163 protein-coding genes are annotated in these 193,205 nt (G+C 66.6%); 77 read left to right on the forward strand and 86 right to left on the reverse strand.

Translation table 11 applies throughout. The features are described from left to right. The 3 genes from AC3FOF_RS13655 to AC3FOF_RS13665 all read left to right on the forward strand — a co-directional run. Positions 1-314: hypothetical protein (locus AC3FOF_RS13655; protein WP_488726887.1), on the forward strand; the 314-nt coding region annotated here is incomplete at its 5' end. Positions 315-731: 417 nt separating this feature from the next. Then, positions 732-3,023 carry a 5-methyltetrahydropteroyltriglutamate--homocysteine S-methyltransferase gene (gene metE, locus AC3FOF_RS13660; RefSeq protein ID WP_488726888.1) on the forward strand — a complete coding sequence of 764 codons (2,292 nt, stop codon included), beginning with the start codon at positions 732-734 and terminating at the stop codon, positions 3,021-3,023. Positions 3,024-3,060: 37 nt separating this feature from the next. Next, entirely contained in the window at positions 3,061-3,201 is a 141-nt protein-coding gene (locus tag AC3FOF_RS13665) for a hypothetical protein (RefSeq protein ID WP_488726889.1), read from the forward strand. A 39-nt stretch (positions 3,202-3,240) separates the two neighbouring features. On the opposite strand, the gene AC3FOF_RS13670 is transcribed toward AC3FOF_RS13665, so the two are convergent. Next, on the reverse strand, positions 3,241-5,409 hold the full coding sequence (locus AC3FOF_RS13670) for a TonB-dependent siderophore receptor (protein ID WP_488726890.1): 2,169 nt from the start codon (positions 5,407-5,409) through the stop codon (positions 3,241-3,243). 445 nt (positions 5,410-5,854) lie between these two features. On the opposite strand from AC3FOF_RS13670, the gene AC3FOF_RS13675 reads away from it, so the two are divergent. The 12 genes from AC3FOF_RS13675 (at position 5,855) to AC3FOF_RS13730 (ending at position 19,966) form a co-directional block, all read left to right on the forward strand. Continuing rightward, a complete protein-coding gene (locus AC3FOF_RS13675) occupies positions 5,855-7,888 on the forward strand; it encodes a sigma-54-dependent Fis family transcriptional regulator (protein WP_488726891.1) in 2,034 nt (677 codons plus the stop codon). Between the two features lie 344 nt (positions 7,889-8,232). Next, positions 8,233-9,315, forward strand: coding sequence for a 2,3-butanediol dehydrogenase (locus tag AC3FOF_RS13680; protein WP_035813329.1), 1,083 nt, complete (start codon positions 8,233-8,235; stop codon positions 9,313-9,315). A 148-nt stretch (positions 9,316-9,463) separates the two neighbouring features. Continuing rightward, positions 9,464-10,612 carry a hypothetical protein gene (locus AC3FOF_RS13685; protein ID WP_276264420.1) on the forward strand — a complete coding sequence of 383 codons (1,149 nt, stop codon included), beginning with the start codon at positions 9,464-9,466 and terminating at the stop codon, positions 10,610-10,612. A 305-nt stretch (positions 10,613-10,917) separates the two neighbouring features. After that, the gene (locus AC3FOF_RS13690) at positions 10,918-11,928 is read left to right on the forward strand and encodes a thiamine pyrophosphate-dependent dehydrogenase E1 component subunit alpha (RefSeq protein ID WP_017228120.1); all 1,011 of its coding nucleotides are present in this window, start codon (positions 10,918-10,920) and stop codon (positions 11,926-11,928) included. A gap of 30 nt (positions 11,929-11,958) precedes the next feature. Continuing rightward, positions 11,959-13,032 carry an alpha-ketoacid dehydrogenase subunit beta gene (locus tag AC3FOF_RS13695; protein WP_017228121.1) on the forward strand — a complete coding sequence of 358 codons (1,074 nt, stop codon included), beginning with the start codon at positions 11,959-11,961 and terminating at the stop codon, positions 13,030-13,032. Further along, positions 13,029-13,280: a lipoyl domain-containing protein gene (locus tag AC3FOF_RS13700; RefSeq protein WP_276264419.1), complete on the forward strand. Its 252-nt coding sequence runs from the start codon at positions 13,029-13,031 to the stop codon at positions 13,278-13,280. The genes AC3FOF_RS13695 and AC3FOF_RS13700 overlap by 4 nt, the downstream gene beginning before the upstream one ends. Further along, complete coding sequence (locus AC3FOF_RS13705; protein WP_488726892.1) at positions 13,277-14,014, forward strand: dihydrolipoamide acetyltransferase family protein; 738 nt, start codon at positions 13,277-13,279, stop codon at positions 14,012-14,014. The genes AC3FOF_RS13700 and AC3FOF_RS13705 overlap by 4 nt, the downstream gene beginning before the upstream one ends. Next, a complete protein-coding gene (locus tag AC3FOF_RS13710; RefSeq protein ID WP_276264689.1) occupies positions 14,014-14,784 on the forward strand; it encodes a lipoate--protein ligase family protein in 771 nt (256 codons plus the stop codon). The genes AC3FOF_RS13705 and AC3FOF_RS13710 overlap by 1 nt, the downstream gene beginning before the upstream one ends. Positions 14,785-14,906: 122 nt before the next feature. Beyond that, a complete protein-coding gene (locus tag AC3FOF_RS13715) occupies positions 14,907-15,491 on the forward strand; it encodes a gluconate 2-dehydrogenase subunit 3 family protein (protein ID WP_488726893.1) in 585 nt (194 codons plus the stop codon). An 80-nt stretch (positions 15,492-15,571) separates the two neighbouring features. Beyond that, positions 15,572-17,146 (forward strand): GMC family oxidoreductase, encoded by a 1,575-nt coding sequence (locus AC3FOF_RS13720; RefSeq protein WP_017224964.1) that lies wholly within the window; start codon positions 15,572-15,574, stop codon positions 17,144-17,146. Positions 17,147-17,269: 123 nt separating this feature from the next. Then, positions 17,270-19,234 (forward strand): sigma-54-dependent Fis family transcriptional regulator, encoded by a 1,965-nt coding sequence (locus AC3FOF_RS13725; protein WP_488726894.1) that lies wholly within the window; start codon positions 17,270-17,272, stop codon positions 19,232-19,234. A gap of 516 nt (positions 19,235-19,750) precedes the next feature. Beyond that, positions 19,751-19,966: a hypothetical protein gene (locus AC3FOF_RS13730; RefSeq protein WP_488726895.1), complete on the forward strand. Its 216-nt coding sequence runs from the start codon at positions 19,751-19,753 to the stop codon at positions 19,964-19,966. A gap of 129 nt (positions 19,967-20,095) precedes the next feature. On the opposite strand, the gene AC3FOF_RS13735 is transcribed toward AC3FOF_RS13730, so the two are convergent. Continuing rightward, positions 20,096-21,499 (reverse strand): aminotransferase-like domain-containing protein, encoded by a 1,404-nt coding sequence (locus AC3FOF_RS13735; protein WP_488726896.1) that lies wholly within the window; start codon positions 21,497-21,499, stop codon positions 20,096-20,098. 306 nt (positions 21,500-21,805) lie between these two features. Between AC3FOF_RS13735 and cyoA the strand changes: the two genes are divergently transcribed. From cyoA to cyoD, 4 genes are all read left to right on the forward strand, one after another. Next, positions 21,806-22,666, forward strand: coding sequence for a ubiquinol oxidase subunit II (gene cyoA / locus AC3FOF_RS13740; RefSeq protein ID WP_051078369.1), 861 nt, complete (start codon positions 21,806-21,808; stop codon positions 22,664-22,666). A 68-nt stretch (positions 22,667-22,734) separates the two neighbouring features. Then, a complete protein-coding gene (gene cyoB / locus AC3FOF_RS13745; RefSeq protein WP_017224148.1) occupies positions 22,735-24,711 on the forward strand; it encodes a cytochrome o ubiquinol oxidase subunit I in 1,977 nt (658 codons plus the stop codon). Positions 24,712-24,714: 3 nt separating this feature from the next. Continuing rightward, on the forward strand, positions 24,715-25,317 hold the full coding sequence (gene cyoC / locus AC3FOF_RS13750) for a cytochrome o ubiquinol oxidase subunit III (protein ID WP_017224149.1): 603 nt from the start codon (positions 24,715-24,717) through the stop codon (positions 25,315-25,317). After that, on the forward strand, positions 25,314-25,697 hold the full coding sequence (cyoD, locus tag AC3FOF_RS13755) for a cytochrome o ubiquinol oxidase subunit IV (protein ID WP_488726897.1): 384 nt from the start codon (positions 25,314-25,316) through the stop codon (positions 25,695-25,697). Before cyoC ends, cyoD begins: the two co-directional genes overlap by 4 nt. An 82-nt stretch (positions 25,698-25,779) precedes the next feature. Here cyoD and AC3FOF_RS13760 read toward each other — a convergent pair whose 3' ends face one another. Continuing rightward, entirely contained in the window at positions 25,780-26,481 is a 702-nt protein-coding gene (locus AC3FOF_RS13760; protein ID WP_488726898.1) for a hypothetical protein, read from the reverse strand. Between the two features lie 109 nt (positions 26,482-26,590). Here AC3FOF_RS13760 and AC3FOF_RS13765 point away from each other — a divergent pair, with 109 nt between their 5' ends. After that, on the forward strand, positions 26,591-26,911 hold the full coding sequence (locus AC3FOF_RS13765; RefSeq protein WP_276265545.1) for a hypothetical protein: 321 nt from the start codon (positions 26,591-26,593) through the stop codon (positions 26,909-26,911). Between the two features lie 42 nt (positions 26,912-26,953). Here the strand turns inward: AC3FOF_RS13765 and AC3FOF_RS13770 are convergent, their stop codons facing one another. The 5 genes from AC3FOF_RS13770 to AC3FOF_RS13790 all read right to left on the reverse strand — a co-directional run bounded on the left by AC3FOF_RS13770 (position 26,954) and on the right by AC3FOF_RS13790 (position 38,904). Next, positions 26,954-27,802, reverse strand: coding sequence for a hypothetical protein (locus AC3FOF_RS13770; RefSeq protein ID WP_017224153.1), 849 nt, complete (start codon positions 27,800-27,802; stop codon positions 26,954-26,956). 73 nt (positions 27,803-27,875) lie between these two features. After that, positions 27,876-28,562, reverse strand: a complete 687-nt coding sequence (locus tag AC3FOF_RS13775) for a 2-dehydro-3-deoxy-6-phosphogalactonate aldolase (protein ID WP_488726899.1) — start codon at positions 28,560-28,562, stop codon at positions 27,876-27,878. A 326-nt stretch (positions 28,563-28,888) separates the two neighbouring features. Continuing rightward, on the reverse strand, positions 28,889-29,752 hold the full coding sequence (locus tag AC3FOF_RS13780; RefSeq protein WP_017224155.1) for an OmpA family protein: 864 nt from the start codon (positions 29,750-29,752) through the stop codon (positions 28,889-28,891). Between the two features lie 71 nt (positions 29,753-29,823). Continuing rightward, positions 29,824-37,419, reverse strand: coding sequence for a YadA-like family protein (locus tag AC3FOF_RS13785; protein WP_488726900.1), 7,596 nt, complete (start codon positions 37,417-37,419; stop codon positions 29,824-29,826). Between the two features lie 699 nt (positions 37,420-38,118). Next, a complete protein-coding gene (locus AC3FOF_RS13790) occupies positions 38,119-38,904 on the reverse strand; it encodes a response regulator transcription factor (RefSeq protein WP_017225921.1) in 786 nt (261 codons plus the stop codon). Between the two features lie 181 nt (positions 38,905-39,085). Here AC3FOF_RS13790 and AC3FOF_RS13795 point away from each other — a divergent pair, with 181 nt between their 5' ends. Together AC3FOF_RS13795 and AC3FOF_RS13800 are read left to right on the forward strand one after the other, a co-directional pair. Further along, the gene (locus tag AC3FOF_RS13795) at positions 39,086-41,473 is read left to right on the forward strand and encodes an ATP-binding protein (protein WP_488726901.1); all 2,388 of its coding nucleotides are present in this window, start codon (positions 39,086-39,088) and stop codon (positions 41,471-41,473) included. Positions 41,474-41,622: 149 nt separating this feature from the next. After that, positions 41,623-42,207, forward strand: a complete 585-nt coding sequence (locus AC3FOF_RS13800; protein ID WP_488726902.1) for a hypothetical protein — start codon at positions 41,623-41,625, stop codon at positions 42,205-42,207. 418 nt (positions 42,208-42,625) lie between these two features. Here the strand turns inward: AC3FOF_RS13800 and AC3FOF_RS13805 are convergent, their stop codons facing one another. After that, positions 42,626-43,870, reverse strand: a complete 1,245-nt coding sequence (locus AC3FOF_RS13805) for an MFS transporter (protein ID WP_488726903.1) — start codon at positions 43,868-43,870, stop codon at positions 42,626-42,628. A gap of 97 nt (positions 43,871-43,967) precedes the next feature. Here AC3FOF_RS13805 and AC3FOF_RS13810 point away from each other — a divergent pair, with 97 nt between their 5' ends. The 3 genes from AC3FOF_RS13810 (at position 43,968) to AC3FOF_RS13820 (ending at position 46,139) form a co-directional block, all read left to right on the forward strand. After that, a complete protein-coding gene (locus AC3FOF_RS13810) occupies positions 43,968-44,957 on the forward strand; it encodes a LysR family transcriptional regulator (RefSeq protein ID WP_488726904.1) in 990 nt (329 codons plus the stop codon). A gap of 63 nt (positions 44,958-45,020) precedes the next feature. Beyond that, positions 45,021-45,596, forward strand: a complete 576-nt coding sequence (locus tag AC3FOF_RS13815; RefSeq protein ID WP_488726905.1) for a helix-turn-helix domain-containing protein — start codon at positions 45,021-45,023, stop codon at positions 45,594-45,596. A gap of 6 nt (positions 45,597-45,602) precedes the next feature. Next, complete coding sequence (locus tag AC3FOF_RS13820) at positions 45,603-46,139, forward strand: GNAT family N-acetyltransferase (protein WP_017229041.1); 537 nt, start codon at positions 45,603-45,605, stop codon at positions 46,137-46,139. Between the two features lie 16 nt (positions 46,140-46,155). On the opposite strand, the gene AC3FOF_RS13825 is transcribed toward AC3FOF_RS13820, so the two are convergent. The 3 genes from AC3FOF_RS13825 to AC3FOF_RS13835 form a co-directional block, all read right to left on the reverse strand. Next, positions 46,156-48,222, reverse strand: coding sequence for an NAD(+) synthase (locus tag AC3FOF_RS13825; protein WP_488726906.1), 2,067 nt, complete (start codon positions 48,220-48,222; stop codon positions 46,156-46,158). A gap of 339 nt (positions 48,223-48,561) precedes the next feature. Continuing rightward, entirely contained in the window at positions 48,562-48,867 is a 306-nt protein-coding gene (locus tag AC3FOF_RS13830; RefSeq protein ID WP_276265875.1) for a hypothetical protein, read from the reverse strand. Positions 48,868-48,982: 115 nt separating this feature from the next. Further along, complete coding sequence (locus tag AC3FOF_RS13835) at positions 48,983-49,420, reverse strand: type 1 periplasmic-binding domain-containing protein (protein ID WP_488726907.1); 438 nt, start codon at positions 49,418-49,420, stop codon at positions 48,983-48,985. Positions 49,421-49,663: 243 nt separating this feature from the next. Here AC3FOF_RS13835 and AC3FOF_RS13840 point away from each other — a divergent pair, with 243 nt between their 5' ends. Both AC3FOF_RS13840 and ada read left to right on the forward strand, forming a co-directional pair. Continuing rightward, the gene (locus AC3FOF_RS13840; protein WP_035814718.1) at positions 49,664-50,389 is read left to right on the forward strand and encodes a 2OG-Fe(II) oxygenase; all 726 of its coding nucleotides are present in this window, start codon (positions 49,664-49,666) and stop codon (positions 50,387-50,389) included. Between the two features lie 147 nt (positions 50,390-50,536). Further along, a complete protein-coding gene (gene ada, locus AC3FOF_RS13845; RefSeq protein WP_488726908.1) occupies positions 50,537-51,604 on the forward strand; it encodes a bifunctional DNA-binding transcriptional regulator/O6-methylguanine-DNA methyltransferase Ada in 1,068 nt (355 codons plus the stop codon). A 25-nt stretch (positions 51,605-51,629) separates the two neighbouring features. Here ada and AC3FOF_RS13850 read toward each other — a convergent pair whose 3' ends face one another. From AC3FOF_RS13850 to AC3FOF_RS13885, 8 genes are all read right to left on the reverse strand, one after another. After that, entirely contained in the window at positions 51,630-52,928 is a 1,299-nt protein-coding gene (locus tag AC3FOF_RS13850; protein WP_488726909.1) for a TolC family protein, read from the reverse strand. Further along, positions 52,925-56,050 carry an efflux RND transporter permease subunit gene (locus AC3FOF_RS13855; protein WP_488726910.1) on the reverse strand — a complete coding sequence of 1,042 codons (3,126 nt, stop codon included), beginning with the start codon at positions 56,048-56,050 and terminating at the stop codon, positions 52,925-52,927. Before AC3FOF_RS13855 ends, AC3FOF_RS13850 begins: the two co-directional genes overlap by 4 nt. Further along, on the reverse strand, positions 56,050-57,120 hold the full coding sequence (locus AC3FOF_RS13860) for an efflux RND transporter periplasmic adaptor subunit (protein ID WP_488726911.1): 1,071 nt from the start codon (positions 57,118-57,120) through the stop codon (positions 56,050-56,052). Before AC3FOF_RS13860 ends, AC3FOF_RS13855 begins: the two co-directional genes overlap by 1 nt. A 95-nt stretch (positions 57,121-57,215) precedes the next feature. Beyond that, a complete protein-coding gene (locus tag AC3FOF_RS13865; RefSeq protein ID WP_488726912.1) occupies positions 57,216-57,692 on the reverse strand; it encodes a hypothetical protein in 477 nt (158 codons plus the stop codon). Between the two features lie 70 nt (positions 57,693-57,762). Beyond that, complete coding sequence (locus tag AC3FOF_RS13870) at positions 57,763-58,617, reverse strand: carbohydrate ABC transporter permease (RefSeq protein ID WP_017229817.1); 855 nt, start codon at positions 58,615-58,617, stop codon at positions 57,763-57,765. Position 58,618: 1 nt separating this feature from the next. Then, the gene (locus AC3FOF_RS13875; protein ID WP_276263784.1) at positions 58,619-59,551 is read right to left on the reverse strand and encodes a carbohydrate ABC transporter permease; all 933 of its coding nucleotides are present in this window, start codon (positions 59,549-59,551) and stop codon (positions 58,619-58,621) included. Continuing rightward, positions 59,548-60,591 (reverse strand): ABC transporter ATP-binding protein, encoded by a 1,044-nt coding sequence (locus AC3FOF_RS13880; RefSeq protein ID WP_276263785.1) that lies wholly within the window; start codon positions 60,589-60,591, stop codon positions 59,548-59,550. Before AC3FOF_RS13880 ends, AC3FOF_RS13875 begins: the two co-directional genes overlap by 4 nt. Before the next feature lie 50 nt (positions 60,592-60,641). Beyond that, positions 60,642-62,069: an ABC transporter substrate-binding protein gene (locus AC3FOF_RS13885; protein ID WP_276263786.1), complete on the reverse strand. Its 1,428-nt coding sequence runs from the start codon at positions 62,067-62,069 to the stop codon at positions 60,642-60,644. Between the two features lie 309 nt (positions 62,070-62,378). Between AC3FOF_RS13885 and AC3FOF_RS13890 the strand changes: the two genes are divergently transcribed. Both AC3FOF_RS13890 and tdh read left to right on the forward strand, forming a co-directional pair. Then, positions 62,379-63,581 (forward strand): glycine C-acetyltransferase, encoded by a 1,203-nt coding sequence (locus AC3FOF_RS13890; protein WP_488726913.1) that lies wholly within the window; start codon positions 62,379-62,381, stop codon positions 63,579-63,581. Between the two features lie 25 nt (positions 63,582-63,606). Then, positions 63,607-64,635, forward strand: a complete 1,029-nt coding sequence (gene tdh / locus AC3FOF_RS13895; protein ID WP_017224971.1) for an L-threonine 3-dehydrogenase — start codon at positions 63,607-63,609, stop codon at positions 64,633-64,635. Between the two features lie 21 nt (positions 64,636-64,656). Here tdh and AC3FOF_RS13900 read toward each other — a convergent pair whose 3' ends face one another. Further along, the gene (locus tag AC3FOF_RS13900; protein WP_017224970.1) at positions 64,657-65,094 is read right to left on the reverse strand and encodes a universal stress protein; all 438 of its coding nucleotides are present in this window, start codon (positions 65,092-65,094) and stop codon (positions 64,657-64,659) included. Between the two features lie 437 nt (positions 65,095-65,531). Between AC3FOF_RS13900 and AC3FOF_RS13905 the strand changes: the two genes are divergently transcribed. After that, positions 65,532-66,674 (forward strand): Leu/Phe/Val dehydrogenase, encoded by a 1,143-nt coding sequence (locus tag AC3FOF_RS13905; protein WP_488726914.1) that lies wholly within the window; start codon positions 65,532-65,534, stop codon positions 66,672-66,674. A gap of 737 nt (positions 66,675-67,411) precedes the next feature. Next, positions 67,412-67,615 (forward strand): hypothetical protein, encoded by a 204-nt coding sequence (locus tag AC3FOF_RS13910; RefSeq protein WP_488726915.1) that lies wholly within the window; start codon positions 67,412-67,414, stop codon positions 67,613-67,615. A 134-nt stretch (positions 67,616-67,749) separates the two neighbouring features. On the opposite strand, the gene yfiB is transcribed toward AC3FOF_RS13910, so the two are convergent. The 4 genes from yfiB to AC3FOF_RS13930 all read right to left on the reverse strand — a co-directional run bounded on the left by yfiB (position 67,750) and on the right by AC3FOF_RS13930 (position 71,251). Beyond that, entirely contained in the window at positions 67,750-68,256 is a 507-nt protein-coding gene (gene yfiB / locus AC3FOF_RS13915; protein ID WP_488726916.1) for an outer membrane lipoprotein YfiB, read from the reverse strand. 11 nt (positions 68,257-68,267) lie between these two features. After that, the gene (gene dgcN / locus AC3FOF_RS13920; RefSeq protein ID WP_017227356.1) at positions 68,268-69,548 is read right to left on the reverse strand and encodes a diguanylate cyclase DgcN/YfiN; all 1,281 of its coding nucleotides are present in this window, start codon (positions 69,546-69,548) and stop codon (positions 68,268-68,270) included. Further along, positions 69,545-70,117 (reverse strand): regulatory sequestration protein YfiR, encoded by a 573-nt coding sequence (gene yfiR / locus AC3FOF_RS13925; protein ID WP_017227355.1) that lies wholly within the window; start codon positions 70,115-70,117, stop codon positions 69,545-69,547. The genes dgcN and yfiR overlap by 4 nt, the downstream gene beginning before the upstream one ends. Positions 70,118-70,309: 192 nt before the next feature. After that, positions 70,310-71,251: an ATP adenylyltransferase family protein gene (locus tag AC3FOF_RS13930; RefSeq protein WP_488726917.1), complete on the reverse strand. Its 942-nt coding sequence runs from the start codon at positions 71,249-71,251 to the stop codon at positions 70,310-70,312. 246 nt (positions 71,252-71,497) lie between these two features. Between AC3FOF_RS13930 and AC3FOF_RS13935 the strand changes: the two genes are divergently transcribed. Continuing rightward, a complete protein-coding gene (locus AC3FOF_RS13935; RefSeq protein ID WP_488726918.1) occupies positions 71,498-71,890 on the forward strand; it encodes a hypothetical protein in 393 nt (130 codons plus the stop codon). A 21-nt stretch (positions 71,891-71,911) separates the two neighbouring features. Here AC3FOF_RS13935 and AC3FOF_RS13940 read toward each other — a convergent pair whose 3' ends face one another. After that, the gene (locus AC3FOF_RS13940) at positions 71,912-72,787 is read right to left on the reverse strand and encodes a LysR family transcriptional regulator (RefSeq protein WP_488726919.1); all 876 of its coding nucleotides are present in this window, start codon (positions 72,785-72,787) and stop codon (positions 71,912-71,914) included. A 257-nt stretch (positions 72,788-73,044) separates the two neighbouring features. Here AC3FOF_RS13940 and AC3FOF_RS13945 point away from each other — a divergent pair, with 257 nt between their 5' ends. Continuing rightward, the gene (locus AC3FOF_RS13945) at positions 73,045-74,625 is read left to right on the forward strand and encodes an MFS transporter (protein ID WP_488726920.1); all 1,581 of its coding nucleotides are present in this window, start codon (positions 73,045-73,047) and stop codon (positions 74,623-74,625) included. Between the two features lie 29 nt (positions 74,626-74,654). Here the strand turns inward: AC3FOF_RS13945 and AC3FOF_RS13950 are convergent, their stop codons facing one another. From AC3FOF_RS13950 to AC3FOF_RS13965, 4 genes are all read right to left on the reverse strand, one after another. After that, a complete protein-coding gene (locus AC3FOF_RS13950) occupies positions 74,655-75,350 on the reverse strand; it encodes an aspartate/glutamate racemase family protein (RefSeq protein WP_488726921.1) in 696 nt (231 codons plus the stop codon). A gap of 102 nt (positions 75,351-75,452) precedes the next feature. Continuing rightward, complete coding sequence (purT, locus tag AC3FOF_RS13955; RefSeq protein WP_488726922.1) at positions 75,453-76,658, reverse strand: formate-dependent phosphoribosylglycinamide formyltransferase; 1,206 nt, start codon at positions 76,656-76,658, stop codon at positions 75,453-75,455. A gap of 130 nt (positions 76,659-76,788) precedes the next feature. Then, the gene (locus AC3FOF_RS13960; protein WP_017225543.1) at positions 76,789-77,103 is read right to left on the reverse strand and encodes a hypothetical protein; all 315 of its coding nucleotides are present in this window, start codon (positions 77,101-77,103) and stop codon (positions 76,789-76,791) included. Next, a complete protein-coding gene (locus AC3FOF_RS13965) occupies positions 77,093-77,647 on the reverse strand; it encodes a YbhB/YbcL family Raf kinase inhibitor-like protein (RefSeq protein WP_017225544.1) in 555 nt (184 codons plus the stop codon). Before AC3FOF_RS13965 ends, AC3FOF_RS13960 begins: the two co-directional genes overlap by 11 nt. Positions 77,648-77,849: 202 nt before the next feature. Here AC3FOF_RS13965 and AC3FOF_RS13970 point away from each other — a divergent pair, with 202 nt between their 5' ends. The 4 genes from AC3FOF_RS13970 to phaP all read left to right on the forward strand — a co-directional run bounded on the left by AC3FOF_RS13970 (position 77,850) and on the right by phaP (position 81,785). Next, positions 77,850-78,017 (forward strand): hypothetical protein, encoded by a 168-nt coding sequence (locus AC3FOF_RS13970; protein ID WP_017225545.1) that lies wholly within the window; start codon positions 77,850-77,852, stop codon positions 78,015-78,017. 191 nt (positions 78,018-78,208) lie between these two features. Next, the gene (locus AC3FOF_RS13975) at positions 78,209-78,883 is read left to right on the forward strand and encodes an SH3 domain-containing protein (RefSeq protein WP_488726923.1); all 675 of its coding nucleotides are present in this window, start codon (positions 78,209-78,211) and stop codon (positions 78,881-78,883) included. A gap of 161 nt (positions 78,884-79,044) precedes the next feature. Continuing rightward, entirely contained in the window at positions 79,045-80,700 is a 1,656-nt protein-coding gene (locus tag AC3FOF_RS13980; RefSeq protein ID WP_488726924.1) for an AMP-binding protein, read from the forward strand. A 518-nt stretch (positions 80,701-81,218) separates the two neighbouring features. Then, positions 81,219-81,785: a TIGR01841 family phasin gene (gene phaP / locus AC3FOF_RS13985; RefSeq protein ID WP_017225548.1), complete on the forward strand. Its 567-nt coding sequence runs from the start codon at positions 81,219-81,221 to the stop codon at positions 81,783-81,785. A gap of 120 nt (positions 81,786-81,905) precedes the next feature. Here phaP and AC3FOF_RS13990 read toward each other — a convergent pair whose 3' ends face one another. Both AC3FOF_RS13990 and AC3FOF_RS13995 read right to left on the reverse strand, forming a co-directional pair. Further along, positions 81,906-82,052 carry a DUF3096 domain-containing protein gene (locus AC3FOF_RS13990; protein WP_017225549.1) on the reverse strand — a complete coding sequence of 49 codons (147 nt, stop codon included), beginning with the start codon at positions 82,050-82,052 and terminating at the stop codon, positions 81,906-81,908. Positions 82,053-82,216: 164 nt separating this feature from the next. Continuing rightward, entirely contained in the window at positions 82,217-82,642 is a 426-nt protein-coding gene (locus AC3FOF_RS13995) for a phasin family protein (RefSeq protein ID WP_017225550.1), read from the reverse strand. A gap of 315 nt (positions 82,643-82,957) precedes the next feature. On the opposite strand from AC3FOF_RS13995, the gene AC3FOF_RS14000 reads away from it, so the two are divergent. The 3 genes from AC3FOF_RS14000 (at position 82,958) to AC3FOF_RS14010 (ending at position 86,034) form a co-directional block, all read left to right on the forward strand. After that, positions 82,958-84,166, forward strand: coding sequence for a CaiB/BaiF CoA transferase family protein (locus AC3FOF_RS14000; RefSeq protein WP_488726925.1), 1,209 nt, complete (start codon positions 82,958-82,960; stop codon positions 84,164-84,166). Between the two features lie 110 nt (positions 84,167-84,276). Next, on the forward strand, positions 84,277-85,248 hold the full coding sequence (locus AC3FOF_RS14005; RefSeq protein WP_276266391.1) for a Bug family tripartite tricarboxylate transporter substrate binding protein: 972 nt from the start codon (positions 84,277-84,279) through the stop codon (positions 85,246-85,248). A 9-nt stretch (positions 85,249-85,257) separates the two neighbouring features. Then, positions 85,258-86,034, forward strand: a complete 777-nt coding sequence (locus AC3FOF_RS14010) for an enoyl-CoA hydratase (RefSeq protein WP_488726926.1) — start codon at positions 85,258-85,260, stop codon at positions 86,032-86,034. Positions 86,035-86,085: 51 nt separating this feature from the next. Here AC3FOF_RS14010 and AC3FOF_RS14015 read toward each other — a convergent pair whose 3' ends face one another. The 5 genes from AC3FOF_RS14015 to AC3FOF_RS14035 all read right to left on the reverse strand — a co-directional run bounded on the left by AC3FOF_RS14015 (position 86,086) and on the right by AC3FOF_RS14035 (position 92,080). Further along, positions 86,086-87,159, reverse strand: coding sequence for an FUSC family protein (locus AC3FOF_RS14015; protein WP_488726927.1), 1,074 nt, complete (start codon positions 87,157-87,159; stop codon positions 86,086-86,088). Positions 87,160-87,306: 147 nt separating this feature from the next. After that, positions 87,307-89,451 carry a 3-hydroxyacyl-CoA dehydrogenase NAD-binding domain-containing protein gene (locus AC3FOF_RS14020; protein WP_488726928.1) on the reverse strand — a complete coding sequence of 715 codons (2,145 nt, stop codon included), beginning with the start codon at positions 89,449-89,451 and terminating at the stop codon, positions 87,307-87,309. Between the two features lie 45 nt (positions 89,452-89,496). Then, on the reverse strand, positions 89,497-90,663 hold the full coding sequence (locus AC3FOF_RS14025; protein ID WP_488726929.1) for a thiolase: 1,167 nt from the start codon (positions 90,661-90,663) through the stop codon (positions 89,497-89,499). Then, entirely contained in the window at positions 90,660-91,052 is a 393-nt protein-coding gene (locus tag AC3FOF_RS14030; protein ID WP_276266396.1) for a Zn-ribbon domain-containing OB-fold protein, read from the reverse strand. Before AC3FOF_RS14030 ends, AC3FOF_RS14025 begins: the two co-directional genes overlap by 4 nt. A gap of 32 nt (positions 91,053-91,084) precedes the next feature. Then, complete coding sequence (locus AC3FOF_RS14035) at positions 91,085-92,080, reverse strand: tripartite tricarboxylate transporter substrate binding protein (protein WP_276266397.1); 996 nt, start codon at positions 92,078-92,080, stop codon at positions 91,085-91,087. Between the two features lie 489 nt (positions 92,081-92,569). Between AC3FOF_RS14035 and AC3FOF_RS14040 the strand changes: the two genes are divergently transcribed. The 3 genes from AC3FOF_RS14040 to AC3FOF_RS14050 are packed head-to-tail and all read left to right on the forward strand — an operon-like array spanning position 92,570 to position 95,422. Beyond that, a complete protein-coding gene (locus AC3FOF_RS14040; protein ID WP_488726930.1) occupies positions 92,570-94,054 on the forward strand; it encodes an outer membrane protein assembly factor BamB family protein in 1,485 nt (494 codons plus the stop codon). Then, positions 94,051-94,296 (forward strand): hypothetical protein, encoded by a 246-nt coding sequence (locus AC3FOF_RS14045; protein ID WP_488726931.1) that lies wholly within the window; start codon positions 94,051-94,053, stop codon positions 94,294-94,296. The genes AC3FOF_RS14040 and AC3FOF_RS14045 overlap by 4 nt, the downstream gene beginning before the upstream one ends. A gap of 52 nt (positions 94,297-94,348) precedes the next feature. After that, positions 94,349-95,422, forward strand: a complete 1,074-nt coding sequence (locus AC3FOF_RS14050; protein ID WP_035810915.1) for a porin — start codon at positions 94,349-94,351, stop codon at positions 95,420-95,422. A gap of 203 nt (positions 95,423-95,625) precedes the next feature. Here AC3FOF_RS14050 and AC3FOF_RS14055 read toward each other — a convergent pair whose 3' ends face one another. From AC3FOF_RS14055 to AC3FOF_RS14085, 7 genes are all read right to left on the reverse strand, one after another. Continuing rightward, positions 95,626-96,018, reverse strand: a complete 393-nt coding sequence (locus tag AC3FOF_RS14055) for a CzcE family metal-binding protein (protein ID WP_488726932.1) — start codon at positions 96,016-96,018, stop codon at positions 95,626-95,628. 197 nt (positions 96,019-96,215) lie between these two features. Further along, positions 96,216-97,124, reverse strand: a complete 909-nt coding sequence (locus AC3FOF_RS14060; RefSeq protein ID WP_488726933.1) for a LysR family transcriptional regulator — start codon at positions 97,122-97,124, stop codon at positions 96,216-96,218. A gap of 141 nt (positions 97,125-97,265) precedes the next feature. Further along, a complete protein-coding gene (locus tag AC3FOF_RS14065) occupies positions 97,266-97,955 on the reverse strand; it encodes a hypothetical protein (RefSeq protein ID WP_488726981.1) in 690 nt (229 codons plus the stop codon). Positions 97,956-98,178: 223 nt separating this feature from the next. Beyond that, positions 98,179-99,561: an alkaline phosphatase gene (locus AC3FOF_RS14070; RefSeq protein ID WP_276268530.1), complete on the reverse strand. Its 1,383-nt coding sequence runs from the start codon at positions 99,559-99,561 to the stop codon at positions 98,179-98,181. A 25-nt stretch (positions 99,562-99,586) separates the two neighbouring features. After that, complete coding sequence (locus tag AC3FOF_RS14075; RefSeq protein WP_488726934.1) at positions 99,587-101,056, reverse strand: alkaline phosphatase; 1,470 nt, start codon at positions 101,054-101,056, stop codon at positions 99,587-99,589. A 189-nt stretch (positions 101,057-101,245) separates the two neighbouring features. Continuing rightward, positions 101,246-102,631 (reverse strand): heavy metal sensor histidine kinase, encoded by a 1,386-nt coding sequence (locus tag AC3FOF_RS14080; protein ID WP_488726935.1) that lies wholly within the window; start codon positions 102,629-102,631, stop codon positions 101,246-101,248. 5 nt (positions 102,632-102,636) lie between these two features. Beyond that, positions 102,637-103,311 carry a heavy metal response regulator transcription factor gene (locus AC3FOF_RS14085; protein ID WP_017230602.1) on the reverse strand — a complete coding sequence of 225 codons (675 nt, stop codon included), beginning with the start codon at positions 103,309-103,311 and terminating at the stop codon, positions 102,637-102,639. 226 nt (positions 103,312-103,537) lie between these two features. Here AC3FOF_RS14085 and AC3FOF_RS14090 point away from each other — a divergent pair, with 226 nt between their 5' ends. Genes AC3FOF_RS14090 through AC3FOF_RS14100 form a run of 3 tightly spaced genes read left to right on the forward strand, consistent with a single transcriptional unit; the run spans position 103,538 to position 109,540 of the window. Beyond that, a complete protein-coding gene (locus AC3FOF_RS14090; protein WP_488726936.1) occupies positions 103,538-106,765 on the forward strand; it encodes an efflux RND transporter permease subunit in 3,228 nt (1,075 codons plus the stop codon). After that, positions 106,762-108,027: an efflux RND transporter periplasmic adaptor subunit gene (locus AC3FOF_RS14095; RefSeq protein WP_488726937.1), complete on the forward strand. Its 1,266-nt coding sequence runs from the start codon at positions 106,762-106,764 to the stop codon at positions 108,025-108,027. Before AC3FOF_RS14090 ends, AC3FOF_RS14095 begins: the two co-directional genes overlap by 4 nt. 7 nt (positions 108,028-108,034) lie before the next feature. Beyond that, positions 108,035-109,540 (forward strand): efflux transporter outer membrane subunit, encoded by a 1,506-nt coding sequence (locus AC3FOF_RS14100; protein ID WP_488726938.1) that lies wholly within the window; start codon positions 108,035-108,037, stop codon positions 109,538-109,540. 29 nt (positions 109,541-109,569) lie between these two features. Here AC3FOF_RS14100 and AC3FOF_RS14105 read toward each other — a convergent pair whose 3' ends face one another. The 3 genes from AC3FOF_RS14105 to AC3FOF_RS14115 form a co-directional block, all read right to left on the reverse strand. Continuing rightward, positions 109,570-110,379 carry a hypothetical protein gene (locus AC3FOF_RS14105; RefSeq protein WP_017229844.1) on the reverse strand — a complete coding sequence of 270 codons (810 nt, stop codon included), beginning with the start codon at positions 110,377-110,379 and terminating at the stop codon, positions 109,570-109,572. A gap of 366 nt (positions 110,380-110,745) precedes the next feature. Further along, entirely contained in the window at positions 110,746-111,465 is a 720-nt protein-coding gene (locus AC3FOF_RS14110; RefSeq protein ID WP_488726939.1) for a class I SAM-dependent methyltransferase, read from the reverse strand. A 190-nt stretch (positions 111,466-111,655) separates the two neighbouring features. Further along, positions 111,656-114,478: an EAL domain-containing protein gene (locus tag AC3FOF_RS14115; protein ID WP_488726940.1), complete on the reverse strand. Its 2,823-nt coding sequence runs from the start codon at positions 114,476-114,478 to the stop codon at positions 111,656-111,658. Between the two features lie 299 nt (positions 114,479-114,777). On the opposite strand from AC3FOF_RS14115, the gene AC3FOF_RS14120 reads away from it, so the two are divergent. Beyond that, a complete protein-coding gene (locus tag AC3FOF_RS14120; RefSeq protein WP_017229848.1) occupies positions 114,778-115,362 on the forward strand; it encodes a gamma carbonic anhydrase family protein in 585 nt (194 codons plus the stop codon). 42 nt (positions 115,363-115,404) lie between these two features. Here the strand turns inward: AC3FOF_RS14120 and AC3FOF_RS14125 are convergent, their stop codons facing one another. The 5 genes from AC3FOF_RS14125 to AC3FOF_RS14145 form a co-directional block, all read right to left on the reverse strand. Then, positions 115,405-115,800, reverse strand: a complete 396-nt coding sequence (locus AC3FOF_RS14125; RefSeq protein WP_488726941.1) for a type II toxin-antitoxin system VapC family toxin — start codon at positions 115,798-115,800, stop codon at positions 115,405-115,407. Next, complete coding sequence (locus AC3FOF_RS14130) at positions 115,797-116,078, reverse strand: type II toxin-antitoxin system Phd/YefM family antitoxin (RefSeq protein WP_017229850.1); 282 nt, start codon at positions 116,076-116,078, stop codon at positions 115,797-115,799. The genes AC3FOF_RS14125 and AC3FOF_RS14130 overlap by 4 nt, the downstream gene beginning before the upstream one ends. A 191-nt stretch (positions 116,079-116,269) precedes the next feature. Beyond that, positions 116,270-117,625 carry a DUF1501 domain-containing protein gene (locus AC3FOF_RS14135; RefSeq protein ID WP_488726942.1) on the reverse strand — a complete coding sequence of 452 codons (1,356 nt, stop codon included), beginning with the start codon at positions 117,623-117,625 and terminating at the stop codon, positions 116,270-116,272. A 61-nt stretch (positions 117,626-117,686) separates the two neighbouring features. Further along, a complete protein-coding gene (locus AC3FOF_RS14140) occupies positions 117,687-119,264 on the reverse strand; it encodes a DUF1800 domain-containing protein (protein ID WP_488726943.1) in 1,578 nt (525 codons plus the stop codon). A gap of 202 nt (positions 119,265-119,466) precedes the next feature. Beyond that, positions 119,467-120,726, reverse strand: coding sequence for an MFS transporter (locus AC3FOF_RS14145; protein ID WP_488726944.1), 1,260 nt, complete (start codon positions 120,724-120,726; stop codon positions 119,467-119,469). A gap of 303 nt (positions 120,727-121,029) precedes the next feature. On the opposite strand from AC3FOF_RS14145, the gene AC3FOF_RS14150 reads away from it, so the two are divergent. The 4 genes from AC3FOF_RS14150 to AC3FOF_RS14165 all read left to right on the forward strand — a co-directional run bounded on the left by AC3FOF_RS14150 (position 121,030) and on the right by AC3FOF_RS14165 (position 123,730). Next, positions 121,030-121,326 (forward strand): ArsR/SmtB family transcription factor, encoded by a 297-nt coding sequence (locus AC3FOF_RS14150; protein ID WP_035816221.1) that lies wholly within the window; start codon positions 121,030-121,032, stop codon positions 121,324-121,326. Between the two features lie 99 nt (positions 121,327-121,425). Next, complete coding sequence (locus AC3FOF_RS14155) at positions 121,426-122,481, forward strand: alkene reductase (RefSeq protein ID WP_488726945.1); 1,056 nt, start codon at positions 121,426-121,428, stop codon at positions 122,479-122,481. A 254-nt stretch (positions 122,482-122,735) separates the two neighbouring features. After that, positions 122,736-123,293 carry a nucleotidyltransferase domain-containing protein gene (locus AC3FOF_RS14160; protein WP_488726946.1) on the forward strand — a complete coding sequence of 186 codons (558 nt, stop codon included), beginning with the start codon at positions 122,736-122,738 and terminating at the stop codon, positions 123,291-123,293. After that, positions 123,293-123,730 (forward strand): hypothetical protein, encoded by a 438-nt coding sequence (locus AC3FOF_RS14165; protein ID WP_017229885.1) that lies wholly within the window; start codon positions 123,293-123,295, stop codon positions 123,728-123,730. The genes AC3FOF_RS14160 and AC3FOF_RS14165 overlap by 1 nt, the downstream gene beginning before the upstream one ends. 268 nt (positions 123,731-123,998) lie before the next feature. Here AC3FOF_RS14165 and AC3FOF_RS14170 read toward each other — a convergent pair whose 3' ends face one another. The 5 genes from AC3FOF_RS14170 to AC3FOF_RS14190 all read right to left on the reverse strand — a co-directional run bounded on the left by AC3FOF_RS14170 (position 123,999) and on the right by AC3FOF_RS14190 (position 128,760). Beyond that, positions 123,999-124,703, reverse strand: a complete 705-nt coding sequence (locus AC3FOF_RS14170; protein ID WP_035816217.1) for a YceH family protein — start codon at positions 124,701-124,703, stop codon at positions 123,999-124,001. 155 nt (positions 124,704-124,858) lie between these two features. Continuing rightward, positions 124,859-125,824 (reverse strand): tripartite tricarboxylate transporter substrate binding protein, encoded by a 966-nt coding sequence (locus tag AC3FOF_RS14175; protein WP_017229883.1) that lies wholly within the window; start codon positions 125,822-125,824, stop codon positions 124,859-124,861. 527 nt (positions 125,825-126,351) lie between these two features. Next, on the reverse strand, positions 126,352-126,996 hold the full coding sequence (locus AC3FOF_RS14180) for a methionine ABC transporter permease (RefSeq protein ID WP_276264412.1): 645 nt from the start codon (positions 126,994-126,996) through the stop codon (positions 126,352-126,354). Further along, complete coding sequence (locus AC3FOF_RS14185; RefSeq protein ID WP_488726982.1) at positions 126,989-127,861, reverse strand: methionine ABC transporter ATP-binding protein; 873 nt, start codon at positions 127,859-127,861, stop codon at positions 126,989-126,991. The genes AC3FOF_RS14180 and AC3FOF_RS14185 overlap by 8 nt, the downstream gene beginning before the upstream one ends. Before the next feature lie 86 nt (positions 127,862-127,947). After that, positions 127,948-128,760, reverse strand: a complete 813-nt coding sequence (locus AC3FOF_RS14190) for a MetQ/NlpA family ABC transporter substrate-binding protein (RefSeq protein ID WP_488726947.1) — start codon at positions 128,758-128,760, stop codon at positions 127,948-127,950. A 499-nt stretch (positions 128,761-129,259) separates the two neighbouring features. Between AC3FOF_RS14190 and AC3FOF_RS14195 the strand changes: the two genes are divergently transcribed. Genes AC3FOF_RS14195 through AC3FOF_RS14210 form a run of 4 tightly spaced genes read left to right on the forward strand, consistent with a single transcriptional unit; the run spans position 129,260 to position 134,090 of the window. Then, positions 129,260-129,517, forward strand: a complete 258-nt coding sequence (locus AC3FOF_RS14195) for a YtcA family lipoprotein (RefSeq protein WP_017224709.1) — start codon at positions 129,260-129,262, stop codon at positions 129,515-129,517. Continuing rightward, positions 129,514-130,563 (forward strand): multidrug transporter subunit MdtN, encoded by a 1,050-nt coding sequence (gene mdtN / locus AC3FOF_RS14200; protein WP_488726948.1) that lies wholly within the window; start codon positions 129,514-129,516, stop codon positions 130,561-130,563. Before AC3FOF_RS14195 ends, mdtN begins: the two co-directional genes overlap by 4 nt. Beyond that, positions 130,544-132,556 (forward strand): FUSC family protein, encoded by a 2,013-nt coding sequence (locus tag AC3FOF_RS14205; protein ID WP_488726949.1) that lies wholly within the window; start codon positions 130,544-130,546, stop codon positions 132,554-132,556. Before mdtN ends, AC3FOF_RS14205 begins: the two co-directional genes overlap by 20 nt. Continuing rightward, positions 132,543-134,090, forward strand: a complete 1,548-nt coding sequence (locus tag AC3FOF_RS14210; RefSeq protein WP_488726950.1) for a TolC family protein — start codon at positions 132,543-132,545, stop codon at positions 134,088-134,090. Before AC3FOF_RS14205 ends, AC3FOF_RS14210 begins: the two co-directional genes overlap by 14 nt. A gap of 276 nt (positions 134,091-134,366) precedes the next feature. Here AC3FOF_RS14210 and AC3FOF_RS14215 read toward each other — a convergent pair whose 3' ends face one another. Then, the gene (locus AC3FOF_RS14215) at positions 134,367-134,588 is read right to left on the reverse strand and encodes a hypothetical protein (RefSeq protein WP_035806759.1); all 222 of its coding nucleotides are present in this window, start codon (positions 134,586-134,588) and stop codon (positions 134,367-134,369) included. A 390-nt stretch (positions 134,589-134,978) separates the two neighbouring features. Here AC3FOF_RS14215 and AC3FOF_RS14220 point away from each other — a divergent pair, with 390 nt between their 5' ends. Next, positions 134,979-135,350 carry a PHA-granule associated protein 4 gene (locus AC3FOF_RS14220; protein ID WP_488726951.1) on the forward strand — a complete coding sequence of 124 codons (372 nt, stop codon included), beginning with the start codon at positions 134,979-134,981 and terminating at the stop codon, positions 135,348-135,350. A 95-nt stretch (positions 135,351-135,445) separates the two neighbouring features. Here AC3FOF_RS14220 and AC3FOF_RS14225 read toward each other — a convergent pair whose 3' ends face one another. From AC3FOF_RS14225 to AC3FOF_RS14235, 3 genes are read right to left on the reverse strand one after another with little or no spacing between them, the layout of a single operon-like run. Further along, on the reverse strand, positions 135,446-138,253 hold the full coding sequence (locus tag AC3FOF_RS14225; RefSeq protein ID WP_488726952.1) for an Hsp70 family protein: 2,808 nt from the start codon (positions 138,251-138,253) through the stop codon (positions 135,446-135,448). A 5-nt stretch (positions 138,254-138,258) separates the two neighbouring features. After that, the gene (locus tag AC3FOF_RS14230; RefSeq protein WP_276264407.1) at positions 138,259-140,106 is read right to left on the reverse strand and encodes an Hsp70 family protein; all 1,848 of its coding nucleotides are present in this window, start codon (positions 140,104-140,106) and stop codon (positions 138,259-138,261) included. Next, on the reverse strand, positions 140,103-140,696 hold the full coding sequence (locus AC3FOF_RS14235) for a DUF2760 domain-containing protein (RefSeq protein WP_488726953.1): 594 nt from the start codon (positions 140,694-140,696) through the stop codon (positions 140,103-140,105). The genes AC3FOF_RS14230 and AC3FOF_RS14235 overlap by 4 nt, the downstream gene beginning before the upstream one ends. 315 nt (positions 140,697-141,011) lie before the next feature. On the opposite strand from AC3FOF_RS14235, the gene AC3FOF_RS14240 reads away from it, so the two are divergent. The 3 genes from AC3FOF_RS14240 to AC3FOF_RS14250 are packed head-to-tail and all read left to right on the forward strand — an operon-like array spanning position 141,012 to position 143,606. Then, the gene (locus tag AC3FOF_RS14240; protein ID WP_488726954.1) at positions 141,012-141,623 is read left to right on the forward strand and encodes a DUF6622 family protein; all 612 of its coding nucleotides are present in this window, start codon (positions 141,012-141,014) and stop codon (positions 141,621-141,623) included. 59 nt (positions 141,624-141,682) lie between these two features. Further along, complete coding sequence (locus AC3FOF_RS14245; RefSeq protein ID WP_488726955.1) at positions 141,683-142,759, forward strand: sensor histidine kinase; 1,077 nt, start codon at positions 141,683-141,685, stop codon at positions 142,757-142,759. Positions 142,760-142,790: 31 nt separating this feature from the next. Continuing rightward, positions 142,791-143,606: a LytR/AlgR family response regulator transcription factor gene (locus tag AC3FOF_RS14250; protein ID WP_488726956.1), complete on the forward strand. Its 816-nt coding sequence runs from the start codon at positions 142,791-142,793 to the stop codon at positions 143,604-143,606. A 43-nt stretch (positions 143,607-143,649) separates the two neighbouring features. Here the strand turns inward: AC3FOF_RS14250 and AC3FOF_RS14255 are convergent, their stop codons facing one another. Continuing rightward, positions 143,650-145,359, reverse strand: a complete 1,710-nt coding sequence (locus tag AC3FOF_RS14255; RefSeq protein WP_488726957.1) for a SulP family inorganic anion transporter — start codon at positions 145,357-145,359, stop codon at positions 143,650-143,652. A gap of 218 nt (positions 145,360-145,577) precedes the next feature. Here AC3FOF_RS14255 and AC3FOF_RS14260 point away from each other — a divergent pair, with 218 nt between their 5' ends. Continuing rightward, a complete protein-coding gene (locus AC3FOF_RS14260) occupies positions 145,578-147,662 on the forward strand; it encodes a putative bifunctional diguanylate cyclase/phosphodiesterase (RefSeq protein ID WP_017230982.1) in 2,085 nt (694 codons plus the stop codon). 49 nt (positions 147,663-147,711) lie between these two features. Here AC3FOF_RS14260 and AC3FOF_RS14265 read toward each other — a convergent pair whose 3' ends face one another. From AC3FOF_RS14265 to AC3FOF_RS14315, 11 genes are all read right to left on the reverse strand, one after another. Further along, positions 147,712-148,380, reverse strand: a complete 669-nt coding sequence (locus AC3FOF_RS14265; protein WP_488726958.1) for an MlaC/ttg2D family ABC transporter substrate-binding protein — start codon at positions 148,378-148,380, stop codon at positions 147,712-147,714. A 151-nt stretch (positions 148,381-148,531) separates the two neighbouring features. After that, on the reverse strand, positions 148,532-149,596 hold the full coding sequence (locus tag AC3FOF_RS14270) for a 2-aminoethylphosphonate aminotransferase (RefSeq protein ID WP_488726959.1): 1,065 nt from the start codon (positions 149,594-149,596) through the stop codon (positions 148,532-148,534). After that, on the reverse strand, positions 149,596-150,789 hold the full coding sequence (aepY, locus tag AC3FOF_RS14275; RefSeq protein ID WP_488726960.1) for a phosphonopyruvate decarboxylase: 1,194 nt from the start codon (positions 150,787-150,789) through the stop codon (positions 149,596-149,598). Before aepY ends, AC3FOF_RS14270 begins: the two co-directional genes overlap by 1 nt. Further along, the gene (gene aepX, locus AC3FOF_RS14280; RefSeq protein ID WP_017229691.1) at positions 150,786-152,492 is read right to left on the reverse strand and encodes a phosphoenolpyruvate mutase; all 1,707 of its coding nucleotides are present in this window, start codon (positions 152,490-152,492) and stop codon (positions 150,786-150,788) included. The genes aepY and aepX overlap by 4 nt, the downstream gene beginning before the upstream one ends. After that, positions 152,489-153,253: a phosphocholine cytidylyltransferase family protein gene (locus AC3FOF_RS14285; RefSeq protein ID WP_017229690.1), complete on the reverse strand. Its 765-nt coding sequence runs from the start codon at positions 153,251-153,253 to the stop codon at positions 152,489-152,491. Before AC3FOF_RS14285 ends, aepX begins: the two co-directional genes overlap by 4 nt. 32 nt (positions 153,254-153,285) lie before the next feature. Beyond that, entirely contained in the window at positions 153,286-154,290 is a 1,005-nt protein-coding gene (locus AC3FOF_RS14290) for a flippase-like domain-containing protein (RefSeq protein ID WP_488726961.1), read from the reverse strand. Further along, complete coding sequence (locus AC3FOF_RS14295) at positions 154,287-155,144, reverse strand: HalD/BesD family halogenase (protein WP_488726962.1); 858 nt, start codon at positions 155,142-155,144, stop codon at positions 154,287-154,289. Before AC3FOF_RS14295 ends, AC3FOF_RS14290 begins: the two co-directional genes overlap by 4 nt. Next, positions 155,141-155,833, reverse strand: coding sequence for a CDP-alcohol phosphatidyltransferase family protein (locus AC3FOF_RS14300; RefSeq protein ID WP_017229688.1), 693 nt, complete (start codon positions 155,831-155,833; stop codon positions 155,141-155,143). Before AC3FOF_RS14300 ends, AC3FOF_RS14295 begins: the two co-directional genes overlap by 4 nt. Before the next feature lie 676 nt (positions 155,834-156,509). Then, the gene (locus tag AC3FOF_RS14305) at positions 156,510-158,939 is read right to left on the reverse strand and encodes a penicillin-binding protein 1A (protein ID WP_276265369.1); all 2,430 of its coding nucleotides are present in this window, start codon (positions 158,937-158,939) and stop codon (positions 156,510-156,512) included. A 129-nt stretch (positions 158,940-159,068) separates the two neighbouring features. Next, a complete protein-coding gene (locus tag AC3FOF_RS14310) occupies positions 159,069-160,340 on the reverse strand; it encodes a S1 family peptidase (RefSeq protein WP_276265368.1) in 1,272 nt (423 codons plus the stop codon). A gap of 133 nt (positions 160,341-160,473) precedes the next feature. Continuing rightward, complete coding sequence (locus AC3FOF_RS14315; protein WP_488726963.1) at positions 160,474-160,995, reverse strand: DUF2846 domain-containing protein; 522 nt, start codon at positions 160,993-160,995, stop codon at positions 160,474-160,476. Between the two features lie 463 nt (positions 160,996-161,458). Between AC3FOF_RS14315 and AC3FOF_RS14320 the strand changes: the two genes are divergently transcribed. Together AC3FOF_RS14320 and AC3FOF_RS14325 are read left to right on the forward strand one after the other, a co-directional pair. Further along, positions 161,459-162,001, forward strand: a complete 543-nt coding sequence (locus AC3FOF_RS14320) for a P-loop nucleotide/nucleoside kinase family protein (protein ID WP_488726964.1) — start codon at positions 161,459-161,461, stop codon at positions 161,999-162,001. A gap of 285 nt (positions 162,002-162,286) precedes the next feature. Then, positions 162,287-162,907: a flavodoxin family protein gene (locus AC3FOF_RS14325; protein WP_488726965.1), complete on the forward strand. Its 621-nt coding sequence runs from the start codon at positions 162,287-162,289 to the stop codon at positions 162,905-162,907. A 98-nt stretch (positions 162,908-163,005) separates the two neighbouring features. Here the strand turns inward: AC3FOF_RS14325 and AC3FOF_RS14330 are convergent, their stop codons facing one another. The 5 genes from AC3FOF_RS14330 to AC3FOF_RS14350 are packed head-to-tail and all read right to left on the reverse strand — an operon-like array spanning position 163,006 to position 167,838. Further along, entirely contained in the window at positions 163,006-164,019 is a 1,014-nt protein-coding gene (locus AC3FOF_RS14330) for a proline racemase family protein (RefSeq protein ID WP_488726966.1), read from the reverse strand. A 47-nt stretch (positions 164,020-164,066) separates the two neighbouring features. Then, on the reverse strand, positions 164,067-164,855 hold the full coding sequence (locus AC3FOF_RS14335; RefSeq protein ID WP_488726967.1) for an ABC transporter permease: 789 nt from the start codon (positions 164,853-164,855) through the stop codon (positions 164,067-164,069). Continuing rightward, on the reverse strand, positions 164,852-165,694 hold the full coding sequence (locus tag AC3FOF_RS14340; RefSeq protein ID WP_488726968.1) for an ABC transporter permease: 843 nt from the start codon (positions 165,692-165,694) through the stop codon (positions 164,852-164,854). Before AC3FOF_RS14340 ends, AC3FOF_RS14335 begins: the two co-directional genes overlap by 4 nt. After that, the gene (locus AC3FOF_RS14345; protein ID WP_488726969.1) at positions 165,691-166,758 is read right to left on the reverse strand and encodes an ABC transporter ATP-binding protein; all 1,068 of its coding nucleotides are present in this window, start codon (positions 166,756-166,758) and stop codon (positions 165,691-165,693) included. The genes AC3FOF_RS14340 and AC3FOF_RS14345 overlap by 4 nt, the downstream gene beginning before the upstream one ends. A gap of 15 nt (positions 166,759-166,773) precedes the next feature. After that, positions 166,774-167,838, reverse strand: coding sequence for an ABC transporter substrate-binding protein (locus AC3FOF_RS14350; protein WP_488726970.1), 1,065 nt, complete (start codon positions 167,836-167,838; stop codon positions 166,774-166,776). 105 nt (positions 167,839-167,943) lie between these two features. On the opposite strand from AC3FOF_RS14350, the gene AC3FOF_RS14355 reads away from it, so the two are divergent. Both AC3FOF_RS14355 and AC3FOF_RS14360 read left to right on the forward strand, forming a co-directional pair. Beyond that, on the forward strand, positions 167,944-169,023 hold the full coding sequence (locus AC3FOF_RS14355) for a GlxA family transcriptional regulator (RefSeq protein ID WP_488726971.1): 1,080 nt from the start codon (positions 167,944-167,946) through the stop codon (positions 169,021-169,023). Positions 169,024-169,295: 272 nt separating this feature from the next. Continuing rightward, positions 169,296-169,733, forward strand: a complete 438-nt coding sequence (locus AC3FOF_RS14360) for a YciI family protein (RefSeq protein ID WP_017230027.1) — start codon at positions 169,296-169,298, stop codon at positions 169,731-169,733. 187 nt (positions 169,734-169,920) lie between these two features. On the opposite strand, the gene AC3FOF_RS14365 is transcribed toward AC3FOF_RS14360, so the two are convergent. Continuing rightward, positions 169,921-170,367, reverse strand: a complete 447-nt coding sequence (locus AC3FOF_RS14365; protein WP_276267657.1) for a DoxX family protein — start codon at positions 170,365-170,367, stop codon at positions 169,921-169,923. A gap of 202 nt (positions 170,368-170,569) precedes the next feature. Here AC3FOF_RS14365 and AC3FOF_RS14370 point away from each other — a divergent pair, with 202 nt between their 5' ends. Then, a complete protein-coding gene (locus AC3FOF_RS14370) occupies positions 170,570-171,469 on the forward strand; it encodes a LysR family transcriptional regulator (RefSeq protein ID WP_276267658.1) in 900 nt (299 codons plus the stop codon). 102 nt (positions 171,470-171,571) lie between these two features. Here AC3FOF_RS14370 and AC3FOF_RS14375 read toward each other — a convergent pair whose 3' ends face one another. Then, positions 171,572-172,804, reverse strand: a complete 1,233-nt coding sequence (locus tag AC3FOF_RS14375; protein ID WP_276267659.1) for an MFS transporter — start codon at positions 172,802-172,804, stop codon at positions 171,572-171,574. Positions 172,805-172,908: 104 nt separating this feature from the next. Here AC3FOF_RS14375 and AC3FOF_RS14380 point away from each other — a divergent pair, with 104 nt between their 5' ends. Beyond that, complete coding sequence (locus tag AC3FOF_RS14380; RefSeq protein ID WP_488726972.1) at positions 172,909-174,270, forward strand: aminotransferase-like domain-containing protein; 1,362 nt, start codon at positions 172,909-172,911, stop codon at positions 174,268-174,270. Positions 174,271-174,363: 93 nt separating this feature from the next. Here AC3FOF_RS14380 and AC3FOF_RS14385 read toward each other — a convergent pair whose 3' ends face one another. After that, positions 174,364-174,753, reverse strand: a complete 390-nt coding sequence (locus AC3FOF_RS14385) for a winged helix-turn-helix domain-containing protein (protein ID WP_276267661.1) — start codon at positions 174,751-174,753, stop codon at positions 174,364-174,366. Between the two features lie 175 nt (positions 174,754-174,928). On the opposite strand from AC3FOF_RS14385, the gene AC3FOF_RS14390 reads away from it, so the two are divergent. Continuing rightward, a complete protein-coding gene (locus AC3FOF_RS14390; RefSeq protein ID WP_488726973.1) occupies positions 174,929-175,957 on the forward strand; it encodes a molybdopterin-binding oxidoreductase in 1,029 nt (342 codons plus the stop codon). A 35-nt stretch (positions 175,958-175,992) separates the two neighbouring features. On the opposite strand, the gene AC3FOF_RS14395 is transcribed toward AC3FOF_RS14390, so the two are convergent. Then, positions 175,993-176,421: a TOBE domain-containing protein gene (locus AC3FOF_RS14395; RefSeq protein WP_017225423.1), complete on the reverse strand. Its 429-nt coding sequence runs from the start codon at positions 176,419-176,421 to the stop codon at positions 175,993-175,995. Between the two features lie 344 nt (positions 176,422-176,765). Here AC3FOF_RS14395 and AC3FOF_RS14400 point away from each other — a divergent pair, with 344 nt between their 5' ends. Beyond that, entirely contained in the window at positions 176,766-178,067 is a 1,302-nt protein-coding gene (locus AC3FOF_RS14400; protein ID WP_488726974.1) for a DUF2325 domain-containing protein, read from the forward strand. Between the two features lie 37 nt (positions 178,068-178,104). Here AC3FOF_RS14400 and AC3FOF_RS14405 read toward each other — a convergent pair whose 3' ends face one another. Together AC3FOF_RS14405 and AC3FOF_RS14410 are read right to left on the reverse strand one after the other, a co-directional pair. Next, positions 178,105-179,631, reverse strand: coding sequence for a sensor histidine kinase (locus tag AC3FOF_RS14405; RefSeq protein ID WP_276267667.1), 1,527 nt, complete (start codon positions 179,629-179,631; stop codon positions 178,105-178,107). 14 nt (positions 179,632-179,645) lie between these two features. Then, on the reverse strand, positions 179,646-180,374 hold the full coding sequence (locus AC3FOF_RS14410; protein ID WP_017230711.1) for a response regulator transcription factor: 729 nt from the start codon (positions 180,372-180,374) through the stop codon (positions 179,646-179,648). Between the two features lie 220 nt (positions 180,375-180,594). On the opposite strand from AC3FOF_RS14410, the gene msrB reads away from it, so the two are divergent. The 4 genes from msrB (at position 180,595) to AC3FOF_RS14430 (ending at position 186,356) form a co-directional block, all read left to right on the forward strand. Next, positions 180,595-181,107: a peptide-methionine (R)-S-oxide reductase MsrB gene (msrB, locus tag AC3FOF_RS14415; RefSeq protein ID WP_276267664.1), complete on the forward strand. Its 513-nt coding sequence runs from the start codon at positions 180,595-180,597 to the stop codon at positions 181,105-181,107. 45 nt (positions 181,108-181,152) lie between these two features. Further along, positions 181,153-182,988, forward strand: a complete 1,836-nt coding sequence (locus AC3FOF_RS14420; protein ID WP_488726975.1) for a cytochrome c biogenesis protein DipZ — start codon at positions 181,153-181,155, stop codon at positions 182,986-182,988. 73 nt (positions 182,989-183,061) lie between these two features. Beyond that, positions 183,062-183,802, forward strand: coding sequence for a peptide-methionine (S)-S-oxide reductase MsrA (msrA, locus tag AC3FOF_RS14425; protein ID WP_488726976.1), 741 nt, complete (start codon positions 183,062-183,064; stop codon positions 183,800-183,802). 316 nt (positions 183,803-184,118) lie between these two features. After that, positions 184,119-186,356 carry an NADP-dependent isocitrate dehydrogenase gene (locus AC3FOF_RS14430; protein WP_488726977.1) on the forward strand — a complete coding sequence of 746 codons (2,238 nt, stop codon included), beginning with the start codon at positions 184,119-184,121 and terminating at the stop codon, positions 186,354-186,356. A 324-nt stretch (positions 186,357-186,680) separates the two neighbouring features. On the opposite strand, the gene AC3FOF_RS14435 is transcribed toward AC3FOF_RS14430, so the two are convergent. Next, positions 186,681-187,001 (reverse strand): hypothetical protein, encoded by a 321-nt coding sequence (locus tag AC3FOF_RS14435; protein ID WP_276263779.1) that lies wholly within the window; start codon positions 186,999-187,001, stop codon positions 186,681-186,683. A gap of 233 nt (positions 187,002-187,234) precedes the next feature. Here AC3FOF_RS14435 and AC3FOF_RS14440 point away from each other — a divergent pair, with 233 nt between their 5' ends. After that, positions 187,235-187,414: an alpha/beta hydrolase fold domain-containing protein gene (locus AC3FOF_RS14440; RefSeq protein ID WP_276263780.1), complete on the forward strand. Its 180-nt coding sequence runs from the start codon at positions 187,235-187,237 to the stop codon at positions 187,412-187,414. Positions 187,415-187,599: 185 nt separating this feature from the next. Further along, entirely contained in the window at positions 187,600-188,406 is an 807-nt protein-coding gene (gene ppk2, locus AC3FOF_RS14445) for a polyphosphate kinase 2 (protein ID WP_276263781.1), read from the forward strand. 66 nt (positions 188,407-188,472) lie between these two features. Here the strand turns inward: ppk2 and AC3FOF_RS14450 are convergent, their stop codons facing one another. Next, the gene (locus AC3FOF_RS14450; RefSeq protein ID WP_017225908.1) at positions 188,473-189,465 is read right to left on the reverse strand and encodes a Bug family tripartite tricarboxylate transporter substrate binding protein; all 993 of its coding nucleotides are present in this window, start codon (positions 189,463-189,465) and stop codon (positions 188,473-188,475) included. Between the two features lie 833 nt (positions 189,466-190,298). Between AC3FOF_RS14450 and AC3FOF_RS14455 the strand changes: the two genes are divergently transcribed. The 3 genes from AC3FOF_RS14455 to AC3FOF_RS14465 all read left to right on the forward strand — a co-directional run. Then, positions 190,299-191,765, forward strand: a complete 1,467-nt coding sequence (locus AC3FOF_RS14455; protein WP_488726978.1) for a TolC family protein — start codon at positions 190,299-190,301, stop codon at positions 191,763-191,765. Positions 191,766-191,786: 21 nt separating this feature from the next. Then, complete coding sequence (locus AC3FOF_RS14460) at positions 191,787-192,935, forward strand: efflux RND transporter periplasmic adaptor subunit (RefSeq protein WP_488726979.1); 1,149 nt, start codon at positions 191,787-191,789, stop codon at positions 192,933-192,935. A gap of 1 nt (position 192,936) precedes the next feature. Beyond that, positions 192,937-193,205: efflux RND transporter permease subunit (locus tag AC3FOF_RS14465; RefSeq protein WP_488726980.1), on the forward strand; the 269-nt coding region annotated here is incomplete at its 3' end.

Here is a 193,205-nt window from a genome sequence, read left to right on the forward strand (position 1 = left end):
TGGGCGCGGTGGCTCCAGATTTTTGGTGTTCGCCTCAAGCCGGGGCCACCGCGCCCACGACGAAACCAGCAAGGATCGGGAGACAGTGGCCATTCGCGCCGGTAACGGCAGATGCGTCAACCACCACGGGCTATTGCCATCAGGGGCGCTATACTGAGACCGGCGCCATCCGCATTGGCAATGCCGTTCGCGCCGGTAGCGTCAGCAGTTCATTAGAACTGACGCGCCCACCACGAATCCGCAAAGCAACCAATCCCGATAAGCCAGCCTCCTGCAAGGATCGCTTTCTTTTGGTTACTTTTCTTTACGAGTAAAGAAAAGTGACACCTCCATGTGCCCAAGAGCCTGACGCCACTCCGCCTTTAGGCCCTGCAGACTTGTCTCAACCCACCCAAGCCCATGAGCCCGACGCCACTTCGCCTTTAGGCCCTGCAACCCTAAATCAGGCCCCTAAAAAATTAAAAATAAACAGAAATATTTTAAGAAAATTTGGCTTTCGCTCAGAGCATGGGGCTCATCGATCTGAAGCTTCCAGGCGTATTGTGAGACAGATAAGGAGCCGAGGGAGGATTGGAGAGAGGGGTGGATTGACAGAGCGCCACTTGAAGCCAACGGCATATCCCCCCTCCCGCCCAACATGAACCAAACTAATCGCACGATGAAATAATGCCAATTTCCTTCATCAAGGCGAACACCTATGATGGCCCACAATCTTTACGGAACGGTCCATCATGGCAACAACACACAATCTCGGCTTTCCCCGCATCGGCGCAAAGCGCGAACTGAAATTTGCGCTGGAGTCCTACTGGAAGGGACAATCCTCGCGTGACGAACTGAAGGCGCTGGGCGCCCAGCTTCGCCAGCGGCACTGGGACAACCAGGCCGCCCTCGACCTGGTACCGGTCGGCGACTTCGCCTTTTACGACCAGGTGCTCGACATGAGCTTCACTCTCGGCAACCTGCCCGAGCGGGTGCGCGGCTTCCATGGCGATGCGCTGGACAACTACTTCCGCGTGGCGCGCGGCCGTTCGGCCGAGGGCACCGAGAACCAGAGCGCTTGCTGCGGCGGTGTCGCCGCTGGCGAGATGACCAAGTGGTTCGACACCAACTACCACTACATCGTCCCCGAATTCAGCGCGGCCACCGAGTTCTCGCTCGATAGCTCTCGCCTGCTCGATCAGCTTGCGCAGGCGCGCTCCCTCGGCGTGAAGGCCAAGCCGGTCATCATCGGCCCGGTCACCTACCTGTGGCTGGGCAAGGCCAAGGACGACTCGGACAAACTGGCGCTGCTGCCGCGCCTGCTGCCGGTTTATGCAAAGCTGCTGGACGAACTGGCCGCACAAGGCGTCGAGTGGGTGCAGATCGACGAACCCGCGCTGGTCACCGAACTCGACGCGGCATGGCAGCAAGCCTTCGTCGCGGCTTACCAGGCGCTGAAACAGGACAAGGTCAAGCTGCTGCTGGCCACCTACTTCGGGCAACTGCTGGAAAACCTCCCGCTGGCGCTTGCGCTGCCGGTGCAAGGCCTGCATCTCGATGCGATCAATGCACGCGCCGAAGCCGAGCAGGCAGTAGCAAAGCTGCCCGCCGGCAAGATCCTGTCGCTGGGCGTGATCAATGGCCGCAACATCTGGAAGTCGGACCTGTCCGCGGTGCTCGACTGGCTGGAACCGGTGCACAGGCAACTGGGCAACCGCCTGTGGGTGGCACCGTCCTGCTCGCTGCTGCACGTCCCGGTCGATCTCGACAGCGAACAGAAACTCGATGCCGATATCCGCTCCTGGCTTGCCTTCGCCCTGCAGAAGCTGGACGAATTGCAGCTCGTCGCCAAGGCGCTCAACCAGGGCCGCGATGCCGTGGCAGGCGCGCTGGCCGACAACCAGGCTGCCATCGCCAGCCGCCGCGCTTCGCCGCGCGTGCACAATCCGGCGGTCAAGGCGGCCATCGCCAGGCTCGATGCCGCGCTCGGCCGGCGCGCCAGCCCCTATACGCAGCGCGCACCCAAGCAGGCCGCCCTGCTGCGGCTGCCGGCCTATCCGACCACCACCATCGGCTCATTCCCGCAGACCGGCGACATCCGCCAGGCACGCAGCAAGTTCCGCAGCGGCGAGCTCGACGAAGCCGGCTACAAGGCCGCGATGCAGGCCGAGATCGCCCGCAGCGTGCGCGAGCAGGAGGCCCTGGGCCTGGACGTACTGGTGCACGGCGAAGCCGAGCGCAACGACATGGTCGAATACTTCGGCGAGCAGCTCGACGGCTACGCCTTCAGCCAGTTCGGCTGGGTGCAGTCCTACGGCTCGCGTTGCGTGAAACCGCCCATCCTGTTCGGCGACATCAGCCGCCCGCAGGCCATGACGGTGGCGTGGATCAAGTACGCGCAGTCGCTGACCGCCAAGCCGATGAAGGGCATGCTGACCGGCCCCGTGACGATCCTGAACTGGTCGTTCGTGCGCGACGACCAGCCGCGCTCGGTGTCTTGCCACCAGCTAGCCCTGGCTATCCGAGAGGAAGTGCTGGACCTGGAAAAGGCCGGCGTGCGCGTGATCCAGATCGACGAGGCCGCGCTGCGCGAAGGGCTGCCGCTGCGCAAGTCGCAGTGGAACGAGTACCTGGGCTGGGCCGTGGAGTCCTTCCGCATCACCGCCAACGGCGTGCAGGACGAGACCCAGATCCATACCCATATGTGCTACTCGGAGTTCAACGACATCATCGCGTCGATCGCCGATATGGATGCGGACGTCATCACGATCGAAACGTCGCGCTCCGACATGGAGCTGCTCGATGCGTTCGACGACTTCAAGTATCCGAACGAGATCGGTCCGGGCGTGTACGACATCCACTCGCCGAATATCCCGACGCAGGAGCACATCGTGCAATTGATGAAGAAGGCGTCGGAGCGCATCCCGGCCGAACGGCTGTGGGTGAATCCGGACTGCGGCCTGAAGACGCGCGCCTGGGAAGAGGTGATCCCGGCGCTGACCAATATGGTGGCGGCGGCACAGGCGCTGCGCGCCATGCGCTAGGCCTGGCCACTGCCGCCGCGCGCAGAGCTTCCTGGTGGTGGATGCGCGCATCCACTGCCAGTTCGACGAGCACCGGGGCGCCTCGCTGGGCGTGGACAACCTGAACAACCGCAAGTATTTCCTGTACCACCCCTTCCCCGAGCGGACTTTCTACCTGGGGCTGAAGTACACCATCTGATCCGGGCGGCCGTACATCCGCCTGGCGGCCGCCCTCCGCTCAGAACTGCACGGTAGCGTTGGCCAGGAAGGTGCGCGACGCCCCCGGGAGAACGAAGCCACCATAGCTGGTGGTCCAGTAGCGCTTGTCGAACACGTTGTTGACCGCGGCACGCAGGGTGACGGTCTTGCCGGCGACGCGCGTCAGGTATCTGGCGCTCAGGTCGGCCGTGGTGTACGAAGGTACGGACTGGTTGTTCACCGCATCCACGGCCATGTCGCCGGTGATTTTCGCGCCGGCGGCCAGCGTCAGGCCGGGCAGGAGCGGGGTGTCATACTCGATGCGGCCGCCGACGGTATAGCGCGGGGTGGCAAAGATACGCTTGCCGTTCACGGTCGGGTCATCGATGCCGGTGGCCTTGGCGTTGAGCAGCAGCACGCCGCCCATCAGGCGCACGTCGCGCGCAATGCGTACCCAGCCGCTGGTATCCAGCCCGGTGAAACGCTGCGTGCCGTTCTGCACGAAGATATTGGCCGAGTTGGTGTATTCATAGCCGCGATCGACGCGGAACAGGGCAATGTTGGCGCCCCATTCGCGGCGGTCGGTCTTGTAGCCCACCTCGTACTGCTTGCTCTTGAGCGGGCCATACACCGTCGGATAGTTGGCATTGGTGACGTCGGCCGAACCGCCCTGCTCCAGCGATTCGACATAGCTGACGTAGGCCGTGGAGCTGGCGTCGGTCTTGTACATCAGCGCCACCGTGGGCGAGACCGGCCTGGCGCCATAGCTGGACGTGGTCTGCGCCGAGGGGGCGAAGCTGCTCTGGTTGAAATCCGTGTAGCGCAGGCCGGCGAGCACGGAGAAGCGATCGGTGAATTGCACCGTATCGCTGAAGTAGACGGACTTCTGCGTGATCTTGTAATCGCGGAACGGTACGGACTGCAGGCCGAGGCTCAGATTGGGCAGCAGCGTCGGGTTGTAGAGATTGTTCGTGCCAAGCGCAACGCCATTGCTGCCGACGCCGGCATCGTTGACTTTCACCTGGGACTGATAGCCGATGCCTGCCACGATGCCGTGCCGGATGCCGCCTGTCTCGAACTTGCCTTGCACCATGGCATCGTAGGCCTGGTAGTAATACGCACTCTTCCACTTGTACAGCGTGTCGGTGAAGTTGCCGGCGGCGTCGGTGACCGACAGAAAGCTGTCCCCGTTGTCGCGCTCCTGCCGCGCGAACCGGTATTTGAGACTGGCCGTCCAGCGGTCGTTGATACGGTAGTCGAAACCGGTGCCGGCCGAGATCGTCTCGGTGTCCTGGTAAGAGAAAGGCTGCGCGATGCGGCGCGACACCTTGCTGGCATCCGGAATCGGCAGGCTCGAATCGAACTGCATGCCGAACAGCGTGCCTTTCGTCTTGCGCTTCCAGTACATGACATCCGCCGTCCACGTCAGGTCGGGCGTGACGCGGAAATCGGTCGCCAGCGAGAACGCCTGCCGGCGCAGGTGCACATTGGGCTCGGCCGTGTTGCCTTGCTCGTTGACGGCATTCAGGCGGTAGCCGATGCGGCCGTCGACGCCGAAACGGCCGCCCAGGTCGATCTTCTCGCTCCAGACGTTGTTGGCCTGGTAACCCAGGCTGAGCTGCCGCAGGGGTTCGTCGGTCGGGCGCTTGACGACGTAGTTGATGATGCCGCCCGGCGTGCCGAAGCCGTACATGAAGCCCGAGAGGCCCTTGAGCAGTTCCACCTGGTCGAACAGCTCCAGCGGCAAGTCGGCATTCCACGAAACGAAGTTCTGCCCGTCGACCTTGATGCCGTTGAGCATGTCGATGCGCATGCCGCGCACGGCGAAATACGAGTTCTCCGTGCGTGCGTTGTCGCCAAGAACGGAGACGGCCGGGTCGTACCGGAACACGTCGCTGGCCGTCTGCGCCATGCGGTCCTGGATCTCCTCGCTGGTCGCGGCCACCACCGAGAACGGCGTATCGACCGCCTTGCGCTCGCCCAGCGCGCCACCACTGACTTTCTCCGCCTTGGCCGGCGCGGAGTCGCGTTCGGCCACGACAGTGGCAGCGGGGAGCACGAAGGGATCGGCTTGCGGACTCGTCTGGGCAAGGACGGGCAGCGCGGCAAAGGCAACGGTCAGGCCGAGTATGGCGGAGGCGATCGGCGAAAGACGGGGCGCAGCCAGGCACGGGGCGGCGTGCGCTGGCGATGGGCGGTGGGAAGACATCGGGAAGAGCGTCCTTGGGTGGATGGAAGTGAGACTGGCCTGTTCTGCTTGATCTGCTGGATGGTGTGAATGCGTCGAGGGCGGGCTTCGGCTGCCGCTGCCGCCGGCATGCCGGCGGGCCAGGCGAGATGGCGTGGCGCCGGGGAGCGCGGGAAGGCGCGGACGCGGTTTATCCTTTCAAATGCGAATACAAATGAGAATGGTTCGTATTTTTAACACAAGCCGGGAACTTTTGCCATCAAGACGGAACGTGGCGGCGCCGCGCGCGCTTCGCGTGCTGCACTGCGGTGTGATTGCCGGCGCGGGATATGCTAAAAAGGCGTGCCGTGCGCGACGCGCGGGCCAGTACGACGGGACCCTCGCGTCCGGCACGGCCGGTATGGACTGGCGGATGCGGACGCCGACGCCCCGGGCAACAGGAGTTACGCATGTCGAGGAAGCGGAAATGACCCAGTCCTATGCACTGCAACACGCGCGGCGCGTCTCATCCGTGGTAGACAAGGCGTCATTCAACGAGGCTGCCGCGCAGGCACGCCTGTTCCGCTCCTGGACCCGCTCGCTCAATACCTTCCGGCTGGACCCGGGCAATACGTCCGGCCCGCGCGTCATCAGCGCCGCGGAGCTGAAGGACAGGCGCAGCAGCGCCGAGGCCCTGCTGCGCTTCTCGAACCCGGTGGTGGAGCGGTTGCACGGCGTTGTCGGCAAAGCGGGCTATTGCGTCCTGGTGGCCGACGCCGATGGCGCCCTGATCGATTTCCGTGGCCAGGAAGACCGCCGCAAGGAATACCGGCAGCATGGGCTGTATCACGGCCGCTATTTCACCGAGGACTCCGAAGGAACCAGCGGGGTGGCCTGCGTCCTGGCCGACAAGGAACCCATTACCGTCCACACCGAGGATCACTTCAGGGCCGCATTCACCTGCCTGACCTGTACCGCCGCGCCCATTATTTCGCCATCCGGCGAATTGACCGGCGTATTGGACGTATCGGCCGTGCGAAACAGCGAGAATCGCGACTCGCAGGAATTGATCTACGCCTGGGTATGCCAGGCGGCGGAGATGATCGAGAACGCCTGCCTGCTGCACGATACCAGCCATCTGTGGACGCTGTACCTGCACCGCAGCCAGGACTACCTGAGCCTGCACCCCGAATTGCTGATTGCATTCGACGATGCCGGAAACATCGTAGCGATGAACCGGCAGACAAGGAGCATGCTGAGCGCGCTATACACCGCGATACCGGCGAACGTCCAGCATCTGTTCGACCTGAATGCCGGACAGGTCATCGACCTGAACAATGGCATGGAGATGTTCCCGTTGCGGCTGACCCGCGGCGCAGGACGCTTCTTTGCAAGCCTGCGCCCGCCGCGCCAGGTCCCGCGCACGATATCGCTGTCGCCGGAACACCCGGCCGCCGGCCACGCCGGGCCCGCCCCCCGTGCCCTTGCCAGCGATCATCTGGTCATCGGCGATCCGCAACTCTCGTCGCATCTGGCCCGTGCGCTCCAGATCGTCGACCGGCGCATTCCCATGCTGCTGCAAGGCGAGACGGGAACAGGCAAGGAGGCGTTCGCGCTCGCCGTCCATCGCGGTTCGCTGCGTGCGTCGCAGGCATTTGTCGCCGTGAACTGCGCGGCGATCCCGGATACGCTGATCGAAAGCGAGCTGTTCGGTTACGCGGAAGGGGCATTCACCGGCGCCAAGCGCAAGGGGCTCAAGGGGAAGATACTCCAGGCGCACGGCGGCACCTTGTTCCTCGACGAGATCGGCGACATGGCTTTGCCGCTGCAGACCAGGCTGCTTCGCGTCCTGGCGGAGAGCGAGCTGGTACCGCTGGGCTCCGAGCAATCGGTGCGGGTCGACATCAACCTGATCTGCGCGACCCACAGGGATCTTGCGCGCATGGTCTCCGACGGTACCTTCCGGGAAGATCTCTACTATCGCCTGACCGGCGCGGTGTTCCGGCTGCCTCCCCTGCGCGATCGCTCCGACCTCGACGAGCTCATCGATTTTTTCCTCGCGGAAGAAACCGAAGCGCACGGCAGCCGCCCGGCGCTGTCCGCCGAAGCGCTGGCGTGCATCCGCCGCTATCGCTGGCCCGGCAACGTACGGCAGCTGCGCATGGCATTGCGGTACGCATGCGCGCTGGCTGCGGCCCCCGGCGTCATTGCCGCCGAACATCTTCCCGATTATCTGCGCTGCGCCGCGGATGGCGCCATGGCGGCGCCGCAGCCGGCTAGCCCGCCAGCCGCGCCACAGGCGTTCGACAGTGCCGGCCTGCGCCCCGGCGAGCATCTCGAACGGGAGCACATCGTGCAGATGCTCGCCTGCCATCACTGGCGCGTCAAGGAAACCGCCAAGGCCCTGGGCATGAGCCGCGCCACCATCTACCGCAAGATGGCCCGATACAAGATCGTCTATCCGGGTTCGGCCGCCTTGCCGGGGTCCGCGCCCGCGTCTCAGGCGGACGAGGCGGACTGAGGCACGGTGTCTCACCGGACCGAGTCAGGCCGTCTCATGCCGGCGGCCCGTAGCTTGCCGGGCCGTCGCCGGCATCGTGCTGTATCGCAGCGATAAACGCGTGCGGCCAGCGCTTCACCACGCCTGCGCCTGACGCAGCGCCACACTGCACCGCAGCATGCCCTGCGCCTGCGTCGCCCGCCCTCGTGTGCTGCGCTCACTGGCATGGTTCATGCGATTTCCCTGCTGCACGAAGGCCATGCCAGGCATCAACCAGCGGCCCCCGCATGGCCTGCGTCGATTCCCCCCACAACTACGATGGAGACACAACCGTGAGCAACGAAGATTCGGTGCATCAGTCCAGCATGAAGGCCGCCGTATGGCGGGGTCGCCACGATGTGCGCGTCGAGGAAGTGCGCGTTCCGGACAAGCCCGCCGAGGGATGGGTAAAGATCCGCGTGCATTGGTGCGGCATCTGCGGGTCGGACTTGCATGAGTATGTCGCGGGGCCGGTCTTTATCCCGGTCGATCATCCCCACCCGCTCACCGGCCTGAAGGGGCAATGCATTCTCGGTCACGAGTTCAGCGGCGAAATCGCGGAGCTGGGCGCAGGCGTCACCGGTTTCCAGGTCGGCGAACGCGTCACCGCGGACGCCTGCCAGCATTGCGGGAAATGCTATTACTGCACCCATGGCCTGTACAACATCTGCGAGAACCTCGCGTTCACCGGCCTGATGAACAATGGCGCATTCGCGGAATACGTCAACGTGCCGGCGGAGCTGCTCTACAAGCTGCCGGAGAACTTCCCAACCGAGGCAGGCGCGTTGATCGAGCCGCTGGCGGTAGGGCTTCATGCCGTGAAGAAAGCCGGCAACATCGTCGGCCAGACGGTGGTGGTGGTCGGCGCCGGCACCATCGGGCTGTGCACGATCATGTGCGCGAAGGCGGCCGGCGCAGGACGCATCATCGCACTCGAAATGTCGTCAGCGCGCAAGAAGAAGGCACTCGAAGTCGGTGCCAACGTCGTCATCGATCCCAAGGAGTGCGACGCAATCGCGGAGGTCAAGGCGCTGACCGGCGGCTATGGCGCGGACGTGTCCTTCGAGTGCATCGGCAACAAGGCCACGGCGAAGCTTGCCATCGACGTGATCCGCAAAGCCGGGAAATGCGTGATGGTGGGCATTTTCGAAGAACCCAGCGCGTTCAATTTCTTCGAGATCGTATCGACGGAGAAGGAAATCATCGGATCGCTCGCCTATAACGGCGAATTCGCCGACGTGATCCGCTTTATCGCCGATGGCCGCATCGACGTGCAGCCGCTCATCACGGGGCGGATCTCCCTCGCCGACATTGTGTCGCACGGCTTCGAAGAGCTCGTCAACAACAAGGATGGCAACGTCAAGATCATCGTCCAGCCGATTGCCAGCCAGCCGGCTTTGACAGCCTGACGCCCTCTCGCTCCGACGGGCCGCGTTGACCGACGCGGCCGCCCCCTCCCCATCCCACCGGTATGCGAGCCTGCGCGATGCACCATCGCGCATCGGGCATCGCGCACGCCTCGCGTGCCGGGCTTTCATCGTACTGGACATGCCGGTCATGGAACCCCTCAGCCCCAATATCGAAGCTCAAGACACACCAGCGCTCGCGCCTGCCGGATTCGCGCTGCGGCCATTGGCATTCTCCGTGGCCGTATTCCTGATCGTGCACGGCGTCAGCCTTGGCGTATGGCGCCTGTTCGCGGACCCCAGGCAGGCCGTCTGGCAGTATGCTCCCCAGCCGTTCGGCATGTACCTCTTCTGGGGCATCCTGGTGCTCGTTTTCATCGGTTTCAACTTCGGCATGGCCGGATTCTCGGCGTTGAGGCAGCCCGTCCGGGGCTGCGTCGCCACCATCGTGACGCTGGCGCTGTCCTTCGCCCTCCCCGCCGTACTCGTCTACGGCTACGGCGAACTGGATCCGGCATTCAGCGCCATCAACGGCGCCGGCTATGGCGCGGCCGGCCTGATCGTGCTGATCGGCTTCTACGGCTTCGGCATACTGGCGACGGGCATGGCCGGATGGCCATGGTCCGGCAGCGGCCTGAGCCCCGCGGCCAGCGGCCTTGCGCAACTCGCCGCCGGCGCCTGCCTCACCGGCCTGGGCTATTTCCTGCTGATCTACCCCGGCGTATCGGCCGCCACCGCGCCGCATGCGATCCTGCTGCCGCTGCCGGTGGCGATCGGCTGGTTCTATTCGGTCATTGTGGCGTGGCTGGCGACGTTCCTGATCTTCGACAACTGGCCGTGGAGCCGGCTGAGCCGGAAAAGCCATATGGCACTCGCCGCGCTGGGCGGCAACATCCTGCTGGGCACGGCGCTCTATGCCGTGCATCTGGCCTTGCTCAGATGGGTGCTCATCCCGCCCGGCGCCGTCGAGAAGATCGGCGCGATGCTCCCAAGCTGGCCTGCGCAACTGGGCGTATGGATCGCCTTCTGGCTGATCTTCTGGGCCAACGTCGCCGGCAACTGGCCCAACCGGTTCGGCGCCGGCACCAACCGGGCGATACGCGCCGCATCGTGCTGGGGACTTGGGCTGATCTCCTTCTTCGTCTATACGCGATGGTTCGCCGGCGCGGTGCTCCATGAAGCGGAGATCGTCCCCGGCTTTGGCGGCGATCCGCTTACCTGGGTCGATCTGCTCAACTACGTCATGCTGATCTACGCGGTCTATTTCGAGTTCTACGGGCTCTCGAAAAAGACGGGCTGAAGTTCCCTCCAGCGGGCTTCACCGGCGCCCGGCGTCGCCTTGCCCTGCCCCCGCGGCAGCCGCCGCTTGCGGCGACAGATGTCCCGCCCGATGCGACATCTGTCTCGCCGCCAGGCGCGACAGATATCTGCCGCGAGCCCGCCGGCAGGCCTGCCTTTTCCGCCCGCATGCCGCCTCCGGCAAGGCCTGGCGGGATGCGCCGCGCCGCGCGCTGCGCATCCCGGCCGCGCTGGCACCACTCTTGCGATCAAGGCTTGTCCGGCACCGCAGCCGGCCGCTGAAACGAAAGCAAGAGGAGACCCCGAATGGAACCCACCCCAAGCCATCTTCTGTGGATGTACGAGAAGATGATCGAGATCCGGCAATACGAAGAGACCATGGCCAAGGTCTACCTGGAAGGCAAGCTGCCGCCGAGGATCCAGAAAGGCCTGGCCTTCGATATCGGCGCCGGCCCGGTGCCGGGCGAGATGCATCTCTCGGCCGGGCAGGAGCCGGTGGCCGTGGGCGTATGCGCGCACTTGCGCCCGGAAGATACCGTGGTCGGCGCGCACCGCTCGCACCACTTCGCCATTGCCAAGGGCGTGCCGCTCGATGCCATGACCGCCGAGATGTTCGGCAAGGCCACCGGGCTCGGACGCGGCAAGGGCGGCCACATGCACCTGTTCCATCCCGAGACCAAGTTCTCCTGCAGCGGCATCGTCGGCGCGAGCTCCCCGCAGGCTTGTGGCGCCGCGCTGGCGGCGCGCAAGCTGGGCAAGGACTGGGTGGCCGTGTCCTTCTTTGGCGAAGGCGCGGCCAACCAGGGCTCGTTCCATGAGTCGCTCAATCTGGCCGCGCTGTGGAAGCTGCCGGTGGTGTTCGTCTGCGAGGACAACAAGTACGGCATCTCGGTGGAAAAATCCGCCTCCACCTCGGTGCCTTCCAACGACGTGCGCGCCGCCGGCTATGGCATGCCTGGCGTGCTGGTGGACCGCAACGACGCCGTCGCGGTGTACCGCGCCGCCGGCGAGGCCGTGGCACGGGCACGCCGCGGCGAAGGCCCCACCCTGATCGAAGTCAAGACCGACCGCTATCTCGGCCACTTCCAGGGCGACCCGGAAACCTACCGCCCGCGCGACGAAGCCAAGACCCTGCGCAGCGCCGACCCGATCCACGCGCTGGGCACCTCGCTGCGCGCCAGCGGCCTGCTCGACGACGCCGCCGAAGCCGCCTTGCGCCAGAGCGTCTCGGACCGCATCGAGGCCGCTTACGCGTTCGGCCGCAACAGCCCCTACCCCGCGCCCGCAGAAGCGCTGCAACACGTCTTCGTCCAGTAAGACCCGCACCCGCATAAACAGGAGACCAGCATGCAAACCGCACAAAGCGCGCCCCATGGCACGCGCACGCTCACCATGGCCCAGGCCATCGCCGAAGCCATCGGCCAGGAAATGGAGCGCGACTCGCGCGTCTTCGTGATGGGCGAGGACATCGGCAAGTACGGCGGCATCTTCAGCGCCACCACCGGCCTGCTGGACCGCTTCGGGCCGGATCGCATCATGGATACGCCGATCTCGGAGACCGCCTTCATGGGCGCGGCCATCGGCGCCGCCGCGGAAGGATTGCGCCCGATCGCGGAACTGATGTTCGTGGATTTCTTCGGCGTGTGCTTCGACCAGATCTACAACCACCTCGCCAAGAACACCTATATGTCCGGCGGGCGCGTGGGCCTGCCGGCGGTGGTGATGACCGGCATCGGCGGCGGCTACAACGATGCCGCCCAGCATTCGCAATGCCTGTATGCCAGCTTTGCCCACATGCCCGGCATGAAGGTGGTGGTACCGTCCAACGCGTACGACGCCAAGGGCCTGATGACCCAGGCCATCCGCGACGACAATCCGGTCGTGTTCTGCTACCACAAGGGCATCATGGGCCTGTCGTGGATGTCCTACTTCGAAGGCAGTACCAATGCCGTGCCGGAGGAGGCCTACGCCATTCCCTTCGGGCAGGCACGGGTGGCCCGCAGCGGCCGCGACGTGACCATCGTCACGCTCTCGCAGATGGTGCAGAAATCGCTGCTGGCGGCCGAGCAGCTGGCGGCCGAAGGCATCGATGCGGAGGTGATCGACCTGCGCACCATCGTCCCGCTCGACCGCGAGACGGTGCTGCGCTCGGTGGCCAAGACCGGCCGCCTGCTGGTGGCCGACGAGGATTACCTGAGCTTCGGCCTGTCCGGCGAGATCGCCGCCATCGTGGCGGAAAACCTCGACAGCGTGGCGCTGCGCGCGCCGGTGCGGCGCCTGGCGGTGCCAGACGTGCCCATCCCCTTCTCGCGCCCGCTCGAGCAATTCGTGATTCCTCAGGTCGACACCATTGCCGCGCAGGTCCGCGCCCTGGTGCAGGACCGCCCCCTTTCCTATCAACTGAAGCGAGAAGCAGCATGACCGACGTAACGATGGCCGACACCGTCTGGCAGGACGTGGAAGACGGCACCGAAGCCCTGTTGCAGGAATGGCTGGTCAAGCCCGGCGATGCGGTCAGCGCGGGCCAGCCGCTGGGCGTGGCCGAACTGGTCAAGACCACCCATGAAATCGTCGCGCCCGCGGACGGCATCGTCGCCGCGCTGGCGGTGGCGGCGCAGGACACCTTCGGGCGCGGCGCCGTGCTCGCCCGGCTGGAGCCGAGATCATGAGCCACAGTCTCGCTTCCGTGCTGAGCGGGCCGGGCGCCGCGGCAACGGCCGGCGCCGGCGACCGCCTCACGCTGCCGCTGACCGGCATGCGTGGCGCCATCGCCCGCAATATGAGCGCCGGCTGGGCCGTGCCGCGGGTGGCGCATTCGGTCGAGGTGGACGTGACCCTGCTGGAACTGGCGCGCCACACCATGCAGCAAAACGTGGGGCCCGAGTGCAAGATCACCCTGACGGCCTTCGTGCTGCGCGCCGTGGCGCTGACCCTGCGTCAGCACCCGCGCCTGAACGCGCGTGTGCTGGAGAAGGAGATCGAGCTGATGCCGAACATCAACCTCGGCCTCGCGGTCAGCCTCGACGAGGGCCTGATGGTGCCGGTGCTGCGCGACGTGGACACCAGGACGGTGGCGGAAATCGCGGCGGAGAGCCGCACCCTGGCCGCCGGTGCGCGCGCCGGCACGCTGCCGGCCGGCGCCTACCAGCGCGGCACCTTCACCGTGACCAACCTGGGCATGACCGGCATCGACAGCTTCACGCCCATCCTCAATGTGCCGCAGGCCGCCATCCTCGGCGTGACGCGCGTGGCCAAGCGGGCCGTGGTCAAGGACGACTGGATCGCGGTGGCGCCGATGATGGGCCTGCACCTCGTGTTCGACCACCGCGCGGTGGACGGCTATCCGGCAGCGCGCTTCCTCACCGATCTCAAGACGCGGCTGGAAACCGTGGAAGGCCTGTGATGTTCGCCCCCGCCTTCCTCGCCAGCGGCGTAGGCTGCGCCGAAGAACAAGCCTGGAACCGGGCCCGCCTGGCGGAGCCGGTGCTGCGCCCGGCCGTGCGCCTGTGGACCTATGCCGCGCCGGGCATCGTGCTGGGCTGCGCGCAGTCATCCATGCGCGAGCGCCTGACAGGCAGCGCCACCCCGGTCGCGCAGCGGGACTCGGGCGGCGGCGCCGTGCTGACCGGCCCGTGGATGCTGTCGGCCTCGATCGTGCTGCCCGCCGGCCACGCGCTGGTCGGCACCGGTACGGTGTCGAGCTACCGCTGGCTGGGCGTGCTGCACGCCGGGCTGCTGCGCGATCTCGGCATTGCAGCCTACGCGGTGCCGCCGGAGGAAGTGCGGCTGGCCCCGCCGGCGGATACGCTGAAGTGGGCGTGCTTCGGTGGGCTCTCGCCCTGGGAGGTAGTGGTGGGCCAGCGCAAGATCGTCGGCCTGGCACAGGTGCGCCGGCGTACCGGCGTGCTGCTCACCTCCGGCACGCTGATCGCGCCGCCCGATTGGCCGCTGCTATGCGCCGCGCTCGGTGGCGATCCCGCCGATGCCGACCGCCTGCGCGCCTGCACCACGTCCTGCGCCGAACAACTCGGCACGCCGCTGATGGCCACGGTGCTGGCCGAGCGGCTGCACCACATGCTGATCGACGTGCTCGGCGAGCCCGGCCAGGGCCGCCCCAGGGCGCGCCCGGCGCCGGCCTGCGGCCCGCCGCACGCCGTGCCCAGCCCGTGCTGAACGGCACCGCCCCACAAGCCGCGACAAAGCGGCGGGAGGTCGCTGCCGGCAACAAGCAATAAGCGGGACAAGGAGCGGACAACGTCCGCGCCGCGGTCCCACAACGAATGGAGACAAAACAGATGAAATCCCCGCAACCTGCCGGCCCCGGCGCCGGCACCACCATGCGTATCCTGCGCAAGCAGCCCACCGTCTCGCGCCGGGGCTTCCTGCGCGGCGGCGGCCTTGCCGCGATCGGCGTGACAGTCGCGCCGGCGGCGCTGGCCCAGCCGCCGCGCGAAGCCATGACGGCGTCGTTCCGCGCGCTTGGCCCGGCCACCGCGCGCACGCTGGTGGCCATATCGCGCGACATCTTCCCCCACGACAAGCTGTCCGACCGCTACTACGTCGATGCCATCGCCCCGCTGGAGAAATCCGCCGCCGGCGACAAGGCCACGCGCGCCCTGCTGCAGCAGGGCGTCGCCGCGCTGGATGCGTCGGCACGCGAACGCTTCGGCCGCCCCTACGGCGAGCTCACCAGGGAAGCCGACCGCGTCGCGCTGCTGCAGGCCATCGAGACCACACCCTTCTTCCAGAAAGTGCGCGGCGAACTGGTCACCGGCCTCTACAACAACAAAGCGGTGTGGCCCCTGCTGGGCTACGAGGGTTCGTCCTGGGAGAAAGGCGGCTACCTGCACCGCGGCTTCGACGATATCGACTGGCTCTGAGCCGCCGGTACCGGCATTCCCCCGACAAGAAGCCGCCCGGGCTGCGGCAAGCCCCCCCGGAGCGGCGCATGGAGACAAGCATGGCAACGAAGTTCGACCTCAAAGACGACAGCGTGGTCGTCATCATCGGTTCCGGCGCGGGCGGCGGCACGCTCGCCAATGAACTGGCCCAGCGCGGCGTACGCAGCGTGATCCTCGAAGCCGGCAAGCACTTTACGCAGGCCGATTTCGAGAACGACGAGTGGGAGATGTTCAACAAGATTTCGTGGCTGGACAAGCGCATCTCGGCCGGCGGCTGGCATCACACCAAGACCTACCCCAACCTGCCGGCCTGGATCGTCAAGGGCGTGGGCGGCTCCACGGTGCACTGGTCCGGCGTGGCGCTGCGCTTCATGCCGCACGACTTCCACAACCGCAGCACCTATGGCGCGGTGAAGGACGCCAACCTGATCGACTGGCCCATCACCTACGACGAACTCGCGCCGTTCTACGATCGCGCCGAGAAGAAGATGGGCGTGACCACCACCGCCGCCTCCGGCCTGCCGGCGCTGCCCGAGAACAACCACTACAAGGTACTGGCGGCGGGCGCGCGCAAGATCGGCTACAAGGATATCGTGCGGCCGATGGCGGTCAACTCGCAACCCTATGACGGCCGCCCGGGCTGCATGCAGATCGGCTTCTGCATGCAGGGATGCAAGATCGGCGCCAAATGGTCCACCCTCTACACCGAGGTGCCGCGTGCCGTGGCCACCGGCAAGGCGGAATTGCGGCCGCAATCCATGGTGCTGCAGATCGGGCACGACGCCGCCGGCAAGGTCACCGGCGTGCTCTATGTCGACGAGCGCGGCCGGCGCCAGTTCCAGCGCGCGCGCGTCGTCTGCGTGGCCGGCAACTCGATCGAATCGCCGCGTCTGCTGCTGAACTCGGCCAGCAGCAAGTTCCCGCAGGGTCTCGCCAATTCTTCCGGCCAGGTTGGCCGCAACTACCTGAACCACACCACCGCGGCGGCCGTGGCAATCCACCGCAAGCCGGTCTATATGTACCGCGGCACCGCGCTGGCGGCGGTGGTCTCGGACGAAGCCCGGCTCGACACGAAGCGGGGCTTCTTCGGCGGCTATCACCTGGAAGGACTGGCGCTGGGCCTGCCCTTCACCGCCGCCTTCATGAAGCCGGGCGGCTGGGGCCGCGAGGTCTCCTCGGCACTGGAAATGTACGACCACATGAGCTGTGTCTGGGTCTGCGGCGAAGACCTGGCGCAGGAGCGCAACAGCATCACCCTGCACGCCACCGAGAAGGACCAGTACGGCCTGCCGGTGCCGATCGTGAGCAAGACCGACCACCCCAACGATGCCGCCGTGCGCGCCCATGGGCTGGCCCAGTTCCGCAAGATGTCGGAGGCGGTCGGCGCCACCCGCGTGATCGACATGCCGCCCTACCCCGCCAGCCACAATATGGGCACCAACCGCATGAGCGCCAAGGCCAGCGACGGCGTGGTCAACCGCTGGGGCCAGAGCCACGACATCCCCAACCTGTTCGTCTCCGACGGCAGCCAGTTCGCTTCCAGTTCGGCGTCCAACCCCACCCTGACCATCGTGGCGCTGGCGATCCGCCAGGCCGAGTACATTGCCGGCGCGCTGCAACGGCGCGAACTCTGAGCCGCGCCGGGTGGCCGCCCGCCGCATTGCGGCGGGCGGCCAAATCGATTAGCGTAGAGCCAGCGCTGGGCCGGGCATCCGATCGCCGGCCAGCCCCCACATGAACCGGCCAAGGAGACAACCGTGCTGCAACAAGCACACCGGGCACATATTGAGCGCCTGCTCGCCTTTTCGCAGCAGCCCGGCGCGGCCGAGGGCACGATAGAACGTTCCTGGCTGCGCTGCTTCAACGACTATGGCCTCGACCCGAGCCGGCCGGTGCCGGCCTATATCGTGGAGGCGCAGCGCCTGCGCGAACACAAGGACCAGATCGAGGACTTTCTCGGCGTGGCGCGTACCGGCATGGAGCAGCTCTACAAGCGCGTCTCCGCCCTCGACTGCGTGCTGCTGCTGACCGACGCCCATGGCGTGACCGTGGACTTCATCGGCAACGACCACTGGGACCACGAGCTCAAGCGCGCCGGGCTCTACCTCGGCGCGGACTGGAGCGAGCCGCGCGCCGGCACCTGCGCGGTCGGCACCTGCATTGTCGAGCAGGCGCCGGTGACCTGCCACCAGACCGACCACTTCGACGTGTCCCATATCACGCTCACGTGCAACAGCGCGCCGCTGTTCGATCCCACCGGCGGCTTCCTGGGCGTGCTCGACGTCTCCGCGCTGAGCGCTCCGGCCCCGCGCGAAGGACAGCACCTGGCGCTGCAGATGACCACCATGTATGCGCAGATGATCGAGGACGCCAACTTCCTGCGCTACTTCCGCGACCAATGGATCCTGCGGCTGGGCTCGACCTGGTCGCTGGTGGACGTGGACAGCGAGATCATGGTCGCCTTCGACGCCGACGGCGTCATCCGGGGCATCAACAGCGGAGGCCGGCGCAGGCTGCGGCTGGCCGACGCCGCCGAAGGACACGGCGGCAAGCCCCTGGATTTGCGCGGCCACCTGCTCACCGAAGTCTTCCGCGAAGACATGAGCGAGCTCTGGCGCATCGCCCACGCCGGCATGTCGTCCGAGCGCACCGCCGTGCGCACCCATGACCACGGCTTGTACTATGCCACCGCCATCGCGCCGCGCGGCGCGCCGGGCCGGCCCTCGGCGCCCGGGGCCCAGCCCGCGCTGCCGAGCGCGGAGGCAAGCGCCGCGCTGGACGCGCTCGGAGCGGGCGACCCGCAGATGCAGCGGCTGATCCTGCAGGCCAAGCGGCTTGCCAACAAGCCGCTCAATATCCTGGTGCATGGCGAGACCGGCACCGGCAAGGAAGTCCTGGCCAAGGCGCTGCACGCCGCCAGCGAGCGCCGCGGCAAATCCTTCGTCGCGGTCAACTGCGCCGCCATTCCCGAATCGCTGATCGAGAGCGAGTTGTTCGGCTATTCGCCGGGCACCTTCACCGGTGCGCGCAGCAAAGGCATGCGCGGCCTGATTGCGCAATCCGACGGCGGCACGCTGTTCCTCGACGAAATCGGCGACATGCCGCTGCACCTGCAAAGCCGGCTGCTGCGCGTCCTGTCCGAGCGCGAAGTGATGCCGCTGGGCGCGGAGAAACCCATCCCGGTGGACCTGCGCGTGATCGCCGCCTCGCACCGCGACCTGCGCCAGCTGATCGCCGAACAATGCTTCCGCGAAGACCTCTACTATCGCCTGTGCGGCGCCACCTTGCACCTGCCGGCCCTGCGCGAGCGGCGCGACAAGGACTACCTGATCGCGCGCATCGCCGAAGAAGAGGGCCGGCAGCTGGACATGCGGGCCGAACTGGCGCCCGCCGCGCTGGCCCTGCTCCGCGCCTACACCTGGCAGGGCAATGTGCGGCAATTGCGCAATGTGCTGCGCTTCGCGCTGGCCATGAGCGACAACGGCTTCATCGACACCGACGCACTACCTCCCGAGATCCTTGAGGGCACGCAGGAGAACTTGGCAGAAACCGCCCCGGTGGCCACGCGGCCGCTTCCCGGCAACGAACGCGAGGTGCTGCTGGCGGCATTGCGGCGGAACAAATGGCGCGTTACGCAGGTTGCGGGTGAGTTGGGGATCGCGCGGGCGACGGTTTATCGGCAGATGGAGCGATATGGGATAGTTGCACCTAATCAGCAGTGATATTGCTATTTACTCTATGGCATTTTCCGGCATCTTTTTAAGCTATTTTTGTTTTTTTAATCTCTAGTAGGGACCTGATTTAGGGTTGCAGGGCCTAAAGGCGGAGTGGTGTCGGGCTCTTGGGCACATGGAGGTGTCACTTTTCTTTACTCGTAAAGAAAAGTAACCAAAAGAAAGCGACCCCTTGCAGGGGGGCTGGCTTATCGGGCTTGGTGACGTTGCGGATTCGTGGTGGGCGCGTCAGTTCTGCCTGACTGCTGACGCTACCGGCTCTAGCGGCATTGCCTCTGCGGATGGCATTGGTTTTATTGTCGTGCCCTTGATGGCGATGGACCGTGGTAGTTCACGCATCTGCCGTTACCGGCGCGGATGGCCACTGTCTCCCGATCCTCGCTGGTTTCGTCGTGGGCACGGGGGCCCCGGCTTGAGTCGAATACCCAAAATCTGGAGCCACCGCGCCCACGACGAAACCCGTGCCGCTCATGATCGAGTGGCCATATAAACTGGTAACGGCAGATGCCTGAATGGGCAAGCGAAATCGTCATTCAGGGGTCATACAATGAAACCACCGTCATTCGCAGCGGCAATGCCGTTCGTGCCGGTAGCGCCAGCAGTTTATTAGAACCGCCGCGCCCACCACGAATCCGAAACGTCCCCGATCCTGATAAGCCAGCCCCCCTGCAAGGGGTCGCTTTCTTTTGGTTACTTTTCTTTACGAGTAAAGAAAAGTGACACCTCCATGTGACCATGAGCCTGACACCACTCCGCCTTTAGGCCCTGCAGACCTAAATCAGGCCCATAAATAGATTCGAAATAACAAAAACAAAACCTGATTTCTTAAAGCCAAGCAGCCAAAAAACACTAAACCACAATCTCCCGAGGCATCTGCGGCCGACGCACCAGCAACTCCGCCAGCTTCTTCAACGCGGCGGCAAGATGCCCCCGCTCCTCAACCCCCCCCAGCGAAATGCGAATCGCATTGGGCGGCGTCGGCCCCGAATAGAACGCATCGGAGGAAGTCACCCGCAGATCCTCCGCGCGAGCGGCCTGTGTCAGCGCCATGGAAGTCCAGTAGCTCGGCAACCTGTGCCAGACATGGATGCCGCTGGGCGGCGCCTGGTCCACGCTCGACAGGAGTTGCCGCGCCAGTTCCCTGCGCGCGAGCGCTTCCATGCGGATCCCGGCCAGCAGCCGGGCTGCCGAGCCATCGTGGATCCACTGCGTGACCAGGGCGGTCGACAGCGGCGTCGACATCAGCGCAAAGGAGCGCAGCGCGGCAAGCACGCCGGCCTGGCTGCGTGCGTCGGGCAGGCGGATGTAGGCGGTCCGCAGCCCGGGGCTCAGGCATTTCGACAGCGTTGCGATGTAGTAGACCTGGCCCGGCGCAAAATGCGCCACCGGCGGGGGCGCGTTGCTGTTCAGCAGCCAGTAGGGATCGTCCTCGATGATCCAGGCGCCGCATTTCTGCGCGGCCAGCGCAATATCGCGGCGCCGGTGCGCGGGCATGGTCAGCGTGGTCGGGTTCTGGATGGTCGGGTTCAGGTAGACCACGCGTGCGCCATGCTCGCGGCAGGCGGCCTCCAGCGCATCGGGCTGCATCCCTTCGTCATCCGCGGCCACGGTCACCACGCGCCGCCCAAGCTGCTCGGCCGCCGCGCGCAAGCCGGGATAGGTCAGCGGCTCCGCGACAATCGCCTCGCCAGGCTGTGTAAGCGTGAGGATCAGCGCCGCCAGCGCGGCCTGGGCGCCGGGGCAGGCAATCAACTGCTGCGGGCTGACCGACTCGAGCATCGGCTTCAGCCACATCGCCCCGGCGGCCCGGTCGGCCTTGCTGCCGCCACCAAGCTGGTAGGTCATGAGCAGGTGCGCATCCGCCCTCAGCAGCACCTGCGACAAGCCCTGCTGCAACAGGTCGTGGAAGTCGACCCCGGCGGGAGGCGGCGGCACGTTCATGCTCAGGTCGACCATCTGCGCCAGTTCCACCTTCGGCGCTGCAACGAAGGTGCCCAGCGCCCCGCGCGCTTCGATCAGGTTACGCCGCTTGGCCTCGGTGAACGCACGCGTCACGGTGGTGAGATCCACCCCCAGTTGCCTGGCCAGGTTGCGCTGGGGCGGCAGGCGGTCTCCCGGGTTCAGGCTTCCTTCCCCCACCGCGCGCTCGATGAAGGCAACGATCTGCTGGTAGCGCGCCCCCTCGCCACGGATAAAGGCGGCGTTCCAGTCAGGCCCGATGTTGTCGCCTTGTATGGATTCGATTTGACTCATTTTCCTTGATGTATGGCCTTTGTCTTACATTATCATGCGGCGCAGCATCACACAAATCCATACATTAAACGCTTTGTATGCGTTTCCCGCCAATCCGGCGGATCTCCCTCTCTCGCAATGTATTCCAGCGTGCCGTGGCAGGCGGTCTCGACGCGTGCGCCGGTTATGTGATGCATAACTAAGGTGTGTCTTATGCGTAACTTAATGGCCGGCGCAAGCCATGCAGTCCGGCGAGATTCCAGCGATTGGCTGAAGGCGTGCCAGGGAACGCTCCGCTATGCGGGGCTGTTCCTGGGTGGCGGAGCCATGCTCCTTCTCAGTGGCTGCCAACTGGAGCTGCTCTCCCCGAAGGGCGACATCGGGCACCAGGAAAAGACCCTGATCCTGGTCTCGATGTTCCTGATGCTGATGGTCGTCATTCCCGTCATCCTGCTGACGCTCTATTTCGGCTGGCGCTATCGCGCCTCCAACACCAAGGCAACCTACGCACCCAAGTGGGCGCACTCCACCCGGATCGAAGTGGTCATCTGGACCATTCCGTGCGTGATCGTGGCCTTCCTCGGGATCCTGATCTGGAAGACCACCCATTCGCTGGATCCGTACCGGCCGCTCGAGTCCACCGTCAAGCCCGTGCGTGTCGAAGCCGTGGCGCTGAACTGGAAATGGCTGTTCATCTACCCGGACTACGGCATCGCCTCGGTCAACCGGCTGCCGATCCCGGTCGATACGCCGATCAATTTCAGCATCACCTCGGAATCGATGATGAACTCCCTGTTCATCCCGCAGCTCGGCAGCCAGGTCTATGCCATGGCCGGCATGGAAACCAAGCTGCATCTGATCGCCGACACGCCGGGCATCTACGCGGGACTGTCCGCGGCCTATAGCGGCCCCGGATTCTCCGACATGCATTTCGACACCGTGGCCACCTCGCGCGAGGAATTCGATGCCTGGGTCCGGCAAGCCAAGAATTCGAATCTGACGCTGGACCAGAAGGCCTACCAGACACTGGAGCGCCCGAGCACCAAAGAGCCGGCGACGCTCTATGCGGGCGTTGCGCCCGGCCTGTTCCAGAGCATCGTCAACAAATACATGCATAGCAATAGCAATAGCAATGCGCGTGGCGACGTATGTACTGCCCAAAGCCCCCCGCTGGCCGTCAACCAATGAAGCCAATGATTTTGCAATACACGCAACACATGCAACACCACCACGCCGCGGCCACGGAGCACTGAGCCATGTTCGGAAAATTAAACATCGATGCGATTCCGTACCATGAACCCATCATCATGGGTACGCTGGTCGCCGTCATCCTGCTCGGTGCCGCGCTGATCGGCGCCGTTACCTATTTCGGCAAATGGAAGTACCTGTGGACCGAGTGGATCTGCTCGGTCGACCACAAGCGCATCGGCGTGATGTACATCATCATGGCGCTGGTCATGCTGCTGCGCGGCTTCGCCGACGCCATCATGATGCGCGCGCAGCAGGCGATCGCCGTGGGCGATGCGGCCGGCTACCTGCCCCCGCACCACTATGACCAGATCTTCACCGCCCATGGCGTGATCATGATCTTCTTCGTGGCGACGCCGTTCATCCTCGGCCTGATGAATGTCATCGTGCCGCTGCAGATCGGCGCCCGCGACGTGGCCTATCCGTTCGTCAACTCGCTCAGCTTCTGGTTGGCGGTGGCGGGCGCCGTGCTGGTGATGATGTCGATGTTCGTCGGCGATTTTGCCGCTACGGGCTGGGTGGCCTATCCACCGTTATCCGAGCTGGGATACAGCCCGACGGTAGGGGTGGACTACTACATATGGTCATTGCAGATATCCGGGTTGGGGACAACGCTCACCGGCATCAACTTCATCGTCACCATCCTGCGCATGCGCGCACCGGGCCTGACGCTGATGAAGATGCCGGTGTTCACGTGGACCGCGCTGATCACCAACATCCTGATCGTTGCCGTATTCCCCGTCCTGACCGCCACGCTAGCCCTGCTTACCGCCGACCGGTACCTGGGCATGCATTTCTTCACCAACGAGCTTGGCGGCAACGCCATGATGTACGTCAACCTGATCTGGGTCTGGGGACACCCCGAGGTCTACATCCTGATCCTGCCGTGCTTCGGGGCTTTCTCCGAGATCATCTCCACCTTCTCCGGCAAGCCGCTGTTCGGCTACAAGTCGATGGTGTACGCCACCTCGTCGATCGGCATCCTGTCGTTCTTCGTCTGGCTGCATCACTTCTTCACGATGGGCTCGGGCGCGAACGTCAACGCCTTCTTCGGGATCATGACCTCCATCATCTCGATCCCGACCGGGGTGAAGCTGTTCAACTGGCTGTTCACGATGTACCGCGGCCGCATCCGCTACCACTCGTCGACGCTGTGGACGATCGGCTTCATGGTCACCTTTGCCATCGGCGGCATGACGGGCGTGCTGCTGGCCGTGCCCGGCGCCGATTTCGTGCTGCATAACAGCCTGTTCCTGGTGGCTCACTTCCACAACGTGATCATCGGCGGCGTCATCTTCGGCTGCCTGGCCGCGATGAGCTTCTGGTTCCCCAAGGTGTTCGGCTTCACCCTGAACGAGTTCTGGGGCAAGGTGTCCTTCTGGTGCTGGCTGGTGGGCTTCTACCTGGCCTTCATGCCGCTCTACGTGCTCGGCTTCAAGGGTATGACCCGCCGCATGAACCACTACCCGCACGCCGACTGGCAGCCTTACCTGATCGTCGCGCTGATCGGCGCCGTCATCATCGGCGCCGGCATCGTCGCCCTGCTCATCCAGCTGGCCGTCAGCGTGCGCGACCGCAAGAACAACCGCGACCTCACCGGCGACCCCTGGGACGGCCGCAGCCTGGAATGGGCCACCGCCTCGCCGGCGCCCTTCTACAACTTCGCCCATGTGCCGCATATCGATTCGCTGGAACAGCACTGGGACGACAAGGAAGCGGGACGCGCCTATGTCCGCCCGGGCCACTACGAAGACATCCATATGCCCCGCAATACCAGCGCGGGCGTGATCGTCTCCTTGTTCGGCCTGGTGCTCTGCTTCGCCCTGGTCTGGCATATGTGGGCGTTCGCCGTGGTTGGCCTGCTGGGCGTCATCGGCACCTTCATCGCACGGACCTACAACCGCGACGTGGACTACTACGTCCCGGCGGCCGAAGTCGAACGCATCGAAAACACGCGCTATGCGCAGCTACGCAAGGCGGCTTGACCCATGAGCTACACAGTCATTCACAATGCGCACGAACATGTCGAACACGACGACGGATCCAAGACCACGCTAGGTTTCTGGATCTACCTGATGAGCGACTGCCTGATCTTCGCCGTGCTGTTCGCTACCTTCGGGGTGCTCGCCGCCAACACGGCGGGCGGCCCGAGCGGCCGGGACCTGTTCGAGCTGCCGTTCGTGCTCGGCGAAACGATGCTGCTGCTGGTCAGCAGCTTCACCTTCGGCGTGGCCATGCTGAACATGCAGCCCGGGCGGGAACGCCAGGTCATCCAGTGGCTGGGCGTCACGTTCCTGCTCGGCGCGGCCTTCATCGCCATGGAACTGTATGAATTCGCCGAGCTGCTGCATGCCGGCGCGGGGCCAGGCGTCAGCGCTTTCCTGTCTTCCTACTTTTCCCTGGTGGGCACCCACGGCCTGCATGTCAGCTGCGGCCTGCTGTGGATCCTGATCATGATGCACCAGATCAAGTGCTTCGGCCTGGACGGCGTGACCCGCCGCAGGCTGGCCTGTCTGAGCCTGTTCTGGCACTTCCTGGACCTGGTCTGGATCTGCGTGTTCACCTTTGTCTATCTGCGAGAGTTCGTATGAAAACCGCCCACCTTCACACCGCATCCGCAGCGCAGGCCGCGCACGCCGCGCACGGCAGCATGAAAGGCTATGTGATCGGCTTTGTGCTGTCGCTGGTGCTCACCCTCGCGTCGTTCGGCGCGGTGATGGAAGGGCTCGTGCCGAAGGGCATGGGCCTGGCCGCCATCGTGGTGCTCTGCGTCGCCCAACTGGTGGTGCAGCTGGTGTTCTTCTTGCATATCGGCACGTCGCCCGACCAGCGGGCAAACACGGCGATCTTCATCTGCACCGGGGCGCTCATCGCCATCATCGTAGCGGGATCGTTGTGGGTCATGCACAACGCCAACGTCAACATGATGCCGATGCAGATGTCGCCGGAAAACGCGCGCATGCGCGAGTAAGGCCAGCGCGGGGGCGGATCGCCTTGGCCGGGATTCGCCCCCGCGCTGTAGCGGCACCCGCGTGGCGGGTGCCTGCGGCAAATCAGGCCAGCAGACTGCCGGCCGCCGGCTTGCCGATGGCTGCCGGCCGGATTCCGCTACCCATGCGCGGCATTGCGCGGCCGCCGAGAATGCTGGCGTCCCCCTCCCAATAGACCCAGCTCCGCCCTCGCCTCAGCCGGTCCAGATAGGCGTCCTCGAATCCGCCCGGCAAGCGATAGGCCATCGACTCCAGTGCGTTTTCGTCGGCGCCAAGCACACCGGCAAGCTTGAACCTGCCACCCGACAGTCCATTCGCGACACGCAGGTCCAGGTACGGCACAAACAAGCCGGCGCGGCGCTGCGGCGCCGGCATCGCCTTGCTCCATTCGCGGATGGCATCACGCAGGTCCGCGAGTGCGAGCGAGAATGCCCGTTCGTTTCTGGCCATGAGCACACGGCCGCTAAGCACGCCGTCAATCAGCATCGCGTCCGTTGCGGGGAATTTCAGATGCGCAAGCGACGCGCGTTCGGGTTGACTCTGGCTGAGAAGCGCGAGGCAAGCCGCCAGGCCGGTTGCGCTTGTCTCGCGATAGCTCAAGGCCGGGCAACGCGGCTCGGATTCGGAAAGAAGAGCCAATACATCGGCGGCGTGGCGCGGTGACGCCAGCACGATGCGGTCGTACTCGATACCGGCATCTCGCATGAATAGCGCGAGAGCGGCGCTGGCCGGACACCCGGCCAATGCAAACAACTGATACTTCATGGCTGAGGCAGTTTCCCTTGGCGCCAACGATGCCGTGCAATCGGTGCGTCCGGCGGCAATCGGAACGGGCGCGCCGAATCTTCGCTAGCGCGTGGCCGCGCCGCCCGGCATGGGACAGATTCTTCGGATGTCGCGCAATACCGTGCTCCCCGGGGGCCCGGGAGTTGCCACCTTAAATGGCGGTATTGGCTTGGAGGGAATGTTGCCGTACGGCAAGCGGGAAATACAGGAGCAGATGGAGGCTATTCTTTACGGAGCAGGCTCTATCATTGCAACGCGCAGACTGCCGGAGCTTGGCCCGATGCAAGCATGGATCGCAGCCGGGCAAGACATTGCGCGCTGCGTGCGGCTCGAGCTTGGCGGCGAGCCCGGGCAGCGGATGATGAGCCGGATCGGTGGAGAACCGATCCGGCTCCATGCTGAAGATTGACAGTCCGCTGCGCTGCAGGCGTTTGCAGGCACAGCGGGGGTGTCAGCGCGCTTGATACAGGGTGTCTGTGAAATCCGATGGTTCGAGCATGCCGGAAATGAGCTTTCCCAGTTCGTCCAGGAAAACGTTCGAGCAAAGCCCGCTTACGCCCGCCAGTGCCGGACAAAAGACCCAGGTCGTTCCATCCTTCACCGAACTATGGATAACCCTCTCCTGGTCGGCCGGCTTTAGAACATGTTCCCGCATGCCGACCCCGTCCAGATCGAACGCACGCACGAATTCTCGCCTTGCGCTGTCGCCGAGACAGACCACCACCTTTGGCATCAGACGGCTGCGGAGCGAGTTTATAAACTTGAACCTGAGCCCATTCCTGCAAAGGTCGACATATTTCCTGACACTGATCCTGGCGCCGCTGGAAAAAGCGCATTTAATCCAGCCATTCAGCATCTCCGCGCTGCGGCTCAGCGGATACAGCGTCACGTTCATCTCCGCGCCGCTCGGTCCATACAGATGATTCTCGTAGTAAGACCGCCAATCGCACTCCAATTCCGGCCGCTGCAATGTTGTAGCGCGCGCCGATGCCATGACCCTGGCGATACGCTGGTACGTCAACCAATAGATCATCGCATCGCGGTTTTCTTCACGAAAGCTGAAATCCCAGGCAGTGGGAGACAACGGTGGCTTCGTGATCACAATGTTTCTCCCGATGCTGTAGTCGTTGTTCACATCGCAGAACCAGACCGCCGCCCGGGGATTGCCGCCAAGCATGCCAAAACAAGAGCCCAGATATAGATCCAGGTCATTCAGCCATGCATTCTCCCTCCGCTCAACCCCATACGAGGCGGCCGAATCATAGCAGGCACTTATTCTCATGAAAAATTCGTAGTCCAAGACATTTGAAAGGCGGGGCCAACGCCCCGGGGGCTTCACTTCTGAACCCGGACACCGTGCCGGATGTGCGGCGCTATTTCTCCCAGGCGGCGCACAGCCGCGCTGCACGCGTTCCGACGTCGTCCGCGGTAAAGCCTGGCTTGTACAGCGCCTCTCCCAGCCCAAGGCCGGTGGCACCGCTATTTCGATAGACGCGGATATTGTGTTCGTCGATGCCCCCTACCGCGAGTATCTTCGTCCCCGGCGGCAGGGATTTACTCCATACCGCAATGCTCTTCGGGCCGATCTGCTCTGCGGGAAAAGCCTTGATCGCATGCGCACCCGCTTCGATCGCGGCGTACGCCTCGGTGATCGTCGAAACGCCGGGGACGGAAACCAGGCCGGCGCTGAGCACCTCGCGAACAACGGCGGTATTGATATTTGGAGATGTGATGATTGCCGCCCCGACACCGGCTGCACGCTTCACATCGGATACGCATGTGACGTTTCCTGCCGCAATCATCGCGCAGCCATCAAAAGCCGCTCTCAGGTGCGCAATGCTCAGCAGGGAATATTGAGATTCGAGAGGAACCTCGATGATCTTGATGCCCCGCTTTATGATGGCGTCGGCAATCACGACTATGTCGTCCGGCCTGACCCCATTCAGGATCGCCACCAAAGGGCGGCGCATCATGACATTTTCAAAGCCATCAGCATACCCGCTGCCTTCCACAGGAAGCCTCGCCATATCACCACCCATAAAGCTAGAAGTCGAAAGCAAAGACCTTGGCTTCACCCTTCCCTTCGCGACAGCCCATCCCCGGACAATGCAGAGGCGACTTGGCCTTGGGCATCCGGATCAGCGCGCCCAGCCGCCTTCTACCGTAAAAAGCCCCCAGGGCTACGGGGGAAAAATAGCCTTGGGGGTAAAACGGCCGGCGGGGTGCCTGGCCATCGGGGAACAGTCTCGACAAGATGGGGTTCGAATTGCCGGCGCCGACAATTCAGCCGCTTTTTACATCCGGCAGACGCTCCGGTGGCAGGAGTGCCGCCAGGCGTCCATCGGGAAAACCCCGGCTACCCGAAGCAGGCATTGCGAATTGCCGCTCACTCAGCGGCGACGGCGACGCCAACAATCTCGACCCGTCGATTCTGCGCAAGACATTGCACCAATGCCTCCCGGCCCGCCTCATCGCATGTCACGACGGGATTCGTGCCACCCTTCCCCCTGGCCGAGACGAGCGCCGGCGAGACACCGCTTTCCACCAGATAATTCCGCACCGATTCCGCGCGCGCTTCGGAAAGCCGCTGGTTATAGGCAGCGGAACCGATTCTGTCCGTATGACCAATCACGGTCACACTTTCAAGCCGCCGCGTTTCCCTCAGCGTCTTCGAAACGTCTCCCAGAGCCCGCCGGCCATCGGCGGAAATATCCGACAGGCCCGAGCGGCCAAAAGCAAACAGGGCATTGGCGCCGAGCGTGACTTTCGACACCGTCCTGGATGCCGCGGCGGGTACGACTTCCGTCAGCTTTGCGGTGGTGGGCAGTGGCTCCTTCAATACAGAGGCACAGGCTGCCGGCTTCCAGTGAAAGGACCTGCCTTTGGCTTCCTTGTCGAACATCACCTTGTATTGGCACGAGACCACATTTCCTCCGCTATTCCCATCGCGGAAGTTAAAGATATAGTCCCACTCCTTGACACCGAAAGGGCCCTCTCCAAAGTGCGGATGGCCGAGCAGCGCATAGAGTTGTGGCTTGGTGACGCCGGGAGCCACCTGACGCAGATTGTCCAGATTGGGGAAGGTACCTTCCTTGATCCAGGCATCCCGCTCCACCGCGGGAAAGACGACTTCGCCAGCCTCACCGTCCTTGTTCGCGCGCTCACCGACGTACATTGTTCCGCAAGCCTGCAGCATCAGGAGCGCTGTGCCGGCACAAAGGCCGGTGACGCGTTTCATACTCTTCTTCATGATCCGTTGCCTCAGTTTCTAGCCCGGGAGCGCGCGCGCTCCCGGGCAACCAAAAAATGGGTACCTGGCGATTACCAGTGGAAACCCGCGCCGGCGGCTACGCCAACGGAGCCGCGGGTGTTTGCCGAACCCTGCAGTTTGTAGACCCATCGGCCGTTCTCGGATTGCGCCGACATGCCGATCGCCAGCGCGGATTGCCCGCGATAGCCTGCGACACCCGCGGCCAGCATGCTCCGGCCAGGCAGGGACGCCTGCGGAATGCCCGCCATGGCCATGGCTGCCGCGGTGCCCGCGTTGGCATCGCGCTCGTAGCGGTCCAGGTCGCCGCGCAGCCGGTTGATCTGCGTGTCGGTGTACTGGTTCGCCTGGGATACCGCGCTGCTGACGCCGTTGCTCAACTGCTGGACATTGACCGCATCCGTAGCGGCAACGCCGTTTGCCACGTTGTGAACGGCCACCGGTGACGTGGTATTGGCGCCGCCCATGGTGACGCTGTTGTAGTTGGTCGAACCATCGGCGTTCTTGTCATAGCGCACGCTGCCGTTCTCCGACGCCTTGAGCTGCCCCACATTGACCGCGTCTGTCGTTGCCGTGCCTGCCGCCACATTGGCGATCTGGCGCTCGGCGCCAGCGCTGCCGACCGAAACCACATTGCTGCGGCCGCCATCGCTGGAACCGGCTCCCAGGGCGACGGAGTTCTGGCCGCTGGCCACTGCGCCATTGCCCAAGGCAGTGCTGCCGGCTCCGGTCGCTTGGCTCTGGTTGCCCACCGCGGTACTGTTGGCGCCGGATGCCATGGATCCGGAACCGCCGGCGGCAGAGTTCGCGCCGGTGGCGGAAGGTGACGGCGTGTTGGTATCCTTGCTGACCTGGAACATGCCCGCAGCGCCATTGTGGATGTTGGTAATGTCGCTCGAAATGCTTTCGATCCGGGTATCCGTATACTCGTTGGCGGCCTTCACCGCACCATCGAGCTGGCGCAGATTTACGGCATCGGTGGCATTCTTTCCGTCCGCCACATTGCTGATGGTGCGCGTTTCGCCGGTCTGTGCATTGCCGACGGATACGGTACCGGCCGTGTCGTTCTGCACGTTCGAGTACTTGCCCGTATAGCTCTCCGCGCCTCGACCGCCATCGCTCGCGCCGTTGCCAAGCGCCACGCTGCCGGATGCGCTGGCCGCGGCACCGTTACCAACCGCGGTGCTGCCGGCTCCGGACGCGACCGCGCCATTGCCCAAGGCTACGCTGGCGTTGCCCGATGCGCTGGTGTTGTTCCCGACAGCCATGGCATCGGCGCCGGAAGCCACTGCGTTCGCGCCGCCCGCCACCGATTTCACTCCCAGCGCGCTTGGTGCCGGTGTGTTGTAGTCCTGGCTCACCTGGAACATGCCGACGGCGCCGTTGGCGATGCTTGTAATGTTGGCGTTGACCGCTTTCAGCTGGCGCACGTTGACTGCGTCGGTGTCTTCCGCACCGGCTTCCACGCCGGTAATGCGGCGGTTGCCCACGTTCACCTCGCCTGTTGCGGTGCCGCCGACCATATAGGCGGCGTTGCCCAGGGTGGTGCCGTCCGCCACTGAATTGGCGCCCAGCGCTACGCTGCCGGCGGCTGTCGCCCTGGCGTTGCGGCCGATCGCCACCGCGTCTGCCGCGGTACTGCTTGCGCCATAACCCACCGCCGTGGCGCCCGCCACCGTGGCATGCGCATCGTCCGCTGCCAGGCCCGTGTCGTTGGTGCGCACATACTTCACCCCGCGGCCGTTCTGCGCCACATAGGTGTTGCTGGTGTCGCCCGCCACATTGGTGATGGTGTCGCCCAGGTTCGTGATGCTGGTGGTGTTCTGCTCCACCTTCTGGTTGGTCGCATGCAGTTGCGCGCCGTTCACCGCGTCGGTGCTGGTCGCGCTCACGTCGCCCTGGTGCACGTTGGTGATCCTGGTGCCGCCGGTCACGCCGCCGTCCGCCGATGCCGTGCCGCCCAGCGTGACGCTGCCCTTGCTCGCGTCGTCGTACTTCACCGCGTTCTCGGCAACCTGCTCCACATTGCTCGCCACGCTCTTCAACTGGGCAACGTTCACCGCATCCGTATCGACCGCGCCAGCCGCCACGTTCGAGATCCGGCGCTCGGCGCCTGCCCGGCCCACCGAGACTTCGCCCATCGCCGTGCCACCCACCGCGTATGCCGCCTGGTCCAGCTTGCTGCCGTCGGCCAGCGACCCGCGGCCGATCGCCACGCTCTGCGCATGGCTGGCGGTGGCGCCATAGCCCAGCGCCGTGGCGCCTGCCACCGTGGCATGCGCATCGTCCGCTGCCAGGCCCGTGTCGTTGGTGCGCACATACTTCACCCCGCGGCCGTTCTGCGCCACATAGGTGTTGCTGGTGTCGCCCGCCACGTTGGTGATGGTGTCGCCCAGGTTCGTGATGCTGGTGGTGTTCTGCTCCACCTTCTGGTTGGTCGCATGCAGTTGCGAGCCGTTCACCGCGTCCGTGCTGGTCGCGTTCACATCGCCCTGGCCCACATTGGTGATCTTCTGCGCCGTGCCGCTGCCGTGGCTCGCGTCATAGGCATTGAGCGACCCATTCCACTGCAGTGCGTCCTGCTGCAGCGCGCCGATATTGGTGGTGTTGCTCGTTACCCGGCCATCGATGTTCGTCACATTCTGGTTGGTCGCGTGCAATTGCGCGCCGTTCACGGCGTCCGTACTGGTCGCGCTCACGTCGCCCTGGTGCACATTGGTGATCCTGGTGCCGCCGCTCACGCCACCGTCCACCGATGCCGTGCCGCCCAGCGTGACGCTGCCCTTGCCCGCGTCGTCGTACTTCACCGCGTTCTCGGCAACCTGCTCCACATTGCTCGCCACGCTCTTCAACTGGGCAACGTTCACCGCGTCCGTATCGACCGCGCCAGCCGCCACGTTCGAGACCCGGCGCTCGGCGCCTGCCCGGCCCACCGAGACTTCGCCCATCGCCGTGCCACCCACCGCGTATGCCGCCTGGTCCAGCTTGCTGCCGTCGGCCAGCGACCCGCGTCCGATCGCCACGCTCTGCGCATGGCTGGCGGTGGCGCCATAGCCCAGCGCCGTGGCGCCTGCCACCGTGGCGTGCGCATCATCCGCGGCCAGGCCCGTGTCGTTGGTGCGCACATACTTCACCCCGCGGCCGTTCTGCGCCACATAGGTGTTGCTGGTGTCGCCCGCCACGTTGGTGATGGTGTCGCCCAGGTTCGTGATGCTGGTGGTGTTCTGCTCCACCTTCTGGTTGGTCGCATGCAGTTGCGAGCCGTTCACCGCGTCCGTGCTGGTCGCGTTCACATCGCCCTGGCCCACATTGGTGATCTTCTGCGCCGTGCCGCTGCCGTGGCTCGCGTCATAGGCATTGAGCGACCCATTCCACTGCAGTGCGTCCTGCTGCAGCGCGCTGATGTTGGTGGTGTTGCTCGTTACCCGGCCATCGATGTTCGTCACATTCTGGTTGGTCGCGTGCAGTTGCGCGCCGTTCACCGCGTCGGTGCTGGTCGCGCTCACGTCGCCCTGGTGCACATTGGTGATCCTGGTGCCGCCGGTCACGCCGCCGTCCGCCGATGCCGTGCCGCCCAGCGTGACGCTGCCCTTGCTCGCGTCGTCGTACTTCACCGCGTTCTCGGCAACCTGCTCCACATTGCTCGCCACGCTCTTCAGTTGAGCAACGTTCACCGCATCCGTATCGACCGCGCCAGCCGCCACGTTCGAGATCCGGCGCTCGGCGCCTGCCCGGCCCACCGAGACTTCGCCCATCGCCGTGCCACCCACCGCGTATGCCGCCTGGCCCAGCTTGCTGCCGTCGGCCAGCGACCCGCGGCCGATCGCCACGCTCTGCGCATGGCTGGCGGTGGCGCCATAGCCCAGCGCCGTGGCGCCCGCCACCGTGGCGTGCGCATCGTCCGCTGCCAGGCCCGTGTCGTTGGTGCGCACATACTTCACCCCGCGGCCGTTCTGCGCCACATAGGTGTTGCTGGTGTCGCCCGCCACATTGGTGATGGTGTTGCCCAGGTTCGTGATGCTGGTGGTGTTCTGCTCCACCTTCTGGTTGGTCGCATGCAGTTGCGAGCCGTTCACCGCGTCGGTGCTGGTCGCGTTCACATCGCCCTGGCCCACATTGGTGATCTTCTGCGCCGTGCCGCTGCCGTGGCTCGCGTCATAGGCATTGAGCGACCCATTCCATTGCAGTGCGTCCTGCTGCAGCGCGCTGATATTGGTGGTGTTGCTCGTTACCCGGCCATCGATGTTCGTCACATTCTGGTTGGTCGCGTGCAGTTGCGAGCCGTTCACCGCGTCCGTACTGGTCGCGCTCACGTCGCCCTGGTGCACATTGGTGATCCTGGTGCCGCCGGTCACGCCGCCGTCCACCGATGCCGTGCCGCCCAGCGTGACGCTACCCTTGCCCGCGTCGTCGTACTGCACCGCGTTATCCGCTACCGCGCGCAGCTGGTTCACATTGACCGCATCCGTGCCGTTGGTTCCGCCTGCCACATTCTTGATCTGGCGCTCCATGCCGGCGGCGCCGATCGACAGGGCGCCCCCCGCGGCAATCGCATCGCCGCTGAACAGCGCCGGACCCGCGGCGTTGGCGGCGCCCACGCTCCCGGAGCCCAGCGCGACGCTGTTGGCGACATCCGTCGTGGTGCCCGCGCCCAGTGCCACGGATCCGGTGCCGCTCGCTCTCGTCTGGCCGACAGCATCAAGGCCGGCCCGTGCTGCAAAGGCCGCACGCGAATCCGATGCGCCAATAGCAATGGAGCGAGATCCCGAAGCATTGGCCGAGTAGCCGACCGCGATACCGCTGTCGCCATCGGCCAGCGAGTTGCGGCCGACCGCCACGGCCTGCACGCGGCTGGCGGTGGCGCCGTAGCCCACCGCCGTGGCGCCCGCCGCCAGGGCATGCGCATCGTCCGGAGGCAGGCCCGTGTCGTTGGTGCGCACATACTTCACCCCGCGGCCGTTCTGCGCCACATAGGTGTTGCTGGTGTCGCCCGCCACGTTGGTGATGGTGTCGCCCAGGTTCGTGATGCTGGTGGTGTTCTGCTCCACCTTCTGGTTGGTCGCATGCAGTTGCGAGCCGTTCACCGCGTCGGTGCTGTTCGCGCTCACATCGCCCTGGCCCACATTGGTGATCTTCTGCGCCGTGCCGCTGCCGTGGCTCGCGTCATAGGCATTGAGCGACCCATTCCACTGCAGTGCGTCCTGCTGCAGCGCGCCGATATTGGTGGTATTGCTCGTTACCCGGCCATCGATGTTCGTCACATTCTGGTTGGTCGCGTGCAGTTGCGAGCCGTTCACCGCGTCGGTGCTGGTCGCGTTCACATCGCCCTGGCCCACATTGGTGATCTTCTGCGCCGTGCCGCTGCCGTGGCTCGCGTCATAGGCATTGAGCGATCCATTCCATTGCAGTGCGTCCTGCTGCAGCGCGCCGATATTGGTGGTGTTGCTCGTTACCCGGCCATCGATGTTCGTCACATTCTGGTTGGTCGCATGCAGTTGCGAGCCATTCACCGCGTCCGTGCTGGTCGCGCTCACATCGCCCTGGCCCACATTGGTGATCTTCTGCGGCGTGCCGCTGCCGTGGCTCGCGTCATAGGCATTGAGCGACCCATTCCATTGCAGTGCGTCCTGCTGCAGCGCGCTGATATTGGTGGTATTGCTCGTTACCCGGCCATCGATGTTCGTCACATTCTGGTTGGTCGCGTGCAGTTGCGAGCCATTCACCGCGTCCGTGCTGGTCGCGTTCACATCGCCCTGGCCCACATTGGTGATCTTCTGCGCCGTGCCGCTGCCGTGGCTCGCGTCATAGGCATTGAGCGACCCATTCCACTGCAGTGCGTCCTGCTGCAGCGCGCCGATATTGGTGGTGTTGCTCGTTACCCGGCCATCGATGTTCGTCACATTCTGGTTGGTCGCGTGCAGTTGCGCGCCGTTCACCGCGTCCGTGCTGTTCGCGCTCACGTCGCCCTGGTGCACATTGGTGATCCTGGTGCCGCCGCTCACGCCGCCGTCCGCCGATGCCGTGCCGCCCAGCGTGACGCTGCCCTTGCTCGCGTCGTCGTACTTCACCGCGTTCTCGGCAACCTGCTCCACATTGCTCGCCACGCTCTTCAGCTGAGCAACGTTCACCGCATCCGTATCGACCGCGCCAGCCGCCACGTTCGAGATCCGGCGCTCGGCGCCTGCCCGGCCCACCGAGACTTCGCCCGCTGCCGTGCCACCCACCGCGTATGCCGCCTGGCCCAGCTTGCTGCCGTCGGCCAGCGACCCGCGGCCGATCGCCACGCTCTGCGCATGGCTGGCGGTGGCGCCATAGCCCAGCGCCGTGGCGCCCGCCACCGTGGCATGCGCATCGTCCGCTGCCAGGCCCGTGTCGTTGGTGCGCACATACTTCACCCCGCGGCCGTTCTGCGCCACATAGGTGTTGCTGGTGTCGCCCGCCACATTGGTGATGGTGTCGCCCAGGTTCGTGATGCTGGTGGTGTTCTGCTCCACATTCTGGTTGGTCGCATACAGTTGCGAGCCGTTCACCGCGTCGGTGCTGGTCGCGCTCACGTCGCCCTGGTGCACGTTGGTGATCCTGGTGCCGCCGCTCACGCCGCCGTCCGCCGATGCCGTGCCGCCCAGCGTGACGCTGCCCTTGCCCGCGTCGTCGTACTGCACCGCGTTATCCGCTACCGCGCGCAGCTGGTTCACATTGACCGCATCCGTGCCGTTGGTTCCGCCTGCCACATTCTTGATCTGGCGCTCCTTGCCGGCGGCGCCGATCGACAGGGCGCCCCCTGCGGCAATCGCATCGCCGCTGAACAGCGCCGGACCCGCGGCGTTGGCGGCGCCCACGCTCCCGGAGCCCAGCGCGACGCTGTTGGCGACATCCGTCGTGGTGCCCGCACCCAATGCTACGGAACCCGTGCCACTCGCTCTCGTCTGGCTGGCCGCTTCATAGCTAGCCCCCCCTGAAACGCCGTCATTGCCCGCCGCGCGGGAATCCGCCGCACCGATGGCGATGGAGCGATATCCCGCCGCATTGGCTGAATGTCCCATCGCAATGCCGCTCTCGCCGTTGGCGTAGGCCACATTGCCGATCGCCGTCGCGTAGTCCGCCGTCGCTGCGGACTGACGCCCCAGTGCAAAACTGGTATTCCCGCTGGCCAGGGCAATCGTTCCCAGCGCGACGGCGGAGTTCTTGGTGGCCTGTGCACCCACCCCGATCGCGATGCCCGAATCGCTCGCGCCGGAACGATCACCGATTGCAACGGACGCACTGCCCGCATTTGCGCTATTGCCGATTGCGGTACTGCACCCGTTCTGGAGTACATACTGGACACTCGATCCAGGGTTGTTGCCCGGATTCTGCCGATTAACGAAATTGGTCCCGCAGTTTGTATCTACCGTTGCCGTCTTGCCATTGCCGCCATTGTTGTTGCCGGTCGTGCCCGATACGGCGGTCTGGCCGACAGCGTAGGGAACGGCCAGCATGCCCGCAGCCGCCAGGATGGTTCGTGCCACTATTTGACGGCGGCGCTCCGAACGGCCGGCTTTTCCCCTGGACTTGCAATCCTCGCCCACGGCAACATAGGTGCCTGTGCGCTCATTCCATATGGTCTTGTAGGTACGGTTCACGTCGATTCCCATCGAGAGGGAAGCCATCTCTTGCCAGGCACTCGCGAAAGGCGCGGAGAGTGCAATATCAGAGTGCTTCGCGGTTCTTTACGAAAGTGCATCCATCGCTGCGAGTCGCTTCGATAGGGAGGATTCAAGCAAAGCGGGTGCACAAACACGTCGCTCAGCCGGTCCCAGACTCACATCCAGGGAGGCACTGGTCATTGCCCAAACGAGGAACAGTTGGACTGGCCGCAGATTGCCTCGGACCATGGAGCCGGCGTTTTGCGCAAAGAACAAAATGTTTTGCTAAATGACAAAAGCGTCAAAATAAATGCAAACAAATGCAACGCCTCAAATGTTAGACTCTTCAATAAGAGGGTCGCGTGCTAGTCTCCCGGCTGTGTTAAGAAGCGCCGCATTTTCGGATCGATGGCGCCCTACATGCACCGCCTTTCCGGAGATTCGCCAGCGTTCAGGAAACCGGATTTCCAGCGCAGCGGCGTTGGCACGAGAATCGCACCACGCAGCGTCAATCGGCCGCGGTCACGGCAACTGGCGCCGGCATTTTTATAGAAAGAAAAAAAGGAGAATCCGTAGCCATCGGCTATCGGATGGCTCTATCGGGAGAGCGGAGAAGATCCGTGAAACAGGGTATTCAGGGAAATAGCCGCAGCATCGCCGACGATGCTGGAGAGAGACGGGACGGGCCGATTCGCCGTCAGCGCGACATTGCCGCCGCGGCGTTCATCTTTGATTGTTGCGGAATGCAGATGGGGGAACCCCCATATGATCGCGAAATGCAGTGGAAAAATTGGCGGTGCTGGTGAAACCGACTTCCTCCGCTATTGCGGCAATGCTCAGCGAAGTCCTGGCTAGCAAATGCCTTGCCTTCTTCATCCGTTCCAGCCGTATATATTCGAATACGGTAACACCGAGATTCCGCTGAAATGCCGAGGAAATCCGTCTTTTATCGACACCCAGAGCACGTGCCAGGTCCGGCAGCGTTGGTGGATCCGACAGCTTGGCGGAGAGATATCGCCTGGCGGCACGTACCAGTACCTGCTCCCTGTTCTCCGCTGCGCCGGTGTCGTCTTCGAGGATGCTTTTTGTTTCCGTCCGCTCCGCCAATCGCGAGGACAACTTCAGATGAATGCGCACCCTCTCAACCACCTCTTCCACTGCGTAGGGCTTGACGATGTAATCCACGCCGCCCTCTCGCAGCCCGGTCAGGCGCGCGCTGATCTCGCTGGATACGGTGAGAAAGATGACGGGAATGTTCTCGGTAACGGCGTTGGCCTTAAGCATGCGCGTGACGGCGAATCCATCCATCTTCGGCATCCTGACATCGAGCAGGATCAGGTCGGGAGCGAACGCAACGGCCCGGTCATAGCCCTGCATTCCATCGAATGCAATGCTGATCCGGCAACGGGAGTCCCGCAACGCCTCCACCAGCAGGCGGAGTTCATCCGGATTGTCATCGATAAGCAGGACATGGGGCTCTGGCAAGCGTTGCTGGTCTATTTCTGTCATATAGGAATTCACTGCATATCGCGGTGTGCAGACCTTTCATCATGCGCATCGAATCTGGCCCCTCAATCATAAATTCGGGATATCGGAAAATCGACCTCATAGCTCAGATCAAAGCATAGCTTAGCGCTCCGGCTTATTGATCATCAACCCCTCGGTAGAGCTATGCGGTTACGCCATTAAAATGCGACTGACATTTCTTATCGTTATTTTTTTCGCTTTCTCTGCCGTGGTTCGGGCCGGGACCGCTGGCGAGACGATCCCGGCGCAGGGGGCCGGAATTCTCCTCGGCCCGATCGGCGTCTTCGAGGATGTATCAGGCCTTCTGTCTATCGACACCGTACTTTCCCGTCCCGGCCCGCTCGCAGAAGCCACGTTCCTGCCAGGGGATCCCATCGCACTGCAATCACCCCGGGCAGACACCGTCTGGTGGCTGCGGTTTTCATTGCGCAACACGGCCTCGCGGAGCATCCCGCTACGGCTCTTGCTCGGACCACCTGGACTAAAGCGCGTCGATGCCTTTATAGAGAAGCAAGATGAGCGGCTGCACTTGCGCGCCGGCGCTGCAGTCCCGATGCAGGAGCACTCCCATGCGTCCCGTCTTCCATCGTTCTCTTTCCGGCTCGACCCCGGCGAGCAGGCCAACGTCCACATCCGGGTACAGAGCAGCCGTGCGATACAACTATTGCCACGCCTTTATCATGAGGAGGCATACCTGGCGAAGGAAGGGATCAGCCGGCTATGGGACGGCTTGCTCTTTGGCGGCTTGCTATCCCTGGGCTGGTGCGTGCTGCTGATCGCCCTGTTGTCGAGGCGCCTTGCATATCTGTGCCTGGGGCTGCTTTGCCTGGGAATCATGCTCTATGAGGCTTCCATTCGCGGCTACGCAAAGCTCTATCTCTGGCCCGATGCGACCGACTGGGGCCTTCGCAGCACCGCTGTGCTCGGCTATGGCTGCCTGGCGCTGTTCGCCTTCTTTCTTGGCAGCTTTGCCAAGAGCGAGAACATCGCCATGCGTGGCCGCGGATGCTTCCTGCTATTTGCATTCACGGAATGCGTACTGGCGAGCGCAGCCTTCATGAGCGATCTGCACGCCGTGGCTGTGGCCTCGGCCTACGCCAGCCTGTTCTTTTCCTTCTGCATCCTCATGGCCGCACTCCTCATGCTGAAGAATGCGGCTCCCACAGCAAGACTCGTACTGCTGACCGCCATCTTCTTCCTGCTGCACATCGGCTTGCGCACGATCGAGCGCCTCGACCAGACGCCTGGCTTTATCAGGCATCTCGGCATCGACGACGTGTCAACCGGCCCGGTTGCTGCCGTGTTTGGGCTTGGCATCACCCTGATCGTACTGGCGGCTTGGATCAACCACCTGCGGCTACAGAGAAAGGCGGCCCGCGACGACCTTGCTCTATGGCAGGAACAGGATCAACAACGGCTGAGGGATGAAGTCGCACGCCAGACACACGCCTTGAATCAGGCATTGCAATATGCCGACGCAAAGAACCGGCAAAAGAGCGAGATGCTCGGGTATATCAGCCACGACCTGCGCGCGCCGCTTGCGACCATTGTCGGCTATGCGCGCAGGCTGGGCAGGACCCTCCCCCCGGAGCAGAGCACATACGTGCAGGCCATCGAGCGCAGCGCAAACTATCAGCTCACGCTGATCGACGATCTCCTTGAGTATGCAAAGGGCGAGATCCAGCCTTTGCAACTGGCACCGGCACCGGTGGAGTTTTCCGCTCTCATGGAAGACATCGCTCAGTACGCACATGCGCTGAGCGCGCAACAGAGCAATGTCTTCATCCTCCATGCCGAGACGCCGCTACCAACGCACATTTCCATCGACAGCCGTCGGCTGCAGCAGGTGTTGCTGAACCTGTTGTCGAATGCCGCGAAATTCACGCGCCAGGGCTCAATCCGGCTGTCGGTCGGCGCTCACCGCCTGGAACGGAGCTGGCGGCTGCATTTCGATGTTGCGGATTCGGGAATCGGGATCGCGTCTCGAGACCAGCCCCACATCTTCAAGGTTTTCACCCAACTGGGGGTGGAACAGGGCGGTGTCGGCCTTGGTCTGTTTATTGCGCAGCGCATTGTTGAAGGCATGGGCGGGGCGCTGCAATTGAGCAGCAAACCCGGCGTCGGGAGCCGTTTCAGCTTTGCGATCGAGGCACCGTGCCTGGACGACGCCGTGCTGCCTGGGGGCGCCTTTTCAGCCATGGCATCTTCGCCGCCCGGGCACCTGCCTTTTCCCGCCGGCACGCCTTACCCCATTCCGCCGGCGCACGCACGGATGGATCTGGCTGGATTCGCCCGCGACGGGCATTTGACGGATATCGAGGAGTGGTTGCACCACATGAGCGGCTCGGAACCCTCATATCCTGATTTTCTCGCCGAGATGCATGCTGCCCTGCAGGTTCTCGACCTGGAGCGGGTCGAATCGCTGGCCCTGCTTCCCGATAGTCCCGCCGCGTACCGGTTTGCCATGGCAGCGGAAGGCATCGCCCGGCCTTCACCGGATGCGGCAGCAACAAATCATCCCCCCACGGAATCCCTTTCGACAGCAACCTGAATCGTGTCAAAATCCTTGGCCTTTTGCCTGCCCTGCCAGCGTTCGACCGCCCGGGCATGCAAGCGTGTCATCGCACAGACTTGCAAGAGCAGGAAGAGCCGGCGTGCAGATGATCTCCCTGAGCCAATCTCGAAGCGGATGGAATCGACATGCGGTTTTCGACAAGGTACGCCGTCGCGGCGGCGCTGCTATGTTCTGGAGCCATGCTCAACCGCGGCTTCGCCGCGCAGAACCCCCAAGAGCAGAAAGAAGGCGAAGGCGGGCGGTTCCTTCGCTACAGTTCCACCCAGATCTGGGTGGAACCCACCGCGGAAGAGCGCACCACCTACGAGCACGCGCGCGATTTCACGCTGCAGCGCAGTTCGACGCGGGCGGCCTTGCAAGCCTGCCAGGCCGCGCTCGAAAGCCTGGGCTATAAGCGGCTGGAGGCGGAGCCGAATTTCGGCCTGGTCCAGGGCGTCCTCAATGAAAAGCTTGTCAGCACCGGCAGGGAAATCCTGCGCGGGGTATTGAAGTCGAAGATGGGGCTTCCCGGCAGGGCGGACCATCAGACGACCGAAGCGCTGGTCACGGTGGCGCCGGGCGCATCGCAGGGTGACGTGCTGGTCAGGGTCCGTTTGCGCGTGACCATCTGGGACAGCAATGGCGATTCGCGCACCACCATCGTGGTGGACCCGCAGGCCTATCGCGGCTTCTTCACCAAGCTCGAGCAGACGCTGGAGGCAGCCAGATAGCATCTGGGCCGTGGCTGGCGCCGCGGGTCGCCGGATGATCGGACGGCCGCCGGAATCGGGAGGGCATGGCCGCAGCGGGAATGGAGGTACTGCGGCTGCGGGAAAATGCCATGGCGGATCTCGACCCCTATAAAGGCGGTGTGCTGCCGGGTTCCTGGGCTTGGGTTGAGACAGGTCTGCAGGGCCTGAATCAGGTCCCTGCAACGGCAACAGGTCCTGCTGAAAATCAAATGCCTCCATGTACCCAAGAACCCGACACCACTCCGCCTTTGGAGGTAGTTTCAATTTGAAGTAAAGCGGTGCCGGCTGGGCGCGCGGCCGCAGGCAATACAAGGGCACGACAAGGCCGCGCAACAACGCCAGCAACGTTCTGAAAAACGACCGCTCAAGGCGACAGCTGACGGAGACGGCCTCGGCATCATCTCGCCAACCGGGCGCCCGGCCACAAACGCACGGCCAGTGCGCCCAGGGCGGTCGCGGTGGACAACGCCGTGACGGCCAGCCAGCCCCAGTGGCCCAGCATGAAGCTGCCCAGCGCGGCGCCCGTGGACATCCCCGCGAACATGCCGACGAACAGCACCGCATTGAGACGGCTGCGGGCGCCGGGTTCGATACCGTAGACGATGGTCTGGTGCGCCACCAGCGTGACCTGCACGCCAAGGTCGAAGCCCAGCGCACTGGCCGCGATCATCCAAAGGCGTGCATGCGGCGCCAGTAGCGGCGAGAACAACATCCCGGCGAAGGAAACCGCGGCCAGCCCGGCCCCCAGGCGGGTGACCAGTTCGGGCCCCCGGCGGTCGGCCAGCCGGCCGGCCAGCGGTGCGGCTAGCGCGCCGGCCGCACCGGCCAGGCCGAATGCCCCTGAGGCCGCACTGCCCAGATGGAAGGGCGCGCCATGCAGCATGACCGCCAGGGTCGACCAGAACGCACTGAAGCCAACCGAAAGCAGCCCCTGCGCCAGCGTGGCACGGCGCAGGGCGCCATGCCGGCGCCACAGCCCGGCCAGCGAGCCGAGCAGGGCACGGTACGACAGATGCGTGGTGGGCTGGAAGCGCGGCAACGCGCGCCAGGCAACCGCGCCCATCAGGGCAATGCTGGCCGCCGCGATCACGAACATGATCCGCCAGCCGAAGCGCTCCGCCACAAAGCCGCTGACCACGCGGGAGAGCAGGATGCCCATCAGCAGGCCCGTCATGACGGTGCCCACGACCTTGCCCCGGTGCGACTCGGGAGCCAGCGTGGCCGCCGCCGGCACGATGTCCTGGGCCATCGTCGCGGCCAGGCCGATCGCCAGGCTGGCCGCCAGCAGCAGCCCGATGCCGGAGGCCGCGCCGCTTGCCAGCAGCGCGGCGCTGAGCACGGCGGCCTTGGCCAGGATGATGCGGCGGCGGTCAAAGCGGTCGCCGAGCGGCGCCAGCAGCAGGATGCCCAGCGCGTAGCCGAGCTGCGTCAGCGTGGGCACCAGCCCCAGCGCCCCGCCGGAGACGCCGATATCGGCGCTCAGCACGCCGAGCATGGGCTGGCTGTAATAGAGCGAGGCCACCGCAAGACCGGCGCCGGTGGCCAGGAGCAGGACCAGCCGGGTGGGCAGGCGGTCCGCGGCGGCTTGGCCCGTGGCTGGATACATGCCTGCATTGGCATGCGCAACTCGAATGGAAGACATAAGGTAAACCCCAGATCGGAAAACGAGTCTGGAGTTTGCCGCCCGGTCAGATCACGCGGTAGTACTGCAATTCGCACAATTGCTATACGCTTTGCGTATGAAAGCCCCTCCTACCACGCCCGCGAAAGCCGCGGCGCCGCGTGCTGGCGTCCTCCCGACGTCATCCTCGACCGACCGCGTCGAGCTGATGCAGACCTTCGTGCGCATAGTCGAAGCCGGCAGCCTGTCGGCAGCCGCTGCGCAGATGGGGACCACGCAGCCCACGGTAAGCCGCCGCCTGCAGATGCTGGAGCGTTCGCTGGGCCTGCGCCTGCTGCAACGCTCGACGCATGCCATGAAACTCACCGAGGATGGCGAGCGTTGCTTCGAGCGCGCCAAGGAACTGGTCGCCGGCTGGGCGGCATTCGAGTCCGACCTGCGCGGCGCCGGCGACGAGCCCGAGGGCACGCTGCGCGTGTTCGTGCCGCATGCATTCGGCCAGCAGCACCTGGTCGGGCCGCTGGCGGACTTCCTCAACCGTCACCCGCGGGTGAGCGTCGAATGGCTGCTGCATGACAGGACACCGGATTTCATCGCCGAAGGCATCGACTGCGCCATCCACGTGGGCGAGGTAAGCGACCCGTCGGTGGTGGCGATCCGGCTGGCCGAAGTCCCCCGCATCGTCGTGGCCGCCCCCGCCATGCTGCAAGGCCGCGCCTTGCCCGTGGATATGGACGAACTCGCCGGCCTGCCCTGGCTATCGCTGCGCACTTTCTATCGCAACGAGGTAGCGCTCACGCATACGGTCACCGGCGAAACCCGGCGCCTCGCGTTCCGCCCGCGCGTGTCCACCGATAGCCTTTACGCCTTGCGCAGCGCCGCGGCCATGGGGCTGGGGGTCTGCGTAGCCTCGGCGTGGATGCTGGCGGACGACCTCGCGCAAGGCCGGCTGCTCCACCTGGTGCCGCAGTGGCAGGCGCCGCCGCTGCCGATGTACCTGGTCTACCCGTATGCGCGCTTCTATCCGGCCAAGCTGCGCCGCTTTGTGGAGACGATGCGGCAGGCCGTGCCCGCGGCGATGGCGGGGACGGCCGCGCAGGCAGGATAGCTAGCCACGATCGCTTGCATCCAGGGGTTGATGGATTCCCATATTTGAGATATTTTCCCCAATATGAAAAACCCAAACCCCGACGACGACGCCACGCTCGACCGCCAGATCGCCCAGCGCCTCAAGGGCCTGCGCGCCGAGAGAAGCTGGTCGCTGGATGAACTGGCGAAACGCAGCAGCGTCAGCCGCGCTACCCTGTCCCGGCTGGAAAACGCGGAAGCGAGTCCGACGGCGAGCGTGCTGGGCAAGCTCTGCGCCGCCTACGGCCTGACCATGTCGCGGCTCATGCGCATGGTGGAAGACGACTTTGCCCCGCTGATCCCCCGCAGCGGGCAAACCCTGTGGACTGACCCGGAAAACGGCTTCCGGCGGCGCTCCGTGTCGCCACCGGCAACGACCCTGGCCGGCGAGGCCCTGGAGTGCGAACTCGGACCGGACACGCGCATCGCCTACGACGGCACCCCCAGGCCAGGACTGGAGCATCACCTGCTGATGATGGAGGGCGAGCTGGCAGTCACCGTCGACGGGCAAACCCATCACCTGCGGCCCGGAGACTGCCTGCGCTACCAGCTCTTCGGCCCGAGTGCCTTCGCTACCCCTGCGCAGTCGGCAGCCAGATACCTCCTGTTTATCGTGTGAGACAACATGGGCATAGACACGCAAGCCACCCTCTCGCTCCTCCCGGCGGACCAGATCGCATGCCATCTTGGCGAACTGGCGGCGCTGCTGCACGCCTGCGTGCGGGACGGCGCCAGCATCGGTTTTGTGCAGCCGTTCACGGCGGGCGACAGCGAGGCCTTCTGGACGGGCAATGTGCTGCCGGCGGTGCGGGGCGGCGCCCGGCTGCTATTGGTTGCGCGGCAGGGCGGCAGGATCGCGGGATCGGTACAGCTGGACTACGACACGCCCCCCAACCAGCCTCACCGCGCCGAAGTCCGCAAGCTGCTGGTCCACCCCGATCATCGCCGCCAGGGTATTGCGCAGGCATTGATGGCCGAACTCGAGCGCCTGGCAAGGCAGCGCGGGCGCAGCCTGCTGACGCTGGACACGCGCACCGGCGACAAGGCAGAGCCGCTCTACGCCTCGCTAGGCTACGTGGCCGCCGGCGTCATTCCGGGCTACTGCCGCGCCCCATCCGAAGACCGGCTGGATCCGACCACGATCATGTACAAGGCGCTCTGACCGGATCGCGGCCCCTTCAGAGCGAATCGGGCACTTTCTCCAGGTCTTTCATCCACACCACGGACTCCGAGTCGCTGGGCGCACGCCAGTCGCCGCGGGGCGACAGCGAGCCGCCCGAACCCACCTTGGGCCCGTTCGGCACGCAGGAACGCTTGAACTGGCTGGTGCGGAAAAACCGGTCGAGGAAGATGCCGAGATTGCGCTTGATGTCCGCCACCGTGTATTGGTTGCGGGTCACGTGCTGGCCATCCGGCCAGTTGCCCTGCTCGCGATCGCCCCACGCGGCGAGGGCGAGGAAGGCGATCTTGGTGGGCGTGAAGCCGAAGCGCAGCGTGTAGTACAGGTTGAAATCCTGCAACTCGTACGGACCGATGAAGTGCTCGGTCTTCTGCTGGGGTGCATTGGCCGAATCGCCCGGCACCAGCTCGGGGCTGATCTCCGTCTCCAGCACATCGATCAGCACGTCCGAGCCGGCATCGCCGATCTGCCCGGTCTCCGCCACCCAGCGCACCAGGTGCGAGATCAGCGTCTTCGGCACGCTGCCATTCACGTTGTAATGCGACATATGGTCGCCCACGCCATAGGTGCACCAGCCCAGCGCCAGTTCGCTCAGGTCGCCGGTGCCGATCACGATGGCATGGCTGGAATTGGCGAAACGGAACAGGTGGTTGGTGCGCTCGCCGGCCTGCACGTTCTCGAACGTCACGTCGTAGACGGGCTTGCCGGATGCGTAGGGGTGCTCGAGATCCTTGAGCATTTCAAGGCAGCTCGGCCGGATGTCGATTTCCTTCGCGGCGCAGCCGACCACTTCCATCAGCTTCCTGGCCTGGAGCAGCGTGCGGTCGCTGGTGGCGAAACCGGGCATGGTGATGCCGATGATGTTGGTGCGGGGCAGCTTCAGGCGGTCCATGGCCTTCGCGCATACCAGCAGAGCATGCGTCGAATCCAGGCCGCCGGATACGCCGATCACCACCTTGGAAATGCCGCTGGACGACAGCCGCTGCACCAGCGCCTGCACCTGGATGTTATAGACCTCGCTGCAACGCTCGTCGCGCCGCCTTGCGTCCGCCGGCACGTAGGGGAACCGCGCAATCGCCCTGCGCAGGGGCAGGGCTTGGTCCGCCGCCGTCTCGAGCACGAAGGGAACGACCCTGAACTTCGCGACCTCCGCGCCATGCCGCCGGACCGAGTGGCCGAACGTGGTCTGGTGCATGCGCTCGCGCGACAGGCGCTCCAGGTCGATATCGGCAAAGGTCAGGTGCGCGCTGTCGGCGAACCGTTCGGACTCGGCCAGCAGGTCTCCGTTCTCATAGATCAGCGCCTGCCCGTCCCATGCCAGGTCGGTGGATGATTCGCCCTTGCCGGCCGAGCTGTACAGGTAGGCTGCCAGGCACCGCGCCGATTGCTGGCTGACCAGCTGATGGCGATAGCCGGACTTGCCGACGACGATATTGGACGCGGACAGGTTGACGAGCACGGTCGCGCCCGCCAGCGCCGCGAACGACGACGGCGGCACCGGCACCCAGACATCCTCGCAGATCTCGACGTGGAAGCGGAAGAACGGAATGTTCTGCGCTTCGAACAACAGGCCGGCGCCGAACGGCACCTTGCTGCCGTTGAGCGTCACCTCGCTCGCCGTGGCGTTGTCGGCCGAGCTGAATTGCCGCGCCTCGTAGAATTCCCAGTAGTTCGGCAGGTAGGTCTTGGGAACGACGCCCAGGACCCTGCCACCCGCCACCACTGCCGCGCAGTTGAACAGCAAGTGTTCGACCCGCAGCGGCAACCCCACCACCAGCGTGGTGGGGATCGTCCTGGAGGCCTCGACAATCTCCGACAGTGCTGCCTCGCAGGCATCGAGCAAGGCCCGCTGATGAAAAAGGTCGTCGCAGGTGTAGGCCGACAAGCCGAGTTCCGGAAAGGCCACCAGCGCCGCGCCCTGGGCGGCGGCGTCCCTGGCCATCGCGATGGTCCCGGCCGCATTGAAGGCGGGATCGGCCACGCGGCAAACAGGCACGCCGACCGCCACGCGCGCGAACCCGTGGGAGTAGAGATTCAGGAAGGTATTCGGTAACTTGCTGGTCATGTCAATTATCCTTGCGCCGCCACGGCAGGGCGGTTCAGCGCGGCAAACGCCGGGGGCTGAAGTTGGTCAAGCAGTACATGACGCAATTCTACGATGCGCACCCTGTCCTTGCCCGGGCCTGCGCCGCGGCGCAGCGGCTTCGCGTGCTTGTCCGGCGCGGGCCATCGCGCCGCAAGCCGCGCCGGTGACCTGCACCGTCGCCGTGCGGGCAGGGCGGGACATGGGCTGCGGCGGCACGTCGGAAGTCAGGCCGGACGGGCCGGCCAGCGCCGGCCAGCGCCGGCCAGATACGCCAGGTGATCCGGTCGCCTGTTTTGCGCCGCGTTGCAAATGGTTCGGCTAGTCTTCGGTTTCCCCGCCGCCCAGCAGGCGGGCGATCTTGTCGGCCGCGGCCGGGGCGAACTGCAGCACGCACTCCCGCGTCAACGCGAGCGTGTACGAGAAGGCCATCGCGCGATCCTCGAAGGTGCGCTTGAGCATGAAATGCGCGGCGGGCACGGCGCCATCGGCCAGCCTGGACAAACGGACCAGTGCGCCCCAGTTCCCGTCCTCCACCCGCAGGATATCCACTTCGATGGCATATCCCGCCTCGATATACGTCCTGGCCGGTCCAGCCAGCCGGCGTTCCGGTTTGTCGAGCCCCATCTCGTTCCTCCACGATTCGAGCCATGCTTTACGTCGCCATGCCCGTTGCCGGGCATGGCAATACCGGTCCGTGGCGGCGGGCTCCCCCCGCTGCCACGGCCGTACTGCTTGCGTGTCAGGCACGCACTGCGCCGGCCAACCGGTTCGCTGCCGGCGGCGGCGCGCTGGACTGGCGCACGACCAGGCCACCGGGAAAGCACAGGCGGAGCGGCGCCAGCGCCGGTTGCGACAGCCTGGGCATGACCCGGCGCACCATCGCCGCAGCCATGAAGCCCGCAATCTTGTTCGACCGGCTCACGGTGCGGCCGGTGGGCATGACAAAGGCGATGCGCCGGTGTCCCGGCCCGGCCGGACGGGAAGCCGCCAGGTGCCCGGCCTGGAAACTGTCGGGCGCAGCGTGGTCGATGCGGGCCGGCACGTCCCGGCCGGCGCCGCCGTCATAGCTCGCCATCGCCAGTCCCTGCCGCGCAAGCGCCGCGAACTGCGGCTCGCCGGTCAGCGGCGGCACGGTGATCACGCCGTGCACGCCGAAGGACAGCAGATCGTCGAGCATACGCGCTTCCTGCTCATAGGCAAGTACCGGCCAAAGCAAGCACGGTCCGGCGGGCGGGCAGGCGCCCACGCCTTGCCGCGCGGAATTCGACAGCAAGACGCGGAGTGATGCATGTCCGATTCTCGTCTAGAGTTTGCTCGTCGACACACCCCAAAGGAGAAAAGCATGACAGCCGCACGGCATTCGCCCGACCAGGACAGGCTCGCCGCGCTTCCCTTGCGCGATGCGGTAGCAAACGCCGGCATGCTCGCAGCCGGACCGGCCGAAATTGACCGGCACGTCGACGCGCTGGCCTGGGACGAGATCGCGCGGGACCTCGACCGTCAGGGCTGGGCCCTCGTCCCGGGCCTGCTGGCCGCGCACGCGTGCGCTGCGCTGGCCGCGCTCTACCCGCGCGACGATCTCTTCCGTTCGCGGGTGACGATGAGCCACCACGGTTTCGGCCGTGGCGAGTACAAATATTTCAGCTATCCCCTGCCCGGCCTCATCGAAGGCCTGCGCGGCGCGCTCTACCCGCATCTGGCGCCGCTTGCCAATCGCTGGAACCAGGCCATGGGCATCGACGTGCGCTACCCGGCCCGGCACGCGGATTTTCTGCGCCGCTGCCATGATGCCGGGCAGGCGCGGCCCACGCCGCTGATCCTCCAATACGGGCCGGACGACTACAACTGCCTGCACCAGGACCTGTATGGCGAGCATGTCTTCCCGATCCAGGTGGCCATCCTGCTGTCCGAACCGGGCCAGGACTTTAGCGGCGGCGAGTTCGTGCTGACCGAGCAGCGCCCGCGCATGCAGTCGCGCGCCGAGGTGGTGCCGCTGCGCCAGGGCGACGCGGTGGTGTTCGCAGTGAACCAGCGCCCGGTGCAGGGCACGCGTGGCAGCTACCGGGTCAAGCTGCGCCATGGCGTGAGCCGGCTGCGCTCGGGCCAACGGCATACGGTGGGGATCATCTTCCACGATGCTGAATAAGGCATGTGGAAAGAGGAAAAAAAGGGAAAAAAGGGGCCCGCGCGGCACCCGTGGAATTTGACCGCAAGACCCGGAGTGCGCAGCCCGCGGCATCGGCTTACAGTGAGCACCATGAAACGCCAGCAAACACCACGCAGGATGACCGCCATGCAAACGTCCTCCACCTCCACCTCCGCCGAGCACGACCCGCGCTGGGCGCGCGTACTTGCACGCGACCCGGCGGCCGATGGCGCCTTCGTCTATGCCGTGAAGACCACCGGCATCTACTGCCGGCCAAGCAGCCCGTCGCGCCTGCCGCGCCCGGAGAACGTGGAGTTCTTCGACACGCCTGCTGCGGCCGAAGCCGCCGGCTACCGCCCGAGCAAGCGGGCGGTAGCCGATCAGACGACGATGGCGGCGCAGCATGCCGCCATCGTCGCCGAGGCCTGCCGGTGCATCGAACGCGCGGACAACCCTCCCACGCTGGACGCACTCGCCGCGCAGGCGGGCCTGAGCCCCTATCACTTCCACCGCGTCTTCAAGGCGGTCACCGGACTCACGCCCAAGGCCTACGCCGACGCGCACCGCGCGCGCAAGCTGCGCACGCGGCTGGGCCGCAGCGGCTCCGTCACCGAGGCCATCTACGACGCAGGTTTCAACTCGAACAGCCGCTTCTACGAGGCTTCGGACCAGATGCTTGGCATGACGGCCAGCCGGTATCGCGCCGGGGGCGCCAACACCGATATCCGCTTTGCCGTGGGGGAGTGCTCGCTCGGCTCCATCCTGGTGGCGCAAAGCGAGCGCGGCGTCTGCGCGATCCTGCTGGGCGACGATCCCGACGCGCTCGCGCGCGAACTGCAGGACCAGTTCCCCAAAGCCAACCTGATCGGCGGGGATGCCGGCTTCGAGCAGTTGATCGCCCGGGTGGTGGGCCTGATCGAGGCGCCGTCGCTGGGCCTGGACCTGCCGCTGGATGTGCGCGGCACCGCCTTCCAGGAACGCGTCTGGCAGGCGCTGCGGGAAATCCCCGCCGGCACCACCGCCAGCTACGCCGAGATCGCCGCACGCATCGGCGCGCCCAGGGCCATGCGGGCGGTGGCGCAGGCCTGCGGCGCAAACCATATCGCTGTGGCCATCCCCTGCCATCGCGTGGTGCGCAGCGACGGCCAGCTCTCGGGCTATCGCTGGGGCGTGGAGCGCAAGCGCGAACTGCTGGACAGGGAAGCGCAGCCGTGAGCCGGACCTGCGCGCCAGCCGTTCATCAATCGTCGAAGTCCCACATCCGGTGCAGATCCAGACGCAGCCGGCTGTCGGCCTCCAGCGCATCGACCAGCGCCACGCGTTCGGCCAGGGTGGTGTCGGCCAGCGCGCGGCGGATCATCAGCAGCTCGCCCAGGCCGGTTTCACCTGCCGTATAGGCGCGCGCCGTACGCGCCGCGGCGCTGCGCTGCAGTGCCAGCGCCTCGGCCTGCGCGAGGGCGGCGGCCCGCTTGCCCTCCAGCCCGCGGTACAGCACCTCGAACTCGGCGCCGATGCGGCGCTCCACCGCCAGGCGGCGGCGGGCGGCGGCTTCGGCATCCGCCGCGGCCGCGAGCGCCGCCGAACGCCGGTGTGCCGAGCCAAGCGGCATGCTGACGCTCACGCCGGCAATCCGCTCGGCGCCACCCCGCTCGACCGTGACGAACATGCCCACGGTCGGGTCAGGCCTGCGCTCCAGGTCGGTGCGCCTGGCTTGCCGCAGTGCCTGGGTCTCCTCGGACTGGGCAAGGCGAAATTCATGGCTGTCCTCCACATAGCGGCTGCGCAGCGCTTCGGCCGGATCGTCGGGCAAGCCGTGCGGGCGCATGTCCGCGGGCAGGGCGCCAGGCGCGCCCAGCCCCGGAAAGCGCGCGCGCAGTTCGGCCTGCGCCGCCGCTTCCGCCGATCTGGCGCTGGCCAGCGCGGCGGCGGTACGGGCACGCTCGGCCAGCGACAGCTCGTGGTCCATGCGCGCCGCGTCGCCAGCCTGCACGCGCCGCGCGGTGATGGCGGCCAGTTCCGCGGCGAGGCCGTCGTTGCCCTGCGCCGCCAGCCGTACCTGCTGCGCGCGCAGCGCCCCGAACCACAGCGCCAGGATCTGCCGCGAGACCTCGTGGCGCGCATCCATCACGGCAAGCTGGCCGGACTCCACGGTGGCGTCGGCCAGCGCACCATCGGCGTCGGCCTTGCCCCACAGCCGCAGCGGCCGCTCCAGTGCCAGTTGCCCTTCGGCATGCCGCTCGGATGGGGAGCGTACCTGGCGGCCTTGCCCGATCGCGCGCACCACGGTCTCGGCGGTACCGGCGCGGATGCCGTCCGCGCGGGCCAGCACCGCATCGCGGCGGGCTTCGGCCATCTGCACGTCCGGCGACTGGCTGACCGCGTCGCGCACCACGGCTTCTGCAGGCAGCATGCCCGTGCCGGCCGGCGTGGCAACCTGCGCCAGCGCGGTGCCGCTGATCGCGGCGATTGCGGAGATTGCGGCCAGTACGGCAAATGCCGGCGCCGCACGCATTGCGTTCTTACTGTTTACGCGGCTCATTGCGCCACTCCTTGTTCCATGTGGCCTTCCTGTTCCTGGCGCGCGCGCGCCACGCCGAAGCGCTCGAACAGGAGCGGCAACAACAGCAAAGTCAACGCCGTGGAGCTGACCAGCCCGCCCGAGACGACGATGGCCAGCGGACGCTGGATTTCCGAGCCAGGCCCGCTGGCCAGCAGCAGCGGGATCATCCCCAGCGCGGTAATGCAGGCGGTCATCAGCACCGGCCGCAAACGATCCCGCACGCCTGTGCGCACCGCCTCGGCCACGGCATGCCCCGCCTCCAGCAAGGTGTTGAAATGCGAGACCAGCACCACGCCGTTGAGCACGGCAATGCCCAGCAGCGCAATAAAGCCCACCGAGGCTGGCACCGAGAGATATTCGCCCGCCCCCCGCAGCGCCGCGATGCCGCCCACCAGCGCGAACGGAATATTGGCGATGACCAGCACTGCCTGGCGGATCGAGTGGAAGGTCAGGATCAGCAACAGGAAGATCGCCCCCAGCGCCAGCGGCACCACCAGCGCCAGACGCGCGGCGGCGCGCTGCTGGTTCTCGAACTGTCCGCCCCAGACCACGCGCAGGCCCTTGGGCAGTCCGGCCAGGGCGGCCACCGCGGTCTGCGCTTCCTGCACGAAGCCGGTCAGGTCGCGCCCTTCCACGCTGACCTGGATCACCGCGAAGCGGCCGCCGTCTTCGTGGTTGATGCGCACGGGCCCTTCCACGCGCCGCACCTGCGCCAGCGAGGTGAGCGGCCAGGGCTTGCCGTCCGGCGCCGTCACCTGCAGGCTGGTGAAGCTCTCCGGCGTCTGCCGCAGGCTGTCGCCGCCGCGCAGGATCAGCGGCGTGCGCACGGTGCCCTCCGGCACGATGCCGATGCGCTCGCCTTCCACCTGCGCGCGCAGCAGTGCCTGCAGCGCATCGCCGGAGAGGCCGGCGCGGCCGACCGCGGCGCGGTCCAGCGCGAGCGTGAGGTACTGCACGCCCTCGTTGCTGGGCGCAATCACCTCGGCCGCGCCGGGGATCTTGCGCACGCGCGCGGCGATGGCCTGCGCTGCGGTATCGATGGCGCCGAGATCGTTGCCGAACACCTTGATCGCCACGTCGCCGCGGGTGCCGGTCAGCATCTCCGAGACGCGCATTTCGATGGGCTGGGTGAAGCCGTACACCACGCCGGGGAAACGCTCCATGACGCGGCGGATGGCGACGGCAATGTCTTCCTTGCTGCCGCGCCACTGGTCCTTGGGCTGCAGTACGAGGAAGGTATCGGTCTCATTGAGCCCCATCGGATCGAGGCCGAGATCGTCCGAGCCGGAGCGCGCCACGATGGAGCGGATCTCCGGCACTTCGGCCAGCAGCGCCTGCTGCACCCGCAGGTCCAGGTCCACCGAGGTAGCCAGAGAGACCGATGGCGCCTTCTGCAGCTGCACGATCAGGTCGCCCTCGTCCATGGTGGGCATGAAGGTCTTGCCCACCGACAGGTAGAGCGCCACGGCCAGCACCAGCGCCGCGCCGGCGGTGGCGAAGACTGTGCGGCGGTGCCGCGCGCTCCAGTCCTGCAGTTGCGCGAATCCGCTCGCCACCTTGCGCATCAGGTAGGGCGTCTCGTCCGCGTGGGCGCGCAGCAGCAGCGAGGCCAGCGCCGGCACCACGGTGAAGGCAATCACCACCGAGGAAGCCAGCGCCAGCACGATGGTCAGCGCCACCGGCCCGAACAGCTTGCCCTCCAGGCCCTGCAGCGACAGCAGCGGCAGGAACACGATGGCGATGATCGACACCCCCGCCAGCATCGGCACCGCCACGCTGGCCACCGCGTGGCGGATCACCGCGCCGCGCAGCGAGGGATCGCGCTTGTGCTCGTGCGAGCGCGCCAGCGCCGACTCGATGTTCTCCACCACCACCACCGCCGCATCCACCAGCATGCCCAGCGCGATCGCCAGTCCGCCCAGGCTCATCAGATTGGCGGTCAGGCCCACGTAGCGCATCAGCAGGAAGGTCGCCAGCATCGACAGTGGCAGGGTTGCCGCCACCACCAGCGCCGCGCGCAGGCCGCCCAGAAACAGGTACAGCGTCACCACCACCAGCAGACTGGCTTCGACCAGCGCCCGCACCACGGTATTGGCCGCGCGCGTGACCAGTTCGCCCCGGTTGTAGAACACGTGGGTGGACATGCCCTTGGGCAGCTGCGGTCCCAGTTCGTCCAGCCTGGCCTGCACGGCGCCGACCAGTTGGCGGGCATCCGCCCCGCGCAGCGCAAGCACCAGCCCCTCGACCGCTTCGCCGTGGCCGTCCTTGCTGACCGCGCCGTTGCGCGTGGCCACGCCGAGCCTGACGGTGGCCACGTCGCCCACGGTGACGAGCGGCATGCCTGCGCTCGCGCCCGGCGCGCCAATGACGATCTGCCGCAGGTCTGCCACGCCGCGCACGCCGCCTTCCACGCGTACCACCCAGTTCTCGTCGCCCTGCTCCACCCGGCCGGCGCCGTCGTTGCGGTTGTTGGCGTCGAGCGCCTGGCGCAACTGTTCCAGCGTGACCGCACGGGCGCGCAGGCGCGCCGGGTCGGGGATCACTTCATAGCTGCGCACCTCGCCGCCCAGCGAATTGACATCGGCCACGCCGGGCACCGTGCGCAAGGCCGGGCGGATCACCCAGTCCAGCACGCGGCGGCGCTCCGCCAGCGAGAAGGCATCGCCTTCCACCGTAAACATGAACATCTCGCCCAGCGGCGTAGTGATCGGCGCCAGCCCGCCGATGGCGTTGGGCGGCAGGTCGCGCATCAGGCCGGAGATCCGCTCCGATACCTGCTGGCGGGCCCAGTAGCTGTCCACGCCTTCCTCGAAGTCGACCGTCACGTCGCTGATGCCGTATTTCGATACCGAGCGGACGATGGTCTTGTGCGGAATGCCGAGCAGTTCCTGCTCGATGGGGGTGGACACGCGCTGCTCGACTTCCTCCGGCGTCATGCCGGGGATCTTCAGGATGACCTTGACCTGGGTGGGGGAAATATCCGGAAACGCATCGATCGGCAGTTTCAGGTAAGCCCATGCCCCGGCCACCGCCAGCACGCAGGCGGCAATCAGCACCAGCGCCCGCTGGCGCAGGGAGAATTCAATCAGGCCGGCCAGCATCACTCGCCTCCCGCCAGCATGCCCTTGAGCGCGCCCACGCCGGCAACCGCCACCCGCGTACCGGGCGGCAGCGCGCCACGCACGGTCGCCGCGGCGTCGTCCACGGCCTCGACCACCACGGTCTGGTAGCGCGCGCCGGCCTGGGTCGCCACGAATACGCCGGGCGTGCCGCGCCAGTACGTCAGCGCGGCAGCGGGTATCCGCACGCGTCCCGCGCCGGCGGCATTCGGCCCGCCACGCAAGTGCACGATCACATTCACGCTTTCGCCTGCCTGCAGGCTGCCGCGCTTGTCCAGCGCCACGCGCACGCGCACGGCGGCGGTACCATCGCTGGCCGGTACCACGCCGGCCACCTGGCCGGTGGCGCCGCGCTGGCGCACTTCCACGCGCTCGCCGCCGGTCGGGGCTGGCACATCGCGGCCGACCAGCAAGTCCAGTTCCAGCGCGTTGGGATCGACAATGCGGAACAGCGGCGCCGCTCCGTCCACGCGCGTGCCGGGTACGGCGTTCACCTCGGCGATCAGGCCCGAGCGGCCGGCAACCAGCTGCGGCTCGCCCGAACCGGCGAACACGATGCCCGCCGAGGCCATCTCCGCCTCGCGCGCGCGCACCATGGCCGCTGCCTCCGCCGCGCGCGCCTGGGTGGCCTGCCAGCGGCTGCCGGCAATGATGCCGTCGTCATGCAGGCCGCGGTCCCGCGCCAGCGCCAGCCGCGCCAGGTTGGCCTGCGAACGCGCCTCGGCCAGCGCGCGCCCGGCCTCGAACAGCTGCGGGCTGGCGAAGCTCGCCAGCGGCTGGCCGGCGCGCACCGCCTGGCCGATCGAAACCAGCACGCGCGAGACCATGCCGGCATAGGGTGCCGCCACCAGGTACTGCGCATCGGGCTTGAGCACCACGCGCCCGCTGGCGCCGATCTCGAGCTGGGCGGCGCCGGCTACCGGGCCAAAACGTACGCCCAGCGACTGTGCCTGGGCAGTGGACAAGGCCAGCGCCTGCGCGCGCGCCGGGCCCACGGAAAACAGCGTCGACGCGATCAGCGCGCCAACGTAAAACGTGCGACGGGAAAACATGCCTGACTCCAAAGCAGGATAAAGGCGCCCGGCGTGCCGTGATCAAGCGCGATCAGGCCCGCGAGCGTGCACCGCCGGCGTGGCCGGCAGGGGAATCAGGAAGCGAAGGGAGGCGCGAGCGCCGGAGGCGGCCTGCTGCCGCCGCTGCGCCAGCGAGGCGGCGTGCGCTCGCGCCAGGGCAGGCGCCGGGGCGCCTGCAACGGCGGAACGGCAAGCAGCAGGAATGCAAAGACCAGGCCGATCAGCACATCGGCGGCAGCCTGCACGTGGAGGGAGAAGGCGATGGGGCCGATGGCGGTCTGCACATCGACCTCGGGAGGCTCGACCGCGACCAGCGCGCTGCCGGCGTGGCCGGCGGGAGTGGAAGCGGAAGGAGAATAAGAATTAACCGCACCTGGCAGCGCTGTGTGCACATGCAGGCCGTGGAGTTTGGGAGTTCCGAGATGGCCGTGCAGAAGCGGGGTGAGGAGCTGCATTGCGAACAGCAATATCAGCAACGCTCCCCTGCAGAAGGAGGGGCGGTCTGCGCGAAACATGGCGCGATTGTAGCTGAAAACACGGCGCTGGCGCACCTCGCGTATGGGCCGTGTGCGGCCGTGTACGATTTCCCGGCGATCCGCAGGGCGGCCGCCATCCCCCCGCTCACTTCACCGCACCCACCGTGAAGCCCGCCACGAAGCGGTCGACGAACAGGTTGTAGAGCACCGCCACCGGCAGGCTGACCACCAGGCAGGCGCCCATCAGCGAGCCCCAGAAGTAGACATCGCCGCGCACCAGGAAGGTCGGTACGCCGACACTCACGGTGTACTGCGAGGAACTGGTGATAAAGGTGAGCGCGTAGACGAACTCCTGCATCACCAGGGTCAGCGTAAAGATGACCACGGTCAGGATGCCGGCCGACGACAGCGGCACCACCACCTTGAAGAAGGCGCCGAAGCGGCTTAGCCCGTCCATCATGGCCGCCTCCTCGATATCGCGCGGCACTGCCTTGAAGAAGCCCATCATCAGCCAGGTGCAGAACGGCACGGTGAAGCTCGGATACACCAGCACCAGCGACCACAGCGAATCCTGCAGGCCAAGCGAGCCGATGATGCGCGAGAACGGAATGAACAGGATGGTAGGCGGGATCAGGTAGGTCAGGAAGATGGCAATGGCCAGTTGCCGCCCGCGCCGGCCGGACAGGCGGGCCAGGCTGTAGCCGGCCGGCACCGCCAGCAGCAGGGTGATGGCCACCACCGCCGCGCCGACCAGCAGCGTGTTGCCGAGCCAGCGCAGGTACCGCGTCTCAAGGAACAGCACGCGCAGATTGTCCAGGGTGGGCGGCATATTGAACAGGAAGGGGTTGTTGGCCGCGTTGATCAGGTCGTGGATGTCCTTGAAGGTGGTGATCAGCATCCAGCCAAAAGGAAAGGCGCAGAACACCGTGAACGCGGCCAGAATCGCCACGTGGCCGCAGCGCGCGCCCCAGCGCCGCCATTGGTGCACGGCTGCAGGCATCTCAGGTGACCTCCGTGCGGCTGGCGATGGTCAGCAGCAGGGCCACTACCGCCACCAGCAGCGGGAACAGGAACAGGGAAATCGCCGCACCCTCGGCCAGGTCGCCGCCCTGGATGCCGGTGAAGAAGGCCAGGCTGGCCAGCACCTGGGTGGTGTCGTAAGGTCCGCCGCGCGTCAGCACGAAGATAATGATCATGTCGGTCAGCGTGAACACGATGCCGAACAGCAGCGCCACCAGCATGATGGGCATCACCAGCGGAATATTGATGCGGAACAGGTGGCGCCAGAAACCGGCGCCGTCCATGGCGGCGGCATCGTGGATATCCTGCGGGATGCCGTGCAGGCCGGCCAGGATGATGACGGTGGCCAGCGGCAACAGGCGCCATACGTCCACCAGGATCACGGATGCCATGGCCAGGCCGGGCTGCCCCAGCCAGACCGGCCAGGTATCCGGCCCGAACAGCCCGAGCGCGCGCAGCGTCCAGTTGATCACGCTATAGACCGGATCGAATATCCACAGCCAGCCGATCGCACCCAGCGAGATCGGCGCAACCCATGGCAGCAGGATCAGCAGCCGTACCAGCCATTTGCCACGAAAATCGTGGAACAGCGCCAGCGCCAGGATCTTGGCCAGCACCACCACCAGCGCCTGCGACACCAGCGTGAACACCAGCGCATTGCCCAGCGAACGCCAGAAGGTGGCGTCCTGCACGATGCGCCGGAAGTTCTCCAGCCCGACGAAGTGCAGCGCCCGGCTGCCCACCGTGACATCGGACAAGCTGTAGTAGATCGACAGCAGGAAGGGAAAGCCGAGCAGCAGCGCGATGTAGATCAACGCCGGCGCCAGCATCACGGCGCCGAGCCAGCGCTCGCCCTCCAGCGCGCCCCAGGCCCCGGACTGCGGCCGCAGCACGGCGGGCACGCGGGCGCTCATGGCGACCCCGCCGGCGGCGCGGCGCCCAGGCTGGCGCCGCTGCGCGGGTCGAAGCGGCGCAGGTCCGCGCGCCGCACCGCGAACGGGTAGCTGGTACCGGTCTCGAGCGGGAAGCTCACCACGCAGGGAATCCGCGAGATGACCTTGGCCGGCGGCAGCGGCGGCTCCAGCAGCCCATATACCAGCCGGTCGGAACCGAGGTTCTCGATGCGGGTGACCCGGAAGGGAAATGGTTCCAGCATGTCATCACTGACATAGACCTCGCGCGGCAGGAAATGCTCCGGCCGGAAGCCGGTGACCACGGCATCGCTGCCCACCAGGTTCATCGGCGGCGAACCGATGAAGGTGGCCACGAAGATATCGGCCGGTTGCTCGTACACCTGCTGCGGCGTGCCGAGCTGGTGCATGCGGCCGTGATCCAGCACGGCTACGCGGTCGCCCAGCGCCAACGCCTCGATCTGGTCGTGCGTGACGTAGATCGTGGTGGTGGCCAGGCGGCGCTGGAGCTGCTGCAGTTCCTCGCGCGCCGAAGTGCGGAGCTTGGCGTCGAGATTGGATAGCGGCTCGTCAAGCAGGAAGGCCACCGGATCGCGCACCACCGCGCGCGCCAGCGCCACCCGCTGGCGCTCGCCGCCGGAGAGCTGGCGCGGCTTGCGCACCAGCAACTGGTCGATGCCGAACAGCCCCGCCGCCCAGCTCACCTTGCGCGCGATCTCATCGCGGGGCATGCCCCGCGCCTCCAGCGGAAAGGCGATATTGCCGGCCACGCTCAGATGCGGGTAGAGCGCGTAGCCCTGGAACACCATCGCCATATTGTGCGCGCGTGGCGGCAGCCCGGTGACCACGCGGCCGCCCACCAGGATATCCCCAGCGCTGGGCGTTTCCAGCCCGGCGATCAGGCGCAGCAAGGTGGTCTTGCCCGAGCCCGATGGGCCCAGCAGTACCAGGAACTCGCCTTCGCGCACGGCAAGGTCGACGCCGTCGACGGCGTTGGTGCCATCGAAACGCTTGGTGAGCGACCGGGTTTCCACCGTGGCCATGGCTTATCGGCCTGCGCGCATCCCGCTGCCGCCAGCCCGGCGCGGGCGCCTCACACCAACCCTTTTTCGCGCCACTTGGCGTAGATCCGCTTGCACGCGGCTTCGGCATCGCGCAGCGCATTCTCCGGCGATTCATTGCCGGTGGCGGCCTTGGCGAACATGGTGTTGAGCACCCAGGTATTGAAGATCTCGTCGGTGGCGGCGTTGGCATAGCCCGGGTAGCCATCGTTGGTGGCCTGATTCATCAGGCTGGCCAGCACCTTGTACTTGTCGTGCGGCCTGGCCTTGGGGTCTTCGGCGATCAGCTTCTGCAAGTCCGGCACCGTGCTCGGGAAGCAAGGGAAGTTGTAGAACTCGCTGCCGAGGAAGCCCTGGCGGAAGTTGTCGATATAGTCCGCCAGGAACCGCTTGGCGCCCTCGATGTTCTCGGCGAATTTCCAGATCACATAGCAATCCATCACGTGCTCCATGCCGATGCGTCGCACGGGGCCGCGCAGGGCCTGGGTGAGCCAGATGTCGGGCGTGACCGGGATGTTCTTGTTCTCGCCTTCGCGCGTGATGGAAATGGCGTTCAGGCAAAGCGAGATCTTGCCCGCCAGCATGGCGCGGTTGTTGGACGACGGATCCCACGCCAGCACTTCCGGCGTCATGGTGTCCTGGTACAGGGCCTTGACGAACTTGATCGCCTCCAGCGTGTTCTTCGAATTCAGCACGACGCTATGGCGCTCATCCTGGACCGAGCCGCCGAAGGCGAAGAGGATGGTCCGCATCGCCATCGCGGTGTCGAGTTCGGCCGACAGGCCAATGCCCACCGGTATGTTGCGCTTGCGCTTGATCTGGCGGCCGGCGCTCAGCACATCGTCCCAGCTGTCCGGCGGTGCCATGCCGATCTCGTCCCACAGGTCCTTGCGGAAATTGATCGGGTCCGGCACGAAACTGTCGGAAAAGCCGAAGTATTTCTTCGTCTTCGGGTTATACGTGCTCTTGATCGCCAGTTCCACCGGTTTGCCATGCTTGCGCTGGCATTCTTCATAGATCTCGCGGTGGTCGATGACCTGCTCCTCGTACACCGGCGCCGGCGACAGGAACATGAACAGGTCGTGGCCCTTCTGCGCGGACACCTCGGCGGCGGCCCGCGTGGCCAGCGCGGGGATGCCCACGTGATCGACGATGACCTCGGTATCGTTGCGCTCGCCCCACGCTTTCACATAGGTGTTGTCGAACCACTTGTCGTAGCCCGGCACGAAGTGGTTCCACTGCAGGATCTTCAGGGTGCGTCTGGCGGCGCGGGCCCGGCGCGGGAGCACGAAGGGCCCCAGCCCGGCGGCCAGCGCGGCCGCGGTCGCGGCCTGGAGCACGCGGCGGCGGCGCGCGTCCGGGCAGGTAAAGGTGCCGGTCGCGCCATGCCGGGGCGAATACCGGATCCGCGCAATGGGCAAGTCCGGTGAGATCGGTGCGCTTTTCAAATCGTCTTTCATGACCGCCTCCGCAAACCAGCGGATGGCCGGCATGCGCGCCGGAAATGGTGGCATGCGCAGCCTTTCTTAAGAATAGGAGTTGCCGACCATAAGGCAAAGGGCAAAGGCTTGATTTCATTGGGTTTACGCTGAACCAAGGCGTGCCCGGCATCACCGCATTGCCGGCGCTGCACGAGGCAGCGCGGCGCACCGCTCCCGCAGCGCAACACAACGCGGGCTCGCCACCAACCCGCTATTGCGCCCGCTTTCGCCGTACCATGGAGGCAGGCGCCAGCCACGCCGCCCAACCACCACGCCAGGGGCCTTTCCATGCGCGACCGCTATCTCTCCCACCTACGCGATACCCTGCATGCCATCCATGCCGATGGCTTCTACAAGGCGGAGCGCGTCATCGCCAGCCCCCAGGCAGCCGATATCCGGCTGGCGGGCGGCGAGCATGTGCTGAATTTCTGCGCCAACAACTACCTCGGCCTGGCGGACGACCACCGCCTGATCGAGGCCGCCCGGCGCGGGCTGGAGCAGGACGGTTTCGGCATGGCGTCGGTGCGCTTCATCTGCGGCACGCAGTCGGTCCACAAGACGCTGGAGGCAGTGCTTGCCAAGTTCCTGCACACTGGCGACAGCATCCTGTATTCGAGCTGCTTCGACGCCAACGGCGGGCTCTTCGAGACGCTGCTCGACGATCAGGACGCCGTCATCAGCGACGAACTGAACCATGCCAGCATCATCGACGGCGTGCGCCTGTGCAAGGCAAAGCGCTATCGTTACCGCAACAATGACATGGCGGACCTGGAGACCAGGCTGCGCGAGGCCGATGCCGCCGGCGCGCGCTTCAAGCTGATCGCCACCGACGGCGTGTTCTCCATGGACGGCATCATCGCCGACCTCAAATCCATCTGCGACCTGGCGGACCGCTACGGCGCGCTGGTGATGGTGGACGACTCGCACGCGGTCGGCTTTATCGGCGAGCACGGGCGCGGCACGCCCGAGCTGTGCGGGGTGGAGGGCCGGGTGGATATCATCACCGGCACGCTGGGCAAGGCGCTGGGCGGCGCCTCCGGCGGCTACGTGGCGGCGCACCGGGAGATCGTGGAGCTGTTGCGGCAGCGCTCGCGCCCTTACCTGTTCTCCAACTCACTGGCGCCAAGCATCTGCGCGGCCACGCTGAAGGTGCTGGACCTGCTTGCCAGCGAGGAAGGCGCCGCGCTGCGCACCCGCGTGCGCGAAAACGGCGAGCACTTCCGCCGCGAGATGACGGCGCTGGGCTTCACCCTCGTGCCGGGCCAGCATCCCATCATCCCGGTGATGCTGGGCGACGCCGCGCTGGCCTCCGGCATGGCCGACGCCTTGCTGGCCGAGCATGTGTACGTGATCGGGTTCTCGTTCCCGGTGGTGCCAAAAGGCCGGGCACGCATCCGCACGCAGATGAGCGCGGCGCACACACCGGATCAGATCGAACGCGCCGTGGCGGCATTTGCCAAGGTGGGCAGGCAGTTCGGCGCCATCGCCTGAGCCTGGATAGAGGAAGGAGCCCCCCATGAAAGCCCTCGCCAAACTGGAACGTGCGCCCGGCCTGACCATGACCGAGATGCCCGAGCCGGAAGTCGGCCATAACGACGTGATGATCCGCATCCGCCAGACCGCCATCTGCGGCACCGACATCCATATCTGGAAATGGGACGAGTGGGCGCAGAACACGATTCCGGTGCCGATGCAGGTGGGCCACGAATACGTCGGCGAGATCGTCGCCATCGGGCAGGAGGTGCGCGGGCTGGCCATCGGCGACCGCGTCTCCGGCGAGGGCCATATCACCTGCGGCTTCTGCCGCAACTGCCGCGCCGGGCGCCGCCACCTGTGCCGCAATTCGGTGGGCGTGGGCGTGCAGCGCCCCGGCGCCTTCGCCGAGTTCCTGGTGATCCCGGCCTTCAATGCCTTCCGCATCCCGGATGACATCCCGGACGAGATCGCCGCCATCTTCGACCCCTTCGGCAACGCAACGCATACCGCGCTGTCCTTCAACCTGGTGGGCGAGGATGTGCTGATCACCGGCGCCGGCCCCATCGGCATCATGGCCGCCGCCATCGCGCGCCACGTGGGTGCGCGCAATGTGGTGATCACCGACGTCAACGACTACCGCCTGGCGCTGGCGCGCAGGATGGGCGCCACGCGCGCGGTCAACGTACAGCATGAACACCTCGGGGACGTCGCCGCGCAACTGCATATGACGGAAGGCTTCGACGTGGGCATGGAGATGTCCGGCGTGCCGACCGCCTTCGCCACCATGCTCGAGCACATGAACCATGGCGGCAAGATCGCCATGCTCGGCATTCCGCCGTCGAAGATGGCGATCGACTGGAACCAGGTGATATTCAAGGGCCTGGAGATCAAGGGCATCTACGGCCGCGAGATGTTCGAGACCTGGTACAAGATGGTCGCCATGCTGCAAAGCGGACTCGACCTGACACCCATGATCACCCATCGCTTCGGCGTGGCCGACTTCGAGGCCGGCTTTGCCGCCATGCTGTCGGGCAATAGCGGCAAGGTGGTGCTGGACTGGCGCGCCTGACGCCGCCGGTCCGGCGGGAAGCTAGCGGTACACCAGCACCGGGATGGTGCTGTGCGTCAGCACCTTGTTGGTCTCGCTGCCGATCAGGATGCCTTGCAGACCGCGCCGGCCGTGCGAGGCCATGACGATCAGGTCGCAGTCCTTGTCCCGCGCGGTCTGGATGATGACCTCGTAGGGATGGTCGTGAATCCGCGAGACGGTATCGCACGACACGTCTGCCGCGTCCGCCTCGGCGGCGAGGGTGGCCAGGTATTCGCCGGCGCTCTTGGTCGCTTCGCGCGCGAAGCGCTCGCGGGTGTCTCCCAGCATTTCCACCTGGTAGGTATAGACGTGGAAATCCGGGATCACACGGAGCACGGTCACCCGCGCACGGATATCGTGGGCAAACCCCAGCGCCTTCTTGAAGGCGGCTTCGGACAGCGGCGAGCCATCGACGGGCAACAGCAGATGCTGGAACATGACTTCCTCCTTGCGCGCGAAGGAAGGAGGCAGCCGGACAGGCGCCCCCTTGAGGCTCCCCGTGCAAATCGAGCGTATCGGGATGGCCCTGATTCCAGTATAGGTTTCGGCACCGGGCCTTTTATGATCCAGGACAAGCGGCAGGCGCATCCCGGTGCGTGGCAGAGCCCATGACGATGCGATCGCGCCCGCGCCATGTTAAGCAAACGCGCCTTGCGGCGCCTGGATGCGACAACCGGGCCAGCCTGGCCGCCCGTAAAAAGCGCACGCCGGCCCTTTTCAGCCAACGTCACTAGCCGGTAAGATTCGGCACCGGTTTCCCGCGATCGCGCGAAACCGAGCGTTTACCCGAGGCTGGGCCGCCACACAATGGCGGGCCGGCCTTCACGACGGCAGCCACCCCGGCCACCGTTGCAACTGCGCCGCCTTGCAACCCGATGCGGCGCACCCGGAAAGCGAAGCTACCCCTTTGCAATCCCATTCTTCATGGAGAAGACGCTTTGACTGAACGCACCACCCCAGAGGCCGCCGGCCGCCTGTTCGGCACTGGCGAAGGCCCGTCCCACGAGCGCATCACGCTCGCCACCGACCCCGAATCCGGCCTGCAGGCCATCATCGCCATCTACAGCACCAGCCTCGGCCCCGCGTTCGGCGGCTGCCGCTACTGGACCTATCCCGCCGAAAGCGATGCCATGACCGACGCGCTGCGCCTGTCGCAAGGCATGGCCTACAAGAACGCGCTGGCCGACCTGCCCTTCGGCGGCGGCAAGGCGGTCATCCTGCGCAACGCCGCGCAAACCGACCGCGCCCAGCTCTTCCGCGCCTTTGGCCGCATGGTGGAGTCGCTGGACGGCCGCTATATCACCGCCGAAGACGTCGGCACCACGGTGGAAGACATGATCGCCGCCCGCACGCAGACCGGCTATATCAGCGGCATGCCGCGCGAAGGCACCTTTGGCGGCAATCCCTCGCCCAAGACTGCCTATGGCGTGTTCGTCGGCATCGAAGCCGCCGTACGCTACGTGCTGGACCGCACCAGCCTGCAGGGCGTCACGGTAGCCGTGCAGGGACTCGGCTCGGTTGGCTGGGACCTGTGCCGCCGGCTGCATGAAGCCGGCGCACGGCTCATCGTGGCGGACATCAACGGCGCCAAGGTCGAGCAGGCGCGCGAGCAGTTCGGCGCACAGGCGGTATCGACGACGGCCATCACCGGCGTCGCCGCCGACGTCTTCGCGCCCTGCGCGCTGGGTGCCGTGATCACCCCGGCGGTGGCCGAGCAGTGCGAGTTCAAGATCGTCGCCGGCGGCGCCAACAACCAGCTGGCCTCGCTCGAGGAAGGCGACACCCTGCAACGCCGCGGCATTTTCTATGCGCCCGACTTCCTGATCAACGCCGGCGGCATCGTCAGTTGCGCCCGCGAGTACCTTGGCGGCGCCGACGACGCCGCGGTGATGGCTGAAGTGGCGCGCATCCGCGAGCGCGTATTCGAGCTGGCGCAGCGCGTGGAGAAGACCGGCCAGGCGCCCGCGCGAGCGGCGGTCAGCTGGGCGCAGGAGAAGATTCAGCAGGGCGCGCGCTAGGGCTTGAGGTGATGCGGGTCCGCGCCGGCGGCAGGACAAGGCGCGGGCCTCTCGACGCTAGCTTCGACCTTCAATCTCCAGTTGGCAGATGCATGAATAGGCGAGCGAGTTGGCCATTTGGGGGGCGCAATCGGCAGATGGAGCGACATGGGATTTCCTCTCCTAATTTTCAATTATAATTTACAGAATTTATCTTTTAAAAAAGCTCTATTTTATTTTTATGTTTTTTGTTGGCATTATTTATGGGCCCATGGTCTAAATGTTAATTGGCGTCTGGATCTTTGGCTTGGGTGGGTTGAGACAGGTTTGCAGGGCCTAAAGGCGGAGTGGCGTCAGGCTCTTGGGCACATGGAGGTGTCACTTTTCTTTACTCGTAAAGAAAAGTAACCAAAAGAAAGCGACCCCTTGCAGGGGGGCTGGCTTATCGGGCTTGGTGACTTTGCGGATTCGTGGTGGGCGCGTCAGTCCTGCCTGACTGCTGGCGCTACCGGCGCGAACGGCATTGCCAATGCGGGCGGCACTGGTTTCAGTATAGCGCCCCTGATGGCAATGGCCCGTGGTCGCTCACGCATCTGCCGTTACCGGCGCGGATGGCCACTGCCTCCCGATCCTTGCTGGTTTCGTCGTGGGCGCGGTGGCCCCGGATTTGGGATGCTCGTCTCAAGCTGGAGCCACCGCGCCCACGACGAAACCAGTGCCGTTCGTGATCGAGTGGCCATATAAACTGGTAACGGCAGATGCCTGAATGGGCAAGGGAGATCGTCATTCAGGGGTCATACAATGAAACCACCGTCATTCGCAGCGGCAATGCCGTTTGTGCCGGTAGCGCCAGCAGTTTATTAGAACCGCCGCGCCCACCACGAATCCGCAAAGTCACCAAGCCCGACAAGCCAGCCTCCTGCAAGGATCGCTTTCTTTTGGTTACTTTTCTTTACGAGTAAAGAAAAGTGACACCTCCATGTGCCCATGAGCCCGACGCCACTCCGCCTTTAGGCCCTGAAAACCTAAATCAGGCCCCTAAAAAAACCCCCGAATTAGCAACAACAAACCACATCACTTCATTTTAAGAAAAAATTTAATCGATAGTCACGACAATCGCCACCCGCCGGTTCTCCGCGCGCCCCGCAACAGTACCGTTATCCGCCACCGGCTTACTCTTCCCCAACCCCCGCACCACGACATTTCCCGGCGGGAAGGCCGCCACGGCGAACACCTTTGCCACCGCCTCCGCGCGCCGCACCGACAGCTGCTGGTTGTACTCGGCCGAGCCGGAATCGTCCGTATGGCCATCCAGCCGGACGCGGTCGATGCCCGCGGCCTTCAGCGCGAGGCCGATCCGCTGCACGGCCAGTTGCCGCTCGCCACTGACTGCGTCCTCGTCCAGGCCGAAGAGCACTTTCTCTGACAGGTCCAGTTCCCAGCCGTTATCGGTCAACTGGAAGCCCTGCAGCTGCAGGGTTTCGACCTGCGGCGCGGTGAGCCTGCCGGTTGGCGTGCTCTGGCAGGCGCCCAGCGCAAGCGTGATGCCAACCAGGGCAGAGGCGACGCGCAGCCTTGCGGGCCCAGGCGAATTGGATCGCACGATGGATACTCCTATTTCAACTCGGGTGCGGGTGTGGATCTGGCCAGGCACGGTTCCGCGCTGTGCCAGCTCCCCCCTGACCTGCGCTTGGCCTGGTACATGGCCTCGTCCGCCGTCTGCAGCAAGCTGGCGGCGGTTTGCGCATGGAGGGGAAACACGGAAAGGCCGATGCTGAGCGAAGCGATGATGCTGCCGCCGCCAGCCAGTTGGACAGGGTCTTTCATGCGCAGCAGGATATGCTCCGCGACCGGAACGATATCGCCCGGTTTGCGCAGCGCGGTCAGCAGTACCGCGAACTCGTCGCCGCCCAGCCGTGCAACCAGGTCGCCCTCGCGCAGGCAGGAGCGGATGCGCCGGGCTATGCAGGAAAGCACTTCGTCCCCCGCGGCATGGCCGAAGTTGTCGTTGATCTCCTTGAACGCATCGCTATCCAGGAAGAGCACACCGGCATGCAGCTTCGAGGCGCCGGCAATGCGCACCGCCCGGTTCAGGGCTTCCTCGAATGCGGCGCGGTTGAGCAGGCCGGTCAGGCTATCGTGGCTGGCGCGGTGCGCCAGCGACCGGTTCTCGTGCTGGAGCTGGCTCTGCCAGGTCTCGAGTTCGTCGAGCAGGCCGTTGAAGTCCTCGCCGAGCGCGTTGAGTTCGGCAATATGGGCGGGCGGCGTGCGCTGGTCGAAGGCGCGCTCCGAGCGTACGGCATGCGCGACCCGCATCAGGTTGCGCACCGGCTCGATGATGTGGACCAGCATGCGGCGCGACATGTAGTGCGCGCTGATCGCGGTCAGCAGCAGGCAGGCCAGCAGGCCCAGCAGGCCGCTCAGCACGAAGCGCAGGAGGTTGGCGGGGTCGCCCGTCAGGCGAACGGTGCCGACCACCTGTGCTTCATGCAGGATCTCCTGCTCCACCGGGCCCAGGGCCATCAGGCCGCCGGCCGCCCATTGCAGCGCGGGGAACCTTTCGCTGGCGGGATGGTGCCATTCGGCCAGCAGCCGGTTGTCCCGGTCGTAGACGCGCGCCTGGGCCACTTCCGCCGAAGCGACCGCCACCAGCGCCTCCCTGGCTGCCGACTGGTCGCGGAACACCACCGGGGCCTCCAGGGTGAAGGCGATGGAGCGGGCCACCAGGTGCAGGTTATGGTCGGCATAGACGCGCAGCGCCGCCAGGCCAAGCGCGGTCAGGGAAATGCCGGCCGTGCATACCGCGATCAGCGCCACGCTGAAGTGGATGCGGCGCAGGGTGTGATACAGCGTCGGACGCGATACCGGTGCGCCGGACCGGGATTTCCTTGTCATGACGGTGGCCCCCGGCGGCGGCCGAGTTGCAGCACGCCAGGATGGATATGAATGCCGCTGCGGGCGACTGCGTCCAGGTTGACCCGGAACGAAACATGGCCATCGAGAACGTGGAGGCAGAACATGCTGCCGATCTCGCACTCGAAGTCCTCTTCGGTAATGACAAGGACGGGCCGCCCGATCAACTCGGTTGAAATCTTCTTGCGCCGTGCGTCGGTCATCGCACCCAGGTAGACGGAATCGCAGCCCGCGGTCGATCCGGCATCCTGCAGGTCGATACGCCTGGCTTGCACGGGACGGCCGGTCGCCAGGGTTCCACCCTCCGAAAGCCTGGCGGCGTAACGGGCGGAACCATCGACGCACAGGCGCAGCACCTCGGGCTCGGTGGGCCAGCGCGCATAGCCAAGCAGGCTGTGGACCACACGAACCACCGCATCGGAACGTTGCTGGGCAGTGTCCGCGGTAACGCCTTGCGGCAGCGTGCACAGGATGGCGGAAAAAAGGGCCAGCAGGAAACGGGGGCGGAAGCGCTTGGATCCGCGGCACAGGTTGCCTGGGGCGGTAGCCATTTGAAGAGGCAAGAGGTGGGGCCCACCAAGTTGTTCAATTTGGGAACATCGCATCACATGGAGAGCGACGCGATCCGACTTCGGCCGGCACAACACAAAGGGACTCCGCCGCAACACGCGCGGAGCCGCCCGGCAGCTTGCTGGCTCAGGTTCTATAACGGCGTTCCCGCAGGGTTATTTACCTCTAATTTTTCAGTGCGCAGCCGCGCGCTGCACCGGTGCCGGGCCCGCCGCCAGCCGCAGCATCGCCATTGGGCCAAGGCGCTCGACGGTACGCATCTGCGCTGCATCCCGCACGAAGAACGATCCCGCGAAAGCCAGCGTATTGACCGAGATGCCTTCCACGCTTTCGGCCAGCCTCGGCGCCAGCAGCATGCCAAGCGGCGTGACCAGCAGGTTGTACGGCGCCGAGTGATGCGGCTCTCCATCCACATCGATGGCGCGCACGCCGACCGCCGCCAGCAGCGCACGGTAGCGCTCGAGCAACGTGCGGGCCAACGCCTGGGGCGGCTCTGCCGACAGTGCCGCGGACAGGGGCAGCGGCGCGAACGCATGCGCGAACGCCAGGCCCGGCACGGTGCCGGCCAGGCCGTCGATGCGCGCCGAGGCCAGCAGCGGTGCGATGGGCAGCGGCGGGCCGTCACCGGCCAGCGGCAGCGGCACCAACTGCAGGTGCTTGTGGCGCTGGCTGGCGCCGGCGGCCGCGCCACCGTTGTAGAAGCCCAGGCTGTCGAACCCCGCCATGCAGGCCAGCAATGCCGCGAAATCCGCCAGGTCAAGCAGTGCATCCTGGGATTCGAAACGGCGGGTGACGATCAGGAGATGATGGTCGATGACGTTGAACTTGTTCAGCAGCGCAACGTGGGTGTCCGACAGGTCGGCGACGAACAGGTCCGGATCGTAAGGCAGGAACGGGTTGACGCCGCCGCCCCCGGCGCTGGCGTTGTCGGCCCGCCGGGCCTGGTCCTTGTGCGCGAGACTGGAAACCTGGCGGACCAGGAAGCGCACGCCGCCATCCTCGATGGTCGCCTGGATGGTCTCGATCGGACGCAGCGCCCCGCAACGCAGAGCGTGCCCGGTCTGGCGCAGGATGCCCGGCCACAGGGTGCCTGGCTGGAAAGATCGAGAGGGCATGGTGTGTCCGGAAGACAGGACCTGGCAAGTTTGCCTTCGGCTTCGGCTTTGGCTTTGCTTGAAGTCAGCCGCGCCATGATCCAGCATACTGCGATTGTCTGGCGCGCCTGCATGCCGTCGCGATCCCCACGCCGGCCGGAAGCAGCACAAGCGCAGAAAACGGCACTCTTTGCCTGCGATGCCAGGCCATCGGCATCCGGTCAACCCACGGAAGCACTGAGAACGCGTAGAACACCGGAAACGCCGATGAGCGATATCGAAAAGCAGCAATCACAGCAATCGCCGGAGAAGCGCCGGTCCCTGCCTGCCCGCCTCTACCTGCTGGGCGCCTTCATCCTGGCCGCCGGCTGGATCGCGGGCGCGCTGATCTATATGACCGCCGCGGCAGGCGATGGCGGCGACCTGGCCTATGGCGCCGGGTACGACAGGCAATACGAGTTTGAACTGGAACGCATCGGCGGCAAGGCCGCGGTGCTGGCGGCCGAGTTCTCGCAGTGGTTCAGCGATCTATGGCATGGCAGGCAGCTGGCATTCACCGTGGCGATCCTGTGCACGGCGGTGGCTTTCCTGTGCTTCCTGGTGGCGCGTGAAATGTCCCTGCTCGCGCGCCACGAGCAGGCCGGGAACCACGAGGGCTGATGCGCCGCGGCGTGCCGGCCCTCAGCCCGGCGCGCCGCGCGACACCAGTTCGATATAGCGCCGGATCGACGCGGCCTTCTCGTACTTGCGGGACATCAGCGACAGATACGAAGTCACCACCAGGCCGGCGACATCCCGGTAGACCAGGCTGGGCAGGCTGATATGGCCGGCCACGGTGTTCGGGACGATGGCGATGCCTTCGCCCAGCGAGACCAGGGTCAGCACGGCCACCAGCCCGCCGGGCTGCGGCCCGAGCCGGGGCACGAAGCCGCCCTGCTCCGCGGTGGACAGCGTGCCCGACACCTGCTCGGGAAGAATGAAGGTTTCCGCCCTGAGATGCGAGGGCTGGATCTCGGGCAGGCCGCACAGCCATGAATCGCCGTGCAGCGCGACGATAAAGCCCTCCGGCGCCAGCGGCAGCGCCTCCACGCCCTCGGGCAGGCTCATCGGCGAACGGATATAGGCGATGTCGACGTGGCCGTCCCTGACCTGCTCCGGCAGGCTGCCCATGGGCTCCTCGCGCACCAGCAGCTGCACGTCGGGGCAGGCCGCACGGAATGCCGCGACCTGGCGCTGGAGCACGCCCGAGTACGCCGCCGAAGCGACATAGCCCACATGGACCTTGCCGGTCTCGCCGCGGGCCTCGCGCTGCGCGCGCAATTGCGCGGCTTCGAACTGCGCGACCACCGCTTGCGCCTCCTCCAGCAGCACCTCGCCGGCCGGCGTCAGCGCGACCGAGCGCTGGTTGCGCTCCAGCAGGCGAATGCCGAGGCCCGCCTCCATCTCCTGGATCTGGCGGGTGAGCGTGGGCGTGGAAATGCCCAGCCGGGCCGCCGCACGGGTGAAATGCAGATCCTGGGCTACCGCGATGAAGTAGCGGAAATGGCGCAGTTCCATCGGTTTGTCGTCCTGTCCTTTCGATTCTTCGATTTTGTTAGCTAAAAGGCAACAAAATAGCATAGCCTGCGCAACAAGCCAGCGCCCCGCCAGCCTTATCCTACGCCGCATCGAGCAACAGGAAGTCGTCACATGCGGTACAAGATGTACACACGCCAGGGGCCCGCCGGCTCCTGCGCATCAAGCTTTATTTCAGTTCAGGCAATATCGTCGGGACAGCCCCGGCGCGGCGCGCAGCGGGGGCAGCCATGAGCGGCATGAACTCACGCGCAGCCCTGCTCACCGCGTCGGGCGCGTGCGCCCTGATCGTCCTCGACACCAATATCGTGGCCGTCACCCTGCCCCGCATCGCCAGCGACCTGCATGCCACCTTCTCCGATATCGAATGGGTGGTGAGCGCCTATATGCTGACCTTTGCCGGCGGCCTGCTGCCCGCCGGCAGCCTGGCCGACAAATTCGGCCGCAAACGGATGCTGCTGGCCGGCCTGGCCATCTTCATGCTGGCCTCGCTGGGTTGCGGCCTCGCCGGCACGAGCCTGCAGCTGAACCTGGCGCGCGCGGCGAAGGGCGTGGGCGCGGCCATGCTGCTGACCTCGGCCCTGGCCACCATCGCGCATGCCTTTCACGATGAACGGGAACGCGCCCGTGCGTGGGCCTTCTGGGGAGCCTGCATGGGCATGGCCATGCTGGTCGCGCCGGGCCTGGGCGGCGTGATCAGCCAGACCCTGGGCTGGCGGTGGGTATTCCTGCTGAACCTGCCGGTCGGCGCGCTGCTTGGCGCCATGGTGCTGCGGCATATCCGGGAGTCGCGGGACGCGGGCGCGGCGCGCATCGATGCGTGGGGCGGCCTGTGCTTTTGCGGCAGCCTGTTCCTGATGATCTGGGCCTTGATCGAGGCAAACCGCATCGGCTGGAGCGATACCCGCACGCTGATGCGCCTGGCCGGCGGCATGATGCTGTTCGCGCTGTTCATCGGCGCCGAGCGCGTGCAGCGCCGCCCCATGGTCGATCTCGCCCTGTTTCGCAATCCGCGCCTGATCGGCGCCCTGCTGGGCATGGCGGCCTATGCCGGCTGCGCCCAGGTGATGATGACGCTGATCCCGCTCTACCTGCAGACCGGCCTCGGCTTCTCGGCCATCGCCTCCGGGGCCGCCATGCTGCCATTTGCGCTGACCATGCTGGTCTTTCCCCGCATCGGCGTGCGCATGTCGGACCGGCTGGATCCCCCCTCCATGCTGGTGCTGGGACTGGTGCTGGTCGGGCTGGGCAACCTGCTGAGCGCGTGGGCGGCCGCCACCATGGCCTACCTCCCCTTCGCGCTGGCCATTGCCGTCACCGGCAGCGGCGCGGGCCTGCTCAATGGCGACACGCAAAAGAACATCATGGCCTGCATCCCGCGCGAACGGTCAGGCATGGCCTCGGGCATCAGCACCACCACGCGCTTCAGCGCGATCGTGCTGTCGTTCGGGCTGCTCGGGGGGCTGCTCGCCTACCGCACCCAGGCGTTGTTCGACGCGGCGCTGCGCGAGCATGCCGGCGTATCCGGCGGCATATCCGATGCAGTGTCCGCCACGGTTTCCGGACTCGCGCCCGGGATGGCCAGCCGCATCGTCCCCCGCGTGGTCGCCGGCGACCTGTCCGGCGCGCTGGCCGGCCTGGCCGCGCCCCTGCGCGGCGCGCTGGAGCCGCTTGCGCGCAACGCCTTCGCGGGCGGCTTCATCTGGATCCTGTGCGTGGCCGCGGCGGTGGCGCTGCTGAGCGCCGTCTTCGTCCACCTGCTGATGAGAGACGCGCCGGCGCGGCAGCCAGTGGGAACGGATGCGCCGTTAGCCCGCTGACGCCGCTTGCCCTTGAGCGCCGCCAGGTTTCATTGTCGATGCATCGCCCGCCGCAACGCCGCCTGTGCCAGCAGCCGCGTGGAATCCAGCGTAGGCAGCGGCGAGTTCGCGTCGTTGACGATCAGGGGAATCTCGGTGCAGCCGAGCACGACGGCGTCGCAGCTCTGCGCCTTCATCCGTCCGATCACCTGCTGAAAACAAGCGAGCGCCTGCGCCGTGGCGATGCCGCCGACCAGTTCGTCCATGATGATGCGATTGATTTCATCGCGCCCCGCGTGGTCCGGCCGCACATAGCGGAGCCCGCGCGCGGCGAGTTTCTCCGGGTAGACCTCGCTGTCGACAAGCCAGCGCGTGCCGGTCAGCCCGAGGCAGGTGAAACCGCGCTCCACCGCGCTAGCGGCAACTACCTCGGCAATATGCAGCCACGGCAGCGGCGAACGCGGCACCACATACGGTAACGCCTGGTGGATGGTGTTGTCGGGGCAGATCAGGAAGTCCGCGCCCATGCCGGCAAGCTTGCCGGCGGAGGTGAGCATCAACTCCCCTACACCCTGCCAGTCGCCGCGGTCCAGGCATTCGACGTATCCGGCAAGCGACGGCGTGTGCATCGATATCTCGGGATGCGCGTGCGGCCCGAGCAGGCGGGCGCCTTCCATGCAGATGGTGCGATAGCAAAGCGCCGCGCCTTCCGCGGAGCAGGCAACGATGCCGATGTGCTGGGTCATGACGGACGGCTCCATGCAATATACCGAAGACGGCTGCCGTGCGCAGCAGCGTCGGGTAGCCGCCGCCGCACGCCGGAAGGAAGGAGAAAAGCTGGCGCTGGCTCAGCCGGCAACGCGCGGCTTGACGCGCCCCGCCGCATCCTTGGCACGCACGCGGGCGGTTTCCACGTCGGCGTCGTACGCCAGCGCCACGCCCATGCGGCGCTTGGCAAAGCTCTCGGGCTTGCCGAACAGGCGCAGTTCGGTCTGCGGTACGCGCAGCGCCTGGTCCACGCCATCGAACACCACGCCCTCGGCATCGACCCCGCCGTAGATCACGGCGCTGGCACCCGGGCTCTTGAGCGCTGTGCTGACCGGCAGGCCGAGAATGGCGCGGGCATGCAGCTCGAACTCGTTCTGCCACTGGGTGATCATGGTCACCATGCCGGTGTCGTGAGGACGAGGGCTGACTTCGCTGAACCAGACCTGCTCGCCCTTGACGAACAGTTCGACCCCGAAAAGGCCCTGGCCACCGAGGTTGGTGGTGACGGCCTGCGCGATCTCCTGGGCGGTCCGCAGCGCGGCCGGATGCATGGGGTGCGGCTGCCAGCTTTCCACGTAGTCGCCGCTGACCTGCACGTGGCCGATCGGCTCGCAGAACTGCGTTTCCACCTGTCCGCCGGCATCGAGCGCACGCACGGTCAGCAACGTGATTTCATAGTCGAAGTCGATAAAGCCTTCCACGATCACCCGCCCGTGGCTGACGCGGCCGCCGGCCATGGCATGGTCCCACGCCGCCTTCACGCCTTCGGGCCCGTCGATCTTGCTCTGGCCCTTGCCGGAGCTGCTCATCACCGGCTTGACCACGCACGGGTAGCCAATACCGCCGTCGATGGCAGCCTGCAGCTCATCCAGCGAATCGCAGAACTTGTAGGGGCTGGTCGGCACGCCCAGCGTCTCCGCTGCCAGGCGGCGGATGCCTTCGCGATCCATCGTCAGGCGCGCGGCGCGCGCGGTGGGGATGACGCGCACCACGCCGCCGGCTTCCAGCACTTCCAGCATGGGCGTGGCGATAGCCTCGATCTCCGGCACCACCAGGTCCGGCTGCTCGGCTTCGATCAGCGCCTTGAGCTGCTCCGGATCGCTCATGGCGATGGTGCGGGCATGGTGGGCAACCTGCTGGCCGGGGGCGTTTTCGTAGCGGTCCACCGCAATCGTTTCAACGCCGAGCCGCTGCAGCGCGATCAGGACTTCCTTGCCGAGTTCGCCGGAGCCCAGCAGCATGACTTTGGTCGCGGAAGGCGAAAGAGGGGTGCCGATAGTGGTCATGTGAAATCAGGGCCTGAAAATCAAGTGAAAACAGGGATTGTACGTGGACGGGAAGGGAGCGCCCAGGCAGCACGGGACGCGGGCCCGGGACGCCTGGGCGCTGCTGCCGGCGGCAACGCGCCGGGCAGCCTCAGCGCAGCAGCTTGCGGATGCCCTGCTGCCAGGATGGCTCGCCGCAGCCGGATGGGTTTTCGGGCCCGAGCAGCGTCACGTAGCCTCTGCCCTTCATGCAGGCTTCGTAGGCCCGCACCTTGGCGCACCGGCCGGCGCCGGCCTTTTGCGACATGGCCTTGCATTGCGCGATCGAGCGGTCCATCGGCCCGAAGTCGAGGGCGTCGGGATTCGATGCCGACACGGTATCGGCGCCGCCGGCCGAGAACTCGAGCGGCCCGGTGCACCCGGCCAGGAGTACCGCGGCCGCGAACAGGACATGCTTACCGGCCATACCTGCCAATCACACTCTGCGCGCCGAGTGCATGTCCCTTTAGCGCCGCCATCAGCGCCTCCCTGGTCAGCCCCGGCGGCAGCGCGGAGGGTGCGATATCCGTTGCGACCACGGTCAGGGTGTAGTGATGAGGTACATCGCCAACCGGTGGACAGGGACCGTGATAGGCCATTCCGCCCCTGACATTCTTGCCGAGGGTAACGCCGTGGCCATCGGTCTGGCCCTCGCCCTGCCTGAGCTGCCCGCGCTCGGCGGCGATGTTGTATGCAACCCAGTGCGAAACGCCCAGTCCCATCGCGCCATCGGGATCCGACAGCAGCACGGCCACCGATCTGGTGCCGGCGGGAAGATTCGTCCACGACACCTGCGGCGACACGCCCTTGCCCCCGCAATCGGAAGCATCGTTGCCATGCAGTACCGGAATCGAAGCGCCATCGGCAAAGGATGCTGACGACACCTGCATACCCGCCGCCTGCGCGGCGCCGAGGCATGCGCAGAGCAATACGCCGGCAAGCGGTGCGCCGATTGTTCCGGTGATTTTCATTATTACTATCCTCCGCCAGGGAAATGAGTGGAATGTATGCGGGCCCCACGAGCGAATGTGCGCGTATACCCTCTGGCATTCCCGATTGCCAGCGCGGGGATTCCGGATTTACCATGGGCTTGATCGTGCCCAAGGCATTTACTGCGTACGAAAGATGTCATTAGATATAGCGTTAAGAATATAACGACTAAAGGAGACATCCATGCAAGATTATCAAAGCCTTGTCTTCGTGTGCGCTATTGTGTTGATCGGCCTTTATGTCTTGCTTGGTACACTTGCCGAATCCCGCGCGATCAAATTCGGCGCCCCCGCCATCGTGACGGTACTGATGGTGGCGTTCTCCGTCTCGCCGTGGCACGTGGTGGGATAAACCGCGGCCAGACGCGCTGCGGGCAGCAGCAGGCGCGGTACTGCCGCGACACGTAAGATCGGCGCGCAAGCAGCGCGCGCCGCCATGCAAAGCACCACACATCCGGCACCCGTTGCCATCGCGCCCCGCCTTGCGCGGCCGCCGGTGCTGCACTGCGGCAGGCATACGATCGGTACGCCCGACAGGAAGCCATGATGCGCCAACCCGCCATGCATTGCATTCTCGCCGCCATTGCCGGCCTGCTGGTTTTGCCCGGCGTGGCGCTTGCGCAGGCGGCCCAGGCTATTACCGCCGGCCCCGTGAACCTGCGAGCCGGGCCGGCACCGGATTACCCGGTGGTGGCGCAGTTATCCGCTGGTGTGCCCCTTGCGGTAATGGGTTGCATCAGCCAATACACCTGGTGCGATGTTGCACTGCCCAATCTGCGCGGCTGGGTTTACGCCGGGCGGCTCAGCTACCCTTACCAAGGCGGCTATGTCCCGCTCCTGAACTATGGCACCGTGATCGGCCTGCCGATCATTACGTTCTCCATCGGCTCTTATTGGGATAACTATTACCGTGGCCGGCCCTGGTATCGCGACCAGGCACGCTGGGCGCACCATCCGCCATACAGGCCGGGCCCGGGATATCCGTCCGGTCATATGCGTCCACCCGGACCACCGCACGGGAGTGGCGGCCGCCCGCCCGGCTGGCAGCAGGGCCATGGTGGTAACGGCGGTGAACGTGGTGGCGGTGAACGTGGTGGCGGTGGACACGGCGGTAGCCATGGCGGTGGTCACGGTGGTGGTGGTCACGGTGGTGGTGGTCACGGTGGTGGTGGTCACGGTGGTGGTGGTCACGGCGGTGGTCACGGCGACCGGCAATAGCGCGCGCGGCGACGTGTCCCGGGGCACGCAGTGGCAAACGGGTTCAGCCAGGCTGAGAAATCCGGCCATTGCCGGTTCCGCCGGCCTGCCTCAGAATTTTGCCAGACACCGTCCAGGCAGAAGGACGCCCGCCATTCACACAAGAGATCCAGGAGACCACCATGCGCGACTACGCCGATGCCATCGCCGGCTTTTACTATGAGACAGCGATCGCGGAGCGCTTGAGCGGCAAGCTCGATGCGATCAACGCCTGCGTCGAATGCTGCGACCGCCACGCGCTGCCCGGGCGCATCGCGCTGTTCTGGGAGGGCCGCGACGGCACCAGCGAGACCTACACCTTCGCGCAGCTGCAAAAGCTTTCGGCCCAGTTCGCCAGCTTCCTGAAATCGCAGGGCATCGGGCCGGGCGACCGGGTGGCGGGCCTGCTGCCGCGCACACCGGAGTTGCTGGCCACCATCCTGGGCACCTGGCGCGCCGGCGCGGTGTACCAGCCGCTGTTTACCGCCTTCGGGCCCAAGGCCATCGAACACCGGCTGCAGGCGTCGGGCGCACGCCTGGTGGTCACCGATGGCGCCAACCGGAGCAAGCTGGACGATGTGGCAGACTGCCCGGATGTGCTGACCGTTGGAGGCGCCAAGGGCCGTGGCATCCGGCGCGGCGACTTCAGTTTCTGGGCGGAGCTGGATCGCCAGGCCAGCGCGTTCGAACCGGTCATGCGCAAGGGCGACGACCCCTTCCTGATGATGTTCACGTCCGGCACCACCGGCCCGGCCAAGCCCTTGTTCGTGCCGCTCAAGGCCGTCGCCGCGTTCGCGGGCTATATGCGCGATGCGGTCGACCTGCGCCCGGAGGATGCTTTCTGGAACCTGGCCGATCCGGGCTGGGCCTATGGCTTGTACTACGCCGTGACCGGGCCGCTGGCACTGGGCCATCCCACCACGTTCTATGACGGCCCGTTCAGCATCGAGAGCACCTGCCGCGTCATCAACAAGTACGGCATCACCAACCTGGCCGGCTCGCCCACCGCTTACCGGCTTCTGATCGCAGCCGGGAAAGACGTGGCGGGCCCCCTGCGCGGCAAGCTGCGCGCGGTCAGCAGCGCCGGCGAGCCGCTCAACCCGGAAGTGATCCGCTGGTTCGCCGATCAGCTCGATGTCACCATCCACGATCACTACGGCCAGACCGAAACGGGCATGGTGCTGTGCAACCATCACGCGCTGCGCCATCCGGTGCACGTCGGCGCGGCCGGCTTTGCCAGCCCGGGCCATCGCGTGGTGGTGGTGGACGACGAAGCCCGCGAACTGCCGGCCGGCCAGCCGGGCACGCTCGCGCTGGACCTGGAGCAATCGCCCATGTGCTGGTTCCCCGGCTATCACGGTACGACGACCAGGGCCTTCGTCGGCAAGTACTACCTGACCGGCGATACCGCCGAGCTGAACCCGGACGGCAGCATCAGCTTCATCGGCCGCGCCGACGACGTGATCACCACCTCGGGCTATCGCGTCGGGCCGTTCGACGTGGAAAGCGCACTGATCGAGCATCCTGCCGTGATCGAGACCGCGGTCATCGGCAAGCCCGATCCGGAACGCACCGAAGTGATCAAGGCCTTCGTGGTGCTCGCCCCGCAATACCAGGCAAGCCCCGAACTGGCCGAAGCGCTGCGATTGCATGTGCGCAATCGCCTGGCGGCGCACGCCTATCCGCGCGAGATCGAATTCGTGGCCGAACTGCCGAAGACCCCCAGCGGCAAGGTCCAGCGTTTCATCCTGCGCAACCAGGAGGTGGCGAAACTGCGCGAGGCAGGGGTGCCGGCGTAGCCGGGCCGGCCGGCGGCCTGACCGCGCGGTATGGCATCCCAGTGGCGCTGCAAGGCAGCGCTTTTTTTTGTCCCTCCTCTTCGCCCTGCCGTCTCCTCCCCTAGGGTTCAAGGTGTGACCGGAATCCGCTGGAGATCGCGGCAACCGTGCTGCACCTCTCGTCTCTTGTCGGTCGAATCCAGGTTTATCGCTGGCACCGGGATCATCGTCGACGGCGGCATGAGCCATCTGTGGATCCGAGGCTTGTCGCGCTGGCCGCTGTGCTGCATGCAGCACCCCCTCTCATGAGGGAATCGAAATGTATGCCTTGCTGCACAGCAACAGCATGGATTTACTTTTTGTCCGGGTTTGTCCCTAGGGGCTATCCAAATAAGGCCCCATAGAATCATCCCTTGAATGGTGCACTGCGCAATTGCAGGCACCGTTCCCCTTTCGAACCAGACAATCGACCCGAATCACGGCGACGCCACATTTCGTGCATGCCGGCATATGGACGGGCGATTCACAGGAGAACACGCATGTTCGCTTTTTCGTCCGACCAGTTTGCCGAAGCTCAGAAGGCCCACGTCGCCAACCTGTTCGCGCTGACGAATACGGCCTTCGACGGTTTCCAGAAACTGGCCGAACTGAACCTGCAGGCGGCCAGATCGGCGCTTGCCGAAAGCCAGGACAGCATCCAGGCCGCCTTGTCCGGGAATGGCTTGCAGGACGCGATTTCCGTGCCGGGCAAGCTCGCACAGCCGGCTGCGGAGAAAGCACTGGCCTATGCCCGCCAAGTCTACGAGATCGCCTCGAACACGCAGGCCGAGCTCTCCAAGACGGTGGAAGCGCAGTACGAACAGCACAACCGCAGCGTGCAGAACTTCGTCGATACCTTCGTGAAGAATGCGCCGGCAGGATCGGAAGCACTGACCGCCCTGCTGCAATCGACGGTGGCTGCCGCCAACAATACCTATGACTCGGTGCAGAAGGCCACCAGGCAGGCTGCCGAAACCGTCAAGTCCAACCTCGAGGCCTCGGCCGCGGTAGCCAATGGCGCGGTTCAGCAGAACGCCCGCCGCGCAGGCACTGCCGCCAAGCAGTAAGAGAGCGACGTAGAAAAAAGAAAGGGCGGCAGAAATCAAAAGCGCCTCTGCGCAGCGCGGCCCCCCCGCGCTGCGCAGGAAAACCGCGTAGCGCGTGCGCCGCTACGACACCAGGCAGCCTTAGCGCAGATGCCCGCCGAACAGCCCGAGCAGGCCGATCACGATCAGGTAGAGCGCGACGATGTAGTTCAGCAGCCGGGGCATGACCAGGATCAGGATGCCCGCGATCAACGAGATCAGCGGGCTGACGTTCGAGATGGCCACCATGATGGCTCCTTCCTCAACGCAGAGCCGAGCGCCAGGCTGGGCGCAACGGCATGGCAACGCGGCGCGGCTCGCCGGAATCGGGCGTGATCGAGGTGCGCCCCCATCCCTGCTGGCGAAGCCGCCCGCAACAGGCGTGGCGGCCTCGACAAGCCTGTCGCTTGCGCTTACTTGCCTTTCCCCTTCAGCAGGTTCTTCGCCTCTTCGATGTTCTGCTCCGCGCGCTTGGTGATCACCGCCAGCGCCTCGGCTTGCGACTTCTGCGCCATCTCCGCCAGTTCGCGCATATTGTTGAATGCCTGCTGCAAGCCCTGCTGCACGAACTCGCCCTGCTTGGCCATGGCCTCGGCCGGATTGCCGCCCGCGCTCATCTGCGTGGCCGCGGCCTGGATTTCCTGCATGGTCTTGCTGAGGATTTCCGTCTGCTTCTGCACCAGCGCCTGCATGCCCTCGTAGGCGACCTTGTTGGCCTCCGCGATGGCTTCGATATCCTTGCGCCGGGCTTCGATCACGGAGCTCATATCGACGCCGGGAAGCTTGTACTGCTCGAGCAGCTTGCTGAAATCGGTGAACGGATTTGCCGGATTGGCCATGATGCATCTCCTCGCTGGGGGTAGTGAGTCAGGAAACTGAGTCAGGAAACAAGTCCGCGCCAGGCCCGCCCGGGTGGCGTTGTTCGATCGCTGACGCGGTAGCCTAAGTGTAGCGCGTGCCGCACGGCGCAAGGAAAGGAAAGCGGCACCGGCGCCGCGCGAGCGTCCGGGAATGCACTCAGACCTGCCCGGCCTGCTGCGCGGCCTCTTCGAATTCCGCGAACGCCTCTTTCAAAACTCTGAACTGGCCCGGCCAGGGGCCCGCCGATACACTCGCCCGCACACTCGATTTCAATTCAGTCTTGCGGAGAACTCATGCTTCATCAGGCCCTGGCCGGCATCAAGGTGCTGGATTTGTCCCGGATACTGGCCGGCCCCTGGTGCACGCAGAATCTCGCCGACCTCGGCGCTGCCGTCACCAAGGTGGAACGCCCCGGGTTCGGCGACGATACGCGTGGCTGGGGACCGCCCTATCTGCAAGCGGCCGGCAACGAAGACAGCATCGAAGGCGAAGGCACGGACCGCTTGTCCGCTTACTTCATCTGCTGCAACCGCGGCAAGCAGTCCGTCGCCATCGACTACACCACGCCCGAGGGCGCCGCGCAAATCCGGCAACTCGCGCTGGAAGCGGACGTGCTGGTGGAGAACTACAAGGTCGGCACGCTGCGCCGCTACGGGCTCGACTACGAAACGCTCAAGGCGCTCAACCCGCGCCTCGTCTACCTGTCGATCACCGGCTTCGGCCAGAGCGGCCCGATGGCCGGCAAGCCCGGCTATGACTACGTGTTCCAGGGCATGGGCGGGCTGATGAGCTACACGGGGCATCCCGATGGCGAGCCGGGCGCCGGCCCGCTGCGCACCGGGGTGGCCGTGGTGGACCTGACCACAGGCATGTACGCCACCTCGGCGGTACTGGCCGCCTTGCTGCGGCGGCATGCCACCGGGCAGGGCGAGTACCTGGACATCGCCCTGCTCGACGTTGCCGTGGCGCTCAACGCCAACCAGGCGGCCAACTACCTGGTGTCAGGCAAGGCGCCCCAACGCAGCGGCAATGCCCATCCCAACTGCGCCCCATACGAAGTGTTCCGCTGCGCGGACGGCTACCTGATCCTGGCCATCGGCAACGATGCGCAGTTCGCCCGCTTTTGCGAAGTGGCCGGGCTTGGCGCGCTGGCGGCCGACCCACGCTATGCCAGCAATTCCGGACGCATTGCCAATCTTCCGGCGCTGCGCGGGATACTGGCCGATCTCTTCCCCACCCGCGACCGGCAGAGCTGGACGCAGGCCTTCGATGCGGCCGGCGTGCCGTGGGGGCCGATCCATTCCATGGAAGACGTGTTCGCGCATCCGCAGGTCAAGCACCGCCAGCTGGTGCAGGAGGCAGAGCACCCGGTGCTTGGGCGCGTGCCGATGATCCGCAATCCCATGCTGGCCGGCGGCGCGATGCCGCCCGCGCCGCCCCCCCTGCTCGACGAGCATGGCGAATACAACAGACGCATGCAGGGCATGCGCACGGACACCTGAAGGCGGTCGGCCTCCCGGTCCGGCCGCACCAGGCACCAGGCACGACACGAGACACGAAGCGCGGAACAGCAGCGACGCACCAGAACCACATTGATACCCGGAGACAAGACTTGAACACACGCATCCTCGCCACCACCCTGCTCGCGGGCCTGGGCCTTGCCAGCGGCGCGCACGCCTCGGCCTACCCCGACAAGCCGGTCAAGCTGATCGTGCCTTACGCGGCCGGCGGCACCACCGACATCATCGCCCGCATCGTCGGCACCCGGCTCGGCACCGTGCTCAAGCAGCCCGTGGTGGTGGAGAACCGCCCGGGCGCCGGCGGCGCCGTTGGCAGCGCCTACGCGGCCAGGCAGGCGCCCGACGGCTACACGCTGGTGATGGAAGTGGAGAGCTCGCACGCGGTGAATCCCAACGTCTATGCCAAGACGGCGTACGATCCCGTCAAGGACTTCGCGCCGATCAGCAATCTCGCCGACGTGCCCAATGTGCTGGTGGTCAACCCCGGCTTTCCGGCCAGCGATCTCGCCGGCTTCATCAAGCTGTTGAAGGCCAATCCCGGAAAGTACTCGTTCGGCTCCTCGGGCAATGGCGGCCTTAGCCATATGAACGGCGAACTGTTCATGAACGAGACCGGCACCCGGATGCTCCACGTGCCCTACAAGGGCCTGGGCCCGGCGCTCAACGACGCGGTGGCGGGACAGATCCAGGTCGTGTTCGACAACATCCCCTCCTCCTCCGGCCTGATCCAGGGCCACCGCCTGCGCCCGCTGGCGGTGGCGGCCAGGCAGCGGCTGGCGGTGCTGCCCGACGTGCCCACCTATGCCGAGGCCGGCCTGCCGGGCATGAACAACCCGTCCTGGTTCGGCCTGGGCGCGCCTGCCGGCACGCCCGAGCCTATCCTGGACAGGCTCAACGAGGCGGTGCGCCACGTGCTGGCCGAGCCCGAGGTGGTCGCCGCCATCGAGAAGCAAGGCGCCATGCCGAGCCCGACCACGCGCAAGGCATTCGGCGACCTGATCCGGGTCCAGAACGCGCACTGGAAGAAGGTCGTCGAAGATATCCATTTCACCAAACTGCAGTAGGACGAAGCCATGAGCCAGGCAGATACGAAGCACTACGCCGGCGTCGAAGTCAATGCACTCGGCGTCGCCACCCTGACCATCCGCGAGGCAGGTTCGCTGAACATCCTGAGCACCCCGGTGATCGCCGCGCTGACGCGCGCCGTGTCCGAGCTGGCGGGCCGCGACGGGATCCGCGTCCTGGTCATGCAGGGCGCCGGGGAAAAAGGCTTTATCGGCGGCGCGGATATCAAGGAAATGGCCGCCCTGACGCGCGACAGCGGCGAGCGCTTTATCAGCGGCCTGCGCGGCCTGTGCGATGCGGTGCGGCACTTCCCCGCGCCGGTGATCGCGCGCATGCCGGGCTGGTGCCTGGGCGGCGGCCTGGAGCTGGCACTGGCCTGCGATATCCGCATCGCCGCGGACAACGCCCAGCTTGGCATGCCCGAGGTCAAGGTGGGCATTCCTTCCGTGATCCACGCCGCGCTGATGCCCCGGCTGATCGGCAATGCGCGCGCCGCCTGGATGCTGCTGACCGGCGAGATCTCCGACGCCCGCGAAGCGCTGGCCTGGGGCCTGGTGAGCAAGGTCGTGCCGCTGGCTGAACTCGATGCGGAAATCGAGCGCGTGGCAACGCTGCTGGCCAGCTTCGGTCCCGCCGCGCTGCGGCAGCAAAAGCGGCTGCTGCGCGAGTGGGAAGAAGCGCCGCTGGAGGTCGCCATCGACAACAGCGTGGCGGAGTTCGGCAGCGCTTTCGAGACCGGCGAGCCGCAGCGCTTCATGAACGCGTTCCTGCAGCGCAAGCGGTAAGGGGCGAGCGGACCGGGCGCTGCGGCCGGAGGCCGAAGCGCCTCGCCGGCATCAGATATTCCACCGGTCCGCGATAGCAGCCAGGTGCTGCCGCAGTGCGTCGAACTCGCCGGACAGGCGCTGCGTCAGCGATACATAGCCAGCCCATCGCGCGGGGACTTCGCCAGCCACCCGCTCGAGCCGCGAACTGCCGCGCGGCGCCAGGCGCGCGACCACGCCATACGTCAGCGCGCGCGCCATGCCGATCAGCATCGCGTTGATGCGGCGCGTCTCGTCGCCGAGATGATTCCGGAGGAAGGCCCTGTCCAGTTCGTGCTCCTCGCGCGGGCGCGTGGCGGCCAGCACCTCGAGCAGGCTGATGCTGACGCGCATGCTGTGCTGGATGGCTTCCAGTTGTTCCATCGAGACCCCGGTCTCCTTGGCGACCGAAGGCATCAGGGAACGCAATTGCACCAGCAGGCCGCCTTGCAGGATCATGGCTTTCTGGAGGACGGCCTTGTCGAGGCTGGCATCCGTGGCGATGGCCGTGTGCATTCTTGCGCAGCTGCGCAGGGCCTCGGCAAGCTTGTAGCGCCAGGAATAGGTGGCGTGCAGGGGCAAGGCGAAAGAGAACAGCAGTGCGATGGCGATGCCGATCAACACATCCGCCGTGCGCCACAGCCCGTCGGCAATCGCGTTCTCGCCGTGGCCGGCAACGATGAAGATGGTGATGGCGGAAAGCAGCGCGATATAGCCGCCCTTGCCGATCGCGTGATACGCGCAGATGGCGCAGGCGACCACGATCAGCGCGTAGCTGAGCAAGGGCGCCTGGAAATACGATTGCTGCAGGATGATCGCCAGCCCTGCCCCCGCCCCGATCAGCGTGCCGAGCGCGCGCTCGGCCGCCTTCTTGCGGATATTGCCATGGTGCTGCAGGCCGCCGATGACAACCAGCAGCGTGATGGACGCCCATTCCCCATGGGGCAGGTGGATGCCGGTAGTCAGCGCAATCGATGTCAGCAGGCCGAGTCCGACCCGGAGCGCATGAATCAGCCGGGCATGGCGGTAACGGCGCGCCGGATCCGCCAGCGGGCGCAGCACGCGCCGCAGCGATGGAGGAAATCCGGTCATTTGCGGGGACATCATGCGGGGCTACCTGAAAAGGCGAGATATTCAAGCGCTCAATTCTATCGCCTCGGCGTGCCGGACGGTGCCGATTCCCGGCGCAGCCGCATCAGCCCCCTGGAAAACGCTGGGCTGGAAGTCCCCCGGCAGGGCAACGCACACCCCGGATCAACCGGCCGCGAAGGTCCGCCGCCCCTCGGCCACCAGCCGCACCAGCAGCGGCGCCGGGGTCCAGTGTTCGCCATGGCCGGCGTATAGCGCCCGGATCTTCTCAAGCGTGCGGTCCAGCCCGATGGTCTGCGCATAGAACATCGGCCCGCCACGCCACGCGGGAAAGCCATAACCATGCACGTACACCACGTCGATGTCCGACGCGCGCTGCGCGATGCCCTCCTCCAGGATGCGCGCGCCTTCGTTGACCAGCGCGAGCATGCAGCGCTCCACGATCTCTTCGTCGCCCACTTCGCGGCGCGCGACGCCGGCCTCCTCCGCGCAAGCGCGGATCAGGGCGTCGATGCCGGGATCCGGCAGCGGGGTCCGGCTGCCAGGCTCGTAGCGGTAGTAGCCTGCGTTCGTCTTCTGGCCAAAGCGGCCCAGCTCGCAGATGCGGTCGGCCACCTTCGAGTAGCGCAGGTGCGCCGGGCGCGTGGGCGCGAGCCGCTTGCGCGTGGCCCAGTTGATGTCCATGCCGGCAAGATCCGCCATGGCCAGCGGGCCCATGGCCATGCCGAAACGGGTGAGAGCACCGTCCACCTGCCGCGGCGAGGCGCCCTCCTCCAGCAAGAAGCCAGCCTCGCGCCAGTAGGGGGTGAGCATGCGGTTGCCGACAAAACCTTCGCACACGCGCACCAGCACCGGGAGCTTGCCGATGGCCTGGGCCATCTTCATGCAGGTGGCGGTCACCGCCGGCGCGGTGCGCGCGCCTTGCACCACTTCCAGCAGCTTCATCACATTGGCCGGGCTGAAGAAGTGCAGCCCGATCACATCGTGCGGGCGCGACGTCGCCGCGGCGATGGCATCGATGTCCAGCCGGGATGTATTGGTGGCGAGGATGGCGCCGGGCTTGCAGACGGCGTCGAGCCGGGCGAACACGGCTTGCTTGACCGCCAACGCCTCGAACACTGCTTCGATCACCAGGTCGGCGTCCGCCAGCACGGCATCGTCCAGCGTGGGCGTGATGCACGCCATGCGCCGCGCGATGTCCTGCCCGGTGAGCTTGCCCTTGCCGGCGGTGATCTCGTAGTTGCGGCGGATCTGCGCCAGTCCGCGCGCGAGCGCTGCCTGTTGCTGCTCGAGCAGGATCACGGGGATGCCGGCATTGGCGAACGCCATGGCGATGCCGGCACCCATGGTGCCCGCGCCGAGGATGCCCACCCGCGCGACGGGGCGCAATGCAGCACCGGCAGGCAAGGCCGCCACCTTGGGCGCCTCCCGTTCGGCAAAGAAGAGATGCCGCAGCGCCTTCGATTCCGTGCCCGCCACCAGTTGGTCGAAGCGGGCACGCTCGTCATCCAGCCCCGCCTCCAGCGGCAGCCGCGTGGCCGCCTCCACGCAGGCGATGGCCGCGCCTTGCGCCAGCGCATTGCGCGCCCTGGCGCTGACCGCCGCGGTGCGCGCCGCGAAGTCCGTACCGGCGGCATCGGCGCAAGGCTTGCGGGCGATCACGGGATGCGCGCCCGGCAAACCCGCCACGCGGCCGGCAAAGGCGACTGCCGCGGCCAGCGGCTCTCCCTCCATCAACGCGTCCGCCATGCCAAGCGCCACGGCCTGGTCCCCGCGCACGGCCCTGCCCGACTGGATCAGGTCCAGCGCCACCGGCACCCCGATCAGGCGCGGCAGGCGCTGCGTGCCGCCGCCGCCCGGCACCAGGCCGAGGTTCACTTCCGGCAGCCCCAGGCTGGCATCGGTGCTGACGATGCGGTAATGGCAGCCCAGCGCCAGCTCCATGCCCCCGCCGAGCGCCACGCCATGGATGGCGGCAACCACCGGCTTGGCCGACTGCTCGATGCGCGCGATCACCTGGCGCAGCATCGGCTGCGCGGTAGCGGCGGGCGTATTGAACTGGCGGATATCCGCCCCCCCGCAAAACCCCTTGCCGGCACCGAGGATCACGATGGCGGCGATGGCCTCGTCCTGCCCGGCTCTGGCCAGGCCGCCGAAAAGGCCAAGGCGGACGCTGTCGCCCAGGCCGTTTACCGGCGGGTTGTCGAGCAGCAGGACGGCGGTTCGGCCCAGGCGGCCGTATTGCACGGTGGAGGTGAGCGCGACGAAAGCGCACGAAGAGGTCAACGTGGAGGTCAACGTGGAGGTCATGAAAGTCAGGATCCCGGTAGTGTTGAGGCGCGGACTTGCGCCCGTTTACAGCGCGGTGGAAAGAATGGCCGTGGCCTGGCTGGACAGCACGCCGCCATTGCCGTGGACCAGCGCGACTTCGGCGCCCCCGACCTGCCGGGCGCCAGCCTCGCCGCGCAGCTGCGTGACCGCCTCGATCACCAGGAAGATGCTGTACATGCCCGGATGGGTGCAGGACAGCCCGCCACCGTTGGTGTTCATCGGAAAAGCGCCGCCGGGCTCGATGCGCCCGCCGGACACAAAGGCACCGCCCTCGCCCTTGGCGCAGAAGCCAAGGTCCTCCAGGAACAGGATCGGGTTGATGGTGAAGGCATCGTACAGCTCCACCACGTCGATGTCGCCCGGCGCCAGGCCTGCCTCGGCGAATGCCTTGCGCCCCGACTCCACGGCGGGCGTGACCGTCACGTCGTCCATGCAGGAGATCTGCCGGTGCCAGTGTGCGTGGCCGCAGCCGAGCACATAGACCGGCTTCGCATGCAGGCCGCGCGCACGGTCGGCGCGCGTGACCACGAAGGCCCCGGCGCCATCGGTGACCAGGCAGCAATCGCGCACCGTGAGCGGGTCGGAGATCATCTTGGCGTGGATCACGTCGTCCAGCGTGAGCGGATCGCGCGAGAAGGCATCGGGATTGCGCTGCGCCCACTTGCGCGCGGCCACCGCCACCTCTGCCAGTTGCGTGCGCGTGGTGCCGTACTGGTGCATATGGCGCGCCGCCGCCAACGCGTAGCTGCTGGGCGGGTTGAAGGGCTTGTACGGGTGCTCGTAGGGCTGCGGGTCCAGTTCGGCCCGCATCTGGTTGAGGCGCGAACTGCTGGGCACGCTGCGCGGCGTGCTGCCGTAGCAGATCAGTACGTTGTCGCATTCGCCGGCCTCGATCGCCATGGCCGCGATCTTCAGGTCGGCGATAAAGGACGAGCCGCCGAACATGGTGCTGTCGGAAAAGCGCGGCCGGATGCCGAGGTATTCGGCCATCCGCATCACCCACCATGGCGAGGTCAGGCTGGCGGTGATGATGCCGTCGATCTCGCACATGCGCAGGCCGCTGGCTTTCACGGCTGCATGCGCCGCCTGCGCGATGATCTCCTGCTCGGTGCGGCCACCGGCGTGGCCCAGGCCAGCCATCCCGGTGCCGAGAATGGCGATCGCGCCGCGCGCGTTTCCTGCATGGCTCATCGCTGCACCTCGCCGGGCACGAATACCAGCAGCGGGCCGGTCTCCTCCTGCACGATCTCCGCCCGCACGCGCATGCCGATCCTGACCGCATCCGGCACGATGCCGGTGACCCGGCTCATCATCCTTGGCCCTTCGTCCAGATCGACCAGGCAGACGTTGTAGTCGCCTTCCTTCCTGCGCACCGTGGTGGTCGAGTACACCGTGCCGCCGCCGCACGGCGCCTGCCACGCTAGCACATCGGCGCCGCAGTGCGGACACAGCACGCGCGGGAAAAAGTGCCAGCGGCCACAATCCGTGCAGCGGGGAATGACAAAGCTGCCCTGCGCCAGCTTGCCGAAATAAAAGGCGTCCGCACCCTGCATGGCCGCCGCATCCGATTGACTTTGCATCGATATCGCTCCGCGATCTGGTTCGTCCGGTTTCATTCCTCCACCTTCACCCCGGTGATCTGGACGGTGCGCTGCCACTTGGCCACCTCGGCCTCGACATACTTGCGGAATGCCGCCGGCCCCAGCGTGCCCGCCGCTTCGGCGCTCTGCTTGCGCAGCCTGGCCGCCATCTCCGGCGAGCTCATGATGCGATTGGCCTCCCGGTTCAGCCGCGCCACGATCTCGGGCGGCGTGCCGGCCGGCGCGTACAGGCCCAGCCAGGTATAGAGGTCGTAGTTCTTGTAGCCGGCTTCGGCAATGGTGGGCAGATCGGGGAACAGCTTGCTGCGCTCAGCACTGGTGACCGCGATCGGGCGCAGCTTGCCGGCGGCGATAAAGGCCGAGACGCTCATGGAATCCTGGAACACCATCGGGATCTGCCCTGCCACCACGTCGTTGGTGGAAGGCGACGCACCCTTGTACGGAACATGCACCAGCGGCACGCCGGCCACCTGCCGGAACAACTCTCCGGCCAGGTGGGTGGACCCGCCCACGCCGGCCGAGCCATAGGGCACGCTGGGCTGCGCTTTCGCCCATTTGACGAACTCCTGCACGGTCTTGACGGGTACCGACGGATTCACCACCAGCAGGTTCGGCGCCTTGGCGATCAGCGCGATCGGCTCGAAATCCTTCACGGGCTGGTAACGCACGCTCTTCTGCACCGCCGGCGCGATCACATGGCCGGTGGCGCTCAGCAGCAAGGTGTAGCCATCGTCGGGCTTGCGCGCCACGTACTCGGTGGCGACCTGCCCGGCCGCGCCGGGGCGGTTCTCCACCACGAAACTCTGTTTGAACGCCTGCGACAGCTCCGCCGCCAGCAGGCGGCCCACGATGTCGGTCATGCCGCCCGGGGCAAACGCCACCACGATGGTGACCGGCCTGGAAGGATACGCATCCGGCTGGGCAAGCGCAGGCGAAGCGGCAACGATGGCGGTAAGGGCGCTGCCGCACAGGGCGAGCAGGCGCAAGCGGGCCTGGAAGGATTTCACGCGTGTCTCCGGATCTTTGGTTCTTATGTGTGAGCGCCGGGCCGGCGCGGGCGAGGATGCGCCATCGATGGCTCTGGGGCTGCCGGCCAGTATATTTTTGGGCCCGGCGCCGGGCCATCCGAAAGATTCGAACCGGCGGTTCGCGGATTTGGAACGCTCCGGGGCGGGCGGCCTGGGAAAGGCTTGCCCTTGGAGAGGGTGGACAGATTCGCCAGGAATCCGCAATCGGTGGGCCGAATGAAAGCAATGGGACGTGGATCGCTTTGCCGTCAGCGGCCGAGGCCGCTGCGAGCGCAGGTGGACGCCTTTCTATCCCCGCTCTGAATCGGAACGAACAAAGCGGAACGACGTTAAGATTTCGCTTGACGATCAAGCCCTCAAGGGAAGGCTGCTCAACGCTCAGGGCATGACGCCTAGCGGCTTCGCGCTCGCTCAGGCGTTGCCGGCTGGGCAGGGATGGAGGTGCAGGTGCCGCTCGCCAGACAAACCATGCGGTTTCTCGTCCTGTCCGGACTGGCAATGTGCGTCCATGCCGGCGCGGCGTGGGCGCAGGGTATCGACGCCGTCCCCGGCTATCACCAGGCCGACAACCGAAGCGGGCAGTATGTCGTGCCCGGCCTGACCTGGCAAAGCGCGCCGCACCTGCATCGCGACGCCAGCTTCGACGGCAGGGTCGAGGGCCATATCTATGCCCAGCCGCTCTACTGGCGCCCGCCTGGCGCGGCGAGCGGGCTGTTGATCGTCGCGACAGAAGCCAATGTCGTGTATGCGCTCGATGCCGCGACCGGCCACGCTGTCTGGCGCACCGCGCTCGGGCCGCCAGCGCCGCGCAGCGCGCTGCCCTGCGGCAACATTGATCCACTTGGCATCACTGGAACACCGGTGATCGATCCCACGGCGGGTGCGCTATACCTCGACGCGATGGTGGTTCGGCAGCCGGGTCCCAGGCACCTGGTGTACGGGCTGTCCCTGCGCGACGGCTCGGTACTGCAAGGCTGGCCGGTCGATATCGCCGAGGGCCTGCGGGCGCGAGGGATGTCATTCGCTCCGCGCCTGCAGAATGAACGAGGCGCGCTGGTGATCCTCGATGGACGGCTGTTCGTGCCGTACGGCGGCCATTTCGGCGACTGCGGCGACTACCATGGCTGGGTGGTCGGCCTGCGGCTCGACCGTCCCGGCGTGTTCGGCGGCTGGGAGACCCGCGGGCGCAAGGGCGGTATTTGGGCACCGGGGGGAATCGCCGCGGCCGACGGTGCCCTGTTCGTCGCCACTGGCAACACCGGCGGCGTGCGCACCTGGAGCGATGGCGAGGCCGTCATTCGCCTCGCTCCCGATCTGCACAGGTCCGCAAGCCCACGCGACGCGTTTGCGCCGGCCGACTGGCTGCGGCTGGACCAGGACGACCTCGACCTCGGCGGCACCAACCCGATGCCGATCGACCTGCACGGGCGGCGGCTGATCGTCGCGTTGGGCAAGGACGGCAAGGCGTATCTGCTGGACCGGGAAAATCTGGGCGGCATCGGAGGTGCGCTCGATGTGCGGCAGGTGTCGCAGGGGCCGATCCGCAACGGCCCTGCGTCCTATTCAGGACCAGGAGGCGTTTTTGTCGCATTCCAGGGCGACGGCTCGGCGTGTCCCGGCGGCCCGGGCACGGGTGGCCTGACCGTGCTCCGGATCAGCGCGCCGTCCCGCGGCGGCTTGAGTACGGCCTGGTGCGCGGAGGTGAACGGTGCCGGTAGCCCGATCACCACGACCAGTGACGGCAGCGCCGACCGCATCGTATGGATTGCCGGCGCAGAAGGCGACAACCGGCTGCACGGGTTCCGCGGCGACAGCGGCCAGCCCGTATTCACCGGCGGCGGCCGGGGCGGCCGCATCCCGGGGCTGCGGCACTTCGTGACCATCCTGGCCGCGGATGGACGGCTCTACGTGGCAGGCGACGACAGGATCTACGCGTTCAGCGTCGCGCCGTGAGTCCTGGATCCGGCCGCAAGCGAACCGGCTGGTTCTTCGGCGATCTCTTCAACACCATGCGCCGTCAGCCCGACCTGGCGGCCTTGCGCAAGCCAGTGCCTGCGCCGCCTCCGATCATTCATTTCGTATTTCAAAATAATACGATCTATTTTTTCATAACTGTTTACTTATTGCTGTCACATTTCTCTCTCACAATCTCGCTGCCGATCGGTGGACAGTCCTGGCTCGCCTTGCCTCCATGACTCTCCCCGGCGCAGGACCCCTACTCGCTCAGACAAGAAACCGAGATCGACAGTGAAAAAAACTCTCCTCGCATTGACCGCCGCAGCCGCAGCGTGCGCCGCTTCCGGCGCTGCATTCGCCCAATCCTCCAGCGTGACGCTCTACGGCATTGCCGATGCCGGCGTTAGCTTCCAGAGCCACGTGCAAGGCCCCAACGGCGGCGGCTCGGTCACGGGCGTGACGTCCGGCGGCCTCTCCGGCTCGCGCTGGGGCATTCGCGGCGCGGAGGACCTCGGCAACAACCTGAAGGGCATCTTCGTGCTGGAAAGCGGCTTTGACCTCGACACGGGCAAATCCGGCCAGGGTAACCGCCTGTTCGGCCGCCAGGCCTACGTCGGCCTGCAGGGCGACTTCGGCGCCGTCACGCTCGGCCGCCAGCAGAACTCCCTGTATGACCTGTTCGGCGCCTACGACCCGATGGGTGCCGGCACCAGCTACTCGCTCAACTCGGTCGACACCCAGGGCTTCAACGGCCGTGCCGACAACGCCGCCAAGTACACCGGCAAGTTCGGCGGCCTGACCGCCACCGGCTTCTACAGCTTTGGCCGCGACAGCACCATCGCCAACGGCGGCGAAGTGCCGGGCCACTTCAAGGTTGGCACCAACTTTGGCGGCGGCCTGGCGTATGCCACCGGCCCGGTCTCGGTGGGTGTCGCCTATGACCAGTACCAGGGCAGCACCATTGCAACCTCCGGCGCCGCGGCCAAGCGCGCGGCCATCGGCGCCTCATATGCCTTCGGTGATGCCAAGCTGTTCGCCGGCTACCGCTGGATGCGCGACGAAATCACCAGCGCCACCGTAGTCCGCCAGGACAACCTGTACTGGGTTGGCGCACTGTACAAGTTCACCCCAGCCTTCAGCCTGACCGGCGCCGCTTACTACACCGACGCCCGCAAGGACGCCAACGACTCGCTGATGTTCGTGCTGAACGCCGACTATGCCCTGTCCAAGCGCACCGACGCCTACCTGCTGCTGGGTTATGTCAAGAACAAGGGTCAGGCAACCTACGGCGTGACCAACGCGATGAACACCCTGCCTGGCCAGAACCAGACCGGCGCCATGGTTGGCGTGCGTCACCGCTTCTGATCTCCCTTGCGGCCCGGCGGCCCGATCCGGATTCGGGCCGCCCGCCGGGCGCCTCCCGCGGGGAGCGCGCCAGAGACAAGTCATATCGACCTTAGTCTCCTTCACTGAGTCCAAGGACGTTTTGGCCGGCATTGCTGCCGGCCAATTTTTTTTGCGCGTGCTCGCGTGCCGTCAAGAGCGGCGGGGGCCACCGGCTTGCGGAATCAGCCTCCGCTGAACATCCGGCTGGGGGCGATATACACGCGGATACCCTTGGCCTCGGCCATCTCGGGAAAGATGGTCTTCATGTCGACCGAGGTGCCGCCAACCGCTTCCAGGAAGGTCCAGCCGACGGTCTTGTCGCCGGCGCGGAAGGCAACCGATTCCCCCGATGCGACGTTCACGTAGTTCATGCCGGGCGCCAGGGTTACCGTGCGCGTGGTGTTACCGATGGCGGCCGGGCTGCCGAACAGGGCCGCCACCTTGCTGGCCTTGGCCTGCACGGCCTCGTGCGTGTTGGGGCTGCCCGCCGGGGCATTGGCGCTCCAGGCCGACGAAATGCTGAGAATGGAGAGTGCCAGCGTGGCGGCAAGTTTCTGCTTTTGCTTCTTGGTCATGGTTCGTTCCTTGTGCCCGCCCGGTTTTGTGGAGTGCTTTTGTGGGTAGGCATGAGGAAAGTCTAGCGACGCCGCATGCATTCTAAAAATGATATATACACTTTGAATCGAGTCGTTTTTTTCATGGCATGGCGCGTCGGCCACTCCCGGCGCGATGCCATCCGCCGGCAGTCGGGCGTCGGGCGCCGGGCCGCGCCTTAGTCGCGCGTAGCGGCGACGCGGGGATCGTCGAGCAGGAACTGCACGAAGGCAGCCGTGAAGGACGGCAGCTTGCCATCGGCGCGCACGATCAGGTTCAACTCGCGCCGGGCCCAGTTCTCGGCCAGCCGCACCCCGGCCACCCGCGCCTCGCGCAGGGCCGGCGCGGCCACGCTGCGCGGCACCAGCGCCACGCCCACGCCAGCCTCCACCAGAGACAGCGCGGCGTCGAAGCTATGGGCGTGCAAGCGCACATTCGGGCTCTTGCCGGCGCGCTGCGCCATATCGCGCAGGAACAGGAAGTTGCTGCTGCTCCGGCTCATGCAGACGAAATCGAAATCCAGCGCGGCGCCAAAGCGCAGTTCGGGCTGGCGCGCTAGCGGATGGCCTGCGGGCACGGCCAGGATCAGTTCGTCCACGGCGTAGCGCACGGCGCGCACTTCGCTGGCATCGATGTCGCCGGCCAGGATGCCGATATCCGCCTCCTGCGCCGCCACCGCCGACACGATGGCGGGGCTGGCGCGCTCCTCGAGGTCGAGGTTGACGTCGGGGTTGGCGGCAAGGAAGCGGCTCACGCTGGGAATGATGAACCCGTTGAGCGAACTGCTGTTGGCCAGCAGCCGGATATGGCCCTTGAGCCCGGCGGAGAAGCGCCCGACCTCGCCATGCATGCGCTCCACGCCCCGCAGCAGTTCGCGCACGTGCACCAGCAGGGTTTCGCCGGCGGGCGTCAGCTCCATGCCGCGCGCGCTGCGCACGAACAGGGGCGTGCCCATGGCGTGCTCGAGATTCTTCAGCCGGTAGCTGGCGGCGGACGCCGTGATGTGGATGGCGGAAGCGCCGCTGGACAGGCTTTGGGCTTCTGCAATGGCCTGGAACAGGCGCAGGTCGGTCAGTTCGTAGCGCATCGGGCTCCCGGAATCGGTCAGCCCTCGTGCGCACGGCTGGCAATTCCGGCAGACGGACAACGCAGACGAAGGCGCCCCATTCTAAGGCATGGCGCCGGACGCGCACGGAAGCGGGGGCGGGACGTGCCCGCCTCGCCCGCCTCAGTCCATCAGGTCGGTGTACTCGCCACGCGCGTAGGCGCGGGCGCGTTCCCACGGGGCGCGCTGTGGCGTGGCCACGGTGGTCACGCGCGTGAGCTTGGTCGACGTGCCGCCGGCATTGCGCGACTCCACCGAGCGCGGGAACTGCCCGGCAACGTCCCACCAGACCGTGACGGATTCGCCCCCGCGCTGCGCCTGGTACTGCTGCGCCCCGTTGCGCAGCGGCCCCACCGCGCGCATCTGCTTGAGCGCGGCCGGGTCGAGCAGGTGGTAGGCGGTGGGCCATGATCCGTCGAAGCCGATATTGCCGTATTCGGCGGGCTTCACATCGAACACCTTCTTCAGGTGGTCGCTGACCACCGTCACCGACAGCTTGCCGGAGGGCGGGTTCTCGATCCAGCGGGCCGCCGTGGACAAGTCCACATGCTTATGCCCGCCGCCGCCCTTGCCGGACTCTTGCTCATGCTCATGGGGCACGCCACGCGGCAGTTCGCGTTCGATCCAGACGGCATTGCCTGCCCGGTACACGCGTTCGGCGAAGGCAACGTCGCGCTTGACGCCGTCGCCGCCGAGCGACGAAAGCTGGTGCTCCACGCGCAGCGCGAGCGGTGCGCCGGCCGGCGTCGCCGGCGCGGCGAGTGCGATGGGGCTCAGGATGGCCGCCAGGCCAGCCAGCAGGCCGCCGAGCATGCGGGCGCGGCCGCGCGCGGCCAGGAAAACGGAAGCCCCCGGAAAGACGGAAGCGGCCAGGGCGCCAAGGTTGCTGCGAACTTGCATCTGGATCTCGTGATTCGTGATTCGTGATTCGTGACTCTTGAAAACGGCGCACGCCGGCAACATGCCGGCGTGCCATACCGCAGCCCGGGACCGCCGCCGGACAACGCGGCGGCCGGGCGTCTACCGCCAGCGCCGCTTAGAGGCCGAGCGCCGTCTTGACCACGCCGAACACCTTGGTGTTGTCGATGGTGCCCTTGAGCGGCGCGCTGCCCGCGCCGCCCGAGAACAGCATCACGTCGCCGCCGCCGTGGGTTTCCGAGCCATCGCTCATCACCACGCCGACTTCCTGCCGATAGGCATCATCCGTGGTATCGACCGCAGTCAGGTCGTCGCGCGTCTGCTTGCGCGTCGTGCCGCCATTGCCGAACACCAGGGTGGTATAGGGCTTGCCGTCGGCCGCGGCCACCGGTTTCCTGGTTTTCACATCGGTGGTCTTGCCGAGGATGGGATTGCCGCGGTGCGAGTAGCCATTGATGGTCATGGTGTGGTCATGATCCGCCGTGACCACCACCAGGGTGTTGGACAGGTCCACCATCGACAGGGCGCGCTTGATGGCGTCGTCGAAGGCAATGGTGTCTTCCAGCGCGCGCTTGGCATTGGTGCCGTGCAGGGCGTGGTCGATACGGCCGCCTTCGACCATCAGGAAATAGCCCTTGGGATTCTTGCCCAGGATCCGGATGGCCTTCTCGGTCATGTCGGCCAGGCTCGGCTCGTCGAGCTTGTCCCTGACCCGGTCCAGGTTGTAGCTCATGTGGTCAGCGTTGAACAGGCCGAGCAGCTTGCCGGTTGCCGCCGGATCCACCGCATTCAGCGCGGTGCCGGTCTTGACGTAGGTGTAGCCGGCATTCTGGAACTGGACCGTCAGGTCGGCGCCATCCGTGCGCTTGCCGCCCGCAGCCACCGGGAGAAAGTGGCGCAGGCCGCCGCCCAGCAGCACGTCGAGGCCATCCTTGAGCGCGGGGTTGAACAGGCTGTTGCCCGGCGTTCCCTGCGCCGCGATCTGGTTCTCGCCGTCGCGATGGCAGATGTGCGAGTAGGTGGCCGCCGGGGTGGCGTGCGTGACGCGCGTGGTGGTCACCGCGCCGACCGCCTTGCCCGCGCCCTTGGACAGTTCCAGCAGGGTTGTCACCGGCGAGCCGTTGCCGGCGGGGCAGGTCGTGTCGGAGCCCGATACATAGCCCTTGCCGGCGGCATCGCTGGCCTTGGTGTCGGCGGACATCGAGATGACCTCGTTGTTCATCTTGACACCGGTCATGTAGGCCGCCATCGACGGTGCGCTGTCGGTGGTCTGCGCATCGTTCGAATAGGTCTTGATGCGCGCGGTGCGCTTGAGCGATTCCATGGTCAGCTTGCCGGTCTCGCCGTACTTGTAGATGCGCGAGGCGGTCACCGTGGTGGGGCCCATGCCGTCACCCAGGAAGAAGATCACGTTGCGGGCTTCGCCAGCGGCCAGCGCGGGGGTGGAGAGGCAGGCGGCGGCCAGCGCGGCAGCCGACAGGCCGGTCATCGTTTTTTTCATGATGTGTATTCCGTCAGCGTAGGGTTCACAGACCCAGTGATTTCTTGATCAGGCCGAACACTTCGGTGTTGTCCATCACACCGGTGAAGTTGCTCGCGCCATTGCCGATTGCGCCGATGAAGACATCGGTGCCGCCGTGCGTCTCGCCGCCCGCGGCCATCGGAATCACGGCTTCCTGGTGGTAGTTCTTGTCGTACACCTGCGCATCGGTCAGCGCGGTGCGCGTGCTCGGGCGGTTCTCGCCGTTGCCGAAGCCGATGATGGTGAACGGGTTGCCCGAGGAGTCGATGTTGTTGGCGCCGGTGACGTAGTTCTTCAGCAGGCCCAGCACGCCGGGGTTGGCATCGGTGGTCTTGCCGGTGCGCTTGGCGTAACCGTTGAGCACCAGGGTGTGGTCATGGTCGGCGGTGACCACGATCAGCGTGTTCTTCAGGCCCGGGTCGATCGCATTGAGCTTGGCGATGGCCGATTTGATGGCATCGTCGAACGCGGCGGTATCCTGCAGCGCCTTGCGCGCGGTGGTCTCATGCAGCGCGTGGTCGATGCGGCCGCCTTCCACCATCAGGAAAAAGCCTTTCTTCTTCGCTGCCAGCAGGTCGATCGCCTTGCCGGTCATGTCGGCCAGGCTGGGTTCTTCGGCCGGCACGCGGTCGAGATCGTAGGCCATGTGGCTGCCGGTGAACAGGCCCACCGTCTTCTTGGCGGAAGCCGGATCGATCTTGTCGAAGTCGGCACGGTTCGCGGCATAGGTATAGCCCGCGGCCTTGAGCTCGGCCAGCAGGTCGCGCTTGTCGGTACGCGCGCCGCCGCTGACGGTGGTCGGCTGGAAGTGCTTGCGGCCACCGCCGAAGATCACGTCCACGCCATCGCCCAATGCCGTGTTGTAGCCCGGGCCGTTGGGCACGAGCTGGGCGGCGATGTTGTTCTCGCCATCGCGATGGCAGATATGCGCATAGGTGGCGGCCGGCGTGGCGTGCGTGATGCGCGTGGTGGTGACCACCCCGGTACCGTAGCCGGCGCCCTTCATCTGCTCGAGCAGGGTCGGCACGGCACGGCCATTGCCGGACGTGGGGCAGGTGCTGTCGGCGCCCGACAGGTAATCCTTGCCGCTGGCGTCGTAGGCGCTGGTGTCGGGGGTCATCGAGATGACCTCGTTGTTCATCTTCACGCCGGTCATGTAGGCCGCCATGGAAGGCGCGCTGTCGGTGACCTGGGCGTTGTTCGAATAGGTACGGACAAAGCCGGTTTCCGGCAGGGTGTCCATGGTCAGGTCGCCATCTTCGCCGACCTTGTAGATCCGCGCCGCGGTCATCGTGTTCAGGCCCATGCCGTCGCCAAGGAAGAACACAACGTTCTTCGCCGGCGTCGAAGCGACAGGCGGTGTCGTGGCGGGCGTCTCGTTGCTGCCATTGCTGGCCTTGTTGTCGCCGTCGCTGCCACATGCGGCCAGCGCGAGCGACAACGTCGCGGCGGCCAGCATCGTCATTTTTCTCATGATTCCTCCCGGTTGAAGTCGCCGGAAGGATGCTTGAGTCATATGGCAGGAGCATGACAGAAACACTTGCAAAAGAATCAAGCTGAAATATTTATGTCATATACCGGCTGCAGCGACGGCAATCGGGCTGGCGCGCCACCTCGCGCGAGCGTTGGATCGGCGGGGGAAAACCGGCATCCGGCGCGCGCTTCAGGCCGGGAAGAACAGCGTGAAAACCGTCATGCCGCCGGGCTCGGAACGCACGGCTACCCGGCCATTGTGCAGGTCCATGATGGACTTGACGATGGCCAGCCCCACCCCCGACGATTCGCCGGAGTTGGCGCGGGCCGGATCGGCGCGGAAAAAGCGGTCGAACAGCTTGGGCAGGTGCTCCGGCGCGATGCCGGCGCCGGGGTTGCGCACCTCGATGCTGCTGCCGGACGGGCCGGACGCCGCCGCCATCACGACGGCCTGCCCGGCCGGCGTGAAGCGGATGGCATTGGCGACCAGGTTGCTGACCGCGCGCCGCAGCAGCAGCGGGTCGGCGCGCACCTGGCCGCCGCCCTCCACGGCGATGGCCACGCCGCGCGCCTCGGCCAGTCCCTCGAAGTAGTCGGACAGCGCACCCAGCTCGCGCGCCAGGTCCAGCGTCGCCGGCTTGACCGCCACGCGGGCATTCTCGGCCCGGGCCAGGAACAACATGTTCTCGATCATGCGGGCAAGCCGCTCGTACTCCTCGATATTGGACGCCAGCAGGGCCTGGTATTCGTCGGCGCTGCGCTCGCTGGCCAGCGCCACCTGGCTCTGCCCGAGCAGGTTGCCGATGGGCGTGCGGAAATCGTGCGCGAGGTCGGCGGAAAATTGGGAAAGCCGCTCGAAGCCATCGCGCAGCCGGTCCATCATCTGCTGCAAGGCCGCCGCCAGTTCCGCCAGCTCGGGCGGGAGTTGCGCGGGGTCGACCGGCAATTCAAGCCGCCGCACGGTTACCGACGAGGCCCCGGTGGCGATGCGCCGCAACGGCGCCATGCCGGCGCGCAGCGCCAGGTAGCCGAGCCCGGCCACCGCCAGCGTACCGAACAGCGCCGTCAGCAACAGCCGGGCACGGTAGACACGCAGCAGCGTGGTACGGGAGATGGCGGTCTGGTAGAGCGTGAAAGTCAGCGCCGGCGCCCCGGCACCGGTGCGCACCAGCGCCTGCACGCCGCGCACCGGATATCCCTGCCGCGTGGCCCAGGTGCGGATCGACTCGGGGCCGAAGGGCGCATCGGGCGCCTGCGACGCCAGCACGGGTGGCCCGTCCTTGCCGGTATTGGCCGCCACCAGCACGGTACCGCTGGCCGCGCGCACGATGAGCGCGTACTCGTCGTTGCCGGTCACGACGCTGCCTACTTCGCGCCAGTCGGCGCTGGCGCCGGCACCCTGTTCCATCAACTCGTTGTGCACGCGCACCGCCTTGCGCAGCAGCTCCGCATCGTCGCGCTCGATCACCTGCGTGGCCATCGCGCGATAAAGATAGGCACCCGCGCCGCCGAACACGATGGCCGCCACCAGGCCAAAGGCGAACGCCAGGCGGGCGGTGAGCGAAAGCCTGCGCATCGGCGTCAGGACTGCCGGCTTTCCAGCACATAGCCCATGCCGCGCACGGTATGGATCAGCTTGGGCTGGAAATCGTCATCCATCTTGGCGCGCAGGCGGCGCACCGCCACGTCCACCACATTGGTGTCGCTGTCGAAGTTCATGTCCCACACATGGGAGGCGATCTGCGTGCGGCTCAGCACCTCGCTGTGCCGGCGCGCCAGGAAATGCAGCAGCGAAAACTCGCGCGGCGTGAGTTCGATGCGCCGGCCGGCGCGCGTCACGCGGTGTCGGATCAGGTCGATCTCGAGGTCTTCGATCTCGATGCGGTCGGCCTCCCGCACCGGGCCGCGGCGCAGCAGCGTGCGCACCCGCGCCAGCAGCTCGACGAAGGCGAACGGCTTGGCGAGATAATCGTCTCCGCCCAGCTCCAGGCCCCGCACGCGGTCTTCCACCTCGTCGCGCGCGGTCAGGAACAGCACGGGCGTGTCCTTGTGTTCGCGCAGTTGCTTGAGCACTTCCCAGCCGTTCATGCCGGGCAGCATCACGTCGAGAATGACCAGGTCATAGCTGACTTCCAGCGCCTGGTGCAGGCCATCGGCGCCGGTCACGGCCAGGTCGACCACGAAGGAAGACTCGGTCAGTCCCTTGCGCAGGTACTCCCCGGTCTTGGGCTCGTCCTCCACCACCAGAATCCGCATGCTCGTCCTCGTCTGGCCAATGCCGGCAAGGCACTTCGCGACACCGCGCGGCACCTCGCATGCTCGGATGATAGCCGCTGCCAGGGCGGCCCTGAATGACAAATCTGTAATCGAATCGACCACGTTCCCCACCCCCCGCGCTTTCTAGAATCCGGCCATCGAACCCCAGAACGGGCGGCCGGAGCCTGTGCCCTGCCCGCTCGTCCATCACCCGGGAGAACACCAGATGTGGATCGTCAGGCTCGCGCTGAGCCGCCCCTACACCTTCGTGGTGCTGGCCTTGTGCCTGTTGCTGGCGGGTCCGCTGGTGCTGCTGCGCACGCCTACCGATATCTTTCCGTCCATCGACATCCCGGTGGTGAGCGTGGTCTGGACCTACAACGGCCTGTCCGCCGAGGACATGGCGCGCCGCATCGTCACCGGCTACGAGCGTTCGCTGACCAACAGCGTGGACGATATCGAGCATATCGAGTCGCAGTCGCTCAGCGGCGTGGCGGTGATCAAGATCTTCTTCCACCCGGGCGCGGACATCAACCGGGCCATTGCCGAGACCTCGTCCGGCGCGCAGTCGATGCTGCGCAATATGCCGCCCGGCACCACCCCGCCGCTGATCCTGAGCTACAGCGCCTCCACCGTGCCGATCCTGCGGCTGGCGCTGGCCAGCGACCGGTTGCCCGAGCAGCAGCTCTACGACCTTGGCAACAACTTCATCCGCACCCAGCTGGCCACGGTGCAAGGCGCCTCGGTGCCGCTGCCCTATGGCGGCAAGGTGCGCCAGGTGATGGTGGATCTCGATACGCGCGCGCTGCAGGCGCGCGGCCTGGCGCCGCTGGATGTGGTCAACGCCATCAACGCGCAAAACCTGGTGCTGCCGGGCGGCACGGCCAAGATCGGCGCGCTGGAGTACCGGGTGGACCTGAACGGCAGCACGGCCACCGTGGCCGGCCTCAACGACCTGCCCGTCAAGAGCGGCCCCGGCGGCACGGTCTATGTGCGCGACGTGGCCCAGGTGCGCGACGGCTACGCGCCGCAGGCCAATGTGGTGCGCCGCGACGGCAAGCGCGCCGCGCTGCTGGAAATCGAAAAAAGCGGCAATACCTCCACGCTGTCCATCATCGATCAGGTCAAGGCCATGCTGCCGCGCATCATGGCGGGCCTGCCGCCGTCGCTGCGGGTGCAGCCGGTGTCGGACCAGTCGGTCTTCGTCACCTCGGCCATCCACGGCGTGCTGCATGAGGCGCTGATCGCCGCCTGCCTGACCGCGCTGATGATCCTGCTGTTCCTCGGCAGCTGGCGTGCCACGCTGATCATCGCCATCTCGATCCCGCTGTCGGTGCTGGCCGCGCTGATGGCGCTCTCCGCGCTCGGCGAGACGCTGAACATCATGACGCTGGGCGGACTGGCGCTGGCGGTGGGCGTGCTGGTGGACGACGCCACCGTGGCGATCGAGAACATCACCCATCACCGCGAGCTGGGCAAGCCGCTGGAGCAGGCCATCCTGGAGGGCTCGGCGCAGATCGCGGTGCCTACGCTGGTTTCCACGCTGTCGATCTGCATCGTGTTCCTGCCGATGTTCCTGCTCACCGGCGTGGCGCGTTACCTGTTCGTGCCGATGGCCGAGGCGGTGGTGTTCGCCATGATGGCTTCGTACTTTTTCTCGCGCACGCTGATTCCCACGCTCGCGCATTACTTGCTGCGCGGCGAGGATGGCCATGCCGGCGACGCACTCGCGGGCCGCCTGCGGCGCGCCTGCGCGCGCCTGCAGGCGCGTTTCGAGCGGCGTTTCGAGGCGCTGCGCGCGGGCTACGCCGCCACCCTGGCCACCGTGCTGCGCCATCCCCGGCGCATGGCGGCGGCCTTCCTGGCCTGCTGCGCGGCCTCGATGGCGCTGGTGCCCTTCCTCGGCCAGGATTTCTTCCCCACCGTGGACAGCGGCGAGATCCGCCTGCACATGCGCGCGCGCACCGGCACCCGTATCGAGGAAACCGCGCGTATCGCCGACGAGGTGGAAAAACGCATCCGCGCCGCCATCGGCCCGGACCATGTGGCCGGCATCATCGACAACATCGGCCTGCCAGTCAGCGGCATCAACCTGACCTACGATTCCGCGCTGCCGATCGGCACCGCCGATGCGGAGATCCTGGTGTCGCTGAAGCCCGGCCACAGCCCCACCGCGAACTATGTCGACCAGCTCGGCAGCCTGCTGCCCAGGGCATTCCCCGGCGTGAGTTTTTCTTTCCTGCCCGCCGACATCGTCAGCCAGATCCTCAATTTCGGCCTGCCGGCGCCGATCGATATCCAGGTGGTCGGCGACAAGCTGGCGGAGAACCGCGCGCTGGCGCAAAAGCTGCTGGAACAGTTGCGCGCGGTGCCCGGGCTGGCCGACGTGCATATCCAGCAACCCGACGACCAGCCCGCGCTGACGGTGGACGTGGACCGCACCCGCGCGCTGCAGGCCGGGCTGTCGCAACGCGAGGTAGCGCAGAACCTGCTGATCTCGCTCTCCGGCAGCAGCCAGACCTCGCCCAACTTCTGGCTGAACCCGCGCAACGGGGTGAGCTATCCGCTGATGGTGTCGGTGCCGCAGTACGCGATGGGTTCGCTGCAGTCGCTGTCGAATATCCCGCTCGGGCTCGGTGCCGGCACGGGCAACGCTGCTGGCGCCCGCGCGGATGGCGACCTGATCGGCTCGCTTGGCAGCGTGGCGCGTTCGAACCAGCAAGGCGTGGTGTCGCACTACAACGTGCAGCCGGTGCTCGACATCTTCGGCTCGGTGCGCGGGCGCGATCTTGGCGCGGTAGCCGGGGACATCGGCCGCATCGTCGACGCCGCGCGCAAGGATCTGCCGCCCGGCTCGGAGCTGGTGGTGCGCGGCCAGGTGCAGACCATGCACGCCTCCTTCACCGGGCTGCTCGGCGGCCTGGCGATCGCGGTGGTGCTGGTCTACCTGCTGATGGTGGTGAACTTCCAGTCCTGGCTCGACCCGCTGGCGATCATCGGCGGCTTGCCGGGCGCGCTGGCGGGCATGGCGTGGATGCTCTTCGTCACCCGCACCACCGTCAGCGTGCCGGCGCTGACCGGCGCCATCATGTGCATCGGCATTGCGACCGCCAACAGCATCCTGGTGGTGAGCCTGGCGCGCGAGCTGCGCGCGGCCGGCGTAGCGCCCTTCGCGGCGGCGCTGCAGGCCGGCATCGGGCGCTTCCGCCCGGTGGTGATGACCGCGCTGGCCATGCTGATCGGCATGATCCCGATGGCGCTCGGCGCCGGCGATGCCGGCGCGCAGAACGCGCCGCTCGGCCGCGCCGTGATCGGCGGCCTGGCCTGCGGCACCGTGGCCACGCTGGTGCTGGTACCCACCCTGTTCGCCCTGCTGCACCGCTGGCTTGCCGCCCGCGCACCCGCAGCGGCAACCCATCCCGTTCTTCATCTCGACCAGAAAGGTCCGGCATGACTCTCCCTGCTTCCAATGCTTCCCAGGCCGGCGCCACGGCGGACACCGTGGCCGCCCCTGCCTTGCCCGCGCGCCGCCTGCGCGCCAGCCTGCTGGTGCTCGCCCTGCTCGGCGCTCTGCTCGCCGCCGGCATCGTGCCCCGGCTGCACGCCAATGCGGCGCTCGCCAGCCGCAGCGCCGACGCGGCCGTCACCACCGTCGCAACGGTACAGCCGGGCAATGCGGCGGCCATACGCGAGCTGATCCTGCCGGCCGACGTGCGCGCCTTCCAGGATGCACCGGTCTATGCGCGCGTGAACGGCTACCTGCGCCGCTGGTACGCCGACATCGGCACGCCGGTGAAAGCGGGCCAGCTGCTGGCCGAGATCGACGCGCCCGAGGTCAGCGACCAGTTGCGCCAGGCCCGTGCCGACGAGGCCATCGCCGCCGCCAATTACGCGCTCGCCAAAAGCACTGCCGCGCGCTGGCAGGACCTGCTCGATTCGCGCTCCGTGGCGCAGCAGGACACCGATCAGAAAGTTGCCGACATGCAGGCCAAGGCCGCCACGCTGGCCTCGGCCCGCTCCAACACGGCGCGGCTTGCCCAGCTCGCCTCCTACACGCAGATCCGCGCGCCCTTCGACAGCGTGGTCACCGCGCGCAACGTGGACACCGGCGCGCTGATCGATGCCGGCAGCGCCGGCGGGCCGGGGCGCGAGCTGTTCCACCTCTCCGCCGGCGAGCGCCTGCGCGTGTACGTGCAGGTGCCGCAGGACGCCAGCGGCATGGTTGGGCCGCAGATGCAGGCCTGGCTCACGCTGCCGCAGTTTCCCGGCCAGCGCTTTGCCGCCACCGTGGCGCGCAACGCCGGCGCCATCGACAACATCACACGCAGCCTGCGCGTGGAGCTGGACGTGGCCAACGCGGGCGGGCGCATCCTGCCGGGCGCCTATGCCGAGGCGCACCTGAGCGCGCCGCAGGCCAGCCCCGGCCTGGACCTGCCTGCCAACACCCTGATGTTCCGGCCGCAGGGCACGTGCGTGGCTGTGGTCGGCGCCGATGGCAAGCTGGCGATCCGGCCGGTGACGATCGGGCGCGACTTCGGCTCGCATGTGGAAATCACCGAAGGCTTGCACGGCGGCGAGCAGGTGGTGGTCAATCCCGGCGACGGCCTGCTGGCGGGCGACAGCGTCAGGGTGGTGCCGGTTGCGCCGGTTGTGCCGGTTGCGCAAGCCGCGCCCGCTGCCGCGCCGCAGGCAACGGCACTCGGCCAGGCAAAGTAGGCCCGCCATGCAGACTCCCGACACCGCCAGCCAGAGCCATGGCCCGCGCCGCAAGGCCGGGCGCGTGGCCATCGCCCTCGCCGCCCTGCTGGGGCTGGCCGCCTGCGCCACCGCGCCGCCCTACCAGCCGCCCGCCGTGGACACGCCCGCCGCATACAAGGAAGCCGGCGCCAGCGCCGCTCACCCGGGCGGCCCCGCGGGCATCGCGCCGGACTGGTGGCGCGTCTATGCCGATGCCCGGCTCGACACCCTCGAACAACGCATCGACGTTTCCAGCCAGACGCTGCGCAAGGCCGTGGCCCTGCTGCAGGACGCGCGCGCACAGGCCCGGGCCGCGCATGCCGCGTACTTCCCCACCGTCGGCGCCGGGCTGAGTACCGGCAGCAGCCATACCTCGGCCAATGTGGTGGGGCGCTCGCTGGCCGGCAAAACCGAGCCGGACCACCTGCTGGGCCTCACTGCCTCGTGGGAGCCGGACCTGTGGGGCCGCATCGGCAACGGCGTGGACGCGGCCGAGGCGCGCGCCCAGGCCAGCGCCGACGACGTGGCCGCGGTGCGGCTGGGCCTGCAGGCCGAACTCGCCGCCGACTACTTCAGCCTGCGCTCGGCCGACCGCGAACTCGACCTGCTCGGGCGCACCGTCGAAGCCTACGGCACGGTGCTGGCACTGGCGGGCAACCGCTACCGCGGCGGCATCGCCACCGAAGGCGACGTGGCGCAGGCCCGGGCCCAGCTGGAAAACACCAAGGCGCAGCTCGCCGACCTGCGCCTGAACCGCGCGCAGCTGGAGCATGCCATCGCCACGCTGGTGGGCGAACCGGCCGCGCGCTTCTCGCTGCCGCCGCTGGCCGACACCTCGGTGCTGCCCGCGCTGCCGGCCATGCCGGCCGCGCTGCCCTCGCAACTGCTGGAGCGCCGCCCCGACATCGCCGCCGCCGAACGCCGCGTGGCCGCGGCCAACGCGCAGATCGGGGTGGCCCGCGCGGCGTTCTTCCCAAGCCTGCTGCTGGCCGTGAGCGGCGGCGTGGAGAGCACCAGCCTGGCCGGCTGGCTAACCGCGCCGAGCCGCTTCTGGGCCATCGGCCCGGCGCTGGCCGCCACGCTGTTCGACGGCGGGCGCCGCCAGGCGGTAGCCGACAGCGCCCGCGCCCAGTTCGACGCCAGCGCCGCCGACTATCGCGGCACCGTGCTGCGCGCCTTTCAGGAAGTGGAAGACAACTTCGCCGCGCTGCACGCGCTGCAGCAGGAGGCGGCCAGCCAGCAGGCCGCCAGCGAGGCATCGGAACGCGCCCTGGCGCTGGGGCTGGACCGCTATCGCAAGGGCGCGGTGGCCTACCTCGACGTCAGCGTGCTGGAGAGCGCGGCGCTGGCCAGCGAGCGCGCGGCCGAGGCGGTACACCGGCGCCAGCTGGTGGCAAGCGTGCTGCTGGTGAAGGCGCTGGGCGGGGGATGGGAGGAGCCGAAAGATTCACGCAGTGCGGACACCGCCATTGGGAGCGAACCGTGGCGGTAAGCCATGACCGGTACAGGAAGATGCGCGCCTCATTGCACATCCTCCCCCAGCGGCCCGATGGCGGTCGTATCTATCCGTTCGACCTTCCCTTTCTGGTGGACTTCCGTGCGCAGCACGTATCCCTCGGACGGGCAGAACCACTCGGTGATGTTCATGACCGCCGGCTCGGGCTGGATCAGTTCATCGCCCATCATCAGGGGACCGATCGAGCTTCGCTTTTCATAGGTGATCGGAAAGCATTCGCGGGGCCCGAGGGCGGTCTCTATGGTTTGCCTGCGCCCGACCCGGCGCTCGCCGACCACGACCGAGGCCGAGGGCGCATGCAAGGTCGTGACCATTTCATCCGTGGCCAGGCTATGGATCTCGAGTTCCATGCTGGCCGTCATGGTCTGCCCCGGGATCACGCTGCCTTCCCGCAGTGGCAGCCCCACATAGCTCAGCACGCCCACTCCCTCGAAGGAGGCTTCGCCGAAAAGACGCGTATAGCGTGCCTGGGCATTGATCGTGGCATTCCGGCTGCGCACCTTTCCCGTGATGGCCCCGGCCTTTTCGAAGCGCATCCGAAGGACCTGATCCATCACGACCGGAGGCCCCATCATGGCCGCCAGCGCCGACTTCGAGTGAATCGACAGCCATGCGCTGCAACCGGATTCCGTGACCACCGGGTAACGGGAGGTCATCGTGGTCGACATCGGCATATCGCCATCCGCTTCCAGCTGAATCCGCGCGCCGGCCTTGAACCATGGCGCGTCGCAGACCATGCCTGGCAGATTCTCCGGCGCGGTACTGGCCGGCGCCTGCTGTGCCCACGCGCTGCCGCCGAAGCCGCAGAGCAGCATGAGGGCGGCGCCAAGCCTGCCCGGTACCGGAACCGCCCGGCAGAGACTAGCCGTCATGTTTTATCCCAAGCTGGAAACCTGAATCCGGCCGCGGGCGGCGCCCAGCCAGTCTCCCGGTCTGCAAATTTCCCGAATTCCCGAATTCCCGATGTCCCGATTTCCGGCTTCCGGCTTCCGGCCCGGAACGCCGGAAGCCGCTTCCGACCTGCCAGTTTGCGCACGCGCGCCGGCTTCGACCGAAGGTAGCACTTGGCCCGGTCCCAGACAAGCGGCATGCGGACGACCCGCACCGCGAGCCGGAGCGAGGCTTCCCGCCAGCCAGGCAAGCTGACCGGCAGCGACGGCAGCCGGCCTTCCTCCCGGATCTCAGCCGCCGCGCTTGCGCGCCATCCACGCACCCCAGAACAGGCTGCTGAAAAATCGCTGCGGCGCCGCAAACCCGGCTTCGGCCAGCAGGGCGTGCACCGCCTCTTCCGAGGCTGGCGGATCGGCCCCTTGCAGGATCTTGCCGAGCTTGGCCTCGACCTCGTCGGCGCTGGCCCCCTGCATGCGCCAGCGTTCACCCCATGCGGCCAGCAGCAAGGGCTCCGAGGCATAGGCGCGGTAGTTGCCGGCCAGGATCAGCGGCGCGCCCGGCTTCAGGCGCGCGGCGATGGCTTTCAGGATGCCGAGTTTGGCATCGTCGCCGGGCAAGTGATGCAGCACGCCGATCAGGGTGGCGGCATCGTACAGCGGCATGGCGGGGAGATCCTCGACTACGCCCTGCACGGCTTGCGTGCACGAGGCCAGGCCAACTTCGGCAAGGCGTGCCATGGCGAGATCCAGCATCGGCCTCGAAGGGTCTACCGCGGTGAAGCGCCACGCCGGCTCCAGCCGGGCCGCGCAGACGATCTCCTGCGCCGTGCCGCCGGCGCCCGCCACCAGCACCTGTGCCGTGCGCCCGGCGCCCAGCGAGGCCGCCAGCATGCAGGCGCTCAGTTCATGGCAGGCATCGTAGCCGGCCAGCGCGATCCGGCTTTGCTGTGCATATTCGCCTGCGCGGCTGGGATCGAACTTGCTTGCGGCATCGGCTGCGGTGGGGTGCATCGGGTTCCTCTCTCTCGTCTCTTTCATCTCTTGTACCGGGGATCGCGCATGACATGCGTCATGGTTGAATTCATGTCTTTAACGACTGAACCAGAGACTAAAGGCACGGCCCCACAGGTACAAGATGAGGATTTATGCTGGTATGAGATGTACCAGCACCAGCCGGTGCAGGACCGGTTCGCGGCGGCGCTCACTCGGCATGGGCAAGCCGGCCGCTGTCTTCCGACACCCCGCTGCCGCTGGCGAAAGGCACCGGCTGGCCGATGAAATATCCCTGCGCGAAATCCACGCCAAGCTCGCGCAGGCGCTGCAGCATCGCCTCGCTCTCGACGAACTCGGCAATGGTCTGCTTGCCCATCGCCTGCCCGATGCGCTGGATCGCCTCCACCATGACCAGGTTGACGGGATCGCCCAGCATCTCCCTGACAAAGCTGCCATCGATCTTCAGGTAGGTTGCCGGCAAGTGCTTGAGATAGGTGAAGGAGGCCATGCCCGCGCCAAAGTCATCGAGCGCGAAGGCGCAGCCCATGCCCTGCAGTTGCCGGATAAAGGCCGCCGCTTGCGCCAGGTTGCCGATCGCGGCAGTCTCGGTGATTTCAAAGCAGATGCCGTCGAGCGCAATGGCATGCCGCTCGGCCTGCGCACGCACAAAGGCCGGAAAGCTGTCGTCGGCCAGCGATGCGCCCGACAGATTGATGGCGCACACGCCAATCTCGCCAGGACAGCCGGCATGCCTGCGCGCCAGCTCGGCAAAGGCCGCCTCCACCACCCAGCGGTCGATCATGGGCATCAGGTTATAGCGCTCGCAGGCCGGCACGAAGGCCATCGGCGGTACCATGCGGCCGTCCTCATCCACCAGCCGGAGCAGCAGTTCGATATGCCGCCCGCATGACGGCCCCGGCTGCAGCGGCATGATGTCCTGCGCATAGAGGCAAAAACGCCCGGCCGCGAGCGCAGCGTGCACGCGGCTGACCCACTCCATCTCGCTGTGGCGCATGCGCACCACGCTGTCCTGCGGATGATAGACCTGCACGCGGTTGCGCCCGCCCTCCTTGGCCATATAGCACGCGGCATCGGCGGCGCTGAGCGCCTCGGCCACCGCGCCGCTGCCGCCATCCAGCCGGATCATGCCGATGCTGACGCCCAGCGTGAACGTGCGCTGGCGATGCGCAAAGCGGAAGCTCGCGATGGCGTGGCGCAGCGCCTCGGCAACGCGCTCGCCGCCGGCGCCCGCGCATTGCTCGAGCAGCACGCCGAATTCATCGCCGCCCAGGCGCGCCAGCGTATCGCCCTTGCGCAACTGCTGGCGCATGACCTCGGCCATCTGCCGGATCAGTTCGTCGCCGGCGGCGTGGCCGCAGGTATCGTTGACTACCTTGAACTGGTCCAGGTCGAGGTACATCAGCGTATGCGCGCACCCTGCCGTCTGCGCCTGCACGATTGCCGCGGCGACGCGCCGCTCGAACTCGGCGCGGTTGACCAGCCCGGTCAGCGCATCGTGGCTCGCTTCGTAGGCCAGTTGCGCCGCATGCTCGCGCTCCCGGCTAACGTCGTGCAGCACCAGCACGGCGCCGATCGCGTGGCCGGCACCATCGCGGATCAGCGCCACCGACGGCTTGACCGCCACCGGCCGGGCACCGCGCCGCGCCAGCAGCAGGACGGCCTGGTCCGGCCAGCTCTGCTGCAACGCCAGCGTCACCAGGTCGGGCACCGGCGCGCGCGTGCCTTCGTCGTGCAGCGGACATACCTCCCGCATCGGCAGTCCCTTCGCTTCCACTCCGCGCCAGCCGGTCAGCAACTCCGCCGCCGGGTTAAGGGACTCGATCCGCCCCCATACATCCGTGGTGATGACGGCGTCGCCGATCGCCTGCAGGGTCACCTGCGCACGTTCCTTCTCGGCAAACAGCTGGGCCTCGGACAGCTTCTGCTCGGCAATGTTGGTCAATGACCCCGCCATGCGCGCGGCACGGCCCTGCGCATCGCGCACGATGCGGCCACGCGCGCGTACCCAGAGATAGCCGCCGGCCTTGGTGCGCATCCGGAATTCGGCATCGTAGGGCAGGCCGTTGCGCAGATGGAGCAGGAGCCTTTCCTCGTGCGCCAGGACCTCGGACGGATGCAGCAGCCCGATCACGGTTTCGCGCGCCTGCCTCAGTTCATCGGCGCCATAGCCCAGCATCTCGGCGCAGCGCGGTGAGAAATAGAGCTCGCCGTGCTGCAGGTGCCAGTCCCACAGGCCGTCGTTGCTGCCGCCCACGGCGAGCTGGAGACGCTCCTCGCTGTGCGCCAGCGCCTCCTTCAACCTGCGCTCCTGGCGCAGCATCCGTTGCGACAGCAGGATGGCAACCAGCATCAGCAAGACAGCGGCGCCGACGGTGCCCACCACCAGCAGCCCGCTGACGCGGCGCGAAGCCTTGCCCAGGGCATAAGAGAATGCCGCCTCCAGCGGGGTCAGCCGAGCGTCGAGGGTCTCGATCCTGCGCAGCACCGGGGCCAGGCAATCGGCATCGCAGCCGGGTGTGGCCAGCAGGCCGCGCAGCGCGAGCGCCTGTTGGTCCAGCGACTGGATCTCGATATCCGCCGTCGCCCAGACCGAGATGGCCTGGTCGATTTCCGCGACATGGCGGAAATTGCGGTATAGCCGGATCATGCCGGGGATGTCGTCGGGATGGTTGCCGCCGGCGATCAGCCCGGCGCGCGCGCGCTCGTAATCCGGCTGGCCGCGCTCCAGTTCGAGCCGGGCCTGGCGATCGCCGAGCGGCAGGGCGATGGCGGCGAGATACGCCTGGAAATCGGCTTCCTGCCCGCTTTCGCCGTACCGCAGCAGGTGCATCACGGCGCTCTTCTGACCCTTGGTCCACATGCTCTCGCCTGCCACGAAGGCACGCGCGGCGGACAGCAGGTCCACGCTGGCTACACTGATCAGCGCCAGCGCCAGCACAACCGGAACGAACGGCCAGATGATGCGCAGTACGTGCTCACCAGCCGGCAGGGATCCGCGAGCCTGCCCCATGGGGACTCCCGCGCCGGCCGTCACGCCGGCACTGTCGGTGAAGTGCCGCAGCACGTCGGCGGCATGACCTCCCCATTGTCCGACGGGGAATACCGGTTGTCTCTAACTCAGACGAGTTAAATGATGGGGATGGCGCCCCTGCGGACGCCCGGCCAGGCCGGCGTGCGATCGACGCGGGCTTTCGCATCGCGCCGCGCGAGCGTGCCCGAGGGCTCCCCCGGCAGGCGGGCGGCATCCTGGGACGGGCAATCGCCGCGTACAATCGGCTGATGCCAAAAACAAACCCAAGGAGACAAGGCATGGCTGTGATCGGACCGGATGTCAGCGTGCACCCAAGCGCCTACGTGCACGAATCAGCGTACCTCTATGGCAAGGTCACCGTGCACGAAAACGCGTCGATCTGGATCAATGTGGCGGCGCGTGCCGAAAACAAGGAAATCGTGATCGGCGCATACACGAATATCCAGGATTTCGTCATGCTGCACGTGGGCGAACGCACGCCGACAATCATCGGCAGCCATTGCTCCATCACCCACCACTGCACCATCCACGGCTGCACGATCGGCGACAACTGCCTGATCGGCATCAATGCCACCATCATGGACGGCTGCGTGATCGGCGATAACTGCATCGTTGCGGGTCATGCCTTCCTCAAGGAAGGCACCGTGATCCCGCCCAACTCCATCGTGATGGGCAGCCCGGGCAAGGTCACGCGTACGCACAACAATTATGTGCGCAACCGGCTGAATGCGTTTCTTTACTACAAGAATGCGCTGGCCTATGCGCGGCAGAATTACCGGGCGTGGGATGCGCCCGGATTCCCTGAAGAGGTGATGCGGGAGATGGCGAAGCTACAGGCCGAACTTGAGAGGCTTGAAGGCTGAACCGCGCGCGGCGCGGTCCTGCCGTTGCGGCAGTCGCCCTCCCTATGCACTAATGACGTAAGTCGGTCCATATTGCGGAAGCAGCCTGTCCTCTGTGAGCAATACCATCGCCTCCCCCATGACCTGTGCGATAAGCATGCGGTCGAATGGATCCTTATGGTTTGCGAATGTTGGCAGCGTCTCGACCAAAAGGGCGTGCCGGGCCTCCACTGACAATATCTGATAGCCAGAGAGGCGGAAGACAGCGCCAGCCTGTGCGGCTGTAATGGCCGCAGGGAGTTTGCCGAGCGAGCTCTTGATCGCAATCTCCCAAAGGCTGACAGCACTGACCCAGATCTCGTTCGAGGGGGTTTCAATCAACTCACGGGCGAGCGGGGAAAGCCTCTCGTCGTCGAAACAAGCCCACAGCGCGATGTGCGTGTCGAGCAGGAGTCTCATCCTGGCGTGTCCTCGGATGCGCCAATGCCGAACAACCGGGCAATCTCTTCGTCTGCCGAATTGAATTGCTCGAGGCTGAACGACTGCCAGTTGGCCAGCACGGCCTTGCCGGCACCGATACGGCGCGAGACGTCCTTCTCCGGCGGCAGGATGGGCACAAGTTTGGCTGCTGGCTTACCGTTACGGGCGATCACCACCTCTTTCTCCTCGCCCTTCTCGATAGCCTCTACCAGCCTGGAGAGGCCAGATTTGGCATCGTGCATATTCACGATCAGCATGACAGGCTCCGCATGAATCTAGCTAATCAATTAGCTAAGGATAGCATTCCCCATCTGCGCCAACAAGCACGCCTTCCCACACGAGCGCTGACAACACCCCCGAGGCATCCACCGAAACGTCTCGGTGGATGCCGGGCGGCGCCCTGGTGCACCCCAGCGCCAGGGGCGGCAACGAACTGACGCAGTCCCGCTCAGACCAGCCCGATATCCACCGCCCGGGTATCGGGGAACACATGGGCCAGGCGCGCATCGTCCAGCCCATACAGGCGCTTGAACATGCCGCCCAGCATCGCGCGGTATTCGTTGAGCACCGGCCAGTCGCGGTTCTGGTTCAGCGTGCGCTGCTCCACCGCCACCTGCTCGCCGGCGATGCGCCCGCCGCGCACCGCGCCACCCGCTACCCAGTACACGGTGCCGTGGCCGTGATCGGTGCCGCGCGTGCCGTTCTCGCGGAAGGTGCGGCCAAACTCCGAGACCACCACCACCGTGGTCTTGCTCCACACCGGCCCCATTTCCTCGGCAAATCCGGCCACGCCGCTGCCGAGGTTGTCCAGCAGGTTGGCCAGCTGCCCCTGCGCGCCGCCCTGGTTCACGTGCGTGTCCCAGCCGCCCACGTCGATAAAGCCAAGGTTGAAGCGATCGCGCATCAGGCCCGCCATGCGCCGCGCTTCCACCTCGAAACCCTTGGCGCTGAGCGCGCGGCGGTTGGCCGCCTGCATCTCCTGCATGCGGCCGGCCATCTCGGGCTCGGCGCCAGGCTGCGAGGCGGCAGCCGCCAGCATGGCGTTGCGGCGCTGCATGGCCTCGGCTTCCTGCGCCACGGTCTGGCGCAGTTCGAAGCCTTCGTCGATCAGCGACTCGAAACGCGTGCCGTGATACATCTGCGCCAGCACGCGGGTCTGGCGTTCGTCGAAGGGCGTGCGCCCGGTGCCTTTGAGCGAGACATTGGGCACGGTGAGCCCCCCGCTCAGTACCAGCGGCAGGCCATCGGTGAAGGCCACCGGCGCGGCGCGGCCGCCCATGGACTGGGCGAGGCGGTTGAGAAAGCCGCTGCCGCGCAGCGATGCGTCGGCATGGCCGCTGCCCTTCCCGCTCCCGGCCAGCGGCAAGCCAGCCTCGACGCCGTCCTGCGTCTCGAAGTGGCTGCGCGACAGATCGTCGGTACCGGCAAAGGGCACGAAGGCGATCTGCTGCTTTTGCCACAGCGGCAGCAGGCTGTCCTTGAGCGCGGGATGCAGTGCCCAGCTATCGATACCCCTGGGCGCAGCGCCGCCGAAGGCCGAGCCGAGCGACAGCGCCGCGCGCGGATCGGCCGGCGCGCCCGCCGCCACCGGCCTGGCAATGGCGATGGTGGGGCGGGATGCATAGTAGAAATCGCTGCCCGCCGGCACCAGCACATTGGTGGCGTCGTAGCCGCCGCGCAGGAACACCAGCAGGAAACGCGCATCGGCCTGCTGGGGCAGCGCATAGGCGCGCGAGACAATGCCCGGAGCCAGCGTGGCCAGTCCGGCCAGCCCGGCGCGCTTGAGCCATTCACGTCGTTGCATGGTGTGCTCCTTTCCGCTTTGCGCTTTGCGCTTTGCGCTTTGCGCTTTGCGCTTTGCGCTTTCAATCCTGCATCCAGTCCGGCGAAGACAGCAGGATGGTGTTCCACTCCGCCTGCGAAGTGGCTTGCGCCATGGCATGCCGCGTGGCGGGCCCGAGCATGGGTTCGATGCTGTCGAAGAAGACACGATTGCTCAGCAGCGGAAAGCCAGCCTGGGCCGCGGGCTTGCCATCGTCGCCGGTGAACAGGCCGGCCTGCCCCGAGCCGATCGTGCGGGCGATCTCGAACCGCTTGACCATCTGCCCCGAGCTGGCCCAGGCGCTCTCCGCGGCCGGGTAGCCATCGGGCGTGATACGGCCGTAGAGCGGTTCGCCGAGCTGGTTGAGCCAGTTGATGGCAGGGCGCAGGTTGGCCACCGTGCGCCCGTCATAGGCCAGCCGCAGCGACGACACCACGAACCGCATCGGGTCCTTGAACTTGCGCGTGCCCGAGGCCTCCGTGGCGTTCATCTCCGGCGACAGGAACATGGTGCGCAGCACTGCCGCAATATCGCCGTCGCTGTGCGCAAAGGTGCCGGCCATGCGGTCGACCAGTGCAGGCGGCGGCGTATCGGCAACGAAATATGCGGCCAGCTTGTAGGAGATGAAGCGCGCGGTGGCGGGGTCGCGGCTGAGTAGGTCGACCGCCTGCTCCACCTCGTGGAAGCCCGTGGGTTCGATGCGGCGGCCAAGGAAGACCTTGGGACCGAAATCGTGCCGGTTCGGGTTGAACTCGAACAGGCCGTTGGCACGGTACAGAGCCTGCTTTTGCGGCGGCAGCTTGGGCGGCTGGCCGCCGGCGCTGACGCCGAGCCCGGTCAGGATGCGGGCCAGCTCCTGCACGTCCTGTTGCGTATAGCGCGAGCCGCTGGGGCCGCCCGATACGCCCAGCGTATGCAGCTCCATCAGCTCGCGTGCGTAATTCTCATTGATGCGGTTGACAGCGCTTTGCGCATTGTCGAGATAGTCGAGCATGGCCGGCGAGGTCACGGTGGCCATCAGCAGGTCGCGGAACCTGCCAAGCGCGTGCGCGCGCACCGCCTTGTCCTCGTAGTCGGCCAGCACCCAGCGCACCGTGCCCTTGCCCGAATGCACGCTGAAGTGGTTCATCCAGAACCAGGTCATCTGCTCGCGCAGTTGCGCCGGCGAGTACAGCGCGCGCAGCAGGTGACGGCGGCTGGTATCGATCAGCACGTCGTTGCCGGTGCGGCCCAGCGCCTGGCTTGCCTTCTGTTTTTCGTCAGGGTCGGTCAGGGTATTGATGCGCTGCTGCTCGGCGCGCACGGCGAGCAGCCTCTGTTCGGCGCTTTGCCGGGAAATGCTCAGCGCGCCGATGGCGGCGGCAAGCTCGCCGGTATCGGTAGCCGGTGCCTTGAGCTGCTCGTCGAGGAAGCGTTCGCGGCCCACCTTGCGCAAGTGATCGATCGAAGCCTGGTTGGCCCCGAAGGTGACGCTGTTCAGCCAGTGCAGGTCCGCCGGCCTCAAGGCCGCCCCGGGCGCGCCGCCGGTCTGCGCGTCGCCGCCCAGCGCGCACGCGCCCAGCAGGCAGGCAACCGAGCCTGAAACCAATGCCGACATCAGACGTGTAAAGCCGAAAGTCATGGCTAGCCTGCCTCGAACGCGTACGGTGACACCGCTCTTACGCGATCGGGCCGGTTTTGGTTGACGTGGATCGCGGTAAGTGAATGTATCAACAGGTCACGATCGACAAGGAAGGGAAAGGTGCCCAGGCGGATTGCCCCCAAGTGAGGGAACGGTTCGAGCTTGACAAGACCGGGTGCGGCGCGCCGGGCGCACGCCCCCTTCATGCCGCCGCGCAAACCCGCGGCATGGCACGCAGGGTCAAGACCCAGAACGCCAGCGCGGCGGCACTGATGGCGGCGCCGAGCACGCACACGCCAGACCAGCCGGCCAGTGCATAGGCGTGGGTGGAAGCAATCGACCCGGCACCGCTACCCAGCGCGTAGAACAGCATATAGCAGCCCACCAGCCGGCTATGGGCTTCCGGCCGCACGCGAAACACCAGGCTCTGGTTGGTGACATGGATGGCCTGCCCCGCCAGGTCCAGCACGATCACGCCGGCGACCAGCAGCCACAGCGATTGCCCGGCGAAGCCCAGCGGCAACCAGCAGGCCAGCAACAGTATCAGCGCCACGCCGGTGGTCCACTGGCCAAGGCCGCGGTCGGCCAGGCGCCCGGCATGCGTCGCCGCCAGCGCGCCGGCCGCCCCCACCAGCCCGAAGGCGCCGATGGCCGTATGCGACATCGAATACGGCGGCGCGCTCAGCGGCAGCACCAGGGCGGTCCAGAACACGCTGAACGCGGCGAACATCAGCATGGCGAGCACGCCGCGGATCTGCAGCGTGCGTTCGCTCGCCAGCAGCGTGAACATCGAGCCCAGCAGGCGCGCATAGCTTATCCGCAGCGGCGCGCTGGCCTGGCGCGGCAGGCAGCGCGCCAGCAGCGCGATCATCAGCAGGGCCAGCACGCCGGAGACCACGTACACCGCGCGCCAGCCGGCCAGGTCGGCCAGCACGCCCGCCATGGCGCGCGCCATCAGCAGCCCGATCACCACCCCGCCCTGCGCCGCCCCCACCACGCGGCCGCGTTCGGCGGGCGCCGCCAGCGTGGCGGCGAAGGCGATCAGCCCCTGCGTCATGGCAGTACCCAGCAGGCCCAGGGTGAGCATGCCGGCCAGCAAGGCAACCCGCGTGGATGCCAGCGCCACCAGGCCCAGCGCCATGGCCAGCAGCAGCAACTGCAGCAGGATCAGCCGGCGCCGGTCGAACAGGTCTCCCACCGGCACCAGCAGCAACAGCGCCAGCGCGCAGCCGGCCTGCGTGGCGGTGACCACGATCCCCACCGCGCCGTAGCCGAAGCCGAACTCATGGGCCATGGCGTCGAGCAAAGGCTGCGCGTAATACACATTGGCCACGCTAAGCCCGCACGCCAGCGCGAACAGCCAGACCAGCGACGATGGCATCGAAGGCGCCGCCGCGCCGGGTTCGGCGGCCGGGGACGGCGCGATGGCGCCGGTGGCCGCGCCTCCTGGATTGAAAGCCATGACATGCTCCATTTGGTTTCGTAAAAAAACCGGATGGAGTCTAACCGTCATGGTTTTTTAAAGCAACCATAGTGGGGGCATGCCGGTCGATCCGGGCGAAAGACCGAAAAGCCGTTGGCCAAGACCTTGCCGCGGGAATGGCTAATCAGTGGCGCTTTCGGCGCACCGGCAAGGTCGGGAGGTATATCGTATAGTGGCGATATTAATTTTGTGAGAAGCAGATATTTGTTTCGCCAGCCCACGAAACAACGATCCCCTCCCTGAGCAGAAGTGAACCCCGAAGCCAACCCCGAAGCCCCCCCGATCGACATCGACGCCATCCACAAAGCGCTGGCAAACCCGGTGCGGCGCAATATCCTGGCCTGGCTGAAATCGCCGCAGGAGAACTTCGCCATGCAGGACTACCCGCTCGAACTCGGCGTCTGCGCTGGCTTGATCGACGCACGCACCGGTTTGTCGCAATCCACCGTATCGGCCCATCTGGCCACGCTGCAGCGCGCCGGGCTGGTGACGTCCAAGCGGGTCGGCCAATGGATTTTTTTCAAGCGCAACGAAGAGACCATCCAGGCTTTCCTCGATTACATGCACTGCGATCTGTAAGCCCGGCGGCGCCCCGCGCTGCGCAAGACAAGCGGCGCGCGAGCGCCCGATTTCCGCACCCCTGGTGCTCCACTTTCCTCGATATCCAGACCCATACCCATGCCTACTCTCTTTGATCCGATCCGTATCGGCGACCTCGAACTTCCCAACCGCGTCATCATGGCGCCCCTGACCCGCTCGCGTGCCGTGGGCGGCGGCCGCGTGCCCAACGCCCTGATGGCCGAGTACTACGTGCAGCGCGCTTCGGCGGGCCTGATTCTCAGCGAAGCCACCGCCGTCACCCCGCAAGGCGTGGGCTACGCCGACACCCCGGGGATCTGGTCGGACGAGCAAGTGGCCGGCTGGAAGGTGGTCACCGATGCGGTGCATGCCGCCGGCGGCCGCATCTTCCTGCAGCTGTGGCATGTGGGCCGTATTTCCGATCCGGTCTTCCTCGACGGCGAACTACCGGTGGCGCCGAGCGCCATCGCGCCCGCCGGCACGGTGAGCCTGGTGCGTCCCAAGCGCCCGTACGCCACGCCGCGCGCGCTTGAAACCGACGAAATCCCCGGCATCGTCGCCGCCTACCGCCACGGCGCGGAAAACGCCAAGGCCGCCGGTTTCGACGGCGTGGAAGTGCACGGCGCCAACGGCTATCTGCTCGACCAGTTCCTGCAGGACAGCACCAACCAGCGTACCGACGCCTACGGCGGCCCGATCGAGAACCGCGCGCGCCTGCTGCTGGAAGTGACCGACGCCTGCATCGCCGTGTGGGGCGCATCGCGCGTGGGCGTGCACCTGGCGCCGCGCGGCGATGCGCACGACATGGGCGACGCCAACCCCGCCGCCACCTTCGGCTACGTGGCGCGCGAGCTCGGCAAGCGCGGCATCGCCTTTATCTGCTCGCGCGAAGCGCTGGGCGACAACCGTCTCGGCCCTGAACTGAAGAAGGCATTTGGCGGCGTCTATATCGCCAACGAGAAGATGACCAAGGCCACGGCCGGGCACGTACTCGAAGCCGGCGACGCCGATGCGGTGGCGTTCGGCCAGTTGTTCATCGCCAACCCGGACCTGCCGCGCCGTCTGCAGATCGACGCGCCGCTGAACGCGCCGCAGCCGGAAACCTACTACCATGCCGGCGCCGAAGGCTATACCGACTATCCGGCGCTCGCCTGAGCCAGGTTACCGGCCCGCGCGAGACTGCGTGCGGCTGGTTCAACGGTCGAACGCCCCGCCTCGCGCGGGGCGTTTTCCTGTGCCGGGGTGGCATTATGACGGAGTTGCCCCCTAGGGCCAGTCCGGTTGCTTCCCGGCAACCTTCCGGTGACTGCCTTGATTAATCCCTAAAATAGGGATATCCATCCCTCTATTGAGGACTCACAAAGAAATCCCTATAATGAGGATGATCATCCCTCTATAGAGGATTCACCATGAGTCTTGCCGACTTTCTCTTCACACCGGGCTTGCAACGAGTGCTTGGAGCCACACTGCTGCAGCCTGACCGCAGTTTTACGCTACAGGAACTGCTGCGTCTGGCGGACAGTGGGCGCGGAAGCGCTCAAAAGCAGGTGGACCGCCTGGTCGCGGCCGGCGTACTTCGGGAAGACGCCCGACGAGGCCGGCAACGAAGCATCCGGGCGAATACCGAATTCACCCTCTATCCAGAACTGCTCAGTATCGCGCGCAAGTCATTTGCCGTTGTGGAGCCGCTGAAAGAAGCCCTCGCGCCTTTTACCGACCACATCGCCTCAGCGTTCGTATTTGGCTCGGTGGCCAAGGGCACCGACAGTGGCCAGAGCGACATTGACCTGATTGTCGTCGGGAGCACCCCTCTCCTCGAGCTATCGGAGGCCTTGCACGAGGCCGAACAAGCTCTGCTGCGCCCCGTCAACTTCTCATTGTACGAGCCGGCTGAATGGGCTGCTCTGGTCGAGTCTGACCCTATCGTGGCCCAGATTGCACAAGGTCCTACGCTGAGGATACTGTGATGCCGCGCGCAGCTGAATACGAAAACCTTATCAAGACGAAAGCCTTTGAGGCGGTCGCCCCAACGCCTGGAGCTATCGCGGGCTTCCTGCGTAACGCAGCGGACTATAAGGCCACCGCCGAGGAGCTAGGCCCAGGTCGACATCTGCAGGTATTTACCTTGGCCTACGAAGGCTATTTCCAGGTGGTCCAGGCCGTACTGGAGTTCTATGAGGTACGCACCAAAGATGCCGGCCGTAACCTAGCCATCCAGCGTGTGTCCACCTCGCTGGGCGTTGACTCCCAAGAATTTGCCTTCATCACGAAGGCCCACGAGCGTCGCAACGGTACCTCTTACGTTTCACCGTTTCCCCCGGTGTCGAAGGCTGAGGCCGCCACCATGCTGAGCATCTTGGCCAAGTACCTGCCCGTTGCGCATACACTGACCGGTACGCCGTGAGGCCCTATGTTGCAGAATAGTTTTCGCTGTGAGACAGCGTAAGGAATCCTTCGCTAACCCCTGTCGCATGGCTGGGTTTTCGCCGTAAGGCATGGCGCTTCGAACGCGCCATGCCGGCTTATTGCATTCCTCTGGATAGCGCCGGCCTGAGGCAAACGCTGCAGGGCGCGCGGCGCGACGTGCGGCAGGAGGAGGGAGCCCGGCGCCATTGACGGGCGCCGGAGCCCATGCGCCCGGCCTGAAGCGGACCGGGCTTGCGAAGCGGAACCTAGAGGGCAAACCTGTCGAGGGAGATCCCCAGTTCTCCGGCCATGTGCTCCAGCACCGCCTGCAGCCGGATCACCTTCTCGGCCAGCTCCTTTTGCTCCGCCTTCATTGCCTCGAATTCGGATGGGGAGATAGCGTCCACCTCGGCGCCGCCGCTGCGCACCGCCGCTTCCTCCGCGCTGACCTCGCCGCACAGCAGGTGCATCCAGCGGTTTTCGCGGCCGCCGGGCGCGCGCGGCAGTTTGACCACATGCGGCGGCTCGCTGGCGGCAAGTTCTTCGAGGAAGACCTCGACGGACGAAATGTCGGCGAACGCGTGCAGGCGGGCGGTGTTCAGGCGCAGCTCGGCAGCCGTCTGCGGGCCCCGCAGCAGCAGCATGGTAAGCAAGGCGATCGACTGGCTCGGCACGCCGAGCACGCGCTTCATGTTCTGCTCGAAGCGCGGCACGCGGCTGCTGCTGCCTTCGAACACCAGGCTGAGCCGCTTCAGGCCATCGATGGCCGTGAGCACCTCGTCCTCGCTGACGTTCATCACCGGAGCGCGCGCGGTCTTCTGGTTGCAGCCCGCCGTCAGCGCATTGAGCGACAGGGGGTAGGTGTCGGGCACCGTGTGCTGCTTCTCGACCAGCACAGCCAGCACGCGCCCTTCGAGCTGTGTCAGGGAACGGACCGGATGGTGCGGGAGAGTCTCGGGAGTGGAATTCATAATGGCATCGCTACGTGAAGCTACCTGCATTCGAACCTGACCGGTGCTGCCGTCAGGTACGTTCTGGTTGGGAGGCATATGATAGCCGCATGGCCGTTGCCGAAGCCACGCAAGCGGCTACTGCGGCAAACGCCCCGGCCGCGCGTGCCGCTCGCCTAGTCCGCCTGCGCGCCCGAGCGCTTCACCACCGCGCCCCATTTGCGGATCTCGCTGTCGACGAACCTGCCGGTGTCTTCCGGGCTCATCGGCATCGGCTCCGAGCCGCGCTCGGTGATGAACTTCTGCAGTTCGGGCGACTGCAGGGCCTTCACCGTTTCCGCATTGAGCTGGCTCACGAGCGCGGGCGGCAGGCCCTTGGGCGCCATCAGGATGGCCCAGCCAAGCGCTTCGAAACCTGGCACGCCTTCCTCGCGCACGGTCGGCACCGACGGTAGCTGCGGGGTGCGCTTCGCCACCGTCACCGCCAGCGGCACGGCCTTCTTCGAGTGGATCAGGGGCAGCGCGGCAGTCACCGAATCCACCATCAGCGGGATCTGGTTGCCGAGGAAATCCGACTGCGCCGGACCGCTGCCCTTGTAGGGAATATGGACCATGAAGATACCGGCCTGCGCCTTGAGCATCTCGGCCGACAAATGCTGGGTTCCGCCCACGCCGGCGCTGGCGTAGCTGAACTTGCCGGGTGCCGCCTTGGCCTTGGCGATCAGGTCGCGCAGCGAGACGATGCCCGAGCCCGGCGTGGCGAGGAACACCAGCGGTACCGAGAACACGCCGGAGATCGGCTGGAAATCCTGGCGCGGGTTGTAGGCAAGCTTCCTGTACAGCGTCTGGTTGATCGCCATGGCGCTGCCGGCCATCACCAGGGTGTAGCCGTCGGGCGCGGCATGCGCGGCGATTTCCATGCCGAGGTTGCTGCCGGCGCCGGCGCGGTTGTCGACCACGATCGGCTGGCCCAGCTGCTTGCCCAGGCGCTCGGCCAGCGCGCGCGCGAAAATGTCGGTGGCCTGTCCGGGCGGGAACGGCACGATCAGCTTGATGGGACGTTCAGGATAGGCGGCGTGGGCAAGCGTGCCCGCCAGCGTCAATGCGGCGGCGGTGGCGATCAGGGCAAAGGGCGTCTTCAAGGGGCTCTCCTGCTTTGTAGTTATTGGTGTTGTGCTTGTGCGCTGTGTTGCGCGCCGCGCAGTGGGCGGGCCACGCAGGGATGGATTCTACGGGATGCCTGCCCCGCGCCTGCCGCCGGCGGACTGAACCACGGCGCCCCCGGCCCCGGACCTGCACCCGCTCGGAGGCGCACGCCGGGCATCCCGGCCATCACCACGGCCGTCCACGCCAGGGACATCGGGAAAGCGCCGCTTCATCACGCGCGCGCGGTCGTGGCGCCTGATACGGCGCCATCGTCGGAATCGCTCAAGTGCATTGAACGCGCGGCCGCCTTCCGCGGCAGGACAAAGGAGGCGATCCTATGATCCACTGGCATGCAGTGGCCGCCCGGGCTTCGCGTGGCCGCGCATGAAGGATGGGCGGACCGAACGCGCCGGCGCGCTGGCACCGACGTTCAACACCGCGCCGATGGTCGACGAAGTGTCGAAGCGGGTGCTGTCTGGGCAGGGCGCGTCGAGCGTGCGCTGACGGGGCCGAGCCCTTTCATTCACCGTTTATGATCGAACCGCCGCGCCAGCCGTTCGCCGCCGAACTGCACCAGCGTGACCAGCGCCACCAGGATTGCGATCACGTTGAACATCACCGCGGTCTCGTAGCGCTCGTAGCCGTAGCGGATGGCAAGGTCGCCCAGGCCGCCCGCCCCGACCGCGCCGGCCATGGCCGACGAGCCGATCATGGCGATCACGCTGACCGTTGCGCCGCCGACGATGCCGGGCAGGGCCTCCGGCAGCAGCACATGGCGCACGATATGCCAGCGCCGGCAGCCCATGGCACGCGCCGCCTCGATCAAGCCCGGATCGATCTCGTTCAGGCTCACCTGGGCGATGCGCGCAAAGAAGGGGATCAGGTGCACGCTCAGCGGCACCACCGCCGCCCAGGTGCCCATGGTGGTGCCGACGATCAGCCGCGTCACCGGCAGCATCGCCACCAGCAGGATGATGAACGGGATCGAGCGGAAGGTATTGACCAGCGCCGACAGCGCACGATACAGCCGTGGCCGGGGCCGCAAGCCCCCCGGCGCGCTCAGCGTCAGCACGATGGCCAGCGCCATGCCCGCCGCGAAGACGACCAGGCATGCGCTGCTGACCATCAGCAGGGTCTCGCCCAGCGCGCGCAGGTATTTGTCAACCATGGGCAGCATAGCCGCGTACCTCGGAATGGCCGGCGCGCGCACTGGCATGCGCCGCATTGGAATTCGCGCCGGCCGGGGCCGGCATCCCGAGCCGCAGCGGACGCAGCAGCGCCAGCGTGGCCGCGGCGCGCGGCTCGGCGAACACCTGCCGCACGGTGCCCAGCTCCGCCACATGGCCCTGATCGAGCACCAGCACGCGGTCGCAGGCCTGGCGGATCACCGCCATATCGTGCGTGATCAGCACCACGGTCAGGCCCAGCTGGCGGTTGATATCGCGCAGCAAGGCCAGGATCGATTCGGTGGTCTCCGGATCCAGCGCCGAGGTGGCCTCGTCGCACAGCAGGATCTCCGGCCGGTGCACCAGCGCGCGGGCAATGCCCACGCGCTGCTTCTGCCCGCCCGAGAGCGTGGCCGGATAGACCTGCGCCTTGTCCGCCAGCCCCACCAGCGCCAGCAGCGCCGTCACGCGCGGCGCAATCTCCGTGCGCGGCAGGCCCGCCACGCGCAACGGCAAGGCCACGTTCTCGAACACGGTCTTTGCCGAGAGCAGATTGAAATGCTGGAAGATCATGCCGATCCGCCGCCGCAGCACCACCAGGCCGTCTTCATCCAGCCCGCCCACCGCCACGTTATCCACGCGCACCTGCCCGGTGCTCGGACGCTCCAGCATATTGATGGTACGCAGCAGCGTGGACTTGCCCGCGCCGCTACGGCCGATGATGCCGAAAATCTCGCCGCGCGCCACGCTAAAGGAGACATCTTCCAGTGCCGCGGCCTGGGCGCCGGCATAGTGCTTGCCGAGATGTTCGAAGACGATATGCGGCGGACTGGACTGCAGCGGGAGCACCTGTGACACGATCGGGATCCTTCTGGAAGTAGCGGGAATAGCGCGGGCGGCGCGGGCGGCGTGGGCGGCGTGGGCGGCGTGGGCGGCGTGGGCGGCGTGGGCGATCAGAACGCAGGAATCACCGAGCCCTGGTACTTGGTCAGGATGAACTTGCGCACCTCGTCCGAGTGATAGGCCTTGACCAGCGGCGCCACCCACGGCGCGCCCTTGTCGCGCTCACGCACGGCGATGACATTCACATAGGGGTTGTGCTCCTTCTTCTCCACCGCGATGCCGTCGCGCGTGGCGATCAGCCCGGCCTGGTAGGCAAAGGTATTGACCACGGCCGCCGCATCCACGTCCGGCAGCGAACGCGCCAGCACCACCGAGGCGCTTTCCACCAGGTCCAGCTTCTTCGGGTTGGCGGTCACGTCGGCCAGCGTGGCCGTGCCGGTGTAGGGATCGAAGCCGTCGCGCAGCTTGATCAGGCCGTGATCGCGCAGGATCACCAGCGCACGGGTCTGGTTGCTCGGGTCGTTGGGAATGCCGATGCGTGCGCCCTGCGGCAGCGACTCCAGCGACTTGTACTTGCGCGAGTAGAAGGCGATCGGCGAGATCAGCGTATCCGCCACCGGCACGATCTTGTAGCCGCGCTGCTTGACCTGGTCGCGCAGGAAGGGAATGTGCTGGAAGGCGTTGGCATCGAGATCGCCATTGTTCAGCGCCTCGTTCGGGCTGGCGGTGCCGGTGATGACGATGGGCTGCACATGGAGGCCCTGCTTCTTGGCGACCTGGGTCACCACCTCCCAGATTTCCTCGTCCACGCCGCCGCGCACGCCTACCTTGATGGCCTTGTCGGCGGCCAGTGCCGGGGCGGCGCCCATGGCCAGCGCCGCCGTGGCGGCCAGGAGCGTGGAGAGAATTGCGCGCAGGTTCATAAGCCGTTCACCTTGAGTCTGGACTGGCGATGATGGAAATGGCGGAGTGCCAGGGAAGCCAGTCTAGGTAGGCGGCAAGGGCGCGGTCCAGTAATAAATCCGCAATAGCAAATCCGGAAAACCTGCCAGGCGGCGAACGTCCGCTGAGCATCGGCACGCGAGGCAACCTGCCATGGGACACACAACGCCGCGCGCATATCCATGCGCCGATTCATTCGTTCCGCATGGCAGGCACGCTGCGTAGAGTGGCGGTTTTTTCGTACGCGCAAGCCATTCCTTTCGCCACGCCAGGCCGCCCTGCCGCTGCCGCTGCGCCAGGTGGTACGGATACCGTGTGCGTTCGTTTTGACATTCCGATCAAAGTCTGCCTGTGCCGCCGGATAAACCCGGTAAGATAGCTGCCGGATGCGCCTCTCCACGAACCAGCGCCGGTGCCATGCCGTTCAAGCTCACTGATAGACGAACCACCCATCTGGCGGCGCCCTGTGCCGGCCATCGGATGGCCATCGCCATGCTGATCCTCCCCCTGGGGGGTTGCACGTTACGCGGTGCACCGTCCTATGAAATCCTCGGGGCGTATTTCCCGCTCTGGCTGCTGAGCGCGGTATTGGGCCTCGTCGGCGCCCTGGTCGCCCACCGGATTTTCGTTTCAACCGGATGGGCGCAGACCGTGCCCCTCCAACTCTCCGTTTGCATGGCCATCGGCCTGATGGTCGCCGTGCTTGTCTGGCTCTCGGTAACAGGACAGTTGGCATGAAAATGGCCGGCGTACGCAACATCCCGCTGAAAGGCAAGGTGATCGCCTGGGTAATTATCGGACTTGGGATCATCGCGGCGTACTACGCCTATGATCGGGCCTCCCGTTTCCCATCGACCGACGACGCGGCCATCGATGCCGATGTCGTGCACGTCGCCTCGCCCGTTGGCGGGCGGATCGTCAGGCTCGCCGTGAGCGAAAACCAGCGGGTGGCAAAAGGCGACCTGTTGTTTGAGCTCGATCCCGTCCCCTATCGCCTGGTGCTGGCTCAAGCTCAGGCAGACCTGGAACTGGCGCGCGCGGCACTCGGTACCCGGCGCAAGGTGATCGTCGGAGAGCGTGCGAACGCAGCGGTTGCCGACGACCAGACTGGCAAGGCGGCGCACAGCTACGAACTTGCCTCGCGTACGGTGCAGCGGCTCGCTCCGCTGGCTGCCAAGGGCTACGTGCCTGCGCAACAGTTGGACCAGGCGCAGGTCGCACAGCGCGAAGCCGCGCTTTCGCTGCGACAGGCACAGGAACAGAAGCGGGCGACCGCGCAGACCATCGGCGGCGACGACGATGCGATTGCAACGGTGCATGCGCGCGAGGCGGCGGTCGCGCTGGCCCAGCACCATCTCGACGAGACGGTCGTGCGCGCGCCATACAACGGCTTTGTCACGGGGCTCTCGATCCTGGCAGGCGAGACGGTCGCGCCGAATCAATCGATCTTCACGCTGATCCATGCGGATGAATGGTTTGCCGTCGCGAACTTTCGTGAGACCTCGCTTTCCCGAATCGGCCTGGGCGACTGCGCCACCGTGTATTCGATGATCGACCGGAGCCAGGCCATTCGCGGGCAGGTGGTTGGCATTGGCGCGGGTGTCTCCGATCCGGGCCGGGTGAATCTGCCTCGCTCGCTGCCTTATGTGCAGCAGTCGGTGAACTGGGTGCGGGTTGCCCAGCGCTTTCCGGTGCGCGTGCGTCTCGCGGAGCCGGCGGCCGGCCTGGTCAGAATCGGCGCGAGCGCGGTAGTCGAGATCAGGCATGGCCCAGCCTGCCGATAGCCTGTTCCGGCAAGGCGCAACGGGCGCCTGGAAGAGGCTGCTCGCTCCTTACCCGGGCCGGGCTGCCATCGCCGCGCGCGTCGCGCTGATCTGCGCACTGACGGTGCTCGTGACAAGCGCCTGCGGTACACCGGAAGCCGCTCTCTCCGCCTACGTGGTGTTCTTCCTGAACCGACCCGACCGGGTCATGAGTCTGGTGACGGGGCTGGCGATGCTGATGCTGGTCACCGTGGTCATTGGCCTCGTACTCGTCGTAGCCGTGTTCGTGCTCGACGACCCGCTCTGGCGCGTCGCGTGCATTGCCATGCTTTCGCTGGGGCTTCTGTTCGTGACGTCGGCAAGCAAGCTGCGCCCCGTTGGCGCGATTCTCGCGATGATCGTCGGGTTCTCGCTCGACAAGCTTGGCAGTGTGCCGTTCGGCGAGGTGGCCACTCGCGCGATGCTGTACGCCTGGCTGATGGTTGCGATCCCGGTCGGCCTTTCCATCGCGGTCAACCTGGCCGTCGCGCCATCGCCGCGACGGCTCCTCTGCCGCGAGCTGGCGAGGCGCCTGCGGCTTGCTGCCCGCAGCCTGGCGGAGCCCGCCGCGATGCGCGACGCCCTGCACGCGTGCTTGACCTCCGGTGACGACCAGATCGCCTCGTGGATCAGGCTCTCCGTTGTCGACGGATCATCGGCCGCGGCGGATGTTCCGGCGTTGCGGCAGGCCGCGTCGTCGACGATAGCCATCCTGGTCGCCGCGGACCTGGCCGGCAGCGAACCATCGGGCCGGCTACCCGCAGCGCTGATCGAGCCGATCGCCAGGACGCTGGAGGATATGGCCGGCATGCTGGAAGCGGGCGGCTATCCCGTCGACATCGAACTCGCGTTGCCCGAAACCGGTGATCCGGCACCACTGGCCCGGGCCGTGGCCCAGCAGCTTCTCGACGCCATCAACCGTTTCGCCGTGGTTGACACCGCAGCACCCGTACCTGCGGCTGGCAAGCGAGGCGCCTTCTTCCTGCCGGACGCATTCACGAATCCCGACCATGTCCGCTACGCGCTGAAGACCACGGTGGCGGCGATGTTCTGCTACCTGCTCTATTCCCAGCTCGATTGGCCCGGCATTCACACTTGTTTCATCACCGTCTATATGGTGTCCCTCGGCACCACTGCCGAGACCGTCGAAAAGCTGACGCTGCGGATCGCAGGGTGTCTCGTGGGCGCAATCCTGGGTACCGCCGCCATCCTGCTCGTGATGCCTGCGCTGACGTCGGCAGGCGAGCTGATGGGCGTCGTGTTCGCCGGCGCGTGCCTGTCGGCGTGGATAGCGTTCGGCTCTCCAAGAATCGCCTATGCCGGATTTCAGATAGCCTTCGCCTTCTTCCTGTGCGTGATTCAAGGGGCAGCTCCCGGCTTCGATCTCACCCTCGCACGCGATCGCACCATCGGCATTCTGCTCGGCAATATCGTCGTCTACCTGGTCTTCACGCGGGTCTGGCCCGTTAGCGTCGCCGCCCGGGTTGACGCCAGGCTCGCGGAGCTTCGGCAGCACTGGGAACGGCTCGCAGCGCTTGCCCACCCGGCCACGCGACGGGCGCAAGCCGCCAATGCGATGGCCCGGCGCGACTCGCTGGAGCAGGATCTCGCCTTGATGGATTACGAGCCGTCCTGGGTGCGCCCCACGGCGGCATGGGTCTCCGAGCGTCGTCGCGAGCTGGCCAGGCTAAGCGCGCTTGAAGGACCGATGTTCCTGCTTGCCGAGCGACAGCCGGGCGAACCCGCGATCGACCACTGGCTACGCCGCCTCGGCGGAACCCGATCGCCGCAATCGGCCGGGACCGCCCTTGCGCGCGCGGCAAGCTCCGCGGCCCCGGACCCGGCGTCGCCGTACGCGGATGCCGGGCATACGCGCACGGCGTTGCTCAATCTTGGCGATGCACGCCTGGCCGGGCTCGAACCTATCGAATCCGGCGATGCCGGAAAGGAACACGCGACCCATGCGCCGGCTTAACCCGCCATTCGCCCTGGCCATCCTGGCCGCATCCAGTCTGGCGGGGTGTGCCACGTCCTCCCTGGACATGGCTCCCCCGAGCCCGGATCGTCCGTGGCAGCCGCAGGTGAGCGAGACCGGAGACATTGTTCCCGGCCCGCCCGCGCTGGCATCGGCCGGATCCGCCCACAGCTACCAGCTGCCCGCCAACCCCGGACTGGCGGCGGTGACGGCCCCACCCGAGCTGGACCAGGCGCATGAATATGGTCTGCCGGAGTTGATCGATCTCGCGGAGTCTGCAAACCCGCTGACCCGTATCGCCTGGAACGACGCCCGGAACGCGGCACTAGCGGCAGGCATCGCGAAAGCGGCTTATCTCCCGCAGCTCTCGGCCACCGCGATGGGGCTGTATGCCAGCGCCCACGGGTCAAGTTCCACCTTGCTTGGCGATACGTCGGCCAGCGCCTCGGCGCATGGCGCAACGTCCGTGCTGTCGTTGCAGTGGCTGCTGTTCGACTTCGGCGGACGCGCGGCTCGCATCGAAGCTGCGTCACAGGCCTCCACGATGGCGAACATCGGATTCACTGCCGTCCACCAGCAAGTGATCCACGACGTGAGCATCGCCTTCTACGCCTACCAGGCCGCTCATGCACGCATGGCCACGACGCAGCAGGCGCTTGGCAACGCCGACGCCATACTTGGCGCCGCCCAATTGCGCTACAAGCGCGGCATCGGCACCGTCATCGAAGTGGCGCAGGCTACGCAGAACCGCGCGCAGGCAAAGCTCGCGCTGGTCCAGGCACAAGGCGCCGAATCCAACAGCTACCTGGCGCTCATCTCGGCGCTGGGAATATCCCCGCTATCGAAGCCCAGGATTGCGGACATGCCAATCCGCAAGCTGTCGCCCGCGATGAGCGAGTCAATCGAGCAGATCGTCTCTTCCGCGATCGCCCGGCGGCCGGATGTGTTGAGCGCCTATGCAGCCGAGCGGGCCAACCTGGCGAAGATCAAGGCCGCCGAGGCGGAGTTCATGCCCAAGGTCTTTGTCTCCGCTTCAGCCGCCTATAACACCAGCAGTACGTCGATTTCCGCGGTTCCGGCTATCGGGCAGCAATTGCCGACCGTCAACCTGAGCGGCGGCCGCTACGGCGGGAGCGTGATCGTCGGCGTAACGATCCCGCTATACGATGGCGGCCTGCGTTCAGCGGTCCTTGCGCAGGCACGCAACGATGCCAACAGCGCATCCACCCGCCTGGCCCGCAGCCGCGAAGAAGCTGTCCGGCAGGTTGTCGCAGCACAGAACACGCTGCAGTCCAGCCTGGCAGCCCACGCTGCCGCGACCGAGTTGCTCGCGGCCTCGCAGACCACATACGATGCCGCGCTGGATGCATTCCGGCATGGCGTCGGCGCCATCACCGATGCCTTGCTTGCGCAAAACCAGCTGTTCGCTGCGAAGAACGCCTACGCGGACAGCTACAGCGCCGCGCTGTCAGCCGCCGCGACCCTTGCCCTCGCGGCAGGCTCGGTCGATTCGATACCCGCGCAGCCCGGCTGAACATGCACCCCTGGCCCTTGACCGGATCCGGCGAAGAGCCGCCGCTTCCTTCGTTCCTGCCCCCTTGCCGTTGGTTTGCATGCATGCCAGGCCCACTCCGGGATGGCCTGGCCGTTGCCTTCGCCGGCATGCATCCCGGCAATGGCGGTCGCGGGCGAGCCGGCATAACCTTGCATATCCCGCGAGCAACGCCTCGGGGGAAATCACGCCGCTACACCGAGCAGCGCCAAGGTGGCGTGACCGGGGGATACGGGATGCGGGATACGGGATGTTGTACTAGTCTTCCCAGTACGCGCGGAACGCGGCGGCTACGATCACCGGCAGGCACAGGACGAGCGGGATGGCGAAGTAAGGCACATCCAGGTCGACCACCCGCTTGTAGATGAGCCAGCCAATGCCCACGGCGAGGGTAACCAGGCCAATGAGCGCCGAGAGAACGTTCAGTACCCGGTCGGAGGGGCGTCTGCGCATCGGTTCCTTGGTCAAAGGTGCTTTCATCGCAACTCCCAAGCTGGTCGTGGGGGCCTCTGGATAATCAAGTTTAGTCCAGCGCGGCGCGTCACGGCGGCCTGCCTGGCATCGGATTGTGCATGCCAGGGGAAAGCGAACCCGGAACGAACCCTGTCACAGGTATTCCGGGGGCCTTGCAGCCACACGTGATTGCAGCGCCGAGTCGGGCGCCAGGGCCCTGCCGCGCTACCGGAAGCCACAAAAGCGCCGTCGGAGCGACATAGCGCAAGAACGCCGACCGGCGGGAAAACCGGGGCGCCATGCCGCTTGCGCGATGACTGCGAGGATTCCCACATTCCCCCCTTGCTTCCGGGTTGCGCATGCCTGGCGTTGTGGATATATTTTCCAGCACCGTGACTCCACCGACGAGATTCGCCCATGACCGTCTACGTCGCACGCAATCGATCCACCGCGGTTGAACGCATCCATTCCCGGATGGAAGGTACGGTAGACCTGGACTATGAGACGGCCTGGGAAGATGCATTCGAACTGGGAAGACTCGGGCAGCGGTACGGCGTCGTCGTCCAGTTCAGAACCATCGAGCATGTTGCCGTACGCTCGCCGGAGGCCCTGGCCAATGGACTGAGAGCGCCAAAGAACACGTTCAGGCAACGTCATCTGTATTGCCTGTTCGATCTGACCATCTTGCCGGAAGCCACCCTGAGCGAACTCGAAGCGCGCGCCATCCAGCATGGCGACTACATCCTGGCTGGCCGCCTGCTGAAAGAGCCGACGCTCACCTGGGCGTGACCGCGGCGTACCGGCACTGGCGGACCCTTCGCCGGTAGCGCGGTGGGCAAGCCGCGCCCCGATCCGGGGTGCGTCATGCGGCAGTCACGCCCCGGTCATTCCACAATCAGCTTCAATCCGGCGGGCAGCGACTCGCCGAATACGCGTCCCTCGTCGGCTTCGTCGAGTTCCACCGTCTCGCGCACCATGGCGATCCACGTTCGTGGCGCGTTGGCGGCTTCGAGCCGGCGGACGACGTTTGCACGGACATCAGGGGGCAGGTCCCGCGAACGGTCGCCCGTCATGCGGGCGACCTGGACGGCGGCGAACGCGGCCGGCTCGATTTTTTTCCAGTCGAGCGCAAGAATCGCATCCAGCCACCGCACGGCAACGTCCGCCGGCACCACGCTGTGCGCGCTGCCATAGAACGGCCGGCGCGCGCCGATGCGGCCGATGGCCCACCAGCCCTGGGGGTTTTCCGAGGATTTCCTGAGCCGGGTCAGCAGCCATTCGGCGACTTCGATCTTGCGCTCGACGGGAACACGCTCCAACGACCCGGCAAGGCGCACCATGTCGGCATAGCCCCCCCTCGCCGGCCCGGGCGGCCGCTTGTATCGCGTCGTGCCGGCGGGCTGCAGATAGAAGGCCATGTCATCCAGCAGGCGCAACTGCGCCTGCTCTCCCAGGCCGCCCGCCACGCGCCGCCACAGCGTCCACCACTCCGACCAGATCTGGCTCTCGTTGACGTACTGGATGCCCTGCTCGAACAGCGACCAGAGCTGCTCGGCGCGCCAGTCGTCGAGCGGGTAGCCAAAGCCCGGCCGCAGGCAGTAGCCGGCCAGGTTCAGCCAAAGCCGCTCGTGGTCGGCCGTGCGCCGCCGCCGGCGCGCGCGCTCCCAGAAGGTGCCGAACAGTTCGCGCAGCAGCGCGCTGTCCCATGTCTCGCGCGCCCCGAGCAGTTGCTCCAGTTGCGCGCGCAGCCGCTTGACCTCCTTGGGACCGACCTCTTGCGAGCGCGCGCCAAAGGTGCGGTCGATGCATTCGCCTGCCTGGGCCAGGGACGCATGGGGCGCGTCCATGGGCAAGGCAGCAGGGGCATCGTTGCCGCGCAGCTGGAATTCGAGCAGCCAGCGCTGCGAGGCATCCCCTATCTCGATGCAGTGCACCTCCAGCGTGCCGACCTCGGTCAGCGACGAGGTGAGCTGGACGGGCGTCTCCCGCGGCCCGCCGGCACCGCGCGGCTGCACCACGGTGGCGATTGGCGGCAACCGGACGAAATCGCCCTGCGCGAGATCGGTCAGCTCGCCCGGCAGATAAGCCGTGTCGGCCACGGAAGACACCAGGTGGAAGCGCACCGGATACCCGAGCCGCAGGGCGAATGCGCGATCCTCGAGATGAATCTCCTGGCCTTCTTCGGTGCCGCGCGGCAACAGGCAGATGCCCTGTTGTCCCTGCGCGCCATCGTCGAGCACCAGGAAATAACTGCGCGCCGAGCCCCCGCCGATGCGCGGGGCATGCCCCGTGCGTGCGCGCGCGTAAGCCACCGCGCCACGGGCCACGGCGACGTCGGGGCTATCGTTGTGCAGCACGTGCAGCGGCTCGCCGCGCCACCTGCCCAGGGTGCCCGCGATGCGCCCGCTCAGGGCGCTGGCGCGGAACACGCCGCCGTTGAGCAGCAGGGTGTCGGGCATCGGCAATGCGGCATCGGGCGCTTCAGGCGCACCGGGCGCACCGGGCGCACCGGGCGCATCAGGCAAATCCAGCGCTTTGCGCGACTGCGCCGCGTGCTGGCTCAGGAAGGCCGCGACATGCCGGGTGACCGCCGGATCGGTCGCATAGGGCAGGCCAAACTCGACAATGGCGCCCCGCGCCCGCCCGGGCCTCTCGTCCGAAGACACCGGGGGGAAGAAACCGTCGACGATGAGTTGTTCGATCTCCTGCCGCGTCACCTCCACCGAGCGCGACCCGCCAATCAGCCTGGAGCCAGCACCAAGCAGCGTGATCGTGACGGCGTCCGGCGCCTGCGCGCTGAGCAACTGCTCCTTTGCAACCCGGCACCGCTCGACCAGCTGGGACAGGCTGGCAGCCGACAGTCGCGCGTGCCCCGCGGCCAGGCGCGACTCGACAAGATGCGCCAGGGCAAGATCCATATTGTCGCCGCCGAGCATCAGGTGGTTGCCAACGCCGATGCGGGTCAGCTGCGGCTGGCCGTCCGCCATCTCCACCTTGATGAGGGTGAGGTCGGTGGTGCCGCCGCCCACATCGCAGATCAGGACCAGGCGCGTCTGCGCCAGTTCCGCGCCGAGCGTGCGGCGATGATGGAACAGCCAGTCGTAGAAGGCCGCCTGCGGCTCTTCCAGCAGGCGCAGGACGGGCAGCCCGGCCGTGCGCGCGGCTTCCAGCGTCAGCGCGCGCGCGCCTTCGTCGAACGACGCGGGCACGGTGAGCACCACGTCCTGGTCTTCGAGCCGGGCCTGCGGAAAACGGTGATTCCAGGCGGCGCGCACGTAGGCCAGGTAGCTGGCGCTGGCGGCCACCGGCGACACCTTGCCGACCTCGTCGCCGGCCCCCCAGGGCAGGATGGGCGCGGTCCGGTCGACCGACGCATGCGACAGCCAGCTCTTCGCGCTGGCCACGAGCCTGCCCGGCACCTGCGCGCCCAGCGTGGACGCCAGGCGGCCGATCACGACCTGCTGCGCCCCGGCGCTATCGGCCTGCTGCCAGGGCAGCTGGAGATCGCCCGGGCTGAGTTCCCCGGGCGCCGCGTGATACCGCACGGACGGCAGCAGCGGGCGCGCCGCGACCTCCCCCAGGCTTACCAGTTGATCGATATCGAAGACGCCGATGTCCTCCGATCCCGCCTGCGCGTATGCGACGACCGTGTTGCTTGTGCCAAGATCAATGCCGACGATGTACTGCTTCATCGCATTCAGGCGTTCGCGCTGCCGCGCACGTCGAACTCGACCTTCCAGCGCTCGCCGGTACCGCGCGGCACGGCTTCCAGCTCCAGCGTGCCAGCCTCGGTGACGCGGGCATGCAGCTTCACCGGCACCACCTCGCCCGGGGTTCGCCCCTCGGACGGCAGCGTGGCCTGGATCTCATCGAGCTCCTGCAGTTCCTCGGGCGACCAGGAGTCGAGCAGGGTGCCGACCTGGTCCTGGCGGCGCACCGACGAGCCGAAGAAACGGAAGTGCACCGGTTCACCCACCACCAGGCCGAATTCCTGTGCCGGCAGCGCCGCCTCGGTCCCTTCCTCCATGCCAAAGGGCGCCACGCAAAGCGCCTGCACGGGCGGCTCGAAGCCGGGCACGGCAGGCATCGCCGATTCCACGGCGATATAGTAGGCACGCGCGGTACCGCCACGGATGCGCACGCCCTTGCCGCGCCGCACGTAGCCGTAATAGGCGGCGCCGCGCGCCACGGCGAGGTCCAGGTCGGCGCCTTCCAGCAGCCGCGCGGGCGCGGCGCCTTCGGCGGCGAGCCAGCCGTTGAGCGTCTGCATGATGCGCGCAGCCAGCAGGTCCGACTTGAACACGCCGCCATTGAACAGGACCGCCGTGGGATGCAGCAAGGTCGCGCCCTCCGGCTGCGTGCCTTGCATGCCGTCGAGTTCGGCAAGCGCTGCAACCTGGCGGCCGAGGAACGCGGCCAGATGGCGCGTGACGGCCGCATCCTGCGCATATGGCAGGCCGAGCTGGGTCAGGCCGGCGCGGGTCCGGCTCACCGGACGGGCCGAGCCGTCCACTTGCGGGAAAAAACCCTCCAGGATGGTCTGGGTCAGCTCGGCGCGGGTGAGTTCCGTGCGGATCGAGCCACCGATCAGCTTGGACCCGCGGCTCGGCACCACCAGCGGCACGGCATCCGTGGCCGCATCGGAGAGCAGCGTTTCCTTGGCCGAGCGGCAGGCGTAGGTGAGCGCCCGCAACTGCCACGGATCGGCCTGCGTACCCTGGGCGGCCAGCTTGCGCGCCACCACATGGGCCAGCGCGAGATCCATATTGTCGCCGCCCAGCAGGATATGCTCGCCCACGGCAACGCGGTGCAGTTCCAGGTTGCCTTCGCGCTCGATCACGGCGATCAGGGAAAGGTCGGTCGTGCCCCCGCCGACATCCACCACCAGGATGATGTCGCCCACCCTGACCTGCTTGCGCCAGAGGCCATCGCTCTTCTGGATCCAGCTATAGAGCGCCGCCTGGGGCTCCTCCAGCAGGGTCATGCGTGCATACCCCGCGGCTTCGGCGGCTTCGGCCGTCAACTCCCTTGCGGCCGGGTCGAACGATGCAGGGATGGTGACGGTGATTTCCTGCTCGCCGAACGGTGCGTCGGGATGGGTATGGTCCCAGGCTTCACGCAGGTGCGTGAGATACCGCACGGAAGTCTCCAGCGGCGAAACGCGCGGCACTTCGGCCGGTGCGTCGTTTGGCAGGATCGCCGCCCGGCGGTCCACGCCGGGGTGGCACAGCCAGCTTTTGGCGCTGGATACCAGGCGGATCGGCGTGGCCGCGCCGCGGCTGCGCGCCAGCTCGCCTACCGCGAACTCCCGCTGCGCGGTCCACGGCAGGCCCAGGTCGCCCGGGGCCAGCTCGCTGGGGTGCGGCAGGTAGAGAAACGAGGGCAGCAGGTCGAGTTCCTCGACGGCGCCCGGTGCGGTGAGCTGCGTGACCGGCAGGACGCCCTGGCTGGTCTTCTCGCCATCGCTGGCAACAAGGTCGACGTAGGAAATCGCGCAGTGGGTCGTGCCCAGGTCGATACCGATGGAATAGCGCGGTGCGTTCATAGCTCGACCTCGGCCGGTGCGATCACCGTGGCGTCGTGGCGTTCCGCCAGCCGGGGCAGGCGGACTTCCGCGACCTTCCAGCCGCGGTGACTGATGCTGCCGTTGAACGGCGCGCTGCCCACCACATTGCCGGTCAGCCGGATCGCGGTGGCATCGAAGCCTTCGGCCAGTGTCACGCGGCTGCCTTCGGCTTCCTCGCGCACGGGGCGGATGGAGAAATGCTCGCGCAGCACCGCGCGGCAGCCTTCATGCACGAGCCTGGCGGCAGCGCCGATTTCCATGTCGGTATAGCCCGCGATATCCTCCTCGACGAAATCGATGAAGCGCGCGTCGCGCTGGAGCAGCCCCAGCAGCTGCAGCGCCGCTTCCGGGCTGGCTTCCTTCAGTGCTGGCACGGGCACGGGCACCGGCGCAGGCACCGGCACCGGCACCGGCACGGCAGCCTGCGGCGCCGGCCTGGCTTCCGCAGGGCTCGCCCCGTCGCGCAGGCGCCGCACGCCGCCGGCAAACTCGCGGTCGCCCAGGATGGTGAAGAACGTGCCGACGGCAAGGGCGATCCTGCCGAGGAAAGATGGGTTCGAGTCGGTCATAAACTACTCCTGATGGGCTCTGTTAAAGGACGAGCCATCCTCTGGCGACACTGGCAAGGCCCGGTTTCCACCGCGCATGCGGTTCCGGACATCGATGGCCAGGCCAGGCGCCGGCGTCTGATTTGCTGGCCCGACCGGGCCGCTCAGGCCGTATTTTGCCCTAATGCGCCCCCGATCCGGCCAATGCCGGGGATTTGCCTGGCGAACCGGAGCGGATGCCAGCGCGGCACAACCGGCCGCTCCGTCCGGCACCTCCCTTTTCCACCCCCGATTCCACTCGTAACTCGCGCCGGATGCCCGCCAATTCGCGACGCCATGCGCCGTTTCGTCGCATCGCACGGCCCGGATGACGGGTGCGCCCCCATCATGGGCATCGTCGAATATCCCCGCAAAGCAAAGAAAAGGAGATCCGCCATGCTGCCTGGCATTTTTCAGCACACGCCCGCCTGGATATGGGTGATGCTTGCCGCCCTGATCGCCCTCGGCATCTCGCAGGCGGCGCCCAGGCGAATGACGCCGCGGCGGGCCACCACTGTCCCGTTGGCAATGGCCGTGCTGTCTTTCCTGGGTGTCGTGTCGGCATTCTCGCGGCAGCCTCTGGCGCTGGTGGCCTGGGCGGCCGGCATGGCCGCCGCGCTGGTCCTGGCCAGGGCGGCCGGCACATGGGAGACGATCCGCTGGTCGACGGCAGATCGCTGTCTGCATGTCCCCGGCAGCTGGATACCCCTGTTGCTGATCCTCTGCATGTTCGCGACCCGGTTTTGCGTCAGCGTGGCACAGGCGGTCAATCCCGGGCTGTTGCGCCACGGGACCTTTGCCATGGCAGCCGGCTTTATCTATGGCGCGGTTAGCGGTATCTTCCTCGCACGCAGCCTCGTGGCCTGGCGCGTCTCCCGGCAGGCGCCGCTGCGCGGCGTGATTACCTGAGCACATTGAACGCACCCCGAGCCCTGCCCAATCGCTGCAAACTGGAACCATACCGCGGCATGCCATCCCCCTCCGACGTACTGGCCTGGCTCTGGCGCCAGCTGCGGGTCGCCATCCCGCTGGCCCTGGGGTGCGCCTTGTTCTTCAGCGCGATGTTTCGCGAGCCGTTCGGCACCACCCTGGTCTATTCGTTTTGCATCACCCTCCTTATCCAGGCCCTGGTCAGCGCGGGCCGCCATGGCATCTCGCGCCGGCTGCGCCTGCAGCAGCCCGGCGACCTTGCCGCACAGCGCGCCTGGCCGGGCTGGAAACTGATGTTCCCGTGGATCATCGCGTCGGGCGTCGTCGGCTACTTTGCCGGCCATGCGCTGGCCGACCTGCTGACCGGCGGCCACGATACCCCCGCCACGTTCCTGCAGGATTCCCGCGCCTTGCTGCTGAGCATGAGCATGGTGGTGGCGCTGTCCCTCGGCGTCACTTACTTCCACTATGCGCGAGGGCGCATGGCGCTCATGGAGGCGCGCGCGCAAGCCGCCATGCGCAGCGCGGCGGAGAATCAGCTCCGGCTGCTGGAATCGCAGCTGGAGCCGCACATGCTGTTCAATACGCTGGCCAACCTGCGCGTGTTGATCGGCCAGGACCCGCAACGCGCCCAGGTCATGCTCAACCATGTGATCGCGTTCCTGCGCGCCACGCTGGCGGCTTCGCGCTCGGAGTCGCATCCCCTCTCGTCCGAGTTCGAGCGCATTGGCGACTATCTCGAGCTGATGCGGGTGCGCATGGGTCAGCGCCTGCAGACACGCATCGACCTGCCGGCCGGACTGGCCGCGTTGCCGGTCCCCCCGCTGCTGTTGCAGCCGCTGGTGGAGAATGCCATCCTGCACGGACTGGAACCCAAGGTGGGCGGCGGCTGGATCCGGATCACGGCGCAGCGCGAAGGCGATATGCTGCGGCTGTGCGTGCGCGATACGGGCGTGGGCCTCGGCGCGCTGCCGCCCGGCCCGGATTGCTTCGGTACGCAGCAAGTCCGGGAACGGCTCGCGCATCTCTTCAGCAACACGGCCACGTTCGAACTCTCGGCAGCGGGCGATGACGAAGGGGGCGCGCTGGCCACCGTGCGCCTTCCGCTACCCTGAGCGCGAGCCACCCTGCCCCCACCCCTGCCCTATGCAAACCACCGCCCTGATCGCCGAAGACGAACCCCTGCTTGCCGCGGATCTGCAGGCCGAACTGGCGCGGCTATGGCCGGCGCTTGGCATCGTCGCCAGCGTGGGAGACGGCGAAGCCGCGGTCAGGCAAAGCCTGGCGCTGCAACCGGACATCCTGTTCCTGGATATCCGCATGCCGGGCATGAGCGGACTCGAAGCCGCGCAGGCGCTGGCGGAAGACTGGCCCGACCCGGGCGCGCCGTTCCCGCTCATCGTATTCGTGACCGCGTACGACAAATACGCGCTGCACGCATTCGATCACGCGGCGGCCGACTACATCCTCAAGCCCGTGCAGCCCGGCCGGCTCGCGAAGACCTGCACGCGCCTGCAGGCGGCCTTGAAGCAGCGCGCCTCCCCGGACACGCCAGGCCCATCGTGGGAAACGGCACTGGACCAGCTGCGCACGCTCCTTGGCCCCGGCGTGCACGGCGCCGCCGGCAAACCCGCCAGCCCGCTGCAGGTGATCCAGGCGAGCGCCGGCAACACCATCACCATGGTGCTGATCGCCGACGTCCTGTATTTCGAGGCCGCCGACAAGTATGTGCGCGTCGTCACCGCCGGACACGAGCACCTGATCCGCACATCGCTGCGCGAGCTTCGGCAACGGCTCGATCTGCAATGCTTCTGGCAGATCCATCGCGGCACGGTGGTGCGCAACACCGCCATCGCCAGCGCCGTGCGCGACGAATCGGGCAGGCTCACGCTCACCTTGCGGGATCGCCCCGAGAAACTGAGCGTGAGCCGCCTCTACGCCGACCGGTTCAAGGGGATGTAGACACTGCCAGGCTGCCATCCGGCGAGGCGGGCCGGCAACCGGCCTACACTGCGTTCGTCCCGGCCGTGGCAAGGCCGGCATCCACCGCCGCCAGTGCATCGTGCAGGGTCTCGAATATGCACTGCTCGCCGATGGCCTCCACGATCCCGTGGCGTTCCATATCGGCGCGCAGGTAGTGGTTGACCCGCGCAAAGATCACGTTGACGCCGCGCTGCGTCAGGCTGTCGCAAAGATCGCGCACCGACCGCGCCGCCGAATAGTCGAGATCCGTGATGGCCCCCGCGTCGACCACGAACCAGCGCACGGTCGTCGGCGCATGGTCGATCAGCGCCTTGACCTCGTCGACGAAGTAATGATCGTTGGCGAAGAACAGGTCCGCACCGAAACGATAGACGATCATCTCCGGCGTGGTCTCCATGCCCGGCCTGGCCGCGACGGGCAGCCACCGCCCTTCGGGCCCCGGCGCCAGCACCATGGTGTGCGGGCGATAGCTGTGCCGCACATGCCGCATCAGCGACAGGGCGACCGCGAGCAGGATGCCATGTTCGACACCGATCGCCACCACGGCCGCGGCCGTCACCAGCGCCAGCGTGAATTCGCCGGGACTCTCCCGCCCGATGGCAAGCAGCCCCTTCACCTTGATCAGGCCGACTGCGATGGTAAAGACGATGCCGGCAAGCACGCAGTGGGGAAGATACTGCAGCGCCTGGCTCAGGAACAGCAGCACCACGACCACCACGCCAGCGAAGACCAGCTGCGCGAACTGGCTGCGCGCCCCGGCCTGATCGGCCATGGCAGTCTGCGTCGGACTGCCGTTGACGACGAAGGTGCCGGTGAGCGCGGCGGCGGCATTGGCCGCCGCCAGCCCCAGGATGTCGGCGTCTTCGTCGACGCGCTCGCGATAGCGCTCCGCGAAGCTGCGGCTTGCGGCGGCGCTCTGCGCGATGATCATCACGAAGCAGGAGGCGGCCACCGGCACGAGCTCCAGCGTCTGCCGCCAGCTCACCGCCGGCAGGTACGGATGCGGCAGCCCCCCGGCGATCGGGCCGATCACGGCGATGCCATGGCCGGCAAAGTCATAGGCATGGCTGGCGGCGATGGCGCCCACCACGGCGAACAATGGCACCGGCAGCCGTGGCAGGTAGCGTTTGGCGCCCAGAATGCAAAGCACCACGAGCATCGAGATGCCCAGGGTGGGAAGATGGGCCTGCGGCAGTTGACCCACGATCAGCGCAACCTGCTCGGTGGTGCGGGAGGAATGCACGGGTATGCCCAGCATATCGCCAAGCATGGCGATACCCACCTGCACCCCGACGCCCGCGAGGAAGCCGACCAGTACCGTGCGGGAAAGGAAATCGGCGAGAAAACCGAGCCTGAACACCCGCGCCAGCAACAGCATCGCCGCGGTAAGCAGGGCCACCATGCCGGCCAGCGCCACGTACTCCGCGCTCGCGACCGGCGCCATGGTGGACAGGCGGCTGGCAAAGATCGTGGCGGTCGCCGAGTCGGCGGCGACCACCAGATGCCGGGACGCCCCGAACAACGCGAACGCCACCAGCGGCAGAAACACCGTGTAGAGACCGGTGACCGCGGGCATGCCGGCAATGCGCGCATAACCCAGAACCTGCGGGATATTCATCGACGCCAGCGTGAGCCCCGCCAGGGCGTCGCGCAACGCCGCCGCCCGGTTCAGGGGCAGGACGCCCTTCAGCAAGGTGAAGCGCATCGCCTGCTCCCCTTGAAGATCCCGCATGCACCGACGCCGGCACAAGCCTGCCGGCGAGGCCGCATCTGCACAAGCCCGCGGCTCCCAGGACGCACACCTCGCTCCATATCGAAACATCCTCTAAAGTTGACTGCGCAATATGTCGTTATCGAAGCCGAACTGGCGCTGTCTCTGCAACGCGGCCGCGCGGGCGCAGAGCAGGAAATGCCCAGGCAGATCAGATCCTCACCGAGAAGGGAACACCCATGCTGGCTGGCAGCTACAACAGTTTGCTCGTGCTGTTTTCGCTGCTTGTAGCGATTCTGGCATCCTATACCGCGCTGGACATGGCGGCCCGTATCTCCACCGCGCGGGGCCGGGCCGCGCATTGGTGGCTGGCTGGCGGCGCGTGCGCCATGGGCACGGGTATCTGGTCGATGCACTTCCTCGGCATGCTGGCGTTCAACCTGCCGATCCCGATGGGTTACGACCCCGGCATTACCCTGCTCTCGCTGCTGATCGCCATCGCCTTTTCGGCGTTCGCCCTGTGGCTGGTGTGCCAAAAGACGCTGCCGTGGCCGCGCCTGGCGGGTGGCGCGCTGCTCACCGGCAGCGGCGTGGCCGGCATGCACTATACGGGCATGGCCGCGATGCGCATGGCGCCGGGGATCCGGTATATCGCGTCCCTGTTCGTCCTGTCCATCGCCATCGCCATCCTGGCCTCCGGCACGGCGCTGTGGATGGCCTTCACCCTGCGCCGCCAGTCCCTCTGGGTCCGGCCCTTGCGGGCAGGCGCCGCCGTGGTGATGGGCTTTGCCATCGTCGGGATGCACTACACCGGCATGGCCGCGGCGGAATTCCCGCTCGGCAGCGTTTGCGGTGCCGTGCGCGGCGGGATGGATGCCGGCTGGCTGGCGGTCGTGATCGTCGTGGCCACGCTGGCGGTGCTGGCCATCGCGCTGATCATCTCCGTGCTCGACTCGCGCCTGGAAGCCCGTACCGCGATCCTGGCGGAATCGCTGGCCGAAGCCAACCAGGAACTGACCTACCTGGCGCTGCACGACAACCTCACCAAGCTGCCCAACCGCGTGCTGCTGGAGGACCGGCTCGACCAGGCGATCCAGGCCGCCGCGCGCGAACATGGCCGCTTCGCCCTGATGTTCATGGACCTGGACGGTTTCAAGGCGGTCAACGATGCGTACGGCCACCCCATCGGCGACCGGCTGCTGGTCGAAGTCGCGCAGCGCATCGGGGCCAGCGTGCGTTCGCAGGACACCATCGCCCGGCTGGGCGGAGATGAATTCGTGCTGCTGGCAAGCGTTGCCGAACCGGCGGATGCGGCGACCCTGGCCGAGAAGGTTTTGTCCGCCGTGCGGGAGCCCTTCCTGGTCGCCGGCCGCGAACTGCGTGTGTCCACCAGCATCGGCATCGCCATCTATCCCGGCGACGGCGAACTCCAGCACGACCTGATGGCGAACGCCGACGCCGCGATGTACCACGCGAAAGCACTGGGGCGCAACACCATCTGCTTCTTCGAAGGCTCCATGAATGCCAACGTGCACGAACAGCTCCAGCTGCTGCAGGACCTGCGCCTGGCCATCGAGCGCCGCGAACTGGTCCTGCAGTACCAACCCAAGCTCACCGCGCCCAACGGGCCGGTGATCGGCGTGGAGGCACTGGTGCGCTGGGCGCATCCCGCGCACGGGCTGATCGCGCCGGATCAGTTCATTCCAATGGCGGAGAAAACCGGCCTGATCGTGCCGATCGGCGAGTGGGTGCTGGACGAAGCCTGCCGGCAGATGCGGGAGTGGCGCGATGCGGGCCACCCGGAGTGGAGCATCGCGGTCAACCTGTCGCCGCTGCAGTTCCGGCATGCCAGCCTGATCGAGACGGTGCGCGAAACCCTGGCACGCCACGTACTGGAACCGCGCTGCCTGACCCTCGAAGTCACGGAATCGACGGCCATGCGCGATGCCGATGCCAGCCTGCAGATCCTGCAGCAGCTCCACGGCATGGGCGTGCGGATCTCCATCGACGATTTCGGCACGGGGTACTCCAGCCTGCTCTACCTCAAGCGGCTGCCGGCCAGCGAACTGAAGATCGACCGCGGGTTTATCAGGGAGCTGGCGCGCGACAGCGAAGACGCGGCCATTGTCTCGGCCATCGTGGCGCTGGGCCGGACATTGAACCTGAGCATTGTCGCGGAAGGCGTGGAAACGGCGACGCAGCAGGAATTCCTGACCCGCCTCGGCTGCGATTCCCTGCAAGGCTTCCTGCTCGGACGCCCGATGTCGGCGGATCATCTGATCGCGTCGCTATCGCAGGGCAACGTCCCGCAGCCGCCGGCATGAGCAGTGGGGACCGGCGCATGGCCACGCATCCGGCGCACTGATCGGTGCACTATTCGGCGTTATGGCTGGCGAGATATTTGACCAGGCCATCGATGCCGCCACGCGCGATGATATCGGCGAACTGCCGCCGGTACACCTCGATCAGCCACGCGCCGCTCATATTGATGTCGTAGATGGCCCAGCCCCCGGGGCCGCGCCGCAGCCGGTAGTCGATATGTATCTCGTCTCCCTTGTTCACCATGCTGGTCTCGACCACCATGTCCTTGCCGCTGGCGCGCGCCGGCTTATACCGGAATTTCAGTGTCTGATCACGCACTTGCGATAAAGACAAGGCGTAGCTGCGCACCAGCAGGGTCTGGAACTGCTCGAAGAGCTGGTTCTGCTGCTCGGGCGACGCGTTGCGCCAGGCGCTGCCGACCGCCAGCAGCGTGGTGTGGTGGAAATCCGTATAGGGCAGGAATTGCCGCCGCACCACCGCAGTGATCTTGTCGAGATCGCCGTTGCGGGTATCGGGGCTGGACTGGATGGTGACAAGCGTGCCCTCGACGGCGGCACGGATCATGCGGTCCGGCGAGGCGCGGTCCACGCCGGCCGCGGCACCCGGCGCCTCGCCGGGACCGGCCGCGCGCGCGCTGGCCGGCAAGGCGGCGCCGGCAAGGACAACGGATACCGCCATGGCGGCGGCCCCGGCAAGGGCAAGGCGGATATGACGGTGCATCGCGAAGCTCCTCCACTGGCGCTGGCGGGATGCGGCGATATCCGGTTGCCGGCAGGCCGTATCCACCAACCCATGCTAGTGCTTTTTAGTGCGTTCGGTGCGTTCGGTGCGTTCGGTGCGTTCGATGCCTTCAGTGCTTCGCCGCAGGCGGCTACCGCGTCAGTTCCCTGAAGCCCTGCAGCAGGCGATCGATATCCTCCGGCTGGATATGGCCCATCGTGGAGATACGGAACAGCGCCGCCGACAGCCCGCCCTGCCCCGCATAGATGACAAAGCCACGCGCCTTGAGGCCGTCGTGCAGCTGCGGGTACGACAGGCCGGCCGGCAAGCGGTAGGCGCGCAATACCACCGAGGACTGCTCCGCCGGCCACAGGCCCGGCATGCCCAGGGTTTCCAGCCCCGCGCGCGCGCGTTCGGCAAGCGCGGCGTAGCGCGCATGGCGCGCGCGCCAGCCGCCTTCGTCCGCGAGTTCGCGCAGCGCCTCCACTAACGCATAATAGGCGTGCACCGACGGCGTGAACGGCGTATTGCGCTGATCCTGCAGCCGCGCCAGGCGTCCGAGATCGAGGTAGTAGGTCCGGCTGGCGGCCTGCGTCAGCGCGCTGCGCCGCACAATGACGAAGGCAGCGCCCGGCACGCCGTGCAGGCACTTGTTGGCCGTGGCGGCGACCGCCGCGATGCTGCCGCTGAAGTCGATCGCCTCGGCGCCGAAGCTGCTCACGCCATCGACCAGCAGGCGCACATTGCGCGCCCGGCAGAGTGCGTCGAGCGCCGGCAGGTCGTTCAGGCGGCCCGTGGTGGTCTCATGATGGATCACCGCCACATGCGTGATGGCGCGGTCCGCGTCCAGGGCGGCGGCGATCCTGTCGAGATCCGGCGCCTGCATCCAGTCGTGCGCCACCACCGCATGGTCGATGCGGTACTGCGCGGCGATCTGCGTAATGCGTTCGCCATACACGCCGTTCTGCACGATCAGCAGCTTGCCCTGCCCGGGCACCAGCGCGGCGATCATGCTTTCCACCGCGGCCGTGCCGGAGCCGGTCATCAGCACCGCGGCCCACTCGGCGGGATCCAGCCGGTAGATGTCCAGCAAGCGCGCGCGGGCTTCGTCCTGCAGGTCGAAGAACTCGCTTTCGCGGTGGCACAGGTCGGGCTGCAGCAGGCTCTGGCGCACGCGCTCCGACAATGTGACCGGGCCTGGATTGAGTAGCAGCATTACTGGTCTCCTTGATCTGCGCCGATGTGGCGCGCCAGGCGCGTCTTCACATCGACGGGGGTGATGGTCGGGCGCGGCAGGCCGTCCGGCGTGCCCGCGCTGATCGTCAGCGCCACCAGGCGCGGGCCGGCGGCGGGCTGCCGCGCGGCAGCGGCAAGCGCCTGGTCCAGGAGCCCGAGATGATCGCCTTCGCTGGCCGACGCATAGCCGCAAGCCGCGGCCACGCCGGCGAACGAGACATTGTGCGATACCGTGGCCTGTCCGCCCGTGGAATCATGGGCGCCGTTATCCAGCAGCACGTGGGTGAGGTTGGACGGCCCATAGGCGCCCAGCGTGGCGAACACGCCCATGCGCATCAGCGCCGCGCCGTCGCCGTCCACGGCCACCACGTCCAGGTCCGGACGCGCCAGCGCCAGGCCCAGCGCGAAGGGCGTGAGGCAGCCCATCGAGCCAACCATGTACAACTGGTTGACGCGGTCATCGAGCGCGTAAAGCTCGCGCCCGCAGAAACCGGTCGATGCCAGCACCACGGCCTTGTCCATCGGCGTATGCGCGATCACGCGCTGCAGTGCCTCGCGGCGCGTGGGCAGGCGCTCCTGCGCGGTGCCCTGGTCCGCCGCAAGAGACACCAGCGGCGTGCATCCGGGGCGCGGCGCGGGCCGTTCCTGCTGCTTCAGTTCATAGGGTGCAACGCTGCCTTTCTGCATCACCAGCGCGTACGGGCGGCCAGTGGCGTCCATATGCGCCACCGCGCGATCCAGTGCAGGGCCAACCTCGGCCGCATCGGTGGGGAAGGTCTCCCACGGGATCTCCATGGTGTCGAGCATGGACGGCGTGACCGGCCCCATCAGCGCATGCTGCGGTTCGTCGGCAACGCCAGGCTGGCCGCGCCACGTGACGATCAGCAACTGCGGCAGGCGGAAGGTCCAGGTGAGCGAGGTCAGCGGGCTTACCGCATTGCCCAGGCCGGAGTTCTGCATCATGGTAACGCCGCGGCGTCCGCCCTGCGCGCCCAGCGTCACGCCGGCGATCAGCGCCACCGCATCGCCCTCGTTCGCCGCCGACACGTAATGCAGCGACGGATCCTGCAGCACGTAATTGATGAACGGCGTCAGGTACGAGCACGGCACCCCGGCATACCAGTCGAAACCGCGCGCGCGCGCGGCTTCGACAAACTGTGCCGCTTCGATCATCGGGCCTCCTCTCCATCGGTGGTGCCGAGCGCGAACGGCGTTTGCGCGTGGGCGAAATCGCCTGCGCGGCGGAAGTCTTCCAGGTCGTTCACGCCGCGCCAGTGGCCGTGCACGTATTTCACCTCGATCTCTTCGCCGGCCTCGACCAGCGCGTTGAGCAGCGCCGGCATGTCCAGCGTATCGAAATCGTCGCGCCCGCGCAGTTCGCCGATCAGCGCCTGCAGACGCTCGCGCCCGGTGCCACGCACGCTCAGCAGCCCGATCCAGCGGCCGTGCGGTGCCTGCGCGCGGCCCGCGCCCGGCTCCTCGCCCTTGCTGGCAACATGGCGCAGCAGGACCTTCTGGCCGAACAGGTCGCGGTCGTCGGGCGCCGAGCAATAGGCGAAATCGCGCACGCTCCGGTTCGACGGCGCGGTGTGCGAGGAATCGACCACCACGCTGAACGGCGCGTCGCTCTCCAGCAGGTCGCGCAGGATATAGCTGCGGAACAGCAGGTCGCCATAGGCGATCACGGTATCCGTCTGCAGGCCATCGGCCGCGCATGCCAGCGACGCCAGCTCGCCGGTCTGCGCATGGCGCTCGTTGACCACCAGCTTGACGCCGGCGGTATCGATGGCCTGGGCCTGGTAGCCGCCCACCACGGTGATGTCGTTGATCGATTGCTTCTTGAACGCATCCACCAGCCAGCGCAGCAGCGGCTTGCCCGCCACCGGCAGCATCACCTTGGGCCGGTCTTCGGTGAGGGGTTCGAGCCCCGTGCCGCGGCCGGCCGCCAGCACCACCGCCGCACCCGGGGCCTGCGAGCCGGACAGGTACATCTTCTCGGCGGCCGAGTACTCGGCCGCATCCTGCAGGCGGAAGATTTCGTTGACGGAGGCGATGCGGTCCTCGACGTTGACCAGCGTCTCGCTGTCGTGGATCTCCCTGGCCACGGCCTGCATCGACGATGCCGCCACGCGGACCAGGTGGTTGGCCCAGATCACCATGCTGATGCCGGCCTTGCGGAAGACGTCGGTGGGCGTGCTGTAGTACTTGGTCGGCACGATCACCAGCGGAGCGCGGCCCGCCCACTCGCGCGCAAACGCCAGGATCTCGTCCGGACGCGACAGCTTGCTGTGGATCAGGATGGCGTCGGCGCCGGCCTGGCGGTAGGCCTCGGCGCGGCGCAGGGCTTCGTCCATGCCCCAGCCGGCGATCAGCGCTTCCACGCGGGCGACGATGGAGAAGTTGTCGTCCGTCTGCGAATCCTTGCCGGCCTTGATCTTGCCGCAGAACTCGTCGATCTCGGCGAGCGGCTGGCGCTCGCCGTCGATAAAGCTGTTGGTCTTGGGAAACTGCTTGTCCTCGATGCAGACGCCGGCAATGCCGCGCTGCTCGAGCTTGCGCACCAGGCGGCGCACATTGTTGAAGTTGCCGTAGCCGGTATCGCCGTCCAGCAGGATGGGCAGGTCGCTGGCGTCGGCCATGAACTCCAGCGTGTCGACCACCTGGGTCCAGCTTGCCTCGTTGTTGTCGCGCACGCCGTACTGGGCCGAGATGGCGAGGCCGGAGCCCCAGATGGCCTTGAAGCCGGCTTCGCGCACGATGCGGGCGGACAGGCCGTTGTGGGCTTCCATGATGAACTCGAGCGCATTGCTCAGCAGCATCTGGCGCAGGCGGGCGCTGCGCGAGGCAGTCGAGAAAACCGGGTCCATCGCGTTCATTGCGCCACTCCCACGATCGGCTGGAGTTCGGGCAGGACTTCGTCGCGCGCACGCGCGACATCGTTCGGGAAGTCGATCTCGATCCATGGCGCGCCGCTCACGTCGGCGATATCGAACACGTGGCCGCCTTCCAGCAGCAGGTCGCGCACCGCTTCCTCGTGCGGCATGTTGGCGCGGCCGCCGTCCACATAGCCCTGGACGATCTGCGCCAGGCGGCGCGCGGTCTGCTCCTGGAAACGGAAGAAACCGACCGACTCGCCGATGGTGTCGTACTCCAGGCCCACCGCGAGCTGCTTGCGCAGCTCGACCGGGACGCCGTTCTTCAGGCACAGCTTGACCGGCTCGTCGCCGGCTTCGAAATCGCGGTCGATCAGCAGGCGGTTGGTGCTGCCGCCTGCCACCAGCGCACCGAGGATGCGCTCGTCGTAGAGCACGTCCGCATCCATCAGCAGGACGTCGCCGCCGCGCGTGAGCGCATCGGCCACGGTGTGCACCGTCAGCACGCTGCCCAGGTCGTAGCGCGGGTTCAGCACGATTTCCGGGTAGGGCTGGCGTCCCAGGCGGAGCAGTTCCGCCTCCACCAGCGCGGGCTGGAAGCCCAGCGCCAGGACGATCTCATCGACGCCCGCCGCAGCAAGCATGCGCAGATGCCGCTCCAGCAGGGTGACCCCTTCAAAAGGCAACAGGCACTTCGGGAATTGTTCCCCGGGCTGTTGCTGCAGTCGCAGGCCAAGGCCCGCGGCCAGGATGATTGCTCGCATTCGTTCTCCGCACCCATGCAAATCAGACAGTATCAATCGGTGGCCTGCGGACTTGCCGCACGCCGCCGCTGGAAATTTCGTTCATTCAAATGCAAATACAGCAGCCCGGGCGCACCGAGCCCGATCTCGCGGGCCCGCTTGGCCAGCGACAGCGCCAGCGCCGCCTCGGGGGGCAGGCCCACGATGGGCGCCAGCAGCAGGTAACCGCCTTCCTGCGCGCCGAGCGAGCCCGGGATCGCAAAGGCCGCGCCGCGGATGGCCTGCCCTACGCTCTCCAGCAGCAGGGCGTCGAGCCAGCTGACCGGATGGCCGAGAAAATGCAGGGCCAGCCAGACTTCGCCGGTGCCGACCAGCCAGCCGGCCAGGCTCAGCGAGAAGGTGGCCGCCACCTTGCCGCGGGCGCGGTACATGCCCTGCACGGCCGCGTCCACCGCGTCGGCGCGCATCGTCAGGCCGGACCAGTCGCGCTTGCCGAACACCTTCGACAGCAGGCGCAGCAGCCGGCCGAACAAACCCCGCCTCTGCATCGCGTAGAACACCGCGATGCACAGCGCCAGCACGGCGGTGACGACGAGGGCCGGCGTGCGGAAATCCGCCAGCGCGCCATGCGTGCCATATAAGCCAAAAAGCGCAAGGCCGATCAGCGCGAACACCATCTGCGCGAGCGCCTGCATGGTGGTGCTGACCGTGATGGCGGCGGCGGCGTCGCGCATGCGCGTGCCGCGCTGCGCGAGATAGCGCACCATCAGCACTGGGCCGCCGATCTGCCCGGCCGGCAGCAGGCTGTTCACCGACTCGCCCGCCCAGCGCGCCAGCAGCGCATCGCGCATGGTGCCGTTCGCGCCATGGCGATCGAACAGCACATAGATCGCGCCGGCATCCAGCACCAGCGGCACCAGGTGAAAGGCGGCGACCGCCACCAGTCCCCAGCCAGCGGACATCAGCGCCGACGCGACGGAGCCGAATCCCTGCCAGGCGAGCAGCGCGACAAAGAGTGCCGCGCCGATCGTCAGCAGCAACGTTGCGGCACGGCTCATGCGCGGGGTTTCCGGCGCGGCGCCAGCTTCCTGAATACCTGGCGGAAACCGAAATAGGCGATGGCGTCCTTCATATTGGAGATGAAGCGCAGCCATGGACGCATGCCCGGATCGGTGACGTACTCGAAGGTCAGCGACACCCGCATCTCGTTGGCGCCGAGCGGTGTAATGCGATGGCGCAGCTTGTCGCCGTCGAAGAACACCAGCCCGCCGGGAGTGGTCTGCACCGAGCCGGGCTCATCGGGCACCTGGGCGTCGCGCGTGTGCAGCTCGTAGTCGAGGCGGCAGGAAGATTCCTCGATCACGCCCAGCAGCAGGGTATAGCGGCGGCCGTCGTAATAGGAGGTGTCGTAGTGCCAGCCGATGTGGTCGCCCGGACGCGTGTAGTAATACAGCGCGTAGGCGTGCGGATCGCTGTCCGGCGATGGCAGCAGCTTGTCGCCGCACAGTTGCTCGAGCCAGCCGATCAGTGCCTTCGACCGGTACAGCTCGGCGATGAACGGCGCGCGCTCGTCGATGGTGTGGCGGCTGACGCTGCCGCCCTGCTTGTGGCCGGGCAGGTAGTTGCGGTTGATCTCGGGGATCAGCGCGCGGGCGCTGGCGACCAGCTGCGCGGTGACTTCCGGCGCCAGGAATTCTTCCAGGTGCAGGAAAGCGCCCTGGCGCCCGAAATCGGCGCGCAGCCGGCTGCTGTCGAGCTTGCCGATGCCGGCAGCGACGGCGGCATCGGCGTCGGGCAGCGCGGCGCCGGCCCGGAGGGCGGGCTTGGGGGAGGACCGGGCTGGAGAAGCGCCGGAAATCGCAGGAGCGGACGGGGCGTCCAGCGTGACGTCGTTGGTGCCTTGCTCGCTCATCGGGTTCCCCTGATTTTCGTGGAAGGCGCGGCCACGGCCTCGGCCTGCTGCACGCTGCGCATCACCCGCCAGTAGTCGATGATGACCCAGGCCGCGAACAGCGGCGCGCCGATCGACGCCGCCGTCAGGAACGGCGCGATGCCGCCGGTCAGGGTCACGAGCGGCAGCAGGTAGAGCACATCCTCGGTCTCGAAACCCCCGACCGATGCCTGCTTCGTTCCCGTCTTGCCGACGCGCGCCTCGATCCGCATGCGCAGGAAGAAGATCAGCGCCACCGCCACGCCCGCCAGGGCGCCTTGCAGCACAGGCGACAGCGCGCTCCCGGGAACCTTGCCCACGATGGCCACGCCCATGCCCACGAACAGCAGGACCGTGATCAGCGCATCGCTCGCCAGATCGTAAAAATGGCCGATCTTGCTCGTTTTCCCGCTGATTCTCGCCAGTTCGCCATCGGTGTGGTCGACAAAGTTGGACAGGACGATCAACAAGGCGCCGTAGTTGGTCCAGGCGAAACCGCCCCGCATCAGGCAGGCGACACCGCCAAGGCCGATCAGCAGCCTCAGCGTGGTCAGATGGTTTGGGGTGACCCAGGAGTGCTTGAGCGGGCGTACAAGCGCGCGCGCCAGGCGGGCATCCCAGGTGCGCGGAGCGGGCGGCTCGCCATGGGAATTCGTTGGATTCTTGTTCATCTGGAAATAAATCTGCCGGCAGGAATGCTGCGCAAGGCTGGCATACTAGCGCCAGTTCACGCACCTTGCATTCCGGGAGTTCAACTTGACGATCCGCCGCAGATGTGCGTCGGATGTGGCGCGGCAGACTGCATCGCAAATGGTAAGCGATGTGATTTGCAACCTTACTCGCGCGACGCCGGATTGACAAGTGTTGGCAGCCGGGCCAGCCCGGCCGGCGGCGCGGGGGCAGGCGGCAGTGCGCGTGACGTGGATGCACGGGCGCCGGCGGCTTGACTTCAAGGCCGGTTGAGACACGGCCCCTGCACCATCCCGGTGCAACCGGCACGGCTGCGCGCCTGGATACGCGGCACGCAAAGCGCTCGCTGTGCCAGCGCAGGAATGCGCTCGGGAAGGGTCGGTGGACTTCGCCGTGGCGGCGCCCGTCAGCGAGATGCTGGACAGCGACCTCAGTTTCGAGCCGCTGCTCACCCTTGAGACCATGCTTGCCTGCCGGCGGGGACACCCGCTGGAAAACGCCAACCGCTGGAACGAATTGCTTGAGTGCGAATGGCTGATGCTGCTGCCGCCCGGCAGCCAGCACACGCATTTCCTGCGGATGCTCCGTGAAAAAGGGCTCGCCGTGCCCAGGCGCATCGTCAAGGTCAATACCTTTTTGGGCACCGGAATGGCGTGCTCAAGGCGCGGTGCTGCTGGCGTTGGCAGGCGCCCTCGATGCGTCCTGCGCCGTTGCGCCGGCATCGCCCGCCGGTATGCCGGGGGCACTGGCAGAAGCCGAGGCAGCGGCCGGCGCGGCGCCGGACGCGGCGTCCGCAAGCCCGTGCTCCTGGGCCCCGGCCTGCACCGCCGGCACATCCGGCGGCGCGGGCGAAGCCGCCACGCCGGCATCAGGCGCTGGCTCCGGCGGCGGCAAGGGCCGCTCCGCGCGCCGTGGCGCGGGCGGGGCTTCGGGCTTCGGCGCCGGCCCGAACAAACGCTGGAACCAGCCGCGGATGGTCGCGGCCATCGCGTCCAGCATGCCGGTCTCCTTCTGCTCCGCAAAGCGAATGCTCGGGTCGATCACGCGGGAGCGGAGGGTGCGCTGGAAAAAGTCGCCCACCATGGGCAGCGCGCTGTGCGCACCCTGGCCCCAATAGTCGCTGCGCAGCGTCACCCGGCTGTCGTTGAAGCCAACCCAGGCGCCGGCCACCAGTTGCGGATGCATCAGGATGAACCAGCCGTCGGCGTTGTCCTGCGTGGTGCCCGTCTTGCCGGCCACGTCCGCACGGATGCCAAAGCGGGTACGGATGCTCACGCCCGTGCCCCGGTCGACCACGCCGCGCATGACGTCGAGCAGCGTCTGCACGGTGGCCACCGGCAACGCCTGCTCGGGCGAGGCGGGCCGGAAGGTCTCCAGCACTTCGCCCTTGCGGTCTTCGATACGCGTGACCATCATCGGCTCCAGGTAGGCCCCCTGGTTGGCGATGGTGCCGTAGGCCGAGACCATTTCCTTCAGCGTGACCGGGCTGGTGCCCAGCGCCAGCGAGGGCACCAGATCGAGCCGGCTTTGCCGCACGCCCATGGCGCGGGCCAGCTTGGCGACCTTGGCCGGGCCCACGCTCTGCATCAGTTGCGCGGTGATCGTGTTCTTGGAATACACCAGGCCGTCGCGCAGGCTCATGGCGCGCCCGCTGGGGGGGCCGTCGTCGGCGGGCCGCCAGACCTCGCCGCCGGTCATGGGGATTTCCACCGGACGGTCAATGAAGGTGTCGTCGGGGCTGGCGCCCTGCTGGAAGGCCGCGCCATAGACGAAGGGCTTGAACGTGGAGCCCGGCTGGCGCTGCGCCTGCTGGACATGGTCGAAGGCATCCTGGCTGAAATCGCGGCTGCCGACCCAGGCCTTGATCTCGCCGTTGCGCGGGTCCAGCGCCATGAAGCCGGCCTGGATCCGGGTCTTCGACTGGCGCAGCGCCTGCATGAAGGCATTGTCCGCCAGCAGTTGCTTCATCGCCGCTTCCGGGGTCAGCCCGGACTCGCGCGCCGACCGGTACTCCGGCGTTTCGCGCACGAAGGCCTGCACCAGATCCCGGTTGGCGGCCCAGCCCGAGCGCGGCGCCCACGCCGCATTGGCGATGGCCTGCAGCCGGTTGCCCTGCCGCGCCACAGCCTGGTTGGCCAGCACCTGCAGGCGCGAATCGATGGTGGTGCGCACCACCAGCCCGTCGGTGTAGATGTTGTAGTCGTTGCGGTCGGCCCAGGTAATCAGCCATTTGCGCAGCTGCTGCGCGAAGTGCGGCGCCGGGCCGGGCGGCTCGGTCTGCCGTTCGAAGTCGACGCGCAGCGGCCGTTTCTTCAGCGATTCGTACTTCGCCGGATCGAGCTTCTGGTATTTGACCATCTGCGCCAGCACGGTATTGCGCCGCTGCAAGGCGCGCTCCGGGTTGATGACCGGGTTGTAGTAGCTGTTGCCCTTGAGCATGCCGATCAGCGTGGCGCTTTCCAGCACGTCCAGCCGGTCGGCGGATTTGTCGAAGTAGGTGCGCGCCGCCATCTCGATGCCGTACGCGTTGTAAAGGAACGGTACGGTATTGAGGTAGGTCTCCAGGATCTCGTCCTTGGTGTACAGGGCCTCGATCTTCAGCGCGGTGATGGCTTCCTTCAGCTTGCGCGTAAGCGTGGGCGCGCGGCCGATTTCATCCGGGTAGAGATTGCGGGCAAGCTGCTGCGTGATGGTTGAGCCACCCTGGCGGTCGCCGGAAAACGTACGCAGCGCGGCCGAGCCCATGCGCCGCCAATCCAGGCCGAAGTGCTGGTAAAAGCGGTGATCTTCGGTGGCGATCAGCGCGGTCGTCACATTGGGCGAGATATCGGCCAGTTTGACCCAGTCGCGGTTGGCCCATTTGAACACCGCCAGTTCCTTGCCATCCGCCGTCAACACCTGGGCGGGCTGGTCCAGCTTGGCCTTGCGGATATCCCGGATGCCCGGGGTGAACGGAATCAGGACCAGTACATAAAGCAGGAACAGGACCGGCACCGCAGCAACCGCCTTGACGACACCGCGGCGCGTGGGGCGCCGCAGGCGGGCCACCCGGCCGGCGGCGAGGGCTTTGATCTGGGCCAGATTCATGAGATTCCGGGGCAACGCGCTGGCTCACCGTCAATGGAAAGGCCTGCATCCTACCAAAATCGCTGCCGGCACCCCGGCCATCGGCCCCCGGCGCCGGAGACGCGGGCCGGTTCCATAGCGCCAGCCGGCTCAGTCGAAGCGATGCTCGACCAACACCAGGCTTTCATCCAGGCGCTCGTATTTGGAAGCAAAGCTCGCGTCGAACCGCACTACGCGCCGCAGTTCCGGGGCATACCATGCCACCGCCTGATAGGGCACCGAACTCCCGGCACCGCTGGAAAAGCCGTAGAAAGGCCGCAGCACATAGCCCTTGTAGGCCAGGCGCAGCACGCGGAAGCTGCCGGCGGGCAAGGTCATGGTGGACTCGCCGGTGGCCTCGCCGGTGAGTTCCGTGTTCAAGCCGCTGCCGGCCTGCTTGTAGCTGTACTTCCACTGCGCGCCCACCTTGACATCTTCCGGCACCCAGCCGCGCGGCGGCGACACCGATTCGAACTCACCGCCGCCGGGCGTATTGATCCGCTCGATACGGCCGTCACGCGTCTCGATGCGCGCGCCCTGGTTGAACGTCACGCGGTCCGCCTCGACCCGGTCGACACGGTAGACCACGTCGCGCCGCTTGCCGGTCAGTTTGTCGGTCAGCTCGTAGCGCCAGACCTCCCCCACACGGGGCGATACATTGCCGGCATCCGCCGTGCCCGGCGCAGCCGGCGAGCCTGCCGGAGCGGCCGAGGCCCTGGCAGCCGGCGCGGCAGACCGGTACTCGGCCATCGCGGCCGCGCCCCGCTCCTTCACCGCGGCGATCCAGCCGGCGGGCAGGGCTTTCAGCAGCTTCTCGCCAGGCGCGCGCCGGGCAGAAAGAATGCCGACGAGCCGGCCCGTTTCATCGAAGAGACCGCCACCGCTGGCTGCCGGCGGAAGATCAGCCGTAATCTCGATGCGGTCCAGCTTGCCATCCGCGCCGGCACGCAGACCGGCTACGCTTCCTTCCAGCACCACCACGCCGGAAGCGTCCGGGCTGGCCGCGGCCAGCACCTTCTGGCCAAAGGATGGCGCCGCGGCAGGCGACAAGCCGACGGGCGGCGCGTTGAAGTTCGACACACGCAACAGGCACAGGTCGCGCTGCACGTCGGGGGCTTCCAGCGTTGCGTCATAGCTTACGTTGTCGCGCCGCACGGTAATCCCGCGCGCGCCGGCCAGCACGTGGCAGGCGGTGACCAATTGCCCGGGGCCGATCACCACGGCCGAGCCGGACGACAGCGGCGCATTGTTTGCACCCAAGGCCCTGACGGCGTAGATGCTGGGGGTGAGCTTGGCTAGCAGTTGCGGGGTATCGAGCGCATGGGCGCTGGTGTTGGCCAAGGCAAGAAGTACAGGAATGACAAACTGGGCGGAATAGCGCATGGGTTGCAATGACGTTGTCTTACGCTCGAAGGGGGGCTGTCCCGCGCGTGGAGCAGGTAGCCGGCTTTCGGCAAATCGGTGAGGTGGCAGGCAGCGGAGCCGAAATCCGGGCGCGCAATGCGGGCGCGGGATTTCAGCGTGGCTGCAGAAGGTAGCGCAGGTCGTCCATCTGCACCGCTGCGGCACCGGTGGACGGCGTCCCGCGCGCGGCAACGGCATCCACCGGTGCCTGCACGGGCGCGGGCGCAGACGCAGCGGCCATAGCGGCCGTTTGGCGTTGGGCCTGGCCGGTAGCGGCCGCCATCGCCGGGACTGGCCACTCGCCTGTGTAGGAAAGCGAGGCCATTTCGCCCCGGGCGTTGGCCTCATCCTCCTCGCTCAGTTGCAGGCGGCCCGCCAGGACGCCAAAGGTAATCGAACTGCGCAGGTACCTGGTTTCGCCGGCCGCCAGCTTGAAGTGACGCGTGGTCTCGACCTCCGTGGTGCCGGCGGCGACATAGCTGCCCGGCTTGCGGTCCGCGTAGAAGAAACCACCGGGCCGGCTGCGTCCGACAACCTCCTCGTCGATGCGCAGTTCGGGCTGGATGGCCGCGCCTATCGGCGACGACGAGCGAAAGAAGAAAACCCGCCCTTCGTCCGCGCGCAAGGGCGGCATTGTTTGCGCTACTTCCTGGAAGGACGGCCCGGTGGCACACCCCGACGCCAATAACGAAGCCGCAATGCCGGCCATCAAGACACCCGTGAATCTCATCCCTGTACCCGTTCCTGGTAGTGGTTTTTTTCGCTATGACTTCTTGCGTGGCCGTATTCTGCAATGGCCGGCACCTTAGAACAAGGCTTTGTCGCGCCGACCATGCCGGGTCACCGGGTTGTCCCCGACGGTCGCGCGCACCTTGCCGCGCCCGGGAATCATGGCAGCACGCATCGCAGGGGATTGCCGGCCGGCGTGGAATCCACTAACCTCTGACTCATGCCGCGCTCGCAAAACCCGTCGATTATTCGCACCATCCCTGAGATGGTGGGTTAGCGCGCGTGGTCTGAACACACAAAGCAACCCGCCCCACGAGGCGGGTTTCTTGTTTCCGCCTCCCGGGGAGCTTTCCGCCAAGGAGAAGGAAATGCAGCCACACGAATCCGAACGATCCGCCCCCCATGCCGCCGCGCCCACCATCATGGAGCCGGCCATGCTCCATCTGGTTTGCGGAAAGATCGGCTCCGGAAAATCCACGCTGGCAAAGCAGCTCGCGGTCCGCCCAGGGACCGTCCTGATCTGCGAGGACGACTGGCTGTCGCGCCTGTATCCGGGAGAGCTCCGCGAGCTTGCCGACTATGTCCGCTGCACCGGCAGGCTCCGCGGCGCAATGGCGGGCCATATCGACGCGCTGCTGCGGGCGGGCTTGTCCGTCGTGCTGGACTTCCCCTCCAACACGCCAGCCAGCAGAAGCTGGGCCCGGGCGGTGTTCGAGAAGGCCGGCGCGGCGCATCGGCTCCACTATCTCGATGCGCCGGATGCCGTGTGCAAGGCGCGCCTGCGCGCCCGCAATGCCGGCGGCACGCATCCGTTCGAAACCACCGACGCGCAGTTCGATGAAATCACGCGCTATTTTGTCGCGCCGTCCGCAGAGGAAGGCTTCAACGTGATGCGGCATGAAGTGGCGTAAGGCAGCATAAAGCGGCATGGCGCGGCCGATACCGGGCTCCATGCCGCGGCCCGAGGCGATCGTCTTGCCGGAGCAGGAAGCGGCTTCCTGCTCCGCCTGAACCTGCCCGAAGTGCCAGTCGCTACACACGCCCCAATCATTCAAAATAATTCAATAAGCCATTGCGATAATCGCCGCCAACGGCATCTGCAGACGCCTAGACTTGCTTCACCGGCCAAGCAATCACCCACGCAGCGCGATGCAGGCCACATTCAAATATCCGCAACTTTCTTGAGGCCCTGAATCATGAATCCCAACGCTACCCAAGTCGCCATCGTCTACCACAGCGGCTACGGCCATACCGCCAGGCAAGCCGAGGCCGTCGCCCGCGGCGCCGCCGGCGTCGAAGGCGTGGAAAGCCTGCTGATCAGCGTCGACGACATCGACCAGCACTGGGACACGCTGGAAAACGTGGACGGCATCGTCTTCGGCGCGCCCACCTACATGGGCAGCGCATCGGCGCAGTTCAAAGGATTCATGGATGCCACCTCGCGCAATGTCTTCGCCAAGGGCGGCAAGTGGGCCAACAAGGTCGCCGCGGGATTCACCAACTCGGCGTCGCGCTCGGGCGACAAGCTGGCCACGCTGCAGCAGATCGCGATCTTCGCCGCGCAGCATGGCATGCACTGGGTGAACCTGGGCCTGCCCCCGGGCCACAACAACTCCAAGTCGACCGAAGACTCGCTGAACCGCCACGGCTTCTTCCTGGGCGCGGCGGCACAATCGAACGCCGACGAGAGCGCCGACGTGGTGCCGCCGCTGGCCGACCTGCGCACCGCCGAGCACCTGGGCGCCCGCGTGGCGGAAGTGGCGCAGCAACTGGCCGCAGGGCGCCAGGCGCTGGCGTCGCTGAAGAAGGCGGCCTGAGGCCGGCTGGCCTGTGAACGGGCCGCCCCGGTCCGGGGCGCACCGCAATGACGCAGCCGTTGCCGGCCAATCCCGGCAACGGCTGCCGCGCTTGCAGCTCAGCGCACGAGAAAGCCCGCCCCGACCGGGTCGGTCCGGTCGATCATCCAGCGCGCCGTGCCCAGGATGCTGGCCGTACCCTTGACGGTCGGGCGCACCGCGCGTGTCCCGTTGAGATCCACTTCGCCCAGCAGGCAGCCCTCGAAGGTACCGCTGCCCAGCAGCCCTTCGGACCGGATGGGCTGGTTGAGACCCAGCTTCCCGCGTGCCTCGAACATCGCCATCATGGCGCTGGTGCCGGTGCCACCGGGCGAGCGGTCGAGCTGTCCCGCACTGAACACGTGAACGTTCTTGTAGAAGGCGCCCTCGATGGTGGGCTGGTGCCAGAAGGTGATGAAGTTCAGGTTGTTGATATGCGCTTCGGTCGGATGCTGGATGCGCATCTGCTGCTTGATCTGGTCGCGCACCAGCAGGCCGAGCCGCGACAGCTCGCTGCCGTTGTCCGGCGAAATGCGCAGCGCACAATCGCTCAGGTCCACGATGCCGAAATAGTTGCCGCCCCATACCAGGTCGGCCTGGAGATCGCCATAGCCGGGCAGGTGCACCGGGATATCGCGCGCGGCAACGTAGGCCGGCACGTTTTCGAAGCGGGTCCACAGGACGTTGTCGCCTTCGGACGCCACCTCGGACACCACCAGGCCCGCGGTGGTCTCGAAACGGATGCGCGTCATGCCGTTGCTGCCGCGCGGCACCAGGCCCAGGGCCACCATCGCCATGCTCACGGCAATGGTGCCGTGGCCGCACATATGCGAATACTCGGTGCCGTCGATGTAGATCAGGCCGGCGTCGTATTCCGGGCTGGACGGCGGCGTGAGGAACACGCCGAACATGTCCTTGTGGCCGCGCGGCTCGCGCATCAGCGCCATGCGCAGCCAGTCGTAGTGCTGCTCGAGGAAGGCGCGCTTTTCCAGGATGGTGGAGCCGGGCGGATAGGGAATCCCGCTGTGCACGATGCAAAGCGGCTCGCCTTCGGTGTGGGTATAGATGACGTCGAACGCGTCTTGCTTGCGCATGGCTGGAGCTCCTTGCTCGAGGGTTTCGCAGTGGGTTGCGGAGGGGGTCATTTGCGGTCGGACAGCATGTCCAGGCCGATGGTCAAATCCAGGATCGCGATGGCCGCCACGGCCACCAGGATGGTCGCGCCCGAGACCGCGGCAATGGTCGGGTCGACGGTGTATTGCACGTAGTTGAAGAGCTTGACGGGAATCGTGTTGAGGTCCGCGGTGGTGTTGAAGATGGACAGCTCGACGTTGATCCACGAGGAAATGAAGGCAAAGATGGCGCCAGTGACGATGCCCGGGCGAATCTGCGGCAGCACGACCAGGAAGAACGTGGTCCACGGATTGGCGCCGAGATCGTAGGACGCTTCTTCCAGCGCGCGTTGCTCCGGCGTCATCAGCGAAAGAGTCGATCTCAGCACGAAGGGCGCGACGATGACGGTGTGCCCGATCAGCAATGACAGGAAGCTGCGCGTGAGGCCGAAATAGCCGCCGAACTGCAGCAAGGCCGCGCCCAGCACGATGTGCGGCAACACCAGCGGTGACATCAGCACCGCCGAGACGGCGCGCTTGCCGGGAAAGGCATAGCGCCCGAGCGCCAGTGCCGCGGGCACGGTCAGCGCCAGCGCCCCGAGCGTGGCCGCCAGCGCGAGCGCCGTGCTGGTCGAGAACGCCGAGACATAGCTCGGGTCGGCCAGCATCGCACCGTACCACCGCAGCGTCCAGCCTTGCGGGGGAAAGGCAAGGAAGGACGACGCCGTGAGCGAGCTGCCCAGGATGACCGCCAGCGGCAGCACCAGGTAGCCGAGCACGGCCCACGACACCAGCCGGATGAGAAGCCTGGCGATCATCGCGCACCTCCACGCATCTCCCCGGCGCGGCCGGCAAGCGCGACCATGGCGAGGGTGAAGACCAGCAGGACGATGCTGAGCGCACCGCCGTAGTGGATATCGAAGGTGGAACTGTATTGCTGGAAGATCAGCATGGAGAGCACCGAAATGCGGCCGCCCGACAGCAGTGCCGGCGTGACGTACGCGCTGACCGCCAGCGTGAAGACCATGATCGCGCCGGCCACCACACCCGGCAGCGTGAGCGGAAAAGTGACGTGGCGGAAGGTCGCGGCCGGGCTTGCACCGAGATCCGCCGAAGCCTGCTCGCAGCCGGGATCAACCCGCGCCAGCGCATTGCCCACCGCAAGCACCACGAACGGCAGCAGCACATAGACCATGCCGATCGTGATGCCCAGCTCCGTGCCCAGAAACCGTACCGGACGCTCCATCAGGCCCGTCGCCAGCAGGCTCTGGTTGACCAGTCCGTTGCGCCCGAGCAGCACCATCCAGCCGAACGAGCGCACGATATTGCTGGTGAACATCGGCACCACCAGCAGGATCACGCATACCCGGCGCCAGGCGCGCCAGCGCACCATGCGCACCAGATACCACGCCAGCGGATAGCCAAGGGCCACGCAGGCCAGCGTGGTCACGCAGGCAATGCGGAAGGTGACGAGGATCACGTCCCAGTGGTACCGGTCGGCCAGCACGCGCACATAGCTGGCCAGCGTCCAGCCGTGGCTTTCGCCGCCGGTAAGGCTGGCGGTCAGCACCACGGCCAGGGGCGCCAGGAAGAATGCCGCGAAAAACGCCAGCGGCGCCGCCAGCATCAGCCCGAGCGCCGTAAAGGGCTGCCTCATGCCGGCTCTCCGATCAGATGCAGGTGCGCGGGATGAAAGCCGAGCCGCACCTCGCAGCCTGGCCGCAGGCCTGCGGCGGGCAAGCCCGCGGTGCGCGCCACCATGACATGCCCGTCCACATCGGCGCGGATCATGGTGTGGCTGCCCACGCTGGCGATATCCGCCAGCACGCCGGGCCAGGCGCACAGCCGCGCATCGGCCGCGGCGGCGGCATCCAGCACCTGCAGATGCTCGGGACGCAGTACCGCCACGCCGCGCGGCGCCATGCCCGGCTGCACGGCGGGCACGGTGCGCCCGGCCACGGCCAGCCGGATTTCCTGGCTGCCGGAAGCCTCGTAGCCGATCAGGTTGGCGTCGCCGATGAATTCGGCGACGAAGCGCGTCGCGGGCGAGCGGTAGATCTCGGTGCCGGCGCCGATCTGCTCGATGCGCCCTGCGTGCATGACCACGATGCGGTCGGCCATGGTCATGGCTTCTTCCTGGTCATGCGTGACGAACACGAATGCAATGCCCAGCTTTTCCTGCAACTGTTTGAGTTCAAGCTGCATGTGCTTGCGCAGCTTCATGTCCAGCGCGGAGAGCGGCTCGTCGAGCAGCAGCAGCTTGGGCCGGTTGACGATGGCGCGCGCCAGCGCCACGCGCTGCTGCTGCCCGCCGGACATCTCGCGCGGATAGCGCTCGCCCAGCGCGGCCAGGCCCACCATCTCCAGGGCCTGCATGGCGCGCGCTCGCGCCTCGGCGCGCGGTGCGCCCTGCCGGCGCGGACCGTAGGCCACGTTCTCCAGCACGCTCATGTGCGGAAACAGCGCGTAGTTCTGGAACACCGTGTTGAGCGGACGCCGGTAGGGCGGCAGGCGCGTGACGTCCTGGCCCTCGATCAGGATGCGCCCGCTGTCCGGCGCCAGGAAACCTGCGATGGCGCGCAGCAGCGTGGTCTTGCCGCAGCCGCTGGGGCCCAGCAGGGCGACGAACTCGCCTTGCCGGATGTCCAGGCGGATATGGTCCAGCGCCGTATAGGCGCCGAAGCGCTTGCAGACGGCATCGATGCTCAGGAGAACTGACATCACTCGCTCCTCGCCCTAGCGCTTGCGCGCGACCTGCCGGTTCCACGCATCCGTGATCTCCGCGCGCCGCGCGTTGATCACGCTCCAGTCGAACAGGCTCAGGCTGTCCACCGAGCCGTTCACACCCCACGGCAGCTTGCGCGCCACGTCGGCCGGCACCTTGACGCCCTGCACGGCCGGCCCGAGATAGAGCTTGGTGGCCAGGCAGGTGGCCGCTTGTGGCGTCAGCGCCGTGTCGATGAACTTCTCGGCCGCGAGCCTGTTGCGCGAGCCCTTGACCAGGTGCAGGCGCGCATCGGTTGCCCACGCCCCTTCCTTGGGCACCACGAATCCGATGGGCACGCCCTTGTCGATGAGATCCCACGCACCCACGTTGAAATGCGCGCCGATCACGGCCTCGCCGCTCTGGAAGGCATTGGTGGCCGCGCCCGAGCTGTCGAAGAACAAGGCGGTATCCAGCGCGGCCAGCCTGGCGTAGACCGGGGCCAGGTTCGCCGGGTCCACACCCCACACCTTCGCCATGAACATCACGAACGGCACGCCGGAGGAGTTGGCCGGCGACGGCACCGCCACCGCGCCGGCGTACTCCGGCTTCCACATGTCCTTCCAGCTGGTGGGGGCCTGCCTGACTTCCTTGGTGCTGTAGGTCAGGCCCAGCGAGTAGTAGCCGGAGCCCACGGCATAGCTGATGCCACCGCTGCGGTAGATGGCCTTGGGCATCACGTTCTTCAGGTTGGGGATCGCCGCGGGATCGAGGTTGTCCACCACGCCGGCCTGATAAGCCAGTTCGCTGATGCCGCCGTCCATCCAGGCAACGTCGATGGCGGGGGCGGCCTTTTGCTGCTGCAGCTTGGCCAGGGTCGTGGTGGAGGTGCCGATTTCCGGCGTCACGGCGATCCCGGTGGCTTTGGTGAACGGCTCCGCCACGCAGCTGCGGAACGCATCGCCCCAGTTGCCGCCGTACATGGCGACGGTCAGTTTTGCCGGCTGCGCGGCCGCGCCCGGCGACCATGCGGCGACGCTTACTGCTGCGGCAACCGCAAGCGCGGTCCTGATGGTGCAGTGTGTCTCGGATCCCATGTCGTTCCCCTGAAAGATGCTGGCGTTGCAACCACAGCTGCATGTTGCTCGCGGGCAGCCGTCCCAGGCTTGCAGGCTGTGGTCATAAAGTTGAATAATTGCGTCATGCCAATCCCGCCCCCAGCCGGCACCGGCCCGCGCGAACCGGATATGCCCGCCTCCGTCGAGGAAAGGGGTAAACCCGAACTGAGCGTCGGCTTCGTGCTCTTGCACCAGTTCACGCTCGCGGCATTCTCCGGGCTGATCGATGTACTGCGCCTGGCCGCCGACCACGGCGGACGCAGCCGCCAGATCCACACCGGCTGGCGTGTCATGAGCATGGACGGCATGCCGCGCACCTCGAGCGCCGGCGTGACCGTGCAGGTGAACAGCGGCCTGTGCGCCGATCCGGGCGAGTTCGATTACGTGGCCGTATGCGGCGGCAACGACTATCCCAACACCTATATGCCGCCGGCGCTGCGCGACTGGCTGCGGCTGGCGGCCGCCAGCCGGGTGCGCATGCTGGGCATCTGCACCGGCACATTCGCGCTGGCGCAGGCCGACCTGCTGGGATCGCGTTCCGTTTGCGTGCACTGGAACGTGCTCGACGCCTTTCGCGAGCGCTATCCGCGCACGCGCGCCGTGGTGGACCATCTGTTTGTCGACGAAGGCGACCTGATCACCTGTGCAGGCTCGACCGCGGCGATCGACCTCGGCCTGTATCTCGTAGCCCGCCATTGCGGCAGGGAGAAAACCCAGCAGGCGGTACGCCACATGATGCTGCAGGGCATGCGGCCGGCCAAGCTGCCGCAGGCGCATTTCTACGCGGACCTGGCGGACATCAAGGACATCCGCGTGCGCCAGGCCGCCCACTACATCGAGCAGCGCATCGACAACCCGCCCTCGCTGGACGCCGTCGCCCGCTACGTGGGCGTGGGACGGCGGCAACTGGAGCGCGCCTTCCACGAGGCGATCGGCGTCTCGCCAATGGCGTTCCAGCGCTCGCTGCGGCTCGAATACGGCAGCTGGCTCCTGAAGAACAATCCATCCAGCATCACGCAGATCGCCCTGGACTGCGGCTTCGCCGATGGCGCCCATTTTTCGCGTGATTTCCGCGCCCGTTTCGGCGTCTCGCCCCGGCAGTTCCAGCAGCAACGGCAAGACTGCGTCGAGACCCCGGCGGCGCGCGTTCAGCCGGGTGCATGAAACGGCGCCGGCCGGATTCATCGCCACGCTTCGAATCCGGCACGCATGCACACCCTACCCTCCACCCTCACCACCGGCTGTCCAAACGCGCGGCGCGCCAGATGCGCCAGTGCGTCCGGCAACGGGTCGAACGCATGGACCGAATCGATCATCGGCTAAAGATACGTGTCGATTCCAGCCGTCCCGATTCGTCGTAGTATCAGAGCCGCCCGTCGAGCCTGGATCGACTTCGGGGTATGCGGCTTCAACAACCGACTCAAGGAGTGACGACGATGCGTGTCATGGTGATGGTGAAGGCTACGAGCCAATCGGAGGCCGGCAAGATGCCCGGCACGGAACTGCTTGCCGCGATGGGCAAGTTCAACGAAGAACTCGTCAAGGCAGGCGTGATGCTTGCGGGCGAGGGCCTGCACCCGAGCGCCAGGGGCAAACGGGTGCGCTTCTCGGGCAGCCAGCGAACCGTGGTAGACGGGCCGTTCACGGAGACCAAGGAACTCGTCGCCGGGTTCTGGCTGTGGCAGGTCAAGTCGATGGAGGAGGCCGTCGAATGGGTCCGGCGCTGCCCCAACCCCATGGAAGGCGACGCCGAGATCGAAATTCGCCCGCTGTTCGAGACCGCCGATTTCGGCGACGAACTCACACCCGAGTTGCGGGCCCAGGAAGAGCGCCTGCGCGCCGAGGTCGAAAGCCTGGGGAAAAAGCAGGGCTGATGCGAGCGCGGGTGAGGCGGCGGCGATCGAGAGCCGATGGGCCGACCCGCGCACAGGCCGGGCATCATGATTGCCCGGCGCATGGAAGATCACACCGGGGACGACAAGTCCCACATGGCAGCAACGGGCGGACAAGCATCGCTTTCCGCCCCCGCCATTTCGCCGTTACCGGCCGATCACACCAGCCTCAGGCATTGCCGCGGCGTGCATCGAGGCTGAAGCGGCCGGCGCCATAGACAACGATCTGCAGCAATCCGCCAGCCATCGCGATGTTCTTGAAGAAGTGGATGAACTGGTTCTGGTCGGCCAGGTGGGAGTGGAACGCCAGCGCGGTGGCTACGCTAAAGACGGCCAGAACGGCGGCCACGGCGCGGGTGCGATAGCCCAGCACCAGGGCCAGGCCGCCCACGACCTCCACCACGATGGCGATCGCCAGCGCCACCTGCGGGAGCGGCAATCCCACCGACTGGATATAGCCGATCATGGCCGCCGGCGCGGCCAGCTTGGATGCACCGGACAGCAGGAAGATGGCGCTGACCAGCACACGGCCGAGCAGTGCCAGACCCGCCGCGGCGGCGGAGTCGGCGTTGTCAAGGGGACGGGACTGGGCATTGAGTTGAGCAGCTTGGGACATGACGATTCTCCATTCGGTGCGGCCGCGCCACCATGGCGGACCGGTTGCTTCGAGGCCCGTATGCGAGATATGCGGACCTGGCTGTTCAGGCTGTTACGCCGCGTTGCATTGCGTCGCACAACCGATGGAGGAACTGTAGGCGCGTTTCCATGATCTCGAAACTGGGATAATATGAATCGAAACGTTCGATAAAATCGATAAGATGATCAACCCCGGCACCCCCACGCTAGATCAGCTGAAAGTCTTCCTGACCGTGGTGGATGTCGGCAGCTTCGCCGGGGCGGCGCGCAAGCTGAGCCGGGCGACCTCGGTCATCAGCTACACCATCGCCAACCTGGAGAACCAGCTCGGGGTAGCGCTGTTCGACCGCAAGACCACGAAAAAGCCGCAGCTGACCGAGGCCGGCCGCACCGTGCTGGCGGAGGCGCGCACGATCTACAACGGCGTCGACGGGCTGCGCGCGAAAGTCAGAGGGTTGCTGCAAGGCCTGGAAGCGGAGATTCACCTGGTGCTGGACGTGATGCTGCCCGCCGCGCGCGTGGTCGACGCCCTGAAGGCATTCCGCGAAGCCTTCCCGACGGTGTCGCTTCACCTGCACATGGAGGCGCTCGGCGCGGTGACGCAGCTGGTGCTGGACCGCGCGGCCACGATTGGCGTCAGCGGGCCGCCGAGCGAAGGCGTGGCCGGCATCGAACGCATTGCCATCGGCAGCGTGCCGCTGCGGCCGGTGGCGGCGCCGGACCATCCGCTGGCCCAGGGCGGCCGGAACCCGCCAGGCGCGGGACGCCATCACGTGCAGCTGGTGCTGTCCGATCGTTCCGCGCTCACGCGCGGCGTGGACTTCGCCGTGGTCAGCCCGCACACGTGGCGCCTGGCCGATCTTGGCGCCAAGCATATGCTGCTGCGCGAGAGCATCGGCTGGGGCAATATGCCGGTGCCGATGGTGCAGGAAGATCTCGATAGCGGCCGCCTGGTGCTGCTCGACCTGCCCGACCACCAGGGCATCCCCTACCCCTTCCACGCGATCTACCGCACCGATACGCCGCCCGGCCCTGCCGCCGCCTGGCTGATCGCCCGCTTCGCCGCGCAGGCTGGCGGCTGAGCGCATTGCTTGCGCCGGGTTTCCGGAGCGGGGCATGCGCATGCGCGCACTCGATTCATCGCGTTTGTGCCGGGCCGCTCCGGTCTTGCCACGATCAGCACGTCACCGGGTTCGCGCCGATCCACCAGACGGTGCGGAACCGGACGAAAACGCTTCCCGACGCGACTGCAGCATCATCAGCACGGCGAGCAGGATGGTCGCCAACAGGAGTCCGCCGTCAAAAAGATAGAGGGTCGAACGTACGCCAACCTGATCCGCCAGCGCGCCGCTCGCGATGACCGGCACGCTGAAGCCGAAATACGCAAAAAGGAAATAGCCGGAACTTGCCCGTGCCCGGTTGGCGTTGGTCGACGAGGCCGAAATCGCGGCGAGGCCTGCCAGATAGGTAAAACCATAGCAAGCCGAGCCCGTGAGCATTGCGCCGGACAGCAGCAGCGGCAACGACGACCAGACCACCCCCGCGACCAATACCGTAAAGCCGATCGGTACCAGCAGCATGCCAAGGCGCAGCGACCGCGGAGGCGATAGCTTGCGCGCCAGGGGCTGAACAACGAGCCCGGTTGAAATCACGAAGAACGTGGAGAATCCCGTCCATACCTCATGTCCATGCGACGCGAGCGCGGCCGGCACGAGCGCAATCACAACTCCGACTGCCGACCATGCAATGAGGATTGCGAGGCTATAGGCGAACGCCTCACGGGGAAAGACAGGCGTGCGAAGCCATGCTGACGAGCGCGTGAACGCCGGCTCGCCGATCCTGCCGAGCAGGGTCAGCCCACAAGCCGCAAGGAATAGATACGCACCATACGTCGCGGGTGTCTCCTGGGACGGAACCGCCAATATGCAGAGGCCGGTCGCAAGCGCTCCGCAACCGAAGCCCAGGGACGTGGCCGCAGCGACGATGCGGGCAGCGCGGGCGGTCGCGTCTGGCCGGGGTCCGATCAATTCGACCAGGAACTGCGTTCCGCTCCCGGCCATCAGTCCCGTCGCGATGCCGCACAAGCCTCGTGCGGCCGCGACCGCTTCGAGCCGAGGCCAGATCATTGGCAAGGAGGTGGCCGTGGCGGTGAGCAGCAGCGCAGCGATCAGAGGCCATTTCCGCCCCACGCGGTCCGATAGCCCGCCAAGGAAAATCAGTGTGGGCACCAGGCCGGCCACGTAGCAGGCGAAAGCCAGCGTTAGCGCGCCGGTGCCCATTTGACTTGCCCGCGCATAGGTTGCGTAGAGCGGCGCCTGCAGATTCACTGCGCCGGTGATAAGGAAAAGCGTCAATGCCACCACCCGGACGGGCCATGCGCCGAGCTTCGCGGCGGGAGCGGATACAGAGTCACCCATGAGGTTCGTTGTTGATGATCGACGGAGGGGGTATTGGAGGGAGTATTGCCATTCCCTGTTATTAGTGCAATGATTTAATTGCACTAATATCAATCCGAGAATATATGGCTGCTCCCGCCCGATACCGGGAACACGTCGAAAGACTTGCGGCGCTCATCCAGGATGGCTCACTCCCCGCCGGCAGCCGTCTGATGCCGCACCGCGACTATGCGGACGAGCACGGCATCGCCGCGGCGACCGTCGCGCGGGTCTATAGCGCGCTCATTGAACGTGGCCTGGCGATCGGCGAAGTCGGCCGGGGCACCTTCGTCCGCACGCTCGAAACGCAGGTCGCGGCCGAGTTCTCGCAAACCAGCGAGCGTGAACCCGGCTTGGTCGACCTGGCGTTCAACTACCCTGTCCTGCCGGAGCAGGCGGCACAGTTGCGCCATGCGCTGCGTGCTTTGTCGGACAAGGGGGACCTGTCGGCGCTTCTCGACTATCACCCGCATCCGGGACGCCGCGAGGACAGGGAGGCAGCGGCAAGCTGGTTTTCCATCGACGGCGCCCCAATCGCCGCCGCGGACATCATGGTTTGCGGAGGAAGCCAGCATGCGCTCAGTGTTGTCCTGGCAGCGCTGGTCACGGCGCGCGACCTGGTCGCCGTCGAATCCCTGACCTACCCCGGCTTCAAGAGTGCGGCGAAGCTATTGGGCATCCCCTTGGCCGGCGTGCAGATGGACGCCGCCGGCATCGTGCCGGAGTCGCTCGATGCCGTCTGCCGGAAGCATGCAGGCCGAGTCCGCCTGGTCTACACGATGCCCACGGTTCACAACCCCACGGGTGCGGTGATGCCGCTTGAGCGGAGGCTCGCTTTGATCGAGGTTGCGCGGCGTCACGGCTTGCTGCTGGTCGACGACAGCGTGTACGGCTTTCTCGAAGCTTCGCCGCCGCCGTCGCTGCGCAGCCTGGCGCCGGATTGCGTGATCGAAATCCATAGCCTGTCGAAAAGTGCCGCGCCAGGGCTGCGGGTGGGCTACATGGTCGCGCCGGAACGGGTTCGGCAACGGCTGCATGAGGGGCTTCGCGCCACGATGTGGTCTGCGAGCGCCATTGCCGTGGCACTCGCCACCGCCTGGATGCGGGATGGCACGCTAGGGAACTGGATCGTGGCGAAACGCCAGGAAGCAAGGTTGCGCCAGGACCTCGCGAGAAGGATTCTGGGGTCGTGGCCCGTCACGGCGCATCCCGCCAGCTTCCATCTGTTGCTTGATCTTCCCAAATACTGGAGACCGGATGACCTCGTTTTCGCGTTGGCGCGACGCGGCGTGCATATCACGCCTTTGTCGGCGTTTGCGGCGCCAAACGTCCCGGTGAGCCGTACGGTGAGAATCGCGATGGCGGCGCCTGCGACCATTCGTCAACTCGAGTTGGGACTGCAAACCGTGGCTGAGACGTTGAACGGTCCGCCCTTTGCACGGCAATAGCGCGTGAAGGGCGACTCAGTTCGCTACTCCCGAGAAATCGATGGAAACTGCATGGCTTGCCGCCGCCCCGGCGCCGCAGGCGGATACCAGCCGTCAGGGCCTGGCCAGCAGCCTGATCAGCGCTTCGGTCTCGTCCGCGCAGGCCTTGGCCGCGCGCAGCTCGGCGCTGCGGTAGAGCCGGATCACTTCCTCGCCGACCGGTGTCAGCACGGTGCCGCCGCCCTGCGCGCCGCCATGTTCGGAATCGACGGCCGGCTGCTGCAGGGACCGGTTGATTTCGTTGAGCAGGTCCCAGGCGCGCTTGTAGGACATTTCCAGGCGCTTGGCCGCGGCGGAAATGGAGCCGCATTCCCGGATCGCCTCCAGCAGCGCGACCTTGCCGGGTCCAATGGCAATCGTCCCGCCGAGCATGATGCGCATGCGGAAAAGCGCCTGCGGCGTGTCCGGGCTGACCGAGGTTCGTGAGCGAGCAAGTTTGACCATGGCGGCATGGTACCTCGGCCGGCCGCACTCAAGGAATAGGCGAACGATCCGGACAGCCGATAGCCCGATGGCCCCCTGAAGGAAAGGATTGCGCAATCGTTATATTTTGTTGAATATATCGATTTCAGAAAAACCAGATACAAGACATCCAATGCATCCAATGGGGGAGATCCACATGTTCATCCATATGATCAAGCTGAAGCGCCCGCTGTCCGCGTGCCTCGGTGCTGCCTTCGTACCGCTGCTGCTGGTGGCCTGCGGCGGCTCCGATGCCGAAACGCCGGCCACGGCAGCCGCGCCTGTCACGCAGCCTGCCCAGGCGGAGCGCCAGCTCCAGGTGAGCGGCGCGCTCGACCGGCCGGCCACGCTGACGATGACGCAACTGCGCGCCCTTCCCGCCGCGACCCAGACCGTGACCTATGGCAGCGGCAGTGGCACGCAAACCCACACCTACGTGGGAACGGCGCTGTGGAACCTGCTGGATGGCATGGGCATCCAGACCGATGCCGCGGTCAGGAACGATGTGCTCGGCAAGTACGTGCTGGCCACCGGCGCGGATGGCTACAAGGCGGTGTTCTCGCTCGGCGAGTTGAAGCCGGATGTCGGCAACCGGGCCAGCCAGGTGGTCTATAGCGAAACCGTGAATGGCGCCGCCGCCCCGCTGGCGGCCGACGGCCTGCTGCGCGCGACCGCGCCCGGCGACGGCAAGGGCGGACGCTACGTGTCCGGCCTGCTCCGGCTGGATGTCCGCGCCTCCGGCTCGGCGGTGGCGGGCACCGGCGGCGCGCCTTCCTCGCAGTTCGGCGTGACGGGCGCGGTGAAGCAGCCCGCCGCCTTCGACCTGGCCGCCCTGAAGGCGCTGCCGGCGGTGACGCGCACGGTGGGCGCCAGTACCTACACCGGCGTGAGCCTGTGGAGCCTGCTGAACACGGTCGGCCTGGCCACCAACCCCGCGGTGAAGAACGACGTGCTGGCCATGTATGTGGTGGCGACCGGCAGCGACGGCTACAAGGCCCTGATTTCGCTAGGCGAGATCGAGCCCGGCTTCGGTAACCAGCCGGACCTGATCGCCTATGAAATGGATGGCGCGCCGCTGACCACCAGCGGCTTTGCCCGGCTGGTGCTGCCCAACGATGGCAAGGCCGGGCGCTACGTGTCGAAACTCATCAGCCTGGAAGTGTTCGCGGCGCCGCCTGCCCAATAAGCGCAGGAAGGCACCGGAACAGGCTGGACACAGCCTCAGGCGCGGGTGGCCAGCAGCACGCTGGAAGCCTTGAAGATGGCGACGGCCGCGCCGCCTTCCACCAGCCCCAGGCTGGCCACGCTGTCGTTGGTGATGATGGCCACGATCTCGCCGCCCTGCTTCAGGCCGATGACGACCTCGGCATTGACCGCGCCGATCTTGATGCCCGACACCGTGCCCGCGATCTGGTTGCGGGCGGACAGCAGCATGTCCGGCTCGGGCACGCCCACGATCACGGACGACGCCTTGATCAGCGCAATGGCTTCCTTGCCCACGGCAAGCCCGAGCCGCTGCGTGCTGTCGCTGGTGATGGTGGCGACGATGTTCACGCCGCCGCCGATCTCGAGTTCGATCTCGTCGTGCACCGCGCCCTTGTTGATCGCGGTCACCTTGCCGCTCAGTTTGTTTCTTGCGCTGGTTTTCATCTTTGCCTCACCTTGTTCCATGCGCGGCCGCTGCCTGGCCGCAAGGGGCCGGCGCGGCTCCCGGGCAAGCGCCGGGGCCGAAGCCGGAAATGCATCGTACTCACGCATCTGATTGGCGGATCATACAGCGCCCATGGGCAGCGGGGGCAGCGGCCCGGTTGATAACCATGCTTGCCCGGTGGTGATGTCCGCCCTGTCCAACGCCCTGGGTCCGCTGCCCCTCGTTATATTCAATGGTATATTTCGCAAACCAACCGGGGAGCCGGGCGCTGCACGACGCCACCTTGCGCAACAGGAAACAGGCGGCGCCCTGCACCGTCCTTCCCGCCTGACTCGAGATACGCATGCACACGCCACCGTTTCGCCTTGCACGCGCCAATGCCATTGGGGCTGCGCTTGGCCAGCCGGCGCCGGCTGCCGGCTGTTGCGCGCCGGCCAGCCCGCAGTCCGGCACCGGCCGCCGGCGCACGCGGCTGGCGGAGCTGGACGCGCACCTGCACTGCTCCATCATCGGCACCTGCATGACGACCAGCGAGCTGCGCAAGCTGGTACCGCGCTTCATCGCGCTGGACCGCCAGCGCGCCAGCGACCTCGAGATCCATCATGAGGCGGTCAAGCTATCCAGCAACGGCGGCGAGGGCTGCAAGGCGCTGCAGAAGGCGCTGGACGAGCGGCATGCGCATGCGCTGCGCACTTTCAGCGCGGCCAGGGAGGCCGATGCCGTGCTGAAGCTGTGGCAGGACGCCGTCGCCAGCGGCGATATCCCACCGGCCTACTGGGCCGTGATGACCCACCCCGATGCGACCACCGCCGTGCGCCAGGCCGCGTTCGGCGAGGTGCATATGCTGTCGCACCTGGTGGGCGCCGCCAACCGTGCCGACATCCGGCGGCTGATCGCGCTGGAGGAAGAGCACGCCGCGCTGCGCGACAAGCTCGAGCGCCAGCAGGAACGCCTGCGGGAAATGAGCACGCGCCACCAAGCGGAAATGCGGCAGACGCGCGACCGGCTCAGCCAGCTGGCCGCACGCGCGCAACGGATGGCAGGCACGCCGGACGGGCATGCAGACGCGCAGGCGCTGCGCGAGGCGCTGGCCTCCCGCGAGGCGGACCTCGCCTTGCAGGCCGGCCGGCGCGAAGCCGCGGAACTGCGTGCCGTGCGCGCGCAAGAGCAAGCACAGGACATGCGCACGCAGCTCGACGATGCGCTCGCCCAGCTCACGGCCAGCCGCGCCGAGGCCGAGGCGATGGAGCACCTGATGCTGCCCGCCGCCGCGCGCGATGAAGCGCGGTATCCGGGACTGCGCCGGCTGCATGGGAAACGCATCGTCTACGTCGGCGGGCGCCCTGGCTCCAACCACACGCTCAAAGCGCTGGTGGCGTCCACCGGCGGCCATCTGGTGGTGCACGATGGCGGCATCGAAGACCGCAAGGGCCTGCTGGCCGCCGCCGTGGCACGCGCGGATATGGTGGTCTTTCCGGTCGACTGCATCGACCATGACTCGGTCAGCATGCTCAAGCGCGTCTGCGATCGTCACCAGGTGGCCTACTACCCCTTGCGGACCGCCAGCGTGGCCAGCTTCGTCGAGTTGACGGCACGGGTCGGCATGACGCTGCCGGCCCCGGATACGGTGGCCAGCGGCGGCTGAACCTCGCGCAGGCGGGGTCTCGCGGCCCCGGGGCTCGTCAAGCGCGGCGCGATTTCCCATTGCCCGCGCCGGGCACGCCGCCCGCCACCGGCAGCTCGAAGCAGAACGTCGCCCCCGCGCCGGCGCGCTCCACCAGCCGGATCTGGCTGCAGTGCAGCTGCAGCATGCGCTGCACGATCAGCAGGCCCAGTCCGCCCGCGCGGTGCGCGCCGCCCGAGCTGAACGGGCGCTGGAACAGGCTGTCGCGCAGCGCCGCCGGAATGCCCGGCCCGGTATCGCTGACGGTGACCGATACCTTGCCGTCGTGGCAGGCCAGGTCGACATCGATGGCGCCTTCGGCCGGCGTATGGCGGATCGCGTTGTCGAGCAGGTTGGTCAGCACGCGCTCGATCATGCCGAGGTCGGCGGTGACGGTGGGCATGCGCTGCGGAATGCCGGCGCGCAGTTGCACATGCCGCGCCTCCGCCGGCAGCTCGAACTTCTGGAACACGTCCTGCACCAGGTCCACCAGCGAGAAGTCCTCCAGCGCCGGCTGCACGATGCCATGCTCGAGCCGGGCCAGCTCGAAGAGCGACTGCGCCAGGCGGCCCACCTTGACGCTTTGCGCCAGCGCGATGGCCAGGTAGCGCTGGCGTTCGGCCTCGCTCAGCGCGCCGGCCTTCAGCGACAGCGTCTCCAGGTAGCCATGGAGCGAGGTCAGCGGCGTACGCAGGTCATGGGAGATATTGGCGACCAGTTCCCGCCGCTCCTGGTCCTGCCGGGTCAGCGCGCGCCATTGCTCGGCGATGCGCTCGGCCATCTGCGCGAAGGCGGCTTCGAGCGCGGCGATCTCGTCGCGCTGGCTCGCGGACGGCGGCCTTTGCACAGGCGGCACGCGCGGCTGCGTATCCGGCGCGCCGTCCGCATTGAACCGGCGCATCGCCTCGGTCAGGCGGCGCAGCGGCCGGGTGATCAGGCCGAACGCCATCAGCCCCGCGAGCAGGCCAAGCAGCGCTACCAGCGCCATCGACCACAGCGTCGTGCGCAGCACGGAATTGGCCGATGCCCGCGCCGCCAGCTGGTCGTGCGCCTCGCCCATCAGCACCACGTAGATATACCCGGCGGGCTCCGCGCCGCCCACGCGCAGCGGCGCCGCGCTGAACACCTTGCGCCCGCTCGCGCTGCGCGGATCGTCCCCCAGGATGGGCAGCGGCTCGCCGTCGAGAAGGCGCCGCACCGGCCGCAGGTCCACCTGCTGGCGCAACAGGTGGCCGGCCGGCGCGTCGTGCCCCTGGATGCGGCCCTGGCGGTCCAGCAGGTAGACCTCGACGCTGGGGTTCACCACCATCAACTGGCCGAACAGCCGGCGCAAGGCGTCCGGCTTCAGCCCGTTGGCGTCCATCAGCGCAGCATTGCGCGCGATGCTGCCGGCGAGCCCGCGCGACAGGTCCTGGATGACCTCCTTCTCGCGCATGTCGTTGGAGCGCACCTGCAGCCAGGCAGAGGCGCCGCAGCAGGCTAGCAGCAGCACGGAAAACACGATCGACAGCCGCTGCGTCAGGCTGAGGTCCGGATTCAGCTTCATCTTCAGGCCCAGGTTCACGGTACGTCCCCTTGCGCCGCCGGCCCCGCGGCGAGCTTGTAGCCATGCCCCCATACGGTCAGGATGCGGCTGGGTTGCGCCGGGTCGGCTTCGATCTTGGTGCGCAGCCGGTTGATATGGGTGTTGACCGTATGCTCGTAGCCCTCGTGCTGGTAGCCCCAGACGGCATTCAGCAGGTCCATGCGCGAGAACACCTTGCCCGGATGCCGGGCGAAGAAATACAGCAGGTCGAATTCGCGCGGCGTCAGCTCGATGCGCCGCCCGTCCACGGCGGCCTCGCGCGTCAGCGGATCGATCGACAGGCCGCCAAGCTCCAGGCTGCCCGCGTCGACCCGCAGGTCCTTGGCCATCGCATCGACGCGCCGCAGCAGCGCCTTCACCCGCGCCACCAGTTCGAGCACCGAGAACGGCTTGGCAAGGTAGTCGTCGGCGCCAAGCTCCAGGCCGAGGATGCGGTGCACCTCGCTGGAACGCGCGCTGGTGATGATGATCGGCGTGTAGCGCGTCATCGCGCGGGCGCGCCGGCAGATTTCCAGGCCATCGACGCCGGGCAGCATCAGGTCGAGTATCAGCGCGTCCCAGCCGCCCTGCTCCAGCAGCCGCAGGCCTTCGTTGCCATCGGCGCTGTGCACGACTTCATAGCGCTCGTCGCGCAGGTGCAGGCTCAGTACGTTGGCGATGTCGACGTCGTCTTCGACGATCAGGATGCGCTTGGGGTGATCCATTGTTTCCAGGCCTTCGGCGCGAGCATGGCCCGCGCGTGACAGAGGAAGCCGCGAGCGTCGCGGCTGCGTAGCTATTGTGCAAAACTTTGAGACGCCGAGTTATCACATTTAATTTAACCTTTTGTGAGGACTCCGGGACCGCCCCAGCCATACGATGCGCCATCGATCCATCGCACCGGTCTCCCCCAACGATCCGGCGCATGCAGGCAAGGAGCACATCATGAGAAGCCGAAGGCGCTTTCTGGTATCGGGCGGTGCCGCCGTGGCGGCCATCGCCGCCGCGACGGGATGGCGCGCGCTGGCCGCCGGCCAGGCTAACGCCGGCAAGCCGGCCGAGACCTTCGAAGTGGTCAGATCCGACGAGCAATGGCGCAAGCTGCTGACCCCGGCACAGTACAGCGTGCTGCGCCAGGAGGGCACGGAGCGGCCCTACAGCAGCCCGCTGAACGACGAGCACCGCGCCGGCGTATTCGCCTGCGCGGGATGCCAGCTGGATCTCTTCTCGTCGCGCACGAAGTTCGACAGCCGCACCGGCTGGCCCAGCTTCTGGGCGCCGCTGGACAACGCGGTGGCAACCCGCCAGGACCGGTCCTTCGGCATGACGCGCACGGAGGTGCACTGCCGGCGCTGCGGCGGCCACCTGGGCCACCTGTTCGACGACGGACCCAAACCCACCGGGCTGCGCTACTGCATGAACGGCCTGGCGATGACCTTCAGGCCGCAGGCCGCGTGAGCCCACGCCGGCCCCGTCTTTTTCAAGAACCATACAGGGAATCCCATGCTCCTCATCTTCCTTGCCTATCTTGGCGGCGCGCTCACCATCCTCAGCCCGTGCATCCTGCCCGTGCTGCCCTTCGTGTTCGCGCGGGCCGACCAGCCCTTTGCGCGCAGCGGCCTGCCGCTGCTGGCCGGCATGGCCCTGACCTTCGCGGCGGTGGCAACGCTGGCCGCGGTCGGCGGCGGCTGGGTGACCCAGGCCAACCAGTACGGCCGCTGGCTGGCGATCGCCCTGCTCGCCGTGTTCGGCCTGACGCTGCTGCTGCCGCGCTTCGCCGAGCGGCTGATGCATCCGCTGGTGAGCGCCGGCAGCCGGCTCTCCGCCTTTGCCCAGGCCAATGACCATGGCGATGGCAAGCCGGCCGGCCCGGGCGCGTCGTTCCTGCTCGGCATCGCCACCGGCCTGCTGTGGGCCCCGTGCGCCGGCCCCATCCTCGGCCTGGTGCTGACCGGCGCGGCGCTGCGTGGCGCCAGCGTTGGCACCACGCTGCTGCTGGCCGCCTACGCGGCCGGCGCGGCAACCTCGCTGGCGGTAGCGTTGCTGATCGGCGGCCGGGTCTTCACCGCGATGAAGCGCTCGCTCGGCGCGGGAGAATGGATCCGGCGCGGGATCGGCGCGGCCATGCTGCTTGGCGTGCTCGCGATCGGGCTGGGACTGGACACCGGTGTGCTGGCCCGCATTTCGACGGTAGCCACCGGCGGCATCGAGCAGCACCTGGTGGACCGGCTGTCGGGCACCCCCGGGGCCATGACCGGTGCCACGGCTGGGGCCGGCAATGCCAACGCCATGCTGGCCGCGTCGTCCGGCGCGATGATGCGGGCCGGCGGCACCTCAGCCGCCGGCGGCGGGGCGGCAGCGCTCCCCGTGGAAGGCCAGCTGCCCGCGCTGGCGGGCGCCGTGCAATGGCTGAACTCGCCGCCGCTCACGGCGGAAGGCTTGCGCGGCAAGGTCGTGCTGGTCGACTTCTGGACCTACTCGTGCATCAACTGCCTGCGCACCCTGCCCTATGTGAAGGCGTGGGCGCAGAAATACCGCGACCAGGGGCTGGTGGTGATCGGCGTGCACGCGCCGGAGTTCGCCTTCGAGCGCAATATCGATAACGTGAAGAAGGCCACGCGCGAGCTAGGCATCGACTATCCCGTCGCCATCGACAACAACTACGCGATCTGGCGCGCCTTCAACAACCAGTACTGGCCAGCGCACTATTTCATCGACGCACAGGGGCGCATCCGCCATCACCATTTCGGCGAAGGCGAGTATGCTGAATCGGAGAAGGTGATCCAGCAACTGCTGGCCGAAGCCGGCCACACCGGTGCCGCGAAGGTCGCCATCGGCCTGGGCGGTGCCGGCGTGCAGGGCGTACAGATGGCCGCCGGCAAGGCCGGGGTCGAATCCGGCGAAACCTACATTGGCTACGAGCGCGCAGAGAACTTCGCCTCCCCGGGCGGCGAGGCGCGCGACCGGCCGCACGCCTACACGGCGCCCGCGCGGCCCGCGCTCAACGACTGGGGCCTGGCCGGCACCTGGCAGGTGGGCGCCGAGCACGCCACGCTCGCCGTGGAAGGCGGCCGCATCGTCTACCGCTTTCACGCCCGCGACCTGCACCTGGTGCTCGGGCCAGGCAAGGACGGCAGGCCGGTACGGTTCCGCGTCAGCATCGACGGCGCCGCGCCGGGCGACGCGCGCGGTACCGACGTGGCGGCGGACGGCAGCGGGCAGGTCACGGAACAGCGGCTCTATCAACTGGTGCGGCAGACCGGCAAGGTGGCGGACCGCACCTTCGCCATCGAGTTCCTGGACCCCGGCGTCGAGGCTTATGCGTTCACCTTTGGTTGAATGCGAGCGGCAGCAACAGACCAAGGCACGGTTCACTTCACTGCAAACAGTTCAAGGACAAGGACGGTCGATCATGACAACGCACACGCCAAACGGGTCATCCTGGTGGGCCCGCCCGGCCACCGTGAAACTCGCCGGCCTGATCGTGCTGGCGGCGGGCCTGCTGGCCTGGCAGCACGCGGCGAACCCGGCGGAAGACGCCGTCAGGATTCCGGCGCCCGCGCTGGACGAAAAGGTGGCTACCGTACAAACCGAGACCGCCGTGTTTGCCGGAGGCTGCTTCTGGGGCGTGCAGGGCGTGTTCCAGCATGTACGCGGCGTCAAGTCGGCGACCTCGGGCTATGCCGGCGGCACCGCCGCCACCGCGCAGTACGAGACGGTCAGCGGCGGCAACACCGGACATGCCGAGTCGGTACAGGTCACCTTCGATCCGGCACAGGTCACGTATGGCCGCCTGCTGCAGGTCTTCTTCTCGGTCGCGCACAATCCGACCCAGCTCAACTATCAGGGCCCCGACCACGGCACGCAGTACCGCTCGGCCGTGTTCCCCCTCACGCCGGAGCAGCGCAGCATCGCCCAGGCGTATATCGCGCAATTGGGCAAGGCCCATGTCTTCTCCGGCCCGATCGTCACCCGCGTCGAGGACTACAAGGGCTTCTATCCAGCGGAAAATTACCATCAGAACTTCCTGACGCTGCATCCCGCCCACCCGTACATCGTCATCAACGACCTGCCGAAGATCGGCTATCTGAAGCATATGTTCCCCGACCTGTATCGCAATGATCCGGTGCTGCTGAAGGTGGCGGGGTCGTGAGGGCGGGGGCGGGACGTCGCTGAGCGGGCAGCTCGGGCCGGTTCGCGCGTCGATGCGTGCTGTTTGCGTCACTTATACCACCAGGATTGCACACGATTTCACCTCCAGCGCCTGGGATCGATGGGAAGCACTGTCCGGCCACCTGTATGCGTCGCCCCCAGCCGCACGCACAAAGCTTGCGTTTTGCGATTGCAAAGCGGAAAAGCCGGGCCGGTTAAGCCCCCCGAAAGCAAAATCAGGCAAAATTCGGTGGTTGCTGCCGGTCTGCGACCCAGCCGGCGGCATTTCCCAACCCTTGTTGACCCTGAGAGAAGCAATGAGTACCCAGCAATCTACCATCATCTATACCCTGACAGACGAAGCTCCGCTGCTGGCGACCAGTGCCTTCCTGCCCATCATCCGCACCTTCACCGCGCCGGCCGGCATCAACGTCGCCACCAGCGACATCTCGGTGGCAGGGCGCATCCTGGGCGAGTTCCCCGAATTCCTGACCGAAGCGCAACGGGTGCCCGACAACCTCGCCGAACTCGGCCGCCTGACCCTGCTGCCGGACACCAACATCATCAAGCTGCCGAATATCAGCGCCTCCGTGCACCAGTTGGTCAGCGCGATCAAGGAACTCCAGGGCAAGGGCTACAACGTGCCGGACTTCCCCGAAGACCCGAAGACCGACGCCGAGAAGGCCATCCGCCAGCGTTACTCCAAGTGCCTGGGCAGCGCCGTGAACCCGGTGCTGCGCGAGGGCAACTCGGACCGCCGCGCGCCCGCCGCCGTCAAGAACTACGCACGCAAGAACCCGCACAGCATGGGCGAGTGGAGCATGGCTTCGCGCACCCACGTGGCCCACATGAAGCACGGCGACTTCTACCACGGCGAGAAGTCCATGACGGTCGAGAAGGCCCGCGACGTGAAGATGGAGCTGGTCACCAAGAGCGGCAAGACCATCGTCCTCAAGCCCAAGGTGTCGCTGCTGGACGGCGAGATCATCGACAGCATGTTCATGAGCAAGAAGGCGCTGTGCGACTTCTATGAAGAGCAGATGGAAGACGCTCGCAAGACCGGCGTGATGCTGTCGCTGCACGTGAAGGCCACCATGATGAAGGTCTCGCACCCCATCGTGTTCGGCCACGCGGTCAAGATCTTCTACAAGGAAGCCTTCGCCAAGCACGGCGCGCTGTTCGACGAGCTGGGCGTGAACGTCAACAACGGCCTGGTCAACCTGTACGACAAGCTGGAATCCCTGCCCAGCTCCAAGCGCGAAGAGATCATCCGCGACATGCACGCCTGCCACGAGCACCGTCCCGAGCTGGCAATGGTGGACTCGGCCAAGGGCATCTCCAACCTGCACGCGCCCAACGACGTGATCGTGGACGCCTCGATGCCGGCCATGATCCGCATCGGCGGCAAGATGTGGGGCGCCGACGGCCGTCCGAAGGACACCAAGGCCGTGATCCCGGAGAGCACCTTCGCCCGCATCTACCAGGAGATCATCAACTTCTGCAAGACCAACGGCAACTTCGATCCGGTCACCATGGGCACCGTGCCCAACGTCGGCCTGATGGCCCAGCAAGCCGAGGAGTACGGCTCGCACGACAAGACCTTTGAAGTCCCCGAAGCCGGCGAAGCCCGCATCGTCGACATCGCCACCGGCGAAGTGCTGCTGGTGCAGAACGTGGAAGAAGGCGACATCTGGCGCATGTGCCAGGTCAAGGACGCGCCGATCCGCGACTGGGTCAAGCTGGCCGTCACCCGCGCCCGCAACTCCGGCATGCCGGCCATTTTCTGGCTGGACCCGTACCGCCCGCACGAAGCCGAGGTCATCAAGAAGGTCGAGACCTACCTGAAGGACCACGACACCACCGGCCTGGACATCCAGATCATGTCGCAGGTGCGCGCTATGCGCTACACGCTGGAGCGCGTCATCCGCGGCCTGGACACCATCTCGGTCACCGGCAACATCCTGCGCGACTACCTGACCGACCTGTTCCCCATCATGGAACTGGGCACCAGCGCCAAGATGCTCTCCATCGTTCCCCTGATGGCAGGCGGCGGCATGTACGAAACCGGTGCCGGCGGCTCGGCGCCCAAGCACGTCAAGCAGCTGGTGGAAGAAAACCACCTGCGCTGGGACTCGCTGGGTGAGTTCCTGGCGCTGGCGGTATCGCTGGAAGACCTGGGCATCAAGACCGGCAACGGCCGCGCCAAGATCCTGGCCAAGACGCTGGACGCCGCCACCGGCCAGCTGCTGGAGAACAACAAGAACCCGTCGCCCAAGACCGGTCAGCTGGACAACCGCGGCAGCCAGTTCTACCTGGCCATGTACTGGGCGCAGGAACTGGCGGCGCAAACCGACGACGCGGCCCTGGCCGCGCAGTTCGCGCCGCTGGCCAAGCAACTGACCGACAGCGAGCAGGCCATCGTGGCCGAGCTGTCGGCGGTGCAAGGCCAGGCAGCGGACATCGGCGGCTACTACAAGCCCGACTTCGACAAGCTGGACAGCGTGATGCGTCCGAGCAAGACGCTGAACGCGGCACTGGCGGCTGTCCGGGCTTAAGCAGGCCCAGCCGCCTTGCGGGTCAAGGCGGCTCTTCTTTCTTCTTGTTTCTTGTTGCCCGCCCGTCAAGCGAGACACCTCGCTTCGGGCCGGCGCCCTTCCCCCCAACCGCAGTTACCGTGCCGAGTCGCGCCAGCCTGCGGATTGCGCCAACGCGTTCTGCACCACGCACGCAAGGTCGGAAATCACCGAAGCGGTCTCCTCCATCAGCACGACCGCGGCCGACACCATATGCTGGCTATCGGGCGACCCGCCATCCTGGGCGCACGCGCCCAGGATGGCAACCTGCCGCTGGATCAGCCAGGCTATCGGCTATCCGGCCGGTCAGGCAAACAGCCCCATCGAGGCAATGCCGGCAACCAGCAGCAGAGGAAAGGCCCAATATTGCATCGGGATCCAGAACAGCGTGTGGCGCTTGCGCAGTTCCACGGACTGCCCGGTGGCCGGATCGACCAGGGTGCGGCCGGGACGGGAGTTGAGGTGCCTGCCGAGATAGAAAACCGCCGCCGCGGACATGAACAGTGCGGCGACGACGGCCGCGAGGTTCGACAGATTCACCACGGCGCTCAGGAAGCTCATGACGAGCACGCAAAGCAGGGGCACGATCACAACCAGAAAACCTAAACCTTGCCAAATCAGGAACATCGGGTACTCCGGTTACATGGACAAAAAAGGAACGCATGCCGGATCAGGGCATGGGCGCCGGATTATATCGATGAGACCGATTGGGCACAATTTAGATTTCAGACAGGCCAGACAGGCCGCGACGGGACGTTTCAGCCCGTACGCAATGCCATATCCAGCGCAGCCATCGGCGGCTCGATCATGGCCAGGAGACGGGCCCGGCTAACGCCGTCCCGAGCCTGCACCGAAAGCCCATGCAGAAGCGTGGCGTAGTCATCCCCTGCTTCTCCGCTTACCTGGCAACCGGGGAGGACGGTGCATCGCCTTGCGTTTCGCCGTTGCAGGCGCAGCGGCTGGACCGGCTGCCGCCGGCATCGATCCTGGTCTGCGGGTACGACCCGCTGCGCCAAGCCTTGCGCGGCAACGGCCCCTGATGCCGGCCGGCGGCCTGCGCGCCCCGGCGTTTGACAGCAAGCGCCGGCCCACAAGATACTGGGTCCTGCTCTATTGTCCTGAAGGAGGATCGCATGAAATACCGGATCGCCGGATCGCTCGCGCGGCCATCCCGGACCGGCTGCGAAGCCAGCCCGACCGGCAACGGCAAGGCGGGGGGCATGGCATGAGCAAGGCCTCCCTGGACGAACACGCCGCCGGATCCGGACGCAGATCCGCAAGCAAGGCCTACAAGCACGAGCTGCGGCGCCTGCAGGTCGAACTCGTCAAGCTGCAGCGGCAAGTGATCTCGTCCAACGACAAGATCCTTGTCATTCTCGAAGGCCGCGACGCGGCGGGCAAGGATGGCGCGATCAAACGCATCGTCCAGCACCTGAGCCCGCGCGAAGTCCGCGTCGTCGCGCTCGGCAAGCCCTCCGACCGCGATCAGTCCGCCTGGTACTTCCAGCGCTACGTGGCGCAACTGCCGGTATGCCAGGAACTGGTGCTGTTCAACCGCAGCTGGTACAACCGCGCCGGCGTGGAACGGGTGATGGGATTCTGCACCGAGGCCGAGCACGAGGACTTCATGAATTCGGTGGTCGACTTCGAGATGCTGCTGGCGGGCTCCGGCATCAGGCTCATCAAGTATTACCTCGACATCAGCAAGGATGAGCAACGGCGGCGCCTGAAGGACCGCGCAACGGATCCGCTCAAGCAATGGAAGATCAGCCCGATCGACGAACAGGCAATCCATTACTGGAAGCAATACAGCGCGGCCCGCAACGAGATGCTGACCCGCACCAGCACACCGGGGACCCCCTGGCGGGTAGTGCGAACCGACAACAAGCGCGAAGCCCGGCTCAATATCATCCGCGACCTGCTCGGGCAGCTGCAGTACAAGGGCAAGGACGAAGCGCTGACGCGAGCCGACCGGGAAGTTGTCTTCCCTTTCCATACCGCGTGCATCGAGTCCGGCGGGCTCGCGCCGTAGCGGGTCCCGGGCCGGCAGGCGGCGCCAGACTGCCGAAGGCTGCGCGCGCCGCCAGGGCGGATGAAATCATTCCATCGTGAAGCTGCCGTCCCTGGCCAGTTGCCGGTACCGCGTTAGCTCTGCATGGACGCGCCTGCGAAATTCCTCCGCATTGCCGGCGAGGACGATAATCGATTGCCGGCGGAACGCCTCCTCGACGCGGGGCTCGCGCAGGACCGCCTGCAGGTCCTCCTGCAGGCGCTGCAACGTCGTGCGCGGCGTGCCGGACGGGGCGGCTAGGCCAAACCAGAACGCGCCGCCCAGGTCCCCGATGCCGACTTCGCCAAAGGTGGGGACGGCCGGATACGCCGGCAACCGTTGCGCGGTGCTGATGGCGAGCGGCCGCAGCATGCCCGCGCCGATGAACGGCCGGACAACGCCGACGGGATCGAAACTCAGGTCGATCTGCCCGTTGACCACATCGGCCAGCACTTGGGTACTGCCCCGGTATTGCACTGGCGTGATGTCCACCTGGAAATCCGCGGCGATGATGGCGCCGATCAGGTGGGGGGCGGTGCCCACGCCGGTAGTGCCATAAGTCAGCGCGCCCGGCCGGGCCCGCGCGCGCGCCAGCAGATCCTGGAACGAGCCGATGCCGGAGTCCGTGCGCGAGGAGATCATCACCGGCGTCTCCGCGACGAGGCCGACCGGCGCCCAGATGCCTTCGGCGGCGATGGACAGATGGGGCCGAAGGGCAGGCAGCATGCTGAACGTGGTGGAACTGCCGAGCAGGAGCGTGTATCCGTCGGGGCGCGCCTTTGCGACGTGCGCTGCCGCGATCATGGTGGAAGCACCCGGCCGGTTGTCCACGATCACGGGCTGCCCCAGCCTGGCCTGCAGGCTGCCGGCGATCACGCGGGCGATCACATCGGTGACGCCGCCCGCGCTGAAGGGAACCACAAGGCGCACGGGCCGCTGGGGATAGGCGTCCGCAAAAGCGCAGCCGCTGAACGCAGCAAGGAAAGCCAGAACCGCGCCGATGCCGGTCCGGCGAATGGGCATCATGGAAAACAGCATCATTATCGTGACTCCACCCGGCCGCCCCGGCCATCCATCCCTGCCCTGCACACATCCACTCCCTTTTCCGTTACGCCATGCGGCCCCCCCATTTTCCTACGCACCAGGACCTGAGCGCATTGCGCTACCGCAACCGGCGAGAAAACGGCATCCTGCGCCGCAGGATAGAAATATGGCGAAAGCAGCAGATGGGCAGTTTTCCCCACAAAAAATTGTTGCGAAACTTGTATTTGTTTTGTTACGCTTCGCTCGGTCACAACGATGGGTTCTCCCAAATGGACAGTTGTTCTAGTTGGCCTTCGGCCAAACTCTGAACGGCTAGGCAAGTCCAGGCGATTCCTCGCCGCTGCCTAGCCGATACCGGCGGGCGGTGGTCTCTTGTGCGGTTCTCCGTGCGAGCCATTCCCCTTTTATGTGTTGTTTTATTCCGGCGATTCGTGCGCCGTGGCAGGCAGGCGTTCGCCCGTTCCATGGATGCCGGCTGCCTGAAGCCATCGCACGCGCGCGGGAGATCGTCCCAACACCGAGACTGTTCGAGCAAAGCACTGCAGTGAATGAAGCCGGCGCGGTGGGACATTTGGGTGTGGGACGGTCTGTTTCTGGGAAACCGCCAGGCTCAGCCCTCCATTTTCAATGGAATGTGATGCTTTGAACATTTAGTCATTATTTTCTGTGCAGGAAATCATGAATAACTGTCGCCGTGTTTAAGTCGCACTTGAATTGGTTGACAGGGGATTCCCTATATTGACGGCATCTTGCCCTGAGTGAAAGGCGTCTTGAAATGAAGCTGAAAGAATCGGCTGTCATAAATGCGTCCACCGTATGTGGGAGTATTTGTGTATAAAAAGCGAAATTGGGAAGACGTTGGTATCGCCGTGATGCTGATCTGCGCCACCGGGCTGGCCTGGGGCGTGGACCTGAGCGGAGATACCAATCCCGTACCTCTGGCACCGGCCGTACCGGCAACCAGGAAGCCCGCGCCGGCCGGCGAGAAGCCGCCCGCCAGCGGGTGGAACAAGCCGGTTGCGGCGGCGCAGGGTACCGGCACGTCCACCGCCCCGGCCCCGGCCGCGGCCTTGAGCCCCGAGGAGAAGACCAAGGGCCTGGTCGGGCCCGGCTTTTCCCTGTGGGAGCTGTCCGAGGAACTGCGCGCCAACAATCCGCAGCTGATCCAGGCACGCTCGCTCTATATGGCGGCCAAGGCCATCGTCCCGCAGATCGCCGCGCCCAACAATCCGCAGGTCGGCTTCATCTGGGGCAACCTGCCCAAGAACAGCCCGCTGGCACTGGCCCGCGCGGAGTCCTTCAGCTATACCCTCACCCAGTCCTTCCCCTTCCCCGGCAAGAAGGCCCTGGCCGCCGATATCGCCAACACCCAGGCCGAGTCGATCGACGCCCAGCGCGACGCCCTGTACCTCCAGCTTTACGCCCAGCTCAGCACCACCTACTTCCAGGCCCTCGCGCAAAAGGCCCAGCTCGACGTGCTGCGCCTTAACCTCAAGCGCCTCGAGCAGGTCAAGCAGGTCGCCCGCATCCGCTACGCCAACAATGCCGCCGGCTATGTCGACTACCTCAACGCCCAGGTCGCCCAGAGCAGCGCACAGAACGATATGTTCGGCCTGGAGCGCCAGTACGACAACGCGCTCAAGTCCATCAACACCCTGATCGGCAAGAACCCCGAGTTCCCCCTCGAGCTGCGCCCCGACGCCAGCGCCGCGCGCCTGCCCCCCACGCCCCTGCCCGAGCTGGAAGACATGGCCCTGCGCGAGCACCCCAATGTGCGCGCCTCGCGCTTCCAGGTCGAAGCCGCCGAGAAGGGCGTGCGCCTGGCCCGCAAGGCCTACCTGCCCGACTTCCAGATCATCGGCACCTTCAACGGCAACAACCCCCCGCTGGGCTTCAAGCCCGCCAGCTACGGCATCGAGTTCGACATCATCATCCCGCTGTTCTTCTTCACCAAGGAGAAGTACGGCGTCGATGAAGCGGTCGCCAACAAGGTGGCCTCCGACGCCAACGACCAGTCGGTGCGCCAGCAGACCCTGCTGGCCGTCGATACCGCGCACAACAACCTGCGCCAGTCGGTCAACCAGGCCGAGTTCCTGCGCCAGCGCCAGTTGCCCGAGGCGATGACGGCCTACAAGATGGCCTTCACCAACTACGCCAACAACAACGCCGATTTCACCGATCTGCTCACCGCCAGCTCCGCGCTCAAGAACGCCGAACTGGCCGTGACGCAAGCCGAGTCCGAGGCTCGCCAGGCGTACTACACGCTGGCCGCCGCGGTGGGACGAGACAAATTCTGACGGCCGCGAGGCCTTGAACCTATGAACAAGAATCTGATGATCGGCGCCGGCTTCGTGGTGGTCCTCGCCGGCGGTATCTGGGGCGGCAAGTACTGGGCCCAGGCGCAACAACCGCAACAGGCACAGCCGGCCGGCATACCGCTCGCCAAGGCCCCGGCCGCCAAGCCGCGCCGCGTGCCTTCCCGGCTGACCCTGCCCGAGGGCGGCTTCGACCCGAACGCGGTCAAGTCCGCGGTGTTCAATATGCAGACCGTCGCGGTCGACATGCCCACCCCCGGCAAGCTCGCCTATAACGTTCAGCAGGCCAAGCTGGCCTCGGCCCGCGTGGCCGGCCGCGTCGAGCGCATCCTGGTCTACGAGGGCGCCGTGGTGCGCCCCGGCCAGCCGCTGGCCGAACTGTACTCGCCCGAGTACATCGCCGCGCAGAACGAATACCTGCTCTCGCACAACGCCTATCACACCCTGAGCGGCAGCGGCCTGAAGGAACTGGTGGACGACGCCAGGCTCACCATGCAGTCGTCGGAGAACAAGCTGCGCGTGCTGGGCGCCACCCCTGAGGACATCGCCCGCATCCGCGAGCGCGGTACCGCCTCCGATACGCTGACCCTGCGCGCGCCGATCGGCGGCACCATCGTCAAGCGCGACATGGACCCGGGCTCCTACCTGAACGTCGGCGATTCGCTGATGAGCATCATCGACACCCGCTCGATCTGGTTCACCGGCAATCTCTACGAGAACGACATCAGGAACGTGCGCCTGGGCCAGACCATCGAGATCGAGACCCCGGCCTACCCGGGACGCCGCTACCGCGGGCGCGTCAGCTTTATCGCCCCCAACGTCGACGCCGACACCCACACCCTGCAGGTGCGCTGCGACGTGCCCAACCCGGACGGCACGCTCAAGCCCGAGATGTACGCCACCGCGCGCATCGTCACCGGCACCGCGCAGGCGCTGGTGGTGCCCCAGTCGGCCATCGTCAAGGACCAGGGCAAGCTCTACCTGATGACCCAGCCCGACGACAAGCACATCGAGCGCGTGGCGGTGCAGGGCACCCCCCGCAGCGACGGCACCTTCCAGGTCACCGAGGGCGCGCCCGCGGGCGCGCCGGTTCGCGTGGTGACGCAGGGCGGCATGCTGCTCAACGAAATGCTGCTCAAGCAGGAGGCCTGAGATGGTCTTCTCGCCCATCAGAAGTATCCTCAAGCGGCGCCTGGTCATCGTCTTCCTGGCCCTCGGCCTGCTGGCGGCCGGCGTGCTGAGCTTCCTGCGGCTGCCGCTGCAGGCCTATCCCGGCGTGGCGCCGGTCACGGTACAGGCCATCACGCAGTGGCCCGGCCGCAGCACCGTGGAGGTCGAGCAGCAGATCACCATTCCCGTGGAGAACGCGCTGGCCAGCGTGCCGGACGTGCAGTCCTTCCGCTCGGTCTCGCTGTTCGGGCT

The organism is Cupriavidus sp. 96C5-1 (assembly GCF_057798855.1).

Excerpts from the sequence above, each read along its gene's own strand:
- metE (WP_488726888.1), top strand. The coding sequence starts at position 732 with ATGGCAACAACACACAATCTCGGCTTTCCCCGCATCGGCGCAAAGCGC.
- AC3FOF_RS13670 (WP_488726890.1), bottom strand. The coding sequence starts at position 5,409 with ATGTCTTCCCACCGCCCATCGCCAGCGCACGCCGCCCCGTGCCTGGCT.
- AC3FOF_RS13675 (WP_488726891.1), top strand. The coding sequence starts at position 5,855 with ATGACCCAGTCCTATGCACTGCAACACGCGCGGCGCGTCTCATCCGTG.
- AC3FOF_RS13680 (WP_035813329.1), top strand. The coding sequence starts at position 8,233 with ATGAAGGCCGCCGTATGGCGGGGTCGCCACGATGTGCGCGTCGAGGAA.
- AC3FOF_RS13685 (WP_276264420.1), top strand. The coding sequence starts at position 9,464 with ATGGAACCCCTCAGCCCCAATATCGAAGCTCAAGACACACCAGCGCTC.
- AC3FOF_RS13690 (WP_017228120.1), top strand. The coding sequence starts at position 10,918 with ATGGAACCCACCCCAAGCCATCTTCTGTGGATGTACGAGAAGATGATC.
- AC3FOF_RS13695 (WP_017228121.1), top strand. The coding sequence starts at position 11,959 with ATGCAAACCGCACAAAGCGCGCCCCATGGCACGCGCACGCTCACCATG.
- AC3FOF_RS13700 (WP_276264419.1), top strand. The coding sequence starts at position 13,029 with ATGACCGACGTAACGATGGCCGACACCGTCTGGCAGGACGTGGAAGAC.
- AC3FOF_RS13705 (WP_488726892.1), top strand. The coding sequence starts at position 13,277 with ATGAGCCACAGTCTCGCTTCCGTGCTGAGCGGGCCGGGCGCCGCGGCA.
- AC3FOF_RS13710 (WP_276264689.1), top strand. The coding sequence starts at position 14,014 with ATGTTCGCCCCCGCCTTCCTCGCCAGCGGCGTAGGCTGCGCCGAAGAA.
- AC3FOF_RS13715 (WP_488726893.1), top strand. The coding sequence starts at position 14,907 with ATGAAATCCCCGCAACCTGCCGGCCCCGGCGCCGGCACCACCATGCGT.
- AC3FOF_RS13720 (WP_017224964.1), top strand. The coding sequence starts at position 15,572 with ATGGCAACGAAGTTCGACCTCAAAGACGACAGCGTGGTCGTCATCATC.
- AC3FOF_RS13730 (WP_488726895.1), top strand. The coding sequence starts at position 19,751 with ATGCCTGAATGGGCAAGCGAAATCGTCATTCAGGGGTCATACAATGAA.
- AC3FOF_RS13735 (WP_488726896.1), bottom strand. The coding sequence starts at position 21,499 with ATGAGTCAAATCGAATCCATACAAGGCGACAACATCGGGCCTGACTGG.
- cyoA (WP_051078369.1), top strand. The coding sequence starts at position 21,806 with ATGCTCCTTCTCAGTGGCTGCCAACTGGAGCTGCTCTCCCCGAAGGGC.
- cyoB (WP_017224148.1), top strand. The coding sequence starts at position 22,735 with ATGTTCGGAAAATTAAACATCGATGCGATTCCGTACCATGAACCCATC.
- cyoC (WP_017224149.1), top strand. The coding sequence starts at position 24,715 with ATGAGCTACACAGTCATTCACAATGCGCACGAACATGTCGAACACGAC.
- cyoD (WP_488726897.1), top strand. The coding sequence starts at position 25,314 with ATGAAAACCGCCCACCTTCACACCGCATCCGCAGCGCAGGCCGCGCAC.
- AC3FOF_RS13760 (WP_488726898.1), bottom strand. The coding sequence starts at position 26,481 with ATGAAGTATCAGTTGTTTGCATTGGCCGGGTGTCCGGCCAGCGCCGCT.
- AC3FOF_RS13765 (WP_276265545.1), top strand. The coding sequence starts at position 26,591 with ATGGGACAGATTCTTCGGATGTCGCGCAATACCGTGCTCCCCGGGGGC.
- AC3FOF_RS13780 (WP_017224155.1), bottom strand. The coding sequence starts at position 29,752 with ATGAAGAAGAGTATGAAACGCGTCACCGGCCTTTGTGCCGGCACAGCG.
- AC3FOF_RS13785 (WP_488726900.1), bottom strand. The coding sequence starts at position 37,419 with ATGGCTTCCCTCTCGATGGGAATCGACGTGAACCGTACCTACAAGACC.
- AC3FOF_RS13790 (WP_017225921.1), bottom strand. The coding sequence starts at position 38,904 with ATGACAGAAATAGACCAGCAACGCTTGCCAGAGCCCCATGTCCTGCTT.
- AC3FOF_RS13795 (WP_488726901.1), top strand. The coding sequence starts at position 39,086 with ATGCGACTGACATTTCTTATCGTTATTTTTTTCGCTTTCTCTGCCGTG.
- AC3FOF_RS13800 (WP_488726902.1), top strand. The coding sequence starts at position 41,623 with ATGCGGTTTTCGACAAGGTACGCCGTCGCGGCGGCGCTGCTATGTTCT.
- AC3FOF_RS13805 (WP_488726903.1), bottom strand. The coding sequence starts at position 43,870 with ATGTCTTCCATTCGAGTTGCGCATGCCAATGCAGGCATGTATCCAGCC.
- AC3FOF_RS13810 (WP_488726904.1), top strand. The coding sequence starts at position 43,968 with ATGAAAGCCCCTCCTACCACGCCCGCGAAAGCCGCGGCGCCGCGTGCT.
- AC3FOF_RS13815 (WP_488726905.1), top strand. The coding sequence starts at position 45,021 with ATGAAAAACCCAAACCCCGACGACGACGCCACGCTCGACCGCCAGATC.
- AC3FOF_RS13820 (WP_017229041.1), top strand. The coding sequence starts at position 45,603 with ATGGGCATAGACACGCAAGCCACCCTCTCGCTCCTCCCGGCGGACCAG.
- AC3FOF_RS13825 (WP_488726906.1), bottom strand. The coding sequence starts at position 48,222 with ATGACCAGCAAGTTACCGAATACCTTCCTGAATCTCTACTCCCACGGG.
- AC3FOF_RS13830 (WP_276265875.1), bottom strand. The coding sequence starts at position 48,867 with ATGGGGCTCGACAAACCGGAACGCCGGCTGGCTGGACCGGCCAGGACG.
- AC3FOF_RS13835 (WP_488726907.1), bottom strand. The coding sequence starts at position 49,420 with ATGCTCGACGATCTGCTGTCCTTCGGCGTGCACGGCGTGATCACCGTG.
- AC3FOF_RS13840 (WP_035814718.1), top strand. The coding sequence starts at position 49,664 with ATGCTCGCAGCCGGACCGGCCGAAATTGACCGGCACGTCGACGCGCTG.
- ada (WP_488726908.1), top strand. The coding sequence starts at position 50,537 with ATGCAAACGTCCTCCACCTCCACCTCCGCCGAGCACGACCCGCGCTGG.
- AC3FOF_RS13850 (WP_488726909.1), bottom strand. The coding sequence starts at position 52,928 with ATGAGCCGCGTAAACAGTAAGAACGCAATGCGTGCGGCGCCGGCATTT.
- AC3FOF_RS13855 (WP_488726910.1), bottom strand. The coding sequence starts at position 56,050 with ATGCTGGCCGGCCTGATTGAATTCTCCCTGCGCCAGCGGGCGCTGGTG.
- AC3FOF_RS13860 (WP_488726911.1), bottom strand. The coding sequence starts at position 57,120 with ATGTTTTCCCGTCGCACGTTTTACGTTGGCGCGCTGATCGCGTCGACG.
- AC3FOF_RS13870 (WP_017229817.1), bottom strand. The coding sequence starts at position 58,617 with ATGCCTGCAGCCGTGCACCAATGGCGGCGCTGGGGCGCGCGCTGCGGC.
- AC3FOF_RS13875 (WP_276263784.1), bottom strand. The coding sequence starts at position 59,551 with ATGAGCGCCCGCGTGCCCGCCGTGCTGCGGCCGCAGTCCGGGGCCTGG.
- AC3FOF_RS13880 (WP_276263785.1), bottom strand. The coding sequence starts at position 60,591 with ATGGCCACGGTGGAAACCCGGTCGCTCACCAAGCGTTTCGATGGCACC.
- AC3FOF_RS13885 (WP_276263786.1), bottom strand. The coding sequence starts at position 62,069 with ATGAAAGACGATTTGAAAAGCGCACCGATCTCACCGGACTTGCCCATT.
- AC3FOF_RS13890 (WP_488726913.1), top strand. The coding sequence starts at position 62,379 with ATGCGCGACCGCTATCTCTCCCACCTACGCGATACCCTGCATGCCATC.
- tdh (WP_017224971.1), top strand. The coding sequence starts at position 63,607 with ATGAAAGCCCTCGCCAAACTGGAACGTGCGCCCGGCCTGACCATGACC.
- AC3FOF_RS13900 (WP_017224970.1), bottom strand. The coding sequence starts at position 65,094 with ATGTTCCAGCATCTGCTGTTGCCCGTCGATGGCTCGCCGCTGTCCGAA.
- AC3FOF_RS13905 (WP_488726914.1), top strand. The coding sequence starts at position 65,532 with ATGCGGCGCACCCGGAAAGCGAAGCTACCCCTTTGCAATCCCATTCTT.
- AC3FOF_RS13910 (WP_488726915.1), top strand. The coding sequence starts at position 67,412 with ATGCCTGAATGGGCAAGGGAGATCGTCATTCAGGGGTCATACAATGAA.
- dgcN (WP_017227356.1), bottom strand. The coding sequence starts at position 69,548 with ATGACAAGGAAATCCCGGTCCGGCGCACCGGTATCGCGTCCGACGCTG.
- yfiR (WP_017227355.1), bottom strand. The coding sequence starts at position 70,117 with ATGGCTACCGCCCCAGGCAACCTGTGCCGCGGATCCAAGCGCTTCCGC.
- AC3FOF_RS13930 (WP_488726917.1), bottom strand. The coding sequence starts at position 71,251 with ATGCCCTCTCGATCTTTCCAGCCAGGCACCCTGTGGCCGGGCATCCTG.
- AC3FOF_RS13935 (WP_488726918.1), top strand. The coding sequence starts at position 71,498 with ATGAGCGATATCGAAAAGCAGCAATCACAGCAATCGCCGGAGAAGCGC.
- AC3FOF_RS13940 (WP_488726919.1), bottom strand. The coding sequence starts at position 72,787 with ATGGAACTGCGCCATTTCCGCTACTTCATCGCGGTAGCCCAGGATCTG.
- AC3FOF_RS13945 (WP_488726920.1), top strand. The coding sequence starts at position 73,045 with ATGAACTCACGCGCAGCCCTGCTCACCGCGTCGGGCGCGTGCGCCCTG.
- AC3FOF_RS13950 (WP_488726921.1), bottom strand. The coding sequence starts at position 75,350 with ATGACCCAGCACATCGGCATCGTTGCCTGCTCCGCGGAAGGCGCGGCG.
- purT (WP_488726922.1), bottom strand. The coding sequence starts at position 76,658 with ATGACCACTATCGGCACCCCTCTTTCGCCTTCCGCGACCAAAGTCATG.
- AC3FOF_RS13960 (WP_017225543.1), bottom strand. The coding sequence starts at position 77,103 with ATGGCCGGTAAGCATGTCCTGTTCGCGGCCGCGGTACTCCTGGCCGGG.
- AC3FOF_RS13965 (WP_017225544.1), bottom strand. The coding sequence starts at position 77,647 with ATGAAAATCACCGGAACAATCGGCGCACCGCTTGCCGGCGTATTGCTC.
- AC3FOF_RS13970 (WP_017225545.1), top strand. The coding sequence starts at position 77,850 with ATGCAAGATTATCAAAGCCTTGTCTTCGTGTGCGCTATTGTGTTGATC.
- AC3FOF_RS13975 (WP_488726923.1), top strand. The coding sequence starts at position 78,209 with ATGATGCGCCAACCCGCCATGCATTGCATTCTCGCCGCCATTGCCGGC.
- AC3FOF_RS13980 (WP_488726924.1), top strand. The coding sequence starts at position 79,045 with ATGCGCGACTACGCCGATGCCATCGCCGGCTTTTACTATGAGACAGCG.
- phaP (WP_017225548.1), top strand. The coding sequence starts at position 81,219 with ATGTTCGCTTTTTCGTCCGACCAGTTTGCCGAAGCTCAGAAGGCCCAC.
- AC3FOF_RS13990 (WP_017225549.1), bottom strand. The coding sequence starts at position 82,052 with ATGGTGGCCATCTCGAACGTCAGCCCGCTGATCTCGTTGATCGCGGGC.
- AC3FOF_RS13995 (WP_017225550.1), bottom strand. The coding sequence starts at position 82,642 with ATGGCCAATCCGGCAAATCCGTTCACCGATTTCAGCAAGCTGCTCGAG.
- AC3FOF_RS14000 (WP_488726925.1), top strand. The coding sequence starts at position 82,958 with ATGCTTCATCAGGCCCTGGCCGGCATCAAGGTGCTGGATTTGTCCCGG.
- AC3FOF_RS14010 (WP_488726926.1), top strand. The coding sequence starts at position 85,258 with ATGAGCCAGGCAGATACGAAGCACTACGCCGGCGTCGAAGTCAATGCA.
- AC3FOF_RS14015 (WP_488726927.1), bottom strand. The coding sequence starts at position 87,159 with ATGATGTCCCCGCAAATGACCGGATTTCCTCCATCGCTGCGGCGCGTG.
- AC3FOF_RS14020 (WP_488726928.1), bottom strand. The coding sequence starts at position 89,451 with ATGACCTCCACGTTGACCTCCACGTTGACCTCTTCGTGCGCTTTCGTC.
- AC3FOF_RS14025 (WP_488726929.1), bottom strand. The coding sequence starts at position 90,663 with ATGAGCCATGCAGGAAACGCGCGCGGCGCGATCGCCATTCTCGGCACC.
- AC3FOF_RS14030 (WP_276266396.1), bottom strand. The coding sequence starts at position 91,052 with ATGCAAAGTCAATCGGATGCGGCGGCCATGCAGGGTGCGGACGCCTTT.
- AC3FOF_RS14040 (WP_488726930.1), top strand. The coding sequence starts at position 92,570 with ATGCGGTTTCTCGTCCTGTCCGGACTGGCAATGTGCGTCCATGCCGGC.
- AC3FOF_RS14055 (WP_488726932.1), bottom strand. The coding sequence starts at position 96,018 with ATGACCAAGAAGCAAAAGCAGAAACTTGCCGCCACGCTGGCACTCTCC.
- AC3FOF_RS14060 (WP_488726933.1), bottom strand. The coding sequence starts at position 97,124 with ATGCGCTACGAACTGACCGACCTGCGCCTGTTCCAGGCCATTGCAGAA.
- AC3FOF_RS14065 (WP_488726981.1), bottom strand. The coding sequence starts at position 97,955 with ATGCTCGGCGGCCTGCTGGCTGGCCTGGCGGCCATCCTGAGCCCCATC.
- AC3FOF_RS14070 (WP_276268530.1), bottom strand. The coding sequence starts at position 99,561 with ATGAAAAAAACGATGACCGGCCTGTCGGCTGCCGCGCTGGCCGCCGCC.
- AC3FOF_RS14075 (WP_488726934.1), bottom strand. The coding sequence starts at position 101,056 with ATGAGAAAAATGACGATGCTGGCCGCCGCGACGTTGTCGCTCGCGCTG.
- AC3FOF_RS14080 (WP_488726935.1), bottom strand. The coding sequence starts at position 102,631 with ATGCGCAGGCTTTCGCTCACCGCCCGCCTGGCGTTCGCCTTTGGCCTG.
- AC3FOF_RS14085 (WP_017230602.1), bottom strand. The coding sequence starts at position 103,311 with ATGCGGATTCTGGTGGTGGAGGACGAGCCCAAGACCGGGGAGTACCTG.
- AC3FOF_RS14090 (WP_488726936.1), top strand. The coding sequence starts at position 103,538 with ATGTGGATCGTCAGGCTCGCGCTGAGCCGCCCCTACACCTTCGTGGTG.
- AC3FOF_RS14095 (WP_488726937.1), top strand. The coding sequence starts at position 106,762 with ATGACTCTCCCTGCTTCCAATGCTTCCCAGGCCGGCGCCACGGCGGAC.
- AC3FOF_RS14100 (WP_488726938.1), top strand. The coding sequence starts at position 108,035 with ATGCAGACTCCCGACACCGCCAGCCAGAGCCATGGCCCGCGCCGCAAG.
- AC3FOF_RS14105 (WP_017229844.1), bottom strand. The coding sequence starts at position 110,379 with ATGCTGCTCTGCGGCTTCGGCGGCAGCGCGTGGGCACAGCAGGCGCCG.
- AC3FOF_RS14110 (WP_488726939.1), bottom strand. The coding sequence starts at position 111,465 with ATGCACCCCACCGCAGCCGATGCCGCAAGCAAGTTCGATCCCAGCCGC.
- AC3FOF_RS14115 (WP_488726940.1), bottom strand. The coding sequence starts at position 114,478 with ATGGGGCAGGCTCGCGGATCCCTGCCGGCTGGTGAGCACGTACTGCGC.
- AC3FOF_RS14120 (WP_017229848.1), top strand. The coding sequence starts at position 114,778 with ATGGCTGTGATCGGACCGGATGTCAGCGTGCACCCAAGCGCCTACGTG.
- AC3FOF_RS14125 (WP_488726941.1), bottom strand. The coding sequence starts at position 115,800 with ATGAGACTCCTGCTCGACACGCACATCGCGCTGTGGGCTTGTTTCGAC.
- AC3FOF_RS14130 (WP_017229850.1), bottom strand. The coding sequence starts at position 116,078 with ATGCTGATCGTGAATATGCACGATGCCAAATCTGGCCTCTCCAGGCTG.
- AC3FOF_RS14135 (WP_488726942.1), bottom strand. The coding sequence starts at position 117,625 with ATGCAACGACGTGAATGGCTCAAGCGCGCCGGGCTGGCCGGACTGGCC.
- AC3FOF_RS14140 (WP_488726943.1), bottom strand. The coding sequence starts at position 119,264 with ATGACTTTCGGCTTTACACGTCTGATGTCGGCATTGGTTTCAGGCTCG.
- AC3FOF_RS14145 (WP_488726944.1), bottom strand. The coding sequence starts at position 120,726 with ATGGCTTTCAATCCAGGAGGCGCGGCCACCGGCGCCATCGCGCCGTCC.
- AC3FOF_RS14155 (WP_488726945.1), top strand. The coding sequence starts at position 121,426 with ATGCCTACTCTCTTTGATCCGATCCGTATCGGCGACCTCGAACTTCCC.
- AC3FOF_RS14160 (WP_488726946.1), top strand. The coding sequence starts at position 122,736 with ATGAGTCTTGCCGACTTTCTCTTCACACCGGGCTTGCAACGAGTGCTT.
- AC3FOF_RS14165 (WP_017229885.1), top strand. The coding sequence starts at position 123,293 with ATGCCGCGCGCAGCTGAATACGAAAACCTTATCAAGACGAAAGCCTTT.
- AC3FOF_RS14170 (WP_035816217.1), bottom strand. The coding sequence starts at position 124,703 with ATGAATTCCACTCCCGAGACTCTCCCGCACCATCCGGTCCGTTCCCTG.
- AC3FOF_RS14180 (WP_276264412.1), bottom strand. The coding sequence starts at position 126,996 with ATGGTTGACAAATACCTGCGCGCGCTGGGCGAGACCCTGCTGATGGTC.
- AC3FOF_RS14190 (WP_488726947.1), bottom strand. The coding sequence starts at position 128,760 with ATGAACCTGCGCGCAATTCTCTCCACGCTCCTGGCCGCCACGGCGGCG.
- AC3FOF_RS14195 (WP_017224709.1), top strand. The coding sequence starts at position 129,260 with ATGGCCATCGCCATGCTGATCCTCCCCCTGGGGGGTTGCACGTTACGC.
- mdtN (WP_488726948.1), top strand. The coding sequence starts at position 129,514 with ATGAAAATGGCCGGCGTACGCAACATCCCGCTGAAAGGCAAGGTGATC.
- AC3FOF_RS14205 (WP_488726949.1), top strand. The coding sequence starts at position 130,544 with ATGGCCCAGCCTGCCGATAGCCTGTTCCGGCAAGGCGCAACGGGCGCC.
- AC3FOF_RS14210 (WP_488726950.1), top strand. The coding sequence starts at position 132,543 with ATGCGCCGGCTTAACCCGCCATTCGCCCTGGCCATCCTGGCCGCATCC.
- AC3FOF_RS14215 (WP_035806759.1), bottom strand. The coding sequence starts at position 134,588 with ATGAAAGCACCTTTGACCAAGGAACCGATGCGCAGACGCCCCTCCGAC.
- AC3FOF_RS14220 (WP_488726951.1), top strand. The coding sequence starts at position 134,979 with ATGACCGTCTACGTCGCACGCAATCGATCCACCGCGGTTGAACGCATC.
- AC3FOF_RS14225 (WP_488726952.1), bottom strand. The coding sequence starts at position 138,253 with ATGAAGCAGTACATCGTCGGCATTGATCTTGGCACAAGCAACACGGTC.
- AC3FOF_RS14230 (WP_276264407.1), bottom strand. The coding sequence starts at position 140,106 with ATGAACGCACCGCGCTATTCCATCGGTATCGACCTGGGCACGACCCAC.
- AC3FOF_RS14235 (WP_488726953.1), bottom strand. The coding sequence starts at position 140,696 with ATGACCGACTCGAACCCATCTTTCCTCGGCAGGATCGCCCTTGCCGTC.
- AC3FOF_RS14240 (WP_488726954.1), top strand. The coding sequence starts at position 141,012 with ATGCGCCGTTTCGTCGCATCGCACGGCCCGGATGACGGGTGCGCCCCC.
- AC3FOF_RS14245 (WP_488726955.1), top strand. The coding sequence starts at position 141,683 with ATGCCATCCCCCTCCGACGTACTGGCCTGGCTCTGGCGCCAGCTGCGG.
- AC3FOF_RS14250 (WP_488726956.1), top strand. The coding sequence starts at position 142,791 with ATGCAAACCACCGCCCTGATCGCCGAAGACGAACCCCTGCTTGCCGCG.
- AC3FOF_RS14255 (WP_488726957.1), bottom strand. The coding sequence starts at position 145,359 with ATGCGGGATCTTCAAGGGGAGCAGGCGATGCGCTTCACCTTGCTGAAG.
- AC3FOF_RS14260 (WP_017230982.1), top strand. The coding sequence starts at position 145,578 with ATGCTGGCTGGCAGCTACAACAGTTTGCTCGTGCTGTTTTCGCTGCTT.
- AC3FOF_RS14265 (WP_488726958.1), bottom strand. The coding sequence starts at position 148,380 with ATGCACCGTCATATCCGCCTTGCCCTTGCCGGGGCCGCCGCCATGGCG.
- AC3FOF_RS14270 (WP_488726959.1), bottom strand. The coding sequence starts at position 149,596 with ATGCTGCTACTCAATCCAGGCCCGGTCACATTGTCGGAGCGCGTGCGC.
- aepY (WP_488726960.1), bottom strand. The coding sequence starts at position 150,789 with ATGATCGAAGCGGCACAGTTTGTCGAAGCCGCGCGCGCGCGCGGTTTC.
- aepX (WP_017229691.1), bottom strand. The coding sequence starts at position 152,492 with ATGAACGCGATGGACCCGGTTTTCTCGACTGCCTCGCGCAGCGCCCGC.
- AC3FOF_RS14285 (WP_017229690.1), bottom strand. The coding sequence starts at position 153,253 with ATGCGAGCAATCATCCTGGCCGCGGGCCTTGGCCTGCGACTGCAGCAA.
- AC3FOF_RS14290 (WP_488726961.1), bottom strand. The coding sequence starts at position 154,290 with ATGAGCCGTGCCGCAACGTTGCTGCTGACGATCGGCGCGGCACTCTTT.
- AC3FOF_RS14295 (WP_488726962.1), bottom strand. The coding sequence starts at position 155,144 with ATGAGCGAGCAAGGCACCAACGACGTCACGCTGGACGCCCCGTCCGCT.
- AC3FOF_RS14300 (WP_017229688.1), bottom strand. The coding sequence starts at position 155,833 with ATGAACAAGAATCCAACGAATTCCCATGGCGAGCCGCCCGCTCCGCGC.
- AC3FOF_RS14305 (WP_276265369.1), bottom strand. The coding sequence starts at position 158,939 with ATGAATCTGGCCCAGATCAAAGCCCTCGCCGCCGGCCGGGTGGCCCGC.
- AC3FOF_RS14310 (WP_276265368.1), bottom strand. The coding sequence starts at position 160,340 with ATGCGCTATTCCGCCCAGTTTGTCATTCCTGTACTTCTTGCCTTGGCC.
- AC3FOF_RS14315 (WP_488726963.1), bottom strand. The coding sequence starts at position 160,995 with ATGCCGCCCTTGCGCGCGGACGAAGGGCGGGTTTTCTTCTTTCGCTCG.
- AC3FOF_RS14320 (WP_488726964.1), top strand. The coding sequence starts at position 161,459 with ATGCAGCCACACGAATCCGAACGATCCGCCCCCCATGCCGCCGCGCCC.
- AC3FOF_RS14325 (WP_488726965.1), top strand. The coding sequence starts at position 162,287 with ATGAATCCCAACGCTACCCAAGTCGCCATCGTCTACCACAGCGGCTAC.
- AC3FOF_RS14330 (WP_488726966.1), bottom strand. The coding sequence starts at position 164,019 with ATGCGCAAGCAAGACGCGTTCGACGTCATCTATACCCACACCGAAGGC.
- AC3FOF_RS14335 (WP_488726967.1), bottom strand. The coding sequence starts at position 164,855 with ATGATCGCCAGGCTTCTCATCCGGCTGGTGTCGTGGGCCGTGCTCGGC.
- AC3FOF_RS14340 (WP_488726968.1), bottom strand. The coding sequence starts at position 165,694 with ATGAGGCAGCCCTTTACGGCGCTCGGGCTGATGCTGGCGGCGCCGCTG.
- AC3FOF_RS14345 (WP_488726969.1), bottom strand. The coding sequence starts at position 166,758 with ATGTCAGTTCTCCTGAGCATCGATGCCGTCTGCAAGCGCTTCGGCGCC.
- AC3FOF_RS14350 (WP_488726970.1), bottom strand. The coding sequence starts at position 167,838 with ATGGGATCCGAGACACACTGCACCATCAGGACCGCGCTTGCGGTTGCC.
- AC3FOF_RS14355 (WP_488726971.1), top strand. The coding sequence starts at position 167,944 with ATGCCAATCCCGCCCCCAGCCGGCACCGGCCCGCGCGAACCGGATATG.
- AC3FOF_RS14360 (WP_017230027.1), top strand. The coding sequence starts at position 169,296 with ATGCGTGTCATGGTGATGGTGAAGGCTACGAGCCAATCGGAGGCCGGC.
- AC3FOF_RS14365 (WP_276267657.1), bottom strand. The coding sequence starts at position 170,367 with ATGTCCCAAGCTGCTCAACTCAATGCCCAGTCCCGTCCCCTTGACAAC.
- AC3FOF_RS14370 (WP_276267658.1), top strand. The coding sequence starts at position 170,570 with ATGATCAACCCCGGCACCCCCACGCTAGATCAGCTGAAAGTCTTCCTG.
- AC3FOF_RS14375 (WP_276267659.1), bottom strand. The coding sequence starts at position 172,804 with ATGGGTGACTCTGTATCCGCTCCCGCCGCGAAGCTCGGCGCATGGCCC.
- AC3FOF_RS14380 (WP_488726972.1), top strand. The coding sequence starts at position 172,909 with ATGGCTGCTCCCGCCCGATACCGGGAACACGTCGAAAGACTTGCGGCG.
- AC3FOF_RS14385 (WP_276267661.1), bottom strand. The coding sequence starts at position 174,753 with ATGGTCAAACTTGCTCGCTCACGAACCTCGGTCAGCCCGGACACGCCG.
- AC3FOF_RS14390 (WP_488726973.1), top strand. The coding sequence starts at position 174,929 with ATGTTCATCCATATGATCAAGCTGAAGCGCCCGCTGTCCGCGTGCCTC.
- AC3FOF_RS14395 (WP_017225423.1), bottom strand. The coding sequence starts at position 176,421 with ATGAAAACCAGCGCAAGAAACAAACTGAGCGGCAAGGTGACCGCGATC.
- AC3FOF_RS14400 (WP_488726974.1), top strand. The coding sequence starts at position 176,766 with ATGCACACGCCACCGTTTCGCCTTGCACGCGCCAATGCCATTGGGGCT.
- AC3FOF_RS14405 (WP_276267667.1), bottom strand. The coding sequence starts at position 179,631 with ATGAAGCTGAATCCGGACCTCAGCCTGACGCAGCGGCTGTCGATCGTG.
- AC3FOF_RS14410 (WP_017230711.1), bottom strand. The coding sequence starts at position 180,374 with ATGGATCACCCCAAGCGCATCCTGATCGTCGAAGACGACGTCGACATC.
- msrB (WP_276267664.1), top strand. The coding sequence starts at position 180,595 with ATGAGAAGCCGAAGGCGCTTTCTGGTATCGGGCGGTGCCGCCGTGGCG.
- AC3FOF_RS14420 (WP_488726975.1), top strand. The coding sequence starts at position 181,153 with ATGCTCCTCATCTTCCTTGCCTATCTTGGCGGCGCGCTCACCATCCTC.
- msrA (WP_488726976.1), top strand. The coding sequence starts at position 183,062 with ATGACAACGCACACGCCAAACGGGTCATCCTGGTGGGCCCGCCCGGCC.
- AC3FOF_RS14430 (WP_488726977.1), top strand. The coding sequence starts at position 184,119 with ATGAGTACCCAGCAATCTACCATCATCTATACCCTGACAGACGAAGCT.
- AC3FOF_RS14435 (WP_276263779.1), bottom strand. The coding sequence starts at position 187,001 with ATGTTCCTGATTTGGCAAGGTTTAGGTTTTCTGGTTGTGATCGTGCCC.
- AC3FOF_RS14440 (WP_276263780.1), top strand. The coding sequence starts at position 187,235 with ATGCAGAAGCGTGGCGTAGTCATCCCCTGCTTCTCCGCTTACCTGGCA.
- ppk2 (WP_276263781.1), top strand. The coding sequence starts at position 187,600 with ATGAGCAAGGCCTCCCTGGACGAACACGCCGCCGGATCCGGACGCAGA.
- AC3FOF_RS14450 (WP_017225908.1), bottom strand. The coding sequence starts at position 189,465 with ATGATGCTGTTTTCCATGATGCCCATTCGCCGGACCGGCATCGGCGCG.
- AC3FOF_RS14460 (WP_488726979.1), top strand. The coding sequence starts at position 191,787 with ATGAACAAGAATCTGATGATCGGCGCCGGCTTCGTGGTGGTCCTCGCC.